Annotated in this window: 222 protein-coding genes and 2 tRNA genes (1 of these 224 cut by a window edge); 65 read left to right on the top strand and 159 right to left on the bottom strand. The window is 30.4% G+C overall.

The window, feature by feature from the left end; genetic code table 11:
* Together ercA and K354_RS0102800 are read left to right on the top strand one after the other, a co-directional pair.
* On the top strand, positions 1–155 hold the 3' end of the coding sequence (gene ercA / locus K354_RS0102805) for an alcohol dehydrogenase-like regulatory protein ErcA (RefSeq protein WP_084607306.1). The gene continues 1,006 nt to the left of window position 1, outside the view; 155 of the gene's 1,161 nt are visible here — the last part of the coding sequence; its start codon lies beyond the left edge, outside the window; its stop codon occupies positions 153–155.
* Complete coding sequence (locus K354_RS0102800; RefSeq protein ID WP_024953991.1) at positions 139–1,119, top strand: sensor histidine kinase; 981 nt, start codon at positions 139–141, stop codon at positions 1,117–1,119. Before ercA ends, K354_RS0102800 begins: the two co-directional genes overlap by 17 nt.
* Here K354_RS0102800 and hutG read toward each other — a convergent pair.
* Together hutG and hutI are read right to left on the bottom strand one after the other, a co-directional pair.
* On the bottom strand, positions 1,079–2,032 hold the full coding sequence (hutG, locus tag K354_RS13830) for a formimidoylglutamase (protein WP_037940073.1): 954 nt from the start codon (positions 2,030–2,032) through the stop codon (positions 1,079–1,081). The two genes, K354_RS0102800 and hutG, sit on opposite strands and share 41 nt — an antisense overlap.
* Positions 2,025–3,227, bottom strand: coding sequence for an imidazolonepropionase (hutI, locus tag K354_RS0102790; RefSeq protein WP_051505380.1), 1,203 nt, complete (start codon positions 3,225–3,227; stop codon positions 2,025–2,027). The genes hutG and hutI overlap by 8 nt, the downstream gene beginning before the upstream one ends.
* Before the next feature lie 84 nt (positions 3,228–3,311).
* On the opposite strand from hutI, the gene hutU reads away from it, so the two are divergent.
* From hutU to K354_RS0102755, 6 genes are all read left to right on the top strand, one after another.
* Positions 3,312–4,961 (top strand): urocanate hydratase, encoded by a 1,650-nt coding sequence (gene hutU, locus K354_RS0102785; RefSeq protein ID WP_024953989.1) that lies wholly within the window; start codon positions 3,312–3,314, stop codon positions 4,959–4,961.
* 2 nt (positions 4,962–4,963) lie between these two features.
* Positions 4,964–6,496, top strand: a complete 1,533-nt coding sequence (hutH, locus tag K354_RS0102780) for a histidine ammonia-lyase (RefSeq protein ID WP_024953988.1) — start codon at positions 4,964–4,966, stop codon at positions 6,494–6,496.
* Positions 6,497–6,510: 14 nt separating this feature from the next.
* Complete coding sequence (locus K354_RS0102775) at positions 6,511–7,218, top strand: histidine utilization transcriptional repressor HutC (RefSeq protein ID WP_024953987.1); 708 nt, start codon at positions 6,511–6,513, stop codon at positions 7,216–7,218.
* Between the two features lie 106 nt (positions 7,219–7,324).
* On the top strand, positions 7,325–7,723 hold the full coding sequence (locus K354_RS13825) for a GNAT family N-acetyltransferase (RefSeq protein WP_037940071.1): 399 nt from the start codon (positions 7,325–7,327) through the stop codon (positions 7,721–7,723).
* Positions 7,724–7,944: 221 nt separating this feature from the next.
* Positions 7,945–8,703 carry a substrate-binding periplasmic protein gene (locus K354_RS13820; protein ID WP_024953986.1) on the top strand — a complete coding sequence of 253 codons (759 nt, stop codon included), beginning with the start codon at positions 7,945–7,947 and terminating at the stop codon, positions 8,701–8,703.
* A gap of 57 nt (positions 8,704–8,760) precedes the next feature.
* Positions 8,761–9,279 (top strand): cysteine hydrolase family protein, encoded by a 519-nt coding sequence (locus K354_RS0102755; protein WP_024953985.1) that lies wholly within the window; start codon positions 8,761–8,763, stop codon positions 9,277–9,279.
* Positions 9,280–9,346: 67 nt separating this feature from the next.
* Here the strand turns inward: K354_RS0102755 and K354_RS0102750 are convergent, their stop codons facing one another.
* Positions 9,347–10,903, bottom strand: coding sequence for a sensor domain-containing diguanylate cyclase (locus K354_RS0102750; protein WP_024953984.1), 1,557 nt, complete (start codon positions 10,901–10,903; stop codon positions 9,347–9,349).
* 181 nt (positions 10,904–11,084) lie between these two features.
* Between K354_RS0102750 and K354_RS0102745 the strand changes: the two genes are divergently transcribed.
* Positions 11,085–11,315 (top strand): hypothetical protein, encoded by a 231-nt coding sequence (locus K354_RS0102745; RefSeq protein WP_024953983.1) that lies wholly within the window; start codon positions 11,085–11,087, stop codon positions 11,313–11,315.
* An 81-nt stretch (positions 11,316–11,396) separates the two neighbouring features.
* On the opposite strand, the gene K354_RS14555 is transcribed toward K354_RS0102745, so the two are convergent.
* On the bottom strand, positions 11,397–14,210 hold the full coding sequence (locus tag K354_RS14555) for an EAL domain-containing protein (RefSeq protein ID WP_024953982.1): 2,814 nt from the start codon (positions 14,208–14,210) through the stop codon (positions 11,397–11,399).
* A gap of 230 nt (positions 14,211–14,440) precedes the next feature.
* Between K354_RS14555 and thiD the strand changes: the two genes are divergently transcribed.
* Complete coding sequence (gene thiD / locus K354_RS15085) at positions 14,441–15,823, top strand: bifunctional hydroxymethylpyrimidine kinase/phosphomethylpyrimidine kinase (protein WP_024953981.1); 1,383 nt, start codon at positions 14,441–14,443, stop codon at positions 15,821–15,823.
* Between the two features lie 76 nt (positions 15,824–15,899).
* Here the strand turns inward: thiD and K354_RS0102730 are convergent, their stop codons facing one another.
* From K354_RS0102730 to K354_RS0102700, 8 genes are all read right to left on the bottom strand, one after another.
* Complete coding sequence (locus tag K354_RS0102730) at positions 15,900–16,580, bottom strand: class I SAM-dependent methyltransferase (protein ID WP_024953980.1); 681 nt, start codon at positions 16,578–16,580, stop codon at positions 15,900–15,902.
* Positions 16,581–16,639: 59 nt separating this feature from the next.
* Positions 16,640–18,616, bottom strand: coding sequence for an N-6 DNA methylase (locus K354_RS0102725; protein ID WP_024953979.1), 1,977 nt, complete (start codon positions 18,614–18,616; stop codon positions 16,640–16,642).
* A 58-nt stretch (positions 18,617–18,674) separates the two neighbouring features.
* Complete coding sequence (locus tag K354_RS0102720; RefSeq protein ID WP_024953978.1) at positions 18,675–19,352, bottom strand: MamI family restriction endonuclease; 678 nt, start codon at positions 19,350–19,352, stop codon at positions 18,675–18,677.
* A gap of 213 nt (positions 19,353–19,565) precedes the next feature.
* Complete coding sequence (locus K354_RS0102715) at positions 19,566–20,300, bottom strand: LptM family lipoprotein (RefSeq protein ID WP_024953977.1); 735 nt, start codon at positions 20,298–20,300, stop codon at positions 19,566–19,568.
* A 139-nt stretch (positions 20,301–20,439) separates the two neighbouring features.
* Entirely contained in the window at positions 20,440–20,574 is a 135-nt protein-coding gene (locus K354_RS15395) for a hypothetical protein (RefSeq protein WP_425426664.1), read from the bottom strand.
* On the bottom strand, positions 20,575–21,174 hold the full coding sequence (locus tag K354_RS0102710; RefSeq protein ID WP_024953976.1) for a LysE family translocator: 600 nt from the start codon (positions 21,172–21,174) through the stop codon (positions 20,575–20,577).
* Between the two features lie 43 nt (positions 21,175–21,217).
* Complete coding sequence (locus K354_RS0102705) at positions 21,218–22,027, bottom strand: AraC family transcriptional regulator (protein WP_024953975.1); 810 nt, start codon at positions 22,025–22,027, stop codon at positions 21,218–21,220.
* Between the two features lie 66 nt (positions 22,028–22,093).
* Positions 22,094–22,519: a desulfoferrodoxin family protein gene (locus K354_RS0102700; RefSeq protein WP_024953974.1), complete on the bottom strand. Its 426-nt coding sequence runs from the start codon at positions 22,517–22,519 to the stop codon at positions 22,094–22,096.
* A gap of 157 nt (positions 22,520–22,676) precedes the next feature.
* On the opposite strand from K354_RS0102700, the gene K354_RS0102695 reads away from it, so the two are divergent.
* Positions 22,677–25,613, top strand: a complete 2,937-nt coding sequence (locus tag K354_RS0102695; protein WP_024953973.1) for a MutS-related protein — start codon at positions 22,677–22,679, stop codon at positions 25,611–25,613.
* Here the strand turns inward: K354_RS0102695 and K354_RS0102690 are convergent.
* From K354_RS0102690 to efp, 4 genes are read right to left on the bottom strand one after another with little or no spacing between them, the layout of a single operon-like run.
* Positions 25,610–25,915, bottom strand: a complete 306-nt coding sequence (locus K354_RS0102690; RefSeq protein WP_024953972.1) for a c-type cytochrome — start codon at positions 25,913–25,915, stop codon at positions 25,610–25,612. The genes K354_RS0102695 and K354_RS0102690 overlap by 4 nt on opposite strands.
* Entirely contained in the window at positions 25,912–29,115 is a 3,204-nt protein-coding gene (locus K354_RS14875) for an EAL domain-containing protein (RefSeq protein ID WP_024953971.1), read from the bottom strand. Before K354_RS14875 ends, K354_RS0102690 begins: the two co-directional genes overlap by 4 nt.
* Positions 29,109–29,654: a DJ-1 family glyoxalase III gene (locus tag K354_RS0102680; protein WP_024953970.1), complete on the bottom strand. Its 546-nt coding sequence runs from the start codon at positions 29,652–29,654 to the stop codon at positions 29,109–29,111. The genes K354_RS14875 and K354_RS0102680 overlap by 7 nt, the downstream gene beginning before the upstream one ends.
* Before the next feature lie 13 nt (positions 29,655–29,667).
* Entirely contained in the window at positions 29,668–30,231 is a 564-nt protein-coding gene (efp, locus tag K354_RS0102675; RefSeq protein ID WP_024953969.1) for an elongation factor P, read from the bottom strand.
* 241 nt (positions 30,232–30,472) lie between these two features.
* Here efp and K354_RS14955 point away from each other — a divergent pair, with 241 nt between their 5' ends.
* A complete protein-coding gene (locus tag K354_RS14955) occupies positions 30,473–30,634 on the top strand; it encodes a hypothetical protein (RefSeq protein WP_156928203.1) in 162 nt (53 codons plus the stop codon).
* 98 nt (positions 30,635–30,732) lie between these two features.
* Here K354_RS14955 and K354_RS0102665 read toward each other — a convergent pair whose 3' ends face one another.
* The 8 genes from K354_RS0102665 to pheS form a co-directional block, all read right to left on the bottom strand.
* Positions 30,733–31,914, bottom strand: a complete 1,182-nt coding sequence (locus K354_RS0102665; protein ID WP_024953968.1) for a TsoY family (seleno)protein — start codon at positions 31,912–31,914, stop codon at positions 30,733–30,735.
* 58 nt (positions 31,915–31,972) lie between these two features.
* A complete protein-coding gene (serA, locus tag K354_RS0102660; RefSeq protein ID WP_024953967.1) occupies positions 31,973–33,559 on the bottom strand; it encodes a phosphoglycerate dehydrogenase in 1,587 nt (528 codons plus the stop codon).
* Positions 33,556–34,017, bottom strand: coding sequence for a hypothetical protein (locus K354_RS0102655; protein WP_245600563.1), 462 nt, complete (start codon positions 34,015–34,017; stop codon positions 33,556–33,558). Before K354_RS0102655 ends, serA begins: the two co-directional genes overlap by 4 nt.
* A gap of 21 nt (positions 34,018–34,038) precedes the next feature.
* Positions 34,039–35,718: a 30S ribosomal protein S1 gene (locus K354_RS0102650; protein ID WP_037940068.1), complete on the bottom strand. Its 1,680-nt coding sequence runs from the start codon at positions 35,716–35,718 to the stop codon at positions 34,039–34,041.
* Between the two features lie 77 nt (positions 35,719–35,795).
* A complete protein-coding gene (locus K354_RS0102645) occupies positions 35,796–36,626 on the bottom strand; it encodes a 4-hydroxy-3-methylbut-2-enyl diphosphate reductase (protein WP_024953964.1) in 831 nt (276 codons plus the stop codon).
* A 133-nt stretch (positions 36,627–36,759) separates the two neighbouring features.
* Positions 36,760–38,037, bottom strand: a complete 1,278-nt coding sequence (gene aroA / locus K354_RS0102640; protein WP_024953963.1) for a 3-phosphoshikimate 1-carboxyvinyltransferase — start codon at positions 38,035–38,037, stop codon at positions 36,760–36,762.
* The gene (pheT, locus tag K354_RS0102635; RefSeq protein WP_024953962.1) at positions 38,034–40,370 is read right to left on the bottom strand and encodes a phenylalanine--tRNA ligase subunit beta; all 2,337 of its coding nucleotides are present in this window, start codon (positions 40,368–40,370) and stop codon (positions 38,034–38,036) included. Before pheT ends, aroA begins: the two co-directional genes overlap by 4 nt.
* On the bottom strand, positions 40,367–41,359 hold the full coding sequence (gene pheS, locus K354_RS0102630) for a phenylalanine--tRNA ligase subunit alpha (RefSeq protein ID WP_024953961.1): 993 nt from the start codon (positions 41,357–41,359) through the stop codon (positions 40,367–40,369). The genes pheT and pheS overlap by 4 nt, the downstream gene beginning before the upstream one ends.
* 160 nt (positions 41,360–41,519) lie before the next feature.
* Here pheS and K354_RS0102625 point away from each other — a divergent pair, with 160 nt between their 5' ends.
* Positions 41,520–41,876 (top strand): histidine triad nucleotide-binding protein, encoded by a 357-nt coding sequence (locus K354_RS0102625; RefSeq protein ID WP_024953960.1) that lies wholly within the window; start codon positions 41,520–41,522, stop codon positions 41,874–41,876.
* A 66-nt stretch (positions 41,877–41,942) separates the two neighbouring features.
* Here K354_RS0102625 and argH read toward each other — a convergent pair whose 3' ends face one another.
* The 10 genes from argH to K354_RS0102575 all read right to left on the bottom strand — a co-directional run bounded on the left by argH (position 41,943) and on the right by K354_RS0102575 (position 56,404).
* Positions 41,943–43,328: an argininosuccinate lyase gene (argH, locus tag K354_RS0102620; protein WP_024953959.1), complete on the bottom strand. Its 1,386-nt coding sequence runs from the start codon at positions 43,326–43,328 to the stop codon at positions 41,943–41,945.
* 48 nt (positions 43,329–43,376) lie between these two features.
* Positions 43,377–44,954 carry a phosphoenolpyruvate carboxykinase (ATP) gene (gene pckA / locus K354_RS0102615; RefSeq protein ID WP_024953958.1) on the bottom strand — a complete coding sequence of 526 codons (1,578 nt, stop codon included), beginning with the start codon at positions 44,952–44,954 and terminating at the stop codon, positions 43,377–43,379.
* A gap of 17 nt (positions 44,955–44,971) precedes the next feature.
* Positions 44,972–46,306 (bottom strand): sodium ion-translocating decarboxylase subunit beta, encoded by a 1,335-nt coding sequence (locus K354_RS0102610; protein ID WP_024953957.1) that lies wholly within the window; start codon positions 46,304–46,306, stop codon positions 44,972–44,974.
* An 8-nt stretch (positions 46,307–46,314) separates the two neighbouring features.
* Complete coding sequence (locus K354_RS0102605) at positions 46,315–48,096, bottom strand: biotin/lipoyl-containing protein (RefSeq protein ID WP_024953956.1); 1,782 nt, start codon at positions 48,094–48,096, stop codon at positions 46,315–46,317.
* Between the two features lie 12 nt (positions 48,097–48,108).
* On the bottom strand, positions 48,109–48,363 hold the full coding sequence (locus K354_RS0102600) for an OadG family protein (RefSeq protein ID WP_024953955.1): 255 nt from the start codon (positions 48,361–48,363) through the stop codon (positions 48,109–48,111).
* Positions 48,364–48,554: 191 nt separating this feature from the next.
* Complete coding sequence (locus K354_RS0102595) at positions 48,555–51,383, bottom strand: FAD-binding and (Fe-S)-binding domain-containing protein (protein ID WP_024953954.1); 2,829 nt, start codon at positions 51,381–51,383, stop codon at positions 48,555–48,557.
* A 97-nt stretch (positions 51,384–51,480) separates the two neighbouring features.
* Positions 51,481–52,830, bottom strand: a complete 1,350-nt coding sequence (locus tag K354_RS0102590; RefSeq protein WP_024953953.1) for a TRAP transporter large permease — start codon at positions 52,828–52,830, stop codon at positions 51,481–51,483.
* Positions 52,827–53,363: a TRAP transporter small permease subunit gene (locus tag K354_RS0102585; protein ID WP_174377773.1), complete on the bottom strand. Its 537-nt coding sequence runs from the start codon at positions 53,361–53,363 to the stop codon at positions 52,827–52,829. The genes K354_RS0102590 and K354_RS0102585 overlap by 4 nt, the downstream gene beginning before the upstream one ends.
* A 199-nt stretch (positions 53,364–53,562) precedes the next feature.
* Complete coding sequence (locus tag K354_RS0102580) at positions 53,563–54,222, bottom strand: response regulator transcription factor (RefSeq protein WP_024953951.1); 660 nt, start codon at positions 54,220–54,222, stop codon at positions 53,563–53,565.
* Positions 54,197–56,404: a sensor histidine kinase gene (locus tag K354_RS0102575; RefSeq protein WP_024953950.1), complete on the bottom strand. Its 2,208-nt coding sequence runs from the start codon at positions 56,402–56,404 to the stop codon at positions 54,197–54,199. The genes K354_RS0102580 and K354_RS0102575 overlap by 26 nt, the downstream gene beginning before the upstream one ends.
* A 162-nt stretch (positions 56,405–56,566) precedes the next feature.
* On the opposite strand from K354_RS0102575, the gene K354_RS0102570 reads away from it, so the two are divergent.
* Positions 56,567–58,264 carry an L-lactate permease gene (locus K354_RS0102570; protein ID WP_024953949.1) on the top strand — a complete coding sequence of 566 codons (1,698 nt, stop codon included), beginning with the start codon at positions 56,567–56,569 and terminating at the stop codon, positions 58,262–58,264.
* A 66-nt stretch (positions 58,265–58,330) separates the two neighbouring features.
* Here the strand turns inward: K354_RS0102570 and K354_RS0102565 are convergent, their stop codons facing one another.
* The 15 genes from K354_RS0102565 to K354_RS15425 form a co-directional block, all read right to left on the bottom strand.
* A complete protein-coding gene (locus K354_RS0102565; RefSeq protein ID WP_024953948.1) occupies positions 58,331–58,591 on the bottom strand; it encodes a hypothetical protein in 261 nt (86 codons plus the stop codon).
* Between the two features lie 15 nt (positions 58,592–58,606).
* A complete protein-coding gene (locus K354_RS0102560; RefSeq protein ID WP_024953947.1) occupies positions 58,607–59,947 on the bottom strand; it encodes a sodium-dependent transporter in 1,341 nt (446 codons plus the stop codon).
* Between the two features lie 120 nt (positions 59,948–60,067).
* Positions 60,068–61,150: a TRAP transporter substrate-binding protein DctP gene (locus tag K354_RS0102555; protein ID WP_084607304.1), complete on the bottom strand. Its 1,083-nt coding sequence runs from the start codon at positions 61,148–61,150 to the stop codon at positions 60,068–60,070.
* Positions 61,151–61,263: 113 nt separating this feature from the next.
* Positions 61,264–61,349 (bottom strand) — tRNA-Leu (locus tag K354_RS0102550).
* Between the two features lie 57 nt (positions 61,350–61,406).
* Entirely contained in the window at positions 61,407–61,706 is a 300-nt protein-coding gene (locus K354_RS0102545) for a F0F1 ATP synthase subunit C (RefSeq protein WP_024953945.1), read from the bottom strand.
* Positions 61,707–61,823: 117 nt separating this feature from the next.
* A complete protein-coding gene (locus K354_RS0102540; protein WP_024953944.1) occupies positions 61,824–64,064 on the bottom strand; it encodes a polyribonucleotide nucleotidyltransferase in 2,241 nt (746 codons plus the stop codon).
* Positions 64,065–64,760 carry a phosphoribosyltransferase gene (locus K354_RS0102535; RefSeq protein WP_024953943.1) on the bottom strand — a complete coding sequence of 232 codons (696 nt, stop codon included), beginning with the start codon at positions 64,758–64,760 and terminating at the stop codon, positions 64,065–64,067. It lies immediately after the preceding gene.
* Positions 64,757–66,862: an LPS-assembly protein LptD gene (locus K354_RS0102530; RefSeq protein WP_024953942.1), complete on the bottom strand. Its 2,106-nt coding sequence runs from the start codon at positions 66,860–66,862 to the stop codon at positions 64,757–64,759. Before K354_RS0102530 ends, K354_RS0102535 begins: the two co-directional genes overlap by 4 nt.
* A complete protein-coding gene (locus K354_RS0102525; RefSeq protein WP_024953941.1) occupies positions 66,852–67,307 on the bottom strand; it encodes an RDD family protein in 456 nt (151 codons plus the stop codon). Before K354_RS0102525 ends, K354_RS0102530 begins: the two co-directional genes overlap by 11 nt.
* Positions 67,307–68,575, bottom strand: coding sequence for a phosphoribosylamine--glycine ligase (gene purD / locus K354_RS0102520; RefSeq protein WP_024953940.1), 1,269 nt, complete (start codon positions 68,573–68,575; stop codon positions 67,307–67,309). Before purD ends, K354_RS0102525 begins: the two co-directional genes overlap by 1 nt.
* A gap of 257 nt (positions 68,576–68,832) precedes the next feature.
* Positions 68,833–69,474, bottom strand: coding sequence for a uroporphyrinogen-III synthase (locus K354_RS0102515; protein ID WP_024953939.1), 642 nt, complete (start codon positions 69,472–69,474; stop codon positions 68,833–68,835).
* Positions 69,475–69,568: 94 nt separating this feature from the next.
* Complete coding sequence (gene guaA / locus K354_RS0102510) at positions 69,569–71,107, bottom strand: glutamine-hydrolyzing GMP synthase (RefSeq protein WP_024953938.1); 1,539 nt, start codon at positions 71,105–71,107, stop codon at positions 69,569–69,571.
* 50 nt (positions 71,108–71,157) lie between these two features.
* Positions 71,158–72,507, bottom strand: coding sequence for a sodium:proton antiporter NhaD (gene nhaD / locus K354_RS0102505; protein WP_024953937.1), 1,350 nt, complete (start codon positions 72,505–72,507; stop codon positions 71,158–71,160).
* 9 nt (positions 72,508–72,516) lie between these two features.
* Positions 72,517–73,965 carry an L-aspartate oxidase gene (nadB, locus tag K354_RS0102500; protein ID WP_024953936.1) on the bottom strand — a complete coding sequence of 483 codons (1,449 nt, stop codon included), beginning with the start codon at positions 73,963–73,965 and terminating at the stop codon, positions 72,517–72,519.
* The gene (locus K354_RS15425; protein ID WP_483855303.1) at positions 73,966–74,085 is read right to left on the bottom strand and encodes a lipoprotein; all 120 of its coding nucleotides are present in this window, start codon (positions 74,083–74,085) and stop codon (positions 73,966–73,968) included.
* Between the two features lie 51 nt (positions 74,086–74,136).
* Between K354_RS15425 and K354_RS0102490 the strand changes: the two genes are divergently transcribed.
* From K354_RS0102490 to K354_RS0102470, 5 genes are read left to right on the top strand one after another with little or no spacing between them, the layout of a single operon-like run.
* Positions 74,137–74,502: a hypothetical protein gene (locus K354_RS0102490; protein ID WP_245600562.1), complete on the top strand. Its 366-nt coding sequence runs from the start codon at positions 74,137–74,139 to the stop codon at positions 74,500–74,502.
* Positions 74,492–76,294, top strand: a complete 1,803-nt coding sequence (uvrC, locus tag K354_RS0102485) for an excinuclease ABC subunit UvrC (RefSeq protein ID WP_024953934.1) — start codon at positions 74,492–74,494, stop codon at positions 76,292–76,294. The genes K354_RS0102490 and uvrC overlap by 11 nt, the downstream gene beginning before the upstream one ends.
* 53 nt (positions 76,295–76,347) lie before the next feature.
* On the top strand, positions 76,348–77,487 hold the full coding sequence (locus K354_RS0102480) for a hypothetical protein (protein WP_024953933.1): 1,140 nt from the start codon (positions 76,348–76,350) through the stop codon (positions 77,485–77,487).
* Between the two features lie 34 nt (positions 77,488–77,521).
* Positions 77,522–80,818, top strand: coding sequence for a response regulator (locus tag K354_RS0102475; protein ID WP_024953932.1), 3,297 nt, complete (start codon positions 77,522–77,524; stop codon positions 80,816–80,818).
* Between the two features lie 12 nt (positions 80,819–80,830).
* Entirely contained in the window at positions 80,831–81,211 is a 381-nt protein-coding gene (locus tag K354_RS0102470; protein WP_024953931.1) for a response regulator, read from the top strand.
* A gap of 6 nt (positions 81,212–81,217) precedes the next feature.
* Here K354_RS0102470 and hisG read toward each other — a convergent pair whose 3' ends face one another.
* Genes hisG through K354_RS0102445 form a run of 5 tightly spaced genes read right to left on the bottom strand, consistent with a single transcriptional unit; the run spans position 81,218 to position 84,393 of the window.
* Positions 81,218–81,835, bottom strand: coding sequence for an ATP phosphoribosyltransferase (hisG, locus tag K354_RS0102465; protein ID WP_024953930.1), 618 nt, complete (start codon positions 81,833–81,835; stop codon positions 81,218–81,220).
* Positions 81,835–82,461, bottom strand: coding sequence for a type III pantothenate kinase (locus K354_RS0102460; RefSeq protein WP_024953929.1), 627 nt, complete (start codon positions 82,459–82,461; stop codon positions 81,835–81,837). Before K354_RS0102460 ends, hisG begins: the two co-directional genes overlap by 1 nt.
* On the bottom strand, positions 82,448–82,780 hold the full coding sequence (locus K354_RS0102455) for a hypothetical protein (protein WP_024953928.1): 333 nt from the start codon (positions 82,778–82,780) through the stop codon (positions 82,448–82,450). The genes K354_RS0102460 and K354_RS0102455 overlap by 14 nt, the downstream gene beginning before the upstream one ends.
* 3 nt (positions 82,781–82,783) lie before the next feature.
* The gene (locus K354_RS0102450) at positions 82,784–83,797 is read right to left on the bottom strand and encodes a hypothetical protein (protein ID WP_024953927.1); all 1,014 of its coding nucleotides are present in this window, start codon (positions 83,795–83,797) and stop codon (positions 82,784–82,786) included.
* Positions 83,797–84,393, bottom strand: a complete 597-nt coding sequence (locus tag K354_RS0102445; RefSeq protein ID WP_024953926.1) for a hypothetical protein — start codon at positions 84,391–84,393, stop codon at positions 83,797–83,799. Before K354_RS0102445 ends, K354_RS0102450 begins: the two co-directional genes overlap by 1 nt.
* Positions 84,394–84,503: 110 nt before the next feature.
* Here K354_RS0102445 and gatC point away from each other — a divergent pair, with 110 nt between their 5' ends.
* The 11 genes from gatC (at position 84,504) to K354_RS0102390 (ending at position 94,307) form a co-directional block, all read left to right on the top strand.
* On the top strand, positions 84,504–84,794 hold the full coding sequence (gene gatC, locus K354_RS0102440) for an Asp-tRNA(Asn)/Glu-tRNA(Gln) amidotransferase subunit GatC (protein WP_024953925.1): 291 nt from the start codon (positions 84,504–84,506) through the stop codon (positions 84,792–84,794).
* A 55-nt stretch (positions 84,795–84,849) separates the two neighbouring features.
* Complete coding sequence (locus tag K354_RS0102435; protein ID WP_024953924.1) at positions 84,850–85,917, top strand: type IV pilus twitching motility protein PilT; 1,068 nt, start codon at positions 84,850–84,852, stop codon at positions 85,915–85,917.
* 75 nt (positions 85,918–85,992) lie between these two features.
* Positions 85,993–86,940: a GGDEF domain-containing protein gene (locus K354_RS0102430; protein ID WP_024953923.1), complete on the top strand. Its 948-nt coding sequence runs from the start codon at positions 85,993–85,995 to the stop codon at positions 86,938–86,940.
* A 1-nt stretch (position 86,941) separates the two neighbouring features.
* Positions 86,942–87,508, top strand: a complete 567-nt coding sequence (locus K354_RS0102425) for a CvpA family protein (protein WP_024953922.1) — start codon at positions 86,942–86,944, stop codon at positions 87,506–87,508.
* A 9-nt stretch (positions 87,509–87,517) separates the two neighbouring features.
* Positions 87,518–87,985 carry a Fur family transcriptional regulator gene (locus K354_RS0102420; protein ID WP_024953921.1) on the top strand — a complete coding sequence of 156 codons (468 nt, stop codon included), beginning with the start codon at positions 87,518–87,520 and terminating at the stop codon, positions 87,983–87,985.
* Between the two features lie 13 nt (positions 87,986–87,998).
* The gene (gene lysS, locus K354_RS0102415; protein ID WP_024953920.1) at positions 87,999–89,513 is read left to right on the top strand and encodes a lysine--tRNA ligase; all 1,515 of its coding nucleotides are present in this window, start codon (positions 87,999–88,001) and stop codon (positions 89,511–89,513) included.
* Positions 89,513–90,760 (top strand): serine hydroxymethyltransferase, encoded by a 1,248-nt coding sequence (locus K354_RS0102410; protein WP_024953919.1) that lies wholly within the window; start codon positions 89,513–89,515, stop codon positions 90,758–90,760. Before lysS ends, K354_RS0102410 begins: the two co-directional genes overlap by 1 nt.
* Positions 90,761–90,769: 9 nt before the next feature.
* Positions 90,770–91,312, top strand: coding sequence for a DUF1882 domain-containing protein (locus K354_RS0102405; protein WP_024953918.1), 543 nt, complete (start codon positions 90,770–90,772; stop codon positions 91,310–91,312).
* A 63-nt stretch (positions 91,313–91,375) separates the two neighbouring features.
* Positions 91,376–92,095: an SPOR domain-containing protein gene (locus K354_RS0102400; RefSeq protein WP_024953917.1), complete on the top strand. Its 720-nt coding sequence runs from the start codon at positions 91,376–91,378 to the stop codon at positions 92,093–92,095.
* 3 nt (positions 92,096–92,098) lie between these two features.
* The gene (locus K354_RS0102395) at positions 92,099–93,511 is read left to right on the top strand and encodes an anthranilate synthase component I family protein (protein ID WP_024953916.1); all 1,413 of its coding nucleotides are present in this window, start codon (positions 92,099–92,101) and stop codon (positions 93,509–93,511) included.
* Position 93,512: 1 nt separating this feature from the next.
* Positions 93,513–94,307, top strand: coding sequence for a shikimate dehydrogenase (locus K354_RS0102390; RefSeq protein WP_024953915.1), 795 nt, complete (start codon positions 93,513–93,515; stop codon positions 94,305–94,307).
* A gap of 6 nt (positions 94,308–94,313) precedes the next feature.
* On the opposite strand, the gene recR is transcribed toward K354_RS0102390, so the two are convergent.
* The 9 genes from recR to K354_RS0102345 form a co-directional block, all read right to left on the bottom strand.
* Entirely contained in the window at positions 94,314–94,883 is a 570-nt protein-coding gene (gene recR, locus K354_RS0102385; protein ID WP_024953914.1) for a recombination mediator RecR, read from the bottom strand.
* A 4-nt stretch (positions 94,884–94,887) separates the two neighbouring features.
* On the bottom strand, positions 94,888–96,120 hold the full coding sequence (locus K354_RS13800) for an ArsS family sensor histidine kinase (RefSeq protein WP_084607303.1): 1,233 nt from the start codon (positions 96,118–96,120) through the stop codon (positions 94,888–94,890).
* On the bottom strand, positions 96,117–96,788 hold the full coding sequence (locus tag K354_RS0102375) for a response regulator transcription factor (protein WP_024953913.1): 672 nt from the start codon (positions 96,786–96,788) through the stop codon (positions 96,117–96,119). The genes K354_RS13800 and K354_RS0102375 overlap by 4 nt, the downstream gene beginning before the upstream one ends.
* 82 nt (positions 96,789–96,870) lie before the next feature.
* Positions 96,871–97,353, bottom strand: coding sequence for a Spy/CpxP family protein refolding chaperone (locus K354_RS0102370; RefSeq protein ID WP_024953912.1), 483 nt, complete (start codon positions 97,351–97,353; stop codon positions 96,871–96,873).
* 107 nt (positions 97,354–97,460) lie between these two features.
* Positions 97,461–98,189, bottom strand: coding sequence for an EAL domain-containing protein (locus K354_RS0102365; RefSeq protein WP_024953911.1), 729 nt, complete (start codon positions 98,187–98,189; stop codon positions 97,461–97,463).
* Positions 98,190–98,241: 52 nt separating this feature from the next.
* Positions 98,242–98,742, bottom strand: a complete 501-nt coding sequence (locus K354_RS0102360; RefSeq protein WP_024953910.1) for a flavodoxin — start codon at positions 98,740–98,742, stop codon at positions 98,242–98,244.
* On the bottom strand, positions 98,733–99,395 hold the full coding sequence (locus K354_RS0102355) for a hypothetical protein (RefSeq protein ID WP_024953909.1): 663 nt from the start codon (positions 99,393–99,395) through the stop codon (positions 98,733–98,735). The genes K354_RS0102360 and K354_RS0102355 overlap by 10 nt, the downstream gene beginning before the upstream one ends.
* A 16-nt stretch (positions 99,396–99,411) precedes the next feature.
* Positions 99,412–99,606 (bottom strand): hypothetical protein, encoded by a 195-nt coding sequence (locus K354_RS0102350; RefSeq protein WP_024953908.1) that lies wholly within the window; start codon positions 99,604–99,606, stop codon positions 99,412–99,414.
* A 67-nt stretch (positions 99,607–99,673) separates the two neighbouring features.
* Positions 99,674–99,973 (bottom strand): DUF2325 domain-containing protein, encoded by a 300-nt coding sequence (locus tag K354_RS0102345; RefSeq protein ID WP_024953907.1) that lies wholly within the window; start codon positions 99,971–99,973, stop codon positions 99,674–99,676.
* Between the two features lie 155 nt (positions 99,974–100,128).
* Here K354_RS0102345 and dnaJ point away from each other — a divergent pair, with 155 nt between their 5' ends.
* Entirely contained in the window at positions 100,129–101,256 is a 1,128-nt protein-coding gene (gene dnaJ / locus K354_RS0102340; RefSeq protein WP_024953906.1) for a molecular chaperone DnaJ, read from the top strand.
* Between the two features lie 6 nt (positions 101,257–101,262).
* Positions 101,263–101,874 (top strand): M48 family metallopeptidase, encoded by a 612-nt coding sequence (locus K354_RS0102335; RefSeq protein ID WP_024953905.1) that lies wholly within the window; start codon positions 101,263–101,265, stop codon positions 101,872–101,874.
* 118 nt (positions 101,875–101,992) lie between these two features.
* On the opposite strand, the gene K354_RS0102325 is transcribed toward K354_RS0102335, so the two are convergent.
* From K354_RS0102325 to K354_RS0102275, 11 genes are all read right to left on the bottom strand, one after another.
* Positions 101,993–103,066, bottom strand: coding sequence for an OmpA family protein (locus K354_RS0102325; RefSeq protein ID WP_245600561.1), 1,074 nt, complete (start codon positions 103,064–103,066; stop codon positions 101,993–101,995).
* Between the two features lie 62 nt (positions 103,067–103,128).
* A complete protein-coding gene (locus K354_RS0102320) occupies positions 103,129–104,385 on the bottom strand; it encodes a MotA/TolQ/ExbB proton channel family protein (RefSeq protein WP_245600559.1) in 1,257 nt (418 codons plus the stop codon).
* Positions 104,386–104,441: 56 nt separating this feature from the next.
* On the bottom strand, positions 104,442–105,908 hold the full coding sequence (locus K354_RS0102315; protein WP_024953902.1) for an aminotransferase class I/II-fold pyridoxal phosphate-dependent enzyme: 1,467 nt from the start codon (positions 105,906–105,908) through the stop codon (positions 104,442–104,444).
* Entirely contained in the window at positions 105,909–107,060 is a 1,152-nt protein-coding gene (locus K354_RS0102310; RefSeq protein WP_024953901.1) for a trans-sulfuration enzyme family protein, read from the bottom strand.
* A gap of 154 nt (positions 107,061–107,214) precedes the next feature.
* Positions 107,215–109,446: a transglutaminase domain-containing protein gene (locus K354_RS0102305; RefSeq protein WP_024953900.1), complete on the bottom strand. Its 2,232-nt coding sequence runs from the start codon at positions 109,444–109,446 to the stop codon at positions 107,215–107,217.
* Positions 109,443–110,642, bottom strand: a complete 1,200-nt coding sequence (locus tag K354_RS0102300; RefSeq protein WP_024953899.1) for a DUF58 domain-containing protein — start codon at positions 110,640–110,642, stop codon at positions 109,443–109,445. The genes K354_RS0102305 and K354_RS0102300 overlap by 4 nt, the downstream gene beginning before the upstream one ends.
* Positions 110,642–111,565 (bottom strand): AAA family ATPase, encoded by a 924-nt coding sequence (locus tag K354_RS0102295; protein ID WP_037940060.1) that lies wholly within the window; start codon positions 111,563–111,565, stop codon positions 110,642–110,644. The genes K354_RS0102300 and K354_RS0102295 overlap by 1 nt, the downstream gene beginning before the upstream one ends.
* 22 nt (positions 111,566–111,587) lie before the next feature.
* Positions 111,588–113,873: an NHL repeat-containing protein gene (locus tag K354_RS0102290; RefSeq protein WP_024953897.1), complete on the bottom strand. Its 2,286-nt coding sequence runs from the start codon at positions 113,871–113,873 to the stop codon at positions 111,588–111,590.
* Positions 113,874–113,894: 21 nt separating this feature from the next.
* A complete protein-coding gene (locus K354_RS0102285; protein WP_024953896.1) occupies positions 113,895–115,544 on the bottom strand; it encodes a hypothetical protein in 1,650 nt (549 codons plus the stop codon).
* A 32-nt stretch (positions 115,545–115,576) separates the two neighbouring features.
* The gene (locus K354_RS0102280; protein ID WP_024953895.1) at positions 115,577–116,728 is read right to left on the bottom strand and encodes a toxic anion resistance protein; all 1,152 of its coding nucleotides are present in this window, start codon (positions 116,726–116,728) and stop codon (positions 115,577–115,579) included.
* Positions 116,729–116,737: 9 nt separating this feature from the next.
* Positions 116,738–117,424: a hypothetical protein gene (locus tag K354_RS0102275; RefSeq protein WP_169733410.1), complete on the bottom strand. Its 687-nt coding sequence runs from the start codon at positions 117,422–117,424 to the stop codon at positions 116,738–116,740.
* Positions 117,425–117,491: 67 nt separating this feature from the next.
* On the opposite strand from K354_RS0102275, the gene K354_RS0102270 reads away from it, so the two are divergent.
* The 4 genes from K354_RS0102270 (at position 117,492) to K354_RS0102255 (ending at position 122,324) form a co-directional block, all read left to right on the top strand.
* A complete protein-coding gene (locus tag K354_RS0102270) occupies positions 117,492–118,556 on the top strand; it encodes an LVIVD repeat-containing protein (protein WP_024953893.1) in 1,065 nt (354 codons plus the stop codon).
* Positions 118,557–118,651: 95 nt separating this feature from the next.
* Positions 118,652–119,434 (top strand): Ig-like domain-containing protein, encoded by a 783-nt coding sequence (locus K354_RS0102265; protein ID WP_024953892.1) that lies wholly within the window; start codon positions 118,652–118,654, stop codon positions 119,432–119,434.
* A gap of 131 nt (positions 119,435–119,565) precedes the next feature.
* Entirely contained in the window at positions 119,566–120,519 is a 954-nt protein-coding gene (locus tag K354_RS0102260) for a TAXI family TRAP transporter solute-binding subunit (protein ID WP_024953891.1), read from the top strand.
* Positions 120,520–120,527: 8 nt separating this feature from the next.
* The gene (locus K354_RS0102255) at positions 120,528–122,324 is read left to right on the top strand and encodes a TRAP transporter permease (protein WP_024953890.1); all 1,797 of its coding nucleotides are present in this window, start codon (positions 120,528–120,530) and stop codon (positions 122,322–122,324) included.
* A gap of 33 nt (positions 122,325–122,357) precedes the next feature.
* Here K354_RS0102255 and K354_RS0102250 read toward each other — a convergent pair whose 3' ends face one another.
* On the bottom strand, positions 122,358–123,683 hold the full coding sequence (locus tag K354_RS0102250; RefSeq protein ID WP_024953889.1) for a Na+/H+ antiporter family protein: 1,326 nt from the start codon (positions 123,681–123,683) through the stop codon (positions 122,358–122,360).
* Between the two features lie 212 nt (positions 123,684–123,895).
* Between K354_RS0102250 and K354_RS0102245 the strand changes: the two genes are divergently transcribed.
* Entirely contained in the window at positions 123,896–124,396 is a 501-nt protein-coding gene (locus tag K354_RS0102245; protein WP_051505379.1) for a hypothetical protein, read from the top strand.
* Between the two features lie 3 nt (positions 124,397–124,399).
* On the opposite strand, the gene polA is transcribed toward K354_RS0102245, so the two are convergent.
* From polA to K354_RS13795, 5 genes are read right to left on the bottom strand one after another with little or no spacing between them, the layout of a single operon-like run.
* Entirely contained in the window at positions 124,400–127,051 is a 2,652-nt protein-coding gene (polA, locus tag K354_RS0102240; RefSeq protein ID WP_024953887.1) for a DNA polymerase I, read from the bottom strand.
* Positions 127,051–127,860, bottom strand: a complete 810-nt coding sequence (locus K354_RS0102235; protein ID WP_024953886.1) for an HDOD domain-containing protein — start codon at positions 127,858–127,860, stop codon at positions 127,051–127,053. The genes polA and K354_RS0102235 overlap by 1 nt, the downstream gene beginning before the upstream one ends.
* Positions 127,861–127,883: 23 nt before the next feature.
* Positions 127,884–130,709 carry an excinuclease ABC subunit UvrA gene (gene uvrA, locus K354_RS0102230; protein WP_024953885.1) on the bottom strand — a complete coding sequence of 942 codons (2,826 nt, stop codon included), beginning with the start codon at positions 130,707–130,709 and terminating at the stop codon, positions 127,884–127,886.
* 9 nt (positions 130,710–130,718) lie between these two features.
* Positions 130,719–131,468: a sulfite exporter TauE/SafE family protein gene (locus K354_RS0102225; protein ID WP_245600557.1), complete on the bottom strand. Its 750-nt coding sequence runs from the start codon at positions 131,466–131,468 to the stop codon at positions 130,719–130,721.
* A complete protein-coding gene (locus tag K354_RS13795; protein WP_024953883.1) occupies positions 131,465–132,574 on the bottom strand; it encodes a DUF3369 domain-containing protein in 1,110 nt (369 codons plus the stop codon). Before K354_RS13795 ends, K354_RS0102225 begins: the two co-directional genes overlap by 4 nt.
* Positions 132,575–132,678: 104 nt before the next feature.
* On the opposite strand from K354_RS13795, the gene K354_RS0102215 reads away from it, so the two are divergent.
* From K354_RS0102215 to K354_RS15205, 5 genes are all read left to right on the top strand, one after another.
* Entirely contained in the window at positions 132,679–133,110 is a 432-nt protein-coding gene (locus K354_RS0102215) for a chemotaxis protein CheX (RefSeq protein ID WP_024953882.1), read from the top strand.
* Complete coding sequence (gene fliN, locus K354_RS0102210; protein WP_024953881.1) at positions 133,103–133,414, top strand: flagellar motor switch protein FliN; 312 nt, start codon at positions 133,103–133,105, stop codon at positions 133,412–133,414. Before K354_RS0102215 ends, fliN begins: the two co-directional genes overlap by 8 nt.
* Positions 133,411–134,289, top strand: a complete 879-nt coding sequence (locus K354_RS0102205; RefSeq protein WP_024953880.1) for a hypothetical protein — start codon at positions 133,411–133,413, stop codon at positions 134,287–134,289. Before fliN ends, K354_RS0102205 begins: the two co-directional genes overlap by 4 nt.
* Positions 134,290–135,195, top strand: a complete 906-nt coding sequence (locus K354_RS0102200) for an AEC family transporter (protein WP_024953879.1) — start codon at positions 134,290–134,292, stop codon at positions 135,193–135,195.
* Between the two features lie 270 nt (positions 135,196–135,465).
* On the top strand, positions 135,466–135,630 hold the full coding sequence (locus K354_RS15205; protein WP_245600555.1) for a hypothetical protein: 165 nt from the start codon (positions 135,466–135,468) through the stop codon (positions 135,628–135,630).
* Here the strand turns inward: K354_RS15205 and K354_RS0102190 are convergent.
* The 9 genes from K354_RS0102190 to gltB are packed head-to-tail and all read right to left on the bottom strand — an operon-like array spanning position 135,614 to position 146,411.
* A complete protein-coding gene (locus tag K354_RS0102190) occupies positions 135,614–136,555 on the bottom strand; it encodes a tRNA dihydrouridine synthase (RefSeq protein ID WP_024953878.1) in 942 nt (313 codons plus the stop codon). The genes K354_RS15205 and K354_RS0102190 overlap by 17 nt on opposite strands.
* Before the next feature lie 3 nt (positions 136,556–136,558).
* Positions 136,559–137,575: a fatty-acid--CoA ligase gene (locus tag K354_RS0102185; protein WP_024953877.1), complete on the bottom strand. Its 1,017-nt coding sequence runs from the start codon at positions 137,573–137,575 to the stop codon at positions 136,559–136,561.
* A 13-nt stretch (positions 137,576–137,588) separates the two neighbouring features.
* Complete coding sequence (gene dksA, locus K354_RS0102180; RefSeq protein WP_024953876.1) at positions 137,589–137,942, bottom strand: RNA polymerase-binding protein DksA; 354 nt, start codon at positions 137,940–137,942, stop codon at positions 137,589–137,591.
* A gap of 27 nt (positions 137,943–137,969) precedes the next feature.
* A complete protein-coding gene (locus K354_RS0102175; RefSeq protein WP_024953875.1) occupies positions 137,970–138,425 on the bottom strand; it encodes a 23S rRNA (pseudouridine(1915)-N(3))-methyltransferase RlmH in 456 nt (151 codons plus the stop codon).
* Entirely contained in the window at positions 138,415–138,975 is a 561-nt protein-coding gene (locus K354_RS0102170) for a thiamine phosphate synthase (RefSeq protein ID WP_024953874.1), read from the bottom strand. Before K354_RS0102170 ends, K354_RS0102175 begins: the two co-directional genes overlap by 11 nt.
* Before the next feature lie 3 nt (positions 138,976–138,978).
* Positions 138,979–139,857: an acetyl-CoA carboxylase, carboxyltransferase subunit beta gene (accD, locus tag K354_RS0102165; RefSeq protein WP_024953873.1), complete on the bottom strand. Its 879-nt coding sequence runs from the start codon at positions 139,855–139,857 to the stop codon at positions 138,979–138,981.
* 18 nt (positions 139,858–139,875) lie between these two features.
* On the bottom strand, positions 139,876–140,589 hold the full coding sequence (locus K354_RS0102160; RefSeq protein WP_024953872.1) for an inositol monophosphatase family protein: 714 nt from the start codon (positions 140,587–140,589) through the stop codon (positions 139,876–139,878).
* 1 nt (position 140,590) lies between these two features.
* Entirely contained in the window at positions 140,591–141,973 is a 1,383-nt protein-coding gene (locus K354_RS0102155; protein ID WP_024953871.1) for a glutamate synthase subunit beta, read from the bottom strand.
* Positions 141,974–141,983: 10 nt separating this feature from the next.
* The gene (gene gltB / locus K354_RS0102150) at positions 141,984–146,411 is read right to left on the bottom strand and encodes a glutamate synthase large subunit (RefSeq protein ID WP_024953870.1); all 4,428 of its coding nucleotides are present in this window, start codon (positions 146,409–146,411) and stop codon (positions 141,984–141,986) included.
* Between the two features lie 219 nt (positions 146,412–146,630).
* Here gltB and recO point away from each other — a divergent pair, with 219 nt between their 5' ends.
* Positions 146,631–147,248, top strand: coding sequence for a recombination protein RecO (gene recO / locus K354_RS0102145; protein ID WP_024953869.1), 618 nt, complete (start codon positions 146,631–146,633; stop codon positions 147,246–147,248).
* Here the strand turns inward: recO and K354_RS0102140 are convergent, their stop codons facing one another.
* The 27 genes from K354_RS0102140 to rplU all read right to left on the bottom strand — a co-directional run bounded on the left by K354_RS0102140 (position 147,249) and on the right by rplU (position 168,364).
* Positions 147,249–148,004 (bottom strand): tRNA 2-thiocytidine biosynthesis TtcA family protein, encoded by a 756-nt coding sequence (locus K354_RS0102140; RefSeq protein ID WP_024953868.1) that lies wholly within the window; start codon positions 148,002–148,004, stop codon positions 147,249–147,251.
* Positions 147,997–148,692 carry a 5'-methylthioadenosine/adenosylhomocysteine nucleosidase gene (locus tag K354_RS0102135; protein ID WP_024953867.1) on the bottom strand — a complete coding sequence of 232 codons (696 nt, stop codon included), beginning with the start codon at positions 148,690–148,692 and terminating at the stop codon, positions 147,997–147,999. The genes K354_RS0102140 and K354_RS0102135 overlap by 8 nt, the downstream gene beginning before the upstream one ends.
* Complete coding sequence (locus tag K354_RS0102130) at positions 148,692–149,447, bottom strand: nitrilase-related carbon-nitrogen hydrolase (protein WP_024953866.1); 756 nt, start codon at positions 149,445–149,447, stop codon at positions 148,692–148,694. The genes K354_RS0102135 and K354_RS0102130 overlap by 1 nt, the downstream gene beginning before the upstream one ends.
* Positions 149,444–150,370, bottom strand: coding sequence for an ACP S-malonyltransferase (gene fabD / locus K354_RS0102125; protein ID WP_024953865.1), 927 nt, complete (start codon positions 150,368–150,370; stop codon positions 149,444–149,446). The genes K354_RS0102130 and fabD overlap by 4 nt, the downstream gene beginning before the upstream one ends.
* Positions 150,371–150,380: 10 nt before the next feature.
* Positions 150,381–151,199, bottom strand: coding sequence for a sigma 54-interacting transcriptional regulator (locus K354_RS0102120; RefSeq protein WP_245600553.1), 819 nt, complete (start codon positions 151,197–151,199; stop codon positions 150,381–150,383).
* Positions 151,138–151,737: an FKBP-type peptidyl-prolyl cis-trans isomerase gene (locus K354_RS0102115; RefSeq protein WP_024953863.1), complete on the bottom strand. Its 600-nt coding sequence runs from the start codon at positions 151,735–151,737 to the stop codon at positions 151,138–151,140. The genes K354_RS0102120 and K354_RS0102115 overlap by 62 nt, the downstream gene beginning before the upstream one ends.
* A gap of 60 nt (positions 151,738–151,797) precedes the next feature.
* Positions 151,798–152,700: a tetratricopeptide repeat protein gene (locus K354_RS0102110; RefSeq protein ID WP_024953862.1), complete on the bottom strand. Its 903-nt coding sequence runs from the start codon at positions 152,698–152,700 to the stop codon at positions 151,798–151,800.
* 12 nt (positions 152,701–152,712) lie between these two features.
* Positions 152,713–153,270, bottom strand: a complete 558-nt coding sequence (locus K354_RS0102105; protein ID WP_024953861.1) for an OmpA family protein — start codon at positions 153,268–153,270, stop codon at positions 152,713–152,715.
* 54 nt (positions 153,271–153,324) lie between these two features.
* Complete coding sequence (gene tolB, locus K354_RS0102100; RefSeq protein ID WP_024953860.1) at positions 153,325–154,593, bottom strand: Tol-Pal system protein TolB; 1,269 nt, start codon at positions 154,591–154,593, stop codon at positions 153,325–153,327.
* A gap of 9 nt (positions 154,594–154,602) precedes the next feature.
* Complete coding sequence (locus tag K354_RS14550; RefSeq protein ID WP_024953859.1) at positions 154,603–155,364, bottom strand: TonB C-terminal domain-containing protein; 762 nt, start codon at positions 155,362–155,364, stop codon at positions 154,603–154,605.
* Between the two features lie 3 nt (positions 155,365–155,367).
* A complete protein-coding gene (locus K354_RS0102090) occupies positions 155,368–155,760 on the bottom strand; it encodes a biopolymer transporter ExbD (RefSeq protein ID WP_024953858.1) in 393 nt (130 codons plus the stop codon).
* Positions 155,753–156,355, bottom strand: coding sequence for a MotA/TolQ/ExbB proton channel family protein (locus tag K354_RS0102085; RefSeq protein ID WP_024953857.1), 603 nt, complete (start codon positions 156,353–156,355; stop codon positions 155,753–155,755). Before K354_RS0102085 ends, K354_RS0102090 begins: the two co-directional genes overlap by 8 nt.
* 9 nt (positions 156,356–156,364) lie before the next feature.
* Positions 156,365–156,757 carry an ATP synthase F1 subunit epsilon gene (gene atpC, locus K354_RS0102080; RefSeq protein ID WP_024953856.1) on the bottom strand — a complete coding sequence of 131 codons (393 nt, stop codon included), beginning with the start codon at positions 156,755–156,757 and terminating at the stop codon, positions 156,365–156,367.
* A 32-nt stretch (positions 156,758–156,789) separates the two neighbouring features.
* Positions 156,790–158,187: a F0F1 ATP synthase subunit beta gene (gene atpD / locus K354_RS0102075; RefSeq protein ID WP_024953855.1), complete on the bottom strand. Its 1,398-nt coding sequence runs from the start codon at positions 158,185–158,187 to the stop codon at positions 156,790–156,792.
* A 33-nt stretch (positions 158,188–158,220) separates the two neighbouring features.
* Entirely contained in the window at positions 158,221–159,105 is an 885-nt protein-coding gene (atpG, locus tag K354_RS0102070; protein WP_024953854.1) for an ATP synthase F1 subunit gamma, read from the bottom strand.
* A 10-nt stretch (positions 159,106–159,115) separates the two neighbouring features.
* Positions 159,116–160,633 carry a F0F1 ATP synthase subunit alpha gene (gene atpA, locus K354_RS0102065; protein WP_024953853.1) on the bottom strand — a complete coding sequence of 506 codons (1,518 nt, stop codon included), beginning with the start codon at positions 160,631–160,633 and terminating at the stop codon, positions 159,116–159,118.
* Positions 160,634–160,739: 106 nt separating this feature from the next.
* On the bottom strand, positions 160,740–161,270 hold the full coding sequence (locus tag K354_RS0102060) for a F0F1 ATP synthase subunit delta (protein WP_024953852.1): 531 nt from the start codon (positions 161,268–161,270) through the stop codon (positions 160,740–160,742).
* Positions 161,270–161,785 carry a F0F1 ATP synthase subunit B gene (locus tag K354_RS0102055; protein WP_024953851.1) on the bottom strand — a complete coding sequence of 172 codons (516 nt, stop codon included), beginning with the start codon at positions 161,783–161,785 and terminating at the stop codon, positions 161,270–161,272. The genes K354_RS0102060 and K354_RS0102055 overlap by 1 nt, the downstream gene beginning before the upstream one ends.
* Before the next feature lie 8 nt (positions 161,786–161,793).
* The gene (locus tag K354_RS0102050; protein ID WP_024953850.1) at positions 161,794–162,216 is read right to left on the bottom strand and encodes a FoF1 ATP synthase subunit B'; all 423 of its coding nucleotides are present in this window, start codon (positions 162,214–162,216) and stop codon (positions 161,794–161,796) included.
* Positions 162,217–162,347: 131 nt separating this feature from the next.
* The gene (locus K354_RS0102045; protein WP_024953849.1) at positions 162,348–163,202 is read right to left on the bottom strand and encodes a ParB/RepB/Spo0J family partition protein; all 855 of its coding nucleotides are present in this window, start codon (positions 163,200–163,202) and stop codon (positions 162,348–162,350) included.
* Positions 163,203–163,285: 83 nt separating this feature from the next.
* Complete coding sequence (locus K354_RS0102040; RefSeq protein ID WP_024953848.1) at positions 163,286–164,071, bottom strand: ParA family protein; 786 nt, start codon at positions 164,069–164,071, stop codon at positions 163,286–163,288.
* Positions 164,068–164,703, bottom strand: a complete 636-nt coding sequence (locus K354_RS0102035; protein ID WP_024953847.1) for a biotin--[acetyl-CoA-carboxylase] ligase — start codon at positions 164,701–164,703, stop codon at positions 164,068–164,070. Before K354_RS0102035 ends, K354_RS0102040 begins: the two co-directional genes overlap by 4 nt.
* Positions 164,684–165,601 (bottom strand): methionyl-tRNA formyltransferase, encoded by a 918-nt coding sequence (gene fmt, locus K354_RS0102030; RefSeq protein WP_024953846.1) that lies wholly within the window; start codon positions 165,599–165,601, stop codon positions 164,684–164,686. Before fmt ends, K354_RS0102035 begins: the two co-directional genes overlap by 20 nt.
* The gene (gene proB / locus K354_RS0102025) at positions 165,601–166,365 is read right to left on the bottom strand and encodes a glutamate 5-kinase (protein WP_024953845.1); all 765 of its coding nucleotides are present in this window, start codon (positions 166,363–166,365) and stop codon (positions 165,601–165,603) included. Before proB ends, fmt begins: the two co-directional genes overlap by 1 nt.
* A 45-nt stretch (positions 166,366–166,410) precedes the next feature.
* Complete coding sequence (gene obgE, locus K354_RS0102020; RefSeq protein ID WP_024953844.1) at positions 166,411–167,532, bottom strand: GTPase ObgE; 1,122 nt, start codon at positions 167,530–167,532, stop codon at positions 166,411–166,413.
* A 233-nt stretch (positions 167,533–167,765) separates the two neighbouring features.
* Positions 167,766–168,023: a 50S ribosomal protein L27 gene (gene rpmA / locus K354_RS0102015; protein ID WP_024953843.1), complete on the bottom strand. Its 258-nt coding sequence runs from the start codon at positions 168,021–168,023 to the stop codon at positions 167,766–167,768.
* Between the two features lie 32 nt (positions 168,024–168,055).
* Positions 168,056–168,364, bottom strand: coding sequence for a 50S ribosomal protein L21 (gene rplU / locus K354_RS0102010; protein ID WP_024953842.1), 309 nt, complete (start codon positions 168,362–168,364; stop codon positions 168,056–168,058).
* A 166-nt stretch (positions 168,365–168,530) separates the two neighbouring features.
* Here rplU and K354_RS0102005 point away from each other — a divergent pair, with 166 nt between their 5' ends.
* Positions 168,531–169,436 (top strand): hypothetical protein, encoded by a 906-nt coding sequence (locus tag K354_RS0102005; protein ID WP_024953841.1) that lies wholly within the window; start codon positions 168,531–168,533, stop codon positions 169,434–169,436.
* Positions 169,433–169,963: a phosphorylase family protein gene (locus K354_RS0102000; protein WP_024953840.1), complete on the top strand. Its 531-nt coding sequence runs from the start codon at positions 169,433–169,435 to the stop codon at positions 169,961–169,963. The genes K354_RS0102005 and K354_RS0102000 overlap by 4 nt, the downstream gene beginning before the upstream one ends.
* Before the next feature lie 108 nt (positions 169,964–170,071).
* Here K354_RS0102000 and K354_RS0101995 read toward each other — a convergent pair whose 3' ends face one another.
* Positions 170,072–171,226, bottom strand: coding sequence for a hypothetical protein (locus K354_RS0101995; RefSeq protein ID WP_024953839.1), 1,155 nt, complete (start codon positions 171,224–171,226; stop codon positions 170,072–170,074).
* A 162-nt stretch (positions 171,227–171,388) separates the two neighbouring features.
* Here K354_RS0101995 and K354_RS13780 point away from each other — a divergent pair, with 162 nt between their 5' ends.
* Both K354_RS13780 and K354_RS0101985 read left to right on the top strand, forming a co-directional pair.
* On the top strand, positions 171,389–172,684 hold the full coding sequence (locus K354_RS13780) for an SPL family radical SAM protein (RefSeq protein ID WP_245600552.1): 1,296 nt from the start codon (positions 171,389–171,391) through the stop codon (positions 172,682–172,684).
* A 350-nt stretch (positions 172,685–173,034) separates the two neighbouring features.
* Positions 173,035–173,457 carry an Hsp20/alpha crystallin family protein gene (locus K354_RS0101985; RefSeq protein ID WP_024953838.1) on the top strand — a complete coding sequence of 141 codons (423 nt, stop codon included), beginning with the start codon at positions 173,035–173,037 and terminating at the stop codon, positions 173,455–173,457.
* Positions 173,458–173,541: 84 nt separating this feature from the next.
* Here K354_RS0101985 and K354_RS0101980 read toward each other — a convergent pair whose 3' ends face one another.
* From K354_RS0101980 to K354_RS0101960, 5 genes are read right to left on the bottom strand one after another with little or no spacing between them, the layout of a single operon-like run.
* Positions 173,542–174,318, bottom strand: a complete 777-nt coding sequence (locus K354_RS0101980) for a CorA family divalent cation transporter (RefSeq protein WP_024953837.1) — start codon at positions 174,316–174,318, stop codon at positions 173,542–173,544.
* Positions 174,311–174,829, bottom strand: a complete 519-nt coding sequence (locus K354_RS0101975) for a mechanosensitive ion channel domain-containing protein (protein ID WP_024953836.1) — start codon at positions 174,827–174,829, stop codon at positions 174,311–174,313. The genes K354_RS0101980 and K354_RS0101975 overlap by 8 nt, the downstream gene beginning before the upstream one ends.
* A gap of 12 nt (positions 174,830–174,841) precedes the next feature.
* Positions 174,842–175,888 carry a succinylglutamate desuccinylase/aspartoacylase family protein gene (locus K354_RS0101970; protein WP_024953835.1) on the bottom strand — a complete coding sequence of 349 codons (1,047 nt, stop codon included), beginning with the start codon at positions 175,886–175,888 and terminating at the stop codon, positions 174,842–174,844.
* A gap of 2 nt (positions 175,889–175,890) precedes the next feature.
* Complete coding sequence (gene rimK, locus K354_RS0101965; RefSeq protein ID WP_024953834.1) at positions 175,891–176,823, bottom strand: 30S ribosomal protein S6--L-glutamate ligase; 933 nt, start codon at positions 176,821–176,823, stop codon at positions 175,891–175,893.
* A 1-nt stretch (position 176,824) separates the two neighbouring features.
* Positions 176,825–177,253, bottom strand: coding sequence for an ATP-dependent zinc protease family protein (locus K354_RS0101960; protein WP_024953833.1), 429 nt, complete (start codon positions 177,251–177,253; stop codon positions 176,825–176,827).
* Positions 177,254–177,333: 80 nt separating this feature from the next.
* Here K354_RS0101960 and K354_RS0101955 point away from each other — a divergent pair, with 80 nt between their 5' ends.
* On the top strand, positions 177,334–178,860 hold the full coding sequence (locus K354_RS0101955; protein WP_024953832.1) for a sensor domain-containing diguanylate cyclase: 1,527 nt from the start codon (positions 177,334–177,336) through the stop codon (positions 178,858–178,860).
* Positions 178,861–178,869: 9 nt separating this feature from the next.
* Positions 178,870–179,526, top strand: a complete 657-nt coding sequence (locus K354_RS0101950; protein ID WP_024953831.1) for an SDR family oxidoreductase — start codon at positions 178,870–178,872, stop codon at positions 179,524–179,526.
* Here K354_RS0101950 and K354_RS0101945 read toward each other — a convergent pair whose 3' ends face one another.
* Positions 179,527–180,207, bottom strand: coding sequence for an ABC transporter permease (locus K354_RS0101945; protein WP_024953830.1), 681 nt, complete (start codon positions 180,205–180,207; stop codon positions 179,527–179,529).
* Between the two features lie 136 nt (positions 180,208–180,343).
* On the opposite strand from K354_RS0101945, the gene K354_RS0101940 reads away from it, so the two are divergent.
* The 4 genes from K354_RS0101940 to K354_RS0101920 all read left to right on the top strand — a co-directional run bounded on the left by K354_RS0101940 (position 180,344) and on the right by K354_RS0101920 (position 183,458).
* On the top strand, positions 180,344–180,577 hold the full coding sequence (locus K354_RS0101940; RefSeq protein WP_051505378.1) for a hypothetical protein: 234 nt from the start codon (positions 180,344–180,346) through the stop codon (positions 180,575–180,577).
* Between the two features lie 73 nt (positions 180,578–180,650).
* On the top strand, positions 180,651–181,832 hold the full coding sequence (locus tag K354_RS0101930; protein ID WP_024953828.1) for an ABC transporter permease: 1,182 nt from the start codon (positions 180,651–180,653) through the stop codon (positions 181,830–181,832).
* Positions 181,829–182,512: an ABC transporter ATP-binding protein gene (locus tag K354_RS0101925; protein ID WP_024953827.1), complete on the top strand. Its 684-nt coding sequence runs from the start codon at positions 181,829–181,831 to the stop codon at positions 182,510–182,512. Before K354_RS0101930 ends, K354_RS0101925 begins: the two co-directional genes overlap by 4 nt.
* Positions 182,481–183,458: a hypothetical protein gene (locus tag K354_RS0101920; RefSeq protein ID WP_245600551.1), complete on the top strand. Its 978-nt coding sequence runs from the start codon at positions 182,481–182,483 to the stop codon at positions 183,456–183,458. Before K354_RS0101925 ends, K354_RS0101920 begins: the two co-directional genes overlap by 32 nt.
* Here the strand turns inward: K354_RS0101920 and K354_RS0101915 are convergent.
* Positions 183,455–184,339 (bottom strand): nitrous oxide reductase accessory protein NosL, encoded by an 885-nt coding sequence (locus tag K354_RS0101915; protein WP_024953825.1) that lies wholly within the window; start codon positions 184,337–184,339, stop codon positions 183,455–183,457. The two genes, K354_RS0101920 and K354_RS0101915, sit on opposite strands and share 4 nt — an antisense overlap.
* Positions 184,340–184,416: 77 nt before the next feature.
* Here K354_RS0101915 and K354_RS0101910 point away from each other — a divergent pair, with 77 nt between their 5' ends.
* Positions 184,417–185,118 carry a nitrous oxide reductase accessory protein NosL gene (locus tag K354_RS0101910; RefSeq protein ID WP_024953824.1) on the top strand — a complete coding sequence of 234 codons (702 nt, stop codon included), beginning with the start codon at positions 184,417–184,419 and terminating at the stop codon, positions 185,116–185,118.
* Positions 185,119–185,148: 30 nt separating this feature from the next.
* On the opposite strand, the gene K354_RS0101905 is transcribed toward K354_RS0101910, so the two are convergent.
* From K354_RS0101905 to ybaK, 4 genes are read right to left on the bottom strand one after another with little or no spacing between them, the layout of a single operon-like run.
* Positions 185,149–185,643, bottom strand: coding sequence for a hypothetical protein (locus tag K354_RS0101905; RefSeq protein WP_024953823.1), 495 nt, complete (start codon positions 185,641–185,643; stop codon positions 185,149–185,151).
* Between the two features lie 60 nt (positions 185,644–185,703).
* Positions 185,704–186,303, bottom strand: coding sequence for a LysE family translocator (locus K354_RS0101900; protein WP_024953822.1), 600 nt, complete (start codon positions 186,301–186,303; stop codon positions 185,704–185,706).
* Positions 186,304–186,347: 44 nt separating this feature from the next.
* Positions 186,348–187,148 carry an AraC family transcriptional regulator gene (locus tag K354_RS0101895; RefSeq protein WP_024953821.1) on the bottom strand — a complete coding sequence of 267 codons (801 nt, stop codon included), beginning with the start codon at positions 187,146–187,148 and terminating at the stop codon, positions 186,348–186,350.
* On the bottom strand, positions 187,145–187,618 hold the full coding sequence (ybaK, locus tag K354_RS0101890; protein ID WP_024953820.1) for a Cys-tRNA(Pro) deacylase: 474 nt from the start codon (positions 187,616–187,618) through the stop codon (positions 187,145–187,147). The genes K354_RS0101895 and ybaK overlap by 4 nt, the downstream gene beginning before the upstream one ends.
* Positions 187,619–187,733: 115 nt before the next feature.
* Between ybaK and K354_RS0101885 the strand changes: the two genes are divergently transcribed.
* On the top strand, positions 187,734–188,774 hold the full coding sequence (locus K354_RS0101885) for a nucleoid-associated protein (RefSeq protein WP_024953819.1): 1,041 nt from the start codon (positions 187,734–187,736) through the stop codon (positions 188,772–188,774).
* A 46-nt stretch (positions 188,775–188,820) separates the two neighbouring features.
* Here the strand turns inward: K354_RS0101885 and K354_RS14545 are convergent, their stop codons facing one another.
* Positions 188,821–190,911, bottom strand: coding sequence for a cache domain-containing protein (locus tag K354_RS14545; RefSeq protein WP_024953818.1), 2,091 nt, complete (start codon positions 190,909–190,911; stop codon positions 188,821–188,823).
* A gap of 334 nt (positions 190,912–191,245) precedes the next feature.
* Between K354_RS14545 and K354_RS0101875 the strand changes: the two genes are divergently transcribed.
* From K354_RS0101875 to K354_RS0101860, 4 genes are all read left to right on the top strand, one after another.
* Positions 191,246–191,587 carry a hypothetical protein gene (locus K354_RS0101875; RefSeq protein WP_024953817.1) on the top strand — a complete coding sequence of 114 codons (342 nt, stop codon included), beginning with the start codon at positions 191,246–191,248 and terminating at the stop codon, positions 191,585–191,587.
* Positions 191,588–191,765: 178 nt separating this feature from the next.
* Positions 191,766–192,821: an ACR3 family arsenite efflux transporter gene (gene arsB, locus K354_RS0101870; RefSeq protein ID WP_156928202.1), complete on the top strand. Its 1,056-nt coding sequence runs from the start codon at positions 191,766–191,768 to the stop codon at positions 192,819–192,821.
* 167 nt (positions 192,822–192,988) lie between these two features.
* Positions 192,989–193,438 (top strand): helix-turn-helix domain-containing protein, encoded by a 450-nt coding sequence (locus K354_RS0101865; RefSeq protein WP_084607300.1) that lies wholly within the window; start codon positions 192,989–192,991, stop codon positions 193,436–193,438.
* Positions 193,439–194,293, top strand: coding sequence for an alpha/beta fold hydrolase (locus K354_RS0101860; RefSeq protein ID WP_024953814.1), 855 nt, complete (start codon positions 193,439–193,441; stop codon positions 194,291–194,293).
* Positions 194,294–194,381: 88 nt separating this feature from the next.
* On the opposite strand, the gene K354_RS14540 is transcribed toward K354_RS0101860, so the two are convergent.
* The 8 genes from K354_RS14540 to nikA all read right to left on the bottom strand — a co-directional run bounded on the left by K354_RS14540 (position 194,382) and on the right by nikA (position 201,880).
* Positions 194,382–194,987, bottom strand: coding sequence for a dimethylsulfonioproprionate lyase family protein (locus K354_RS14540; RefSeq protein ID WP_024953813.1), 606 nt, complete (start codon positions 194,985–194,987; stop codon positions 194,382–194,384).
* Between the two features lie 27 nt (positions 194,988–195,014).
* The gene (locus K354_RS0101850) at positions 195,015–196,277 is read right to left on the bottom strand and encodes a hypothetical protein (protein WP_024953812.1); all 1,263 of its coding nucleotides are present in this window, start codon (positions 196,275–196,277) and stop codon (positions 195,015–195,017) included.
* 179 nt (positions 196,278–196,456) lie between these two features.
* A complete protein-coding gene (locus K354_RS0101845; RefSeq protein ID WP_024953811.1) occupies positions 196,457–196,993 on the bottom strand; it encodes a GNAT family N-acetyltransferase in 537 nt (178 codons plus the stop codon).
* Between the two features lie 13 nt (positions 196,994–197,006).
* Entirely contained in the window at positions 197,007–197,729 is a 723-nt protein-coding gene (locus tag K354_RS13765) for an ABC transporter ATP-binding protein (protein ID WP_037940049.1), read from the bottom strand.
* The gene (locus K354_RS0101835; protein ID WP_024953810.1) at positions 197,717–198,508 is read right to left on the bottom strand and encodes an ABC transporter ATP-binding protein; all 792 of its coding nucleotides are present in this window, start codon (positions 198,506–198,508) and stop codon (positions 197,717–197,719) included. The genes K354_RS13765 and K354_RS0101835 overlap by 13 nt, the downstream gene beginning before the upstream one ends.
* A complete protein-coding gene (gene opp1C, locus K354_RS0101830) occupies positions 198,505–199,350 on the bottom strand; it encodes a nickel/cobalt ABC transporter permease (RefSeq protein WP_024953809.1) in 846 nt (281 codons plus the stop codon). Before opp1C ends, K354_RS0101835 begins: the two co-directional genes overlap by 4 nt.
* Positions 199,347–200,276 carry a nickel/cobalt ABC transporter permease gene (gene opp1B, locus K354_RS0101825; protein WP_024953808.1) on the bottom strand — a complete coding sequence of 310 codons (930 nt, stop codon included), beginning with the start codon at positions 200,274–200,276 and terminating at the stop codon, positions 199,347–199,349. Before opp1B ends, opp1C begins: the two co-directional genes overlap by 4 nt.
* An 11-nt stretch (positions 200,277–200,287) precedes the next feature.
* Positions 200,288–201,880 carry a nickel ABC transporter substrate-binding protein gene (nikA, locus tag K354_RS0101820; RefSeq protein ID WP_024953807.1) on the bottom strand — a complete coding sequence of 531 codons (1,593 nt, stop codon included), beginning with the start codon at positions 201,878–201,880 and terminating at the stop codon, positions 200,288–200,290.
* Positions 201,881–202,060: 180 nt separating this feature from the next.
* Between nikA and K354_RS0101815 the strand changes: the two genes are divergently transcribed.
* Positions 202,061–203,248, top strand: a complete 1,188-nt coding sequence (locus K354_RS0101815; protein ID WP_024953806.1) for an EAL domain-containing protein — start codon at positions 202,061–202,063, stop codon at positions 203,246–203,248.
* A 26-nt stretch (positions 203,249–203,274) separates the two neighbouring features.
* Here K354_RS0101815 and K354_RS0101810 read toward each other — a convergent pair whose 3' ends face one another.
* From K354_RS0101810 to pyk, 4 genes are all read right to left on the bottom strand, one after another.
* Positions 203,275–203,742: a lysozyme inhibitor LprI family protein gene (locus K354_RS0101810; RefSeq protein WP_024953805.1), complete on the bottom strand. Its 468-nt coding sequence runs from the start codon at positions 203,740–203,742 to the stop codon at positions 203,275–203,277.
* A 4-nt stretch (positions 203,743–203,746) separates the two neighbouring features.
* On the bottom strand, positions 203,747–204,298 hold the full coding sequence (locus tag K354_RS0101805) for a ferric reductase-like transmembrane domain-containing protein (RefSeq protein WP_024953804.1): 552 nt from the start codon (positions 204,296–204,298) through the stop codon (positions 203,747–203,749).
* Entirely contained in the window at positions 204,298–205,263 is a 966-nt protein-coding gene (gene msrP, locus K354_RS0101800; protein WP_024953803.1) for a protein-methionine-sulfoxide reductase catalytic subunit MsrP, read from the bottom strand. Before msrP ends, K354_RS0101805 begins: the two co-directional genes overlap by 1 nt.
* Positions 205,264–205,377: 114 nt before the next feature.
* On the bottom strand, positions 205,378–206,826 hold the full coding sequence (gene pyk, locus K354_RS0101795; RefSeq protein ID WP_024953802.1) for a pyruvate kinase: 1,449 nt from the start codon (positions 206,824–206,826) through the stop codon (positions 205,378–205,380).
* A 134-nt stretch (positions 206,827–206,960) separates the two neighbouring features.
* On the opposite strand from pyk, the gene K354_RS0101790 reads away from it, so the two are divergent.
* Together K354_RS0101790 and K354_RS0101785 are read left to right on the top strand one after the other, a co-directional pair.
* The gene (locus K354_RS0101790) at positions 206,961–208,004 is read left to right on the top strand and encodes a chemotaxis protein CheX (RefSeq protein ID WP_024953801.1); all 1,044 of its coding nucleotides are present in this window, start codon (positions 206,961–206,963) and stop codon (positions 208,002–208,004) included.
* 9 nt (positions 208,005–208,013) lie between these two features.
* Positions 208,014–208,556, top strand: coding sequence for a hydrolase (locus tag K354_RS0101785; protein WP_024953800.1), 543 nt, complete (start codon positions 208,014–208,016; stop codon positions 208,554–208,556).
* Between the two features lies 1 nt (position 208,557).
* On the opposite strand, the gene K354_RS0101780 is transcribed toward K354_RS0101785, so the two are convergent.
* The 4 genes from K354_RS0101780 to K354_RS0101765 are packed head-to-tail and all read right to left on the bottom strand — an operon-like array spanning position 208,558 to position 212,000.
* Positions 208,558–209,034, bottom strand: coding sequence for a glutathione peroxidase (locus K354_RS0101780; RefSeq protein WP_024953799.1), 477 nt, complete (start codon positions 209,032–209,034; stop codon positions 208,558–208,560).
* A 53-nt stretch (positions 209,035–209,087) separates the two neighbouring features.
* Positions 209,088–209,936, bottom strand: a complete 849-nt coding sequence (locus K354_RS0101775) for a TIGR01777 family oxidoreductase (RefSeq protein ID WP_024953798.1) — start codon at positions 209,934–209,936, stop codon at positions 209,088–209,090.
* Positions 209,937–209,971: 35 nt separating this feature from the next.
* On the bottom strand, positions 209,972–210,655 hold the full coding sequence (locus K354_RS0101770; RefSeq protein ID WP_024953797.1) for a class I SAM-dependent DNA methyltransferase: 684 nt from the start codon (positions 210,653–210,655) through the stop codon (positions 209,972–209,974).
* A 1-nt stretch (position 210,656) separates the two neighbouring features.
* Positions 210,657–212,000: an FAD-dependent oxidoreductase gene (locus K354_RS0101765; RefSeq protein WP_024953796.1), complete on the bottom strand. Its 1,344-nt coding sequence runs from the start codon at positions 211,998–212,000 to the stop codon at positions 210,657–210,659.
* A 157-nt stretch (positions 212,001–212,157) separates the two neighbouring features.
* On the opposite strand from K354_RS0101765, the gene K354_RS13760 reads away from it, so the two are divergent.
* Complete coding sequence (locus K354_RS13760) at positions 212,158–212,457, top strand: hypothetical protein (protein WP_024953795.1); 300 nt, start codon at positions 212,158–212,160, stop codon at positions 212,455–212,457.
* 6 nt (positions 212,458–212,463) lie between these two features.
* Here the strand turns inward: K354_RS13760 and K354_RS0101755 are convergent, their stop codons facing one another.
* From K354_RS0101755 to ileS, 14 genes are all read right to left on the bottom strand, one after another.
* Entirely contained in the window at positions 212,464–212,838 is a 375-nt protein-coding gene (locus tag K354_RS0101755; protein ID WP_024953794.1) for a RidA family protein, read from the bottom strand.
* A 19-nt stretch (positions 212,839–212,857) separates the two neighbouring features.
* Positions 212,858–213,952 carry a succinyl-diaminopimelate desuccinylase gene (gene dapE, locus K354_RS0101750; RefSeq protein WP_024953793.1) on the bottom strand — a complete coding sequence of 365 codons (1,095 nt, stop codon included), beginning with the start codon at positions 213,950–213,952 and terminating at the stop codon, positions 212,858–212,860.
* A gap of 75 nt (positions 213,953–214,027) precedes the next feature.
* The gene (locus tag K354_RS0101745; protein WP_024953792.1) at positions 214,028–215,638 is read right to left on the bottom strand and encodes a GGDEF domain-containing phosphodiesterase; all 1,611 of its coding nucleotides are present in this window, start codon (positions 215,636–215,638) and stop codon (positions 214,028–214,030) included.
* 52 nt (positions 215,639–215,690) lie between these two features.
* Complete coding sequence (locus K354_RS0101740; protein ID WP_024953791.1) at positions 215,691–217,898, bottom strand: endonuclease MutS2; 2,208 nt, start codon at positions 217,896–217,898, stop codon at positions 215,691–215,693.
* Entirely contained in the window at positions 217,898–218,239 is a 342-nt protein-coding gene (locus K354_RS0101735) for a hypothetical protein (protein ID WP_024953790.1), read from the bottom strand. Before K354_RS0101735 ends, K354_RS0101740 begins: the two co-directional genes overlap by 1 nt.
* Entirely contained in the window at positions 218,239–219,534 is a 1,296-nt protein-coding gene (gene murC, locus K354_RS0101730; protein WP_024953789.1) for a UDP-N-acetylmuramate--L-alanine ligase, read from the bottom strand. The genes K354_RS0101735 and murC overlap by 1 nt, the downstream gene beginning before the upstream one ends.
* A complete protein-coding gene (locus K354_RS0101725) occupies positions 219,531–220,667 on the bottom strand; it encodes a succinyldiaminopimelate transaminase (RefSeq protein ID WP_024953788.1) in 1,137 nt (378 codons plus the stop codon). The genes murC and K354_RS0101725 overlap by 4 nt, the downstream gene beginning before the upstream one ends.
* 3 nt (positions 220,668–220,670) lie before the next feature.
* The gene (locus tag K354_RS0101720) at positions 220,671–221,339 is read right to left on the bottom strand and encodes a HesA/MoeB/ThiF family protein (RefSeq protein WP_024953787.1); all 669 of its coding nucleotides are present in this window, start codon (positions 221,337–221,339) and stop codon (positions 220,671–220,673) included.
* Entirely contained in the window at positions 221,336–222,133 is a 798-nt protein-coding gene (locus K354_RS0101715; protein WP_342665252.1) for a carbon-nitrogen hydrolase family protein, read from the bottom strand. The genes K354_RS0101720 and K354_RS0101715 overlap by 4 nt, the downstream gene beginning before the upstream one ends.
* Complete coding sequence (xseB, locus tag K354_RS0101710; RefSeq protein ID WP_024953785.1) at positions 222,130–222,327, bottom strand: exodeoxyribonuclease VII small subunit; 198 nt, start codon at positions 222,325–222,327, stop codon at positions 222,130–222,132. Before xseB ends, K354_RS0101715 begins: the two co-directional genes overlap by 4 nt.
* Before the next feature lie 45 nt (positions 222,328–222,372).
* On the bottom strand, positions 222,373–223,467 hold the full coding sequence (metX, locus tag K354_RS0101705; protein ID WP_024953784.1) for a homoserine O-acetyltransferase MetX: 1,095 nt from the start codon (positions 223,465–223,467) through the stop codon (positions 222,373–222,375).
* A 79-nt stretch (positions 223,468–223,546) separates the two neighbouring features.
* Positions 223,547–224,995 (bottom strand): IMP dehydrogenase, encoded by a 1,449-nt coding sequence (gene guaB / locus K354_RS0101700; protein ID WP_024953783.1) that lies wholly within the window; start codon positions 224,993–224,995, stop codon positions 223,547–223,549.
* A gap of 78 nt (positions 224,996–225,073) precedes the next feature.
* Positions 225,074–226,432, bottom strand: coding sequence for an Asp-tRNA(Asn)/Glu-tRNA(Gln) amidotransferase subunit GatA (gatA, locus tag K354_RS0101695; protein WP_024953782.1), 1,359 nt, complete (start codon positions 226,430–226,432; stop codon positions 225,074–225,076).
* Between the two features lie 112 nt (positions 226,433–226,544).
* A complete protein-coding gene (ileS, locus tag K354_RS0101685; protein ID WP_024953781.1) occupies positions 226,545–229,304 on the bottom strand; it encodes an isoleucine--tRNA ligase in 2,760 nt (919 codons plus the stop codon).
* Positions 229,305–229,403: 99 nt separating this feature from the next.
* Here ileS and K354_RS0101680 point away from each other — a divergent pair, with 99 nt between their 5' ends.
* The gene (locus K354_RS0101680; protein WP_024953780.1) at positions 229,404–230,501 is read left to right on the top strand and encodes a CinA family protein; all 1,098 of its coding nucleotides are present in this window, start codon (positions 229,404–229,406) and stop codon (positions 230,499–230,501) included.
* 91 nt (positions 230,502–230,592) lie between these two features.
* Positions 230,593–230,668: transfer RNA gene (locus K354_RS0101675), tRNA-Lys, on the top strand.
* Positions 230,669–230,686 lie beyond the last annotated feature (18 nt).

Below are 230,686 nucleotides of genomic sequence, written 5' to 3'. Positions count from 1 at the left end.
CACTCAATATAGATAAAGGTTTTGGTGAATTTGGGTTAGTAGAAAAAGAGATCTCCCAACTAGCACACAATGCGATTAATGACCCCTGTATAGTGACAAATCCAAGAAAGCTTTCCATTAATGATTTAAAGGCTTTATATGAGCAATCAATCTAACGACAACATTAGAGACAAAATCATTGGACTTGGCGAATCTTCAATGAAGAAAAGCTATTACCCACAATTAAAAAAAAGAATTGCCCAAATTGAAGAGCTGAATACTACACTAGAAGACAAAGTCAATGAAAGAACACAAGAATTATACGAAAAAAACACTACTTTAAAAAATACGCTAGAAGAACTTCACAAAACGCAAAAAAGCCTTGTTGAGTCCGAAAAAATGGCCGCACTAGGAACATTGGTAAGTGGCATTGCTCACGAAATAAATACACCTATTGGTTCAAGTTTAACAGCTATAACACATTTTTTAGATAGTGTAAATAAAATAAATGAGTTATACAAAACAGATGATCTTAGTCAAAATGAATTTGAAAACTTCTTACTCTCAAGTAAAGTTTTGGCAGACTCTATTTATCAAAATATAAAAAAATCTGCTAATTTAGTAGAAAGTTTTAAACGAATATCTGTTGAACACTCTTCATCAGATTATAAAAATTTTAACTTATACACTTATATCAACGACATTGTAAATACATTAAAAGGTAAAATGAAATATCACCAAATCATACATGTAGGCATTTCAAAGCTTATTACCCTCTATGGTACACCTGGTGCTTACTATCAAATAATCATTAATCTTTTAATGAATTCTCTTACTCATGGTTTTGATGAAACAAAAAGTGGTAAAATACGCATAAAAGCATATCTAAAAGAGAAAAATTTAATCTTAATTTTTAAAGACAATGGAAAAGGTATAAGCCAAGAAGATTTACCAAAAATATTTGAGCCCTTTTTCACTACAAATAGAAGCTATGGAGGAACAGGACTTGGACTCAACCTCATATACAATATAGTTACAACTCAACTAGGTGGAACTATTACATGTAAAAGTGAATTAAATCATGGAACAGAATTTAAAATTATTGTTCCACTAGTTCAACAAGATCAAACACAAGTCTAGAAACTGCTTTTTTCCCTATATCATTTATGTCATACTTTGGACTAAATTCAGCAATATCTACTAACCTTACTCTGTTTTTATAACTAACAAATATATATTCTAAAAGCTCGTATGTCAGGTTTATATCAATTCCTCGTGCAGAAACTGCACTAACTGCTGGCACTTGTGATGCATAAAAAACATCTGTATCAATTGTTATATAAATATGTTCTTTTTGAGACAAAAAAGCATCTATTTTTTCTTTAATCATTTCTATGTTTTGAAAGGTCATTTTTGTATCTAAAATATACTCTACATGTAAGGCTTCTGCTTTTGCAAATAAAGCCTTGGTATTAGAGGCTTTTGAGACACCTAAACAGAGATAATTAAACTCTTGATTATCTTCTTTACATGTAAAGGCCATTTGAGCAAAGGGAGTGCCTGAAGTCGCACTCTCATTTTGTCGTAAATCAAAATGCGCATCAAAGTTGATAACAGCTATATTTTTATCTTCTCCTAAAGAGTTATATAAGCCCATAAAACTCCCATACGCTACTTCATGACCACCACCTAGTACGATAGGAAAGTGATTTTGCTTTAAAAGTTTGTTTACATGTAAGGATAATTCTTTTTGAGATTGTTCTAAATCAGTACTTGCAACTACTTTGCCAGCATCATATAGGGGCGTTTTATTTAAATGATATGCAAAATTTCCCATTGCTTGTTTTAGAGTATCTGCACCCTCGGCTGCTCCAACTCTGCCTTTATTTCTTTTTACACCTTCATCACACTCAAAGCCCAAAAAAGCAACTCCTTGCTTTGCTTCATAAGGCTCACTCAAAAACTCTATCTTTTCATGCCATCTTTTACCAAGTTCTGCATCTTCTATATCAACTCTTCCTGTCCATAAATCTCTATTTGCTTCTTTATACATCTACCACTTCTCCATTTTGTACGCTAAAACGCATAGAATTAGGCATAAAAGCACAAACGAGGTCTCTTGGGTGTTCTATGTCCCAAACACAAAAATCTGCGTCATAGCCCTCTTCTAAGCTTCCTTTTGATTTTTCTAAACCTAAAGCCTTAGCCGCATTTTTTGTAACTGCTGCAAAAACTTCATCTACCCTCAACCCAAACTGCACGCTACTCATGTTCATCATAAGTTGTAAAGAGCATAGTGCAGAGGTACCAGGATTCAAATCAGTAGCTATTGCCATAGGTACTTTATGTTTTCTAAAAAACTCAATCGGAGGCATCTTAGTCTCTCTTAAAAAATAGTATGCTCCAGGGAGTATAACAGCAACTGTGCCACTTTTTGCCATCTCTTTTACTGAATCTTCATCTGTATGTTCTAAATGATCTGTGGAGAGAGCATTAAACTCACAAGCAAGTTTTGTCGCTCCCATTAGTGAAAATTGTTCTGCATGTAATTTTACTTTCAAACCAAGTTTGTTAGCTTTTTCAAATACTCTTTTTGTTTGTTCTATACTAAAGGCCAAATGCTCACAATAGGCATCTACACTCGTTACATACTCACTAACTCTATCAAGCATATGCTCACAAACATACTCTATATAATCATCTGCTTTGTCTTTATATTCTGGTGGAACTGCGTGAGCTCCTAAAAAAGTTTTTTCTACATGTATAGGGTAGTTCTCTTCTAGTTTTTGCATTACTTTGAGCATCTTGATTTCACTTTCAAGATTTAAACCATATCCTGTTTTTATCTCAATCGTAGTTACACCCTCTTTTATCAAAGATTTTAAACGTTTTTCAGAGTTTTTATACAACTTTTCAAAACTCTCTTCTCTCGTACTTTTAATAGAAGCATTGATACCACCGCCTTGTGCAGCGATCTGGGCATATGTTACACCATTGAGACGTTGTTCAAACTCATTTGCTCTATTGCCCCCATAAACTAAATGTGTATGACAATCAATAAATGAAGCGGTAATAAGACTATTTTTAACATCAATTTGTTTACATGTAAAAGATTTATCCAAGTTTTTCATTGAATCAATTTTAGAAATTTTTCCATTTTTTACTTCTACAAAACTCTCTTTATTTACTACTATATGGTCTTTTTCATCAAACTGTGCAACTCTTGCATTTATAAAAACTTTATCCATCATTGCTCTTTTATTTTTAATTGTATTGACAATTAAATCAATTGTCTATATAATTGTACCATAAAAAAATAAAAAGGTATTAAGATGAGTGAAAAAAGAGTTATAAAAGCAGATACAGGAATACAACTAAGTGCTAAGTCATGGCTAACTGAAGCACCTCTTAGAATGCTCATGAACAACTTAGATCCTGATGTTGCGGAGCGTCCAGAAGACTTGGTTGTTTATGGAGGGATTGGAAAAGCTGCAAGAAATTGGGAGTGTTTTGACAAAATAGTTGAGACATTAAAAAGACTAGAATCAGATGAAACCCTCCTCGTTCAGTCTGGAAAACCTGTTGGAGTTTTTAAAACTCATGAAAATGCCCCTCGTGTACTTATAGCAAACTCAAATATAGTACCACACTATGCAAACTGGGAAACATTTAATGAACTAGATAAAAAAGGTCTTATGATGTACGGTCAGATGACTGCTGGGTCATGGATATACATTGGAAGCCAAGGTATAGTTCAAGGTACTTACGAGACTTTTGTATCTATGGCAAAAAAACACTTTGGTGGAAATTTAAGTAGTAAATGGATACTTACTGGTGGACTTGGTGGCATGGGTGGAGCTCAAACACTAGCTGCTACTATGGCAGGTGCGAGTATGATAGCTGTTGAGTGTGATGAAACTAGGATAGATAAAAGACTAGAAACTGGGTACTGTGATTATAAAGCGTATACACTTGATGAGGCAATAGAACTTATAAAAAACAGTAACAAAGCAATCTCTGTTGGACTTTTAGGCAATGCAGCTGAGATTTTTCCTGAAATCTTAAAGGGTGATTTTTTACCTGATGCGGTGACTGATCAAACAAGTGCACATGACCCACTAAATGGCTACTTACCTGTTGGTTGGAGTATGGATAAAGTAAGAGAGTTAAGAGTAAGTAATCCAGACCTTGTAGTAAAAGAAGCGAAAAAGTCTATGGCTTTACATGTAAAGGCAATGCTTGGTTTTCATGAAAAAGGAATCCCTACTTTTGATTATGGTAACAACATAAGACAAATGGCTCTTGAAGAAGGAGTTACAAATGCTTTTGATTTTAAGGGATTTGTTCCATTGTACATAAGAGACCTATTTTGTGAGGGAACTGGACCTTTTAGATGGGCGGCCCTTAGTGGTGATCCTGAAGACATCTATAAAACAGATGCAAAAATGAAAGAGCTTTTTCCTGAAAACAAAGCTTTACATAACTGGTTAGACCAAGCAAAAGAAAAAATTCACTTTCAAGGACTTCCTGCTAGAATATGCTGGATAGGTTCAGGAGAACGTGATAAAGCTGGACGTGCATTTAATGAAATGGTAAAAAATGGTGAGTTAAAAGCTCCTATAGTTATAGGTCGTGACCATCTTGATAGTGGCTCCGTTGCATCTCCAAATAGAGAGACTGAAGGTATGAAAGATGGTAGTGATGTAGTATCTGACTGGCCTTTACTAAATGCACTTTTAAACACAGCTAGTGGTGCTACATGGGTAAGTTTACATCATGGTGGTGGTGTTGGTATGGGATTTTCTCAGCACTCAGGTGTTGTTATCGTAGCTGACGGAACAGATGAGGCAGATGCAAGACTCAAAAGAGTTCTTACAAATGACCCTGCAACAGGTGTTATGAGACACGCTGACTCTGGTTATGATATAGCTAAGAAAAAAGCTAAAGAGCAAAACCTAGACTTACCAATGATAAAAGGATAAGAATGTTTAATTTACACATAGTACCAGGAAAACTCACTCTTCAAGACTTACGAAGAGTAAGAAACGAGCAAACTTTTGTTACTTTAGATGAGAGTGCCGTAGAAAAGATAGATAAGGCACAAAAAACTATCCTAAAAATAGTAGATGAAGATAAAACAGTTTATGGTGTAAACACAGGTTTTGGGCTTTTAGCAAATACGAAAATCAAAAAAGAAGATTTAGAAGATTTACAAAGAAGAATCGTACTGTCTCACTCTGCTGGAATGAGTGATTATATAAGTGATGCAACTGTAAGACTTATGATGATACTAAAAGTAAACTCACTAAGCCTTGGGTATTCTGGTATTAGACTAAAAGTGATTGAGACTTTGATGGAGCTTGTAAACAAAGAAGTTTACCCTTGTGTTCCTAAAAAAGGCTCAGTGGGAGCAAGTGGAGACTTAGCACCTTTAGCACATATGAGTGCTATACTTCTTGGATATGGTTATGTCAGATATAAAGGTGAGATACTAAAAGCTAAAGAGGGTTTGAAGATAGCTGGACTTGAGCCTATACACTTAGGTGCTAAAGAGGGTTTGGCTCTGCTCAATGGCACACAACTCTCTACGACATTTGGTCTTGAAGGTCTTTTTTATGCAGAAGATCTTTTTGCAAGTGCTATAGTTACTGGCTCAATGTGTACAGAAGCAGTTTTAGGAAGTCGTGCACCATTTGATGAGAGAGTGCATACTATACGTGGTCACCAAACACAAATAGACACAGCAAAAATGTATAGAGATATGCTAGATGATCAAAGTGACATCTCTTTATCTCATGTAAACTGTGATAGAGTTCAAGACCCCTACTCTATAAGATGTCAACCACAAGTCATGGGAGCTTGTCTCTCTCAGATAAGAAACTCAGCTGATACACTTCTCACAGAAGCAAACGGCGTAACAGACAACCCTCTAATTTTTGTAGATGAACAAGATGTTATTAGTGGAGGAAACTTCCATGCTGAGCCAATAGCATTTGCAAGTGATAACTTAGCCCTTGCTATAAGTGAGATAGGAGCATTGAGTGAGAGAAGAATGGCTCTTTTAGTAGATAAACACTTAAGCCAACTTCCTCCATTTTTGGTAAACAACGGTGGGATAAACTCAGGCTTTATGATAGCTCAAGTAACAAGTGCGGCACTTGCAAGTGAAAACAAAGCTCTTGCACATCCTAGTAGTGTTGACTCTTTGCCAACTTCTGCAAACCAAGAAGACCACGTATCTATGGCAGCATATGCAGGTCGTAGGCTCAAAGATATGGCTGAAAATACAGCAGGTATCTTAGGTATCGAGCTACTTGCAGCTGCACAAGGCATGGACTTTAGAGCACCAAATAAGTCTACATGTAACATTGAAAATGCAAAACAGTTACTTCGTGATGAGGTTAGCTTTTATGAAGAAGATAGATACTTTACTGATGACATAGAAAAAGCTATCTCTATCGTCTCATCAGGTGTTTATAATAAGTTTTTAGATAAAAATCTAATTCCAAGTTTTTAAAAGGAAAAACCGACATGGCTCTAAGACCACTTTTTGAAGAGATAAAAGATTTTATTAAAAAACAAATTGAAGATGGTGTTTACAAAGAGGGAGATAAAATCCCTACTGAGATGGAACTAGCTAAAACATTTCAAACAAGTAGACAAACCGTAAACAAGGCTCTTCGTGATTTGGTTTTAGATGATATCATCGAGAGATTTCCAAGAAGTGGCTCTTTTGTAAAAACAACTATTGCCCAAACTTCTATCTTAGACTTAAAAGATATCGCTACTGAGATAGTTGAGCGAGGCAATAGCTATACTAACAAACTCGTAAGCCTCACAGAAATCAGAGCCAATGAAAAAATATCTAAAATACTCAATGTAGTAAAAGACCAAAAAATCTATATATCGCAAATGATTCACTATGAAAACGGTGTTCCTGTAAGGTTTGATACAAGATATATCAAACCCTCTTCTTGTAAAGAGTATATCAAACAAACATTTACACAAATAACACCTAGCCAATACTTACAAAAAAACTGCCCAGTAGAAAAAGTGGACAACACTATAGAAGCGATTTTGGTAGAAGAAGATATACAAGAGTATCTTGATATATCAAGAAATGAGCCATGCCTAAGAATCTCAAGACTAGTCACTTCAAAAGGCGAAATAGCAAGCTACTCTAAGCTTTACTACCCTAGCAGTAGATATAAACTCAACTCTACTTTTGTGGGTGCGTAGGGTTTACATGTAAAGTACTATAACGACATATTTTATCTCCTCATAATGTTACTATCAGGTTCATAGATATACAATATACGTTGAATAAATAGTTAGGTTACAAATAATGGATATAAACTACGAAGAATATCTCATAACTGACGATAAGTCTTTAATTTCACCAAAAGCAGTTAAAGCGTTACTAGATAAATCCTATTGGGCTTCTGATAGAAACATAGATACAATTACAAAAACTATAGAACATTCAATCTGCATAGGTGTTTTTGCAGAAAATAAGTTAGTAGGGTTTGGAAGAGCTGTTACTGACAAGGCCGTATTTGCTTGGATTGCTGATATTATTATCCATGAAGAGCATCGTACAAAGGGTCTTGGAAAACAGATTATGCTTTTTATTCAAAAGCACCCTGAGATTCCCAAAAGTCTTCAGATATTACGGACAAAAGACGCACATAAATTATATGAAAAATATGGTTTCTCAATAAACAGTGAGTTCATGTCAAAATAAAAAATATAAAGAAAAGGTTTGCTATATGTCTCCTTTTATATTCAAAATCATTGGAATTATAATCATAATCATGGGTGTTTGGGGTATCATTTCAGGTCGAGTTATAGCTGGTTCAAGAGGTCTGTAACCAAACTATTATGATAGAAAAAAGAACCCTTGTTTTGTGTTATAATTAATATACTTAAGCCATAAAAATATGTTTTTAAAGGAGTATTGAGATTTTGAAATATATAGTTACTCTTTGTTTTTCTATATTTATCTTAGTTATTAGTTCTTATGCAGATGAAAATGTAAAAAATAAAACTAAGATTACATATGGTTATCCAGACCAATCTATATTTATAGCCACTATAAATGGTAAAGAACAACCAATAACTCCTATGTTAAATGTTGTAAAAGAGTTATTTGGGCAAACAAACCTCTCATGGGATAGTGAAGCATATCCAGCTAAACGCTTAATTCGTAATTTAAAAAGTGGCAAAACTGATTTTTCAATACTGGTTAAGGCATCATCTTTACTGAATAATTGTATATTTAGCAAAAAGCCTATTTATAGTACAAATCTCAATGTTTACTACATTGGTGATAAGCCACCTATTACTACTAAAGAGGATTTCATCGGAAAACGTGTTGTGATGATAAGGGGTTATAGCTATGGAAGTTTAAGAAAGTTCCTTAATAATCCAAAAAATAACATTACTATAGAATCCACAAGTACACACAGTAGTGCCTTTAGTATGTTGAAATATGGCAGGGCTGATTATCTCTTAGACTATGCATCTGCGGCAAAAGATATAATATCACAAGACCCTATTGCTGATTTAAAATCATATACACTAGATAAAGTTAACATTTTTCTTGTTCTTTCTAAATCTTATCCAAATGCAGATAAGCTAATGAACAAGCTTGAAACAATTATGGAGTCTATAGATATAAATAAAATCATGGATCATAAATCTGAGAATACAATAACTCATTAATATATTTATCCAAATTTTATAATCCTCACATGTAAAGAACCATTTAAAAGGGAAAAAATGAACACTGCATTACTTATCATCGATGTACAACAAAGCCTTGTTGATGAAGGAATTTGGCAAGCAAATAAAGTTATAAACCAACTAAACAAACTTAGTACGCTAGCAAGAGAACAAAGTATCCCTGTTATACTTATCAGAGATACTAGAGTTTTACCTGATGGAACTTTTCATAATTTACTTAAACAAGAAAATCATGATATAGAGATAATAAAAAGCTTTTGTGACTCGTTTATGCAAACTAACTTAGAAGAGATATTGAAAAATAATAATATAACTAGATTGATAATAGGTGGTTTGCAATCAGACTTTTGTATTGACACTACATGTAGAGAAGCAGCAAAGATGGGTTATGATGTAGTTTTAGTCAGTGATGCACATAGCACCTTAAACCATGAACACCTAAATGCAGAACAAATAGTAGCTCATCACAACAGAATCCTGCGCAACTTTGATTCAGCCAATGGCAAAGTCCGTGTACTAAAAAGTAGCAATATAGCATTTTCTCCTAATTATTAAAAAAGCTACTCTCTATTTTTATCTCTTAGAGAATTCCGGGACAGTTGCCACCTTACAAAACTTAAAGTTAGTCACTTGACACAGATTTTTGAGTACTCTCTTTAAAAACTGTTACTTTATTTCTTCCCTTTTCTTTAGATTCATATAAAGCTTTATCAGCACTGTTATATAAGTCATCTATTTTAATATCATGAGAAATATGTTTTGTTACTAATCCTATAGAGACTGTAATTACATCAAAATTTTCATTAAATTTATGCTCTATGTTTTTATTTTGTATTCTTTTACACAAATCATTTGCCATCTTGTTACCATTTTCTGCATCTTCACTTGCACTGACAATTAAAAACTCTTCCCCACCAACTCTAAAACAATATTCTGTATCCCTTTTAAAATTATCTTTTATAATTTTAGAAACCTGAATAAGGACATCATCCCCTTTTAAATGTCCATAATTGTCATTATACTTCTTAAAATTATCAACATCTATTAAAATAAAGCTCACATATGAATTAAATCTTGAAAAATTTTGAATCAATTTTAATACATTATCTAAATAGTATTGCTTATTATAAAGCTTTGTAAGACCATCTTTTGCAGATAATTGTTGAACATATTTATAGGCATAATTTAACTCACTCTCTGTCTTTCTTATATGTTTAAAATAATACCAAATAGTTATAAGTAATATAATAAAAGTTATAATTGTTGTTTTTAAAATTGAGCTGTATAAATATTTATATTGATTGGTAATATCTTTTAAAATAAAAAGCTTTCCTAGTTCTTTGTTACTAGTATCAAAATAACTTTGACTATAAATTATATATTTTTTACCCTCATTTTCTACAAACTGACTTTTTAGGTTTAAATGTTTATTTAAATCCTTTTCTAATGCTTTATCAATTTTTGGAATACTTGAATCCAATATATAATAGTTTGATAAAGAGTCAAAAGATCTTTCTTTATCATTTTTATCTAACCATTTAATAAAATCTTTTTGTGTTATATGTTTTTTATTTATTGTAAAAATAATGTCTGCTTTAGAATTTTCAGTATATTCTTTTATTATTTTTTCTATATTTTTACCTAATTCAATAAAAAATAGAACTTTTCCATTTTTTATAACAGGAGAAACAACTCTAAGAGTCAAATGATGTTTTATATCAAACTCAATACCACTAATTGTTTTTGATGAGTTTATTGATTCATTTAAAGTAACTTTTGTAGTTAAATGTTTATATTTATTTGTATTATGTATTGCTAAATATTTATGTTGACTTTTTTTATGTAAATAAAAATGAGTTATATTATGATTTATATGATAGTGCTCAAATAATACGGATAAAGATTTAAAGAGTGCTTCTTTGTTATTATCTTCAAATTCTTTTATTATTTTCTCATTTTTTGTTATTTGAAAAGTAAGAGTCTTCATTAGATCAATATTTTTTTCTAATATATAATCAATTGTAATTGAAGTATTTTTAAAATAGCTTTTTGCTTCAGATTTTATATTTTTTTCAAGATTGAGAAAGTCTGCGCCAATAGAAATAATAGATATAAGAAATAAACTTATAATCATAGGAAACAGTAGTTTTATTAAGATATTAAACTGTTTTAACTGCAAGATTTATATCCTTTATATATAATCTACCATTTTACCATAATACTATTTAATCCATCAGAAGCAGACCCATTTTGAAAAAAAGCTTTACATGTAAAGATACAAATGGTTAAATAAACAATCCATACAAAGTCAAAAGAATGAAATATGCATATAAATAAATATACTATAAACAAGGATATTTATGAGTAAAAAAAATAAGGTTCCATTTGACCCAAATGCTTTTGATTCTATTACAACTATTGGCAATATAGTTGATGATTTTCCACAACTCCAAACAATGGATTTTTCAAAGTTTAGCCTCAATGATGAGCTTACAAGACTCAACTATGAGATTGTAACACCCGAATATAAAGATTTTGAATATAGCGATATAAAAGACTATTATGCATACGAAGTAGATAAAATAGTTTAATAACACACAAATTAAACCATTTTGAAAAAGCTATAAAAATTAAAAAATTAGTATCCTCTTCTCAAATTTAGAGATAATACTTTATCTAAATCTACTTTGATATTTTTCAAAAGCAACAGCTTCCATAGGTTTAGCAAAATAAAAACCTTGAACTTCATCACAGCCTAAAGAGTTTATAACCTGCAGAACATCCTCATCTTCAACACCTTCTGCAATAGTTTTAAGATTAAGATTCTTTGCCATCTGAATGATTGTTTTAACAATAGCTTCATCATCCTTATCTTTTAAAATATCACGAACAAAAGATTGGTCAATTTTGAGTTTATCGACTGCAAATCGTTTTAGGTATGATAAAGAGGAGTAACCTGTTCCAAAGTCATCTATTGAGAGTTTAATGCCTAAAGCTTTTAATGTCTGTGCCATTTTAAGAGTCGCTTCTACATTATGTGCCATAACAGATTCTGTAAGCTCAAGTTCTAATAATTTAGGATTAAGTTTGGAAGATAAAAGCGCTTTTTTTATGATTGCTGCTAAATCTCCTCTTTTAAACTGTACGGCAGATATATTAACAGCAACAGTAATTTCCATTCCCTCTTTAGCCCAAAGAGCCGCCTGCCTACACGCTTCCATAATAACCCATTCACCTATTTGTACAATAAGTCCAGTAGATTCTGCAATAGGAATAAAATCTAAAGGTAGTATCATCCCAAGTAATGGGTGTTTCCACCGTATAAGTGCTTCTGCTCCAGTGATACGATTGAGTTTTAAATCTATTTGTGGTTGATAATATAATACAAATTCATTATTCTTTATAGCCTTTTTTAAATTATTTTGGATTTTCAACTCTTTTATAAGATGCTCAGACATCTTTATATCATAAACACAATAAGTATTTTTACCATTTTCTTTTGCTTTATACATAGCAAGATCCGCATTTTTGAGAAGCGCTTCAAATGTATTGCCATTATCAGGGTAGAGAGATACTCCGATTGATGCAGATATTGAAAGGATATGATTTTCCACATCAAACGATTTTTCAAATCCAGATAAAAGTTTTTCTACTGTCACAATCACATCTTTTATTTCATTGATTTCAGGTAAAATAATCAAAAATTCATCACCGCCATGCCTACAAATAGTTAAATCTTCTCTTTCACACTCTTTAATACGCGTTGCTACTTTTTTTAGCATCTCATCTCCGATAGAGTGTCCTAAAGAATCATTAATCGTTTTAAATCCATCTAGGTCAAAAAAGAGAAGAGCCACTTTAGAATGGTTCTGTTTTGCAATCAATATTGCTTCTTCAGTTTTCTTTTGGGCAATAATACGATTTGGTAAATCCGTGAGTATATCGTGATGTGCCATATACTCCATTTTTTTCTCTATCATCTTTCGCGATGTGATATCGTGACCAATAGCTAGTACACTGCAAATCTCACCTTTATTATTTCGCTCAGGCACGAAACGGATATGGTGGTATTGTTTATCTCCTGATGGAGGGAAGGCTTCAATGTCAAGCTCAGCTTTTTCTCCTGAAGCTAAAACCTTTTCTATAGCTTGCTGATACTGCTCTGGTATATGACCATTAAATGCTCTTTCCTGAGGTGTTTTACCTATAATCATAGCTACTGCTTCATCCCCATAAACCCGCTTCATTGTTGGGCTTACAAAAATAGCCTGACATGCAGTGTTATAGCGGATAATATTATCTGGCAGATTTTCAACAAGTGTGCGAAACTCTTTTTCTCTTGCAGAAATTGCATCTTGTAGATCATAAATATCGGTCATATCTCTACCAACGCCTAGCACACTTATAACTTTTCCATCTGTATCAAATTCTGGTACTAAAGAGATATCATGAATCTCTATTTTTCCATTCTCTTTTAAAATTTCTTGTTGTACGATGATTTTTTCTTTGCTTGCAACTACCTGTGTAATAGCCTCTTTTACAGATAAAAATTTATTTGAGATAGGTTTACCAATTATTTCAGAAGATGAGACTCCTACTGTATCTTCATGAATAGGATTGAGATAAAGATAATGACCTTTTTTGTCCCATCTAGCAATATTGTCAGGTATATTTTCAGCTAAAGAGTGAAATTCTCTTTCTTTTTTACGTAATTCTTCCTCTTGGGCTTTTCTCTTAGTAATATCATGTACAAAAGCGATATAAAGAGATTTCTCATCAAAAATGATTTTGTAGGTGTGGACCTCTACATCTATTACACTGCCGTCCTTGAGATGATGCTTTGTTTCAAAATAAAAACTTTTATTTTGCATAAAAGAATTCCCAATCTCATCTAATTTTTCCTGTTTTATATTCAGACCAAGATCAAAAGATTTCATTTTAAGCAGTTCTTCTTTAGTATAACCAGTCATATTACACGCAGCACTATTTACAAATATAAATTGAAAATCTTTAGAAGGATCAATAATATAAAATGCCTCACCACTATGGTACACCGTAGATGCCAAGAGACTCATCTGATACTCTAAAGCTTTTTTTTGGGTAAAATCAAACATGGTTCCATGCCAAAGGATAGTACCATCTTCTAATTTCTCTGGTATAGAGCGTGTTTCAATCCACTTTTCTTCACCTTTAACATTAATACGATATGTTAAGTAAAAAGGTTCAAGATTTTTTGCAGATTTAGCAATTACTTCTTCAATTTTTGCGCGGTCACTAGGATGAGCTAAATCGTGAATCGATGCAAAATCTTCTGTACTATTTTCAAGTTGCAAACCATAAAGCTTACGAATACCTGAACTTATATACGGAAAACTCATCTGTCCATCAGGTGAGAGCTTAAAAGTAAAAATCAATCTATGGAGATTATTGGTCAAAGAAAGAAGTATATCGTCATGTCTTTTATCTACTTCCGTATTGAATATCAAAACATACTCCTCATACTCAACTCACAACTTTTATAGAAACAAAATATTATTATAAATATCATTCAACAAAATTATAGGTAAATACCCATATAGTTGTCAACATAATGAGTTTTACTATTAAATTTTTGAAATATAACTAGACAGATAGTATCTTAAGTCATTTTAATTCTGCACATGGAAAAGTTAGCAAAATTTGTTACAATACAAATAAAAATAGTTAGGAAAAAATAATGTTATTTGAAAAGTTAAAAAACAACAATATTGAACGTTGGAATGCTTACATAAATCATATCTTTGCAAACAAGTTAGTAAACCAAACACTAAAGCAAGAAAACTTTGACTTTTATATCGCTCAGGATTATTACTATCTATTGACTTATTTTGAAGCGATTTCAAAACTATCAGTTTTTTCAAAAACAAATAACTGTTTTGATGAAATGGTATCTTCTACTAAGGGTGAGCTAAACCATCATGAACAATCTCTTAAACTAACAGTAAAACAAAACATAGCAACGACAAATTACACTGAGTATATCAATGCTATCTTAGAGAGTAAAAACTATGAGGATTTACTCATCTGTGTTACTCCTTGTTTGGTTGGTTATTATGAGCTTGGACAATATATAAGTTCTTTGGACGTGTGTGCAAACAACCGTTATGCACCGTGGATTGAACTTTATCAAACTAGTGACTACAAAGAATCAACAGATAAGTGTATAGCCCTTGTAAATGAACTTGTTGATTATGATTTTGAGAGATTGAACAAGATATTTTTAGATACTATTGAACTCGAAATTGCATTTTTTGACCAAGTGATTGAGTATAATCCACTTCCTACTGTTCTGACAATTGCAGGAAGTGATAGTGGTGGTGGAGCTGGAATCCAAGCAGACTTAAAAACTATCAGCGCAAACAAGTGCTTTGGGGCAAGTGTTATAACAACTATCACAGCGCAAAACACTATAGGTGTTACTGATGTATTTGACCTGCCTACAAGTGTAATCCAAAACCAATTCAATACCGTTGCCGATGATTTGGATATAAACTACATCAAAATAGGCATGTTAAACTCCATAGATATTATAAATACCGTAGACACTCTAACATCAAGTAGAAAAATCCCTTATGTCTTAGACCCCGTCATGTACTCTAAGGGTGGCTTTAAACTGATGAACGATGATGCAATTATATTACTTAGAGAAACACTCATGAAAAAAGCGTTTGTAATAACTCCAAATATACTAGAAGCACAAATCTTATCTGGTTTACATGTAGAAGATATAGAGTCGATGAAAGCGTGTTGTATAAAGCTTTATGAGTTAGGAGCAAAAAACATCCTACTTAAAGGCGGTCACTTAAATACTGCCAAGATGATTGATGTTTTATACTATAACAAAGAGTTTTATTACTTTGAAACAACTAAACTCACGACACAACATACACATGGAACAGGATGTACACTTTCAAGTGCCCTAGCCTCTTTTCTCGCACTTGGATTGAGTTTAGATAAAGCAAGTGAGCAAGCTATAAACTATGTACAAAACGGCATACTAAACAACTTTAAAGTAGGAAAAGGACGAGGACCTGTAAATCACTTTTATATGTTAACGTAGCAAAACAAATTAGGTAGCTTTTTTGCTTTAGATTTTAAGTGATATCTTTATAGATTAAACTAAAGTTAGAGGTTCTTTAAACTTTAATTGTGCTTGTTATTGCAAAATTATACATTCTCCAATAACAAGCACTTTGTTGAAATCCAACTTCTTTTAACCAATCAAAATGATTTGATAAAACAATTGGAAAATCTTTTTCAATATGTTTTTCATACCAAAACTCTGGGTCTTCACCTTGCTCTTTCATAAACTGTTTCCAAAGTAAATATTGATGTTCTTTTACATGAGTATCTTCATCTATGATAATATCATTTGAGATATAAACTGCATTTTGATTTGCACTATTAAAAAGTTTTTGATAAAAAACTTTTCTTTCTTCCCAATTTAGATGATGTAGTGTCATACCTGTTAAGATAATATCGTATGACTCTCCAATTGAATCTATTTTATAATCCCCTTGGATCAATTTATAGTTTTTTGTATATTTTGATATTTTTTGCTCATAAGCATCTAGCATTTCAGTAGTAATATCAAATCCAGTGATATGTGAATTTGGAAGTTTTTTTAAAACAATCTCAGACAATATACCATTACCACAACCTAAATCCAATACTCTATAGTTTTTACTTTTATCGCTTGGTAATAAATCAGATATGATTTTATGTTGTTCTAAATATTGTGGAACCAATCTAGTCATCAATGCTTCATAATCAGAAGCCTGTTTTGCGAAATGTTCTTGTATATTTATATCTTTCATTTTATCCTCGATATAACGTTCGACTCAACCGACAGCTTGCTGTTCGGTTCGAGGTTTTGTTATACAGTTTTTTTACGCAAGCCATCTATAGTGAGAGATGAAGAAACAATATTTTCAATTGAATCTTTGTAAATATTGATTATTTTATTAGTATTTAAAATTTCTTTTTCAGAATTTGGAACTGGTAATTTTACTATTTCTAATTCATTTGTTTTGATTCGATTATGAGATGATGATGTACCGGATGTCAAGCTTTGAATTTGATCTTGAATCAGTGGTTCAAGTAACATATAACATACCCAATAAGGATCTATACCTTCTTTAGCTCTGACAATCTCGAATTCACTTGAACAAGTTGTAGGAAAGTCAAGTTGCGGAACAACAATAATTCTTGGGATTCTAGGGTTTATTTTTGATATTAATATATCCATAGGATAACAAACATTCCCTTTAGTTTTAGGTTCATATTTTTGTAGTTCTTCAAAATCAATTATGCCATCACCAATTATATGTAAAACACTTATACATTTGCTGTTATCTTCTTCTTTTAATCTGCGTCTATTCTTTGTTTCAAAAGTAACAATATCTTTCAGATCTTTAATAATATAGTTTTTAAAAGATTCTATTGTTTTAAGTGCTTTTATTCTACGTGAACTATAATGGCTTGCCGTCCAAGATCCACTTTCGACAATGGAAGATAATTCTAGAGTACATGAAGGTGTTTCAGAAATAATTCCTATGTTTTTTTCAGATTCAAAAAGTTTTTTTCCTAAAATATCAAGCTGGTTTATCCCTTCATATTTTTTTATTGACACCCCTTTTCTTAGTGCAACTTGAAAACCAAGATCATTAATTGTACCCATCACAATATTATGTTCTTTTGTATTCTCTCTTCCTTTTTCTAAATAAACAATTGATGTTTTAGTTCTTGTTCCAGCTTGTGCAAATGTCACAGCTGGCAATTCAATAATGCCTTTTAATTTAGCTTTACCAATCAATCGTGCACGGAGTGTTTCAGCTAGTCCTCTTGATGAAACTGTTGAGTCTGGAACAACTACAAACAGTTTTCCACCATTTTTTAGTAATGATAATTCTCTATCAATAAAAGCAAGTTCAGAATCAATAGATTTAGTAGATGTTTCTAATCCATAGAATAGTGGGTAATTTTCTTTTAATTGAGAATTAATATTTTCAGTTGAGATATTTGCACCAAAAGGAGGATTAGTTATAATTAAATCTACTTTACCATTATACGCTTCTAATCTACTACAGTTTATAAGTGAATTACCTTGATCAATATCATATATTTCATTACCAAATAGCATCATGTTTATTTTCGATAGTCGAACCATTCGATCGACTTTATCTTGACCAATTAATTTTATTTTATTGCTTGGTGCAAGAAGAGTTGCTTTACGATAAAAAGATGCTAAAAAGCTGCCAACCCCACAAGAAGGATCCATTACTAAAAATTCATTAGTTTGATAAAAACTTTTTGGTATTTCGGAAAGAGCCCAATCACAAATAAAGTCAACCACCTCTGGAGGAGTCATATATTGTGCATCTTCTATATTACCTCTAAAATTATCTCTAATAAAATGTCCAAAAGCTTCATTCACTAAGTCAAATGAATTGTTTGACTTTGCATGATTTAAAGCATTTATAAATGTAGTATAGATTGTTCGTGCAAGAATTAATGCAAACTCATTCTCGCCTTTTTGTATATTTAATTTAGGAGAAGCACCAAAAATAGAAGTTTTATCTGAATTTAAAAAGTGCTCATCTTTAGTACATTCTTCAAAGGTTAGGTGTAATATGTCAATAGCATTAATGTTTGAACCCGTAGATTTCACTAATTGTTCAAAATCTTTTGATTTAATCCAATTATTATTAGTTGCAATACAAATTGCAAGAATCTTGGAAACTTCATCTAATTTAGCATTAGAGTCATCTATTCTACCCGATAAATGTAAATGTTCTCGCAATTCTGAAAAAGCTGTATATAACGTCTCATATGTATTTTTAATTTCACTCATCTTATTCCTTCGTTCTATTTTTAGATTATAATCTAAAAATAGAACGAAGTCAATAAAGTTATTTTATAAGAATAACATCATTATTAATTACTTCAGCATGAAATATTTTATTTGATCCCTGTATATCATCTAATTCTATTTGTATCTTGGTAAAGCCATTTGATCGGCCATTCCCATGCCTAGCATATGTGTCATTTGATTTGTTTCTAGGAGGAAAAAGCTGAAAGTTAACTCCCGGTCTATCAGGACTTTGAAGCTTTGGACGACCCAAAACATCCATCCATTCATGATATCTTTCATTTAGGTTTTGGTGTTCTCTCGGATTAACTTTCCAAATACGAAACCTTTGATTGTTTTCAGGAGAAAGATCAACAGAAACAAGAAAAATAGATGGGTATGATAAAAAGCTTTCCATCCCCTCTTCATCATTACATTGAAAATTCCATCTAGGAGCAACAGCTCCCTTTGCATCTTCAGAATCTAAAAAATTTGCACTTTTCACTTCTGACCCATCTTCTAAGTCATCACCTTTACCTCGGAATCCTCCACCCACTATTCCACTAATAAGGGAAACAAGATGTTGACCAATGTACCCTGTGTCAATTTGAGCTGGTTGAAAAGTTAATTCTCGCCATCTATGTAATTGAACTCTCTGATCAACTATTTGTTCCTGAATTAATTCACATGCCAGTGCTGTTCTTTCGTTTAAATTATAATCTGTTAATTTTTTCTTCAAATAATTCCTTTATTATCTTGGTGTGTGTTCTTGCCATTTGTTGTGCGTAGCGAAGCGGAGCACAACAGATGGCAGAGATGGGCACGTTCAGTGCTCAGCCGCGCCGTTGTACGTTTCCGCAAAGCGGGAACGTACAACGCCCTTGTTCAGAGGCCCCAAACGTAGCGAGGCGTTCGCGCAAACATGCCCCGCGGAATTTGGGGTCCGCTGGAACTAATTGTTAGCGTTATTTATTTTTTCAGGATCGTGCGTCATGCCGTCAAGGCATGAAACATCCGGCCCAAGCCTATCTACGATAAGGAGTTCAGCCTTTCCGCTATTAATACCCCAGCATACCCTTGAATACTGATACCCAACTATTGTGCCATCTGAGATTTTTAGCTCCAAGGTGCTTCCGGATGATCCTTCTGCTTTGATATTTATACCGCTACCCCCTGTTCCATCCATTGTCCATTTCGCAGAGGCATTAGCTGCAATCCTCTTAGACAACCTATGTGAGTATATGCTTACGGAGCTAGTGACAATCCTCCAGTTTTTGTCACTTTTCAATTTCATTGCGAGATCTTCATTGTTATTAATCTGATTAAGAAGTCCATCCTTATCTTTCAACTCAAATATATATCTAACGCCGCTTTCTGTTTTGGATCCTGATACTCCGGCGCTTGTATTGTTAGAATCGCTGATCTCGGCCTCACCAACTATTTTGAATTCACTGAATTTTGTTTCCGTGTATTCCGCCACCTTCCCTATTTCAATTGACCTCCACTTCGGGGTGAATTGTGGCTCATATACATTATTCAACTCTGTTCTAACTAGGCCGACCGATCCGATGCTAGATGAATGAGCGCCTCCTGTTCGATACTTTATCCCTTGAAACGTAAAATGCCCGCATCCTGCCAATGCTGTAGAAATACCAATAGCTACAGCAGTTCTTATTAAGTTTTTCATACGATCTCCTTTTCCATTATTCTAACTTCGATAGTGCACTCAGAGCTGAACGCCGTTGTACGTTGCCGCAAAGCGGGAACGTACAACTATTTATTCAATGCATATTATAACACAAATAGCTCTAAATTTAACAATTAACTCACATAAAAAGTGATTTTTTAATCAAAAAATAGCAAATAATAGAACACTTTGTACCATGATTTGTCAAGTATTTATTTTTAACCCAAAATACCTTTACATGTAAAACCAATCTTCCTACAAGTAAGTCTAACACTTACATCATCTTCATGACAATCAACAAACCAGCGGAGATGATGAGTATCGCTCCCATAGTTATATTGAAAAATTTCAATCTAATAGGTGTATTGAAAAACATTGTTGCTTTTTGTCCTAGTACTCCCCAAAAAGATAGTGAAGCATAACATACGCTAAAGTAGATAAGTACAAATGATAGAAAAGCAGTATCACTACTTACAAACATGGATACCCCAGATACACAGGCTATCCATGCTTTTGGGTTTAGCCATTGGAGTAAAAAACCTTCGTAAAATTTTGGTACTTTTTTCTCTTGATTTTTTACGGTTATATCTGCTCTTGAAGTAGCTATTTTGTATCCCATATATATGATAAATAAAGCACCTAAGATTTCCATAGTCGAAAGTAAAGATGGATAGTGATTGACAATATTCATCAAACCAAATCCTATAAGTATCAAAAGCAGTGTAAATCCTATTGTCGCTCCAGATATAAAAGGCACTGTTGTTTTAAATCCGTGATTGACTCCTGATGAGATTATCATCATGTTTACTGGTCCAGGTGTTATTGACATAGCGAGGGAAAATGAAAACATCGCTAAAAGTGTAGTTAAGTCCATATATACTCCGTTTTTTGAAAGTATATTGTTTTTTTAAAAAAACTTATTGTAAGAAATTGAGTCTATATTCGTTTGGTGTAGTAGCAACTATCTTTAAAAAGTTTTTATGAAAATGGCTCTGGTCAAAAAATCCACACTCTAAAGCTGTATCTACGATACTATATCCTTTTTTCAAAAACTCTTTTGCTCTGTTTATTTTTACATTGAGTAAGTATGAGCGAGGGGTCAAATTCATCTGTGATTTAAATAGTCTTATGATATAAAAAGAGTTCAAATCAAACATTTCTGAAAGCTCTGAGAGCGAGATATTGTCTTGGTAATTTTCATCAAGATAAGCAACTATCTTTTCAAACTTGACATCAACAACTTCATCTGTATCTTGTTCTATATACAATGAAAAAAACTTTATCAAAAACTTTATCACTTCATCTTCTTTATCAAGATAAGAGTTTTGTGAATAAAGATACTCACACAAGTTTAAAAACTCTTTATAAACATTTTTATCTTCTAAAATATGCTCCTTTACATGTACAAACTCTTCAACTTCATCATTTATAGATTTTTGTATATCTCTACACCAATCTTTATCAAGATACATCATGTAATACTCATTGAGAACTTCGCTACATGAGTTACAAGAATGTACTACGTTTGGATTCATTATACTTATCATATTTTTATCTAAAGTATATACTTTATCACTATTTGTGTAGGTACTTACACCCTCTTTATTAACCCCAATAGAAAAAGTACTATGAAAGTGTTTTTTATAATGAGCATTAGAGTTAGAGTATCGTAGCTCAATAAACGGTAGTTTTGTATCAGTAAATACTTTGGTAAATATCTTTTTCATATAGCATTATATAATTTAAAACCTTTACATGTAAAGAAAGAGAACCCTAAAAGAGGGTTCATTGTTTTATACATTTACTGAAGAAGTATAGTTTCCATGTAAATTACATTTTGATGTTGCTGAGATCATTTTGACTTTTTCCAGATTAACTCTTGATGCTAAATATCCTCTTGAAGTCATAGGTTCAAGTGCAACATTTGCTACTTTTACACCATCTGCAAACAAGTCGACTTCATATATCCAATGATTTTTTACACTTGGATGAATAATACCTTGTTGACCAATATTGACTTCAACCAAAGCAAAACCTTTTGCATCTTTTTCACCTATTTTAATTTCAGGAGAGTGTTTTAATTCTGCTTTTGTTGGGTTTGCTGGATCTTTTATTTTCATATCTTTTGTATTAACTACTAACTTTTTATCATAAGCATTCGCAACAGTAGCTGACATTGCTGCTAAAGCAGCAATTTTTAGCGCATTTCTTCTATCCATAATTCATTCCTTTTATTTAATATCCTTAATTATATATTAAATTGTTTAACTTTTGTTTAGCAAATAAACTTAATTAGTTTTATACTCTTAAAACCAAAATTTATACTATCTTTAGTATAATAAATCCTTACATGTAAAGAGGATAATAAAAAAACATATGAATGAAGAAGTAGCACAGATACTAAACTCTAAAAATAAATTATTGACAGAAATTTATTTTGACTTACAACTTCTTTTTGAAGCAAAGTATGGCTCAAATACTATAGTTCTTATGGAAATAGGAAGTTTTTTTGAAACATATGAAGTCAACAACGAAACACATCAAATAGGAAAAGCTAAAGAAGTAAGTGAGCTTTTAAATATCCAACTTACTCGTAAAAATAAAAACATTATTGAAAATTCTTTACAAAACCCTTTACTTGCAGGTGTTCCTGCAGTTTCACTGGAGAGATATCTTAATAGACTCATTCAAACTAAAAAATATACTATTGTTATAGTGAGACAAAAAGGTTTACCTCCACATGTAAAAAGATATATTGCCAATATCATAAGCCCTGGTACAAACTTTGATTATCTGATAGAATCAGGAGAAAACTATCTTGTTTCACTGCTTATTGATTGCAATCACCAGATATACTCTATTGGCTACTCTGCTATTGATGTAAGTACTGGTAAAACTATGATTAATGAAATCCATGGAACAAGAGAAGATAAAACATATGCACTTGATGAAGTTTTCAACCTTTTACAAACCTATAAAACAAGTGAAGTAGTTCTCACTTTTAACTCTGAAAGTATTGACAAAGAGTGGGTAAAAAACTACCTTGAAATAAACTCTTCACTCCATAACAGTATCAACAAAAAAAGAGCAAAGATAGCCTATCAAAACACTCTTTTTGAAAAAATTTATTCTATTCGTTCACTTCTTACTCCTATTGAGTACTTAGATATTGAGCGTCATCCATATGCTAGTGAATCTTTAGCAATCCTTTGTGATTTTATAATCGAGCACGATGAAAATATCATTGAAAAAATGAGCCGTCCTATTTTACTAGGAAGCAATCGTTACATGTACATAGGAAACAATGCTCTTGAACAACTTGGAATCATCTCTAAAAACCCAAGTGAAATGACTCTTTTATCTCTTATAGACCATACTTCAACAGCCATAGGAAAACGTCTTTTAAAAGAGCGACTTTTAAATCCCATATGTGATATTAAAACGTTAAATGAGAGATTTGATTTGAGTGAACAACTTTTACATGATTATAAAAAATTTGAGGTTGCGCTCAAACAAGTCTATGATTTGGAAAGAATTTTAAGACGTATTCAGCTTAAAAAACTCCATCCTTTAGAGCTTGATTATCTCAATACTTCCCTTGAATCAATACTCAATATATTTAAAGAAGCACAGTTTAAAAAGATAAATACACCAAAAAATCTTTATGATGAGTGTGAAGAGTTACTCAAGATTCTTAACTCTACGTTTTTACTTGATTCGTGTGCAAAATTTAGAAAAGAGCAAATTGATGAAAATCTCTTCTTAGAAGGTATCCATCCTCAAATAGATAAAATTATAAATAATAAAAGAGAATCTTTTCAAAGCATAGAAAAAATAGCCTTACATGTAAGCTCTCTTTTTGAAGATAACTCAAAAAATGCAGTCAGTATAGGCTGGCTTGATAGCGAAGGTTATTATATAACATTAACCAAAAACAGATACTCTATGATTAAAGAAAAGCTCCATGAATCTTTTATCACAATAGATGGCGAACACCACTTTTTTAAAGATTTTAGTTTTAAGTTGTTAAAAAACTCTGTTAAAATCACGTCCCAACTAACTGAAGAGATTTCAAAAGAAGTGACAACAGCCAATGTCAAAATGATTGCTTTAGTGAAAAAACGATTTGATGAGAGTTTAGAAAAAATAGAAACTATGTTTTCTCATACGCTTGAGCATCTTATCAGTTTTATTGGAACTTTAGACGTTGCTCTATCAAATGCAAAATGTGCCAATCTCTATAACTACTCTCGCCCGACAGTTTTAGAAGTGGATAAAAACAAAAGATTTATTGAAGCTATTGGTCTAAGACATCCGCTTATAGAATCTCGTGAAGAAAATGGTATCTATGTGCCAAACGATGTTTTACTTGGACATATCAATAAAGATACTGAACATGATCACATCATACTTGAATCTGGTGTAGAGGATGAGATAAGAGGAATGCTTCTTTATGGAATTAACTCTAGTGGTAAATCTTCCTTAATGAAAAGTTTAGGTATCTCTGTCATTATGGCACAATCTGGATTTTTTGTACCAAGTGCGAGTATGAAGTTTGTTGCTTTTGATAAAATATTTACAAGAATTGTAAGTCATGATAATCTTTATAAAGGCTTATCAACTTTTACTGTTGAGATGTTGGAACTTAAAAATATATTTAACCGAGCAACTGAGAACTCTTTAGTACTTGGAGATGAGATAAGTCATGGGACTGAAACCGAATCAGCCTTAGCAATAGTTGCAAGTGCTATGGAAAAACTCTACTCTATGAAATCTTTATTTGTTTTTGCAACGCATTTACATCAACTAGGACAAATAAAGCGTATCAAAAAACTAGATAAACTTGTCTATCTGCATCTTGGAGTTACTTATGATGAAAAAGAAGATAAACTTCTTTATAATAGAAAATTAGAACTTGGAAGTGGAAGTTCACTTTATGGTCTAGAGTTTGCAAAGTCTCTCCATATGGATAAAGAGTTTATAGAGAATGCTTACTCTATTAGAAAAGAGATTGCTGGTGATTTTAGTGAACTTGAACTTTTAAAAAAGAAAAAAAGAAGTAAATACAATAAAGAAATCTACCTCAGCAAATGTGCTTTATGTGATGAAGATGTTGATGATGTGCACCATATATCAGAACAAAGTAGTTCAGATGAGCATGGTAACATAGGTCATTTTCATAAAAACCACAAATATAACCTCATTCCACTGTGTAAAAAGCATCATAATTTAGTACATGAAGGAAAAATAATTATACAAGGTTTTGTCATGGGTGAGGATGGACTAAAACTTCATTATCAAGAAAACTGTTAATAAATTTTTGAAATATACTCCGCTACGGCATCAATTTCTTCATCAGTCATTGATTTTACTTGTTTGGACATAAGTCTTTTCATGGACCTTCCATAAGTTCCTGATTGATACCCTTTCATAGCTTTAACAATATTTTCTTTACTCCAACTTACTATAATTTGGGATTTTCCAAAAGCAGATTTTTCAGCCATTTTCCCATGGCAAGAAGCACATTCTGAGTTAAATATAGAAGCCCCATCTGTCTTTTTTTCGGAACATCCTAAAAAGAGCAATACACTTATTATCAATAAAAAATATTTCATTTTTGTAAAAATTCTTTCAAAGATATTATATCAATTGGTCTACTATATAAGTACCCTTGCCCTTCATAACATCCTTCTTTTTTCAAAAATGCATGCTGTTCTTGTGTTTCGATTCCTTCAGCTATCACACTAAGTCCTAAACTTTTAGACATAGCAATAATAGTACTGGTTATTGCCATATCTTCTTTATCATTTGGAATATCCATAATAAAAGAACGATCAATTTTTAACTTATCAACTGGAAGTTTTTTCAGATAACTCAAAGACGAATACCCTGTACCAAAATCATCTATTGACAAAGTAATGCCATGATTTTTTAATTTTTTAAATAAATGTATCGCATCTTTTGGATTTTCCATTATATAACTTTCTGTTAATTCAAGTTCTAGATAGTTTCCACTTAATCCAGTCTTCTTTAAGATAGAAATTACAACATCGTAAAAATCATCTTGTTTAATTTGAACAGCCGAAACATTTACTGATATTCTACCTTCAAAAAGTTCTTGGTCTATCAAATCTTTGGCATCTTTACATGCCATTTCTAAAACTTTTTTACCTAATTCTATAATTTGCTTAGTATTTTCAGCAATTTTAATAAATCTATCAGGATACATTAATCCCATATTTGGATGATTCCATCTTACTAGTGCTTCTATTCCCAAAACTTGTAAAGTCTTAATAGAAACTTGAGGTTGATAATGCAGTATAAATTCATCCGTTTTTAATGATCTATCAATTTCATTTTTCATAAGCATATTTGCAAAAAGACTTTGGGTCATCTCTTCTGTATAAAATCTATAGGTATTTCTACCAGCATCTTTAGCTTGATACATAGCAGCATCTGCATTTTTAATCAAATCTTCTATTTGATTCCCATCGTCAGGGAAAATAGAGACACCAATACTAGCAGTCAATTTAAAACTAATATGCTCAACATTAATCTCTTCATTAAAAATATTCAAAACTTTACATAAGACAGGTTCGATATCACTTATATTTTCCAACTCTTCTATGAGCATAATAAACTCATCTCCACCAATTCTAGCTATAGTATCTTTTTCTCTCATAATTGTTTTAAATCTAGAAGTTACCGTAGTCAAAATTTCATCACCATAAGAGTGTCCATATGTATCATTTATCTCTTTAAATCTATCAAGGTCTAAAAATAAAACAGCAATCTTACTCTCTTCTCTCTTTGCTCTTTTTATAGCTTGCTCTAGTCTCGCTGAAAGTAATAATCTATTTGGAAGCTTTGTTAAAGGATCATGATGTGCTAAAAATTCTAGCTCTTTTTCAGACTGTTTCATCGTACTAATATCTGATATAACAGAAATATAATTTATGATATTTTCAAATTCATCTTTAATTGTACTAATATTGAGCCATTGTGGAAATCGTTCACCATTTTTTCGGGTACTCCACATTTCACCTTTCCAATATCCATATTTTTTAACTGAGGCCCACATCTTTTTATAAAAACTACTATCATGAAAACTAGATTGTAAAAAAACTGCATTTCGAGCAATTACATCTAAATTAGTATAGCCAGTTATTTCACAAAAGGCATTGTTCACAACTTGTATATTTAATCTATGATCAGTTATAACAATACCTTCATTAGTATTTTCAAATACCGCTGCAGCTAAATTTAATCTACTTTCACTCTCTTTTTTCCCACGGATATCTTTTACAAAACCTATTATATATTGAGGTATTCCATTTTTATCTTTTGAAACAGACATACTTGAATTAACCCAAATTGGAGTTCCATTTTTATGTTTATATCTTTTTGTATATTCTATCTCTGGCAATAAAGTATTTTCCAAAATCTCTCGCCTAGTATCCATTGATATTTCAATGTCATCTTCATATGTAATATCTCTTACATTTATACCACTTAACTCTCCCTCATCATATCCTAAAAGATTATCTATATATTTATTTGTAAAAAGTATTTCTCCATTTAAATCAATATATCCTATACCAATGGCACGTTGATTAAAAATTTCTCTTTGCATAGCTTCTTGCTCGTCAATAGAATCACTCATAATATCCACTTGATCAAGCAATTTTCTATTAGACAAATAAAGTTCTGTAAAATCACTTAATAAGATTTTGATAACACGTGAATTAAACATACCAGCACTACTTGCACTATACTTGTATAATCTCCCATTTATTTCTACTTTATCTTCATAATGACATTTATTTTGAGCAAAGCATTTAAAACTTTCATCTAAAATATTTTTAGGAATTATTTTTTGAAGAGTATCATCTAAGTGAATATTTAATCTTTCTTTTGCAATTTTATTTACCCAACTTACAACTTGAGAATTACCAAAATCATAAGCTTCTATTACTAAGCTATCCAACTTTTCTAATGTGTTTTTTTGAGAAAGAAGTTTTTCTTCCAAGAATTTTGAATAATTTCCTTGAAGGTTACTTAATATATCTTTAGATGTAACAACATAATCAGTTTTTGATCCATCTTCTAAGATTGATTCAACTACAATTCTTCGTATCTTTTTACTTTTCATAAGTTCTATACATTCATGTATAGAAGCTTTCATCGAAACTTTATAAATTGGTGAATGCATAAAACACTCAACACTTTTTTCTTTATCTATTTTATCTTTAGCCAATTGTGTTATATCAGTTTCAGTCAATATTCCAATAGAACCATGCTCATCTGTTACTAAGATTGAACCAAAATTTTTATCTTTCATGAGTTGAATAGTCTCTTTTAAAGATGTTTTTTTATCTACGCTTAATGCTTTTGATTCACTTAAAAAACCTTCAAATATTTTAAAATTACTTCTTATACTCTTTTTTTCAAACTCAAAAATTATTTCTTCTTGTTCAATAACTCCTACAAATTTATCATATTCATCAATGATAACTACTCTTCTAACATTATGATCAATCATAAAATTTAAAGCATAAGTTAATTCTCTATCAAAATGTGCTCTTATGAGCTCTTTAGAAGACATGTTATAAGCATTTGTTGTATTAAAATCTATATTGTCATTGTACAAATACAGAATATCTCTTTCTGTTAAAATACCTATAGGATAATCTTCAGTATCCACTACTACAACATATTTAAGAGATTGTTGGAACATTTTTTCAACAACTTCTTGAACAGTCGTATTTATAGATACTTTGTCATCTCTTCGTTGGACAAACTCTTTTATTAGCATAAAAGTAATTGCCTTTTTATCTCCAACATTTTTTCTTTTCCACAAAGTTTATCAACAATTTCTAACGAAAATTTCATGGCCGTACTAGGACCTTTTGCGGTAATAATATTTTGGTCACACACAACATCTTCACTAGAGGTATATGTACTTTGAGTTATTTTTTGCTCAAATGAAGGATAACAAGTATATGAACTTTTTAAAACTTCAGCTTGTGCTAAAGCGATAGGTGCAGCACATATTGCTCCTATATATTTACCATTTTGATCCATTTCACCAAGAAGTGCCTGCACCGTTTTACTATTTTTTAAATTTTCACTACCTGGCATTCCACCAGGTAATATGATCATATCAAAATCTCTAGAATTCACATCATCAATATGAACCCCTGTTTTTATTTCAATGCCATGAGCTCCTAAAACACATTTACGATTTAATCCAGCTGTTACTACTTCAATATCAGCTCTTCTTAAAATATCTATTATAGTAATTGCTTCTATTTCTTCAAATCCTGTGGCAATAGGAACTAAAACTTTTGACATAAAAAATCCTTTTTTACTTAACTTTTTCTAAATATTCAGCTTTAGCAGTATCTACTTTTATTACGCTACCTTCTAAAACATGAAAAGGAACTTGTACTACTGCCCCACTTTCAAGAGTCGCTGGTTTTTTACCACCTTGTGAATCACCTTTAAAGTTAGGAGGAGTTTCAACAATTTTTAGTTCTACTACTGCTGGTGCTTCAACACCTATTGGTGTTCCATTATGAAAAAGCATCTCTACATTCATGCCATCAATAATCCAATTAGCTACATCACCAACTTGATCATGAGTTAAACCAATTTGATCATAAGTTACTGTATCCATGAACTGCATAAGCTCCCCATCATCATATAAATATTGCATTGTTTTATCTTCAAGATCTGGTTTTTCACATTTATCCCCTGCATGAAAAGTTTTTTCAATTACTTTTCCATTTGCATAAGATTTTATTTTACATCTTACAAATGCTGCACCCTTACCTGGTTTAACATGTTGATATTCTACTATTTTGTAAGGTACTCCATTAAGTTCTATTTTTAGTCCTTTTTTTAAGTCGCCCATTCCAACTGTTGCCATAAATTCTCCTAAATTTTTTATTGATTATACCCAAAATTAAATTACATGATTATTTAAAGCATTTTATATACGATAAACCGTATATACTAACCGATAAAAAACTTTTAATATAATTTAATATAGTCTATATAAACTATATTATGTATTTTATACTCATTTATTTAATATTTATATTCTATTTAATGTATATTTAATTAGTATTTATGTATAATAATTTATCAAAAAAATATAAGGATTTTAGATGACAAACTTGAGTATTTCAGAAAAAAAAGCATTAGAAGAAGTCTTTATTATTTTAGATGAAAGAAAGAGTAAAAAAATAGAATCCCTTAAAAAATATATGATGTTTTATAGATATTTAAAAATATTTTCTAGACAGAAGTTTTTAATGATAAGAAGGTAGATGGTAAAAAATGTTTCATGAGTAAAAACATCTATGTCACTAATTTACTATTATTAGTTTTTCCTAAATAGTAGTTAAAAAGCTCAATAAAGAGCTTTTTAACTTTTTGAAATAAGAAGTTTTTTTGAAAGATTAAAGAAAACTTGAATTGTTTTAAGTTGAATTAATACTAAAGGAGCCAGAACTATAAAATATCCTAATGAAAATATTTCTACAACATTATTTTTTAGTAAACCAAAAAATATAAAAAACATTCCAAATACAAAAAATGCAACACCAGGGCAGATTAAACCCAATGCTCCTACACTTTTTACATTTGACTTCACAAATTTACTAAAATAACCTATTTTTTTCATTATCATATACCCAAAAAAACCAACTATTATTTGTGCAGATAAAATTGCTGAAGTAAGCATAAAAAGATAAGAAGGAGAAGCTTCTTGTTGAAAATTATGAATAAGACCAAAACTAATTCTCACTAAAGCAATACCTAAAAGAGTCAATATTGGTATCAACATCCATAAAGTTCCAGCAGATTCTCCACTCACTCCATAACGAAGCATTGATTTAAATCCTATAACTAAAGTAATCACTAATAGTATAATTGAAATCATCATAAAAAGAATAGAAAAAAACAATGCAAAAGCAGAAACTCCCACATAATGACTCATAGCCCCAGGAGCAGCTAACCCAACAGAAATCATAGAGAAAGCAAATACTGCTAACATTTGAGAAAAATTTGAATTCTTCTCAAAATCAAAAGTTCCTCCTATTAAAACTCTTGATACATAACTCCCATAAAGTTTTAAAGCATATAATCCAACTAATAAAAAAGCTATGGTTGCAAAAGGGAAAAGGTATTCAACAATGCTCCAAAGACCTGGAACGAATACAGCTCCTAAAATAAAACATACATTAATACTCATTGCCATAGTTAATGGCATTGCCATCAATTGTACTTCATTATTGCTATTCTTTAAATCAGTATAACTACTAGTATTTTTAAATAAAGAATATTCTTTAATATTCCAAATAAGTAGTTTAAAATGAACAAATGCAAAAAATAGAATACCCAATAAGGCAACTAAAACTAAAAATGAGACAACTGTAACTTCTGATAATATCGGAAATATATCACTATAAGTACTCATAGGTGTTTTTGGATGTTTTATCATAAACATCAAATACATAAAAAATGAAACGCTAAGCCCACCAGCTCCTAAAGAAGCTAAAAAATAAAGAGGGGAGTACCCCTCTTTTAAATTATGTTTTAAGTTCACACACTCTCCTACATAAATTGATTTTAATAAAATTTCGACCCAAGGGTCAAAGGTTTATTTATATAACTGCATATTCTGCCCAAATACAAGTATCAAGTTCATTAAGTTTTGCTACTAATTTTTTATCTATGTTTTCATCAACTAAAATAACAGCCATAGCTAAACCATGCTCATCACGACCAAGTCTAAAGTCTGCAATATTTACGCCAACACTTGAAAGCATTGAAGATATATCAGCGATAACACCAGGAACATCAGAGTTTTTAACAACTATCATTTTTCCTTTAGGTTTAAAATCAAATTTAAACCCATTAATTCCAACAATTCTTTGCTCATCTTCACCAAAAACTGTACCATTTACTGTAGTAACACCTTTTTCTGTTGTGAGTCTAATTGTTATTTTATTTTTATAACCACTAGAATTATTAATAGCCTCAAACTTAGTATCTATTGCTTTTTCATTCGCTACAAATTCAGCATTTACATAATTAATTTTATCGCCAATTGACTCTTTTAAAGATCCAACTAATGCAAAAGTTAATAATGATTTTACATATTCACCGACTTCTCCTTCGGCTTCAATTTTTACTGATTTTATAGATGCCTTGTTAATTTGTGCACATAAAAATCCCATTTTTTGAACTAACTCTAAATATGGCTCTACAAATGGTGGTAAATCTTCCGCCTTAATAGGAAGATTTAAAGCATTAGGATAACTAACCCCTCTAGCTGCACTAATTGCATTTTCTGCTGCTTGTATTGCTATTTTTTCTTGAGATTCTATTGTGTTAGCACCAAGGTGAGGTGTTACACAAATATTTTCTAAATCTAATAAAAAATGATCAGTTGCAGGTTCATAAGAAAAAACATCAATTCCTGCAAATGCTATCTTACCACTTTTAATGCCCTCATATAGTGCTTCTTCATTATATAAACCACCACGAGCACAGTTTACTAATCTTACTCCATCTTTCATTTTTTTAATCTCATCAAAAGAAATAATATCAATTGTCTCTTTATTTTTTGGAGTATGAATAGTTATAAAATCACAAGCTAAAATATCATCAAAGTTAGTAGTATAAGTCATATCTAAATCTGTTACTTTAGATGATGTAATATAAGGATCATATGCAACAATATCCATATCAAAACTTTTTGCACGAATAGCTACTCTACTTCCTATATTACCAAAGCCTATAACACCTAGTTTTTTACCACTAAGCTCTGTGCCATACCATTTTTCTCTTTTCCAAACTCTATCATTTTTTAAATGATTGTTTGCATTTGTAAAACTTCTAGCAGTTCCTAAAAGATGAGCCATTGTAAGTTCAACTGCAGCGATAGTATTAGCTGTAGGAACATTCATAGCAATAATACCACGTCTACTACAACCATCCTGATCTACATTATCAACACCTACACCTGCTCTTACTATTGCTTTCATATTTTTAGCACTATTTAAAAACTTTTCATTAATATCTGTTGAGCTTCTTGTTATTGCAACATCCGCCTCACCTATAATATTTAATAATTCTTCTTTATCAACACCTACTGCATCAATAACCTCGATATCATTTTCACTTTTTAAAAGTTCAAATCCTTTTTGATGTATTGCATCACAAACTATAATTTTCTTTTGTTTCATAACCAAACCTCAATTATTTTTGATTTTATATCATAATCTTCTAATCTTTTAACTACTTTTTTTAATGAATTTTCTGTTTTACTACTTACATATATTTCAGGAGTTTTATTCTTTTTATCGACTACGTAAGGTAAATTCATTGATGATAGTGTTTGTACTATACAAAAAAGAGAGTAACGATCAGCTCTATTTACAACTAATCTAAAAGATTTTACTTTAGGGGGAACATAACTCTTTAAATCAATTTGCATAAAAAGTTCATTTACAGGAAATGTAAATTTTGTTTCTTTAGACTTTGCAAGCTCTTGTGTCCAAGTTTTATTTTTTGGTAGTTCTCGATTTTTCTTTAGTGAAGGAGAAAGGTACTCGGCACTTATTTGTACACTATTATTATCTTCGCTAAGTAGATTTATTAAAACCATACCTAATGTAATAATCAATAATACAAATAATGCCAAAGTTACCTTTTTTTGCATATATTATTTCAATTGATCTTTAATGATGTCTCCAAGAGTCATCTTTTCTTCTTTATTGATCTCTTTAAGTGCTTCTCTTTCTTTAAGTTTAGAAAGTCTTCTTACTGATAATCTAATACGATTCTTTTTATCATCAATAAAAGTAATTGCAGCTTCAATATCATCTCCAACTTTCAACTCATCTTCAGAACCTTGTGGTAAATCTTCTGTACGAATTAAAGCATCAACATTGTTTTCTAATTCTACAAATACTCCAAAATCTTTAATATCTCTAATTTTACCAATTACTATATCACCGTTTGAATGATTTTTAGCATATTGTTGGATTGGGCTATCTTCTAACTCTTTTTTACTTAAAGATACTTTTTCGTTAATATCATCAATCTTAATAATTTTAACTTCAATTTCATCGCCAACTGTTAAAAGTTCTTTACATTTATCATTTCTATTCCATGAAGTATCTTCATTATGTAAAAGTCCCTCAATACCACCAATTTTGATAAATGCTCCAAAGTTTGTAATTGTAGTAACAACACCTTTAACAACTTCACCTGTTTTGTAAGTTTTTAAGAAATCTTCAAATGGTTTTGGAAGTACATTTTTTAGAGATACTCTAAGTCTTCTCTCATCTGCATTAATTTCAATTACTTCTACATCAATTTCTTGATTTTCTGAGATATAATCTTTTGGATGTTTAATGTTTTTGTCCCAAGAAATTTCTGAAATATGTAAGAAACCTTCTATGTCATTACCAAGATCAACAAATGCACCATATGGTTCAATGTTACTAACTTCAACTTGAATTGAATCACCAACTTCTAATTGATCTCTGATTTCTTCCCAAGGATCTGGCATAGCTGCTTTAATTGAAAGTGAAAGATGACGTTTTTCTTTATCATATTTAATAGCTTTAACAGGAACAACTTCACCTTCAGAGTAAATTGTACTTGGATTTACTGGCCCTTTATAACTAATTTCACTATAGTGAACTAGCCCATCAATACCACCAACATCTACAAACATACCATACGTAGTAATTTTTTTAATTGTACCTTCAACAACTTCATCAGCATCAATTAATTCTTGAACAATTTCTTTACGTTTTTTTCTTTCATCATCAAGAAACTTTTTACGTGATACTACAATTGATTCATTTTCAGTATCTACTTTAATGATTTTAACTTTTACATTTTTACCCATTAAAGCATTCATATCTCTTACAGCTGCTTGTGAACGAGGTAAGAAAAATTCTATACCTGATTCATCTTCAACTATAAAACCACCTTTGTTTTTGCCAACAACTTTAAGGTCAAAAACTTTCTCTTCATCTTCTTTATAATCAGCAATAAATGATTTTACACGCTCTTTACGAATCGCTTTTTTATGAGAAACATTTGGACGTTCGTTTCTGAAACCAGAAATTACAACTTTGATAGTATCGCCTACTTTATATGCCATATTGCCTTCGCTATCTAATAACTCTGAAGTGTATAAACGTCCTTCTGACTTTTTACCCACATCAACTAGTGCAACATCATCTTTTATTTCAACAATAACACCATCAATCAGTGCATCTCTACCAGAATCTTTTTTGAAAGACTCTTCTAACATCGCTGCAAAATCCATCTCCTCTAGCTCGTCTGCAGTTTCAGATTGAACAATCCCGTTCGCCTCATTTACCATTATATTCCCTTTTATTAATTTGATTTTTACACGTTTAGCATTAAGCTGGTATACTCAATTTGTATAAAATTTCACTATTATACTTTAATTTTACTTATTTTTCCAATAATTTTTTCAATTATCCAATCAGGAGTCGATGCACCAGCAGTTATACCACATAACTTTTTATTTTTAAACCACATATTTTGTAACTCATTTTCATTTTCAATCAAAAAACTATCAAAACAATTATCTTTTGCAATGTTAAAAAGCTGTTTTGTATTTGATGAATTTTTACCGCCAATGACTATCATAATATCTGCTTCTTTTGCTAACTCTTTAGCAGCATCTTGATTTTCAAAAGTTGCATTACATATAGTATTAAAAACTCTTACTTCTTTGTAATTAATAGTAAGATAATTGACTATTTTTAAAAATTCATCTACTTTTCTTGTAGTTTGAGACACTATGGCAATTTTATTACTTAAGTGTAAACTTTTGATATCTTCAACACTTAAAACAACTTTTGCTCCATTTTTAGCGTAACTTTGAACACCTCTTACTTCAGGATGATTTTTATCCCCAAAAATTACAACATCATATCCAGCTTCACTCATCTCTTCACATATTTGCTGTGGTTTTGTTACAAACGGGCATGTAGCATCAATAATATCAGTGCCACTTTGTTGAAGCATTTCTAAATCATCTTTTGTTATACCATGAGTTCTAATAATAGCTTTTTTAACACCATTTACTTCACTTACATCATTAAGAGTATCTACATTAAAATTTATTTTTAATCTTTTAATTTCTTCATTATTATGTATTAAAGGCCCTATAGTAGAAGCATTTTTAGAGTTTTCTGCTATTTTTATAGCTCTTTTAACTCCAAAGCAAAATCCATAATTTTTAGCTAATTTAATTTGCATTTTATTGTCTCCTTTTTACGAGGCAAAGTCACGTAAAAATTCCTCTCACTCTTGTGAAGCGAAGCGGTTTGCTTTAGCAAATCACTCTCTTTGAGAAAGCTTTCACTTTGTGAAGAGTAGTTAAAATTTATTTTTATTTTACATTTCCTATTTGAGATAACAATTCTATAAAATTTGGAAATGAAGTTTGAATACACTCAGTATCAGTTATATTCATGGGTACTTTTAATCCAGCTATCGCAAAACTCATAGCAACTCTATGGTCACCATAACTATCGACTGTAGCACTTTGTAATTCTCCACCAGTTACTTCATAACCATCTTCAAACTCTTCTACATGTAAACCACATTTTTTTAAATTCTCTACTACAGAAGATATTCTATCACTCTCTTTAACTCTTAACTCTTTTGCATTTTTTACTACACTTTTACCAGTTGCAGTTGCAAAAGCAATTGAAAGGGCTGGAAGTTCATCAATAAGCCAAGCAATATTATCTTTAACAGTAACGCCAGTTAAAGGAGCATATTCTACCACGATATCTCCTACACTATCATAAGTTGATTCTTTTTCTATGAACTCAACTTTTGCACCCATACGTTTTAATACTTCATAGGCTTCAATTCTGGTAGGATTTAATAACATATTTTTCAAAATGACTTTTGAATTTGGGGTAATTGCAGCAGCTACTGCAAAAAAGAATCCACTTGAAGGATCATTTGGCACTGTTATATCCAAAGGTTTTAAAGGTTTATTTATAGAATTTAAAGTTACTTTACATCCATCTGATTTTATATCAACACCCATACCACGTAACATTTTTTCAGTATGATCACGGCTTAAAGTAGGCTCACTTAAAGTTGATGTTCCTTTTGCTCTGAGTCCTGCTAATATCAAAGCACTTTTAACTTGTGCAGATGCAATAGGACTATCATAATGAAATGGTTTTAAATGAGCACCTCTTATACTAATGGGAGCTAACTCCCCATCAGACCTACCATCTATTATAGCGCCAATTTTTCTTAAAGGGTTTGCTACACGCTTCATAGGACGACTTACTAAATATTTATCTCCATGAAGTACATAAAAACCATCAAGTGAAGATAAAAAGCCCATTAATAATCTTATAGCTGTTCCTGAATTTCCACAATCTAAAATAGATGCTGGTTCTTTTAACTCAAGAGGAGGAGTTATAATGAGAGTATCACCTTTTTTTTCTACTTTTGCACCAAGACTTTGAGCAATACTAAGCGTGCATAAAGTATCTTCAGCATTCAAAAAATTTCTAACATGTGAAGGCTTATCACTCAAAAGTGAAAAAATTGCACATCTATGAGATATTGATTTATCACTAGCTATTTCATCTGTTTGAAAAACAAACTCTTTTTTTGGTGATACTTTAATTTGGCTCATCTAACTGTTATCCCATACTTTTCTTTTAAAGAATTTAACATAGAATCTACCATTTTTGAAACATCTTCATCTTCAAAAGTTTTTTCTTCTGATTGAAAATGAAATTTTATTGTTAAACTAATTTTATCTTCAAAAGATTCATCTTCATATATATCTATTGGATATAGTTTTGTTAATTCAACGGGAGCAATAGAATTTAAAAAGTTTTTTATTTGTGAAAATTGCATCTCTTTAGGAACCATAAGACTTAAATCTCTTACACTTTCTGGGAAACTTGAATATTTTTTAGCTTCTTTTCTTTCATATGACAAAGCATTCATATCAAGTTCACAAATATATGTACGTGCTATATCTAGTTCTCTCTCAACATTTAAATGCACCCTTGAAATATATCCTATATCATTGCCTTTTTGAATCACTCTTGCATACTCATAAGGGCTACTCAAACTATCTCTACATGTAGATGATTCTAATTCAAAACTTCCTATAATATTACTTATTTTTTCTGCAAATTTGAAAAAGTCTATAATTGCTGGTTTCCCATGATTTGAAACTTTCTGAGCTTCTGTTTCACCACTAAAAATAAAAGCAATATTTGTATTTTCATTTCTACTTTTATCAAAAACAGTTCCTACTTCAAATAGTTTTATACTTTTTCTACCAAATTTTACATTTCTATTAACCGATTCTAAAAGATTTGGAATTAAAGATGATCTTAGAGTATTTAACTCATTTGTTATTGGATTTGTAATTTCTCTTTTTTTATAAATTGTTTTAAGTCCATAATTTTCCATTCTTTCTCTACTATCAAAAACAAAATGTAACGTTTCAAAAAAACCTATACTAACAGCTCTATGTCTATACATTTTTCGTTTTTGGAAAGATTGATAAGAATCATTCATCTTCTCTTTTTCAGCAAAGACTAAAGGTTTTGAAGTGATATTGTCAATTCCTACAATTCTTACTATTTCCTCACAAACATCTTGAATATTTAAAATATCATGACGATGTTGTGGAACTTTTACGTTCATAACACTTTGTTCACTTTTAAAAACAACTTCAAAACCAAGTCTTTTAAGAATCTGTATAATTTTATTTTTAGGAATTTCTTCCCCTATAATATCTCTTAATTGCTCTAAATCAATAGGAATTCTTACATCATCAACATCTTGAATCACTTGTTGACTTCCAGCATAAAGCATTATTTTAGAGTATTTTTTCAAAAGTTCTATTAAATAATCCATACCAAAATCCAAATCAGGTTCGCTTCCTCTACTAGAACGGTATAAATGGCGATCTGATTCTAATTTTTTATTTGCACTACTTACAGATATAATTTCTGGATGCGTATAATTTGCTTCTAATATAACTTTTTGATCTATATTACTAGCTTTAGCCTCTTCATTTTGAGATATCCCAACATATGAAGTTATTTGATTATTTTTGTTATATACTGCATCTAAGCCATTGGTATGTTTTTTAATTTTTACTGTTGCTTTATCATTTTGATTTGTAAAACAAGCATGATTATAGGTTCTTAAAAGTACTCCTGTTGTATAAGTTGCATACTCTACAACTCTTTCTAATTGAGTTGGTTTATAATTATCGGCAATAGCTAAACGTAAATCAATTAAAAATGAACTCTTTATCTCTTCTTTTTCATAAACTCTATAAAGTAAAGATGCATTTACTTTTTCATTAGCACTTACATTTAATACTCTACCAATACCTAATTGATTATCATCATCTTCTGAACTAAAATGTTTTATATCTAAATCATAAGGAACACTCAAATCTCTTGCAACCCCATGAACACTTAAACAGTCACCTCTATTAGCTGTTAATTCAATTTCTATAACATCATCATTTACTAATTCATATTCGCTAAACTCTTTTCCTAAAATAAGCTCACCAATGCTATCATCTAATTCCATGATACCATCACCCATTTTAGGAAGCCCAAGTTCTTCAGATGAACAAATCATACCAGAAGACTCTTCTCCTCTAAGTTTTGCCTCTTTTATTTCCATACCATTTGGTAGGATTGCTCCTACTTTAGATACTACTACATGTAAACCTTCTCTTACATTTTTTGCGCCACAAACTATCTGTTTTGTCTCACTTCCTAAATCTACTTGGCAAATATTAAGCTTATCAGCATCAGGATGTTTTTTACAAGTAAGTACACGAGCTACTACTATATTTTTTGGAACTCTAATTCTATTTATACTATCAACTTCAAGACCAATAGCATTTAGAGTACTACAAATATCTTCTGATGATATTTTTTTTATATCTATCCATTCATTTAACCATGCTCTTGTAATAATCATCTAAATTGCTCCAATAATCTTAAATCACCTTCAAACAATGAACGTAAATCTGGTATTTTATGTAAAAGCATCGCAAATCGCTCAACCCCTAATCCAAAGGCATATCCACTAACATCTTCATAACCAACAGCTTTAAAAACATTTTCATCAACATATCCACTACCTAAAACTTCCAGCCATCCAGTATGAGAACATACACGACAACCATCACCTTTACAAAAAATACAACTAATATCTACTTCTGTACTTGGCTCAGTAAAAGGGAAAAAACTTGGACGAAAACGTACTTCTACATCTCCAAACATATACTTCAAAAAATCTTCTAAAATGTATTTTAGATTTGCAAATGAAACTTCACCACTTTTTCCAACAACAAGACCTTCAACTTGATGAAACATAGGAGTATGTGTCAAGTCATAATCTCTTCTAAATACTGCACCTGGACAAATCATACGAATAGGTGGTTTTTCTTTTAACATTGTTCTTATTTGAACTGGACTCGTATGCGTACGTAAGAGCATACTGTCTTCAAAATAAAATGTATCTTGCATATCTCGTGCAGGATGGTATTTAGGAAGGTTTAATGCTTCAAAGTTATGAAAATCATCTTCTACTAAAGGTCCTTCTTCTATTGAAAAGTTCATACTTACAAAATATTCTATAATCTTATCCATAGTATCCATAACAGGATGAAGAGCTCCCTCTTCACTTACCGAGTTAAATAGTGTTACATCTACACCATCTTTTTTCATCTCATAAGCAATAGCCTCAGCTTCTAAGTGCAATTTTTTTTCACTAAGAAGAGCTAAAAAATGCTCTTTGTTTGTATTTAAATTTTGTGCAAAATCTTTTTTTTCTTCGTTGGATACAGTTTTCATCTTTGCAAATTGCCCTGCAAAATAACCTTTCTTACCAAAGAGAGACACTCTTAATTTTTCAAGTTCTTTTAAATCATCACAAGAACTTATTGACGCTTCAATCTCTTTCATTTCACCTTTTCCTTTTTACTGAAACATGTCCAGTAAACATTCCTTATATTGAAATTAATACCTCATTGGAAATTTTAATTTACTAAATTTTAACTATTTTATTAAAAAGTTGATTATAAAACGGTTAATTGCTACAATATACAAAAAATAGGAGATATAAATGACAATTTTTACAAAAATAATTAATGGCGAAATTCCATGTAATAAAGTATTAGAAAATGACGATTTTCTAGCATTTCATGATATCAATCCAAAAGCACCTATTCATATACTTATCATCCCAAAAGTAGAAGTTGAAAATTTTCAACAAGTTACCCCTGAAATTATGTCAGGTATGACAACTTTTATTCAAGAAGTGGCAAAACTTTTAGGCTTAGATAAAAATGGTTATAGATTAATTACAAATAATGGAAGTGATGGTGGACAAGAGGTTATGCATCTTCATTTTCACCTTTTAGGTGGTGCAAAACTTAATTGGAATCACCTAAGCGATAGTGACTCAAAAAACTATATTTAGGTAAGTTGAGAGTCAAAGCTAATACTTTAAACTTCTAAGTTCACAAGTTTAGCTTTGAGCTCTACTTTATCTTATCTTCATCCAACTTTCAAAATACTCTAATTGTTTCAAAGTTGAACATGTAGCTGTTCCACCTTGTGACTTTCTTGCATTCATAGAAGTTTCAAGCTCTAAAGTGTTTATAATATCTTCTTGTATTTTTAATTCAAACTTTTTAAGCTCATCTAAATTTAATTCACTAATATCTTTTTTATTCTCTTCTGCATATGCCACCACTTCACCTGTTAATTTATATGCATCTCGAAAAGTATACTCACAATTTGCGGTTAAATAATCAGCTAAATCAGTAGCACTTAAATGCCCTTTTTTAGTTGCTTTGAGCATTTCTTCTTTATTGATTCTCATACTTTTTAAAGCTTCACTTAATATTTTAACCGAAATTTTTGCTGTTTTAACACTATCAAAAACACCCTCTTTATCCTCTTGCATATCTTTGTTGTAAGCTAGTGGTAAGCCCTTTAAAACTGTTAATAAAGAGATAAGATTTCCGTTTACTCGTCCTGTCTTACCACGTAAAAGTTCTGGAACATCGGGATTTTTCTTTTGTGGCATAATTGAACTACTTGTACTATACTCATCACTTAATTCTACAAATCCAAACTCACTACTACTCCACAGAATTATTTCTTCAGAAAGACGTGAAATGTGCATCATTAAAGTCGATATGTTAAAAAGTATTTCTAAAGCAAAATCTCTATCACTAACAGTATCTAAACAATTAATACTAACACTATCAAAACCCAAAAGTTTTGCTTCATATTCTCTGTCAGTTTGATATGGACTTCCTGCAAGTGCTGCACAACCTATTGGAGAAATATTGTTTCTTTTATATGAATCTTCAAATCTCTCAATATCTCTTTTAAACATAGAAACATAAGCTAGCATATGGTAAGCAAAGTTTATTGGCTGAGCATGTTGTAAATGTGTCATACCAGGTAAAAGTGTTTTTGTATGTTTTGCTGATATATCAAGTAAAACTCTCTGTAAATCAAATAAAAGTTCTACTAACTCTTTATTACTTTTTAAAACATACATTCTAAAGTCTAATGCTACTTGGTCATTTCTACTTCTTGCTGTATGCATTCTTTTTGCATCATCACCAATAAGAGTACTTAGACGACTCTCAATAGACATATGAATATCTTCATCAGAAATATCGAAATTGTATTGACCCTCTTCTATTTCTTGTTGTACTACATGTAAACCATCTATAATTTTTTCTTTTGCTTCATTTGAAATAATTTCTTGTTTTGATAACATTTTAACATGAGCAATTGAGCCTTCAATGTCTTGAAGATAAAGCTCTTTATCAAACATAATAGAAGCATTAAACTCATCTAATAATTTTGCCTTTGGCGCAGTTGTTTTTCCCGAAGCAACTTTTGTTGACAATATAAATCCTTTTTTTGAAAATGGGGAGTCTAAAACTCCCCGTGAAAGTTATAGTTTTGGTCCAGCACTTGAAAAGTCTGAATCATCAGTTATATATTTTTTAAAGTTTTGAATAAACATCTCTGCTAATTCTTTTTGAGAAGCATCAAATAAACTCTTATTTTTCCAAGTATTTTTAGGGTTTAAAAGGAGTGTATCTACTCCTTGTAACTGTTTAGGAATACTTAAACCAAAAACAGGAGTTTGTTCAAATTCTGATTTTTCAATACTTCCATCAAGTATAGAATTAATACAAGAACGTGTTGCTTTTATACTCATTCTTGTTCCAACCCCATAAGTTCCACCAGTCCAACCAGTGTTAACAAGATACACATCTACTCCATGTTTATCTATTTTTTCACCAAGAAGTTTTGCATAAACTGTCGGATGAAGTGGTAAAAAAGCCTCTCCAAAACAAGAACTAAACGTTGCAACTGGTTCAGTAACACCTCTCTCAGTTCCAGCAACCTTTGCAGTATATCCACTCATAAAATAATACATTGCTTGTTCTTTAGTCAGACGAGAAACTGGAGGAAGTACACCAAAGGCATCAGCGGTTAAAAATATTATTTTTTTAGGGTGTGGTGCTTTTAATGATCTTTTATGGTTTTTTATATGATCAATAGGATAAGAGACTCTTGTATTTTCAGTTTTGCTTCCATCTTTATAATCTACTTTACCATCTTTATCTATCACTACATTTTCTAAAAGTGCATTACGCTTAATAGCTCCATATATTTCAGGTTCGCTTTGAGGATCAAGACCTATACATTTTGCATAACATCCACCTTCAAAATTAAAAACCCCTTTATCATCCCAACCATGTTCATCATCACCTATTAGTCTTCTTCTAGGATCTGTTGAAAGTGTTGTTTTTCCAGTTCCACTAAGTCCAAAAAACAGTGCAGTATCTCCATCTGCTCCAACATTAGCAGAACAGTGCATTGAAAGTTTCCCTTCAAGTGGCAACCAATAGTTCATCATTGAAAAAACACCTTTTTTCATTTCACCACCGTACCAAGTACCACCAATAATTGCTATATTTTCTTCAACATTAAAAACAACAAATACATCTGAATGTAATCCATGTTTTTCATAATCTTTATTATTAAGTTTTCCAGCATTATACAAAGTAAAATCTGGAGTAAAATTTGCTAAGTCTTCTTCAGGAGGACGAATAAACATATTTTTAACAAAATGTGCTTGCCAAGCTATTTCAGTAACAACACGAATACTTTTTCTACTCTCAGGAGCGCCTCCACAATAAGCATCTTGAACATAAACATTTTTATCAGAGAGTTGTTTTTTTACTTTTGAGAAAAGTTCATCAAAAATTTCTTTTGATACTGGTTTATTGACTTCACCCCAAGAGATGTATTTATTAGATGGGTCTTGATTCACAAAATACTTATCTTTAGGGCTACGTCCTGTAAATATGCCTGTATCTACAGCAAATGTACCACCCTTAGTAACCTGACCATATGGATCTCTTTGTTCATGTTCAAAAAGTTCATCGTAACTAAGATTATGATAAACCTCTTTAATTCCGGTTAAACCAAGATTTTCTAATCCATTTACCTTAGACATCATTTTACTCTCTTTCTTTATTTAAATATTGATAATAATACGCCAGCAGCAACGGCAGAACCAATTACTCCAGCAACGTTTGGACCCATAGCATGCATAAGAAGCATATTTGTTGGGTCAGCTTTCATCCCTTCTTTATTAGAAACTCTCGCAGCCATTGGCACAGCACTCACTCCAGCTGAACCTATAAGAGGATTAATAGGTGTTTTTGAAAATTTATTCATAATCTTTGCCATAATAACACCTGCTGCAGTACCTACGGCAAATGCAACCAATCCTATAGCCAAAATTCCTAAAGTTTCTACCACTAAAAATTTCTCTGCGGCTAATTTAGAACCGACAGCTAATCCTAAAAATATTGTTACAATATTAATTAAAGAATTTTGCATTGTATCAGATAATCTATCAACAACACCAGATACTCTAGCAAAATTACCAAATGTAAATGCACCTATCAATGGTGTTGATTCTGGTAAAATAAGAATTGAAAGCATTACTACAGTTAAAGGAAAAAGAAGTTTTTCCATCTTACCAACTTCTCTTAACTGTTCCATTTTTATTTTTCTTTCTTCCACTGTTGTAAAAAATCTCATAATTGGTGGTTGAATAATTGGCACAAGTGCCATATAAGAATATGCTGCAACAGCAATTGCTCCCATTAAATCTGGAGCAAGTTTTGAAGCAACAAAGATAGAAGTTGGTCCATCAGCTCCACCTATAATAGATATAGCAGATGCATCTTGTAATGAAAAATCAAACCAAGAAGTATACTGAGACAAAGTAACAGCCCCAACGAGTGAAGCAAATATTCCAAATTGTGCGGCAGCTCCTAAAAGAGCTGTCTTAGGATGTGCCAGAAGTGGTCCAAAATCTGTCATGGCCCCAACTCCCATAAATATAATGAGAGGGAATAACTCATTTTTAATACCAGATTCAAATAAGACACCTAAAAAACCCTCATGTCCAATTATATTGGCTAATGGGATATTGGCTAATAACCCACCAAAAGCTATAGGCAGTAAAAGTAAAGGCTCAAAACCTTTTGCAATTGCAAGATAAAAAAGTAAAAAAGTTATTGAAATCATAATAACTCTTCCCCATCCTTGTGCAAATTTACTTAAAGGTTCCCCCAATGCATTTGTCACATTGTCTTTTGGATTTAAAAAAGCATAAATACCTGTTGTTCGGTAAAAGTTACTGAACATTTCAGAAATACTTTTTGCCTGATGATGAGAAACTTTTTTACTAGTAATCTCTACATGTTTATTCTGTGTATTTTCACCAGCAGATAGTGGTTGTACTGTAAAACTAATAGCATAAACTGCTAATAGTAAAAATAGAAGTTTTTTCATCTTGAACCTTAAATTACAGCTAGTGTTTGACCGTTTTCTACACTTTGCCCTTCTGCTACATTAATAGCACTTACAACACCATCTTTAGGAGCAACTATTTCTATTTCCATTTTCATGGCTTCTAGGATGATAAGTACGTCGCCTTCCTTAACAGTATCACCAACCTTTGCAACAACTTTAAAAACTGATCCAGGTAAACTGGCTTTTATCTCTTCTCCTGTTGATGCTACAGGAGCTGATGGTTTAGCTGAAGTTACTGATTTTACTTCAATAGAAGCATCAAGACCTTCACTCACTTGTACATTAAATTTTTCACCATTAACAACTACTGTGTATTCTCCATTCGAATTTGCCACGCTTACTTTCTCCTGTTTTACATTTTTATCTATTTTTCTTACATTAACTTTTGCTTCACCTTTTAGAAAAGCAATACCTTTTTCTTTACAACTTGCTGCAATGAAAATATTTTCTTCATTTACTTCAATACCCTCTTTTTCTAATATGTTTTGAGTATATTGAAGTGATTTTGTTTCATCTGCATCTGCAATATCTAGTGCATTTTGAGTTGTTGGTTCCATTTTTAATTGTTCACTTGCTAAACTCACAACATCACTATCTGGAGCAACTGGAGTATGACCAAAATAACCAAGAACCATTTTTCCATAACCATCTGCTATTTTATTCCATTTTCCAAACATCACGTTATTAAATGCTTGTTGGAAATAAAATTGAGAAACAGGAGTTACACTGGTTCCATAACCACCTTTTTCAACAACTTCTCTCATAGCCTTTATAACTTCTGGAAATTTTTCTAATATATTATTATCTCTCATCATTTGGGTATTTGCAGTTAATGCACCACCAGGCATTGGTGAAAATGGAATAAGAGGTGAAACTTGTGTAGCTTCAGGAGGTAAAAAGTAATCTTTTAGACTATCTTGTAAAACTTCTTGATACGTTAAAACTTTTTCTAATTCTAATCCACCAAGATCATATTCTTTACCTTTAACAGCATGTAACATTGTTAAGATATCGGGTTGACTTGTACCACCACTTACAGGTGATGCTGCTAAATCAATACCATCAGCTCCAGCTTCAAGAGCAGCTAAATAACATGCTACACTAACACCAGCAGTTTCATGAGTATGAAGTCTTACATGTGTATTTTCAGGCAATAATTTTTTTGCCATTTTTATAGTTTCATATACTTTTTGAGGACTAGATGTTCCACTTGCATCTTTAAAACAGATACTATCATAAATAATTCCAGCGTCTAATATATCTCTTAATGTTTTTTCATAAAAAGCAACATCATGAGCACCTTCACATCCTGGAGGTAAATCCATCATCGTTACAACTGCTTCATGATTCAATCCATGATGACTTATACGCTCACCACTATATTTTAGATTTTCTACGTCATTGAGTGCATCAAAGTTTCTAATAGTTGTAGTCCCATGTTTTTTGAACATTTTTGCATGTAAATCTATAAGTTCACGGCTACCAGTATCTAGCATAACAGTGTTTACACCACGTGCTAATGTTTGTAAGTTTGCGTCAGGACCTGCTACTTCTCTAAACTTATCCATCATATCAAATGCATTTTCATTGAGATAAAAGAATAGACTTTGAAATCTTGCCCCTCCACCAAATTCAAAATGTTTGATTCCTGCTTCTCTAGCAGCTGCAACTGCTGGCATAAAGTCACCCATAAGAACACGACCACCAAAAACTGACTGAAAACCGTCTCTAAAGGTAGTATCCATTACATCAATATATTTTTTCTTCATTTTGCCCTCATATTAGCTTTTTGAATTTTTAAAAGTTGTGATTGCTGCAGTAATTGCTGCTACTAGTGCCTTATCATCTTTTTGTGTAGATGATTTTTGTGTTGAAGATGCTCTACTAGGTGTAGATACAACTTTTTGAGGAAAAAACTTGTTTATTATCTTTGCTTGGAAATGTAAAATAATTACCATCAATATCAAAAATGAAAAGACAGTAGCCATACCCAAAACCATAAACTTCAAGCCCTCTGTAACCAAATTGAGTTCCATTAAAATAGCCCTTTTTATACAGATAAATTTTATCTATCCCGTAGACAAATTCATTTATTTTATCATACAGTTTATTAAATAAACATATAAAAAAATCATATAAAAACATTATTATTTACTCTATGAATTTTTAATAAATTTTTATTATTTTTCTTACATGTAAAGAGAAAAAATCTCTTTACATGTAGAGCTTATTTAGTACAACGTTCTACTAGATAAAATATAGACCTATAATCAATTCCACTATGCTCACTTAGACCAATTTCACACGTTTTACTTGTTGAAAATGCATATTTAACATCAGAAGGAATTGAGCTTTTTAAATCTTTTAGTGCTGATTTATTGAGTTCAGGAAATGTAAAACCTCTATCCCCAGCAAAACCACAGCAACCTATATCTGTTGGAACTGTAACGTTTGAGCTACACATTTTTGCAATACTTTCAAACTTATCAGCTAAACCAGTTTTTCTTGTACTACAGGTTGTATGAATTACTATTGGTTCTGCTGTTTGTTGAAATTCTAACTTATCAGTTAAAAATTCTAAAATAAATTCGACTGTATCATGAACTTTTAAATCTGCTGGAAAATTTGCTGCTATAGTTTTGCTACAAGGACTCATATCACAAAGGATTGGATATTTTCCATTTTTACTTGCAATTCTTAATTGCTCTTCTAGTTCGTCTGATTTCTTTTTACCTTCTGGTTTATAACCTTTTGAACTAAAAGGCATTCCACAACAAAGATTCTCAATGTCATTAGGAATAATTACTTCATAACCTGCACGCTCTAATAAACCAATTATCACTACATCTAAAGGTTTTTCATCTTCTCTTTGACTAGGATTTGCCATTGTTCTATTGATACATGAAGAAAAATAGACAATTTTATCATCACTTTTAAGTGTAGTTTTACCCTCAAATTTATATCCACTAGGTAAACTCTTTGTCCATAAAGGTAATCTATCTCCACTCAAGGTTCTTAAAGAAGTACTCATTTTTGTCATTATACTGTTTGGTATAAGTGTATTATTGACCCATTTAACGGCACTCATAGCTACTCTTCCTGCACTTAGTACACCAGAATAATTATTTGCTATCATACCAGCTACACTATGCCCTAATGAGCCTATTTGCTCACTTCTTATCTGTTTTGTTAAATTACCTGTATCAATGCCCACTGGACAAGATAAAGAACATAACGAACAAGTAGCACAAGTTTCAACACCGTCATACTGATAAAGTTTTTTAAACTCTTTTAATTGATTTTCTTTCCCTTCATCTTTTAAAGTTGTCATATAACGATTAGATGCTATTCTTTGTCTTGGAGTTAGTGTTATATGCTGAGAAGGACAGGTTGGTTCACAAAAACCACACTCTATACATTTATCTATATATTCATTTGTTGCTGGCATGGCTTTAAAGTTTTTAAGATGAATTTTCTTATCATCATTTAAAATAACTCCTGGATTTATCAAACCTTTTGGATCAAATATTTGCTTAATCTCTTTCATAAGAGTATAGGCATCTTCACCCCATTCAAGTTCAACAAAAGGAGCCATATTTCTTCCTGTACCATGCTCTGCTTTTAAACTTCCTTGATATTTCACAGCAACTTGATTTGCCACTTCTTCCATAAACATTTCATAACGTTTTATTTCAGATTCTTCTTCAAATGCTTGAGTAAATACAAAATGTAAATTACCCTCTAGTGCATGTCCAAAGATAATCGCTTCATTGTAATTGTATTTTTTAAATAACTCTTGTAACTCTAATGTAGCTTCTGCTAAGTTCTCAATAGGATATGCCACGTCTTCTATAATTACAGTCGTGCCACTTTTTCTTACAGCACCTACCGCAGGGAAAAGACCTTTTCTAATTTTCCAAAAAAGTGTATATTCTGCTACTTTATCTGTAAATTGCAATGGCAATTCTGGTTCTATATGTTTTAACTTATCTAATATAGTTTCAATATTTGTATTGAGTATCTCTTTATTCTCAGCTCTTGTTTCAACAAGTACTGCAGTAGCTTCTACTCCTAAAGTTTTCAAAAATGATGGCATTCCTGCTTCATTTTCAACACTTCTTAAACCAGCTCTATCCATGATTTCAGCAGCACTTACATTCTCTTTACATTGTGTTTTAAGAACCATAACAGCATCACAAGCATCTTTCATATTTTTAAATATCATCAAAGCACTTGCTTTATCTTTGTGTTCAGCTACTGTTTTAAAAGTTATATCTTTAATAAAACCTAAAGTTCCTTCACTTCCTATCATAAGATGAGAAATGATATCGATTGGATCTTCAAAATCAACTAAAGCATTAAGAGCATACCCACAAGTATTTTTAATTTTAAATTTTCTAACAATTTTGTCATGTAACTCTTTGTTATCATTTACTTTTTGAGCTAACTTACTAATTTCTTCTACTATATGAGGATGAGACCTAGCAAATGCATCACGACTCTCTTTAGAAGCAGTATCGAGTTCTCTTCCATCATGAAAAATAATTTTCATACTTTCTAATGTTTTATAGGAATTATCACTTATCCCACAACACATACCACTGGCATTATTTGCAGCAATTCCACCAATCATAGCAGAATTTATACTTGCAGGATCTGGACCAATTTTTTTCCCATATGGTAATAATTCTAAATTAGCACTACTTCCTATAACTGAAGGTTCTAGTGTAACTAAACTAGCATCTTCATTGATTTCAACTTTATTCCAATCTCTTGATGTTACTATTAAAATAGAATCTGTAATCGCTTGTCCTGATAAACTGGTTCCAGCTGCACGAAATACAACAGGTAAAGACATTGAACTTGAAAGCTTTAATATCTCACTCACTTCTGAAGCAGTTTTTGCCCAAACCACAATTTTAGGAATCAACCTATAAAAAGAGGCATCAGTGCCATAAGCTAAAGTATGTAAAGGATCAGTAAAAACTCTCTCTTTAGGTAATATATTGCTTACCTTTTTATAAAAATCAAGATAAGATTCATCTAGTAAACACATAAAAATGTCCTTTAAGTTAAGTAGGTTATTTTAGCAAAAGATACTAAACTTTATATATAATATTTTAAGACGAGAAGAAAATCTTCTCGTCTTAAAATTATAATAATCTGTTAATACCAAATAATTCTGGATATACAGTCAGTAAAAGTAACACTATAATTTGTATAATAATAAAAGGTATAACACCTTTATAAATATGCATAGTTTTTACACTAGGTGGAGCAACACCTTTTAAATAAAATAGACTAAATCCAAAAGGAGGAGTTAAAAATGATGTCTGTAAATTCATTGCAATTAAAATTGCATACCATACAGGATTAAGTCCAAGTTGTTCAGCAATAGGAACCAAAATAGGTACAATAATATATGAAATTTCAATAAAATCAATAAAAAAGCCTAAAACCATAATTGCTAACATTGAAAGAATTAAAAAACCCCATTTTTCGCCAGGAAGTTGCAACATAAACTCTTCAACAATAGTATCACCACCAGTATAAGTAAATACCATAGAAAATGCCGTAGCTCCAATTAAAATACCAAATACCATTGCCGTAATATTGACTGTTTCTAATGAACTAGAATGAATCATTTTAAATGAAAACTCTTTATATACTATCGCCAAAAATAGAGCTCCTACTCCACCAACTGCTGCTGATTCTGTAGGGGTTGCAACACCCATAAAAATAGATCCTAAAACAAGTACAATAAGTACTAACGGAGGGAGAATTGCCTTTAGAGCATTAAGAACTTGTTGTGTTTTTGACCCAATAGCCCCTTCAATAACGATAGGGGGAGCAGCATCTTTTTTTATATAAGAATAAAGTAAAATATATAAAATATAAGCTCCAACTAAAAATAGCCCTGGCCAGATAGCAGCTTGAAAAAGATCACCAACTGGAACTTGAAAAACATCTCCTAATATAATAAGGACAATTGAAGGAGGTATAATCTGTCCTAGTGTTCCTGATGCACAAATTGTACCAGTTGCTAACTCTTTATCATAATTATATTTCATCATTACTGGAAGTGATATAACCCCCATAGCAACAACACTGGCACCAACAACACCTGTTGAAGCAGCAAGAAGTGAGCCTACAAGAACTGTACTAATAGCAACACCACCACGAAGTTCACCAAAAAGGTATCCCATAGATTCTAAAAGGCGCTCTGCTAATTTACTTTTTTGTAAAATAATTCCCATAAATATAAAAAGAGGAACTGCCATTAAAATTGTATTATTCATAATGGCCCAAATTCTATGAGGCATGAAAGCAAACATATCTATACCGTATTGTAGACCTTCAAAAAATGTTTCATCAGAACTAAATGCTTCTAAAATTCCCGCTAAAAATCCAAAAATTATAGATACTGCACCAAAGGTAAAAGCAACAGGAAAACCAAAAAGCAGCATAGCAAGTGCTGCAAAAAACATTACTATTCCTATCATTGCGAATCCTCTTTAAAGTCATGAGGATGTCCGTGTAATCCTAAATACATATTAATATTTTTTATAATAAAACCAACAGCAACAATACAAAGAAGTACCATTGAAGCAGGTACAAATGATTTTATAATCCATCTGTGAGTAAGCCCGCCTGGGTCTCCACTAATTTCAGCTGTTTGAAATGATTCTTGCACAAACTCTAATGAACCAAATCCAATCAATAGTGCAAATGGAATTAAAAATATAAAAGTTCCGACTATATTTATAATGGCTTTCTTTTTATAATTTAAATTGTCATATATAACATCAACCCTCACATGTCCATCTTCTTTTAATGAATACGAAACTCCCAATAAAAAAACTATAGAAAACAGATGCCACTCCATCTCTTGCATTCCAATTGAACCTGTATTAAAAAAATACCTCATGATTACATCAAAAAATACATTTATCATCATTAGCACCATTAAGATACCTGTTATATTTCCTATAAAATCAGCAAACTTATCAAAAGCTCTTTCTAATTTTAACAACATTATTATCCTTAGTCTATTCAGTCATTTTTATAAACAAAATAAAAAATTGGCTCTTTATTCAATTTTTTATATTAATGCTAAAACATCAAGTTATAAAATAATTGAATGAGTATACAATAAATTATCTTCTCATAAAAATAGTCCGATATTTTACCATAATATAATGTGTGACCAAAAAATAAAATATTTATACTTAATTTTATGCTTGACAATATTCTTCTTTTTTTAAAAAATATCCAACATCTACAGCTGTTTCTATACAATCTATCGGAATTTTTTTTCTCACTCTTCTAACAAGTGAGCGAATTGAGTCTATACTAGCGTAATTACCTTCCCAAACAATAGCTTGTATGGTATCAAATGAGACAACTTTTCCTCGTTGTGCTAATAAAAGATTAAGAAGTAATCTCTCTTTTCGTGAAAGGTGCTCTGATTTACCATCTATTTCTAAAAGACTATCTTTAAAGTTAAATTTATAGTTCTTTGTTATCTCAATAATATCTTTGTCAAAATGGCATAACTTTTCTATTTTAATTTCTAACTCATCTATAAAAAAAGGCTTTTTAAGATAATCATTACAGCCATAACTATAAGAATTTTTAATAACATCTAACTCTACGGTTGAACTTATAATAATAACTGGCGTATCCATATTGTACTCTCTAATTCTTTTTAAAAGTTCTGTACCATCAAGTGAAGGAACATTTATATCTAGTATAAAACAGATATAGCCATTATCTATTGCATTATAAGCTTCTTCACCATCAACAAAACTATGAACTTCGAAACCTTTTATTTCTAATCTTTTAACTATGGTTTCATTCAACCTTTTATTATCTTCTAATAGTAATATTTTCACTATAGTCTCCATTATTAGTACTTGGGACAACTATTTCAAATGTTGCTTTATCAAAATAGTTATAAACATCTATTTTACCATTCATTTTATCTTCTACTATTACTTTTGCCATATAAAGTCCCAATCCTGTACCATCTTTATTTGTAGTAAAATAAGGATCGAATAAAAAATTGATTATTTTTTTTGAAATTGCTCTTCCATCATCACTTATTTTTATATGTGTGTTCTTTTCTTTTGATTCAATAGTAATATTAATATTTTTTCCATATCCTTTAGAAACAATTTTATTTTTTGCATTATTAATTATATTTAAAAGTACTTGTTTAAATTCATTTTCATATCCATAAACTTGAACATAGTCATCTTTACATGTAATATTCAGATTTATATGAGCATAAAATACTTGTCTTCCAATTATCTCTTGTACATCATCTAATGCTTTTTTTGCACAAAAGAAAACTTTTTTAGTTGACGGTTTTAAAAAATTCCTAAAATCTTTCAGTGTTTGTGACATATATTGTATCTGAACCATAGACTCATTTACAAACTCTTTCATCTTTACTTCACTCATCTCATTTTGTGCATAACTAAATTCCATATCTTGAAGTATTGCTGAGAGTTCAACTAATGGTTCGTTCCATTGATGTGCAATAGCTCCTACCATTTCACCCATTTCAGCTAATTTACTTTGTTGGATCATAAATTGTTTTTGCTGAATTCTCTCAGTAACATCATCCATAACACTCACTATTCCACCAATATTTCCATCTATATTTGAATATACTGTTTTGTTAAAAGTAACTACTCTTGATGTACCATCAGCAAGATGAAGTGTTTTTTCAAATTGATTTGTACCTTCATTTTTCAATAACTCTTTATCTTTATCTCTTTGTTCAACTGCCCATTCTCTTGAAAAAAAATCAAAAACACTTCTTCCAAAAATCTCTTCTTTTTTCTTTCCAAGAAGTTCTGCAAAAGCTTTATTACAGCCAAGATATTGTCCATTTAAATTTTTATAATTTATAGGGTTTGGAATAGTATCCATTAAAACACCTATAAACTTCAATTGATTTGTAAGTGCTAATTCACTCTTTTTTCTTCTTGCTACATTTGTAGCTAATAAAATTAGTATGGCTGTAATTACAGCTATTATAGAAAATATTAACCAAACTAAATGTTTATACTCTTCATAAAAAGAAAAAGGTTTATTTATTACCTCATATATTTGCATATTTTTAGGTATATGTATATTATATGCTTGCAACTCATTATAATCAAACATATATTTATTAGGACTTTTTTTTAAAATTGGAATTTTTTCTGGATTTGCACCTTTGAGTATTTTACTGACCATTTTAGAAGCAAAATATGCTTGTGCTGTTGCACTTGTAAGTACTCCTCCAACAATTCCTTCTCCTAAATAAAAATCCCAAAGTCCATATAGAGGAACGCGAGCTACTTTTCTTACAACTTTTAAACTTTCTATATGCGTAAAATTTTGTCCTGTTTTATCTTTAAAAAGAAGAACCCATAAAATTGCTGTATGATTAGATAAATTTTTTACTTTTCTTTTTAAATTAGAAATTTCTATGTCATCTATATATTCAAACTCTAATTTATCTTTATATTTTGGTAAAACTCTATATATATCTTTTTTGATTGCATAACCTGTACGAGAATGATCATTAATAATCACTAGTTTTTTTAAAGTAGGATGTATTTTTAAAATCAAATCTATATTTTTTTCAATATCAACTTCTTCTACAACACCTGTTATATACGAACGTTTATTATTTTCTTTTATCTTAAATCCATCAAGATTATTAATACCTAAAAAAACTATTGGTACATTTTTAAAAAGTTGTTCATGATATTTCATGACAAACGCTAACGCATTATTATCCACAGTAACTATTAAATCAAAATTTCTTTGTTTGAATTGTTCTTTATAAAGTTTAAAAAGTCTATCTATATATGTAGGTGTATTAACCCGCTTTGTATCCATATATATGGTCGTAATATGAGCATCCCCTCTGAGCTCAAATCTATTCTCAAATACTTTTGAAATATCATCACTCCATTTATACCCTTTATGATATGAGTGAACTAAAAGTATATTTTTAGGAGTTGTAGTAGCAAACAACTCAAAAGTAACAATTATAAATAATAATACAAACCTCATCTAATATTTGCCTCACATAAATAATTAGAGAAAGTATAGCACATTCCAAAAAGAAACACATGATAAAAAAATAGTGTCGATTTAGTAACAATTTTTATAAAATCATATGAATGTCATTTCGTTAAATTATCATGGGGGAAACAAACTTCAAAAGGATTAAATATGAGTTTAGGATTACTTGCATTTTTTGCAGCACTCCCTCTAATAAGTGCGGGTTTATTGCTTGTTGGATTTAGAATGCCTGCAAAAAAAGCTATGCCAATTGTGTATGTTATAACATCACTTGTAGCAATTTTTGTTTGGGATGTTTCTTTTAATAGAGTCTTAGCATCATCGATTCAAGGGCTTCTCATTACAATTGCTGTTCTATGGATTATTTTTGGTGCAATTTTACTTTTAAATACACTAAAACACTCTGGAGCAATTGCGGTTATTCGAAAAGGGTTTAACAATGTAAGTCCAGATAGAAGAATTCAAGTTATTATTATTGCTTGGTTATTTGGTTCATTCATAGAAGGAGCTTCAGGTTTTGGAACACCTGCTGCAATTGCAGCCCCACTTATGGTTGCTATTGGTTTTCCAGCTATGGCTGCTGTTATGATTGGTATGATGATTCAAAGTACTCCAGTATCTTTTGGAGCTGTCGGTACTCCAATTTTAATTGGTGTAAATAAAGGATTAGACAGTGAAGGTATAGGAAAAACTTTATTAGATATGGGTTCTAATTGGGATACATATCTTCAAGCAATTACAAGTGAAGTTGCTATTGTTCATGCTACAGTAGGAACATTAATTCCTCTATTTATGATTGTTATGATGACTCGATTTTTTGGTAAAAATAGATCTTGGACAGAAGGATTATCTATCTTACCATTTGCTATATTTGGTGGTATATCTTTTACAATACCTTACGCTCTAACAGGTGTTTTTTTAGGAGCAGAATTTCCTTCAATTATAGGTGCCCTTGTTGGTATGCCAATCGTAGTATTAGCTGCAAAAAGTGGCTTTTTAATTCCTAAAAATACTTGGGATTTTGCCCCTCGTGAAGAGTGGCCAGTTCACTGGGTAAGCCAATTTGAAATCAAAATGGACGCTATGAATGAAAAAATAGATATGTCTTTAACAAAGGCTTGGATTCCTTATGTTTTGGTTGCTGCTATTTTAGTTCTTACAAGAGTGAGCGATACTGCAAAAGCATTTACAAAATCAATAGTTATTCCATTTAAAGATATTCTAGGAGAAGGTCTTGGATACTCTATAGTTCCTCTTTATCTTCCTGGTGGAATTTTGGCATTCGTAGTTTTAATTACTTTCTTTTTACATAAAATGACAATGAAAGAAATGAGTGCTTCTATTGGAGAAAGTTCTAAAGTAATGCTTGGAGCAGGATTTGTCCTTGTATTTACAATTCCTTTAGTAAGAATATTAATTAATTCTGGTGTAAATGGTGCTGATTTAGCATCTATGCCAGTAGTTATGGCTGATTGGGTTGCTGCAACTGTTGGCGACATTTATCCTTTATTTGCTCCGATGGTTGGTGCACTTGGTGCATTTATTGCAGGTAGTAACACTGTATCAAATATGATGTTGTCTCAATTCCAATTTGGTGTTGCAGGTGCACTTGGTCTATCTACAGCATTTATGGTAGCTCTTCAGGCGGTTGGAGCAGCAGCTGGTAATATGATAGCTATTCACAATGTTGTTGCAGCATCAGCAACAGTAGGCCTTCTTGGTCAAGAAGGTGAAACTTTAAGAAGAACTATTATTCCTACAATCTATTATTGTTTATTAGCTGGTATCATAGGTCTTATTGGTATGTATACTTTAGGTCTTACAGATCCACTTATGAAAACAATGTAAAAAAAGGATTACATGTAAAGGGTAGCCTTTACATGTAATCTTCTTAAATACTTCGACGATAGATATTTAGATAATAAAAAAGTTTTTAGGGTTTTTAATAATAGCGCTATGTTCTGCTATAGCTTCATCAGGCATATTATAACGTTCATTAAAAATTGTTTGATGATACTGCACTTCATCGTCAATAACTTCAAAGACCATAGTTTCATAAACAACTTTTTTTACATCATCTTCAAACCAAGAGTGACGAACATGCATACTAATGGTAGAAATCAAAAACTCTCTTCCATCAACCTTCATTACATTTTTTAACTCTAAATCTCTCATAGATTTTACCTCTTTTTATTTAAAGAATAATTCATTTATCATTATTGCTAATACGCCAATTGGTGTTATATATTTTATCGAAAAATACCATAAATTAAATATACTATCATTTGTATGGTCTTTTAATAAAGAATAAACTCTCTCTTTTTGCATTACATAACCAACAAAAATAGCAATGATAATTCCACCTAATGGCATTAAGATAGAAGAACTTGCAAAGTCTAAAATATCAAAGAAACCTTTACCACCAAAAGTTACGTAAGAAGCATACTCTTTAACATTAGATAACAGTGCCATTGTACCCATACCATAAGTAATAAAACCTAAAATAACAAGTGATTTGATTCTGCTTATTTTAAATCTAGTATTCATATACAATACACCCGGTTCAATAATAGAAACTGCTGAAGTAATTCCTGCAAAAGCCAGTGCTACAAAGAAAGATACACTAAAAATATTTCCTAAAATTCCAAAACTTGAAAAAATAGTAGGAAGTGAGATGAAAACTAAACCTGGACCAGCTGATGGTTCTGCACCTGCATTAAAGACAAATGAAAATATTACAATACCTGCTACTAGCGCTATGACTGTATCAAGTATAGCTACACTTGCAGAAGCTCTTACTATATTTGCATCTTTATTTAGAGAAGCAGCATAAGTCATAATTGTACCCATACCAACGGATAGAGTAAAAAATGCATGCCCTACAGCTTTAATTATTGTTGTACTTGTAACTTTTGACCAATCAGGAACAAACAAAAAGTCTAGTGCTTGAGAAAAACCATTTAATGTTGTTGCATAAAGTAATAATGCTAATAAAATACCAATTAAAAGTGGCATTAAAATTAAATTTATTTTTTCTATACCTTGTTTAATACCCTTTGATAAAATAAACATAATTATGAAAAAAGCTAAGTTAAAAAATGCAAATTGTGTAAAAGTTTCTGTTGTTACCATTCCCCCAAAAGCAGCCCCTGCTTCTTTTGCATTTAAAGGCAATGATGTCGCAGAAACATAAATATATTTCAATATCCAGCCAATAACTATTGTATAAAATGAAAAAATCAATAAGCCTGTAAAAATCATAAAACCAGCATATTTCCAAATGTGCCCATTTTTTGGAGCTAATTCTTCAAAAGTACTTACTGCATCATTACGTGAAGCTTTACCTAATAAAACTTCAGCAATAAAAAGTGATAAACCAATAAATGTAATCGTAAATAAATAAATCAGTACAAAAGCACCACCACCATTTTCTCCTGTCATATATGGAAATTTCCATATATTACCAAGTCCTACCGCACTCCCTGCAGCAGCTAAAATAAAACCTAAACGGCTAAATCTAGCTTTATTCATATAAAGTCCTTACACTTCTAGATTATAAAATCTATTTAATTAAAAGTGCTCATTCTAGCATAATTTGTATGATTTTTAGATATTTTGAAGAAAAAGGTAGCCTTTGGCTACCTTTAATAGTTATTTTTCTAAAGCAGTCATATTTTTTAAATATGAATATTCCGATATCTTTGTCCATTCACGAGATTTTTTAAGAAAATTTCTTTGTGATTCTATAATTCTTTTTGTTAAAGGTCCTTTTTTTTCTAACTTTAGAATCAGTTTATCATTAGCTGCTTTCATAGCTCTAAGAACTGGCATAGGAAATTCTTTTACTTTTATATTAGGAAACTCTTTTTTCATTTGTTCCCAAGCATTTGCGCTTGCATCATAATTTTCAGCATACATATCAAATGCTGTTGATTTCATAGCAACTGTTACTATAGTTTGTAAATCTTTTGGTAATTTATCAAATGCTTTTTTATTTACTAGATATTGCATTTCACTTGCAGGTTCATGCCATCCCGTATAATAATAGGGTGCCACTTTATAAAAACCCATTTTGATATCCATTCCTGGCCCTACCCATTCAAGAGCATCAATAGTACCACGTTCTAAGGATGTATATAATTCTCCAGCAGGGATATTTATAGATTTTACACCAAGTTTTGCCATGATTTCTCCTGCAAAACCAGGAATCCTCATCTTAAGGCCTTTTAAATCATCTACAGTTTTTATCTCTTTTCTAAACCAGCCACCCATTTGTACACCAGTATTTCCTCCAGGGAATGAATACATTTTATGCTTTGCATATACTTCTTGCATAAGTTCTAATCCACCACCATAATAAAACCATGCAGTTTGTTCGTCCATAGTCATACCGAAAGGCATTGATGTAAAGAAAAGTGTATTTATATCTTTGCCCTTCCAATAATACGAACCAGAATGTGCCATTTGATATTGACCTAATTTCACCATATCAAAAACACCAAGTGCTGCTTTATGTTTATTTTTACCATGTACGTCAATAATTAAACGACCATTTGACATCTCTTTAACTAATTTTGCAAATCTTTGAGGAGGAGAAGCAAGTGGAGTAAGATTTTTTGGCCATGACATTGCTAATTTCCATTTATATACCTTTTCTTTAGCACTTGCATTCATTGCAAACGCTAAAATAATCAATAATGACAATATTGATTTAGCAAGATATTTAATAATCATAAGTATTCCTTTAAATAATAATATATATTGATACTACTAGATGTCAAATTAAAGTTTACTGTTTATGTTTGTGTTTGTTTGATTTTTTTTTTAAATGAGTAATTTTGAAAACATGGTGCGACGAAGGAGATTTGAACTCCTACACCCGTAAGGCACTACCCCCTCAAGGTAGCGTGTCTACCAATTCCACCACCGTCGCATAAGTATAAAATTTTATAGAGGGAAAAAAGAGGCTATCTTAGATAGCCTCAAATTATTACATAAATGGATTTGCGTAAAGTGCGATTAAAGAAACAACAAGTGCATAAATAACTTGTGCTTCGATCATTGCAAGAGCAATAAACATTGTAGTCATTAGCTTTCCACCAAGACCTGGGTTTCTAGCAGTACCAGCAATAGTTGCAGCAGCAGTATTACCCATACCAACAGCTCCACCAAGTGCAGCTAAACCAAGACCAACAGATGCAGCCAATACTGAATATGACTTAAGCATTTCACCTTCACCAGCAAATGCTACTGATGCAAGTGCTACCATAAGAAAAAGAATCTTTTTCATTAAAATCTCCTAAAAAAATTTATTTTACAAAGTCCGTTCGGCTTGCGTATCCCTACTTAACACTTTGTTTCGTTGGGATTTTACCCAATTTATGGTTAAAAAATGATTAAGCTTATTTTATTTTTCCAAGCCTAATTCTATTTTTCTACCATTTTGTTTTAATATTTTTACTTTTACAGCTTGATCAATTTCTAAGTAATCACTTACTTTATCTACTCTATGATCAGCAATTTTACTTACATGCAGAAGTCCATCTATGTCACCAGGAAGTTGTACAAATGCACCAAAATCAACAATTCTTACAACTTTACCATCTACAACTTCTCCTTCAGCAAATGTTGGAACTGGTTTTTCTTCACGACGTGGACGTCCTCCACCTCTATTATCTCTTCCGCCACCACGGCCACCAAATGATGGTTTATTAACAATTTCCATAATTTCTGTTTTAGCAGCTTCTACTTTTGTTTTACTGCCACCTGCAATTTTTACTTCACCTTTTTCACGTTCAAGGTCAATTGATACTTCAAATTTTTCAATTAATTCTCTAATAACCTTGCCGCCTTGTCCAATAATATCAACAATTTTTGAAGGATCAATACTAAAAAGCTCTAACTTAGGCAAAATATCATTATTGATAACTATTTCCTCATCTGCTTTTTCCATAATTTCTAAAATATGATCACGACCTTCTTTTGCTTGGTACAGTGCTTCTTTTAAAACATCACGAGAAACACCACCGAGTTTTATATCCATTTGAAGTGCTGTAACACCATCTCTTGTTCCAGCTACTTTAAAATCCATATCTCCATCATGATCTTCTAGCCCCATAATATCAGTTAAAACAGCATGTTTATCACCTTCAAAAACAAGACCCATAGCAATACCTGCTACTAATTTTTCTGTTTTTAATCCCGCAGCACGAAGAGCAAGTGAACCACCACATATAGTTGCTTGAGATGAAGAACCATTTGATTCTAATATTTCTGAAACTAATCTAATAGTTTGTAATCTATTTACATCTAAAAGAGGCTCTAACGCACGACGAGCTAAATTACCATGTCCTAATTCTCTACGTCCTGGAGGTCTAAGAGGTCCTGCTTCCCCCACTGAAAATCCTGGAAAATTATAATTGACCATGAAATCATCAGTCTCTACATTTTTTTCTGTAAGCTTATCATACATTTGTCCATCTTTATCTCCACCTAGGGTCACAATTGCTAATGCTTGTGTTTGACCCCTAGTAAATAAGCATGAACCATGTGCATTTGGAAGTAAATTTGTTTCTATGCTAATTGGTCTTACTTCTGTAAGATCTCTTCCATCTGCCCTTACTCTTTCAAATACAATCATTTCACGAACTATTTTTTTCTTATACTCATTTACAACTGCACTTACTAATTCTTTTTCCCAAGTTTCAGTTACAGCAATATCATCAGCCATAATAGTTTTTATAATTTCATCTAAATCTCTTGCTCTCTCGCTTTTTGCCATTTTCTCAATTGCACGCTTCACATCATTTTTATAAAATTCATCAACATATGCATAAATAGAGTCATTTTTTAAATCAGCTTTATATTCAAGTATTGCATCTTCTTTTTTAAGAGGAGTAAAAATAGTCTCATATGCACTTGTTGCAGCAGTAATTGCAGCTTGAGCTTCATCAATTGCTTTTAAAATAGCATCTTCATCAAATTCGTTTGCACTTTGTGTTGCAACTAAATTCTCACTTAATGCAGGATCAAGCATAGGATCAATTGCTGCAATTGGCATTGGAATACTTTCATTAGTTGCGATTGAGCGCATCTCTATCATAAGAAGTTCTTCTTTTGTACCAGCCACATACAAGTCTAAAGAACTATTTTTTAATTCTGTATTGCTCGGATTTACAACGTATTGTCCATCAATACAACCTATTCTTACACCAGCTACATTTTTATTGATTGGTATATCAGAAAGATATACTGCAGCACTTGCAGCATTTAAAGCAGCTACTTGTAAATCAACTTCTGGATCACAACTAAGTACAAAAAGTGTAAGTTGTGTAGGATATGCATACCCATCAGGAAAAAGTGGACGTAAACTTCTATCAATAATTCTTGAAGTCAATGTTTCAAAATCACCTGGTTTTGTTTCTCTCTTAATATATCCACCAGGTATTCTACCCGCAGCATATGTTTTTTCTATGTATTGAACAGTTAATGGAACAAAGTTACCATCTACTGGGGTATCATCTCTTGATACTGCAGCTAAAATAACTGTATTTTTAATTTTTAACATAACAGAACCAGCAGCTTGTCTTGCTACTTTTCCTATGTCATAAATCTCTTCTTGATTATTCACTTCTATTTTATATTCCATTTATTTTTCTCCTCTTTTTTGAAACGGCAAATAATTTTTGCTATTACTAATTATTTCTAACACATCCTCTGTGTCTAACTCTTTTAACATTTGATAATAAAAATCTACATCAACAAAATTTATAACTTTGTGTACAGAAAATATTTCATCAGTCACTGGTTCTAGAGATATAGCTACGTCATTTGAAAGTATTGGTGTAGCATAAGCTACTGATTTAGCCCCACCATTTATAACTGTTTTAACTGCTGTCATTATAGTCATACCTGTTTCGCAACCCTCATCTACTAATAAAACATTTTTCCCCTCTAGTGAACCAATTAAATCTCCTTTTCTGTATTTATATACTTTTGGTAATATTTTTTCTTCATACCTTCTATGAGCTTCCCCATAGATAAAATCAAGATTGATTCCAAAAGAATCAACAAGCTCATTATGTAAAACTATTTCTTCCGTTTCACTTACCATACCAATAGTACATTTACTATTATTTGGGGCACATATATGCTCAAAAAAAAGCAAATCATAATATAAATTTAATTTTTTAGCAACTTCATTTGCTATTGGTACCGCTTGAGTAGAAACTGCAACTATTAACCAATCATCATTTTGCATCTGATCTTTTGGCAAAACATCAACTAATTTAGTTGCCGCATCCTCCCTGTTTTTAAAACTAATCTCACTTAAAGCTTGTATCATTCAGTGGTATCCGTTTTAGTTTCTTTAGTAAATCCATATTGAACTCCACCAATAGGATATAAATTAAACATCAAATATACACCTTTCTTATTCGTTGAATCACTACCAGCACTCGTTAACTTAGGTGTTCTCTCTTCTCTATAAGTAAGCCTATAATCCCAACATTTCTTTTTCATAATCAAGCCAACTTGCCAAGATTTAAAATAGTCTTCTTCTATATCATAATTTGTACTGGCAAATAAATTATAATTTTTTACAAAATCTGTATTGACTGAAAAAGTAAGATAATTATCTATTTCATTTTGTTCATCTTTTTGATAAGTATGAATAAAACTCAATGAATACTCTTCTAATGTCCAATTAAGTGATGTTTGTAATTTTGAAAACCTTGCATTTTTATGTGAATAATTCAAAAGATTTTTTAAGGTTAAATCCTTTGAAAAATAAAATTGCACATCATTACTTAAATCTTGATATCTATACTCATCTGCTGCTAAATCATCTAGTATAATTGATTGTTTTAATGAGTGACTTACTATTTTTCTTCCATTTGAATTATAAAAATATTCTACTAAGTTTATTGATAAATTTTCTCGCCTATTGAGAAAAAAAGAGTCAAATTCATCTAAACTAGTATCATTTTCTATTCGTATAAAACCATCACTTTTTTTGTTGTTTCCTGGTATTGTATAATCAACTCCAAAATAAATAGTATGAAAAAAATTATCATATGCTTTTGCTAATTCTGTATACAAAGATAACGTATGAAAATTTTCTACGACACTACCATCATCTTCTTTTAACCCTCTTTCATAATTTATTTTTGCGATATGAACATTCTCACTTGCTTTAAAATGTAAAAAATCATTTAAAAGAGGAAAATATATTGTGATTGGGGCATCTACTTGATGAGTAATTGCATCTAAATCCGTTTTACTAGTCAAGTTTGTTGTTTTATAGTCAACTGAATAAAAAACATTATCGGCTAAAATACTGTTAGTAAACCGATGGTAGTGAAAAGTTGGTATTTCTTGAATGGTATCATCATTAGAAACTTTAGATGTATCAATATAATATTTTGCATATAAACCAAAATAATCTAGATCGCGTTTTATATAATAATTCATAGTTGATTGAATTAACTGATCTTCATCTTCATCTTCTTTATTCATAGTATTTAAATAATCTATATCATTAAGATAATTAAAATCCAACCATAAACCATCTTCAGCTTCATCATCTATATATCCACTAAACAATTTACTTCTATCATATTCAATAGCATAACCATAATGATTTACATTTTTTAAATCATTTTCTTCCGCATATTTTGATTTTTCTTTAAATTTACCTAAAGTTATTTGACCTGCAGAGTAAGCAGAATCAACGAATCTAAGTTTACCATGTAGCCCTACACCTCTATTTGTTCTAATTTGTGGATTTAACTGAAAATCCCAATTTACTTGTGGTGCAAAATAAATTGGTTGCAGATAATACAAGCCTTCGCTACTACCAAATCCAATATCTGGTCTTAGCAAACCACTTCTTCTTTCTTTATCAGTTGGAAATGCAAAATATGGAAGATAAAAAATAGGCACATCTTTTGCATAAAAAAGAGTATTATACATATGCAAAAACTTACTTTCTCTATTGTATTCAGCTGATGTAAAACCAATTTTCCAATCTGGATTTTTAACATCACAACTTGATGTTATTGACTTATTAAATAAATAATACTTTTCATCAAAAGTACTCGTATCACATTTAACCCATAATCTAGATTCTCCACTATAACCAAACATTGGAGTTAGTTTACCACTATCATTTTTTAAATTTAACTTGGCATATCCACTTCTTGAAGAGAAATCTATCCCTTCCATAATAGTAATATTTCCAATAAGTTCTAAATCACTACTATTGTGGTCGTAATAAGCTTCATCTGCTGTTATAATATACTTCTCACTGTAAAGTACAACATCATCTTTAGCATGTATCATTGTACCTATTTTGTCTAAAGTATTTGCAAGAATTTCTACTTTTTGATCACTAGCTTGTAAAGCAATTATTGCTATTAATAAATAGCCTATTATTTTAAAAAACATTTACAACCAATGTTTGAGCAGTTCTATCATGCCATGTCTCTCTTTTCGGATTTGTTAAAGCCCAGAAAAATCCTAAAAATAGAACAATCTCACTTACATTTCTCATAATAGCTCTAATTAAAGCATTTGTTAGAGATGGAGTTTCTAAATCATACGTCGCTACAATTTTAATTTTCATAAATATCTTACCCAAAGTAGCTCCATACATATAAACAAAAAAAGTTTGATATGCTACATGTAATGTAATGATTATAAATAGTAATTTCATTAAAGCATCAATTTGCTCTTCATTTCCAGTAAAGTTTTCTAATGAGCCTGAATACAATATATTAATCAATATATTAATTAAAAACATATCAATAACATGAGCAAAAAAACGTTTAGAAATAGGAGCTAGAGTTATATTTTCTCTTTCAAATTTTTCTATTATCTCTTCTTCTGTCATTATTTAAGTGCCTGATATGCAATATCACTTCTAAATTTTTTACCAACAAAATGAATATCTCCACATCTTGAATATGCTCTATCTCTTGCTTCTTTTATACTATCACCAAGACCAACACAAAGAAGAACTCTTCCGCCTGTTGCAAACAATTTTCCATCTTCTAAACTCACACCTGCATATGAAATATGTGTATTTTTTTTTATCTCTTTATTTATTGATTCATTTACAATAATCTCAGCAGGAACTGAGCTTTTATATGGATAATTTTCACTTGCCATTACAACACATACGGCATATTTATCACTTAATTCTATATTTAAATTTTCCAAATCCTTAGTGGCTGCCTTATAAAAAAGATCACTCACTGGAGATTTTATAAGAGGCATAAGTATTTCACATTCAGGATCCCCAAAACGTACATTATATTCAAGTACAATGGGTTCACCATTTATTATCATAAGCCCAATAAAAAGAACACCTTCAAAAGGATACCCTTCAGCCTTCATACCAGCAAGAGTTGGGTCTACTACTCTTTCATTTATTTTTTTGTATAATTCATCGTTTATTAAAGGAGTTGGAGCATAAGCACCCATTCCACCTGTATTTGGTCCCTCATCATTATCTAACAATCTTTTATGATCTTGTGCTGCAGGAAGTATTTTATAGTTTTCCCCATCACAAATAGCAAATACCGAAAGCTCATACCCATCTAAAAATTCTTCTACTACAATAGAAGTTCCAGCATCTCCAAAACTCTCACCACTAAGCATATCGGCTGCTTCTGCTTTTGCCTCATCATGACTTTGTGCAATAATAACACCTTTACCAGCACATAAGCCATCTGCTTTAACAACTATAGGAGTATCAAGGGTATCTATAAAATCATTTGCTTTTTGAACATCTTGAGTTTCAATATATGCAGCAGTTGGAATTTGATTTCTCGCTAAAAAGTTTTTCATGAAAATTTTAGAACCTTCAAGTTGTGCAGCTGCTTTTGAAGTACCAAAGACTGTTAGGTTATGTGATTTAAAAACATCTACAAGTCCATCAACCAAAGGAGCTTCTGGACCAACTATCGTTAAATCCACATTATTATTTTTAGCAAAGTTTGCTAATTCTTCCTTATCTTCAATTGATATATTTTCACCAAGTCTACATGTAGCACCATTACCTGGGGCAAAATAGAGTTTACCAACATTTTCATCTTTACTCAATGCAAGACCTATAGAGTATTCACGTCCACCACTACCAATAACCAAAATATCCATTAAAACTCCAAAATATAATACTAATTAAAATTTAAAACCCGAGTGGGCGCCCCGTTTACGCTGCGGCCCATATAAAGCCAACGACGTAGAACTAACCTTTTTTTTAGGCTACAACTTCTCACTGTTTTTCAAAAGTTCAAACAAAATCACAGACACACCAAAAAGATACACGTTCCACAAATACAATCTGTTGGACCCTCATTAATACGGTTATCGCTTCACCCAGGAGTGATTAATAATCTTATATCAATTATATGTTAACTTTGCTTAATTAATGTTTTAGAAAGTGTAATACACGACTGAATTGTCTGAGTTTCACTTATATAAGGAGTTATTGTTAAAGGAAGTGCTTTTGCTGTTACTTTGCCTATACAAACTGCTTTATAACTTTTATCCCATTTATAATGTTTAAAAAAACACTCTACCGTCGAAGGCGACGTAAAAATAAAAATAGATTTTTTTTCCAATGTTAAGAATTTGTTCTCATCATTACATGTAGTTTCATAGACTATTTGTGAAGCTATATCTATTTGTGCCTTTTTTAATATATTTTCTAAATCTGAAAGAACTTTTTTAGCTCTTAAAAAAAGAACTTTTTTACCTTTTAAGTTTTTTATTATCTCTTTGGCAAAATCATTTCCATAAGCACTTTTAGATATATACTCTACAAACCCACCATTTTCTTTTATGTAATTTGCTGTTGGATTACCTATTGCATAAGAGGGTATTTTTTTCCAATCACTATTTGTTTCACAAAGTGCCTTAACTGCATTTTTAGAACTAAAAATAAGTGCATCATAAGAGGTCAAATCAAGATTTATAGCTTTACATGTAATCTTGATTTGAGGTAAATTGATTACCCCCTCATGATAAGTATCACTAAGGAGGTATATATTCAAACTATTATTCCCATTCAATAGTTGCTGGTGGTTTTCACAGAAACCTTAATACAACTATTAATGAAAAAAATTAAATTATTGAACATTTTATATTCTATTCCCACTCAATAGTTGCTGGCGGTTTTGAACTGATGTCATAAACTACTCTATTTATTCCATCAACTTCATTGATAATTCTTCTACTAATATTTTCAAGTATTTCATGAGGAATATGAGCAAAAGTTGCTGTCATACCATCTGTCGCTTCTACAATTCTTACACAAGCAGTATTATCATAAGTCCTATTATCACCCATAACACCAACACTTTTAACATTTAAAAGTACAGTAAATGCTTGCCATGTTTTTTCATAATATCCAGTTGAGTGAAGTTCTTCAAGCATAATCACATCTGCTTTTCTCAAAACCTTCAAATCTTCTTTATTCACTTCACCCATTATTCTAATACCAAGTCCAGGTCCAGGAAAAGGATGACGACTTATCATATCTTTTGGAAGTCCTAATTCAAGTCCTAACTTTCTTACTTCGTCTTTAAAAATTTCATTTAAAGGTTCAACTAGTTCAAATGTCATCCAATCAGGAAGACCACCAACATTATGATGAGATTTAATAGTTTTTGAAGGACCTTTTACTGATACAGATTCAATTACATCAGTATAAAGTGTACCTTGTGCTAAAAACTCAATACCATCATGTTTTTTAGCCTCTTTATCAAATACTTCAATAAAAGTTTCACCTATAATTTTTCTTTTCTTTTCAGGGTCAGTAACACCCTTTAGCTTAGATAAAAATTGCTCACTTGCATCAACCGTAATAAGGTCAACACCTAATTTTGATTTAAACATGGCTTCAACTTGTTCACGTTCTTTATAACGCAAAAGTCCATTATCAACAAAAACAGGAACTAATTTATCGCCTATTGCTTCATTTAATAAAGCTGCAACAACAGAGCTATCAACACCTCCACTTACAGCACATAAAACTTTTTTATCGCCAACTTGCTTTTTAATGATTTCAATTTTTTCTTTTGCAAATGAGCCCATGTTCCATGTGCTTTCGCATTTACAAATATATTTAGCAAAGTTTTTAAGAAGTTTTGTTCCTTCTACACTATGATATACTTCTGGATGAAATTGGAATGCGTAAATTTTTCTATCTTCATCAGCAATCGCAGCATAAGGTGAATTTTCACTAAATCCAATTTTACAAAATCCTTCGGCAAGTTTATCAACTTTGTCACCGTGACTCATCCAAACTATTTGGCCACATGTTGTATCTTTAAAGATACCATGGTCACTTTGAAAGCTTAACTTTGCTTTTCCATATTCTTGATGATCTGCAGGAATTACACTACCACCAAAATATTGGTTAATCAATTGCATTCCATAACAAATACCTAAAATTGGTAAGCCTAAATTATATATTTCACTATCAGGATGATAAGAACCCTCAGCGTAAACAGATGCTGGTCCTCCTCCTAGAATAATCCCTTTTGGATTTCTTTTTTTAATATCTTCTATTTTTTCACTATAAGGTACTATTTCACAATAAACACCCTCTTCTCTTAATTTTCTTGCTATTAGCTGCGTATATTGTGAGCCAAAATCCAAAACTACTATTGGAACTTCTTTCATTTAATTCTTATCCTTATAATTTATCATCTAATTTTTTTATAAAAACACTGTTACATAAGTCCAAATATCTCAAATTGAACATACCAAATGATTACTGAAATCACATATCCTACAAGTACCGTCCAAGAATATTTCATATGAGCTGAAAATGTATAAATCCCTCTAAGTTTTCCCATAACACCAACACCAGCAGCAGATCCAAAACTAATTAAACTACCACCTACACCGGCTGTTAAAGTTACTAACATCCATTGGTCAATACCCATCTCTGGGTTAGATTTCAAAACAGCACTCATAACAGGTACATTATCCACGATAGCGGAAAGAAAACCTACACCAATATTTACTGTAGTTGCTCCTGCTGTATCATATAATTTAACTGCTAAATCTAGGAAACCTAAAAAGTGTAAACCACCAACTGCTGCTAAAATACCAAAGAAAAATAGTAATGTATCGTTTTCTATTTTACTTACTGATTTAAATATTTCTATATGTTCATCATGCTTTCTTTTTAATCTGTAAGAATAAAGTTTAAGTAAAGAAAGACCAAACATCATTCCCCACATAGCTGGAAGATGAAATAACTGATGTGCCATTACTGCAGAAAAAATTGTAAATATTCCCAATCCAATGATAATTTTACCACCTTTTAAAATTGATACTTTAGGTTCATTATCTGCATCAAAATTTGGTTTATCTTTTGGAACATAAAGAGATAAAAGATATGCTGTTATTAACCAACCAACTACAGCTGCAGGAAATAAGAATATAAAATCTACGAATTCTCCCTTTTTTGCAGTCCAGGCCATAAGAGTTGTTATATCTCCAAAAGGACTCCAAGCACCACCAGCATTTGCTGCAACTACTATATTAATAGCACCCGGTACTAAAAATAATTTATTTTTTTGCTCAATTGTAATTAACACTGTAGAAAGAATAAGTGCTGTTGTTAAGTTGTCCGCAATCGGACTTAAAAAGAATGCAATAACACCTGTTAACCAAAAAAGTTTTTTATAAGAATAGCCTTTTGATACTAGGTTATATTTTAAAGTATTAAAGACATTTCTTTCTATTAATGCTTCTATGTAAGTCATTGCAACAAATAAAAAAAAGAATATTTCTGCAATTTCTAAGATAAGAAGTTTCACTTCATGATGGAGAGCTTCTCTATCTAAACCATTCATAAAAAAGTAAACACCAATTAGCATAAAAATAAATGTACCAATAAAAAGTGCTGGCTTAGCTTTATTTATATGGTATGTCTCTTCTGCTGCAATTATATAATAACCCATTATAAAAATCACTAAACAAGAAATACCAACCCATGTTCCTGTCAATGCCTCTCCCCCTGATGCCCAAGCACCACTTGCTAACATTAATAATGTTAAGATTCTCTTCATACGTTTCCCTTACCCTTTAATATAATGTGCACCTAAAGACTTTTTACGCCTTAATGCACTCTTTATTATAACCCTTGAAGTCAAAAGGCGAAGCCTTATTAACTTTCCAGTCTGCAATTTTAACATTTCTTCTACTCTATTCAAAGCTTTTTGTAAATTATTTTGAGTTCTCACTATTCCTGCATTTTGCCACATAAGATTTCTTAATTCATTTTTCAAATCTTTATCTCCATCATTTATAAGAGATACAGCAGTATTTGGAAAATCAATATTTTTTTCTTTACATGTAAATGTTTTACAAATGTCACTTACAACTCTTCTTGAAAAGACCAACCCTTCGAGTAAAGAATTACTTGCTAATCTATTTGCCCCATGTACCCCAACAGAGGCTATTTCTCCTACGGCATATACATCTTGTAAATTATTTATTTTTCCATCAAAATCAGTTTTTATTCCTCCCATAGCATAATGAAATGCTGGGGATATTGGTATTTTTTCATCAGGTATATTGAAACCTAGATTTTTCATATTGAAATATATACTTGGGAACCTTTTTTTAAAATGTTTTTTTTCAAAGCTACTTAAATCTAAATATATTTTTTTATTTGTTTTTTGATGATGATCAAAAAGTGCTTCAGATACAATATTTCTTGGACTCAATTCACCTCTTTTATCATATGAAAAAAGAAACCTATTGCCATCTTCATCAACTATTTTTGCACCTTCACCTCGTAAAGCTTCACTTAAGAGCTGTTTTCTAACAGCATTTCCTTCTACAAAAACTGTTGGATGAAATTGCATCATTTCCATATCTTGTAATTCTATACCATGTTCACAACAAATTCCATGCATATCAGCACTTATTGTTCTTGAATTGGTGTGATATTCATAAAGTGAACCAACACCACCACTTGCAATAACAATTTTTTTGGCATATAAGTTAAATATTTTATTTGCATGAAATACTTGCACTCCATAACAAATTTTATCTTTTATAAGAAGGTCTATTACCTGAGTATTGTATAAAATAGGAAATTTTAGAGATTGCATTAAAAAAAGATGTAACTCTCTTCCTGTAGAATCTCCTCCTGCATGTAAAATTCTATCTGTACTATGTGCAGCTTCTTTGGTATAAAGTAAATTACCATTTTCATCTGAATCAAATTGAAAGCCAGATTTACATAAAGACTCTATTGCCTTAGGTCCTTCACTACATAAAAGCTCAACCGCTTTCATATCACAATGTCCTGCCCCTGCATCAAGAGTGTCCTTTACATGTAAAGGAATATCCTCTTCATTTGGAGCTACTGCTATCCCACCTTGTGCATAAAAAGTGTTACACTCCCAAGCATAATCTTTGCTTAGTACCAAAACCTCCATATCATCTGGCAAACATAAAGCTGTATTTAATCCGGCTACTCCTGAACCAATAATAAGTACATCATAAGTAGTTTTCACCTATTTGCTCATTGTAGTTTCTTCATATTTAGGAGGTCCTTTGTAACCACAACCAAGAATACCAAAGCCAATAAATGTTATAATCAAAATATGAAAGATTCTAAAACTATAATTTCTCATCTTAAAAAACATCCTTCTTTAAAAACTTTAGAGCAAGAGGAGTGCTATGATATGTTAATCAAGCTTCTTCCTAGTTCTCTATCAAATTTTATTAAATTTATCTATACTAAAAATAACACACTTTTTTTTGTATTAAAACATCCAAGTGCAAAAATGGAGTTTAATTATAAACGTAATTTAATAAAGGGACTATTAAATAAGATAGAAAATTTTCACCCAAAGTGTAAATGTATTAATTTTAAAGAGATCAAAGCTTTTATTTCTAATAAAATAGATAAAAAAAAAATGGACTCACAAGAATCAAGGATTTATTACGTTGAGCGTTCCCATGGCGAGTTCTCAAACGACACAGAAAATAAAGAATTACATGACATCTTTGAACAAATTAGAAAAGAGATACTAAAAAATAATGCTTGAAAGAGAATTAAAAAATTTGCCTCAATGTGCAGGTATTTATAAATTTTATGATAAAAATAACAACTTACTTTATATAGGAAAAGCAAAAATACTTAAAAATAGAGTAAAAAGTTACTTTAAGTTTACGCCTAAACTTCTTCCTGCTAATAAATTGAGTCCTAGAATATTTAAGATGATTAGTGAAGCTTCAAGATTAGAATTCATAATTTCCCCTAGTGAATACGATGCACTTATCCTTGAAAATTCTCTTATAAAAGAGCTAAAACCGAAATACAACATACTTTTACGTGATGATAAAACATATCCCTATATTGCTATTGATTTTGATGAAGAATTTCCACGATTTGAAATAACAAGAAAAGTTGAAAAAAAAGGAAATATAAAATATTATGGCCCTTTTTCTAATTCAGCCAATGACATTTTAAAAGCTTTATACCTTACATGTAAACTTGTACAAAAAAGAGGTTGTCTTAAAGAAAAAAAAGCTTGTCTTTTTCATCAAATAGAAAAATGTCATGCCCCTTGTGTTGGAAAAATTTCAAAAATGGATTATATGAAAATAATAGAGGAAGCAACAGAACTTCTTATAGATAGAAAAAAACTCTTAACAAAGCTTGAAGAAAAAATGATAGAAGCATCTGAAAATTTAAATTTTGAAGAAGCAGCAACACTTAGAGACATGCAAAAATCTATAAAAAACTCTTTACATGTAATTCACTTAGACTTAGCAAAAATAGAAAACTTTGATCTTTTTGCCATAGTAATAGTAGGAAATATTGCTTCAATTATGCGTCTATTTATAAGAGAAGGAAAAGTAGTTTCTAGCATACATAATATTGTCAAAAATTCAAATGGTTATGAGTTAGGAGAATTATATAAAAGAGCTTTAATTCAATTTTATAATGAAAAAACAAAACTTATAAATTCACAAATAATTACAGCAGATGCATTTGAAGAAAAAAATGATATTGAACAGTTTTTAGAACAAAAATATAATAAAAAAGTATCTATTAAAACTCCAAAAATTGGTGATAAACTCAAACTAGCAAATATTGCAAAAGATAATGCAAAAGAAGCACTCAGTCAGTATTTAAATAAAAACAATGACAATATACTTGAAGAGATAAAAGAACTCTTTGATATGAAAAAAACTCCAATAAGAATAGAAGTCTTTGACAATTCACACATAAGTGGAGATTCTCCTGTTGGATGTATGGTAACTTACGAAGAGAAATTTATAAAATCAAATTATAGAATTTTTAATCTACAAAACCGTGATGAATACGGACAAATGAGAGAACTTTTAACAAGAAGAATTGAAAATTTTAAAAAAGATTCTCCTCCTGACTTATGGGTACTTGATGGAGGAAATACTCTTTTAAAATTAGCAGATACTCTTTTAAAAGAGCACGAACAGCAGATTGATCTTTTAGCAATAGCCAAAGAAAAAAAAGATGCAAAAGCTATGAGAGCTAAATCAAAAGCAAACGATACAATTTATACACTAAAGTATGATTTTAAATTACCTCCATCAGACAAAAGACTCCAATTTATACAAAAACTTAGAGATGAAGCACATCGATTTGCAATAAGTTCGCATAGAAAGAAAAAACTCTCTTCAGATATGAAAGTTGACCTCTTGAATGTAAAAGGCATTGGAGAAGCTACTATAAAAAAATTGCTTGCATATTTTGGCACATTTGAAAATATACATAAAGCAAATCAATTAGAGTTACAAAACATTATTGGTGAAACAAATAGTAAAAATCTTTATAAATTTTTACAATCATAGGTAAATATTAAGCAAGTCTTAGTTAAAATTTACCTTTTAAGGGGAATCTACAAATGATACTTTATAGTAAAAATGGTGATTTTATTGGTATTGGTAAAGATGAGTTGTCTTTTTTAGGATACGAAGATTTAGATGAATTTAGTAGCATACACAACGATGTGGCAGATCTTTTTATAAATAAACCTGGATATATTTTTAAATTTAAAAATTTTTCATGGATAGATTATGCTTTGCATAGTGGAGCACCTAGAAAAAGTGTTTTAGTAAAATTAAAAACTGGAAATGAAGTAGAAACAGCGATAAAAATTAAAGAGTTGTTTTTATATAACAAAACAGATGGTGAAGATCTTTATTATTGTATTGAATTTGACAATGGTACAAACCAAATGGCTTCTTCCTTTGTTCAATCAACTCCTATTCTTGATACGAACACTGAACAAGATACAACTAATGAAATAGAAACAAAAGAAATACCAATAAATGAAGATTTCGAGGAAGACTTAAAAGAACCTTCGACAGAGTTTAATGCAACCAATGAACCTACTCCAAAATTAAAAATAGATAATAATTTGGTTGAGCAAGAAGATTATTCGAGTGAAAATAAACTTCCAATTGAAGAAGATTACCTTTCTCAAACTGAAGATATTCAAACTAAAATAAAAATTGATGGCGATTTTAGCGAAGATTATTCGAATGAAAATAAACTTCCAATTGAAGAAGATTACCTTTCTCAAACTGAAGATATTCAAACTAAAATAAAAATTGATGGCGATTTTAGCGAAGATGTTTCTAACTTAACAATTGAACCAGATATAGATGAATCCAATGATATAAATATTGCAATTAAATCAGACTTTGAAAAAAAAGAATTAGAAGAAGATTTAGAATTTGATTTAGCAACCTGCGTAGAAACATTAGGCTTAGATATAGGTCTTGTAGGAGAACTTTTAACTGACTATATGGATCAAATAGAAAAAACCATACCAGAGATTAATCTAAATATAGAACAAGATAACATGGCATCTTTACATGATAATATTTACTCATTAAAAGGTGTATCAGACAACTTACATATGAAGCAAATATCAAGTAAGTTAGTAAATATTTTAAAAGCTACTGATAAAAAAACACAAATAGAAGAATTAAATAACTTTGAAAAAGTTGTTGCTCAATTAAAGGGAGAATTTCTATGAAAATAAAATGCAATAATCTTAACGGAGACCTAAAATGAAATTTAAAACGCAAGATACACTTAGGCTAATTAGTCAATACCCTCTTATTATCCTTTTCATATTTTCATCATATTTTCTATACTTGTCATATGAACAATACAATAAATCTATTGTTTTTGAACAAAGGCTAAGTGCAACACAAGTATTAAACGACCTCTCTATTAATTTAGCAAAAGAGAGAGGATTAAGTTCTACTTTTATTTCAAGTGATGGAGCCATGGAAGAAAAACGTCTTCATAAGCAACGTCTTGAAGTAAATAAAAGTATGAAAAAGTTTCATGCTTTTTATCAAACCCATGAAATCACTAATAGAATTAATTTAATAATCACCCTTTTAAACCAAATAGGAGATGTTAGAACCAAAATTGATTCTTTAAATGAAGTAAATTTTAATAAAATTTTCTTCTCTTATTATTCTAAAATAAATGCTAATATCCTAGAAGAACTCCAAACAATAGGAGAAATAGCTACAAATACACAAATTGTTAACTTAAGCTCCTCTCTCGTAACAGCATACAAAGATATAGAATACACTGGACAAGAACGGGGATTTGTTGCTAAAGTACTTAGTCAATATGTACCTTTTTCTGATGAAGATTTAGGTATATGGATTGGACTATTTAGTAAATCAAATACATTTGATTATACTGTATTGTATGAAGGTACAGCAAAATCAAAAATTAGTAGCATATACAATAAACAAGAAAATAAAAAATTAATTACAGATATTAAACAAGCAAAAGCAGAATTAATTTTAGCTGCTCAAAATGGTGAATATTTAATTGACCCTATTTTATGGTTTAACTTAATGACAAAAAAGATTTCATTACTTAATGATTCAGCAAATGCAATTAAAGGTAATCTTCATGCAGAAGTTAAAGTGTACTATGATAAAACATTAACTCAACTAGCTATTGCCGGTGCAATTTGGATTGTATCTTTTCTTTTAATGTTTCTTGGACGTTTTTTATCTAATCAGTTTAAAAAGAATGTCAAGGGACTTGAAAGTATTTTTGAAAAAGTTGGAGAATTAGCAGAAACAAAAGAAATTGTAGATTTTAACACTGCTCAAGGAATGAACTCAGCTTATACCATTATTGATCAAGCAATTGAAAATATTGCAAAAGAAAAAACAAATGCAGAAGAAGCAAGTGCAGCAAAAAGTATATTTCTAGCAAATATGTCACATGAAATTAGAACTCCTCTAAATGGTATTATTGGTTTTACTGAACTTCTTAAAAATACTGATTTAGATGATGAAAAACGTGAGTTTGTAGACGTGATTGAAAAAAGTTCAGAAAATCTTCTTGACATTATCAATAATATTCTTGATTTATCAAAAGTTGAAAGTAACAAAATAGAAATTGATGAAATCATGTTTTCTCCACTTGATGAATTTGAAAATGCCGTTGAAGTTTATGGACCAAAAGCAGCAGAAAAAAACATTCACCTGTCTTTCTTTATTGATCCTAGTTTAAATAACTATTTAAAAGGTGATGCAACAAAAGTAAAAGAAGTTATGATTAATCTTATGAGTAATGCTGTTAAATTCACACCAATAAATGGTCATATTACAGCAGAAATAAGAAAAATAGAAAATGCCCCTGTAGGAAAAGCTAAAGTTCTCTTTAGTGTACAAGATTCTGGTATAGGTATTAGTGAAGATAAAAGAAAAGATATATTTGACGCCTTTAATCAAGCAGACTCTACGATAACAAGAAAATATGGTGGTACTGGACTTGGGCTAACAATTTCATCTAAATATATCGGATTAATGGGTGGCGAACTTAAAGTTGATAGTGTAGAAGGTGGTGGAAGTAAATTTTACTTTATGCTAGAATTTGATGAATCTCCATCAGGTGATGTAGAATACAAAAATAAATTTAAAGATTTTAGTTGTGCTCTTTTAACATCAGAAAATAATCCTAAAGCCCATTCTCAATTCATGTATGATTATTGTACATATTTTGGATCTAACGTCAAATATTATGATGAATTTTCAGGACTTAAGAACCTTATATATAAATCTGGAGTAAATATTATTGTTGCAGATTATGACCTTCTTAATAACGAAGAACTTGATGAGTATAAAAAAATTAGGCTTCCTATAATTCTTATTATGAAAGCATCAAATCAAAGTAGATTTGATGAATTTAATACAAAATATATTACCCCAATTTATGAACCTGTTAATGTTTCTAAATTGACAAAAGCACTAGAGCAAAATAGAGCACTTTTACCAAAAATAGAAGATAAACAAAAAGAAACTCCTAAAAAAGAAGAAATAAAAATAAGGAAAAAACCCTCTTTTGGTAGAAAGTTTCACGCAAATGTACTTGTAGCAGAAGATAATGAGATAAATCAAAAACTTATAAGAAGAACGTTTGAAGATCTTGGTTTAACAATAACAATAGCCCATAATGGAAAAATTGCATTAGAAGAAAGAATGAAAAATGATTATGATGTAGTATTTATGGATATTGCTATGCCTGTTATGGATGGTGTAGAATCAACGCATAAAATGCTAGAATATGAGCAAGAAAACAATCTTCCTCATATACCAATTATTGCAGTTACTGCAAATGCGTTAAAAGGTGATAGAGAACGATTCATGAAAGAAGGACTCGATGAATATGTAACTAAACCTATTAAAAAAGATAGTATTTTGAGTGTTCTTAATATGTTTTTACAAGATAAAATTGTAGAAGAAGATGAAGAAACAAAAGAACAGGTAATTACACCTTCTGTCGAACAAACTACTGATAAAAAAGAAGAAGTTTCTAAGGAGAAAATTCAAGAAGTAGAAAAAGAAGGCGTAGAAGATGAAGCTCCTATTCTTCAAGACTTATCTAGTAATGAAGATGAAAAAAACAGCATAGCTGAAATTAAAGATGATGTAGAAGAAGCTCCTCAAGCAATGCCTATTCTAAAGCAAGATATACTTATTTTCAAAAAAAGTCCGATAGAAACTAAAATCTTCTCTAGTGTGTTATCTAAACTTACTAATACTATTGATACAGTAAATTCTATTGATGATTTAAATAATAAATTAAAAGATAATTACTATAAAATAGTTATATTTGATAAAGAGTTACCAGGGCTTTCAACTGAAGAAGTGTATAATGAAATAGATAAGAACAATAAAGTTTATGATCTTCCACATACTTCAACAATAATGTTCGTTGATCCAATCGCTGAGATAAATGAAAATGATAAAGCATTATTTGACAATGTTTTACCAAATCAAATCAGTAAACAACAGCTTGAAGAGCTGGTACAAAAATTTATCTAAAGGATAAAATGAATGAATGATCAAATAAAAATTCTAGCTGTTGATGATGATTTTATAAACTTAAAATTAATTCACTCTATGTTAAAAAAGAATAAAAATATAAGGGATGTTGTAGAGGCTGCAAATGGATTAGAAGCATTAAACATACTTAAAGAGCACTCTGACATTAACTTAATTTTATTAGACATTAAAATGCCAATTATGGATGGTATAGAATTTTTAAATAATTTAGCCTCTATGGCTAATTCTAACAAGATACCTGTTATTGTGTTGACAACAGATGAGACAAGAAAACATGAAGCATTTGATAATGGAGCATTTGACTTTTTAGTTAAACCCATAAGAGAAGCTGAGCTCACTAAAAAGATAGATAAAGTTGTAGAACTGATTTAATCAGTTCTATTTCTTTTTTATTTCTTCTGATATTTTTCTATATAAAGAAATTATTTCCTCTTTTTTCTCAATAAAACTATTTTTATTTGCTATTAAATGGGCTGAAGACTCCATAATAGTTTCAACAACTTTTAATCCATTTTGTTTCATTGTTGTTCCTGTTTCAACTATATCTACAATAGCATCAGCAAGACCGACTAATGGTGCTAATTCAATAGAACCATAAAGTTTTATAACATCAACTGCCATAGCTTTTTTTGAAAAATAATTTTGTGTAATATTTACCATTTTTGTTGCTATTTTTATATCTGGAGAATTATAGTTTAATTCTTCATCATCTCTCATTCCAACGCAAACTTTACATTTTCCTATGCCTAAATCCAAAAGCCTTACTAAATCTTCATCTTTTTCTTCAAGAACATCCAATCCTACAACACCAATATCTGCAGATTGATGGAGTACATAAGCAGGAACATCTTGATTTCTTACTAATAAAAAACGAAATTCTCCAACTTCTAAAATTAACTTTCTATCATCAAATAGAAATGATTTTCCAAAAATTTTTTCAAATATTGCTAAAGTCTCCTCAGCAATCCTACCTTTAGGTAGCGCAACAGTTAACATTATAACCCTTTTTCTTTATTTTGTATTGCTTTTAACATACCTCTAAATATCAAAGATCTATCATATATAGATTTATTAAAAAATTTAGAGAAAAATTTACCATCTCCACCTGTGAAAAAAATTGTTTTATCTCTGCAGGTCTCTTCTAAGAGCATAAAAATAGACTTTATCACAGCATATGAAACTGCATCTCCTGTTTTTTGAGGAAGAGCATCTAATATGACATTGGGATTTATTCTTGTATTTAATCTATCTGATATACTTGAATAACAACCTTCATAAGCATTAATGCCTGGCAATATATATCCACCAAGGTGAAGCCCACCAGACATTACATCTACAGTAATTGCACTTCCTGCATCAACAACAATCCCATCACTAACAGTATAACAAGCAGCTACTCTATCTACTCCCATTCCTTGATAAATAGTGTCAAATTGAAAGTAGTCTTGAATATTAATAAAATATTTAATATTTTTCAATCTTAAATTTATCTCTTCATTAACACTTATATAATAAATATTCTCTTTGGGAATATACTCTTCAAACTCTTTTAAACTTTGTGACCATATCTTACCATCATGGTAAAAATCAACGTTTGAATTTCCTATATCACATAAAATCATGATGCAGTTGCCATCCTCTATCTTTCAAGTAATTTTGTGCTTTTGAACACATATCTCCACTGATTACTAAATGTTTATATCTAAAATTATGATTTTCTAATTGTTGTAAGTTTTCTACTAATAATCCTAAATCTTCCGCATTTTTTAATAAAAACCTACTTTTTTGATTGACAATAAAAATAACGTGATAATTTTTTTTTATATCTGTTGCACAGAATATCTTTATTTTTTTTCTAGTTTTTAAAAGAGCTTTATCTATGATATTTAAATCTTTAAATAAAACTCCTTTTTTAGAAAAATAATTTACTACGTCTTTCAAAGATTACTTTTTCCTTGGTGCGCTCAATTTAAAATAACTATTTTTATAATAAAACTTATCATTTGTAGTATAAACATATGATTCTATTTCATCTGGCAATTCATATATATTTGATGAGATAAGATTTAAATCTGTTGCAATTAAAAAACCACCTCTTTCAACAATATAAATAAACTCTCCATGTATAGTTCCAACAAAAGATGCAAACTTAAACTTCTTCGTTTTTAAAACTTTTAAATCTGCATCAGTTAAAATAATTCTACCATCTTTGGTAAATACTAATACTCTATTTTTTAAAATAATGACATCTTTAACCTCTTCATCTAAAAATGCCATTGATTTTGGATTAATTGATACAACACGCTGTTTTGTAGCAGCTACTAATCTATCACCTAAAACATCTAAGTAAATTATATTTGAGAAAAACTTTTCACTTTTAACTACAACATCTCTTAAAAGTTTATTTGTTTTTAAATCAATTATCAGAAGTTTACCATCAAGAGTAGGAAAAATTATGAGAGATGTTAAAAAATATGGAGCAGCAATTTTTGAATCATGTGCATATACTTTGTCTCCATTATTTTTATATAATTCTTTCTTACTTGTAATGTCTATTAATAATTGAGTATTATTACCTAATATCACTGCTAATAAATCTTCTTTTATAGTTGCTGTCGCTACTACTGAATCAAATTTTTTCTCATATATAACATGACTATTTTTATCAAGAACAACTAAATTTCCACATTTTGAAGTTGCTAAATATCTTCCTTTGGAATCACCTATAAATGTATAATTTTCAGGTATTTTGATATCGAGAAGACCATCTTTTGTAATAATCTGTCCATTTTCTAAAGTAGCCCCACTTCTTACAACATCTACTATTTTTGCAGGTAATGCACCATCATAATCAATTTCACCAGAAATAGACTTTGGCTCAAAATTTTGTCTCTTTGTTCCACATCCACTTAACAAAAGTAATATTATAAGAGGAATTAAATACTTTATATATTTCATTAGTTTATACCTTTACTTTTTTTACCTTGATAATGTTCTAAATTATTGGCGATATTTTTTAACGGAGAATTTAAATCAATTTGCGCAAATTTCAACTTTGCTTCTTTTATTTTATCACTCTGTAGAAGTTTATATCCTTCTTCTAAAAAAATAAAACCCTGAAGAAGTTCACTCTTTGCTGCTACTTTATTTTCTTCACTAGCTAACTGATATGATGCTAAATCTGAAATAAGTGGATCTGTTTTGTACGCTGCTAATTCTTTTAGAACTGCTGCATTATTTTGGCTTAATGCCTTTTGAAATCTATAAAAATTATACAATCTTTCATTTTTTTCTTTTAAAGTTTTCTCAGCATTAGTATCTTTTGGATTTAATAAAAGTTTACTATAGGCTTCATTTGAAGATTGTAATCTATTTTCATTAATAACATTCAAAACTGCATAAGCACTGCCTGAAACTACTAAAACTATTACGGCAGATATAATATATTTTTTATACCGCTTAAAAAAGCGTTCACTCTTTATAATACCTTCTAAAAACTGTTCTTCTGTTCCAATCTCTTTTTTGACTGCATCTAAGTTATCTTTTAGTGCCAATATCAATCCTTTTACATCATATAATAAAGCAGGTAGTTTAGCACAATAAAGATAAAAACAGACTTTTTTTGGTATAATCTTCCCATAATTATATATAGGATTTATAAAAAATGAAAATTGATAATGATTTATTAAAAAAATTAGAAACCCTCTCTTCTTTAAAGATAGATGAGAATAAAAGAGAAGGTACTATTGCACAATTAAGTGAAATAGTTGAATTTGTTGAAAATTTAAATGAATTAGATTTAGATAACGAAGAAGCAACCTTTACTACTGTTGCCGGAGGAACTCCTATGCGAGAAGATATTCCTAACGTAAACCCGGATGTAGTAAAAACAATCCTAAGCAATGCACCCCAAAGTGAGAATGGTTTTTTTGTAGTCCCTAAAATTATAGAATAAACTATTTAGCTCTAGCTGAAAAAATTTATTAAACATAAACTTAAAAGGTATAAATATGGCATCTTTAAATATAAAAGCTTTACTTAAAAATATTGTCGCTTATAAAGCTTCTGATTTACACTTAGTAAGTAGAAGTGAGCCACAAATAAGAATAGATGGAAAATTAGTTGCACTTGACATGCAAGTTCTTGATGGTAAAGAAATTGAAGAGATGTGTTATACCCTTTTATCAGATAGGCAAAAAAAAGAATTAGAAGAAAATAAAGAACTAGATTTTGCCATTATGTTCCCTGATATTGGACGTTTTCGTGCAAATTACTACTATACAATGGATAATGAAGTTGCTGCAGCTTTTAGAATTATTCCAATTACTATCCCTTCATTAGAAGATTTAAATGCTCCAAATATTTTTAAAGATATTACAAAAAGAGAAAAAGGTCTCGTTTTAGTAACAGGACCTACAGGAAGTGGTAAATCAACAACATTAGCAGCAATGCTTAATGAAATCAATAAAACTGAACATAGACATATTATTACTATTGAAGATCCTGTAGAGTTTGTACATGAGAATAAACGTTCTTTGTTCTCTCATAGAAATGTTGGAGAAGACACTAAAAGTTTTGCAAATGCATTAAAATTTTCACTTCGTGAAGATCCAGATGTTATACTAGTTGGTGAAATGAGGGATAGAGAAACAATAAGCACAGCTATAACTGCAGCAGAAACAGGTCACTTAGTTTTTGGAACACTTCATACAAATTCAGCGGTTCAAACTGTTAATAGAATTGTTGATAGTTTTGAAGGCCCAGAACAAGTTCAAATACGAAATATGCTAGCAACATCTCTACACTCAATCATTTCACAAAGTTTATTACCTAAAAATGGTGGTGGACGTGTAGCTATTCATGAAATTCTTATCACTAATTCTGCAATTTCAAATCTAATAAGAGAGAATAAATTACACCAAATTTATTCTCAAATGCAACTTAATCAATCAAAAAGTGGAATGACAACCCAAACCCAATCAATGGTAAAATTTCTTAAAGCAAATAGTATATCCAAAGAAGACGCTATAAGATTTTCAACCCAAGCACAAGAATTAATAAATAATATAGGTATTTAAATTTACCATAATTACAGCTAAAATTAGATATCATGTGCGCGTGTATATATATCTAATTTTAAGGCGTACCTAAACATGACAAAAGATAATAATATTGTAAAGAAGATAATAGATATAGGTGAAAACTCTTTTTCAAAATTAAAAAAGTTGAGTATTCCGCCGTATCCAAAATACTACTATGATACTTTCATGGATGAATTATCCCATACAAGTGATGCATCATTGATAGATTTATCAAAAAAATATTCCTATCTTTTTTCAATGAATGAAACTGAATATTCTATCAATGAAGTTTCATTTGAACTTGCAAAATCGAGTATAAAAGAATTTGAAAAATCAAATACTAATTTAAAAAAAATATCTGATAAAAATTTTGTTGATATAAGCGCCATTAAAAATAATTATGAAAGAGTATACACACAAGATATAATTGACACATTTAATCTATTTCAAGAACAAGTTTTAACTGAACTACAAGATGCTGATGAAACTATTACAAAATTAAAATTAGAGATAGAAAGACTTGAACGCGAATCTCATATTGATCCACTTACAAAAGCATACAATAGAAGAGTATTTACGAAAGATATTGGCGAAATTTTAGGTGCAGTTAAAGATAAAGACGCTGACATGTTTTTGATTATGATAGATGCTGATGATTTTAAAAACATCAATAATTCTTATGGCCATATTGCTGGAGATAAAACTCTTATTTTTTTAACAAAACTGATTCAAAGTTCACTTCGAAAAGGTGTAAAGATATACAGATATGGTGGAGAAGAGTTTATTATAATTTTAAACCGTACAACTCTTGAAGAAGCACAAAAAAGTATTGATAGAATCATCAATGAAGCTAGTGAAAGTAAGCTTTTATATAAAGGACATAACATTCATTTAACTATCAGTGCTGGACTTACATGCTATAAAAAAGGGGATACCCCGGATAAAATTATAGAAAGAGCTGATGAAGCTTTATATGAAGCAAAAAGAGCCGGTAAAAACTGTTTTAGAGTGAGCTGCTAATATGGAAAATATATCTATTTTTGACATTATTTCTCTATCATTAATTTTTATACTAGGGATAAAAGGTGTTATCAACGGTTTTATAAAAGAAGTTTTTGGTCTCGTTGGTATAGTCGGTGGGATTTTTATTGCTTCGAGATTTGCAAAAGAAATGGGACTTTTAGTTAATAAATATTTATACCAATTAGATAATGATGCTTCTTTATTCATAATAGGATTTATCTGCGTTTTACTTGGCTTTTGGATATTAAGTATATTTGCAGGATATTTACTAGAAAAACTTATAAAAATGAGTGGTTTTGGTGGTATGGATAAACTTGCTGGTTTTATAGTAGGAAGTGCAAAAATCTTTTTAGTATTTTCAATTTTAGCCGTAACTCTATCAAATATAGAATTTATAAAAACACAAGCAGATAACTATATGCAAAAAAGTTTTATGTACCCTATTTTTGTACAAACTGGTAGATATATAGTTAAAATTGATAGTGATAAATTAATCCAAAAGATTGATAGTAATAAATCAGTTCCCAAAATTGAGATTACAAGTAAACCGCTTAATTCAAAGTAAAGGAATAGTATGGCTGACATAGAAAATATGGAATATGACTCTTTATTAGTTAGATTTAAAGATATTTTAAAACATAATAATCTCAAGTTTACAAAACAAAGAGAAGTAGTTTTAAAAACCATGTATAACAATGATGAACACTTTTCTCCTGAAAGTCTTTATATGTTAGTAAAACAAAATTATCCTGAGCTAAATGTAGGGATTGCCACAGTTTATAGAACACTTAATCTTCTTGAAGATTCTGACATGGTTACTTCTTTATCTTTTGGCTCATCAGGTAAAAAATTTGAACTTGGAAATAAACCACATCATGATCATATGATTTGTAAAATGTGCGATAAAATAATTGAATTTGAAGATAATGGAATAGAAGAAAAACAAGAAGAAATAGCGACTAAATATGGATTTAAATTAACAGGACACTTAATGCAACTTTATGGTATTTGTAAAGTATGCCAAAACAAGAAATTAAAATAAAGAGGAAAATTTGATATTTGACCAATATGAACAACAAAGAATAGAAAAGGCAAATGCCTTAAAAGAATTGGGTAAAAACCCTTATAGACATAATGTTAAAAAAGATACAAACACAGCAGAATTCAAACGTTGTTATGAGTATGTCAGTAACACTGAAGAAAAACGTGATGAAAATAAAGAAAATACAGTAGTAGGAAGAATAAAATTTTTACGTCATATGGGAAAAGCTGCTTTTGCTAAAATTGAAGATGAAAATGGCACTCTTCAAATTTATTTTAGTAGAGATGGACTTGGTGTTGAATGGTTTAAAGAAGTAAAAAAACTTGTTGAAGTTGGTGATATCATTAGTGTAACAGGATACCCATTTGTTACAAAAACAGGTGAATTATCTTTACATGTAAAAGTATTAGAAGTAGCAACAAAATCTATTACGCCTCTTCCTGAAAAATTTCATGGCCTAACTGATAAAGAGCTACGTTATAGAAAACGTTACTTAGATATGATTATGAATCCTAATGTAAAAGAAACTTTTAAAATAAGAAGTCAAATTGTAAGTACAATCAGACACTTTTTTGAAGAGAGAAGTTTTTTAGAAGTCGAAACACCTATGATGCATCCAATTGCAGGAGGAGCAAATGCAAAACCATTTGTTACTCATCATAATGCATTGGGAATTGATAGATACCTAAGAATTGCACCTGAATTATATCTTAAAAGACTAGTTGTTGGTGGATTTGAAGCTGTATTTGAAATTAATAGAAACTTTAGAAATGAAGGTATGGATTTAACTCATAATCCAGAATTTACAATGATTGAATTTTACTGGGCATATCATACTTACCATGATTTAATGGAACTTACAGAAGATATGTTCACTGTACTTCTAAAAAAATTAAATCTTCCTTCTAAAATCCCTTATGGTGATATTGAAATAGACTTTTCAGAAAAATTTAGAAAAATTTCTTATAAAGATTCTCTTATAGAAATTGGTAATGTCCCTGCTGAAGTTTTAGAAAATAAAGAAAACATTTTAGCTTATCTAAAAGAAAAAGGCGAAGAAGCAAATGAAGCTTTAAGTCTAGGAAAACTTTATGAGGAATTATTTGATTTATATGTGGAAGAAAAACTAATTAATCCTACATTTATCATAGACTATCCAATTGATATTAGTCCACTTGCAAGAAGAAAAGATGATAACCCAGAAATTGCAGAAAGATTTGAACTGTTTATGGCTGGACGTGAAATTGCAAATGGTTTTAATGAATTAAATGATCCAATAGACCAATATAATAGATTTGCAAATCAATTAGCAGCAAAAGATGCCGGTGATGATGAAGCTCATGAGATGGATGAAGACTATGTAAGAGCTTTAGGCTATGGATTACCACCAACAGCAGGACAAGGCTTAGGAATTGATAGATTAACAATGCTTTTAACAAATGAACAATCAATCAGAGATGTAATTTTATTTCCATCTATGAAACCGCTCAGAGAAGAAATTGAAAATAATGATAAGGAAGAAAAATAATGAGTATATTAAAAAACATTGATCCAGAAGTTTACGGAATAATTGAAAATGAATTAGAGAGACAAACTAATCATTTAGAAATGATCGCTAGTGAAAACTTTACATACCCAGCTGTAATGGAAGCTATGGGAAGTGTTTTTACAAACAAATATGCAGAAGGTTACCCAAATAAAAGATACTATGGTGGTTGTGAATTCGCGGATCGTGTAGAACAACTTGCAATTGATAGAGCTTGTGAGTTATTTGGATGTAAATTTGCAAACGTGCAACCAAACTCAGGAAGTCAAGCAAACCAAGGTGTATACCAAGCACTGCTAAAACCATTTGATAAGATTTTAGGTATGGACTTAAGCCATGGTGGACACTTAACTCATGGTTCAAAAGTTAGTAGTTCTGGTAAAACTTATGAGAGTTTCTTTTATGGAGTTGAACTAGATGGTAAAATCAATTATGATAAAGTCAAAGAAATAGCTCATATAGTAAAACCAAAACTTATCATTTGTGGGGCAAGTGCATATCCTAGAGAAATTGATTTTGCTAAATTTAGAGAAATTGCTGATGAAGTTGGTGCGCTACTTTTTGCTGATATTGCACATATTGCTGGTTTAGTAGCTGCTGGTGAACACCCTAGCCCATTCCCTCATTGTGATGTAGTATCAACTACTACTCATAAAACTTTACGTGGACCTCGTGGTGGACTTATTATGACAAATAATGAAGATATCGCTAAAAAAGTGAATAGTGCAATTTTCCCAGGTATCCAAGGTGGTCCTCTAGTTCATGTAATAGCTGCTAAAGCTGTTGGTTTTGCAGAAAATCTTAAACCTGAATGGAAAGAGTATGCAAAAAATGTAAAAGCCAATACAAAAGTTTTATCCGATATATTAATTAAAAGAGGTTATAATATAGTAAGTGGTGGTACAGATAACCATCTAATATTAGTTTCATTTTTAGATAAAGAATTTAGTGGTAAAGACGCTGATATTGCTCTTGGACGTGCAGGAATCACAGTAAATAAGAATACTGTTCCAGGAGAAACAAGAAGCCCATTTGTAACAAGTGGTGTTCGTATTGGAGCTGCAGCTTTAACAGCACGTGGAATGAAAACAAAAGAGTTTGAAATCATTGCTCAAAAAATAGCTGACGTTCTTGATAATATCAATGATGAAGCTTTACATGTAAAAATAAAAGAAGAGATGAAACAATTAGCAAGTAACTTTGTAATTTACGATAGAGCAACATACTAAGGAGTTTTCATGTACAATATTGATACATCACTAATTAAAATGTTAACTGATCATTATTGGATAAAAAGAGATAAAATTGTCGAGAAAAGAACACATAATGGCCGTCTATTTTTCGATAAATATGAAAAAATTAATGAGAAATTAACAAATCAAATAATTACCCAACATTTAAAAGGTGAGATTACAGTAGCTCACTCTTTAATCAATAGTCGAAATAAAGTAGAAAATATTGTTATTGATTATAATGGAAGAAATACTGAGCGTTTTTGGCATAGAGCACAACTTCTTTTAAGAGAAGAAGGATTTATAAACTTTACAGCATATGAGAGTAAAACACCTGGTCATTTGCATGTTTATATTCATAAGGGGCATACAACTATTCAAGAAGCTTATCAAATTGGGAAAATGATATCTGCAAAACTTGCACAAAGATTGCCAAGAGAATGGAAAATTTTCCCAGACCCAGATATCCCACAAGAGTTTAATATACTAGCTCTTCCGTATAAATTATATAACAAAGAAAGAGGGGCATCTTGGTCAAAGCATATGTAACTTTTGAGCCAGCATATGGTATGAATAATGCTTAATAAAATTAAATAGTCAAAGGAGATTAGGATGGAAGATAGAAATGAACTTAGTGATATCGTTTTAGAAAAAGAGGACAATGGTGCTTTAAAAATAAAACGTGTATTAATTATTGCTGCACTACTGATACTAATATTTTTAGTAGTTATAGTTATTATGAAAGTAGTCAATAAACCTGAAGCAAAAAACAATACTTCTAAGCTTATTTTACCACCAGAACCTATAAGTAAGCAAGTTAGTCCTAAAAAAGAAGATGATCTATTTAAACAAGTACCAATTGTTGAAGAAGAAGATAAAAAAGAGAGCTTTGAAGAAATGGTTAAAAGCTTAAAAGAAAAAGAGATAAAAAAACAAGAAGATACTACACCTAAAATAGAAGAAGTTAGTAAAAAAGTTCAAACTCCTGTTATTAAAAAAGAACCTACTCCTAAAGTTGCAAAAAAAGTAAGTGACCCTGTAAAAGTAAAAAAAGAAGTTAAAAAGGTAGTTAAAAAGTCAACAGACTTAACAGCAACTCCTGGTGCGTATGTCCAAGTTGGAGCAACATCAAGACTAACTCCTGATAAAAAGTTTTTAGCAAAACTTGCTACAAAAAATTATCAATACAGACTATTACAAATAGAAGTCAATGGAAAAAAAGTTAATAAAATTTTAATTGGGCCTTATGGTAATACCACAGAAGCTAAACAAGCTTTAAGTGATATTAAATCAAGTATCAATAAAGATGCTTTTATATATAGAGTAAAGTAATATATGCTTTACTCTAAAAAACTTCTTTTTGATCAATTAACTCCTATTACTATTTTTGCAAAACTCAAAGAACACTTTAACAACGAATTAAACTTTCTTTTTGAAAGTGCGATAAATACAGAAGAAGGAAATTTTAGTTTTTTATTTATTGGGGCTAGAGAGAGAGTTATACTTAAAGATAATATAGCCTTACATATAGATGAAGAAGGTAATGAAAATAATCTTGGGAGTAACCCTTTTGATTATTTAAAAAAACGGTATAAAGAAATAGATACTGATAAATATAAAGAGTATAGCAAACAACACAACCTAGGATTTGTAGACGGTTTTATTGGCTATATTGGATATGATGCGGTGAAAACTTTTGAGCCTAAACTAAAATCTCATATGAATAATTTAAAAAGTGAAATTGATATTCCTGATATTAACTTAATGAGACCAAAATTAATTTGTACATTTTCACACAAGTCAAACACCTTAACTCTCCATACATTTATAGAAGAAATTGCACTCAAATTAGATAAAATTGAAAAACTTCTAAAAGTTCCCCATACTTATATAGAAATACAAAAAACAGCGTTAGATGAAGAAAAAGGTACTTTTGCTTTTTCTAAAGAAAAATTTTTTACAATGGTTAAAGAATCCAAAGAGATGATTAGAAGTGGTGATGTTTTCCAGCTTCTTATATCAAATAGATTTACTCAATATGCAAATATTGATAGATTAAGTTTTTACAGAATTCTTAGAAATAAAAACCCATCTCCATACATGTTCTTACTTGATCTTGATAATTTTTCTATCGTAGGAAGTTCTCCTGAAGTTATGGTTGGGCTAAAAGACAACTATATCACACTAAGGCCAATTGCAGGAACAAGAAAAAGAGGCTCTACTTATGAAAAAGACAAAGCTTATGAAGAAGAACTTTTAAATGATGAAAAAGAGAGAGCTGAGCATCTTATGCTTATTGATTTAGGACGTAATGATGTGGGTAGAGTTGCCCAAGTGGGTACTGTGAAGGTAAGTGATATGATGAGAGTTGAAAAGTATTCTCATGTTATGCATATGGTGAGTGATGTTGGAGCAAAATTAGATGAAAAAAAAGATATGTTCGATCTATTTGCTGCAACTTTTACAGCTGGAACCATGACAGGAACTCCTAAAATTAGAGCTATGGAATTGATTAGTGATTTTGAAGGAATAAAAAGAAGTTTTTATAGTGGTGCTGTTGGTTATTTTGGATTTGATGGTAACATGGACAGTGCAATTATGATTAGAACTGCTTACTTAGATAGTGAAAAAATTGTATTTCAAGCAGGTGCTGGAGTTGTAGCTGATAGCAAACCAGAATTAGAATACCTTGAAGTTACCAATAAACTTGGAGCTATGACTAGTTCACTCAATGATTTAAAAAAATAGTATGAAATTATTTAGTATCTTGGGAAACCCAGTTTCCCACTCAATATCCCCTAAAATGCATAATACTGCCCTTAATGGTCTTCATATAAATGGCTGCTATATAAGAACTTGTATTGAAGATGGTTCAACTCTTTTAAATAAATTTCACTCTTTAAAACTTGATGGTGCAAATGTCACTGTACCTCATAAAGAATTTGCTTATGAATTATGTGATGAATTAGATAGTTTTGCAAAACAGATTGGTGCAGTAAATACTCTCGTTAAAAAAAATAACAAAGTTTATGGATACAACACTGATGCTCCTGGATTTTATAAAGCAATAGAGTCTTTTGGTTCAATAAAAACTGCTCTTATCCTTGGCGCTGGTGGTACAGCAAAGGCTATAGCTACAATTTTAAAAGAAAAAAATATAAACGTAACGGTACTCAATCGTTCACAAAATAGACTACATTACTTTTATGAAAATGGATTTAATGCGTACTCTTGGGATAATTTTAAACCAAGTTCATACGAACTTATCATAAATACAACTTCTGCTGGACTCAGTGATGAATCACTGCCTCTTGATCAAGATTTACTCAATACACTTATGCAAAAATCACAATTTGCATTTGATGTTATTTACAATAAAAAAACTCCCTTTTTACAAAAAGCAGCTTCAAATAATCTTCAATATAAAGATGGAGCAGATATGCTACTTTATCAAGGAGTATTAGCTTTTAATCTATTTTTTGATAACAAATTGGATAATGATAAAATAACTAAATATATGAAAAAAACTTTTAAAACAAAGTAAAATACTCTAAGCTTTAGTTCTTAGATTTATTGCTTTAGAAAGTGATAACATATCAACATTTTCAAGATGAACTCCTGTTGGAACTCCTTGAGCTATCTTCGTAAAATCTACATTTAAATCTTTTAATTTATCTTCAATAAAAAGTATAACTGCATCGTTTGAAAGTGAAGGAGTTAGTGCAAATATAACTTCATTAATACCTTTAGAAACAATTTCTTTTAATTTCACAACGGTATTTTCTTCTAAATCATTCAAAACAAAATAAAAACCATCATATAAGTTATTTTCTTCTAGGACTAAAATATCTTTTGCACTTTCTGTTATACACAATTTACTATTGTCTCTGCGATCATCTAAACAGATATCACACACTTCATGTTCACTTAATCCTCCACATCTCTCACAGCTTCTTATGGAGCGTACAGCACTTTCAATTGCATTTGAAATTTTCATAGCATTAAAATTATCATTAAGAATAAGATGATAAGCAAAACGAAGAGCAGATTTTTTCCCAACACTTGGTAGTGAACTTAAAGCTTCAACCAAGTTATCAAACTTTTCCAATCCTTTTTTCATTGCACTACCCTAAATCGATTGAAAATTTATGAGTATTATTTATGTACTCATAATTTAAGTCAAAATCATTTAATTTTAAAATATTTTTTACAATATAAAGTCCCAATCCTAAACCATGCTTCACTTCACTTGAACCTGATACAAAAGGTTTATAATACTCCTCTATATCCACTTTAAACTCTTTTCCAGTATTTTCTATAATAAGTTTATTATTATCTATTTTGACATAAACTTCTTGATTATCAGAATATTTTATTGCATTATCTAAAAGATTTTTAATAGCAAGAGAGAATGATTCAAAATCAACTTTTACACTCAATAAAGCAGAGACATCAACCTTTACATGTAAATCTTTTTTATCATCTTCAAGCATTAACATATCAATAGCACTATCTATAACTTCAACTAAACGATACTCTTTTACTTGAAGTGAATAATTTTTTGAAACAATTTGTTCTATCTTAGAAAATTCTCTTATTAATAAATCTAGTCTTTCAAAAATACCAATAAGTCTTTTTTTAGCTTTTTCATCAGTAAGCATTTCTGAAACTATCCTACCTTTACCAATAGGAGTTTTTAACTCATGCATTATAGTTCTTAAAAAAAGTTGTCTTGATTGTATCAAATGTCTCAGTTTATCAGCAGCTCTATCAAACTCATTAGCTACTTCAGCAATTTCATCTTCTTTATCACTTTTACAATCAATCTTTAACTCTCCAGAAGCAAATTTTCGTATTTGACTACGTAGCTCTTTTAGAGGTGAAATACTATTTAAAATTGATATATATATAGAAATTAATATAATAAGGGCAAAACCAAAAACTATCCAAAGACTATTGGTTGAACGTTTTTGATAATTACTTTCTAAAAGTATATTGGTTATCATATTGTCTATATAGAGATAATATCTTTCATTATATTTAATAGATGAAAAATCTCCTAAATCTGATTTTTTTTGAAAGATTACAACACCCTTTTTAAGAACAGATCTTTTTAAATTTTGATTTTTTACAATACTAAGACCAAAATTGCTAAAATATTCATTCACACCATGCGGTGAAAGATTATTTCTATATATAATAAATATATAATTAATTGATTGAAGCTGCCTCTCTTTCATAATCTCTAAATCTTTTTCATTCTGATATTTATCTAAAAGAAAAAAAAGCATACATAAAAGAAGCATTGAAAAAATAAAAACAGCGGTTATTTTACTGCTAAGTGAGTTTTTTATCATCCTATTAGTTTATATCCTATTCCTCTTACAGATTGGATATATTTAGGTTCTTTTGAACTATCACCAATTTTTGTTCTTAATCTACCAATAATCACATCTAAACTTTTTGAACCTTTGTCCTTTAAAGATTTACAGTTATATACAAGCTGCTCACGAGATATAGAAAAACCATGTTGTTTTAACATGTACTCTAAAATTTCATATTCTGCAGGAGTTAAATTAATAGGGTCATCTTTTAAAAATATCTGATGTCTTTTCTCATCTATTCTAAAATCACTATCACTTCTTTCATCTTCACTAGTATTTACTTTTTTATATCTTCTAATAAGGCTTTGTATCCTAGCATACATCTCTTTTGGATCATATGGTTTTGGAAGATAATCATCAGCCCCAATTTGTAAGCCTATAACTTTATCACTTACATCACTTCTTGCAGAACTTATGATAATAGGAATATCATATTTATCGACTACTTCTTTACAAACTTCTAAACCATCCATCCCAGGAAGTGTTAAATCCAAAATTAAAATATCATAATTTTTTATGCCAGCACTAAGCCCAAGATAAGGGTCTTCATAATTGGTTATTTTTATATTGTATTGTGCTAAATATTCACTTAAAATTTCTGCAAATTCCGTATCATCTTCTATCATTAATACATTTATCATATAACTACCTTGTCTCTCATAATTAGACATTATTATACCATAATTGCAAGATAGGAGGCTTGCAGTAACCTCCTTTTTTATGTTATTTGTTTATATTGTTTTTTAGCTGAGCCACTTGCTCTTTTGTTAAGATTTTAAAAACTTTTTCCATATGATTGATCCTAATATTCATCATTTTTTGATGCTTATCATTTGAGTATTTTGTAAATGCAGCTTTATCAAAGCCAGCATCTCCAATAAAATTCATCATCTTACCTTGTCCTCTTACACCCCTTAATTTTTTCATCTCTAATTTCATCTCATCACGTAAAATAGACATTTTGAACTTTTGATCATTAGTAAGATTCAAGTTAGAAAACATTTGCATCCCACCAAATCTATGCATACCTCTTTGCATCATTCCTTTTTGACGCATTCCTTGACCTTGCATCATACCTTGTTGTGGCATTCCTTGTCTTTGCATCATTCCTCTTTGACCATAATTTGGACAATTTTGATTATATGCGAAAGACGCTGTTGCTAATGTACCTACTACTAGCACTGCTGCTAAAATTTTATTTTTCATCTTATATCCTTTTTTAAGAGTTAAACTCTTTTGATACTCAAAGTATAAAATTTTACTCTTAACCACTCTATAACAGTTTGTTAATGTATCTTAACAAGAATGTTCACTTAGTTCATTTTTTTTATAAATAATGGACGAAAAAGAAATCCTTGTACATAATCAATATTTAAACTTTTAGCCAATTCAAAATCTTCTCTTGCTTCAACACCCTCAAGAATAACTTTTTTATCAAGTTCATGTGCGTATTGCACTAAACCTTTTACTACATGTAAAAAGCTTTTTTCACTTTTCATCTCTTTTAAGATATCTTTATCAAACTTTAAGTAATTGCATTTTTTTAGCAAAAACAACGATAACATACTATTTTCTTTTAAAAAATCATCAACAGCAAAATTATAATTCAAATTATGAAATATTTCTAATAATTTAGGAGTATTCACAGCATCATGAGAATTTTCAACCAATTCAATTACAAAATTTTTTTGTTTTGAAAAAAAGTTAAATACCTCATTAACTCTATTTTTTACTAAAAGTATATGTGGATCAAAGTTAATAAAAAGTTTTTTATTTTTTGGGCGATTTAAAAATTGGTATTTTTTCAATACCTGTTCTGCTTCAAAAAACAGTTCAGGATAATCATGACATACTCCAAAAAAAACATCTGGAGTTACTGATTGATTTGCACAATTAAATCTTGAAAGTGCTTCATATGCAACAATTTTTTCATTTTTTGTTGATACAAAAGGTTGGTACTCTACTCCATAACTCCTCTCTTTTAATATTCTTTGAACCATTTCAAAAGAATATACAGTTTCAACAATCGTATTTCGACTCAATATTTACCCTTTAAGTGAGAAGAGAGTCTCCTCACTTTTATATCTATTATTTTTAAAAATTATGTTTTATAGTTTCTATCCATGTCTCAATTCTTTGCATAGTTTGATCACTTTGATTGTCTTCATCTATAACCAATCCAACAAAAGAGTCATCCACAATAGCCTTTGACTCATCAAACTCATACCCATCTTTTGACCAATTATCCCCAATTATAGTAGCTCCATTTTCTTTAGCTATTTCGTATAAAATACCCATGCCATCTACAAAACTATCATAATAATTTTCCTGATCACCAACTCCAAAAAATGCAACTGATTTTCCATTAAAATCTATTGATTTATATACTTCTAAATTATCATCCCAATCATCTTGTAAATCCCCTTCTCCCCAAGTAGAAGTACCAATAATGAATTTTTCATACGTATCAAACGTCTCTTTTGAACTATCAGCAATATCAATCAAATTAGCTTCTATACCTAATGTTTCTTTTATTTGTGTAGCTATATCTTGTGTTGTACCACCACTACTTCCATAGATTATCCCTATGCGCATTTTTTATCTCCTTGTAATTTTTTATTCGTGCAAAATGAAAATGAATATGGAACCAATTTAACTCTATATTCATCAAAATTAAATTTTACTTTTTCTAGCAAATTGAGTTTTATATGTTTTGTAAAATCACTCTGTTTTGGATAAACTAAATAGACTTGTTTTATATCTGTCTCATTTATTATCTTGGCTGAATCATCAACCTGTTTTTTGACAATCGAACTATTAAAAAAGTTTTTCTTATCTACTTTTAAATAAGAGACATATAACATTGTAGGTGTAGTCTCATTTTCATCATCTCGTATAACAATATTATCACCCATTAAACTTACTTTTGCATCAGGATTTGCTCTTTTACTTCTTTCATAAACAAGATGTAAAAACATATCATCAAGATTAAAAAGCATACTTTCTTGTGAATTTAAAATAAATTGTTTTAAACTTTCAGATATAGTATTGTCTTTTAGTTTATTTTGAAATACTTCGTAAATGTTTCTTCCATTTTTTATATCCTCTGCATTTAATCTCAATTTTTTATCTACATAGTATTTATAAAATTTGAAAAAAACCAATCTTCTTTCTTCTTTAGTGTACTGAGAGTTTGGAGGAAGATACTCAATGACTCTATTCCCCTCTTTTACATAACCTACTTGCATACTATTGCCTTTTTCATTATTTTATAATTTGTATTTCAAAATTTTTTTCAAAATAGTACCTTACTCTATTACAATCAAGTAGATATTGAATATCCAAAAATTCATCGATATTTGTTTCATCTGAATTTTTTAAATTGACTACCTTACTTCTTTGTTCATCAAACTTATAATTACTAAAATTATTTATTTTTTCTATTATATGCTTTGCCATTTTTACTCCTTTTTAACAAGTACAACCATCTTGTTGAATCAAATTATCTTTTTTATAAATTCTTAATTCATTTTTCATTATTGCTTCCAAACTTTTTATTAAATTCACTGCTAATTGAATTTTCATTACGTGTAGCACAGATAAAAGGAATGTTTCTTTTTTTTGCTTCTTTTTTAAATTTATACATGGTGTTGTGATTTAAAAAATTTGTAAGCATAACAAGACAATCAATGCCCGTTGGTAAAGACTTTTTATTAATACTATTTTTATTTCTAGCAGTCCAATGTTTTATATTATTAACACCTAAATCACCTAAAATTACTTTAATTGGGACAATGTTGTCACCGCCTAAGACTAATACAGACATTTTTTCTCCTTTTTATTGATAAAGAAATCATAATATAAAATATCTTAATTCTTTCTTATTTTGATAATCATTTTCATTATAATAACTAGATTGATAATTTTCTCTATTTTTGGTAGAATTACACTCTTAATAAAAACTACATAAAAGAGAAAAAATTGGACTTAGAATATTACGAAATACTAGAAATTAGCAGAGATGCAGATAGTGGTGCTATTAAAAAAGCATATAGAAAACAAGCGTTAAAATTTCATCCCGATAGAAATGAAGGAGATAAAGAAGCTGAAGAAAAATTCAAGCTTGTAAATGAAGCATACCAAGTATTAAGTGATCCTGAGAAAAAAGCAACTTATGATAGATATGGGAAAGCTGGTCTTGATTCACAAGGCTTTTCTCACTTCTCAGATATGAATTATGAAGATATTATGGGTGATCTTGGCTCTATCTTCGAATCAGTATTTGGTGGTGGCTTTGGTAGTGGTGGTAGCAGTAGACAAAGAAGACAAAGAAAATACCCTCTTGATACAGAAGTTGAAGTTGAATTAGCTTTCAATGAAGCAATTTTTGGCTGCTCAAAAGAAGTAAAATTTAGTTATAAAAAACCTTGTGATGACTGTAGTGGGACTGGAAGTAGCGATGGTAAAAAATCTACTTGTCATGAATGTAACGGCAAAGGCCAAGTTTTTTATAGACAAGGTTTTATGACTTACTCTCAAACTTGTCCTGCTTGTAATGGTAAAGGCTCTACTATAGAAAATCCTTGTGGCACTTGTAATGCTAAAGGTTATAGTGATGAGAGTGATACTGTAAAAATAGATATTCCTGAAGGAATTGATAACGGAAACAGAATTAGAGTCACTGGACGTGGAAATATTGATGAAAGTGGAGAAAAAGGTGACTTATATATCCAAACAAATGTTGGAGAAGATGATCACTTCGTAAGACACAATGATGATATATATATTGAAGTTCCACTTTTCTTTACGCAAGTTGCACTTGGTGATACGATTACTATTCCAACGCTTAGAGGTGAAACTGAACTTGAACTTCCTATGGGAGCAAAAGACAAGCAACAATTTGTATTTAAAAAAGAAGGTGTGAGAAATGTTCACACTGGAGAGCTAGGAAACATGATAGCTCAAATCATGATTAAGTATCCTAAAAAACTTACAAATGAACAAAGAGAAGCATTAATAAGCTTGCAAGAAGGCTTTGGTATCGAAAGCTCACCTCATGAGAGTAGTTTTGAAGGTGTAGTAGATAAAATCAAGGGCTGGTTTAAATAAATATTTATGGATAGTTTTGTTATTTACAACAATACAAAACTACCTTACTGCGTGATTACAAACAAAAGATTAAAAAACTTATATATTACAATTGACCCCTTCTTAGGGGTTGTTGTAAAAAATCCAAATTACTCTGCAAAAAAAGTTCATTCTATAGTAGAGCAAAAAGCTAAATGGATATATGAAAAATTACAATTTTTAAGTCAAAAAAATTCAATCCAAAAAATCTATGAAGAAGAAAACAAGGTATTATTATTTGGTGAAAAAAAAGCTTTACATGTAAAGGGTTCATTGGCCAATTTTTACAAAGAAAAAACAAAAGAGTTCATTCCTCCTTTAGTAGAAAAATACTCCCTTATTATGAATGTAGAACCAACAAATATAAAATTTAGAAAATCAAAAAGAAGATGGGGAAGTTGCAGTCACATAAATGAACTTAGTTTCAACACTTCTTTAGTACAACTCCCACCCCAATGCATTGAGTACATCATAGTTCATGAACTTTCACACATACAACACAAACATCATCAAAAAGATTTTTGGTTACATGTAAAAGAGTTTATGCCAAATTTTAAAGAGCATGAAAAAACATTAAAAAGGTATTCTCCCCAAATCTAATCAAAAGATTTTTTTGAAAAACTTCTTACATTTAGTAGAAAATTTACCATGTTCAATTTTCTTTTTTTCTACTAAATATTCTATTAATTCTCGTTCCTTTTGAGTTTTTAGAACAATATCATTTTGCCAAGAATTTTTCGAGTTCACTAATGGCTTTTTCATTTTTTATCCTAAATTTTATCTCTATTCTTCTTGATGCATCTTTATCTTCATTTCCATTACTATCTATAATAGTATTTGCGTTAGATCTTCCTGTTGCACTGACGTATTTTCTAAAAAGTGCTTCGTCTTGAGGGTATTTCTCATATAAAAATTTCATCACTTCCAAAGCTCTTTGTTGAGAAAGTTTTAAGTTATAAAGGTACGTTCCATCCGAGTTTGTAAAACCTTCTATATTGATTTGATCTATATATTGTTTTATATCAGGATCTAATAAAAGGGTGTTGATATATTCTTTTAACACATTGCTTAACTCTTGTTTTGCACCCTCTTTGAGTCTGAAACTATCTTGTTCAAAAAGTATGTTTGAACTAAATCTTATAGCCCCACTATCTTTGTCTATATCTATATTTTTTCCCAACTTATCTTTCAATTTTGAAACTACTTTTATACGAAGCCCTGTCAAACTTTTGATTTTTACTTTTGTTATATCTAACTCTTCAATCAAAGCTTGATGTTCTTTACTTTGAATTAAAAGAGTATTTTCAAGCTGTGCTAATTCTTCATCTTTAAGCGTAATTGCATGTATGTTTTTTTCTATCTCTTTTGCAAAATTCTCATTTTTTTCTTTTAAATCTTTTTCTTTTAATTCATAATCAAAAAGTAAATCTTTGAGTTTTTGGATCTCGTTTTTCTTTAAAGCAATCTCTTCAATTTTTGTAGCGATATACTCATCTTGTTCTTTTTGTCTGTTTTGTGCATTGCTAATCTCTTTATCTTTTGCAAGAAGTTGTTGTTTTGCTTTAGTCAACTCAAAAGAGAGATGAAAGTTTTCTTGTTGCGTATTTTTTAACTGTGATCTTATTTTTTCTAATCTCTTTTTTTTATCACTCAAGGCATCTTCACTTAAACCTAAAGCATCTTTTTCTTTTTGTAAATCAGTTCGTATTGCTTGTAAATCTGTTTGAATAAATACATACTTCACCACAATAGCCCCAAGTAAAAGAATAAAAACAAATAATAAACCAGCCATCAAATCGGCATAAGAGATCCAAAAATTTCCGGATTCTTCCTTGTTTTTATTGTTTTTATACATTATGAATTCTCTAGATTTTTTACTTGTTCAAGTGCATTGACTATCTTTACAACTTCACTATCTATAGTTAAAAGTGTCTCTTTGAGTTTATTTCCAAACTTATCATCAAATTCATTTAGATACGTATTAAAAGCCCAACCAATTTGGTCTGTATCTTTTTTCATAGTATCAAAGTTTTTTATTATTGATTGGTGAATGAGTTCTAAATTTTCCGGACTTATATTTTTTAAAGACTCTGTGATTTTTACTAAATGCTCATCTTTTTGTTTTAATGAATTTGATATATCTCCAAGAGAAGATGCACTTTGTTCAAATTTAGAAGATGCCTCTTTAAACTGTAATAACATCTGCTTAAAATCCAAAGATATATGCTCATTTGCATTTTGTGCAAGTTCCATTACCTTTACACTCTCATTCATTTGAGAAGTTGCTTTTTTCACTGCTTCTTGTTCAAGTGATATGATATCTCCAAACATCTCAACTCTTTGAGCCATAGTTTTATTCATATTTTCTATCAACTCATCTTGTGCAAAGTTATTAAATACTTGGTTTAATTTCTCAAAATTTTCCATACTCTTTTGAAAATATGTCTGTTCTATCTCTTCTTTATTCCAAAAAAGTGATTTTGTATCTAGTTTAATAGCATTGAGTTTTTTCTCAAATTTACTCAGTCCCGTTTTATCAAATAAAATCCACCAAATAGATAAAAATATACCATATATAGAGACATAAAATGCTGTTCCTACTCCACCTAAAAGAAGTGAGATTTCTTTTTCTAAAACAGCAGAAGTTTGTGAAGAAAAATCAGGCATTGATAGTGCAATAGATATAAATGTACCCAAAATACCCAAAGTCGGGAAAATACCAGCAGCAACAGATGCAAAGTTTTCATCTCTTAAGTCAGCCGTATAATTTTTTGCAAAATCATCATAAGAAGCATTTGCTTTTTTTGTTTGTCCTATAATTAAAATATTTTTTTGAATATACTCTTTTAATTCTTCTTTAAATATTGGTACGTCTTGAATAAATTTACAAGAAGCATAAAATGCATTGTGTTTGAGGAAAAATAGATAAATTATAAAAATAATTCCTATCATAACCACACTATGAATCTCAACCCTAAAAGGTATCCATGTCATAAATCCAGCTAAGACTGTAAGAAAGATTATAAAAGGAAAAAGAAGTAACGATAAAACCTTTCCAAAACAACTTGGCTGTCTCTTCTCTTCTAGTCCTGAAAGATTCACTTCACTCATAAATATCCTTTAAATGCAAAATTTATCCCCAAGTATAACAAAAAAAAGTAACTATATTATATACAATGCAACTTATCAAATTCTTCTTTTATTTCTTCTATATTCTCAATTCCAACAGAAACCCTGAGTAAATCTATAGGTATACCATTCTCATGTAAAACATTTATACCCTTTTTACATGTAATCAAATCATAATGAGCCAAATAAACATAAGGCATTAAAAGAGTAAACTCTGTGCCTAAACTAGGTCCTTTTGCAAAATTAAGGGTGTCGTATACTTTTGCAAACTCTTTTGTAAAAACAAGTGAAATTACTCCACCTACTGCATTTTCATGCCTCATTAATTTTTTATAGTTTTGTGAAGATGAGGCGTAATAAATAGTTTTAATATACTCTTTTGTTTTTAAGTACTCTACAAGCTCTTGAGTATTTTTATTTATCTTCTCTACCCTTTTTTCATATCCTTGTATCTCGTATGCTAAACGTTGTATATCTTGTATATAAGGCTCATCTGCTTGAGAGAAAAAGAGTTTTTTATGTTGGCTCAAATAGGAGTTCTCGTTGATAATAAAACTTCCCATAAGAACATCTGCATTGCCACAAGCAAACTTTGTTAAACTCTCAACTAAAACATCTGCATAGGGTTTCAAATCTAGATTATAAGGCACAGCAAATGTTGCATCTATAATCAAAACTATCTCATACTTGTTGCAAAGTTTTTTAAGTTCATCTAAATCAACACAATGCAAAAGTGGATTGGTTGGAACTTCAGTGATGATAGCACTTACTCTCTTTGCTTCACTTTTTAAATACTCTTCAAGCAAATCGAGTCTATTTACATCATAAAATACTTTTGAATTTAAAAAGTGATTTTCTACTATATTCATCGTATCAAGATAAAGCCATCCAAGCTGAATGATAGTATCTTTGTTTACATGTAAGGCTTGAATTCCTTTAACAACAGAGTAGATTGCATTCATGCCTGAAGTAGTTAAACAGATGTTTTCTTTTGGCTGATTGTAGGCATCTCCTAGAGTTGAGAGAACTTTCTCTTTTGCACTTTTTTCATCTTCTAACTCTTCTACATGTAAACTTGAAATAAGTTCATTTTCAAAGAGATACTTTTCAGCCAACCTCGAAGAGAGATTGCATCCTACGTGTTGGATAAAACTGAGTACATTTTGTAAACCATTTGATTTTTTTTCTACTAAAATTACACCAAAATCTTCATCACAATCGAGTAATTTTAAACCATATCTCTCACATATAAGTTTAGCAAATCTTTTTGAACTCACCAAAACTATCTCTTGAGCCTCTTCTATACTATATTTTTGTTGTAAAAAGAGTGCAAGTTTTTTTAAATAAGGATGCAAGACAAACCGAGGATAACCTGTTTTTATGCAACTATTTGTCCCCTCTTCATAGTCCAACACATCTTTCATAGTAGGAATAGAAACAGAGACTGCATGAACGTTGTTTGGTGGAAGTGTCTCACCACAAGAGATAGGAAAAAACTTTTGCATTTATAACACAGCCTGTTTTATATCTTCTATCAAATCTTCAACATTTTCCAAACCAATTGAAAATCTCACCGAACTATCTTTAATACCAATAGCTTCAAGTTCTTCTTTTGAAAAAGTTGCATGTGAGATTTTCGCAGGTATCTCTACACGAGAGTCAGGACTTCCAAATGAACATTTTTCTCCAAATATCTTTGTATTTTCTATAAACTGTTCCGCCAACTCTACACTCGTAAAATCCGCGGTAAAAAGACCTGGTATAAAATCCATCTGTTTTTTTGCTAACTCATATTGGGCATGAGATTTTAAAGCAGGAAAAGTAACTTTACTTATGTACTCTTGATTTTCCAAAAACTCTGCAATTTTAAGAGCATTTTTTTCATGTTCTTTCATTCTAATTTTTAAAGTAGGGATTCCTAGACTTATCAAAAACACATCCATAGGATTTTGGCTTCGTCCATGAGCATTTGCATAAAAATGAACCTCTTTTGCAAGCTCTTTACTCTTAGCTACAATAGCTCCAGCAACCACACTTCCATGACCAGAGATATACTTTGTCGTTGAAAACAAAGAAAAATCAGCACCCAAATCAAGTGGACGTTGGCTTATAAATGTTGCAAGTGAATTATCTACTGCAAAAAGTGCCTTATGTTTTTTACAAACCCTTGCAACTTCTTGTAAATCTATGATTTTTAAACCAGGATTTGTTGGAGATTCACAAAGAACCAAATCAATAGGATTGTTCTTCAAAATCTCTTCTAATTCCTTTACATGTAAGAAGTTTGCAAAGTGAACTGTGACGTTGTACTTGTCTTTAAAAATCTTCAAAAGTCTAAAAGTACCCCCATAACAATCAGCCTCAACAAGTACATGTGAGTTCGCTTTTAAAACAGTTTCAAACAAAAGAGCAACTGCTGCGATACCCGTATGCGTACAAACACACCCTGCTCCGTTTTCTACTTTAGTAAAAAGGTTTTCTAAAACTTCACGAGTTGGATTGTCACTTCTTGTATAATCATATACTCTATCGCCATCTTGTTTTTTTAAATCAAAAGTTCCTGTGTTATAGATAGGAAAGTGTGAAGCTCCATACTTATCTGCTTCGCTTGCAAAATCTTGTATATGCGCTAAATTTGTTTCTACATGTAAAGGCATAGTTATCCTAGTTTTTTAGAAATTATATCCTATATACATTTTAAAAAACTGATAATTTTCAAGTAGATTAAAAATAGGCTATTTACAGATTAACTTTTATATGTAAAGACATTACATAATTTCTAATATAAAATATTCTAAAATCATAGTAATATTAACTCCAAATTCTTAAGAGTTTTCTAACTACATAACTATCAACAATTTTTATTTCAAAAGAGTTATCTATTAAATATAAAGCAACTTCAAAATATCTGTCTTTATCAAATCCTAAGTCTAACTCTCCTCTATATATAGCTTGATTTGAGTAAAAGATTAAGTACTCTATTATAGGACTATTTTGTGGTTTTAATTCTTTTATATAGCTTTCATACTCTTGAAGAGTATAACTTGGTTTTTGTCCTTTTTGAAAGTGTCTATAGTATTTTTCTACCTCTTTATATGTATCAATCACAAAATGTATATCACTTTTTTGCATATATTTTTTCATGCGAAATTTTGATAAATATGACCATGCATACTTTCTTGAATAATACAAAATCGTAAGAATTAAGCATATTGAAAATACACTTAAATATATTAATTGAGCATTGGTTAATAAAGTTTCATTTAGTCCGTTTATTGCTTCACCCTCAAACGGTATGTCATCAGCGGCATGAATGGCTACCCAACCTCTATCTTTAACAAAGATCTCAGTCCATACAGCTTTATTTTTTCTTTCAATTATATATGAACTTGTGGATAAATTATACTCATTTGGAGCATATCCAGTAGCTAGTCTTGCATATTCTCCTGTTGAACGAAGCATCATAATTAGTGCGGTATTAAACTGCAATGCATTACCAATTTTTGTTTCAAAAAGCATTTTGGAAAGTGTTTGATTATGTATTGTGCTCTTTATAGATGAATGCTTATATTTGTAGTTAATTTTAAAGTATTTAACTATTACTTGTGCTTTTTCAAAAGAGTTATTCCAGCCATTAGTAAGTTTTTTTGCAAGTTTATTTACTTTAGGATCAAGTTTATATCCAGCTCTTGAGTATACTTTTTTATACCAAACATCTGCATAGCTCATAGCATCATAACCATAATATCCTTCACTCTCAACACTTGCAGTATAGTATGTGCCAATCTCTAGCTGTGATGGTGCATAGATAGTTCTTGCTGCATCTTCATAAAATGTATCTGTAGGAAACTGTAATCTTAATAACCCTACTGGTATGTATATAATTGGTTTCCCTACTAATTTACCCTTAACTGTTATAGTATAGTTATCTGTCTTTTGTGTAAAGTATTCATTATAGTATAAATCGTTAGGCATAATCGAATTAGTTCTTCTTGTCCACTCTTTGCCATTCCAGTAGCGATAATAACCTTTGTTTCCATTTTTAATAGTATACATCTTCGTTAAAATTTTTTTCCAGCTTTTTCCATTAAATGCTGCGTAAGTATTTCCTCTTAAAAATCGTGCTTCTTTACCTTTTACTTCAAATAATATTTTGCTTAGATCGTTATTTTCATCTGTATAAATATTAGAGTAATAAGCCTTCTTATTTTTAGATTTTAACTTTTTTTCTTTTAAAAAATTTTTTTCTTTACCACTATATATTTTTTTTTCTTGATTTACTTTTTTAATTGGTTTGTTAAATACCAAATGATTTGTGGCACTTTTTGTTTCTTTACCATCTATAGTATACTTAGGTAGTTCTGTTGTATGCTCTTTATAATATTTACTTTTTTCATTATCTTCACCTATTACACCTTTGTATTGTTTTGTACCACCAAAAGGAAGCACACCGTAGTGTATAGATTGTGGTTGTGGCAAAAAGTAATATAAAACAACAGTAAAAATTGAAACAACAACTACAAGTATAAGTATGGTTCCAAAAAAACTATGTCTCTTTTTATAGTTGTAATGGCTTTGAAGATATATCCTTGAATTATAATAATCAGCTACAACTACAGTAAAAAATGAGAATGTAAAAAGTATAATACTTAATATTGAGTACTGATTAAAGACTATAGAACTAGCAAATAGAAATAGCATAAATGAAAATATAAGAAGATATGCCAACATCCTTCTCTCATTTAGAAAAATATTTAGCCCTATTATCATAGAAAGAGCTACTATGAGTATTCCGGTAGATGAAGCATAATTAGTAAAGTATGTTATAGATGATGCTATCCCTATAAACATACCTATATAGCCTATGTACTTGAGAAGTTTATTGTTGTAATCAGCAAAAAACCAAGAAAATATAAGAGATATAGCTAGTAATGAAATAACTAAAGAACTAATAATATAATCTGGATAAATATACTGTGTTACTATGAAAGTAGGTATAGCTTCACAAAAGAAAAGGGCTATAAAAAGTGTTAAATTTTTCAACTTAGCATCCTTTTCAAATCACAACCCTTTTTTAATATATATTTGTTATATTTTGTATAATTATGAATCTCAAATTCTTCATTAAAAACATCATTTTTAAAACTCTGTGCATCTATATCAAATAAAACAAGATTAGAAACACTTGAGATATAAGAGTTCATATTTCTCTCTACTTCACCACTCCCATTATCAAAAAGAATAAGTGTACCACCTCTTTTGTCTAAACAAAGAAAATGCTTTATTGAGTCAACATAATTTTTATCCCCATCACTCTCAACATAAGCCAAATTTTTAAGTATCTCTGTATTATTGTAGGAACCTTTTATATCTATGAGTTTTATCTCATCTTTACTACGGCCATATATACTTACACTGTATCCCTTATCAAGTCCGTAAATAGCTAAAGATGATGCTATAGTTATAGCGTATTCAAGTGTACTTTCTTTAGATAAGCCTACATTAAAATCTCTATTTAAATCCAATATTATAATTAAACTTGACGCTAATATATCTTGATACTCTCGTACTATAAGTTTACCTTTTTTTGCACTGCTAGGCCAATGAATATATCGAGGGGAATCACCTCGTTTGTATTCTCTTACAGATACAAACTCATCATGTCCCCCCTTTTTTTTACTTTTATTATCTCCATAAAGAGCAAAGGACTCATCTTGACTTAAAGGAAATTTTTCTACTTGAAGAGGATTTGGTAAAACTACAATTTCACTCTTTGTATTTTCTAATATTTTGTTAAAAACTTTAAGACCTAATGGGAAACCTGTCTGTATATGAAGTGGACCTATCTGATGTACACCCCTAATATCAGATGATACTTCACTCTCTATTGTGAGTTTTTTATAGAGGCTTTTGATAAAAAACATATGATTCATATTTGTAGAAAATGGAGTTTTTAACCATACCTCTAAAAAATATTTACCAAAAAAATTAGATGCAGATATCTCTATGAGTATAGGTATATTTTGAGTTTGCTTAGAATATTTTGGGTGTTTTACAGATGCCCTTATACCAAGTATATTAAAATATGGAGCAATTAAAGAGAGTACAAGGGTGGCTAAAGAAAGTTCTGCTATCACATAAAGAAGCTCAAGTCCTCTATTAATTGCAATGATGTAAATAACTATGGCAATTATGAACAGTAGTATGATTATTTTGTTTTCTATAAAAAACTTTAACACTACTTTGGTACTTTTGTTTTTGCTAATACATCAGCAATAATATCTTCATTTGTTAAACTTGAAATATACTGAGGTTTTATAACAATACGATGAGATAATACAGATATAGCAATTTTTTTAATAATATCTGGATCTACAAAATCTTTTTTTTCAATCATAGCAAAAGCTTTAGATGCATGCATAAGTGCAAGTGATCCCCTTGGACTTGCTCCATAAGCTAAAGAGTTGTGTTTTCTAAGAGCATGCATAATAGAAGCAATATACTCTAATACAAGTTTATCTATTTTTATATCAGTTACTTGTTTTTGAAGATCAATGAGTTTATCTATAGATATAACAGGTTTTAAATTTTTTATAGGATGTACTTTTTCTTGCATCTGCATTATTTCTATCTCAGCTTCTATCGTTGGGTAACCCATACTTATTTTCATAAAAAAACGATCAAGTTGAGCTTCTGGAAGTGGATATGTTCCATGAAACTCTATTGGGTTTTGTGTAGCAATAACCATAAAAGGTGATGGAAGTCTATAAGTTTTTCCATCTGCTGTTACCTGATGCTCTTCCATAGCTTCTAACATACTCGATTGTGTACGAGGAGTAGTTCTATTGATTTCATCAACTAAAAGTATATTTGCAAAAATAGGTCCAGGTTTAAATTCAAAAATTCTCTCTTGTTCATTATAAATTGAGACACCTGTAACATCAGAAGGTAAAAGATCAGGTGTACATTGTATACGACGCAATCTACCATTTACTGATTTAGATAAAGCTCGAGCTAAAATAGTTTTTCCTAAGCCAGGAGTATCTTCTATAAGAAGATGACCTTTTGCTAACAAAGAAACCACAAGAAGTTTTATAGATTCATCTTTCCCTATGATAACACTTTGTATATTTTTAATTAATTTATCAATATCATTTGACATTATTTTCCTTCAATTTTTAAATTTAATTTGAACCATGATTAGCAAAAAATAGTGATTTGATAAATTTAAAATGAGTAAATCCCTCTTCTCGTCTATTAGTCCCATCTAGGTTTGATGTTTCAATAATATCATCATAATCATATACCAAACGATCATTAATTGTATCTATTGTTAACGAATCAGGATTTGAAAATCTACTTTCAAACTGAATTAAAGTTCTTTTATTTGAACCATTAAAATCAATACTAGATATATTATCACTAGCTGCATCACTCCAAATTACTTTTCTATTTTTATAATCAACTACAATCTTGGCTGGCTGAGCAGCATATGACAATCTCGTTGCATTTTTAGTTTTTATATCAATCATAACAATTTTATGACCTGAAGAATCACTAACATAAAGTTTATTATAAAGATAATCATAAAACATCCCTCCTCCAGACTTCATAATGTTCTTATCTGATACAAGTATTCTTTTATTATTTCCAGACAAATCTGCATAACCTATTTCACCATATTTTTTCTTCGGTATCCACTGTGACCAAAATATTCTTTCACCCTCATTATCAATTGCTAAACCACTAGGTCCACTTGGAACTGTAATGATTTTTCTTATATTTGTTCCATTTGCATTAGCTTTATATATAGCCTTATTGGTCCTATCTCCCCAATAAATATTTCCATTTTTATCTACTTTACAAGTACTTAAATTAGCACTAAAACTTAAAATCTCAGTTCGCGTATTTAAGTCTTCTATATTAATACCAAATATTCCATTTTTATCATTAGATGTTTGCACAACAGAATAAATATCATACTTATGCTTTACTGTTTGATTAATTTTTTTCTCTTTAGATACTTTTTTTAAATCTTTATAATTATCAATTTTAGTAGTAAAGAATAGTGATTTTATCTCATTGTCATGAGTTAAACTCTCAATTTTTCTATTTGTTCCATCAAGATTTGAACTTTCAAGTTTTGTTGTTAAATTTCCTATAACATCGTTTAATGCACCCCTATATGAATATATCAATCGCTCATTTACTGAATCTATTGTTAATGCTCTTAGATCTGTGGATTTATGTTTAAATTGGATTAAAACTTTTTTATTTGAACCATCAAAAGCAATACTAGATATATTATAATTGGCTGAATCACTCCAAAGTATTTTTTTATTTTTATAATCTACTACAAGATCTTCTGGCTGAGAAGAATTTGTCAATTTTTCACTATCTTTCGTTTTAAAATCATAAACTATAATTTTTTTACCTAGATAATCACTTATATAGAGTTTATCGTATATATAATCATAAAAAATTTTTCCACCTGATTCCATTATACTTTTATCAGATAATATTATCTTCTTATTATTTCCCAATAGATCTGAAGACCATAATTCACCGTATTTTTTATCATATAACCAATGTGTCCAAAATATTATTCCTCTTTTATTATCAATTGCTATGCCATCATGTCTACTATTTTTTGGTAAAGTAATAATTTTTCTTATATTTGTACCGTCAGGATTAGATTTATATATACCATTTTTAGTTCTATTTCCCCAGTAAATATTTCCATATTTATCTACTGTAGAACTACTTAAATTATTAGCATTTTTTATAATTCTAGTTCTACTGCTTAATTTACTATTATTAAGTCCATATATTGCACTATCATTCTTAGATGTTAATACAACAGCATATATATCATATTTAGATTTTGTTATTTGAGCTTTTGTAGAATCTGTACTAACATTGTTCTCCATTGTTTGATTATTTTCTGTTTTTACATTTGTAGTAATTACATCACTATCATATGCAATAAAAGAAAGGATGACTAATACAATAATAAATACTAAAATATCTAAATAATTAATCTTTCTTTTTGATTTTTTCTTGACATCTATTTGAATCTCTTTTTTATTTTCCTTAGAATTTAGCTCTTTTACTTTTGAATATATTACATCATCAATACCTAAGACTTCTAAAGCTTTTCCTAAAGAGTGAATTATCTCTTGATTATTAAGTGAGTTTGGGGCGATAGATATTAAATCCCATCCATCTTCAGTCTTATAGAGTTTTATCTCTATATTTGTTTCTTTATAATGAAATATCAATAAGGATTCTAAATTATTAAGCCTTTTGATAGGTAATAGCCAACTGTTTGTATCTCTATCTACAATCCAATGATGCTTATATAAAGCGACTTTATTTAAGTACTTATTTAACAATTTATCTAATTTAAATCTATTTATATCATCTTGGGATACATATTCATTAATAAATGCCATTATTTTATCTGCCATAGTTTTAATAAACTTAATATTTTATTTTGTAAATATGTCACTAATTAATCCTCTAATTTCATTATCATTAATTTTAGAGATTATTTTGTTTCTATCAAAATCTAAAAAAGTGCCTTTTAATACTTTCATTTGTTGAGCTAAATATAGCTTATTAAAAATCGTATTTTTTTCATCATTCAGATATTTGGCTACTTTTTTGTAAAATAAACTTTTATTTTTGATAACATATCTATCTATACCTCTTTTATGTTCAACGTTACCTTTCAATAAATCTGAATAAAAAGCATCTAGAGAAAAAAATGCTTTACATCGATTTGTATATTTATTATACATGGTATTTACATACTTATAATTATATTTTTTAGGCAATGCTATATCGCTACCACCATGTTGCATACCCTTAGCAATTGTTTCTAATTTAGCCTCGATTTTATCACTATTTACTTTCCATGTAAAACGTTCCATTGTCCATATTTTTCTTTCTACATCTGATAGTTTTGGTACTTTTTCTAAATTATATTTTTTTTGTAAATCTTTTTGCATTTTATTGTAGCCTGACCAAACATCCATAAAAATTTCAAATTCATTTGCAGTTTTTTGTATATCTGATGCATATTCAATAGCTAATTTTTGCAAATTGTTATCTAAATTATAAGCTATATTACTATCAATAACTACTCCATATCCTCTAAGAAATGGTAGAGTTTTAGATATTGGATTTTCTTTATAATCTTTGATAGTTGATACATCTTTATATGAAATACGAGGATCATATTTTAATTTTATAACCTTTAAATAAGAAAGGTATTTCATATCAAATTTTACTAATTCATCAGCTTGTGATATAGCATCTTCATTTTTATCTTGCCAAATTTTTAATTTTAAATATAAATTATCATCAATTATATTTTTATTTCTGATGAGTTCATTTATATTATCAATCTTGCCATTATTATTTTTATCATATACTAAAATAGCATCACTATGTTTTAACCATCCGACTTTCGTCTTTATGCCATCACCTGTTAAATCAAAATATATTGAGGATTTTTTCAACATAGTAGTTAAAATAGATCCATCTTTATTTTTATCTATAACAATAATGTTATTTATTTCCTGCTCATATCCTTTCTTTTTGACTCTATTAGTATTTTTATTTATTTTCTTTACTTCTATAGATTTTCTATCATTTGTGCTTTTTTGTAGTATAAAAAATACAATAGAAGCAATTATAGATACTAATAAAAAACTAATATATATATCTTTATTGTGAATAATTCTTTTAGGTCGTTTGGGTTGAATTGTTTCTATTTTTTCTATTTTTTTGGGTATCGCCCAGATTATTTTCTTACCATTAAAACCCATTAAAGCTTTTTGTAAGATTTCTATTATTTCTACATTATTGAATGAATTTGAAGCAATGGATATTAAATCCCATCTATTTTCCACCATCCATAGTTTAATCTCTATATTTGTATTTTTATAATGAACTATCCAGATAGTCTCAGAACTATTTAACTGTTTTAAGGGCATAAGCCAACTGTTTGTATCTTTATCTATAGTCCAATGATATTTATATGAAGCAGCAGCATTTAAATACTTATTTAATAGTTCATCCAATTTAAATTTATTTATATCTTCTTGTGATGCATATTCATTTATAAATGCCATATATGATCTACTAATTACCCATTATTGTATTTTTAGATTGTTATATTAGGTGTTTTTATAGCTGTGATTTTTTCTATAACTTGTACTTCATTAATTTTAGCTTCTAGCTTATGGCTTATCTCTTTCATTGTAGATACTTCCTCTTTTGCTTGTTTAAGAGCTTCTGTTTTTAAAGTACTTATTTTAGTCATGGCCTCATCTATATTTGCAAATGCTTCTTTTAATGATTCTATACTTAATGTTGCTTTTCCTGCTTTTTCATAAATTTTTGTACCTTGTTCATTCATACGTTTTGCATTACCTACTATAAGTTCATTAGTAGCTTCTTTAGTTTTTTCAACCGCTTCAATAACATTTTTTTGATTTTCAAGTGCTACTAGCATACTTACACCAACTTCTAATGCTCTTTTTGTTACCACTTTTACATTAGAGATATTATCTATTAATTCCCAGTTAGTGTTTATAATAAAGTCATTTGATAAAAAGCCCTCTTGAGTAACTATGAGTATTTCATAAATACTTCTAATCTTTTTCTGAAGATTTAGCATTAGATTATTTACATAAAACTCTTTTTCTTTATCATTCAGATTTTCTATGTTGTTTTCAATTGCATTTATAACTTGTTGCATAACAAGTGCTTTTCTTTGCAAATCAATAGCTGCTTTTTTATATCTATCTTTATCATGTTGTAGTACTATATTATCATCACGAAGCAGCTTCTCTCCATCATTAAGTGAATTTAGTATTTCATCAATAAGCTCTGATGCTGATTTGAATTTTGTGAGATATTTATTAATAGGCTTACCTACAAAAGGTAGCATAGATAAAAAACTTTTTGCAGATAAATTATGTTTATTCGGATTTATTTTAGATACTTCATTACTAAGACTTACAAGCGTTTTAGCTATATCATTGGATTTAGTGTCATCTATAGATTCTATATTAGATATTTTACTTCCTAAAAGTGCTGATGAGTTTTCAAGTGCTTCTATATCATCAAGTGTTATACTCTCTAATATACCTCTAATCTCACTTTTATCTTTACCAACAAAAAATTCTAAAAACTCTTTAGCTTTCACCTTGATATTGTCAGTGTTATTTTCTGTCAAATTGTCTTCAAAAACACTAGTCTCTTGGGTAATTAACATCTCTTGTTTATCTATAGACTTTTTTATTTCTTGCATCATTTTCCTCTATCGTTGTTTTATCTTTGTCAATATCTGTGTTGAATGCTCAAACTCATTTAGTATATTTTCTATTTTATGGTCATTGTTGTTCTTACCCATAAGCTCTTTTATAAAGTCATCTAAGTTTTTTTCTATACTAAAGTTTTGCGCAGTATTTTTTTTTATTTCATTTTGATAAAATATCTCTTTATTTGAATCTGAACTGATTGATAGCGCTTTGTTTAGTTCATATTTTATTTTTAGATTTTCTATATATAAATTTAGTGAAGAGTTTGCCACTTTTAACACTCTGATACTTAAAAGTCCTTTACTCGAAAACTTGTCTTTCATAAATGATGTAATCAAATCAACTTTTGAAAATATATTGTCTTTAATGTCTAATTTATATTTTAATGTTATCTTGTATCTTAACAAATTGTATTTTTCTTTCTCTCTATTATATGTATAATTTTCTTTGTTCTTAGAAAAGCTTATACAAGTTAGGATGAACCATAAAAAACTAAAAGCTGTCAACAAATTAAATACATTGATTGCAAATGATGATAAATCTAAAAAATATAAGGCTAACATGTAGCTATATAATGTAGTTATAGATAATAAACCAAAATAAAAAAATATCTTTTGTTGTCTAAAAAAGTAAAAAACCATATCAATCATTGAATATCCAAAATTAAAATTAGCTGATTTTATCATAAGTAGTTTTAAGTTAATATTATATATTTTTAGATACTATCCTATATAAATATTTTAAGAGGTAAATGTGATAGATCATCAGTTGAAATTTAAACAAAAACTTATTTTTTTACTTTTAATTATACTTATATTACCATTAATTATTATTTTTTATTTCGCACAAAAGTCTGATATAGATGTTCAACAAATCCCGATAATATCTATCGAAAATAGTAAAACTCTTAATCTAAGAGGAACTATAAGAGATATAAAACTATCAAAAGATACAAAAACAGCTTATGTTGTAGCTGATAGTAGGGGCATATATATAATAGATATTCAAAACCCTTTAGATCCAAAACTAATCTCACAATTCAAATACTTTAAAAACTCTTATGATAAATCTAGAAGCCTGGAGTTAGTAGAGGATAAAAATATATTATTTGTAAGAGACACACTAGCGGGAATATATAGTATCAATATTGAAAACCTTTCTGAACCAAAATTACTAACTACATATAACCATCAAGAGCAAATATATAAATTTTGTATATCAAAAAATGGAAACTACTTATATCTTACTGATAAAAGTGGTATCAAAGTGTTAGATATTAAAAATCCTGATGAGATAAAAATAATTACTAAATATAATACCAAGAAAAAATATTTTGATATAATTGAAGTAAAAGAAAATATAATATATCTCCTTTCATCTTTTGATATAGATATACTGGATATTAATTTTGATCAGGAACCTAAACTAATAGGAAATTATATAACATTGGGTGATGCAGAAAAAATCACACTTTCCTTTAACAAAACACGTGCTTTTTTATCTAGTGGCTACAATGGTGTAGAAATATTAGATATAGCCAATAAACTAAATCCAAAACCTTTAGGCATATATAAATCATCTAAAATAACAAAAAGTGCTATAGTTTCAAAAGGTGGGAAAACTCTATATATATCTAATCTCAATGATACTGTTGAAATGGTAGATATCCAAAATCCAGATAATGCAAAATCACTTCAAACAATAAATATCAATTTTACAAAAAAACATAAAGCATTGAATCTTGGTTTGTCTATAAATGAAAATATACTTTTTGTAGCAAATGGTATAGGTGGTATGAAAGTTATTAAATTAAGATAGCTAATTAAATGTTATTGTTGGTAGATATACACTTACTTATATTGAATTACAATAACATACTTAAATCTAAAATAAGTAAAATTAAAGGTTATAAAATGTCTAATTTAGTAATAAAATTTATACTACTGTGTATTCTTTCATTAAGTACCTATGCAAATGTACCTATAAAAAACCTAGTACTAAAAACAACAAAAACAGAACTAAAAGAAAATACACAAACAACTCTAAATTTAAAAGCAATTTACTCAAATAATACTACAAAAGATATAACAGACAATATAAACTGGACTATACAAGATAACTCAATAGTAAGTATAGAGAACAATACACTAAAAGCTTTAAAAAAAGGAACTACAACTTTACAAGTAAAAGTAAACAATATAACATCAAATACCATAACTATAACAGTGTATAAAAAGATAAATGGATACAGACTTCCACCTGAGCCAGACCCAACTATAAACAACTCTACACTTCTTGGGATAGATAGCAACAACAATAGGGTTAGGGATGATGTGGAGAGATGGATATATAAAACTTATGATAATCCTATTGAGATTGGCTTATTTATGCAAAATGCCAGGGCATATCAATTAGTGATTGAATACCCTAGTAAAGCTCATGAGACTACTAAATATATAGATAATTCCTATAGTTGTGAAAGATATATATTCTCTATAAATTCAAAATTAGAGAAAAAATATGAATATATCGATACAGATAAAGAATTAAAAAAAATTCAATTTAATACAATACAAAGACACATTGCATATCAAAAGTATAACGCAGAGTTTAGCGGTGAAGTCTTTAGTGCACCAAAACCATCAAAAGAAAAATGTGAATTTGATGAAAATGGAATTCTTGGAGAACTTAAGTAAAATTTATCTCAATCAATAATAATTATCTATCAAAATTAATAACTCCATATTCATTTAAAAACTCTATTTTTATATTGAAAGTGAGTTTTTTTACTGCTATAATCTTAAAACTTAAAATTAGGAGATGGATTATGAGATTATCAAAATGTTTAACAGTGGTGGCACTTTGTTCACTTGGACTTTCATTACACGCGAGTGATGAAGCGAGGATTACTTACAAGTCAGCAAAATCTTCTTCATCATACTACCAAATGGCAGTACAAATTGGTGAGAATATTGGAAGGAAAAGCGATAAAAAGTTGCATATAACTATTGAAGAGAGTCAAGGTTCTGTTCAAAATGTAAAAGAAGTGAAAAAAAGAAAAGGTAACTACATTTTTACAACTCCTCCTGTTTTAGTAAAACTTGCTCAAAATAAAAAAGCGATGTTTAAAAAAGACAATCCAGAAAGTTATGCAAAAATCAGATCACTTTTTCCAATCCCATTTCTAACAATGCATATTGTTGTAAGTGAAAAATCTGGAGTAAAAACTTTTGAAGATTTACACGGGAAATCACTCCTGATAGGTAAAGGAAGTTTTGGTTCAAAAGAGGCTAAAAAGTATATGAAACTATTTGGTTTAGATGATGTAAAACTTATAGGTGCAGAACTCTCAGGTGCTGTAGCTGCTCTTAAAAATGGTCAAATAGATGGTTTTGCAACCTCAGGTTCATATCCTGCACCAAACGTAATAGAAGCCGTAGCAAGTACTAAAATCAATATTTTAAGTATGAGTGATGAGCAAATTAAATTAACAAAAAGAGATAAGCTTATCATTCCTGCTGGAACATATTCTGGCATAGATAAAGATATAGCAACGACAACTTTACCTGTTGGAGTTTATACAACAACAGATATGGATGAAGAGACAGCTTACAAATTTACAAAAGCATTTTGGGAATCTAAAACAAACTTAGAGAAACAAAATATTTGGTGGAAAGCAATAACTCCTTCAAATTTAGCAATGTTCAATACAAAACTTCATAAAGGCGCATTAAAGTACTATACTGAAATAAATGCCAATGTTCCTGCTAAATTAAAATAACCGTAAATATGGACAATATAAAAAATGAGCTACTAACAACAAAATATTTGTTAGTAGCTGCTCTTGCGATTATTACTATTGGTTTTCATGTGTATTTAATTTTTACAGGTCTTATGCCAAACTTAGTAAGTAGACCTGTGCATTTAGGTTTGGTTCTACCTTGGGTGTTTTTACTTACTGATAATAACAAAGTATCAAAATTTACAAAATATTTTGGTTATGTATTGCTTGTTTTAGCTCTTTTTTCTGTCTATTTTATCATTTCAAATCATGTTGATTTAGAAGACCAGTACGGCTCACTTGAAGGAAATTTACAATATTTTGTAGCTATATCTCTTCTTGTAGCTGTACTTGAAATGGCAAGACGTGCTATAAAACTAGCTCTTCCATTAACTGCTGTCATTGCTTTAGCATATGGTTTATGGGGGCATTATATCCCTGGAAATTTTGGACATCAAGAAATTCCAATGGATAGTTTTTTAGGAACTCTTGTTATTGCAGAAGGTGGTGTTTTTGGCTCATTAACAGGAATTTCAGTTAATGTCGTAGCAGTATTTGTCATATTAGGAGCATTTGTTGGTGTTGGAGAAGGTGGTAATGCCTTTATGTCAATGTCAACAAAACTTGCAGGAAGACTTAGAGGTGGAGCAGCAAAAGTTTCTGTTTTAGCATCTGCATTTTTTGGCTCAATCTCAGGTTCAGCTTCTGCTAATGTAGCTTCAACGGGAGCTTTTACAATTCCTACTATGAAAAGATTGCATTATCCTTCTAGTCTTGCGGCTGCTGTTGAAGCTGTTGCTTCTACTGGTGGTCAGATTATGCCTCCACTTATGGGTGCTGGTGCTTTTATTATGGCTGAACTTTTAGGGGTAAATTATACGATTATTATGAGTGCAGCGATATTCCCTGCTATACTCTTTTTCTTTACCGTGTGGATTGGTATTGATGTGTTTGCAAAAAAATATAATTTAGTGCCAATGGACAAAAGTCTTATTCCTAGTCTAAACTATGTAGTTAAACTCAGTCCATTTTTTCTTATCCCTTTTGGATTTTTGTTATCTGCACTCTTAATTTATGGGAAGACTCCCCAATTCTCAGCAGCGCTTGCTATATTTGCTAGTATTTCTTTACTTATCATTGATAAAAATTGGAAAATATCTTTAAAAGAGTTTGTTATAAAGTTTTTAGAGGGTAGTATCACAGCCTCTAAGCAAATTTCTACTATTGCTTCGGTTATTATCTGTGCTGGTATTATTATCGGTGTTTTAAACATAACTGGAGTTGGAGTGAAGATTACTTCGGCAATTCTTTTTTTATCAGGAGGCGAGCTTTGGATTGCTCTTATCTTGACAGCTCTTGCGTGTTTGATTTTAGGAATGGAAGTTCCTACGACTGCTGCGTATATTATCTGTGTTTCAGTTGCAGGTCCAATCCTTCAAGAGTATGGTCTCTCAGCACTCCAATCTCATCTATTTATCTTTTGGTTTGCACTACTCTCAACTATAACACCTCCAGTTTGCGGAACCGTTTTTATAGCTTCCGGTATGGCAGATACTAACTGGCTACCTGTTGTTTCAAAAGCTATGAAATTAGGTATTGGTCTTTATATAGTACCTCTGTCTTTTATAGTCAATCCAAACCTAATTCACCCAGATACTCACCTATTTTTAGCTTTAGTATCTTTTGTAAAAATCGCCTTAGGTTTAGCTATATTATCAAATGCTTTAGTGAACGATAGATTATCAAAGATATTAAGAGCAGGGATGATTATAGTTTCGATTGCAGTTATAATGTTCCCTTTTTAAAAAACTTATAAGAGGGAAAATCCCTCTTATAAATTAGAGTACCATTGCAGCAATCCAGCCAAATATAATAAGTGGAATATTAAAATGTATAAAAGTTGGAACTACAGTATCCCAGATATGGTCATGTTGTCCATCTGCATTTAGACCTGAAGTCGGTCCAAGTGTTGAATCAGATGCAGGAGAACCAGCATCTCCTAAAGCTCCAGCTGTTCCTATTAACGCAATAATTGCTAAAGGAGAAAAACCAAACTGAAGAGCTAAAGGAACATAGATAGTTGCTATAATTGGTATAGTTGAAAAAGATGAACCTATACCCATAGTCACTAAAAGCCCCACTACAAGCATCAACAATGCAGCAAGTGCTTTGCTATCTCCAATAAGTCCTACTACAGAATTTACCAAAGCATCAATACCATTTGTTGCTTTTAAAACTTCAGCAAAACCTGAAGCGGCTATCATGATGAAACCTATCATAGCCATCATATGAACACCTTTTGTAAATACATCTTGAGTCTCACCAAACTTAATCACTCCACCAAGAGTGAAGATAATAAATCCAGCAAGTGAGCCTAAGATAATAGAATCTGCATAAAGTTGTAAACCCAAAGCAACCATAATACCTACAACAGCAACATAAACATGGTTCATATTAATTGTTTTAGATTCTGGCTCTATCTCTAAAATCATCGATTCTTTATACTCTCTTGGTTTTCTATACGTAAAAAATATTGCCGTAAAAAGTCCTAGAACCATACCAAAAACCGGTATTGCCATTCCTAAAGGAAGTTGATTTGCAGTTGCAGCAACACCGTTATCCACTAAATATTTCAATAAAATATTTTGTAAAAAGATACCACCAAAACCGATTGGTAAAAGCATATATGTTGCAGTCAAACCAAAAGTAATAACACAAGCGATTAATCTTCTATCTAGTTTTAAAGTTGCCATTACATGTAACAAAGGTGGAATTAAAATCGGAATAAAAGCGATATGAATTGGAACTATATTTTGAGATGAAATAGCCGCTAATAAAATTATTGAGATTAAAGAAACTTTCACCCATAATTTTTCACTTACTGTTGCTTCTTTACCTTTTACTTTTTTAATAACTCTATTTGCTAACAAATCAGTAATTCCCGATTTAGAAATTGCCACTGCAAATGCCCCAAGCATTGCATAACTAAGAGCAATTGATGCTCCGCCACCAAGACCATTATTAAATGTATTAATAGTCTCTATTAAAGACATTCCCCCTATTAGGCCTCCTATAATAGCACTTATTGTAAGAGCTATTACAACATTTATTCTCATAAGGCTCAATGCCAACATGATTATAACTGCCACAGCAATTGGATTCATTTATATCCTTTTTCAAATTTCAAAAAGGAAAGTTATATCATAAATATTATAAAAGACATATGAGAAGAAAATAACCAGTAAAAATAAATATCCTGGATTATTATTAAAAATATTTGACTCTTTGCTCTTCTTAAGCTATTTTTTGTTTTCACTCTTATATGCTTTAATATTTTTTATGATAAAATAAGTGCATTAAAGATGGAAGGTTACGCGTGAGAAAGAAATTGTCAATCAAAGAAAAAATTATAGATTATGTATATATATTATCAAACCAACCTGTTATATTTAAAGACTTATTATCTGCAAACAGCCACTACAATGAAAAAATGTATGTAGACCCAGGAAAACTTGGATTTCGTATGAATATTATAAAAGCATATATATCTTATTTTATTCTTTGTGCTATAGTCATTATGCCTCTTATTGGTATAACTCATTATTTTCTTAAACATATGGACTTTCATATCTCTATTGTAGGTTCAGTGTTAGTAACAGCTGTAGTATTTATAGGGTTTGATTTTTTTAGAGCATGGATACGAGATGCAATCACTCTCAAACTTATCAAAAAAGCTTGGTTAGTTCATTTCCCATATTTTGCTTATGAAAAATATAGTAGCAAAGTTGAAAAGATTTATAATGAATCTCTCAAAGAAGAAGTAGCTAAAAGAGATTTACAACAATACGTAATGGATAAGTTAGTTGAAGAGAGTTAAACTCTACTTCAACTCTCCCCAATTTTTACCAATACAAACACTTACATCTAATTTAACTTTTAAATCATAAATATCTTTCATTATCTTTTTTGCTTTTTGGGCAAAATATTCAACTAATTCATCTTTTACTTCAAAGATAAGTTCATCATGAATTTGAAGTAACATTTTAGAATTTTCATCACATAATTCATTTTGAATTTTATTCATAGAAAGTTTTATCAAGTCCGCTGCACTTCCTTGAAAACGAGTATTTACAGCTTCTCTTTCATACATAGGAACTTGCATACCATTTGCATTTTCAAAATCAAAATAACGCTTTCTTCCTAAGAGAGTCTCTACATAACCATCTTCTTTAGCTTTATCACTAATACTCTCTAAGTAACTCTTCACTGTTGCAAAAGATTTAAAATAGTTTTCTATATATCCTTTTGCTTCTGCTTGGCTTATCCCTAAAGTTTGAGCAAGTTTTCTAGCACCCATACCATATAATAATCCAAAGTTTATGCTCTTAGCAACGCCACGTTTTTTATCGGCTTCTTCCTCTCCAAAGAGTTTTAATGCTGTTTGTCTATGGATATCTAAGTCATTATTAAAAGCATTTAATAAATCTGCATCTTCACTATAATGTGCTAGGAGTCTCAACTCTATTTGAGAGTAATCAATACCCACAAAACTATACCCTTCATCAGCAATAAAACCATTTCGAACTTCACGTCCAAGCTTTGTTCTTGTTGGAATATTTTGAAGATTAGGGTCTTTTGAACTAAGTCGCCCTGTTGCTGTTCCTGTTTGTAGAAAAGAGGTATGAATACGATTATTTACAGAATCCTCTCCAAGTTTTAAAAGAGGTTTTATATATGTTGATTGGAGTTTATGAAGCTCTCTATATTCTAAAATCTTAGAAATGACTTCGTGTTCATCTAAGAGTTTAGTTAAAACACTTTCATCTGTGCTATATCCCGTTTTTGTCTTTTTTACCACAGGTAATTGCATATGCTCAAACAACACTGCACCTAACTGTTTTGGAGAATTTAAGTTAAACTCCATTTCACACATTTTAAAAATATCAATTTTTAACTCTTCAATTGCACTATTTGTTTTTAACTCCAAATGACAAAAATACTCTATGTCTACTTTTATACCCTCTTCTTCCATATCTAAAAGAGTCATTATAAAAGGAAATTCAATATTTTTTGCAAGTGTTAAAAGATTTGGGTCTAATTTTTCAATCAATTTTTCATACAATTTCAATGTCATCCAAGCATCTTCACTTGCATACTTACAAGCATCTTCTAAGTCCACTACTGAGAAATTTTGTCCTTTAGGAACTACGTCTTTAAACTTTACCATTTCATAAGAAAAGAAACGTTTAGCAAGTGAATCTAACCCTGCACTAAGCTCAGGATTTAAAAGCCACGCTAAAACCATAGTATCAACAAAATATTCTACATGTAAAGATTGAAAGTTCTGTTTTACTATGGCAAAATCATATTTCAAATTTTGTCCAACAACTTTACATGTAAAGATTTTCTCAATAGCTTTTTTTGCATCTTCAAAACTTACTTGATCCCCAACTCCCAAATAATTATGTGCAATTGGAACATAATACGCTTTTGAAGTATCTGTTGCAAATGAAAACCCTACTATACTTGCACTTCTTACATCAAGTCCCGTTGTTTCAGTATCAAAAGCAACTATATCTTCTTTTGAAAGTCTCTCTACCACAGAAAAAAGTTTTTCATTGTTATCCAATAAAATTGGCTCAAAAGTATGAGTTTCTTTTTTTTCTTCTACTTTTGGTGCATATTTTAACCTAGATAAAATTCCCTTTAAATCATATTTTTCTAGCTCATCAACTATATTTTCAAGTGGTTGATTTAAAGGAAAATGAAAACTTTCAAACTTATCAGAAATATCTAAACTATCATCAAGTTTTACAAGTTCTTTACTTAAAAATGCATTATCATGACTCTCTTCAAGTAACTTTTTTGTCCTAGGATTTAAAACATTATCCAAATTTTTATAAATATTTGCAACATCTCCAAAATCATCTATAAGTTTTTTAGCTCCCTTAGCACCAATACCTTTAACACCAGGAACATTATCTGCACTATCTCCTACAATAGAGAGGTAATCTCCTACATGCTCAGGATACACTCCAAATTTTTCAAAACATTTTTCTCTATCAATCTCTTGCTTTTTCATAGGATCATAAATAACAACACTACCATCCTCTATAAGTTGGTATAAATCTTTATCATGACTTACTATTCTTACTTTTATATCATGTTTTTTTGCAAATCTTACTGCAGCTGCAATTACATCGTCAGCCTCATACCCTTCTTGAGAAAATGCTTTAAAACCCATTTTATCAATCCAACTAATTGCTACTGGAAGTTGTGTTTTTAAATCCTCAGGGGCAGGTGAACGATTTGCTTTATAATTTGGGTCAATTTCATGTCTAAAATTTTTTCCCTTAGCATCAAGTGCAAAAAGTATATAGTCGGTTTCGTGCTCTTCTCTTAAAGTATAAATAAAATTAGCAAAACCTGTTATTAGTCCTGTTGGGAAACCATCTTTGTTTCTAAGGTTTGGTAGTGCATAAAAATTGCGAAAGAAAAACCCAAAGGTATCAATAATAGTAAGAGTCTTCATTAAGCATTTTCTATAATTTTTTCTACGGCATTCGCAAAGACAGCTGAATCATATCCCTCTTTTTCAATTAAGTTTATCGCTATTGTTACACTTCTATCACTCAAAGGTGAATTCATTGGTGCTGCTGTTTTTACGATTTTTAATGCAAAAGAATAATCTTTTATCTCATCTGGTGCGTCTTCATAATTGTCTGCATAATGTATTGCCTCAACCATAGTTTCATCAAATCCCCAATGCTCAAATATTTTTGAAGTTACTGCGGCCGTTGTTGTACCTACGTACATTTGCTCTACTTGTGCTATATTAACCGTACTTTCAATTTCAGATTTAAATTGCATGACCTCATCGTTTTTTACGATTTCATCAGCAATTAAAATTTTTCCTGTTTCTTGAAGAAGTGCAGAAAGAAATAAAGTTCCAAGTTTTTCTCTATCGACTTTACCATACCATTCTCTCATTAAACTACTTTGTACAGCAGATATATGCACAAAATCCTCAGGAACAAGTCCATAAGGTTCAATATCGACATTCAGTAATTTTTTAACTGTTATATCTGTCGTTAATGCTCTTGTAGTTGACATTCCAAAAAGAGATACTGCTTGAAGCACACTTTTAATCTCACGTCTAAAACTGTATAAAGGAGAATTTGCAACTTTTAAAAGATTTGCAACTAACATAGGGTCAGTTTCTATAACCTTCGCTAACTGCTCTATAGTACCATTCTCATTTGAACAAATAGAAGTTATCTCATGAAAACTTTTTGGTAATGGGGGTAAAGTCCTTATACGGTCTGTCATATCTTCTAACATATCAACCTCAAATATTTTTTTATCTATTTTATCAAATTATTATTTAAACTAAGTTCTTTTGCTAAAAACTCACCTGTATAACTTCCACTTTTCTTATAATTTAGAGCAACACTTAGAGGTGTTCCTACATCAACTATTTGCCCACCATAGCTTCCTCCATCTGGTCCCATATCAATAAGATAATCACAGTTTTTAATAATGTCCATATTATGTTCAATCACTAAAACAGAATTTCCTAAATCTGTAAGATGATGTAATACTTTTGTAAGCCTATCTACATCTGCAAAATGAAGTCCTGTTGTAGGCTCATCTAAAATATATAGAGTGTTTCCAGTGTCACGTTTACTGAGTTCTTTCCCTAATTTTATTCTTTGTGCCTCACCACCACTTAAAGTTACAGCATTTTGACCAAGAGTAATATACCCTAGCCCAACATCACTCAAAGTTTGCAGTTTTTGATTTATCTTAGGAATGGCTTTAAAAAATTCTAAGGCTTCGTCTACACTCATATTAAGCACATCAGATATAGACTTACTCTTATATTTTATTTCTAAAGTTTGCGCATTATATCTATGCCCTTTACAGATATCACACTTAACCATAATATCTGGAAGAAAATGCATTTCTATTTTTATTTCACCCTCACCTTGACATTTCTCACAACGTCCACCTTTAACATTAAAAGAGAAACGTCCTATTTTATAACCACGAAGTTGTGCCTCTTTTGTTTTTGAAAAAAGTGTTCTTATTTCATCCATAACACCAGTATATGTTGCAGGATTACTTCTAGGAGTTCTTCCTATTGGACTTTGATCAAGATATATTACTTTATCAAGATGTTCAAGCCCATGACACTCTACTCCTGCTACTTTTTTTACTTTTCTAGCACGATTGAGTAACTCTTTAGCTACTGGTAAAAGTGTTTGAAGGATGAGTGAGCTTTTACCACTCCCACTAACTCCAGTGATACCAACTAAATTTCGAAGAGGAATTTTAACTTTTATATTTTCTATATTGTTTACATGTACATTTTTTAGTTCTATCCAATCTTTTTGTTCTCTATCTTCTTTATATTCTATTTTTTTTACACCATTGAGATAATCAGCTGTCAAAGTTTCACTCTTTTTTAGCTCTTCAAGAGTTCCTGCAAAAACAATCTCACCACCAAATTTACCTGCATTTGGTCCAATATCAACTATAAAATCACTCGCTTCAATAGTCTCTTTGTCATGCTCAACTACAATAACACTATTACCTTTTTTCTGCAAATTTCTAAGCGTTCTTATGAGTCTTAAAGTATCTCTTTCATGTAAACCAATACTAGGCTCATCAAGAACATACATAACACCAGTAAGTCCACTTCCTATTTGTGATGCTATTCTAATTCTTTGTGCTTCCCCACCACTTATAGTCCTAGCATCACGTCCAAGCGTAATATAACCAAGTCCAACATCAAATAAGAAAAAGAGTCTCTCTCGTATCTCTTTTAGGACTGAAGCAGCTATAAGATGTTGTTGTTCACTCATATATTCAAAATTTTGTTCATCTTTAAAAAAGTCTAAAGTTTTATCTATTGGCATATCTAAGATATCACCTATATTTCTTGATGCAACGTGTACAGCTAAACTCTCTTGTTTTAATCTATGTCCTGTACATCTATCACAAGACTTTTCACTCATATAATCACCAAGCTCTTTTTCATCTTTGAGCATATCATAAGCTATTTTTACAACACCTTCCCATTTCCTAGTTAAAGAGTGTCTTTTCCATGTAAACTTTGCTTCTTCTACGCCACCATGAAGTATTGCTTTTTTTTCATGCTCTTTTAAATCTTCAAAATTTGTATTAACATCAATACCTGCTGCTTTACAATATCCATTTAAAAACTTTGCATAATAGCCTTTATTAAAACCATAAAAAAGTTTTATCGCACCATCGGCTACAGTTTTATGTTCATCTATAATTTTTGAAAGGTCAAGTGTATATCTTATACCTAATCCATCACAAACAGGACAAGCACCTTTAGGTGAATTAAAAGAAAAAGAGAGAGGTTCAAGTGGTTCAAAACTTATCTTACAATCAAAACAAGCTAAATGCTCACTATAATGAATATGAGGTGTTTCTAAGCCTACCTCTTCATGATTGAGTATATCAAGTTCAACTTCACCATAACTTTCTAATAATGATTTTTCAATGTCACTTGCTATTCTTTCTGTATTATCTTCTTTAATAACAACTCTATCTATCACAACTTTTATAGTATGTTTTTTTGTTTTACTCAGTTCTACCTCTTCATCAAGTCTCACCATAACACCATCAATCATGGCTCTTACATAACCTTTATGACGAAGAGACTCTATCATATCAGCAAAACTACCTTTTTTCTCACGTACTAATGGAGCTAAAATAACTAATTTTGTCCCAATAGGAAGTTTTAAAACTTCCCCTATAATATCTGCTCCACTCATCTGAGAAATTGGCTCACCACACTTATGACAATGCTGCTTCCCAACTCTTGCAAACAAAAGTCTCATGTAATCATATATCTCTGTAATTGTTCCTACAGTTGAGCGTGGATTTTTACTTGTTGTTTTTTGATCAATTGCAATAGCAGGAGTCAATCCCTCTATTCTCTCCACATCTGGTTTTCCAACTCTATCTAAAAATTGTCTTGCATAAGAAGAGAGTGATTCAATGTATCTTCTTTGTCCTTCAGCATAGAGTGTATCAAATGCCAATGTTGATTTACCACTTCCACTAAGACCTGTAAATACAACTAATTTATTTTTTGGTATTTCTAAATTTATATTTTTTAAGTTATTTTCGTTTGCACCAAAAATCTTTATCATCTGTTACCTTTAAAAGAATAGTTTGTTAAATGTCATACAAAATATAATAATGTATAACGTTAAAATTAATTTTTTATGTAATTTTTTATTAGTTTTATGAGACATTTTTATACCAAAATATACTCCTATCAGAGAAGTAATTCCTACTATAAGTCCCTTATCATAATGAATGTATCCAAATCTAGCTAAACTAATAAATCCTGAAGTTGAAGAAAATATAATGTAAAACAGAGACATAGAAACTGCTTTTTTAACATCATAATGTAAAAATCCAACTAATATGGGAGTTAAAAAAAGTCCCCCTCCAACACCAATACTTATGGCGATCAAACCTACAAACATTCCTACTAAAAAAAGAACTATTTTAGAATTTATCTCTTCTTTATCACTTATTTCAGGGGATTTAAAAAATTTCATAATCGCTAAAGAAACTGAAAAAAGAAAAATTAGATTTAATACCATTGAAGGAAAAAAATGAACTACAAAACCACTACCTTGAGCACCAATAAAACCACCAAGACCTAAGATAAGTCCTTCTTTTGCAATTGACATACCTTTTTTTACATTAAGATAGGAGGCAAAAGTTGAGCTAAATACCATCTGTACTACAGAAATCCCAATTGCATATTTAATTTCAAAACCTAAATACATCAATGAAGGTACGAGAAGTGTTCCTCCTCCTATTCCAAAAAAAGCAGATACAAAACCTATAATTAATCCAAATATGGACAATTCAAATAACAAATTTAATTCTATCAATCTTCTAAATCTCTATTAATAATATCAAAATACTCTAAAAACAGTTCTGTTAGTTTAGAATTAACTTTTTTTTCTTCACATAGTTTTACTATTTCACTTTTAGCTGTTGATTCTACAAATACTTTTTTACCAATCAAAACTTCTCCTAACTCTTCAACAAAATCTTGTCTCTGTTTTTTTACACCATTATTTATACATATATTATTAAAAGCTATCTCAAGGTTACTTGCAAAAACTTGTAAATATCTTTTATCTACTTCTTCAAGACGCGAACAGCCTTCTACATATAAAAAGAGTATTTTTCCACTACTTGCTTCAAAATAAGTAACATAAAAATCTTTTTCAAAAAAACTCTTTTTTTCAGTATATGCACGATTTAGATTACTTAATATCTCTTTTGTAAGTATTTTTGTCTCATTTTGTCCTTTAAAAGAACCAATACTTGCTATAAGTTTAAACTCTTCACCATGGAGTGTGGCAAAAAAACCATTATCTGCCTCTGTTTCAAATATGTGTCCATCAATATTTAATATAGCTGTAACTTGAGACAATGCAGCTTCAACAAACATGTAAAATGAACTTAATTTAAAAATTGTTTTAGACGCTTCTATAATTTTTTCTAAAGCTCTTCTATTGTGATCTATAATATCCATATCTCTATAAGCTCTTAATGAAGCAATTACTGTAGTATATAATTTTTTTGAGGTTAATTCTGTTTTTTCTTTATAATCATTAATATCATAATTATCTATTACTTCTTTTTCTGGAGCACTTCCTGGTTGTCCAGTTCTCAGTACTATTCTTATTTTTTTTAAACCTAACTCTTCACGTATTTTTTTAGCTACTATAAGTCCTGCATCATCACTTTCCATAACAACATCTAAAAGAATAAGTTGAATATCTTGCTGTTTTGATAAAAGTTCTAGTGCTTCTTCACCACTATAAGCACTCAGAATTTCAAGTTTTTTGCCTTCAAAAGTAAATTCTCCTAGTACCGTTCTTGTAACTAAATGTACTTCTTCTTCATCGTCAACTATTAATACTTTACATGTAGCTTTAGATAAATTCTCTTCTTTTTTCTTTTGAACAAACTTCATCATAGCCATAATAACGTTCCTTTTAAAAAAATAATAGAATATATTTTACATTAATTAGTTATTTAAACAACTTAAACTATAATTACTCATATTTTATTTTTATTAGGATAACTATGATAGATGCTATAGACAAAGCTACAACCAAATTCTGTTCTGAGATAATAGGTTTAAAAATCGATCCTGCAAAAACTGTTGGGAAAAATTTTTATGGTGCCGCTATTGCTATGTATGAAAACAATACTGAATATCAATGGTATCTGCTTTTTAAAAAATCTACTTTAAATGAGTTTGCAAAAGTTCTTTTATTTGAAGATAACTTAAATGAAGATGATTTAGATGACTTAGTTAAAGAAGTTGCTAATATGATAATAGGAAGTGCTAAAGTTATTTTAGAAGAAAAAAATATCAATAACACATATAAAATTTCCACCCCTGATTTTTTAGGTCATATAGAAAACTCTAAAATTTTAGAGTTGGAAGAGTTTTTGCTTTATAAAATAAAAAATCGTACCTTTATAATTGGGAAAAGAGTAGAACTTGGATAAAAAAGACAAAGAATATATAAAAGAAACATTACTTGCAGGATATGAAAGTCTTGTAGATATTAATGTAGATTTTATTGCTGAACTTGGGACCACTTCCTTAAGTATAAGAGATTTACTCAAACTAGATAAAGGCTCTGTGATAGATTTAGAAAAACCTGCAGGTGAAAGTGTTGAGTTATTTGTAAACAACAAAATCTTTGGTAAAGGCGAAGTAATGGTTTATGAAAAAAACTTAGCAATTCGTATAAATGAAATCTTAGATTCAAAAACTGTTATCCAATATTTTAAGAAAGAGGTTGGATGAGAACTATACTTATATTTTTACTTACAATATCCTTTGTAAATGCGTCAAATCTTTTAACACATAATATTTATGAAAGAAGTGATAGGGTAGATGTAATGCTCTCTTTTGATTCACCATATGAAGGGAAAATCACTCAAAAAAGAGGTGAAAATATCACTACTTTAACATTAAGTGACTTGACATATGACAAACTCATAGAAAAAAATATCAACTCTCCTATACTCCAAGCATTTACGATAGAACCAGATAAAGATAATATAAAGGTTATTTTAAAAAGTGAAAAAAACATAGCAGTAATTGCTTCAAAAACTGTTGATGGTTTTGGATTAAGAATCCGTACGAAACCAATATTTATTAACAAAATTCAATCAACAAAAGTCTCTTCTGTAACTACAAATACTAAAACTCCTATAACCACAAAACTTAGTGAAGATTTAATAGACAGTAGATATTTAAGTGTTATTTTACTTTTATCAATTATGATACTCTTTATGTTTTGGGTTAAAAAAAGAGTTGCAAACAAACAAACACAAGTCAAAGCTAAAAATAAAAACTCATGGTTATTTAAACAAGATACGCAGAATAATTCCAATGGTGAAATAAATGTTCTACATAAAAAACAAATTGACAATTCAAATAGCGTAGTCTTATTAGAATTTGATGATAAAAAATACCTTGTAATGACAGGTAATTCTAATGTTTTATTAGAAAAGTTTTCTAAATCAGATATAAAAAATGATTCAGATTTTGAAAAAGCATTTGAAGATAACAGAAAAAAACTAGATGAATATCTAAAAATTCAAAAAGATGACTCTTTTGATAATTATAAATCAAAAGCAGCAGGAGAATATATCTCAAAATTAGAGCATAGCTAATTGGATATAGTTTTATCTGTTATTTGTGTATATATCTTTATACTCTTAGGATATATTGCTAAATTAAAATTAAAAGATGAATTACAAGAAAAATCTCTTGTAATTTTATCTATCTACTTTTTGCAACCTATGCTTGCACTTTGGGGACTTAGTACCAAACCTATTAACATTACTCTTATGCAAGCTCCTTTGATATATGCCGCTATTAGCCTTTTGGGTATTATTGTGAGTTTTAGCCTAGCAAAAATATTTTTTACTGATGCAAAAGAACGCTCTATTGCAACAATTTCAAGCGTTATAGGAAACACAGGCAATATTGGAATTCCTTTAGGTATTGCTCTATTTGGTGAAGATTCAATAATTTATACCTCACTTATAAATGTAGCCAATGTTTTTATAGTATATACTATAGGTGTATATTTTTACTCACGTGGGACTTTTAGTATTAAAGATTCTTTATTGAACATTTTACGATTGCCCCTTATATGGTTTGCTATTCTTGCACTTTTATTAAACTTTTTTCAAGTAGAGATTCATCCAACGTTATTTCATTCATTAAAAATGGGTGCATATGCTGCTATGGTTATCCAACTCATGATATTTGGAATGTATCTTTATAGCATAAAACTTAAAACTATCAACATAAAACTTCTTTTACATGTAAGTACTGTAAAGTTTATTCTCATTCCTATTATAGCTCTAATAGTTTTAACAAATTTAGGTTTGGACAAATATATTATTGGTATTGTTCTACTAGAACTTTTAGTTCCTCTAGCAGTCAATAATGTAAACTTATCATCAATATATAACTGTAAACCAGTAGATGTTACTGCTTTAGTATTTTTTACTTCATTACTATTTATTCCTTATATTATGTTCGTTATGAAATTATTTGATAAACTCTAAAATATGCTATAATCTACTCTTAAAGGATAGAAAATTAAAGAAATAAATGAACATATAGAAGTTAAAACTGTTAACGAAAAAACTATAAGATTAAAATATGTAAGAGCTCTTGAAAAATTTGTTAGAAGCAATATCTCTTATTTAAAAGACAAAGAATTTGAATTTGAAATATTTCAAAAAAGAGTAAAAAAAACTTTTGAAATTTTAAAAAAAGTAGAAGCAATTAGACTCAATGCAACCTATCCAATAGCATTAGAAAACTATGTAAACATGATTTTAGGTGTTTTACATGTAGATGATGAATTAGGGGATGAAGAAAAGTTTGAAATCCAAGAGACTTTACTTAAAGAAGCAAATCTTCTTCATAAAGAAAAAAATAGCACTCGATACAAAAAAGATAAACATAAATCAAAAAGTTTTAATGACGGATATTAAAAAAATTCTCTATTTCATCTCTCATTTGATTACTATCTACTATAGTATTGATTTTATTTCTAAAAGAAGAAGCTTCAGCAACACCCTTTGAATAAACATGAAGGTGTTTTCTAAACATACTTACTCCTTGAGAGCCATAAAACTCTACCATACTATCATAATGTTCTAATATAATTGTAGCTTTAATTTCACTATCTACAGACTCTTTAGCATGCTTTAATTGATAAAATATCCAAGGGTTTCCAATAGCCCCTCTCCCTATCATTAAAGAGTTACATCCTGTTATCTCTTTTACTTCCATAGCCTTTTCAAAGCTTGTTATATCTCCATTGGCAAGTACAGGTATTTTTACGCTTTGTTTTACTCTAGCAATCGCATCATAATCAACAGGAGCTTTATAAGCACCAGCTCGTGTTCGTCCATGTACACTCATAAAATCAACCCCAGAAGACTCTACTGCTTTTCCTATTTGTTCTGGAATTTTTTCCACAAAACCTAATCGCACTTTTGCACTAGTATATTGTTTATTAGAATATTTTTTAATGGTTTCCAAGATATTTACTAAATGAGGTAAGTCTAAAAGTAAAGATGAACCAGAGCTTTGGGATACCACTTTAGGAACAGGGCAACCACAATTCAAATCAATTCCATCAATACCTTCGATATCGTTGAGCATTTCTACAGCTTCACGAATAACACTTAAATCACTTCCCGCAAGTTGTACTATATAAGGAGTTTCTAGTGGAGATTTTTCTAACATTTTAAATGTTTTTTTTGAGTTATGTTGTAATGCATTTGCACTTATCATTTCTGAAAATGTTAAGTCTGCTCCAAATTTTTTAACAACATTACGAAAAGGGAGGTCTGTATATCCAGCAAGTGGGGCCAAGGCAACAATGCCTTGGTCAAAATCAATCAACTTCATTTACTATGAAAATCTTAAAAAGATTCCACTATCTACATTTTTACCATGGTCTCTTAAAAACAGAAGAGTTTTAAACTTTTTAAACTCATCTTCATCAGAATTATCCAAAATATCTCTTATTTTGTCTATCATTTGTAATTCATAAAGAACATAAAGATAAGCATCAGCTGCTGCTACATGATCAGGTGAATTATAAAGTTTTTCAAAAAGTGCTATTAGTGAATCAGGAGCAAGCTTTATCTTAATTTCATAAGCTAATTCTAGGTAATCTTCACGACTTGCTTTAAAATTCATTAGAAGCTCTTCTATTGATGCTAAATCCATCTCAAACTTATCTTCTTCATCAAGATATCTTTCCATTAGAACTCTAAACATCTCTTTTGATGGAGAAAAGCCTACTTTTTTAATTTCATCAAAACTTGCATATTTTAAAAATTCAAAATATGCTTTTTGACATAATTCACTCTTTTCATCTTTACACTCTTTTAAAATTGTTGTAGCGTATTTAGGGTCATCTGCAAGTTTGTTAAACTTGTTTTTCTCAATAAGTTTATTATCAGCTGAAAGTTTATATTTTTTTAGCTCAACAACTTTACCCTCATTAATATCTTTTACAACTTGACGTAAGGTTTCTATTTTTTCATCTTCTATATTAATATTATCAACTTCTTTATAATCGACCATTTTAATACTATTGCTTATAAACTTAAAATAATCCGTTTTAAACTTGAATGAACTATCTTCACCTAAAACTTTTTCACCAAAAGCTACTTTAAAATTTTCAAAATCTCTTACAAGAGATCTATTTCTCCAAAATTCTTTCATACTATAATACATCATGTGAAAAATAGAAGCTACAAAAAGTAATACTGCAGGGAGAATTATCCATATCGCAATTGGAAGGTTTAATGAAAACTTATATACTTCTAGTGTGTATGTATCGCCACTAAAACTATATACATATAAACCAATAGCCAATAGATATACTAGTGTTAACACTATATAACGTTTAATCCCCATATCAAATCTCCAATTATTTATTTTGCTTTTCTATTATCTCTCTACAAACTATACAATATTTTGCATAAGGCTTTACTTTTAGTCTTTGAAAACTAATATCTTCCTCACACATTTCACATATTCCGTATCCACCACTCTTAATTTTACTCAATGAAAAATCAATTTCTCCGAGTTCTCTTCTTTGTTGAGCACTTATAGCTTGTTCAATCATGCGGTCTGTACTTATTGAAGCGTGATCTGCTTCATCACCAACATCATCATCTTTTAAAGATTCTATCTCTTTTGCTGCATCATCAATATTTTTCTTGATTTGTGTTTTTCTTTCTACAAGTAGATCTTCAAAATATTTTAAATCACTATCTCTCATTGCTCATTTCCTTGGTTTAATCTTTCCTTACTTATGGTAAGGATGGTTATTCTTAATACAAAGCCCCCTGTAAATTTGTTCATAAAGAACAACTTTCGCTATTTTATGGGCATATGTTAGTTTACTTAAACTTATAACTTTTTGAGTTTTGGAAAGAAACTCTTTATCAAAGCCATAAGCACCGCCAATAAAAAAATTGATATTCATTGCATTATCAAAAATTTCACTAAACTCAAAACTATCACATTGCTTTCCCTCTACATCTAAAGCGATATTATATCCCTTCAAATGAGTTTCGTATGCTTTGGTATATGAATCTCTAGCCTCTTTTTCACCTTTAGTTTGCGCTAAGGCAATTTGTTTGTTAAAAACAACAATATCTTCAATAGATGCATTTTTAGAGATCATTTTAATGTACTCTTTATTTAAAACATCTATAGTTTTATTACTACTTTTTTCAATACTAAAGACTTTAATATTCATATACATCACTTCCTACAACAGCATATGTAACACCAACAATCTCATCATCCACTTTAACTCCACCGATTGCACCAACCGGTTTAAAAGAAAGTCTTGCCAAATCACTGAGGCTCTCTTTTAAAACGTTTGCATCACTTTTTGTACTTGTAGTTCTATAAGCTCCCAATCCTATATAATCAATATCAAGTTCATTTGCTTCTAAAATTTCTTCCTTATTATGAGTTGAAATTCCTAAAACTTTTTTTCCTATTTTCTGCCTTATCACTTTAATAGCTTCTTTTACATCTGAGTCTATTTTTCTCAAATCACTCTGTCCAACATGTAATCCATCACAAAAATTCACTAAATCAATTTCATCGTTTATTATCACTTTCATATCACAAAGAAATTTTAATTTTATGAGGTTATCTATTTTTCTTTGTATATTTCCTTTTTTATCACGATATTGAATCATTTCTACATGTAATGTGTTACATGTAGAAACAAATTTTTCTATTGTCCACTTTTTTTTGACTAAACTCTCATAATCTAAAAGCGCATACAATTTCATAGGTTATGCTTTAATCTTTAATTCATAACCATCTTTTTTATAATTTTTACCAAAAAATTTCAACATATCGGAAATAGTTTTTTTCATATTTGATCTTTGAACAATCATGTCAATAAGTCCGTGTTCAAGTAAAAATTCTGCTCTTTGAAAACCTTCGGGTAAATCTGCACCAATTGTCTGCTTTATAACTCTTTGTCCAGCAAACCCTATAAGAGAACCTGGTTCAGTTATAATAACATCTCCAAGCCAAGCAAATGAAGCACTTACTCCTCCCATAGTAGGATCTGTTAAAACAGAAATAAATGGAAGTCCTGCATCACTAAGTTTAGTAAGAGCTGCTGAAGTTTTAGACATTTGAAGTAAGGAGAATGTACTCTCTTGCATTCTTGCCCCACCACTCGCACTCACTATGATTAAACCTTCTTTATTTTCTATTGCACGGTTAATCGCTCTAACTATTTTTTCACCTTCAACTGAACCCAAACTTCCACCCATAAAACCAAAATCAAATACAACGATTTGGGCACTTACACCGTTTATTGCACATGCCCCACTTATAACAGATGAAGTACGTCCTGTTTTAGCAGTCGCTTCTGTAATACGCTTTTTATATGATTTTTTATCTACAAATTTCAATGGATCTACAGGGGCTAAAGATGAATCAAATTCAGTAAAGCTTCCTTCATCACAAATAAGATCTATTCTTTGTTGTGCTGTAATTCTCATGTGAAATCCACATTTAGGGCATACATTAAATAAGTGTTCAATCTCTTTAAAATACATTAGTGATTGACATTTTGAACACTTTACCCAGTGGCTTGGAGCTTCTTTGGGGGAGGACTGTTTTTTGCGAAAGTTACCGAAAATCTCACCGAATTTCATAATATTTTCTCCCTGTTTTTAAATAAATTGGGATATTTTACCAAAAATTTCCTTATCTTTGCTTACAAGAAGTAAATCCTCTCTTTTTTCAACATATAAATCTTCACACATAAATAATCCTGCTTCTATATCATAAGCTCTCATTTTTCCTTCATAAAGTACAAAATCTACTTCATGAGCATACGCTAAAGAAAGTGCAAAAGCACCTGGACTACGATATTTTATGTGATGTTTTCTCATCAACTCTGGAGTACTTTTTGAACAATACGTTCTCTCAAAAAGTCCTAACTTCGAATATTGATTTTTCACTACTTTTTTAAATTGTAAATTTTTTAAATTTGCTTTTTCAAAACGACAATTATCTTTAATAAAAATTTCACCATTTGCTAAATTTACAATAATACCTGCTATACATTTATTATCTCTTTTTAAAGCAACTGATGTACCGTAGTAAGGTAAATTTGAAGCAAAATTATCACTTCCATCAATAGGGTCAATGATTATTTCATCTTCTTTTGAATTATCAACAAATCCACACTCTTCAGAATAAATATTTCCAAATTTACTCAAATATTTTATAAAAATTTCTTCCGCTAATAAATCTATTTTACTACTTATATCTCCACCAGCTCCAAGAGAGCAACTCTGATAAAAATTTTCATCAGAGTCACTATTTAAAAGTTCTAAAATATCTTTATTTGCAAGGATTACAGCATCAAAGAAATCTTGCATTTTAACTCAATAAGCTTTTAATGATTTTACCAGCTGCCAATTTTCCTTCATTTGCAGCAGTAACAACAAGATCACTTCCTCTTTTACAATCACCTCCAGCATATACCCCTGATTTAGTTGTTTCAAAATCAGTATTGACTTCTATACCACCCCATTTATTGACTTCGATACCATTTTCAGCTAAAAAAGTTGGGCTAGATGGAGAAAAACCTAATGCAAAAATAATAATATCTGCTTCAACTCTAAACTCACTACCCTTTACAATTTCAACACCAGCTCTTCCACTAGCATCTTTATTACTTAACATCGTTTTTTGCATCTCTATTGCTATCACTTCATTTTTACTATTAACAACAATTTCTTTAGGACTAGCATTATAGACAAACATAGCCCCCTCTTCTCTAGCATTTTTAAACTCTTTTTTACTTCCTGGCATATTATATTTATCACGTCTATAAAGACATTTTACACTTTTTGCCTCTTCTCTAATAGATGTTCTTAAACAATCCATAGCTGTATCACCACCGCCAATAACGACAACATTTTTCCCTTTTACATCATATTGATGATCATAATTTTCACTAAAAAGTTTTTTCTGAATGTTTCTTAAAAAATCCATTGCCATAAAAACATTTTGTGCATTTTCATTAACAAGTTTTGCTTTTCTTGAACTCTCAGCTCCAATACTAATAAAAATAGCGTCATGATCACTAGCAATATCATCAAAAGTTATATCTTTTCCTATTTCACAGTTTACATGTAAACTCATGCCAGCATCTTCTAGCCATCTAACTCGGCGTGCTACTACTTCTTTATCTAATTTAAATCCAGGAATTCCATAAGTCATAAGTCCACCAGCTTTATTTTGGCGGTCATACATATCTACTTTAATCCCTGCTCGTAAAAGATACGTAGCACAAGCAAGCCCAGCAGGACCAGCTCCAACAATAGCAACTTTTTTATTTGTAGTGATTCCTGGAAACTCTGGTTTAAGTCCTTTTTTAAATCCATGTTCAGATATAAAAGTCTCAATAGAACCAATAGTAATAGCACCATGTCCATCATTTAAAGTACAATCTCCCTCACATAATCTATCTTGAGGACATATTCTTCCTGTAATTTCAGGAAAAGGATTACTTTCGTTTGATAATTTAAAAGCTAACTCATTTTTCATACCACTTATTGATTTTAACCAATATGGAATATAATTATGTAAAGGACACTTACTATGGCAAAAAGGATCTCCACACTGAACACAACGACTAGCTTGATTTGAAGCTTCTTCTACACTAAAAACTTCATAAATTTCTTTAAAATCTTCTACTCTTTCACTACTTTCTCTTTTTTGTGGTTCAATTCTCTCTAAATTAATAAAATTTTGCATTTCCATAATCTTAATCTCCCTCATCTGGATTCAACGGTGTTTTAGTCATATCTTTTGGACGAACAATCCAAAAATTTCTTACGGCATGACGAAAGTTTTCTAGTATGTAAATAGCTTTTTTACTTTCAGTTTCATTCACATGTGCTCTTAATAATCTTTTTAAGAAGTGTCTTGCTTCATCCATATCATCAGTATCAATTCTTTCAGCAACAACTAACTCTTGATTAAGTTTATCAATAAAATCATGACTCATATCATATACAAAAGCAATACCACCTGTCATACCAGCACCAAAATTTACACCAGTATTTCCTAAAATAGTAACAACACCACCTGTCATGTATTCACAAGCATGATCACCTGTTCCTTCTACCACTGTAGTCGCTCCTGAATTTCTTACACAAAACCTTTCACCTACTTCACCAGCTATAAAAAGTTTTCCTCCAGTTGCCCCATATAAACATGTGTTACCACCACTTGTATAACCATTTTTTTGATATTTTGGAATAATAACTATCTTTCCGCCATTCATTCCTTTACCTATATAATCATTCGCAGTTCCGTATAATCTTATTTTAATACCATTCGCTAAAAATGCTCCAAATGATTGTCCAGCAACCCCGCTAAGTTCAAATTTAATACTATCCTCTGCTAAACCTTTGTTCCCATAATATTTTGCAATTTCACCACTTACAAGTGCTCCAAAACTTCTATTTGTGTTTTGAATTTTTTTGCGTATTACTATTTTTTCCTCTGGATTTTCAATGACTTTATAAATCTCTTTCAAAATTCCATGTTCATAATCATTTGGATCAAATGGGTCATTTGAGCTTTTTCTACAAGTGTTAATACCATCAATATTCATTAAAACAGAAGAAAAGTCAAACTTCTTTGCAAACTCATCATCTTTTACATTTAAAAAGTCACTTCTACCAATAATTTCTTCTAAACTTTCATATCCAAGTTCAGCTAAGATTTCGCGAACATCTTCCGCTACCAATGTAAAAAAATTAACGATTTTATCAACAGTACCAACAAAATGTTCTCTTAATTTTTTATCTTGAGTTGCCACCCCAACACTACATCTGTTTTGATGACAAATTCTTAGTATCTTACAGCCAATGACCGTAAGAGCTACCGTACCAAAAGCATAACTCTCAGCACCAAGAAGTGCTGCTTTTACAACATCTAGTCCTGTTTTTAAACCACCATCAGTTTGCACATGAACAGAATCTCTTAAATGATTTGCTTTTAAAGCATTATGCGCTTCACTTAAACCTAACTCCCATGGATTTCCTGCAAACTTAATAGAAGTAAGTGGAGCAGCTCCCGTTCCACCATCACCACCTGAGATAATAATCTTATCTGCATACGCTTTAGCAACACCCGCTGCGATTGTTCCAACACCAGCAGTTGAAACTAATTTAACTGTTATAATAGCTTCAGGATTTACTTGTTTTAAATCATAAATTAATTGTGCTAAATCCTCAATTGAATATATATCATGATGAGGAGGAGGAGAAATAAGTGTAACTCCTGGTATAGTATAACGAAGACTTGCAATAAGTGGAGTAACTTTGTATCCTGGAAGCTGTCCACCTTCACCAGGTTTTGCCCCTTGCGCTACTTTTATTTGAATTTCTGTAGCACTTCTTAAATACTCTGGAGTAACACCAAAACGTCCTGATGCTACTTGCTTAATTTTAGAAATTTTATTTGTTTTTAATCGCTCAGGAGACTCTCCTCCTTCCCCAGAGTTACTCATACCGCCTATTTTATTCATTGCTTCTGCTAATGCTTCATGTGCTTCAGGAGAAATAGAACCTAAACTCATAGCTGCACTTGCAAATCTTTTAAAAATTTCTTCTTTAGATTCTACTAAAGAAATATCTATTGGTTTTCTATCACTCTTAAGATCAAAAAAGTCACGGATAAACTTTAATCCTCTACCATTAACTAAATTTTTATAACAATCATAGTCCTCTTTTTCACCGGTCGAAGAAAGTTTATGTATAGCATGAACAACTGCTGGTTCAAAATCATGAAATTCACTTCCATCTATATGTTTATAAAAACCACCTATTTCTAGAGGAAACAGTTTTTTTGTTAAATCTAGTTCATAAGCTTTTTGATGATTTATTTTTAATCTCTCTTCAATATCATCATATCCAAGACCAGGAATCATTCCATACGAATCGCAAAAACAATCTTCTATTATTTCATTTGAAAGACCAAGACAATCAAATAAAGATGAGCTTCTATAAGATGCTAGCGTAGCAATACCCATTTTTGACATAATCTTCAATAAACCTTGATTGAGTGCAGAATTTACATTTTTAAGAGCCGTTTTTGTCTCATATGATGTCATCTCCATATTTTTACACTCTTCTAAAGCACTAGCATAAAGGATATAAGGATAAACAGCACTTGCACCAAATCCAATAAGAGTTGCACAAGAGTGAGAATCAAAAATCTCACCACTAATTGCAATAATTGATGCTTTGTGCCTTATACCCTCTTGTAATAGGGCCTGATTTAGTCTTCCCATAACCATTAACATTGGTATTGGTTTTAATCGATTATTCATACCTCTATCATCTAAAAATATATTTTTAATCTTTTGATTTTTAACTGAGTCAATTACATCATAAACTAAATCTTCAAGTGAACCTTTTAAATTATCTTCAAAAAGAGTTGAAAAAACTTTTTGTTTATAATCATCACTGTATCTTGGTTTACTAGGGTCTCCAAACGACATAAGAACTTCTAATTTTTCTTGCATTAAAATTGGTGATATTGATTTTATTCGTTTTGCATGTTCACTGGATTCATCAAGAATATTTCGCATTTCTCCAAAACCTGCAGTTAAACTCATGACAACTTTTTCACGAATTGGATCAATTGGAGGATTGGTTACTTGTGCAAATTTTTGTTTAAAATAATCACTAAAATTTCTCTGCTTACTACTAAATGCTGCCATAGGTGTATCATCGCCCATAGAACCAACACCCTCTTTCCCATCTTTTAACATTGGAGTAAGAACCATATCTTTAACTTCTTGAGTTACGTTAAAAAATCTCTGCTCATACACTAATTTATCTCTTTTATAGTCACTTGTTTCTGAAAAAGGAATTTCAACAAACTCTTGAAGATAAACTAAGTTATTATTTAACCAATCAGCATATCTATTTGAGCTTTTTAAATAATCATCAATCTCATTACTTTTCATAACCTTACCAAACTTAAGATCTATCCCTATCATCTGTCCACTTTGTAATCTGCCACGCTCTAGTATATTTTCTTCTTCAATATCTATAACCCCATATTCACTAGAAATAATAATACGTTCATCCTTAGTGATAACATACTTTGCTGGACGCAAACCATTTCTATCTAATATACAGCCTATGTATCTTCCATCTGTCATTGAAACTGCAGCTGGTCCATCCCATGGCTCAAAACTGATACTTGCATACTCATAAAATGCTCTTAAATCAGAATCCATATGAGGAGAGTTCTGCCAAGGAGCTTGAATCAATGTACGTGCTGCTTTAAAAAAGTCATATCCATTAGTAATCATAAATTCAAATACATTATCCAAACTAGCACTATCACTTCTATCATTATCTGTTATAGGAAGAAGTTTTGCTAACTCTTTATCAGAATAAACACCACTTTTTAAGCATTCACTTTTCATCTTTGTATGGAATCTATTTGATTCTATAGAGTTTATCTCACCATTATGAGCAATTGAGCGAAATGGTTGTGCTAGTTTCCATTGAGGTAAAGTATTTGTTGAAAATCTTTGATGAAAAAGAGCAAATGTTGTTTTAAAATCTTTATCACTAAGATCTAAATAAAAAGTCTTAATATGTGTTGGCATTATTAAGCCTTTATATGAAACAACCTTATTTGAAAAAGATGAAATATAAAAATCTTTATCTTCTTTAAGAGCAGCATCAATCTCCCTTCGTGTCAAATATAAAAGTGCTTCAAATCTTTTTGTTGCAATTAATGATGAAGGCGTTACAAAAATCTGAACAATTTCAGGGAGAGAATCCAACGCTTGTTTTCCAAGGGCTTTTATATTGATAGGAACATCTCTATAAAGAACCACTTTTAAATCATTTTTCTCACAAATCTCTTCAAAAACTCTTTTTTGTTTATCATTTTGTAAAAAAACCATAGAAACAGCAAACTGTTTAGGTAAATCTACTCCTAATACTTTTGCTTCTTTTTTCATAAATTCCGTAGGAAGAGAAAATAACAGTCCACTACCATCACCCGTTTTCCCATCTGCTGCAACTGCCCCTCTATGCATCATTCTTTCTAATGCTTGTATTGCATCCTCTACATTATCATGAGTTGGTATATTATTTATATTTGCTAATAATCCAAAACCGCAATTATCTTTATAATTAGTTATAAGATCTCTCATGCAACTCTCCCCTTTGTATCTATAATTTTCATTTTTGTCAGTTAAAAGTTCACTAGCATACTAAAAATTTTCTTTTATTTTGATTAAAGGCTGAATAATAGGGTTTAAATGATTCCATATATCATAAATAATGTTAAAAACAAATTAATTATAAATCTTTTTTATTTAACTACTATTTATAATTAATATTATTTTTATATTTACCCGATAAAATACCTTATGCAAGGATATATTATTAACTTTAACAGAGCAAAAGATGAAGATCTTATTGTTACTGTTTTAACAAAAAACAATATTTTGACACTATATAGATTTTATGGAGCAAGACACTCCCATATCAATCTTGGGTATAAAATTGACTTTGAATCAAAGTCTTCTATAAAATCTAATATCCCCCAATTAAGAGATGTTCTACACTTAGCCAATAAATGGAATACTGAACATGATCGTATGTTTATTTGGCAAGCTTTTATAAAATTGATATTTTTGCATCTCAAAGATGTAGATGATATTCATGATTTTTATTTTAATCTTTTAGATAATTGTAGTGAAAAATGGCACACCCAAAATCCTAAAAGAGTAGCTATAGAAGCATATATAAAGCTTCTAGAGTACGAAGGAAGGTTACATGATGAATTTATATGCTTTAACTGTGAAATGTCTATAGAAGAGAATCCAGCACTTATAAGAGGTTTTCTACCTGCTCATGAAAAATGTGTATGGTCAGAAACATTTGAACGTTTACAAATTGAAGAACTGTTTCAAACAAAAAATAGTTTATTTATAAATGATAAAGATATAGCTAGATTGTGGAAAATAATGATGGAGGGGTTATAATTACCTCTCCAAATACTCTTCTTGGGAAAAACTTGACACATTGATATTTTCAAATGCAGTTTTAAGAGATACAAAAAGTTCATTATTTTCTTCTTCCATTTTTGCTAACATCTCTTTTGTTTTAGCACGGGCTACAGGCATTTTTATATCAAACCTCATAGCAGGACAAGCTTCATCACCAATAATAGGCATATCATGCTCAGTCGCTTGATCACGAAGTTGTCTTTCTCTTACATGTATAAAAGGTCTAATAACTTCTAACCCATTTTCTGCTTTATAAACAGGTGGCATTGAGCGAAGTGCTCCGTTATAACTAAAGTTCATAAAAAAACTCTCTACGGCATCATCTAAATGATGAGCTAAGGCCAGCTTTTCATATCCATTATCTTTTGCATATGTATATAATGCGCCTCTTCTCATACGAGAAAAGAAACTACAAAATGAAGAATTTTTTCTTATTTTTTCTTTTGAAAGTTCAAAAATTTTAGTATCATGAACCGCATGGTCAATCTCATACTTTTTACAATGTTCTTTTAATGCTTCTAAATCTTCACCCATACCATACGCAATAGTAACTGCTTTAAATTCAAATTTTATTGGAGAAACACGTTGTAAATGTTTAAGTGTATGGGCAAGTGTTAAAGAGTCTTTTCCTCCACTAAGCCCAAGAAGTATTTTATCACCTTCTTTTATGAGGTCATATTTCATGACTGTACGACCTGTTGTTCTTAAAAGTTTTTTACTAATATCAAGCATCAATTATCTTATCTATCATCGTTATAACAAAATCCGCACTTATTTTAGCAGAACTAATCATAAACTCATCAAAACTAAAACTAGCATCCATATCAGCTGCATCACTAATAGCACGAAGAATAAAAACGGGAACATTTAAAGCGTTACATGTAAGGGCAACTGAAGCTCCTTCCATTTCTAATGCATCAGCTTGAAAAGTTTTAGCTATCCACTCTTTTCTCTCGTTATCACATACAAATTGATCTCCTGTTACGATAATGCCTTCTTTTAAATCTAAACTTTTTTCTTTTGCAACACTTTTAGCAATTTGTATTAAATCTTTATCAGTTTCTTCATATACTGCTCCTTCAGGAACAAATCCATAAGGATGCCCAAAAGCACTAATATCTAAATCATGCTGTCCTAATTTCGTAGCAACTACTAAATCACCAACTTTCAAATCAGGACTTACTGCACCGGCAACTCCACTAAAAAGTAATTTTTCACAGCCAAATTTTTGTATCATAGTTGATGCTGTTATAGTTGAATTTACCTTACCAATTTTACTATAAGCAATAACAATTTCGCTGTTTTTATAATTTACTTTATAGTAGTTATTATTTGCATATTTTATAGTTTCATACTCACCAAAAAATTTTAAAAGTGGTTCAACTTCTTCAGGCATTGCACCCATTATAGCTATTTTCATTATTTTATCCTCAATAAATATTTTTGTGTTTTAGAGATATGTTTATCTATCTCTACATGTAAAAGTTCATTTTCAAAAAGTTTTGCTTTTTTTATAATTTCGCCTTTTGGATTTATATGACGACTGCCACCCCAAAAACCAAGTCCATCTTCAAATCCTACTCGATTAACAAATACTACATTTGCTCCTGAGAGAATTGCACTTGTACTTAAAAGAGAATTCCATTGATGCTCAATTAAAAGTTTATCATCTTCAAAACCACGAGCAGGTGAATTAGAAAGAACAATAACAAGCTGTGGTTTTGTTGCAGCAATTTGTTCTATTACTTTTGCTGAAAACATCTCTTCACAAATTACAACCATCACTTCACCATAATTTGTTTCAAAACTTTTTAACTCTTCTCCTTCAAAAAAGAAACGAGCTTCTTGAAAAAGTCCATAATTTGGCAAAATATTTTTGTGATGTACATGTAATACTTTTCCACCACTACAATATACTGCACTATTATATATTTTATGATCACACTTTAAAACACAACCAAAAACAATGTCTTGTTTTGTACTCAATGTTGCAAATTTTTCGATTTCTTCTAAACTATAAGCATCTTCAAAAACAGCATCTTTTAACAAATATCCATTTAAAGCTAATTCAGGAAAAACAATTAAATCACCATCAATTTTTTGAAGTTCTTCTTGAAACTTATCAAAGCTCATTTTTTTTAGTTTTGGAGTATTTTGAACAAGTGTTATATTCATGATAATTCGCTTAATACCTTTTCTAAACTTTCCATATCAGTTATACATAGTGTTGGTTTTTTTGTTGAACGTCTATTTAAACCTTTTAAAACTGTTGCACCAAATTCAATAAATCTATCAGCATTAGCTTCTACGTTTTCTATTGATTGTTTATATTTCACCGGTTTTATTAGCTGGTTAGATAAAAGCTCTAATGCTTCTTTTTTAGAACTATATAAATTAGCTGTTACATTGGATACTACTGGAGCTAAAAAATCATCTTTTATAAAGTTATTAAGATACTCTCCTAAAGGAGCAATAGCACTTTGTAAAAGAGGGCAATGACTTGCAACAGACATATTTAAAAGTAATGCTCTTTTTGCACCCTCTTCTTTAAAAGTATTTTCTAAAGAAGCTAAATCATCTTTATCACCAGCAACTACGATTTGTCCATCACAGTTATAATTTGCAGCCCATACTTTTTTACCTAATTCTCTTTGTGCAGTTGTAATATCTTCTACTTTATCATCACTTAACCCAATAAGTGCCATCATACCAGCATTGATATTTTCACAAGCTTCTTTCATAAAAAGTCCACGTTTATGAACTAACTCTACGGCATCTAAATAATCAATTGCACCAACAGCACTAAGTGCAGAAAACTCTCCAAGAGAATGTCCCAATGCCATTAATGGTGCTTCTTTATAACTTTTTATAAAAAGTGCGTGAGCAACTGTACTTACTAGCAAAATTGCAGGTTGAGTAAACTCGGTAAGTTCAAGCCTATCATTTTCTTCAAATAAAAGTTTAGTAAAATCTAAATCTAATCTTTGGCTTGCTTTATCTATCATTTCACGTGCAAGTGCATCGTTATCATAAAAATCTTTTCCCATACCAAAGTTTTGACTTCCTTGTCCTGGAAAAATAAAAATATTTTTTTTCATATATATGGTCCTAATTTAATTTATATTTATCTTTGTAGTCATTGATTTTTTTTCTAAGAGTATTTCTATTGAGGCCAAATTTTTCACTCATATTAAGTTGTGAATGAAACTTTTTAAAACCACTTCTTAACATAGGAACATCAAAAAGATAAAGCTGTTCTCTATAATCATTTCTTCCACCAAGTTTTTTTAATAAAAACTCTTCCATAACATCCATCACACCTTCTTCACTTAGTGAATTCACAAGATATTTAAGATAAACAGATTTTCTCAGTGAGTAACAATTATTTGATAAATCAAAATTTAAATCTTTTAAAGATATATCATTACTATTCTCATTTCCAAAAAATCCCGATACTTCTTCAAAAAACTTTTGTGCAAGTGGTAAAATATCTTCTTCTCTTTGAGACAATGGAGAAAGAGTTATTTTAAGACTAAAAAAATCATCAGAAACTTTTTCTGATAATTCAACTTTTGAAGTTGCAATAACTCTTGTATTATTTAATTCTATTGCTGATTTTACTTTTGGATAATTATTTATTTTATCAAAATTTTTTATAATAAGCGTATCAGAAATATCTATAAATGCAAGTAATTCTTGAATATCACCATCAGCATCAACTATATTGGCCTCAGGAAGTATAAACTTTGCTAGAGTCTGTTTTCCAGTTCCACTCTCACCTAAAATAAGAGCACTAAGATTAAGACTTTTTAAAAGATTAGCCGATTTAAGAGCCTCTAATGAGGCTCTTGATTTGGCTATATAACTAGTGTGATCCACAACATCCACTACCATCTTTTTCGTGATGTTCACCACCACAACACTCATGATCATCTGCTTTGTCAGTAGAACAACAACTATCACCAGCGCTAGAACCACATCCACATCCTCCACCTGCAGGAGCACCAACAAATCCGTTAGCTAACTCTTCTTCAGTAGCTTCACGTACTTCTGTAATACTAATTGAAAAAAGTAAATCTTTTCCTGCTAATGGGTGATTAAAATCTACATGAACTTGTTCTTCATCAAAGCTTTTAACTACTACTTGAACCGTACCACCATCTTCACCTTGTCCGTAAAGAGTCATACCTTCAGTTAATTCTAATCCTGCAAATTGTTCTTTAGGAAGAGATTGTATTGCTGAATCATCATATTCACCATATCCATCTTTTGCAGATACATTAATGTCAGCAGTATCACCTTGCGATAAATTTTTTATCTCGTTTTCTAGACCAGGTATTATTTGGCCTTTACCTACGATAAATGATAATGGAGCAGCCTCTAGATTACTATCTATAACTTCTCCACTAGCAACATCTTTCAATTCATAATTAATTGAAACGACTTGATTGTCAATTATTGCCATAAAGTTTCTCCTTGTTTATTTAAAACGAAGGATTATACCATAATGAGTATTTATGAACTCTTAGTTCAAAGATTTAGCTTCTTTCGAATTTGGATAACCTTGTTTTAAGGCATCAAAAAATTGTTTTGCTTGATTATTTTCTTTTAACTTACTAAAAGATATCCCCGTATGATATAGAAGCGTAGGAATATAATCAGCCTTATCGTATAAAGATATACTTTTTTTGTAATGTTTAATAGCAGTTTTATACGAATTTTGAAAATATGCAATTTCACCTAAAAAATAGTTACTTCTTGCTGGTTTATATCCTTTTTCAAGAAGTTTAGTAAATCTTATTTTTGACTCATTATAAGATTTTTTCTTAAAAAAACTCATTCCTTCTTTAAGAAGCTCTGCACCACTTTTTTTAGAAACTGCAGCAACTTTTTTTATACTTGCTTTTTGTTCCATTTTAGATTCTATGTTCTTTACTCTATTTTCAAGTGCTAAAAAAGATTCTTTTGAAACATAATTATTATTTATTGAGTCTATGAGGGAACTTAATTCTCCAAGTACTAACTTGATTTTTTCTTGATTAGTATCTTGAAGTTGTCTACTTTCGTTTACATATTCTTTCAAATCAGTAACTTCTTGTTGTAAAGTTGCAAATGAATCACCCATTGATTTATCATTTTCATCAAGATTTCTCAATCTTTGATCAATTTTAGATATTTTAGAACCAAATGATTCGATGACTGAGCGTAGTCCTTCATAATTTTCATTTATCTGAGATAATTGAATTTTTACACTACCAACACCTTGTGCTAAATTTTTTACTTTTTCTTTGTTTTTAAGAATATACTTCTCACTTGAAGTCAAGCCATAAGGATTAGCACTATCTAAATTACCAGCACCATATGCAGAAGGTTCAGAAGCTAATAGCGAATTAATCGCTATTAGCCATATTATACTAATTTTTTTCATTGAAAGGTTTTATTATGGTAAAAGCTTAAATTCTGCTCTTCTATTTTGATTCCAACAAGCTTTATTACTCTCTTTACATGTTGGGTTACTCTCACCAAAACTAACTACCATTATACGCTCTTTATCAACACCATAAGCTGCTAAAGATTCTTTTACGCTTTTAGCTCTTTTTAATCCTAATGCATAGTTATACTCATCAGTACCCCATTCATCACAATTTCCTTCTACTTTGATTGAAAAGTTTTTAGCATCCATTGTAGTTAAAAGAACAGCGTTTGCTTCTATTTTACTTTTCATATCAGGACGAATGTCATATTTATCAAAATCAAAATAAATCTTATTTACATTTGACTCAAGTTTTGCTATTGCTTTTTCTACTGCAGTTGCATTTTTTGACATACCATTAGAAGCCATTTTATCAGTATCCATACCTGAAATATCATCAGCTTTTTTATCAGCAGTACTTACTCCTGAAGAATTACTCGTTGCATCAACCTCTGGATTTTTTTGACTACATCCACTAAAAATAAACATAGCAATCGTTAAGCTAATAAGCAATATTTTTTTCATCTCTACCCCTTTATTTGTATTAATTTGTCGTTAGTTTATCATCTTTTTCTTAAATTACCAATCAATAGACTGTATTTTTCCCACTTTTAAAGGAAAATGATAACTTTTATTTGCATTTAACCTTATTAAACCTAAAGCACTTTGATTATTATAATATTTAATAAACATAATTGTTTCTGAATCATCTGCAAACCTTGGATAAAGATTTTTACCTGTTGCAGTAAGTTGACGAATATAATCCGTCTTTGTTGAAATAAGATAAAGATTAAAAGTTTTTGGACCAAATTCACTAGATTTTTCTCTACTAGAATAAACTATATAATTATCAATTGCAGAAACTGAATTATTATTTTTTCCATGATAAACCATTTGTTCAACACTTCTACTTCCTATTTGTTGTGCAAATATATTAGGATAACCTAGCCTATCTGAAACAAACACTACCCTTTTATCATTATCAATAAAATTACCATTTACATCTATACCACTATATGATGTTATTTTTTCTAAATTTTTTCTATTTATATCATATACATAAATATCTGCTTGATCATTTGGTGCCATTGTTAATAAAAGTTTGTCTCCATCAGCTGATACATCTGAACAAACTAACATACCTGGACTTGAAAGTATTCTTTTTCGTTTTCCGCTTCTTACATCTACTTTATATAATGTTGGTTTGTTTCCATTATATGATGTATAGTAAAATGCATTTTGTGCTTTATTTGCCCACTTAGGAAAAATATTAAGCCCACCCTTTACAACTGTTTGTTGAAAACTTAATGTATAGTCAGATATGATAATTTCACTTTTTTTACTGCCTATATATTTTGCAAAGATCACATACTGATCCATCCATTTTATACTAGGAGCTCCTATTTTTGCATTTAATTCTACTGCTATATTATGAGCTAAAAGTGGATATCTATTATGCTTTGATATTTTGTATGTTCTTTCACTATCAACTTGACCTGTTTTTGCATTAATTACTTTAACTTCAGCAATTACAATACCATCATATTCAAATAAAATCCTGTATCTCAATATCAAATCTAAATTTAATTCATTTAAAAAATTCTCTTCAAGATTTCCTTTATAAGAGCTTTGTAAATATTCATCTACTACATTAAAATGACTACTTACTCTTAAATCACCTACCAATATTTTAAAAAACTTTTTTCTAAAAGAAAGATCTACACTAGATTCGCTAGCATCTTGTAATGCTATTTTTGGCAATTTATCCATTTTCTTTACTATCTCAACAGTTGCATCATATGCAAAAAGAGAACAGCTAACTAGAACTATCATTAATATTTTTTTAATCATTTTTACTTACTCCAATATGTCTTTGAAAACTACTTTCATATTAAATATTTCACCTTTTGTAAAAGGTGGAAATCTAACATCACGCATCTCTTCGAGAAAATTTCGAAGTTTTGCATTAAAAGCATCATTATATGACAAAGTTTCTATTTTATAACTAAAATTTCCTAATTTATCTATACTTATAATAACATCTGCTTTATTACCTGAAACTGTATTGATTGTTTGTTGCCAATTACTATCTAATATGTCAGATATTTTACCTCTAAATTCATCATATATACCATCTTTTTGAGTTATCACTAAGTTTTCTTGCTGATCAAATTCTAAATGTTTTGTAATGTTTTTTGCTTTATCTACTTTTTCTACTTCTTCTATTTCTTTTTTTACAATCTTTTTTCTTATCTCTTTTTTTCTTTTTTGAGTCTCTTCAGGAATTTTATCTACATCAATTTTTCCAAAAAGTTTGCTCAAATCTGTTTTTGGTATTGACGCTTTCTTTGTAGATCTAATAGTTTTTTTCTTTTCAACTGGTTTTGGTTTATCAACTGTATTTTTTTTCTTTACAACTTTTTGTTTTTTCTTTTTAATAGTTTTTTTGTTTTTTCTATCTACCAACGTTACATTTAAAAGATTTTTTTTGCTTGCTGTATATTTTTGATTTTTTATATTATGGCTTTGAAGTACATATATACCTATTGATAAAAAAATAAAATAGAGAATAAAAGATAGTGTCCATCCCACTATACTGGAGTTTGAAGTACTAGGCATTAATTACCCGTTGGTTTCTAATGAAACTTTTGTGAAACCTACTTCTTTTACACTTTTTAATACAAACATAACATCCTTATACTGTAGTGATTCATCTGCTTTAATGTATACTATAGTTGTATCTAATGGGTGTTTTTGACTTATCAAAACAAAATTATCAGGAAATTCACTCATAGTAAAACTACTATTTTTATAATAAACTTTTCTGTTTTTAGTAATACGTAATTCAATTTCTGGGATTTTTTGTACTACGTGTGATTTTGTTCCATCTGGAAGATTAATTTTCTCTTCATAAACCAATGCTGGTGTAGTTACCATTAGTATTGCTAACAAAACTAGCATAATATCTACTAATGGTGTTATATTTAAATCAGGAGTTTCTTCCCAATCATACATCTTGAGTTTCTTTTTCTTTATTATCACTTATAGAGAGTAACAATTCTGCTTCTCTATGAATATAAGTAACAACTTCATAAGCTTTTCTTTTAATAAAAAGATTTGCACTATAAGCGGGAATTGCTACAAATATTCCAGCTGCAGTTGCTATTAAAGCTTCACTAATTGCAGGAGCTATTATACTAAGAGATGCTCCACCTTCACCTTGCCCTAATCCACTAAATGTTTCAAGAATTGATACAACAGTTCCAAAAAGTCCAATAAAAGGAGATGTAGATGCTATCATAGATAACATCCACAAATTTTGTGTTGCATTTTTTTCAGCTACACTTTTACAAACATTTAAAAGTTTTTCATTTGTGCCAAATTTGCTAGAACATTTTTTCAATATTGAATCATTTCTAACATTTTTAGCACCCATAAGCATAGCTTCTAATGATTGTTTTTCACGAGAAAGCCAATTTGAAAGGTACATATATCTACTAAATAGGACTCCAAAAGTAACAATAATATATATCGATAACCATCCTAATACAAAAAAAGTAACAAAACTACTTCTACTGAGGTAGTTTAAAAGTATATCTATGCCTTCCATCTATTACACTTATCTCCCTGATTTTGCGATAGATTCAATCTTCGCAGTTGCAGTTGCAATAGCAACATCTGAATCACTCATACTCTCGATTAGCTTTTGAGCATTTTCAAGAGATCGAGCAATTTCACCTTCACTATTACCACCTACTGAAACAGCTCCATCTGCTAGAACTGTAACAGAGTTTTCATCAACTTTTGCATGACCCCAATTAATCGCAACAATTTCGTGTTTTCCATCGCCTAATTCGATATCAATTACACCAGCTTGTAACAAAGAAACCAGTGAAGCGTGGCCTGGATAAACTCCAAACTCACCTTCACTACCTGGAAGAGTTACATCTTTTACATCATTTGAAAAGATTTGGCCCTCTGGAGTTACAATTTCTAATTTTAATGTATCCATTTTATTCCCTTAAAGCTTATTTACTTTTAAGCCTAGCTTTTAAGTTTTTCTGCTTTTTCAAGAACCTCTTCGATTCCACCAGACATATAAAATGCTGCTTCTGGAAGATCGTCATACTTACCATCTAATATACCCTTAAAGCCAGCAATTGACTCTTCAAGACTTACATATTTACCAGGGCTTCCTGTAAATACTTCTGCAACGAAGAATGGTTGAGAAAGGAATCTTTCAATTTTTCTTGCACGATCAACTACAACTTTATCTTCTTCACTAAGCTCATCCATACCAAGAATTGCAATAATATCTTGTAAGTCTTTATACTTTTGAAGAACAGATTGTACACCACGAGCCACTTCATAATGATCTTGACCAATAATTTGTGGATCAAGCATACGTGAAGACGAATCAAGTGGATCAACCGCAGGATAAATACCTTTTTCAGCAATAGCACGGTTAAGTACTGTTGTTGCATCAAGATGAGCAAAAACTGCTGCAGGAGCAGGATCTGTCAAGTCATCCGCAGGTACATATACCGCTTGAACAGAAGTAATTGAACCTTTTTTAGTTGATGTAATTCTCTCTTGGAATTTACCCATTTCACCAGCAAGTGTTGGTTGATAACCAACCGCTGAAGGAATACGTCCAAGAAGTGCTGACATTTCTGCACCACTTTGAGAGAAACGGAAAATATTATCAATAAACATAAGAACGTCAAGTCCCATTTCATCACGGAAATATTCTGCCATTGTAAGACCTGTAAGAGCAATACGGTTACGTGCTCCTGGAGGCTCACTCATTTGTCCATAACAAAGTGCAACTTTGTCCAGTACATTTGAATCTTTCATTTCGTGATATAGATCATTACCCTCACGAGTTCTTTCACCAACACCAGCAAATACAGAATAACCACTATGTTTAAATGCAACATTGTGAATCAATTCCATAATAATAACTGTTTTACCAACACCAGCACCACCAAATAGTCCTACTTTACCACCTTTAGCATAAGGAGCAAGTAAATCAACTACTTTAATACCTGTTTCAAAAATTTCACTTTTTGTACTTTGATCTTCAAATGATGGAGGATCTCTGTGAATTGACCAAGTATCAGTTGGCGTTACCGCTTCACCTTCATCAATTACATCACCAATAACATTAAAAATTCTACCTAAAACTTCTTTACCTACTGGAACTTTAATTGGTCCACCAAGTGCTTTTGCTGTAATACCACGAGTTAGACCTTCACTCATATCCATTGCAATTGTTCTTACACGATTATCACCAAGGTGTGCTGCTACTTCTAAAACTAGCTTTTGTGCTTTACCTTCAACCTCATAATTAACTTCAATAGCTTCGTTGATCAGTGGAAGGTAGCCGTCAAAATCGACGTCAACAACCGGACCCATAATCTGGCTGATTATTCCATTCATAGAACGTTCTCCTTTATTATTTCGCTTTTCATTTTATTTCATTGATTCCACACCACTGATAATCTCAATTAACTCAGTAGTGATACTCTCTTGTCTAGCTTTATTATATGCTAGTGTTAACAAATTAACTCTATCAGTTGCATTGTTAGTTGCGTTTTCCATAGCTTGCATTCTTGCACTGTGCTCAGCTGCTAATGAATCAATAAGTGAATAATACATATTGTATTCAAAATATTTTTTCATTAAAGACTCTAAGATAGTTTCATCTTCTTCAGGCTCTAGTTCCATTAATGATTCTGAATTTGATTCAAAATCAACTGGAGGACTTACCGGAACAATACTATTTATCTTTAACTCTTGTGCGATCATATTCTTATAACCATTGTGAACTAAAATAACTTTATCAGTTACTCCAGCTGTAAAATCATCAATAGCTTCAGATATAATTTCTTGAGCTTTTTCATATGTTGGTGCTGAACTTACACCTGCATATTCAGAATGAAGTTCAATGTCTTGAAATTTAAAAAAGGCCATACCTTTTTTTCCAACACCTCTCAAACGCACTTTAACTTTCTTGTCTTTATACTCTTCCATAAGTTTACTAACAGCTTTAATAGTTTGAATATTAAAACCACCACATAAACCTTTATCTGCAGTAACAAAAACAATATCTACTTTTTCAGGAGCACTAATCTCATCAAAAAAACGACTCTCAATTCCACCAATTTTATATTGGTTAATTTTATAAGCAATTTCAGACAAAACTTCATTAATTTTATCTGCGTACACTCTTGACTGTTGTGCAGCCAATTTTGCACGATTTAGTTTCGCAGTTGAAACCAATTTCATTGCTCTTGTTGTTTTCTTAGTGTTCTCAACACTCTTGATTTTTCTTTTTATCTCTTTAAGATTTGACATTGTCTAATCCTTACTTTACTGCAAACGTTGCTTTAAACTCATTCAATGCTTTAGCTAATAGATCTTCAACTTCTTTATCTAATTTTTGTTTGCTTCTAATTTGTTCAAGAATTTCAGGGTACTTAGCTTCTATAAATGGATATAACTCAGCTTCAAAACGTGTTACTTCATTTGCTTCAATATCATCAAGAAAACCTCTTGCACCAGCATAAATAATAGTAACTTGTTTTTCAACAGGAAGCGGAGAGTACTGAGCTTGTTTAAGTATTTCTACCATTCTCTCACCACGCTCAAGTTGTTTTCTACTTGATTCATCAAGATCACTTGCAAATTGTGCAAACGCTTGAAGCTCACGATATTGAGCAAGATCAAGTCTAAGTGTACCAGCAACTTGTTTTGTAGCTTTAATTTGAGCAGAACCACCAACACGAGATACTGAAAGACCAACGTTAATTGCCGGGCGAATACCTGAGTTAAATAAATCTGATTCTAAGAAAATCTGACCATCTGTAATTGAAATAACATTTGTTGGAATATACGCAGAAACGTCACCAGCTTGTGTTTCAATAATAGGAAGAGCTGTAAGTGAACCTCCACCTAACTCATCATTTACTTTTGCAGCTCTCTCAAGAAGTCTTGAGTGAAGATAGAAAACATCACCAGGATATGCTTCACGACCTGGAGGACGTCTAAGAATAAGTGACATTTCACGATATGCAACAGCATGTTTAGATAAATCATCATATACAATAAGTCCATGACGTGAATTATCTCTAAAATATTCACCCATAGCAACACCAGCATATGGTGCTAAGTATTGTAATGCAGCTGAATCAGAAGCACCAGCATTTACAATGATAGTATAATCCATTGCTCCATGCTCTTCAAGTTTTTTAACAACTTGTGCTACTGTTGATTGTTTTTGACCAATCGCAACATAAATACATACAACATCTTGACCTTTTTGGTTAATAATTGTATCGATTGCAACTGTAGTTTTACCTGTTTGTCTATCACCAATAATAAGCTCTCTTTGACCTCTACCAATTGGTACAAGTGCATCAATCGCTTTAAGACCTGTTTGAAGTGGCTCATGAACTGACTTTCTTGCCATAATTCCATGTGCTTTTTCTTCAACAAATCTACTCTCAGTTGCTTCAATTGGACCTTTTGAGTCAATTGGATCACCAAGAGAATTTACAACACGTCCTATTAGTGCATCACCAACAGGAACACGAAGTAGTCTTCCTAATCTTTTAACTGATGTTCCTTCTTTGATATCATTACTACTACCAAGTACAACAACACCAACACTTGACTCTTCTAAGTTAAGTGCCATACCTCTTTCACCATTTTCAAACTCAACCATTTCACCAGCCATTACGTTGTTTAAACCATAAACATTTGCAATACCATCTGCAGCTGAAATAACTTTACCCGTCTCTTCGACATCAACGTTGAGTTCGAAGTTATCAATGCGTTCTTTAATGATTGAACTGATCTCGTCAGCTTTCATTTTTGCTCCCACAAATTGCTCCTTACCATACTTTTTTATTAAATTTCTTATTTAACTCAGAATTTCTTCCAAGTTAATTTCATCTCATCGAAGCTAATGCTTCACAGAGAAAATCTTTCTAGATTGCTTTTAAAATGTGCTCTACCATTTGAGTTTTTAGTCTGTCTAATGAAAAACTAACTTCAACACCCAAATCGTCTAGCTGGATTTTTACCCCAGGATAATCACTTACCACATTATTTAACTTGATATTTGCACTGAATTTTTTACTAAAATTCTCTTCTAATTTAGTAATTTGCTCTTTGCCAATTTCAAAGTTACTGACTACTTCACCTTCAAAAGAATTACTTTTTAGTGAAGTTTGATATTTTAACTCTTTTGCAATTACAGGTATAAGAGCTAAACGATCATTTAGCGCTAGTAACTTTACAAGATTTAAAATTTTTCCTTCGCTTTTTTCTAACAAAGATAAAACAAATTCCTCTTTTTTCTCACTACTAAAGTCAGGAGAGAGTATTATATTGTTAAATTTTGTAGAACTAAATGCTGTCGCTAATTCGTTAATAGCATTTTCAACTGAAATGATTTCAGCATCACTACAACTTTTAATTAAAGCATTTACATATTTTTTTGCGATAATCCCTTTCATTATGCAACCTTCTTCATTACAATCTTCACAAGCTCTTCTTTATCTAAAGAAACTGAATCTTCATCAAACATCTCATCTAAAACACTAGTAACAACAGCACGAGCCATCTTACGTCTTTCAATTTCGATTTTTTCTTGAAAACCTTTTTCTAGACTTAAAAGTTCACTATTTACATCACTTGCTACTTTTTCTGAAAGAAGTTGTGCTTCTCTCTTAGAAGTTTCAATTAATGATTTAGCATTTGCTTTTGCCTCTTCGACTTTTGCTTGCGCTGCTTCTTTTGCATTCAATGATTCTTTTACTTTGACCTGTATTGAATCTAATCTATCTGCAATGCCTGCTATTCTACCTTTATATGCTATTTTAACATGATCTGCTAAAAGATAATAAAGGATAGAAGCGAATATAACAAAGTTAACAGCTCTAGGAAGAATATCAGTTCCTTCACCTTCACCGCCACCATTTGCCAACAATAGTGCTGGTGCTAATAAGAGTAATATATATCTAATTTTCATCCAAGCTCCTATATATTGCCAAGTTTTTGCTTGATGCTATCTCTAAAAAGAGGTATCTTAGCACTCAAGTTTTCTTGAAATTCTGTTTTTTCCGCATCTAAGTCTTTTAAAAACGCTGTGTACTCTTCTTCAAGTTCACTATGCTTTTGTTCAACTTTTTTTGCGGCAATCTCTCTTGCTTCACTTAAAGCTGCTTCTCTAATTTTTCCCGCTTCTGCTTTCGCGTCATGGATAATTTGATCCGCCTCTTTGTAGTAAGCCTCAACATCACTGGTATTTTTACCTGCATTTTCTAAATCGCGTTTGATAGATTCATTTCTATTGTCAATGAATTGCAAAAGCGGTTTATAAAGTATCTTATTAAGTACAATTAATAAGAAGAAAAACACAAATCCCGTTACCAGCAAAAGTATTGGGCTAATGTCCAACATGTTTTTGCTCCTTTAACTAGGTATGACTCATTAATAACCACCAATTTAGTTATATCTTATTAAGCAGACATAACTAAAATTGTGCGGATTTTAACATAATTAAGTAAAAATCTTTATTAAACTAAGAAGAATTATTTAATTTTTTCTAAAAATTGATCAATTGATTCGCTATTTTCAAATTCGATTGTGATTGAGTGCGCTTTTGTTTTAGTTTTTAATCCAAAACTATTTAAGCGTTTTTCTAAAGATGTGAACTCTAAAGTTTCTTTTATCTGTTTATTTTTTGAAATATCACTTTTTTGTTCTGTATTTTTTATTTTTTTTACAAGTTGTTCTGTTTCTCTAACACTTAGTTTTTGTCCTAAGATAGTATTTACAACAGTTTGCTCATCATTTGAATCCAATCCTACAACAACTTTAGCATGTCCTTGAGATAATTTACCTTCTACCACTAACTTTTGTGTTTTTTCAGTTAAACTCAGAAGTCTTAAAGTATTTGTTATTTGTGTACGACTTTTTTTAACAACTTCTGAAAGTCCTTCTTGAGTAATATTATACTCTTCGATTAACTCTTTATAAGCAATTGCTAATTCTATTGGATTTAAATCTTCTCTTTGAATATTTTCTATAAGAGCTAATTCTCTTAAATTTTCAGATTCGATATCTGCGACAATGGCTCTTATCGTTTCTAATCCAGCTTTTTTAGTAGCACGAAATCTTCTCTCACCAGCAAGCAACATATAATCATTGTCTTTTTCGACAACAATAATAGGTTGTAATAATCCATGTTTTTTAATAGATTCGCTAAGCTCTTTAATGGCACTTTCATTAAAATATTTTCTTGGTTGGTATGGATTTGGAGAAATTCTATTTACATCTATATCTCTTACTAAATCTTGAGCGTTATTTAAATCTTGATTATAAGCATCTTCAACATCTTCAAAAATTGCACCTAACCCTCTTCCTAAAGCTTTTTTTGCACTCACTTAATTATCTCCTTTTTATTGAACGAAGTCCAATAAAAATTCCTTTCACTAAAGCTAATGCTCTGCATAGAATTTATCATGGATTAGCTCACTAATATTGAATTTGCTAAATTTTGATATGCTTTTGAACCAGGTGATTGTACATCATATAGTATAATTGGTTTTCCAAAACTTGGAGATTCTGCAAGTTTTATATTTCTTGGAATCACTACATAATTTGATGTTTCTTCATCTACAAATAGTTTATTTTTAAAATGTTGTTTTAAATCTGCAAAAACCTGTTTTGAAAGATTGTTCTGCGTACTATACATCGTTGGTAAGAAACCTCGAATATCTAATTTTGGATTAATTGTTTTTTTAATAAGTTTTACAGTATTTAAAAGTTGTGCTAATCCCTCTAATGCAAAAAACTCACACTGAATAGGTATAATTACAGAGTTTGCAGCACTAAGCGCATTGATAGTAATGCTTCCTAATGCAGGAGGTGAATCAATGATAATATAATCATACTGATCTTTTATCTCTTCAATTTTATTTTTTAAGATAAGTTCTCTTCCTTTAGTTTTAGCATCATAAAACTCTTTTTCTACACCAACTAAACCAATATTTGATGGTGCTATATGTAAAGTAGGTAAAGATGTTTCTAAAATGACTTGTGAAAGTTTTTTTCTTCCTATTAGTACATGATAGATATTATACTCATAATCATTTCTATGAATACCTAAACCTGTAGTTGCATTTGATTGAGGATCGATATCTATCAGCAAAACTCTTTTTTCTGCCACAGCAAGTGATGCAGCAAGATTCACAGCAGTCGTTGTTTTACCAACACCACCTTTTTGATTAGCTATAGCAATAATTTCACTCATCTTAAACTGTACACCCTTTTGTTTTCTATTTCAATTGAACCATCATCTAACAACTTTGCATCAGATAATGATAATTTTTTACCTTCTAAGTGGAAGGTAAAGCCAAGACTATTTTGAAATTCTATCTTATATTTACTAAAAACATTCTTCCATGAAATTTTTTCTTTCAATTTTTTTATAAAAAGTTCTACTAATTTTTTAGGTACAATTTGTACATCTAAAGTAGCAAATTGCGCTGGTGCATGGAGGATATTGATACCAATTGAACCAATAATAGTGTCTTTTACTTTCGTAGTAATTACTCCACCTGCTTTTGTATTTTTTATATAAAAATCATTTGGCCATTTTATCCATATATCCGAGTCTAACTCGGCTAAAACCTCTTTCATGAGAAACGAAAAATAGATAGAAATTGACTCTAATTTTAAATCTTTTGGTAAATGTTCCTCTTTTACACAAAAAGAAAAATAGAGATTTCCTTCTTCCCCTTGCCAAGAATTTCCTCTACTTCCTACGCCATCACTTTGAAAGTCTACTCCAACAGCTAAAGGAGCCACTATAGATTGGTTTTTTATACTTTCTATAAGATATTTATGTGTTGAAGGTAAATGCTTAAACCACTTGATTTCCAACGTCTAACCTTTTCCCTCTTATATATTCCACTGCACTCATAGGTTTCTTAGAAGGTGCTTGAACCATCTTTAATGCCAAACTACCCTCTTTACATGTAACGGTAACATTTTCATCTATGCTTATTATCTCACCTGCATTTTTACCATTTTTTATATCAACTACTTTTATATCTTTTAATTTTAATCCCGAATCTAAAAATAGTCCTGGCCATGGATCATATGCTCTAAACTTTGTATAAATCTCACTTGCACTATTTCTTTCAAAAGATACTAAACCATCAGATTTTTTAATTTTAGCAGCGTATGAAGTATCTGCATTTTTTTGTTTGATTGGCTCAATCATTGAAAAGTTTTTTAATGTTTTTATTGTTAATTTTGCTGCCATATCTGAAAGAGTTTCAAAAAGTTTATCTACTTTCATATGCTCATCTAATTCAAGATAAGTAAATCCTAATATATCTCCAGTATCAAGCCCTTCTTCCATAAGCATAGAAGTAACCCCTGCAAATTTATCTTCATTTAACAGTGAAGATTGAATAGGACTAGCCCCACGATAAGAAGGAAGCAATGAAGCATGTAGATTGATACAAGGAGCGATGTCTAGTATACTCTTAGGTAGTATTTGACCATATGCAGCTACTACAATAAAATCTGGTTTAAAAGAGTTTATATACTCATATGCTTCTTCACTTTTTAAAGTTTTTGGTTGGTAAATTTCTATATCAACTGAATTAGTTAATGCATAATTTTTTGTATGAGGTGGCGTTAAAACTTGTTTTCTTCCTACTGGTTTGTCTGGCTGAGTAACAAGTAAAGGAACTTTTATATCTTTACATGTAAGAAGTTCTTTTAAAATCTTTGTTGCATAATCAGGTGTTCCCATAAAAACAATATTCATTAAACATCCTTACATGTAAAAAGAGTTCCACCTTTGTGAACACCCTCAAGCATATAACTTTTTATATCACTCAAATCAAATCCGCTCGACATAAACATAGCTTTTTTTCTCTTTAAAAGAAAATCTGCAGCTTTTAGTTTAGTAACTATTCCACCTGTCGCAAACTCTGTATTTGGATTACAAGGCATAGTCAATTCTGCTTCATCAATACTATTTACGATTTTATTCATAATGGCATCTTCATATTTGTTTGGATCTTTGTCATAGTAACCATCAATATCTGAAAGGATAATCAATAAATCTGCATCGAAATAATAGGCAACATGAGCAGAAAGCTGGTCATTATCACCAAATACTATCTCTTCTGTTGCTGTTGCGTCATTTTCATTGACAATAGGTAAAACATCATGTTTAATCAAAGTATCAATAGCACATTTTGCATGAGCTGTTCTTTTACGTGAATCAAAATCATCAGCTGTTAAAAGTATCTGTGCGCCCATTTTATCAAATTTAGCTAATTTTCTATTATATATTTCTATGAGATGAGGCTGTCCAACGGCAGCTATTGCTTGTCTATTGGGAAGTGATTTCTTATCTAGTTTTAGTTTAGAATATCCAGCTGCAATCGCAGCAGATGATACCAATATAACTTCATGTTTTTCCATAAGTTCAACTAAAAATTCTACAAGGTTTAACATTCTCGTTTTTTCTAAACGATTTTGCTCACTTAAAACGTGTGTCCCAACTTTAACAACTACGCGCATTTCATTCTCCTTTTTTAAGAACTAAATTCCTAAAAATTTCCTTTATTAATCTATTATTTCTTCTTTTACTTTTCTTGTTTCATTTACAGCACCTAAAAGTGCATATTTTATAGCTTCTAAATTTTTTCTTGATATTGATGAAATTGGCATTACAAAATATGGTTTTGAACTATCATAACCTTCAAATCCATTCACATCTTGACAAAATGCTGGGATACTCTCTTCAAAACCAAAATGCTTTCCATTTTTGTTTGGTTCTAAACCTAACATTTCAATAAAACCTTTGCTCTTCTCTACTACTTCTTCATCACTTATCGCATCACTTCTTGTTAAAGCGATTGCATAATGTCTATCAGCTAAATTTTGAGAAAAGTTTTTTAACTCTTCTGCTAATGTTTTAAACTGATCTTCAAGTTCTCTATAGTTTGCAATATCAACCATAAATAATAAAAATTTTGTTCTTTCGATATGTTTTAAGAAGTCTAATCCAAGACCTCTTCCATCACTAGCACCTTCAATAATCCCAGGGATATCAGCCATAACATATGATTGATAATTATCAGTTTCAACAACACCAAGTTTAGGAGTCAATGTTGTAAATTCATAGTTTGCAATTTCAGGTTCCGCATTGGATAAAACAGAAATAAGCGTTGATTTACCAACATTTGGAAAACCTACTAGTCCAACATCTGCTATAAGTTTTAATTCTAACCTTACAGATTTAGTTTCACCATTGATACCTGGTTGTGCGTAACTTGGTCTTTGATTTGTTGGCCCTTTAAAATGGACATTTCCTAGTCCACCTTTTCCACCTTCAATAAACATTGTTTTTTGACCGTCAGTAATCAAATCAAGTAAAATATCCCCTGTTTGGGTATCAACTACTTGAGTTCCTGGAGGAACTATAACTTCTAGTGATTCACCATACTTACCATAACATTTACGTGCCATTCCTGGTTGTCCATTTTTAGCTTTTAAATGCTGTGATCCGCGAAAATGAGAAAGAGTATGAGTGTTTTTGTCTACTTTAAAAAAAACATTTCCACCTTTTCCGCCATCACCACCATCTGGTCCACCTTTAATAACATGTTTTTCACGTCTAAAAGATACACAACCTGCACCACCATTTCCAGAACTAAGTGTTAATTGTACATTATCTACGAACATTTGATTTCTCCTTTTAGAGCTTTTTACTCTAAAAATCCCTATTATTTTATCTCTCTTTAAAGAAATAAATTCCTTTAAAATTTACATTACCAAAACGCATAGTTTGACAAAAAACTTTTTTATTTTATTAATAGGAAAATTATTTTTATTTTTAAATCTATCTATAATCTTTACATGTAAGGATTGTAGATAGATTTGAGGGGGAAAGACGAGTCTAAAACTCGTCTTTTAAATTATGATGCGGGGATTACAGAAACTTTGTTTCTATGTTTGTCTTTACGTCCAAACTGAACATATCCATCAACAAGAGCAAAAATTGTATGGTCTGTTCCCATACCAACATTATCACCAGGGTGAGTTTTTGTTCCACGTTGACGAATTATAATATTACCAGCAACTACAAATTCACCACCATATTTTTTAACACCTAGTCTACGACCAGCTGAATCTCTATTATTCTGGGTACTACCTTGACCTTTCTTATGTGCCATTAGTTTTTCCTTTTCTTAGTGTCTTAATGGGATTAAGCAGTTATGCTTAAAACTTTAACTTTTGTGAACTGTCTTCTGAAACCACGTTTAAGTTTTGAATCTTTTCTTCTACGCTTTTTAAAGATAATTACTTTCGCATCTTTACCTTCAGTGATAACTTCTAATTCCACTTTTGCACCATCCACGAATGGAGCTCCCACTTTAAGTTCGCCGTTATTTACAGCTAAAACTTCAGTCACCTCGATTTTCTCTTTTGGCTGAGCGTCAAGACGATCAAGATTTATAAAATCTCCCTCTTGAACTTTATACTGCTTCCCGCCATTTTTAATGATTGCATACATTAGTATGTCCTTTTGAAGAGTTTTTTAATTAAGATGAGGATTTTACCAAAAGTTTCATTAAGGTAAGATTAAAGTTTTATATGAAATACTCTTGTCTTTTAAAAAATAATTTACATAATTATGATTTTTTAGTACAATACACAATCAATAAAATTAAGGTTTCTCATTGAAAATTATACATATATTTCTCATAATTCTAGTTGGAATTATCTTTAGTGCATGTTCTGAAAAACAGAGTATTATAGCAAAAAAAACACTTAAACCAGCAATAGTAGAAAAAAAAGTTGACAACTATAAAAAAGCTTTAAGTTATGAAAATAAAGATGGTTCCATAAAAAGTGAAAACTACAAAAAATATTTAGACAAAGCAATCAAAGAAAAAAATCCAAAAGCATATGTAAAAGCTTTTGAAAACTATAAAAATCCTATAGGTAAAAAAACAATTACTCATGGAAAACCTCAAATACTAATCAAACCAAATATTCAAAAAGCTACACATTTTGCACTTTTGGCTATTGAGAATAAAAAGAGTAAAGAGATTGCATGTGAAACTATCAAAAAAGCTGGTAATCAAAATATGTTTGATGCTAACCAATCATACGAAATTTATTTGGCCAATAAAGCTCAAGGTTGTACCAATATAAACGATAAAGATTTTGATTTTAAATTTACTCCAGCCGCTATTTTTATAAATAAAACCAAAAATAACTCTCTTTATAAAGAACAAAGAACAAAAATATTAAATGAACTAATCAACGAGTATTCAAAACAAGCAATCAATGGAACGCTAGATACAAAATATACAAAATATGATGATAGATGGGTTCTACTTTCCACTATGGCAACAAACTTAGCAATGATAAAATATGAAAATGGAGACAAAGAATCAGCTGGTTCGTATTTGGGTATTGCCAAAAAAATTATAGAAGCAACTCCTTTAAATAAAAATAGATATTATAAGTTTGATACAAAAACTAAAAGTCACAAAAAATTCTATCATGCACAACAAAGGGATAAAATCATAAAAGCAGGTTCAGACCAAATTTTGAAAACCCTTTTAAAGATCATATGAGAAACTACACTCTTATCCACACAGCACTCTTTGCAGAAGCAAAGCCCATCATAGAGTGCTTTAAACTCCAATGCTTACAAACTAAACCTTACCGTATATATTTAAAAAATGATATAGTTTTAGTTGTATCAGGTATGGGAAAAGAAAAAACTTCCTTACATGTAAAAGATATTTTTGAAAAGTATACTATAAAAAAAGCTATCAACATAGGCATTGCAGGATGTAAAGATGAGTCAATAGATATAGGCTCTCTTGTCTGCACAACTCACAAGTTTGAAAATATACTCTTTGAGAGTTTAAGCTGTGTTGATACACCTTGTGAAGACAGGGAAAAACTTTTCACAACTTTAGTAGATATGGAGTCTGAGCCTTTCTTACATGTAAGCAAAAAGTTCTTACATGTAAAGGATATATACATCTTCAAAATAGTCTCCGACCACTTAAGTGCTACTATCCCAAAAAAACAGTTTGTTTGGGAAATCATGGAAAAAAATTTAGAAAGTATCAAAACAACGATTAAGTTCTAAAAATATCTATGCTACTTCCTTTAAATTTATGTATAACGTTTGTCGTTAGCAATAACTTTTCCGTAGGGTAAATTATCGCGTCTCCTCGTATTTGTTATACATTTACCATTATCCAACTTTGAAATCTACTGAGTTGTTATTAAATAGTATTCCAAAACGTTTTGTAGATTTATTCCAGCCTAAGGTATAAGACTCTAACATTCTTTTTAATTCTTTTCTAGTTGAAGTATCTAAACTTATTAAAACGTACATCATAAATAATTGAGCATCTTCTATTTCTTTTATTGCAATATTTGAGTTTTCAGTTGCTAGAGAAAGATTCAATATATCTTCTTGAAAACTAGAGAACTTTTTAAATAATGGCATATTTTTAATAAAACCTATTTCTCCATATTTTAAACTTTTAATATTAAAATTACCATGCAGTAAATCATTTCTTTTATTAAATATTGTATGGATAGATTTACATATCTCATCTTCCCAATCAATAGAATAAATAAATCCAATACATTTTTCGTGAAGTTTTTGTATTTTAATATGAATTTGTTCTCTTGTATATTCCTCAAATTTCTCTCTATCATCTTTTATCTCTTGTTTTGCAAGAAATTGAATTGTAAAATTTAAAAAAGTCTCAATATAAACAGGAACTAAGCATTTAAGAGCATAACTTTTTGCAGATAATTCTTCTGTTAATTGAGCCCATTTTGAAAATTCTTCCAAAGACAATTCTATACCATCAACATGAGAATGTTTAAAATCCGGTATTTTATTTACTAAATTTTCAATTTCATCTATAAAAATATTGATTTGTTTTTGTATTTTTGCAAAAGGATTGACTATCATTTCCCAATTTTCAATTATTCTACGCGCTTCCATAACTTCAACTTTATAATTTTGAATATCTTTTATTAATTGTCTTAGAAATGATATACATTCTTCTTTAGATGTCATTAAGTTAGTAGGCATAAAAACTTCTATCCTATATGTCGTACACATTATTTGAATAATACTATCGTTATATTCAAAAGTATAATGCCAGTGAAACATTTGGTCGCTATCTTCTTCTCTAAATAGAGATAACAATCCATTGGGTTTTCCAAAACGAGCAAAGAGATATAAATACAAATTGTAAGCATTTATTTCTTTACTTATTTTATAATTTTCAAAATTATCTTTTTTTGCTTTTGAAGATTTGATTAACTCAATATTATCTTCAATGCTTGGTGCTTTTATTTTTTTAATAATTTCTGTAAAGTTTTTCAAATTTTTTCTTTGTATGTAACTATTCATTAACCAAATATTATAACACAAATAAATCTTTTTTTAACAATTAACTCATATAAAAAGCATTATTTTTATTTAGCTTTATATAGATTTTTTAAAACTGATTTTAAAACATAAAAAAGTTAAAGAAGCATTAATACAATGTTCAATAAAATACAAAACTATCTACATGTAACAAAAGAGGATAACAAAGTTTGTATGGAAAATTATAAAGAAAAATTTGAACAGCATAAAAAAAATTGTAACTTTGAAAATTTAGATGAAAAAAACCAAAAGTTTTTAGAAGAAAAAGCGTATCAGTATAGACTCTCTTTTCAAGATTTAAAACAGTTTGTTGATATAGCGATTGATTTAAGTATGTGGGAAGAAGCACCTTTACATGTAAGCTGGGAAGATTTTGAAAACAAGAAAAAAACTCTTTTACATGTAAAAAATTTATACAAACAAATACAAGAGAAACCAAAGTCATATAAGAACTTCAATGTGGATTCCAATAAAAGGGATAAATTTAGTTTTTTTGAGTACCAAAAAGAGGAACTCTCACTTGGGTCTTGTCCTGTTGCAAGTCCGAAAACTCGATGTTGTAATCTTATGACGCTTGATGCGGTTGAGAGTTGTGGGTTTGACTGCTCTTACTGTTCTATCCAATCTTTTTATAATGAAAACAAAATAGGTTTTGATAAAAACTTTGCTGAGAAACTCAAAAACTTAAAACTTGACCCAAATAAAACCTTCCATATAGGAACAGGACAGAGTTCAGACTCTCTTATGTGGGGAAATAAACACGGAATTTTAGAAGCTCTTTTTGAGTTTGCAAAAGCCAATCCAAATGTCATCTTAGAGTTAAAAACCAAATCAGACAACATATCATATCTTATTGAAAATGAAGTTCCAAAAAATATACTTTGTACTTGGAGTATCAATACTCCAACTATTATAAAAAATGAAGAACATTTAAGCGCAACGCTAGAACAAAGGATAGGATGTGCAAGAACTTTAGCAGACAAAGGTGTACTAGTAGGTTTTCACTTTCATCCAATCGTAGTGTATGAGAACTACCTCAATGAATATGCAGAAGTTATAAATACACTTACAAAAACATTTACTCCAAGTGAAGTTGTTTTAGTATCTTTAGGGACTTTGACATTCATAAAACCTGTTATTAAAAAACTAAGAAGCCGTGACTTTAAAAGTAAGATTTTACAAATGCCTTTAGTAGATGCCAGTGGAAAACAGTCTTATCCTTTACATGTAAAGGAAGAGATGTTTAAAGGTGTTTATAAAGCATTTGCTCCTTGGCACGATAAAGTTTACTTTTACATGTGTATGGAAGATGAGAGTTTATGGAAAAAAGTTTTTGGCTACGAATATGCTCATAATGATGAAATGGAACGAAGTATGATAAGTTCTTATATGAAAAAAATCCAAACAAATTAAATAGAACAAAATCAATAAGATAGTTAAAAAGAAGACAGCATTTGACTGTCTCCTCATTTTTATATAGACAAAAAACGAACTCAAAGAGTGCTATTAAATAAGTGTATTTTTCATCTATTCACATAATATGTTTTCCAGAATCCACCTCCTTATCATAAAATAAAAAAGCAAATACTTTAGTCATATAGACTAAAGATAAATGAATTATAAGCGTTTTTTTCTTAGAAATCAATAAATAATTCTAATTTATTAGCAGTATATATTGACAAGTGCTAAAAAATTTGTTAAAATTTTAGAAAAGTTGATAGTTATAGAGTCAACTTTAAAACTTATTAAATAAAGGAGATAAAATGTTATTAACTAAATTTGATCCATTTAAAGAGTTTGCAAATATGCAAAGAAGTTTTTTAGATACAAGAAGGGATGATAATGAAATGTCTATAAATGCATTTGTTCCTAAAGTTAATACAAGAGAACTAGATGATGCTTATTATATAGATGTTGATTTACCTGGTATTAAAAAGGAGGATATAGATATTGACATTCATGATGGTATGCTTACTATTAAGGGTGAGAGAAACTTTAAGGACGAAATTAAAGAAGAAGACTACTACAAAGTAGAAACATCTTTCGGAAAATTTCAAAGAGCATTTTCAGTTCCTGATAATATAGATACTGAAAATATCTCTGCGAGTTATGAAAATGGTGTCTTAGAAGTAACAGTCCCTAAACTAGCTAAAGATATTAATAGAAAAAAAATATCTATCAAATAATAGCTCCAAGCCTTTATTGGCTTGGCTATGTATATTGATTGTCAAATATATAAGCTCACTACAATATATTTAGCCTAATACTATTTACCTAATATTCTTTTTTAAAGTTTTATACAAAACATATGACAACATACTTGTAAATATCAAGATAAATATAACAGCATATGTCCCACCTTCAGCTTTTGTAAACGGTAAAGATGTAGTATTCATCCCAAAAAATCCTACGAGTAAATTTAATGGTAAAAAAATTCCAGATAGTACGGTGAGGATAAAAACTGTTTTATTCATTTTTTCATTATTTGTACTTACATAAAAATTATATAAAGCATCCAATTTTTCTAAAGCATGGATAGTCGTTCTATTGGTTCTTTCAAGATGTTCAAACAAATCTTCAAAGTGTATTTCTAATTCACTTTGCTCTTTTTTATAATTTAAAATAAATTTTTTATATTCTAAAATAACTTTATTTAGCAGTCTATTGATTCTTAATAAATCATTTTTTTTAGAAAACCATTGTTGGTTAAAATCTTTAATATCTTTGCTATCATAAAAATCATCTTCCATATTTTCTATTGCTTGATAGATATTAGAAGTAATCTCCATTGTAATATTTATCTTGTCATTTAAATCTTCATACAGACCTTGCATATTTGACAAATCTATAAATTTCTTTGTTTTTTTATCATAAAAATAGCAAATATCCTCTTTAAAAACATAAGAGTAACTTTGGGATATTAAATTTGTATTTTCTAAAGAAGGTAATCTTACGATAAAAAGATCATAATTTTCATTGCTTTTAAACATTGAAGGATGTAAACTATTTTCAATATCTACAACATGAAAATCATTTATATCAAACATCTAAATCCTTTTTTGTTTCTATTTTTTTATGTAACTTAATAACAGGTTTTTGCATAAAAAGATTATTAGGATATATAACTATGTTGTTATCTTTATCTATGATTCTTATGTGGAACAATTCTATTTCTACAATTTTACCTTCTATAGAATTATCTCCATCAACAATTCTTATATAATCACCTACACGTGAAGGAAAAGAAAAAAAGATAATAATACTTGATGTTAAATTACTCAAAATTGACCATTGAGCAAAAAGAGCAACACCAATAACAGCAAAAATAGACGAAGCAAAAACCATCACCCCATCGAAACTTACACTCCAAATAAGAGCAAGAACAAACACTGAAATCATAACTATAAAAATACTTATGCTTTTAGATACGTAGTAAATTCTTTTTTGGGATACTCTTTTTGAATTTCCTATTTTCTTTAAAAAATATTTTGAACCATTTAAGCTTATAAAAGTACTTATTATCAAGACTAACGTTAAAATTATATTTTGATCTAGCAATATTTTTCCTTCTTATTCTATTGTTTTTTCATCTTGAAGTTCATCAAACTCACTTTGTTCAATTACATCTTCATGAAAATATCCAATTTTTCCTTCAGCATTTTCCAAATCATTAAATTTTGCAATATGAAAAATAGCATCTCCCTCTTGTGCCAGAGGAATTTCTGATTTTCCAATGATAACACCATCAAAAGGAGACTTTAACTCAAAAGTAGTATCACTATGTGCTTCATCTATATAAGCTATAACCTCATCTTCTTGCACAGTATCACCAAGAGCTTTGATAGTTCTTATAACACCACTTTCTACAGCCCGTATCCATTGACTATTGCTTGTTATAAGAGGGATTCTTTTACTTTTTTTAAAAACCTTTGGAAGCATGTTATATTCTCTAAGAACATTCACTATCCCATTAACCCCTATTCTAATACTTTTTTCATCAAATCTTAAAGCTTCTCCTGCTTCATATAAGATTATGGGTATCCCTTTTTCATCACAAAGTGCACGCAATGAACCTTGTAAAAGTTCTGAGTGCAAAATAATAGGAGCTTCAAAAACCTTTGCCATTTTTAAAGTAACTTTATTATTTAAATTTGTTCTAATTTGAGGAAAATTTGACCTGTGAATAGCAGCAGTATGTAAATCTATACCAAAGTCACATTTACTCACAATCTCATCAAAAAATATTTTGGCTACCCTACTTGCAAGTGAACCTCGTGTGCTTCCAGGAAAACATCTATTTAAATCTCTTCTATCAGGGAAGTATCTTGATAAAGTAAGTATGCCATAAACATTGATAACGGGAACCAAGATAATAGTTCCCTTTAGACGCTTAAGAATACTTAGCTTTTTAAATCTTCTGATAATCTCAATCCCATTTAATTCATCACCATGGATAGTAGCACTTACAAAAACTGTTGGACCATCTTTTTTTCCTCTTAAAACTTTTATTGGTAGTTTTGTAGGGGTGTTATAAAGATTTGGTAAATCTAGTTCTATAGTATTACTTGTCCCTCTTTTAATTTCATATTTTCCTATAGTTAATATGTCATTGCTCAAAACTATGCTCCAATATTATCTCTTTTTCTTCGAATTTTTTTAGAAACTGTATCACTCATAGGAATTACATTTTTTTCTATATAATTCATGATTTCTCCAGCAATATCAATTCCAGTAGATTTTTCTATACCTTCTAATCCAGGGGATGAATTTACTTCCATAACAAGTGGTCCACGAGCAGAAGGGATCATATCAACACCACACACTCCTAAGCCCATAGCTTTTGCTGCTCCAAGTGCCGTAGATTTCTCTTTTCTTGTAAGTTTGTGTGCTTTTGCACTTCCGCCTTGGTGTAAATTAGACCTAAAATCGCCCTCAGCACCTTGTCTTCTCATAGCTCCTACTACTTTCCCACCTACTACAAAAGCTCTTATATCTGCTCCACCTGCTTCTTCAATAAACTCTTGAACAAGTAAACTTACATCCATGCCATAAAAAGCACCAAGAACTGATTTTGCAGCTTTTTCACTATCTACCAAAACAACACCAACACCTTGTGTTCCTTCTAAAATTTTCAGAACAAGTGGCGCACCACCACTTAAAGCAATAACGTCTTTTGCATTTGATTTATTTGAAGCAAAAACCGTTTTTGGCATATCAACATCATTTTTAGAAAGGATTTGTAAACTTCTTAGTTTATCTCTACTTCTTGCAATTGCTAAATTTCCAGATGTACTAAATACATCCATCATTTCAAAATGTCTTACCATAGCAGTCCCATAAAATGTTCTACTTGCTCCTATTCTTGGGATAATTGCATCAGGTACAGGTAAAACTTTTCCAAGATAATTAATGACTAATTCACCCTTCATAATCTCAATAGTACATTTCAAATAATCAATAACTTCTACTTCCCAGTTTCTTTCTTGTGCAGCTTCAACCAATCTTTTAGTTGAATACAATGTCTCATTTCTTGATAATATATATACTCTCATATTAATTCCTTGTTTGTTTTGACAAATATTTTTTTGAAACATCCACTAAAAAATTATTTTGTAAAAATTTTCTTCCTATTAGCATAGGATATTTCATATTTGTTCTATCTGTAAGTGAAACGACAGCTTCATACTCTTTTCCAAAAAAAGAGACTTTTACTTTTACTGAGGGCCTATGTTCTACTTCACCGTTTGAACTTTTTACCTTTTTTATCTTATATATTGGTAACTTCATTTTTTTATCATAATATGAAGGATGAACATCATCTAAAAGTTGAAAATGCACATAATTTTCATCATCTACAAATATATTATCACAATGAAGAGCATTTGAATCTGCTCCTGTGTCAATTTTTGCATCAAGATCATATAGTTCTAAATCCAAGATTGAAATACACTCTATATTTCCAACCAAAATTTTATTTTTCATCATTACTCCTACTTATATGACATATATTATACACCAATAAACACAATTATATAGTATAATAGAAGCCATTAAGGACTGTAATGAGTAAAATAAAAAGAAATACATTAGTGAACAAATTGATTCCTCCACTATTCTTGTATTTAATACTACTCGCTGTTATTTCTATTGGTTCTCTTTATTACATTCAAAAAAAACATGCATTTAATATAGCTGAGAATACTTTTTTAAAAACAACAAAACTCTTAGATAAAAAATTTAAAAGTGATATAAAAACTTATAAGACTTTTATAAAACTTATAAGTAAAGACAAACAAGCAATAGAACTATTTCAATCAAATAACAGAGAAGGTCTTTATAACTATTATAAAAAAACATTTGAAGAATTTAACAAACAATATAAAATTAGTCATTTTTATTTTCATAAAACATCAAAAATCAACTTCTTGAGGATGCATTATCCTCAAAAACATTCTGATCTTATTGAACGTTTTACACTGAATGCATCGATTAAAAATAGAGGTCTTGGAAAAGGTATAGAGTTTGGTATATTTCATAATTTAACTCTTAGAGTTGTTTACCCTTGGTTTGTAAACAATAAAATAATTGGATATATAGAACTAGGAAAAGAGATTGACTACTTAACCCCTGAACTTGCAAAACTAACACATAGTGAAATAGTTTTTACAATAAACAAAAAAAATATTTCAAAAGAAAATTACCAAAAATGGTTGGACAACTCCAAAAAGAATGTCAAATTCAAAGAGCTTAAGAACTACTATATCATTGATTCTTCTATACATAACTATAGTAAAAAGTTAAAAGTACTTCTTAATAATCAAGAAAATATACATCATGCCAGCTTAGATAATTTTTCGGCACATTACCATATAAATAGTAAACCTTTTTTAGATGCTCATGGAAAAGAGATAGGTAAAATCTATATTTTGTGTGATATGTCAGATGAATTTAAATTTTTATTGCAGCTTATTTTTAAAATAACCTTTATAATAATTCTATTATTTGCTTTTCTAGCAATTTACTATTTGAAAATTGTTCGAAAAGAAGCAACTATCATAGAAAAAACACAAACCAATATGTTCTCTTTGGCTATGACTGATTCTTTGACTTCTTTATACAATAAAAGGCACTTTGACAGTAGCCTTCCACTAAAAATTCAAAAAGCCCAAAGTAATGACAACTATATTTCATTTATCATTGCTGATATTGACAATTTTAAAAAGTACAATGATAACTATGGGCATAAAAAAGGTGATGATGTTTTAAAAAGAGTTGCTCATCAAATCAAATATTCTTTTAAACGCTCAAATGATTTATGCCATAGAATAGGTGGGGAAGAATTTGCTATTATTGTAGAATCTGATAATAAAAACTTTGGATACAAAATGGCTGAAAAAATGAGAAAAAATGTAGAGAAATTAAAGATTGAACACCTCTACAATGAGCAGTATAATAAAGTCACGATTTCTATTGGTATTTTCACAATCAATTCTAAAGATATTGTTGATTATGACAACCTTTTTATTAATGCGGATAAAGCACTTTATCAAGCAAAAAAAAGTGGAAGAAACTGTACAATAAGTGCTTAAAGGAAAGAGATGAAAACAGCATTACTAACAGGTTCAAGTAGTGGTATTGGAAAAGCTATTTGTACTGAGCTCAAAGAAAATGGCTATAAAATTTTTACTATAAATAGAAATGATGGAGATATAATCTGTGATTTGCAAGATACAAAAGCTTTACATGTAAAGCTCAAAGAGTTTTTAAAAACTACTGACATAGACTTACTTGTAAACTGCGCTGGACTTGGTGTGTTTGAGCCTCATGAAGAGATAAGTTTTCAAAAAATAAACGAAATCATAGATGTAAACCTAAAAGCCCCTATCCTCTTAACAAACCTTTGTCTAAGAAGTCTCAAAAAAACAAAAGGTCATATTATCAATATAAGCTCCATCGAAGCCACTCGCCACTCAAAGTTTTCTGCACTTTATACTGCCACTAAAAGTGGACTAAGAGACTTTTCACTTGCTTTGTTTGAAGAGTTACGTAAAAGTGGTGTAAGAGTCACCAACATAAATCCAGATATGACAAAAACTGCTTTTTTTGATGAACTCAACTTTGAACCATCAGATAAAGAAGATACTCATCTATTGCCCCAAGAGATTGCTAAAACTCTTTTACATGTAATAACTTCACCAATGGTTGTTACAGATATAACTGTTCGTGCTCAAAAGTTTGAAATTAAAAGAAAATAATTATCTTTTTTGTAAAAGATATGTCACTGTAGCAATACCTGAGCTTCCAAGAATCATGAGCATTACCATGATTTGATAGCGTACTGCTATGATTGGGTCTACACCTGAGAGTATCTGCCCTGTCATCATCCCAGGAAGTGAGACTAAACCTACTGCTAAAAAAGAGTTTATTTGAGGTATGAGTCCAGCTTTAAAAGCAATAGCACGTGATTTTTTATAAGTCTGCGTTTCTAGCTCTTTTTCAAATCTTTCAGCTACTAAAGAGACTGCATTCATACAGTTTGCATAAAGCATCCCAGCAAGAGGAATAACATAACGAGGTGAGTTAAAAGAGTCTAAATCAAGCACAAAAAATACTACAAAAAAAAGATTTATTGTTCCTCCTAAAAAAATAGATAAAAATATATGTTTATAGACTTTTTTATTTTTACAAGTGACGTTTCTTAGGGTTATAAAACTCGCAGCACTTATCATCACAATAACAATAAACAGAGTAAAAAATGAATTGTTTGAGTTAAAAATATATGTTAATACATATCCTATGAGTAGAAGTTGAGATAGCATACGAAAAGTTGCATAAGCAATCTCCTTTTTATCTTCGACCCATTTATAGTAAAAAAATGATACAAAAAGCAAAGGTACTAACATGTAGGAAAGATTTGTTATGGAAATAATTTGCATTGTTTTCCTTTTTTTAGTTCCAATTATACACTTATTTAACAATTAATAAGTATAATAAAACATGAACAGATTTAGCCATTATGTGTTATCCCTTATATTTTTACTGTCCTGTATTTTAAGCATGGAAATCCTTTACATGTATAGTAGTTCAAATCTTCATGAACAAACAAAAAATGACTTTGTAAAAACTGTAGGCCTTCCTGATTTAGCTATATCCAATGGAGCAAATTTTATAAGGCACAGAAGTCTAAGCGACACTTTTTCACTTTTTAGCAATGGCCCTGAACTTTTAGAGTATTTTCCTTCAACATTTACGTACAATTACTCACAAAACTATAAAAATATTCCTTCAAGGATAGAACTTGAATAAAACAGAAATTTCATTTCATGCTTTAGTGATAGGAATTTTCAAGGGGCTTTGCTCTTTGAAAAGGAGATATTAGATGAAGATAAATCACTATTTAATAGGTTTTGCTGTAAGCTCACTTTTTAGACGAGGAACAAAAAGTCTATTTGTATTATTTATATTTACAGCCCTTATCTTTTTACTCTCAAGTATACTTTTTATCTCAAATTCAATCAAAGAAGAGTTAAACCTGACACTTGATTCACTTCCTCAAATTATAGTGCAAAAACTCCAAGCAGGACGTCAAACAAATATAGAATTAAAAAGAGTAAACAAACTCTTAGAATTTCAAGGAGTACAAAGTGCTGTACCGAGGATTTGGGGTTACTACTACTTTGAAAAAGCTGGAGTGAACTTTTCACTTGTTGGCATTGACGCATATGATAAACAATATAAAAATAGTTTTGCCAATATAGTTAAAAATGTAAATTTTGATGCACTAGAAAAAACCTCTTCTATGGTTGTTGGACAAGGTGTGAAAAAGGCTTTGAGTGAAAACTACTATAAAAACTACTTCAATTTTATAAAACCAGATGGTGATTTTATAAAAGTTCCTATAGCTTCTACATTTTCAAGTAAAACTTCACTTGAATCAAATGACATCATACTCATGCCTCGCTCTCTTGTATTGGAGATTTTTGGTATGGATAAAACTAAGGCTACTGATATAGTACTCAGTGTTGCTAATCCTGAAGAGATTCCAACAATCGCAAAAAAAATAAAAAACTTATACCCTGATACAAGAGTTATAACTAAGAGTGATTTAAAGGTGAGTTATCAAAATATATTTGATTATAAAAGCGGTATGTTTTTAGCTCTTTTTGTTATCTCTGCTTTTACATTTTTTATGATAATTTACGATAAAGCAAGTGGACTTAGTAGTGAAGAGAAAAAAGAGATAGGCATACTAAAAGCACTCGGTTGGAAGATAGATGACATACTTCAAGAGAAGTTTTATGAAGCATTTATCATCTCTTTTGTTGCTTTTATAAGTGCGATTATACTCTCTTTGTTTTTTGTATATACTTTAGAAGCTCCTATCTTAAAAGAGATATTTATAGGCTATTCGAGACTCAAACCTAGTTTTGATTTACCTTTTATACTCGATGTTCAAACTATATTTTTACTCTTTTTTCTAACTATTCCTCTGTATTTAGCTGCTATTATTATTCCTTCTTGGAGAGTTGCAAGTATGGATGCTGATGAGGTAATGAGATGATACGATGTAAAAATATAAGCAAGATTTTTAATGTAAACAAACCAAATGAATTAACTGCACTCAAAGAGATAGATTTGAAGTTTAAAGAAGGTGAGCTTGTTATACTCAAAGGGGCTAGTGGAAGTGGAAAAAGTACCCTTCTTTCACTCATAGCAGCTCTTAGTAAACCTAATGTTGGTGAAGTCATAATAGATGAAAAAAGAATCTCGAAAATGCCAGACAACTTTACTTCACTTTTTAGAAGAGAAAATGTTGGTTTTATCTTTCAAAAGTACAACCTCATCCCAACTCTGAGCGCATATGATAATATCATCTTACCTTTGATCCCTACAAATCCAAATGAAAAGCAACTTCATAAAAGGATAGATGAGCTTTTAAAAACATTTTGTATAGAAGACAAAAAAGATGTACTCGTTAAAAACCTCTCAGGAGGAGAACAACAAAGAGTAGCTATAAGTAGAGCTCTAATAAACAATCCTAAAATAATCATAGCAGATGAGCCAACAGCAAATCTAGATGCAAAACTTTCACTTGACTTTATAGAGATTATCAAGTCACTTAAAAATGATGCAACTACCATACTCATAGCAACCCATGATCCACTCTTTTTTGATTTGGATTTTGTAGATAAGATAGTAGAGCTTAAAAATGGAGAAGTCATCGATGTTTCTCACTCCTGAAACCATAGCTATACTTATACTTGATTGTATATTTATAGTTTTTGCTTTTTTTGCATTTGTAATTAGTATAAATATTGTCAAAAAGTGGGATTTAAATAGTACAAGTTCTCTTCAATACTCACTTGAAAAAAAAGCTATCTTAGCAGCTACAATTATAAAATATATATTTGTTTTAAAACTTCCTCTTTTTATGTTTTTTGTATTTACTGCTGATAAAATTTCAGGTGTAATTACAGGGGCAATGTGTGCAGCTGGAGTAGTAAACTCAGTAGAGTTTGGACTATGGCTTTTTGTTTTTAAGATTATAAATCTTTTTGTTTTTGGCTTTTGGATAGCTTTACATGTAAAGGATATGCAAGATGAAAAACTTTCACTTACAAAACTAAAATTTTCTATCTTTTTAGTGGCTTTTTTACTTTTAATCATCGAGATAGCTTACGAAATATCTTTTTTTGCTTCTTTGGATGTAGATAAAATAGTGAGTTGTTGTGGAACTCTTTTTTCTGTAGCTTCAGCTTCATCTTTTTCAGTTATTTTTATGATACCAAATAACATCATTATTACTATTTTTTACGCAACTTTTTTTCTCTATCTAGTCTCATTTTTTCTTAAGTCTGAACTGTTCTTTTTCTTTAGTAATTTAGTCTTTTTTATAGTTTCTATTATCTCTTTAATACTGTTTTTTTGTACTTATATATATGAGTTACCAACACATCACTGTCCATTTTGTTTCTTACAAAAAGAGTATCATTATGTAGGTTATCTTTTGTATGTGACTCTTTTTATTGGCACCTTTAGCGGTATAAGTGGCTCGATACTCTCTCTTTTGAAACCTCATCATTCTAAAAGTTATTATAAAGTATCTTTATTCTTTAACACTTTATACACAGCTATTATAACAGCGTATCCTGTAGTCTTTTATATCAAAAATGGGGTCTGGCTCTAATCTAGTTTAGTAACATCTTCTTGTGTGACTTTATCAAACTTGAGTAGCTTTTTACCCTTATGATCACGCATAAAGTTTTTTGCATCTTCTAAGTTGATAAAAGGAATCAGTTCATGTCCCATAGGTCCATACTTATCGCTTCCAATCACATAATATGCTTTATACCCATCTATAGCATGTTGTGAGTAGTAGTCACTCACAAGGATTTTTGTAATACCTTTTTGATGTTCAAAATAGTACTTCATCAAGTCTTTTACTCCATCAAATGAGTAGTGTTTATCTACATAATAAATCTGCGCTGCCCATCTTGGGTACTTATACACATACATACCACATATAGGACATTTTTCATCTTCATGCACATGGATTTTGCTCTCTTGGGCTACCACGCCACCTTCTCTTTTGACATCCCACAGATAAACAGCAGTCGCATGCAGATAGGTTTCATCTTTTAAATCACATCTTTGTTGTAGTACTTCTTTTAAGTCACTTATTTCTAAAAACTCTTCTATATCTATATCTTTTGGGCATCTCTTTTCATAAAGCTTTTTTCCCATAGGATAGGCTCTTTTTTTATAAACCTCACGCATCTGTTTTTGCTTTACATGTAAAGACTTTTTTGCCTCTTCTAAATCTTCTTCTTTTACATGTATATATGTTTTTGATTTTACATCATACGCTTTTATATCATATACCCCGTAATTTTCCATATCTTCTAAAAGTGCGTACACTGAGCTATAAACTCTTAGCACATCATTGGCTTCTAGTTTTGCTTGGTAGGAAGTCTCTAAATGCTCCGATATTTTAAGCCCTGTTATAGGACACCAAGGATTTGCAAAAAGCGAGCTGATTAAAAACAAGATAATAATTAAATTTTTCATAGATAAAGTGTATCTCAATATTGTTAATTTTACGTTAATTTAACACTTCTTTAATAAAATACTCCAAAGGAGATTTTATGAAAAAAATAATTTTGAGTTTATTTGTGGTGATAGGTCTTAGCGTAAGTGGCTTTAGTGCTGATATGGCTAAAAAACCTATGAAGAATTTTAGAGCCGTGCCTATGGAGCAAGTACAGATTTTACAAAAAGGTAAAGCAAAGAAGTTTTGTCCAGTTTGCGGTATGACATTGCCTATGTTTTACAAAACAAATCACGCGGCAGATGTAGATGGTGAAACTCACCAATACTGCTCAATTCATTGTATGCTTGAAGAAGCAATGACAAAAGGAATCAAAGTAGTAAACCCTAGAGTTATTGATAATGACACTTTAAAATTTATTCCTGCTAAAGATGCTTTTTATGTAGTAGGTTCTAGTAAACCAGCTACTATGTCAATGGTAAGTAAATACGCTTTTGGCTCACAAAAAACTGCAACGGATTTTGCTAAAAAGTTTGGTGGTAAAATCATGAAATATGATGCAGTAGTAAAACAAGTTAGTTTGAGCTTGAAAAAAGAAATCGCGATGATTAAAAAAAGACAAGCAAAAGCTGCAAAAATGGGTAAAAAAGTTTACGAAAAGATGTGCAAAGCAACAGATCAAAGATTTACAAATCCAGCTCTTGCAAAAGCTTATCTAAAAGAGCATAAACTTTGTGGTAAATTAAAAGGAAAACCTTTCCAACAAGTAGGACTCTATCTTGCTGGAAGAGCTAAATAAAACTACATAAAGCACTCTTCATTGAGTGCTTTACCCCAATATCTTCTTTCTTATTTTAGGATTCAGTAGATTTTCACCTCTTAGCATACGCAATTTCATTTGCTCATAGGGAATATACTCTTTTTTAGAATTTTCATATGCGCCAAAACCGTAGTGCATAGGGCTATTTTTATCATTTATAGAGTAAAAAGCATCAACTGCGTTTACCCACTTTTTTGTATCTAGTGAGTAGACCCACTCTACTACTTCTTTATCATCTTTTGCATTTTCTTCTAGCCACAAAATCATACAACCAACATCATCAAAAAAGTGAGTTTTACGGTCACTCGTTATAGCTTGTGCTGTGTACTTTTTGCCTACTAAAAACATGTTGCACTGCGGACATACTATTTTATTGTCTTTAAAGCTAAGCGGTTCTTTTTTAGTATTGACTACCTCTGTAGGGTTTTGATTGAGGGATGTATATACTCCAAATAAAACAAAAATCGCTACTAATGGAAATATATATAAAATTATTTTTTTCACTCTTTTATCTGCCTTTTTTATTTTGCTAGACGAGATAATAGCATGATTATAGTAAAAAATTTATAACACTAAAACAATGCCAAAAGTTGTAAGCACTACTCCTGAAACTTTTTCAATTCCATATATCCAATGTGAGAGTTTTTGTTTTACTTTTTGATTTCCAATAAGAAGTGCGACTCCTATATCCCAGAACAAAACTAAAGAACTCATCCACAAAGCATACAAACTTTTTGTAAACAAAGATGTCTGAGGCGAAACCATAACAGTAAACAATGAAAAATAAAAGATTATATTTTTGGGGTTTAAAAATCCAGATAAAAAACCTATGACAAATTCTGCTTTTAAACTCTTTACATGTAAGGATTTTTCTTCTACATGTAAGTCTGTTTTTTTAGCTTTTAAAAGCATAATTCCTATGTAGACTAAGTATGCTCCACCAAGGTATTTTAAAACAATCATCAAGCCTTGCATCTCTTTTATCACTTCCAAACCTAAAACGGCAATCACCAAATACAAAGCATTGGCACTTGCGATACCTGCACATACGCTAAAAGCGTAACGAAGTGGTTTTTTGAGTGCTGTTTGGATGATGATAAAAAAATCAGGTCCGGGACTAAGAAGTGCTAAAAAGTGAGCTGAGGCTAAAAGTATAAATTCCATTGATTTCTCCTAAAAAGAGAATTGTAGAATTTTAAAAGTTTTTTTTATTGTATAAAATTGAGTTGGTACTCTTTGGGTGTAACTGTAGTTATAGCTTTAAAGTGTCTATGCATATGGCTTTGGTCAAAAAAACCACACTCAAGTGCCACTTCACTTATATCTACTTTTTTTTGTAAAAGTTTTTTTGCTAACTCTATACGGCAATTCATTCTATAAGCATGAGGCGTTATGCCAAGTTCTTGTTTAAAACTTCGAAGAAGTGTATAGGAGTTTAACTCCAAATCATCTGCTATTTTATTGAGCGTTATATCTTCATCTAAATTCTTACTGAGTTGCTCTTTAAGAGTCTTTACATGTAAAGAAAAATCCTTACATGTAAAGGTTTTTATATCTGTTGTTTTTGTAAATATTTTTTCTAAAAAACTCACCATCATTTGCTCTTTTTCAAGCAAAAAGCCCTCTTTCATAAAAAAATCCATAGTTTGTATATACGCATCATACATCTCTTTGTCTTCTAAAAGTATTTTATTTGAGTTTATAAAAACATCTGAATTTTGTATTTTTTTACACCAAGAAGTATCAAGATAAAGCATATAGTAACTTCGTGAAAGCTCTTCTAAAGGATTACAATGGTGCAAACTATCTGGATTTATCAAAGCAAGTGAATTTGGCTTCAAGTATGCCTCTTCATCTTTGACCCTGTATAAAACCTCACCATTATCGATAGCACCTATACTAAAAGCGCTATGAATATGGGGTTTATAATGCTTCCCACTATTCTTACTATATCTACACTCTATAAAAGGAAGAGCTTTGTCTTTGAAAAAAGTTTCTTGGTGTATCACATAACCAACTTTGTACTTTTTGCATTGAGGATATCCAGTATGTTTTGAGGTTTGATTTTGAGTTGTAATCCTCTTTGACCTGCACTTACTAAGATATCTGACTGACTCAAAGCACTCTCATCCAAAAAAGTAGGATAGAGTTTTTTCATACCAAAAGGAGAACACCCTCCTCTGATGTAACCTGTTGTTTTTAAAACATCTTTGAGTGGGAGCATGGTGCATTTTTTGCAACCTGCTGCTTTTGCTAAGGCTTTGAGGTCAAGTTCATCATCTCCAGCGATACAAGCAACTAGAGGCTGGTTTTTTTCATCTAAACATACAAGCGTTTTAAATACTGTTTTTATATCTACTCCTGTAAGTTCAGCTACATGTATAGCACTCAAATCATCTTCATCTACTTTATACTCAAGGAGTTCATAACTCACTTTGTGTCTGTCTAGTAGTCTTGCGGCATTTGTTTTTTTGATGATATACTCCTTTACTTTTCTAAACAAATTTTACCATAGCTTTTTTATATTTACATGTATAACTTTTACGTCACTCTTAGGACTGAAATGATAAAGTTTCATTTTAATAGGAGCACCAATGGATTTTTCAAACGCAAGCATAGACAAACTAATAGTACACCAAGTAGGAAACAAACAAAAAGATGAAGGAGTTTACCTCTCTCATGATCCTCAAAGCGTGGAGTCTGAGCTAGAGAAAAAACTCCTACACTACTTTTTAAAACCTTTCCAGTATGAGACTGACTTACACCGCTTCTCACATAGCTCAAGTTTGGCTTTCAATGAAGTTTACGCGTATACAAAAAGTATCTTTGAACATGGAGATTTTGCAGAATCAGCACAGCGTATAGCAAACCACCTCTACGATGCTTCAACGCATCCAAAAATCATGATGGGCGAACTTCTTATCGTGCATTTTAAAGATATAAAGTTTGATGAAGAGTTTCGTGATGCCATAGGTATCTATAAGGTAGAGAAAAAAGATATGTTTTTTAAAGTCCTCAAAAGCCACGACTCTTTGACACTTGGGACAGATGAAGGCATCAATGCGAGTAAGATAGAAAAAGGCTGCTTTATCATCAATGATGATATAGAGCTAGGATACAACATCTACAACATCGATATCCACCAAAAAGTAACAGACTACTGGATAAACAAGTTTCTTAGCATCGCTCCGGTTAAAAATGATAGCTATAAAACAAAACAGTTTATGAACATGTGTAAAGGTTTTGTAGATGAAGTAGTGACTCCAAACTATGAAAAAAGCGACCAAGTGGATTTTGGGAACTCTTGTATAGACTTCTTTGAAAAGCGCGATAACTTTAGTGAAGAAGACTTTTTCGAAGAAATCCTACACAACGACAAAATGCAAAGTGACTTTGTAAACTACCGCGACAAATACGCAGATGAAAGTGCAATCAGCTTTGATGATAGCTTTGGCATCAGCAGAGACGACGTAAAAAAATACAAAAACAGCTTTCGAGCTTCCATAACACTAGATGACAACATACAGATAAAGTTCCTCAACAACGCAGTCCAAGAAGAGTTAAACTACGAAAAAGGCTACGACGAAGAGACAGGTCAATCTTATTATAAGTTTTATTTTGAGGATGAGTATTAGGGGTTACATGTAATGTTGATTTTAATTAGTTATCATAGAAATAAAATCAAGAATCAACATACTTTTTTCTAATTTCATCAAATTTTTCAAAATTATCAAAAAACAATTCTATAAGTTTTGGATCAAAGTGTTTTCCACTTTGTTCTTTAAGCAGTATAAATATTCTTTCATCTTCCCATGCTTCTTTGTAGCACCTTACACTACCTAGGGCATCAAACACATCTGCAAGTGCCGTAATCCTTCCAAAGATATGGATAGACTCACCTTTGAGTGCTCTAGGATAACCTGAACCATCCCATTTTTCATGATGTTCATATGCAACTATAGACGCTGCTTTAAGTACTTCTCTTTGTGAATTTTTCAAAATATTATAACCAATTTTTGAGTGAGTTTTCATGATTTTAAACTCTTCTACAGTAAGTTTTCCTGGCTTTTTCAAAATTTTATCTGGAATACCTACTTTACCTATGTCATGCATAGGACTTGCTGTGAAAAGTACTTTAGCTTGGTGCTCATCTAATCCATAAAGATGTGCCAAAAGTTTTGAGTATTCTGCAACTCTTTTTACATGATTACCAGTTTCTTTACTTCTTGTTTCCCCTATTTCACCCATCTTATAGATTACTTCTTTTTGAGTCTCTTCTATCTCTTTATGAAGCTCAAATAGTTCTGTTACATCACTACCCGAAGATATATACTCTAAAATCATACCTTGTGAATCTTTAATTGGTACAATTGTAGTATTATTAAAGTAGGTATTACCATTTTTTGTTTTATTTTTAAGAATACCCATCCAAATATCACCTTGTTTAACAGTATGCCAAAGGTCTTTGAACTGCTCTTTTTTACTATCTGGATGTCTTACTATATTGTGATTTTTTCCTATTACCTCACTAGTGCTATATCCACTAATCTTTTCAAATTTATTATTAACATAGATAATGATACCTTTTTGATCTACTTTTGAAACAACTGAACTTTTATCAAGAATTAACCTATATTGTTCTAGCATATTTAACTGCTCTATTCGTTCATCTTCAATTTTTTTTATTTTATTTGATAATATTTTTGTAAGTAAAATAACTGCTATTATCATAAAAATTAATACTGACAAAACATTAAGAATATATTGATTTGTTAATTTTCTCAAATCATCTTTTTCATTTTTTAAAATATCACTCAATTCGCTCAAATAAAATCCACTTCCTAAAACAAGTGGCCAGCCATCTATCAACTTTACATATGCTATTTTTGCTTCTTTGTACTTTTGTTTTGGTCTATACCACTCATACTCTATAAATCCTCCACCTTCTAATGCTTTTTTATTTATAGCAGTAAAAAGAAAATCAATAGGTGGTATAATTTTTTCTTCTATCTCAGGGTTAAAAGGGTGTATTTTCATTTTTTTATTTAAACCTGTTACCCAAAAATAACCATAATCATTTTCTCCAAATCTATCCACATATATCTCTTTACGAATTATATTTAAGATTTTTTTATCTAACTCATCTTTATAAATACCTGCAGCTATATACATATTGTACTTTATATCTTTTCGTATATAAGCAAATTTTTCAAATAATATCTCTTTATTTGAATTTGGTTTTTCCCATTTGTATGATCCAAAATTTTGTTCTTTTCCCATTGAATCTTTTAAAAATTGTGATAAGCTTGGATTGTTTTCTGATAATTCAAAAATATTTTTATTAATTATTTTTTTGTTTGTACCATGATATATTAAACTACCCTCTTCATTAAAAATATAAATGTATCCTGTATCATTATCCCATTTTATGTTATCTAGTACCTCACTATATTTTTCTATCAAAGTAGAAAGCTGTTCATCACTTTTAAGATTGTCAAACAAATTGCGTACAATTCCCACTTTTTGGGCTAACATTTCTTCTGTATTTTTATATATCTCTTTTTTAAGGGCGACTATATTTTTAATTTCCCGTTCAACCTCTTTTTTTACCAAGTTTTTATTTTTTTGATAAAAATTTTTTTCTAATTTTTCTAATTTTTGTTTATAAAGATTATCAGTAAATATATAAATAGATGAAGCTAACACAATTGAGAATATGAGGATTGAAGCTATAGTATTTAAAAAACTTAATTTTGATAAACTTGTATTCACCATTTATCCTTCTATAATATATTGTATTATAACAAGCATAAAATAATATTATTATAAAATATTTTTACTTTATTAAAAAGTTTAATTAATTGTATTAACAACACTATTTTAAACTAAAGAGGACGAGTAGGTCTAAATTCTAATAAAAAGGGGACAGTTTAGCAATTAATTTTCAATATTTTTTATAAGTTCAATAATTCAAAAGACATATTTTACGTCTTTATAATGTTACTATCAGGCTAATATATGTACAATGTACGTCGAATAAATAGTTATATTTATTATTTAAAGAAGAAACCGTTTTAAAAAAGTTAATCAAATTTTTTGGAAAAAAATGAGTAAAAAACCAACTTCACTTGCATTAAGCATTATTATTCTGCAGTCTATTACTTGGATAAACATTGCTATATTTATCTTGTACTTTGTATCTTATATTTATGCCCTTGAACTTGGGTTCATGCATATGATGGTCGGAGAAAAGCTTATTAAAGCTTTTCTAGCATTGATTTTTGCAATATTATTATACTTTACTACAAAAGGCTTATTAAACCAAAAAAAATGGGCAAGAATCATAACTATAATTTTAGGAGTTTTAATACTCTTTGGATATACAATTGAAACAACAATTGGGTTATTATTAATCTATGGAACAACAAAAGGCTGGCCTGAAAAATAGCCAAAGTCAACTGATAAGAACGAAAAAATAAAGTGTAAAAGGGGTCGGGTCTAAACTCTAAACTTATTTTACATACCTTTTTGTAATATATTTTTGTTAAAATGTTTCAGATAAAAAAAGATATTGATTGTTTTAACCACGAGCAATTTCAAACAGCATACATGTAAAGGATATTATGATGGAAAATCAATCTACAGAATCCGTTGATAGTATGGGCTTTTTTGCACGTTATCTTAGTGTTTGGGTGATATTGTGTATAGTCGCTGGTGTGGCTATCGGTCAGTTTATTCCCTCAGTTCCTCAGACTTTGAGTAAGTTTGAATATGCCAATATCTCCATTCCTATTGCCATTCTTATTTGGCTCATGATATATCCTATGATGCTCAAAATTGACTTTGCTAGTATCTTAGATGCTGGGAAAAAACCTAAAGGCTTGTGTGTTACATGTACAGTCAATTGGCTTATTAAACCATTTACTATGTATCTTATTTCTGCTTTGTTTTTTAAAGTGGTCTTTGCTGGTTTTTTCACAGAAAATCTAGCCAACGAATACTTAGCAGGTGCTATTTTACTAGGTGCTGCACCTTGTACAGCTATGGTTTTTGTCTGGAGCCATCTAACTAAAGGAGATCCTGCTTATACCGTCGTGCAAGTCGCAGTCAATGACCTTATCTTACTTGTTGCATTTACACCTATTGTTGCTTTTTTATTGGGCATGAGTAATGTATTTGTGCCTTATGATACTCTGTTTTTATCTGTTGTTTTGTTTGTAGTGATACCGTTATTTAGTGGGTATATCTCAAGACGATATGTTATCAAACGAAAAGGTCTTAGGTATTTTGAAGATGTGTTTATCAAAAAGTTTGATAACACTACGATTATAGGGCTTTTACTTACTCTCATTATTATATTTACATTTCAAGGTGATGTTATTTTGAACAATCCTTTACATGTATTGTTAATTGCTATTCCTTTGAGTATCCAAACATTTTTTATTTTTTACATAACGTATGGCTGGGCAAAAGCATGGAAACTTCCTCACGCTATCGCCTCACCTGCAGGGATGATTGGTGCGAGTAACTTTTTTGAACTAGCTGTTGCAGTAGCTATCAGCCTCTTTGGTTTGCAATCAGGTGCAACACTCGTGACTGTGGTAGGTGTACTTGTAGAAGTACCTATCATGCTTACTCTTGTATACATTGCTAACAACACTAGGCACTGGTTTAAAAATTAGAAAAAATTATTAAACTTTAGATTATATGTAAAAGATAAAGATATTTTGCTTTGTATTATTTTATAAATAATTATTGCATATTCTAAAATACTCTTTAATATTCCTTAATAATACTTTTAGCTACATAAATACTTGACAAGTTCCTTAAAATACTTTATAATTACTTTATGAAAGAAAAATTATATACAGTATTGGAACTTAAAGGCATTTTAAATCTTCATGAAAAAACTATCATTAGATTTATTCATGAAGATAAAATTAAAGGTAAAAAGATTGGACGATCTTGGATGGTTTCTGAATCTGACTTGAGAACTTATGTACACGGAGAACTCTCTAATAATAAAGTTGAACAAACAAATTATGAAACACTTAATCAAAGGATTTCTGTATCTACAGTTATAGAAATAAAAGAACAAAATTCAGAAGAAGCAACAAGAATATCAAATTCATTAATGGCTATGCTAAATAGTGAAAGTGAAGAAACTCGTAATACAAGGTTTGATTTCTTCTATTATCCAGAAGTACAAACAGCTAAATATATAGTATATGGAACACCAAAAGCTATTTCACAAATCATAGATGTATTTGATGTTTTAAGTAGCCAAAAGAAAACTTAAATGGCAAAAGAAGTTTATAAATCTATTCATGGTGAAAAGATAATTAAGGAGTTAGTTATAGATATATATGACTCTTTTACAGAATATAAGCTCCACAAGATTGACATAAATACAACAGCAGGCAAAACTACAATTTTAAAAACTGGTCAACCTGATAAACCAGTACTACTAATGTTACATGGAACAATGAGTAATAGTGCAACATGGTTTGGTTCTCTTAAATATTTTATAAATGACTTTTGCATATATCTCATTGATATTCCAGGTGAACCAGGATTGAGTGAACCAAGAAGAATACCTCTTAACTCTGAAATTCCACAAAATTGGTTATTAGAAATATTTGATAATCTAGAAATTAAAAATGCATCCATTGTTTCTATGAGTTTGGGAAGCTGGTATTCACTCAATTTTGCAACATTGCACCCTCATAGAGTTTCAACTCTAGCAATAATATCAACTAGTGGAATCGTTCCTCCTAAAGTTAGTTTTATCTTTAAAGCCTTATTTTTTATGATGCTTGGTTCAAAGGGGCTAAAACTAATAAACAATGCAATTTATTATAAAACACCACAAATTAAAGATGATAAATTCATAAAATATCAACAAAACCTAAATAAGTATTTTAATCCCGTTGTTGAACCGATACCAATTTTATCTAATAAAAGATTAAAAACTATTAGCTTTCCTATACAATACTTTGGTGGTGATCATGATGTTCTTTTAAATACTTTTAAAACAGCCAAACGAATGAAAAAATTAATACCAAATATAGAGATACATATATTGAAAGAAACTGGACATGTAATTATTGATCAGTTTGAAAAAATCTCCTGTTTTATAAAGACCCATGTATGAAAAAGGGTTAAATCTAAATTCTAAACTTTTTTACTATTAATTTCAATAAAATCCTCTTTACATGTAAAGGTTTTTACAAGGTGATTTTCTAAGTAATACTTGGCATTTCAAAAGCACCGCCACGCCAAAAATTTAAAATCAATACTGCTTCTTCTCCAGCAGTGATAGCATGAACTTGATTTGGTGAGTGGTGTATAACATCTCCTGCTTTTTTCCAACATGGACTATTTGCTCCACCCTCTGCTTCCCACCAAACTTGACCAGCTAATACTATATATAACTCTTCAGGACTATGACTATGTTTTGGATATGTAATCCCTTTATTTAGTAGCATAATTTCTACTAAACCTTTATTATATACGATAGGTCCATTCACATCAGCAATAGGAAACCAAGCTGATCCATTTGTAAATGTACTCCCGATATCTTTTTCGAGATAGGGTTGTCTCCATGCTTGAAGTTTGTAAGCATTTTTTATAGCTGTTACGAGTTCTACTGTACTCTTAGCTGTACTACCTATTGACTTCATAGCATTTGTTATTGGTAATAAAGAAGGTGTTAGTTTGTGCACAGAAAGTTTATCTATATGAGGTAAGTCTGCAGCAAATGAGTTTGCATTTTCATCTTTTAGATTTGATGCCATTTTGTATGCCAATTTAAAAAGCTCTTTAGGTGAATTTATACATTTAGTCATTCGTATTCCTTTTACATAGTGATTTATCTAGTTTATTTTTTCACTACAATTAAAACAATAATCTAAATCTTTAATAGTCTCTTTACCACATGATTGACAAGCTATTTTGAGTGTATTGCTACAGTTTGGACAATAGTTCATTTGTATATAATCAACTTTGATTCCACATTTATCACACTTACTAAATCTATAGCTTTCTATAAATGTAATTATTGTTTTTTTCTTGTTCTTCTTATGATTTTGTAATTTCAAAATTATAAAACTAAAAGCCACGATTCCTAACGCTAACAAAATATAATAAGCGATAAAAGGAATCTGAATATTGTAAAAAAACATCAATACTTTTTCAATAAAAGTATGTGGTATAAAACTGTAAACAATACTAATAGTATTGATAAATAAAAATATCATTGTTATAGTAAAAATATTTTTAAATATTATATATTTTGTGTAATTTTTCTTTATATTTTGAACATTCATTTGCCAATAAAATAGTAAAGCCAACGGTAATAGAAACAAGACTATAATTCCAGCTTTTTTCAAAAAATATTTAGTATTTTCTTTTTTATAATCACTGAGAATTTTTTCTTTATTTGTTGTTATATACTTATAGAGATTAACTACTAATTTATTGGTTCTAAACTGCTTTTTCAAATTTTCTATACTTTGATTTGTAGAAGCTATTTGTTTTTGTAAATCATCATACTTTATTTTTACATTTTTACTTTTTAAGTCCATTTTTAAGATAGATTTCGACTCTTTTTGATTTACCATTTTTTCAAATAAAACTGTATTATAATTGTTTTGTATATATTGTAAAGCTTTGTTATATTTTGTGCTTTGTTTTTTTAAACTTTTTATGCTCTTTTTTATATTTTTCAACTTCTTATTATTGGCTATTCTATTACTTTGTTCTTGTATATGAGCACATCTTCCATCTAACTCTTTTAACCGTATATCCCTAATTACATTTTTACTTGCGAGAGTACTTCCAATGGGATTATAATATTGATTCATACGAATTACACGATATCCATGCCAATTGTAATTTTTAACCCCTGAACTGTCTTTTACTATGTTCAAGCATTGATAGGTAAATTTTGTATTTGGATTATTTATAGTTGAAGTTTGAAAATGTATACCCATCTGAATACTACTATAAACAAAAATATCCAAAATAACAATCAACAATATAGACCATCTTGTTAATTTTTCTATATTTTTACTATCTTGTTGATAACTCAATTTTAATTTATAAAAGCTTCTTATCTTGTCAAATATTTTCAACATAATTATCCTTTTATCTTTTGCAAAAATCTATTATAGCAAATATAGTAAGTTGCGATGGTAAGATACCTAATGACTATCAAATTAATGCTATTTAACAAAATATTCTTTACATATAAAAAATCTACTCATAACTTAGAAAATACTATCTAAATCGCAATTGATTCATTTGATCTAGCTTTTTATGCATAACAAACCGCTTCTTCTTCAACATAACGTTCCATATGAACAGTTTGCCAACTACCGCCCTCTTCAAGTGTTATTGTAAATCCAACTGCATTCCAAAAGTTAAAACCACCTGGTAAAAAATAGTGTGTATGCAAGTAAAGCATCTCATAATCCAACTCTTTAGCAAAAGCACAAACTTTATCAAATAACAAAGAGCCTATGCCTCTTCTTCGATAATTATTATCTACATAACAACGGCTTACTTCTAAGGCACTCCCTTTTGCATATCTTCCTTTTATAGCATCAATACGGTCATCATAACAAGAGAGTGTTATACACCCTACGACTTTTTCATCCCTAGTTTGGGCAATAAACATAGCATGGTCATCTCTTTGCATCTCTTTTTGCAAACGAAGACGTAACTCTTCATAACGTAAAGGTGTGATTTTATTTCCATAGTGTAGCTTACACTGTTCAAACAAAAACTTCTCTGCTTTTAAAAGATTTTTAAAACTCACTTTTTCAATGCTTATCGTATCTAAATGTAACATATAATTTTTCCTTTTAAAACGGTATAACCGCATCTAATAACTTTTGTGTATAAGGGTGTTGTGCATATTTTAAAGACTCTGTACGAACAGATTCAACAATCTTTCCTTGATGCAAAACCATCAAAGTATCACACAAAGCACTCACACTCTCTAAATCATGAGCAATAAAAAAATAACTCATTTGCTTTTCATTTTGAATATGTTTCAAGAGCTTTACAATCTCTGCTTGGACTGAAACATCTAAGGCACTCAAAGACTCATCTAAAAGTAAAAAACGAGGATTACTTACTAAAGCACGAGCTATGCAAACTCTTTGAAGTTGTCCCCCACTAAGCTCATGTGCATATCTATTTAAAAAACTTACTGGTAACTCTACGCTTTGTAATAACTTTTTCAACTCTGTATTTGACATTTTTTTTGAACTCATCCATAAAGACTCTTGCAAAATCTGCTCAACACAAAAACGTGGATTTACAGAAGTATTGTAGTCTTGAAACACTACGCTCATCTCTCCACGGTTATGCTTGTGCCACAGATGGATTGGTTCACTATCCATTGTAATTGCGCCTAAAGTTGCTTTTTCTAAGCCAAGGATGAGTCGACCTAAGGTACTTTTTCCACTCCCGCTCTCTCCAATCAAACCAACACAAGAGTTTGAAGCAATCTCAAATGATATATCATCTAAAACACGTACTCCTTTTTTGTACTCTTTGCACACATTTTTTACGCTAAGCATTGGCTAAACCTTTGAGATATAGTGCGGCGTGTCTGGATAAGATAGTTTGTATACTCATGCTCTGGATTTGAAAAAAGATTTTGAGATGGTTTATACTCGATCCCTTTTCCCTCTTTCATAACCAACACATCATCAGCAAGATAAGAGACAATACCAAGATCATGGGAAACAAAGATAAGCGAATGCTTTTCATCTCTAATCGAAGCAAAGAGATTTATAATCTCATGTTGATGAATCACATCTAAAGCAGAAGTTGGCTCATCAGCTATGATGATTTGTGTCTCTTGTGCTAAGGCTAAAGCAATCATCACACGCTGAAGCATCCCACCTGAAAGCTCATGTGCATAGCTTTTAAAAACCACTTCAGGTTTTTCAAATCCCATCTTTACTAGCCACTGCAAACTTAGTTTTTTTGCTTGTGCTGTACTCATAAACTCACACAAACTCTCTACCATCTGGTGACCAACACGGTAGAGTGGATTAAATGCATTCATAGCATCTTGAAGTACCATTGCTATTTTTTTGCCTCTTATTTTTCTCAAATCTTTATGAGATTTTCCTAGTAACTCCTCTGTTTCAAAAAGCACACTTCCACTTGCTTCTAACCAATCTGGATTGAGTCCTAAAATAGCTTTACATGTAAGAGATTTCCCACTCCCACTCTCACCAATTATCCCAAGTACTTTTCCTAATGAAAGCTCAAAAGATAAGTCTTGAACAAGTATATTATTTGTTCGTTTATCTCTAATCGTAAGATTTTTTACACTCAGTAAACTCATACAACACTCTTTGGTATAAGACAATGTTTAGGATCAAGTGCATCTCTGATACTATCACCTAAAAAGTTAAATGCTGCTACGACAATCAATATAGCAAAACCTGAAGGTATCATCTGCATAGGATAAATACTCAATACATTTTTAGCCTCACTCAGCATCATACCCCACTCAGGTGTTGGTGCTTGTACGCCTAGTCCTAAAAAAGAAAGTGCCGAGATACTCAGTATCACCCAACCCGTATCTAGGGTAGCTAACATTGCTATGTCGTCTAAGATAAAAGGAAAAAGATGCTTACGCAAGATAGTCCACGAAGAGACTCCTGCTACTTGCGAAAATAGAAGATAATTTTTTTGACGATGCACAAGAACAAAAGAGTAAACCATACGTGTATACCAAGCAACTTTTGCAATAACACTCGCAATAATCACATGTTTTATTCCCGCTCCCAACATTCCTACTACTGCTAAAATCATCAGTTCACTAGGAAAAGAGAGCATCACATCACAAATACGCATCATACTCTCTTCAACTTTACGAAAATAACCTGCAATCAAACCCAAAATTGTTCCCAATGTAACAGTAATTGCCATAGTCATAAGTGCTAAAAAAAGAGTTGTACGTATGCCATAAAGAAGCCTCGATAAAAGGCATCTTCCTAAATGGTCACTCCCTAAAGGAAAATCACTCCCCCAAGAGGCAAACTTTTCACTCAAGTGAGGTTGTAAAGGATCATTTGGAGATATCCAAGGAGCAAAAATACCCAAAAGTATCACACCAACTATTATGCTAAGCGATAGCATTGCTAAAGAGTCATGTCTGAGTTTATGCCAAAAATTATTCATATTTGTCTTCTTAAGCGTGGATCAGATACTCTGGTTATAACATCTACCATCAAATTAAAAATCATAAACATAAGTGCCATAAAAAGAATATATGTTTGAATCATAGGAAAATCTCGACTAAAGATGGCATTCACACAAATCCTTCCAACACCAGGTAAAGCAAATATGTTTTCTACGATAACTGTACCTGCTAAAAGTTTCGGGATAGACATACCAAGTGCTACTATAAAAGGATGCAGTGCATTTTTCACGATGTGTTTTGTAATGACTCTCTCTTTGAGTCCTCTCGCTCTTGCATACAAGACATAAAGCTCTTGTTTACTCTCAATCATAGTATTTCGCATAAGTCTTATATAAGTAGATACATAACTTAAAGCAAGTGTAATAGCAGGTAAGATAATACCACTTGGATTCTCTAAGCCACTTGTAGGAAACAAGCCTAGATGAAAAGCAAAAAACCAAATCAACAACAACCCCATCCAAAAATTAGGCATAGCTGTAAAGAAAAAGACAAAACCGCGGATGGCTTTATCTATAAATGTGTTTTCATAAATTGCACACACAATACCAAGACTTAGACCAAATACAACAATAAGCACTAAAGATAAACTAGCAAGTGCCAAAGTAGTAGGTAAGGCATATAGAATCTCTTGTGCAACAGGTTCTTTTGTAACATAACTCGTGCCAAAATCACCATGAATTAAATTACTAAGCCAGAAAGTATACCTCTGTACTAAAGGTTTATCCAAACCAAGTTCTTCTCTCATTTGGGCTATTGCTTCTGGCGTTGGGGTAATTTCATTGATCCGTAAAGAGACTTCTGCTGGATCACTTGGACTAAGATTTATAAGTGTAAAAGTAACTAAAGATATGCCCCATAAAAGGGGCACTATCAAAGCTAAACGTTTGAGCGTATATAAAAGCATTCTACTCCACTTTATTCAAAATACATTTTTTCAAATGCAATCTCATACTGCGAAGGATTAAAACTCACTCCTTTAAGTTGTGGTGTAAAAACTGCTTTTGTACGTGAATAACTCAAAGGAACATATACATTTTGATCATGAACATATGTCAACATTTCATCATACAATTTTTGACGTTTGATTTCATCTGGTTCAATTAAAATTGTTTGGATAGTTTTATCTAACCACGCTTTTTTCTCTAATCCTAATTGTGCTTGATAATCACCATGTGCAGCCATTCTCCAAGATGAGATATAAGACTGTGGATCATATGGGATTCCCCATGAAAGAGAATATTGTAAATCAAAATCACCACTTTTTTGTCTATCTAAAAATGCCTGCTTTTCTTCTCCTATAATTTTAAGTTCAACCCCTATATCTTTAAGATTACTTTGCATATACTCACTGATTGTTTTTTCTTGAGCATTATTTGCATTGAAGTAAAGACGTAAACTAAGTACTTGACCATCTTTTGAACGGTATTGAGTTTTTTCATCTAACTTCCAACCTGCTTTATCTAAAATAGAACCTGCTTTTTTTAAATCATATGCATACTCTTTTAATTTAACATTGCAATATGGAGTAGTAGGTGAAAAAAGTGTTTTTGCTATGGTTTCTGAGTTATTTAAAATACCTTCAACTATAGCTTGTTTATTGACTGCATGTTGCAGTGCTTCACGCACTTTTATATCATGAGTTATTGGCTGTTTTGTATTAATTAGAATTGCTCTTGAAGCCGTAGGTCTACTTAAAAGTGTAGTGTATTTACCCTCTTTTTGAAGAACCTTAAAAGCATCAATATCAATCATATCGCCATCTGCACCAAAGATAAGGTCAACCTCACCTTTTTGAAGAGCAAGAAGAATCGTTTGATGGTCTGGCATAACACGCCATTTAATACTTTCTAATTTTGGCTTTTCACCCCAGTAACTTGGATTTGCTTTAAACAAAGCTGTTGCATTTTTTATGTGTTCACTTAGTATCCATGGTCCAGTACCTATGTAACTATTTACTCCATTTTTAGTGGCACCATCTTTAAAACTATTAAGAGCAATAAAACGAAATGGTCTTGTCATAGCTAACTCTGTTAGAGTTGGATAGTAAGAGTTTTTAAGCGTCAACTTATAAGTATATTCATCTACTACTTCACTACCAATTATCTCATTGACTAACTCTAACCATGCATGACGAGAGCGATTTGCTAAAACTGCATCAATATTTTTTTTGACAACCTCAGCATTAAAGTCTGAACCATCACTAAACTTTACATCTTTTCGCAAATGAAAAATATATGTTTTGCCTTCATTTTGAATTTCCCAACTTTGAGCTAACCAAGGTTTAATTCCCTCAGGTGTATTAATCACTAATGATTCAAAAACCATATTTTGAGCCGCCATCTCTCCACCATATAAATGTGGATTGATATTGCGAATATCTTTAGTACTAGCATAAACTAGCTCTTTTTTATTCTCTTTTTGACTCACAGGTTTACTTTCACAGCCCATAAATACCAATGTAAACACCATTAAACCCGTGACTAAAAGGTTTTGTAACCCTCTTCTCATGCATATCTCCTTTTGTAATAAAAATATATATTATATTTAATACTAATATTTATTTCGTATTATTATAGCATACTAATATTAAAAAAATGTTCTATTCAAAATTATTTGCCTCTTTATTAAGCACAAAAATCAGCTACTAATAATGTATAATTGTGTTTGTTTATATTTGAAGGAACACTTGTGATTAAAAAACTTATTGAAGACGATAGTATTCATATCTATTTTCAGCCTATTATTTCTATCCGTAATGCTAGAGTTATTGGATTTGAAGCTTTAATGCGAGCATATGATGAACATGAAGAACTACTCTCACCTATATTTGTTTTTGATCAAGCAAAAAAAGAAAATCTATCTTTTGTACTTGATAAATTTGTACGAAATAAAGCTTTACAAAGTTTTAAACCTTTATGGCAAGAAAATAAAGAGCTATTATTGTTTCTAAACTTTGAATCACATTTACTCGATACTACTATCTCGATTGAAGATTTTGTATTTTCCTCAGTTGCACAAGAGTTAGGTATCCCACCTTCACGTATTGTTATTGAAATCAAAGAGTATCAAATAAAAAACACCCAAAGACTCAAAGAATTTTGTAATTTTTATAAAGAACGAGGTTTTATAATAGCCCTTGATGATTTTGGAGCAGGTAATGCTAATTTTGATCGTATTTCAACTGTACGTCCACATATTGTAAAAGTTGATCGCTCTATTATTTTTAACGTACATAAAAATTTTATTAATAAAGAGATTTTAAAATCTGTTGCAAATATGTGTTTCAATATAGGTGCCCTTGTTCTTTCCGAAGGCGTGGAAGATGAAGAAGAAATATTGCGTTCTTTAAAACTTGATATTGACTTTTTTCAAGGATTTTGGTTTGCAAGACCAAGCAACTTACCATATAATAAAACGCTTTTAGATGAAAAAATTGCTTATATTGGAGCTAAACATACACAAAACGTTAAAGATTCAATGAAAAATAAAAAACTTATCATCAAAAGTGCTAAAGATTATACCCTTAAAATTATCAAGTCAATAAAGAAAACACAAACTGTTAATTTTTCCAATTTTTTACAAAAACATGACAATATAGAAGCTATCTATTTTATTGATGCTATTACTGGGATTCAAGAAGGGGATACTTTTATTAGTGCTGATACAAATGATTTTTTTCAGCCTGCTAAAGAAGGTGATAATCATGAACTTAAAGAGTACTTTTACATAACAAAAGAATCAAAACGAGGAAATTATCTGAGTCAAAAATATATTTCTAGAGCATCAGGTCGTATGTGTAGAACTTTTGCACAAAAATTTATACTTGACGATAAAGAAAAAATTTTATGCTTAGATTTAAAAGTACAAACTATTTAATTTTTTATAAATTTTCTTTATATGCTTTAGTATGTAATGCTAAAGCTTTGATATAAACAATTTGCAACATCAAACTCTTCTTTATTCTTTACATGTCTTTTTATACATTGAAAAGTATTTGTTAAAGTAAACAATCTTTGATCGAGCATATTATTTTCACACTTTAATGCATAATAACTTGGCCATGAACCTCCAGAACCAGTCATCACTCCACTCATCATACAAGTTTTATCTACGTAATCTAGCCAAGCTTTATGCTGCTTTTCTAAAGAACCATTCCAATAAGTAACGGTAGCATACTGTATAGTTTGCAACTTTGCATCAATCTTGTTCACTAACTTATTAACTCTCTTAATTTTAATATCCCGTTTTTTAGCTTCAAGATTACCAGCATGCATTGCACTACCTTCTGGCCAATCGTCTGCCGATAATGTATATAAAGGAAATACAATTAATCCTAAAGCTATTATTTTTTTCATTGTTAATATGTTCATAAAATCACTTTTTCTTTTTTAACCACTTCACTCTGAATAGAAAAGCTCTATATCCCAACAAAACAATAGTCATAAAAATAAACATAAACTCTAAGTTTCCTAAAACTTTTTGAGCCATTGCTTCATGAATTACAACTAAAATGAGAACTATATAGACTAATTTATGCCATTTATTAAATTTAGCAAATAATTTTCTTGTAGATGTAATCGCCATAAATAAAAGAATACTAAAAGCAATCATTCCAAGATAAATAAAAGGCTTATCAAGTGTCTCTTTTAATACAAAAGTAACATCAAACTGAGCATCTAAAATATAAAAATTTAAAAAATGCAATAAAGCATAAAAAAAGGAAAAAAGTCCCATCATCCTTCTATACTTTATAAGATTAATAATCTTTTTTAAAGGAGTTAAACTAAGAGACAGTATAAGGATTATTAAAGAGCTAATCCCTGTACATGTAAAGATATATTTAATAGGATCATTGGCACTTTGTACACTAATTAAAAGATACAAAAGTGGCAATAACAAAACAAAAAACAATAAGCTTCTTTTCATTAAATATACCTTCTTAAATCCATATCTTTATACATATGTCCTACTTCTTTTTCATAGCCATTAAACATAAGAGTTTCAGTTTTAAAAAAACTTCCTAGTTTTCTCTCTTTTGCTTGGGACCATCTTGGGTGATCTACATTTGGATTTACATTTGCATAAAAACCATACTCTAAATCATTTATCATTTTCCAAGTATTGAGTGGTTCTTCTTCTACTAACTCTATACTTACTATAGATTTAATACTCTTAAAGCCATATTTCCAAGGAACCACCAAACGAATAGGTGCGCCATTTTGATTTGGTAACATTTTACCGTACATTCCTACACTCATAAAAGTAAGCTCATTCATAGCTTCATCCATTCTAAGACCTTCTACATAGGGATAGGGAATATTTGGAAAAAGTTTTCCTGCTTTTTGATCTGGAAACTGTTTGGGGTCAACTAAAGTAGTAAATTTTACATACTTTGCTTTTGAAGTTGGTTTTGCTTTTTGAAGAATATGCGATAAAGTAACTCCAATCCAAGGGACAACCATAGACCAACCTTCTACACAACGAAAACGATATATTCTTTCTTCTAAAGGATATGAATTATAAATATCTTCAAGACTAATCACCATAGGATTTTCCACTTCACCAAGGATTTCTACATCCCAAGGGTTTGGTTTTAAAGTGTGAGCCATCTTTGCTGGATCACTTTTAGAAGTTGAAAATTCATAAAAATTATTATAAGTACTGGCTTGGTCATATGAGTTTAATTCTAACCCTTTACCAAAAGTAGTTTTTTGAAACTTTAACGATTCTCTTTTAACATTCTCAACAGCAGCTAATTTTTCAGCTATAACAGAAGAAGAAACCAAAGCAGCTGCACCTAGTTTTAAAAAGTTACGACGTTTGTTAAACAGTGCCTCATCTGTAACTTCATTTTCACTTATATACCAATCTGGTTTTTTTATAATTGTCATGATTTATTCCTTTATTTTAAGAATATTACTCAAATTGCGTGTAGTTATTGTTAAAAGGAAAAATTATTGTAAGAGGAAGCTTTCACGACTACCTCCTCTTGAAGAGAAAAATCTTTATATTACTAAATCAATATAATGTTCTATCTGTTCTCTTTTCATGATACGAATAAAGTTCGTGTTACCAGGAATACCTGTTGGGTAACCAGCTGTCACTATGTATGTTTTATCTTTATCAATAAAATCTTTTTGCAATCCATTTTGAATTGTTTGCGCTAAAATTATATTGATATTACTTCCTTTTTCTATTGTCATAATCGGAGTAACACCCCATGCAATAGTAAGTGATCGTGCAACTCTTTCATCGTGTGTTACCGCATATATGTGACTTTTAATTCTATAACGAGCAAGCTTTTTTGCACTCATACCAGAACTTGTTAAACTAATAACAGCTTCCACATTGAGATTTGTAGATAATTTAGCAATTGACTCCGAGATAATATCTGTATCATCTAAAAATTCATATCTGTTAAATTTATTATATGGGTATACTGATTCAGTCTCTTTAATAGTGTTTGACATAACTTCAACAACATTTATTGGATTATTACCTACGGCACTCTCTTCTGAAAGCATCACAGCATCTGTTCCATCTAATACTGCATTTGCGACGTCACTAATTTCAGCTCTAGTTGCTACTTCGTTGAAAGCCATAGATAAAAGCATTTGAGTTGCAGTAATAACCGGTTTAGACGCTGCATTTGCTTTACGTATAATTCTTTTTTGAATACTTGGAACTTTATAGTAAGGTACTTCTATACCAAGATCTCCACGAGCAACCATAATACCATCACTCACTTCTAAAATCTCATCTATATTTTCAACTGCATCAAATTTTTCTATTTTTGCAAATATTTGACTTCTTGATTTGTGTCCTTCTAAAATGCCTCTTACTTTTATAATATCTTGTGCATTTTGTACAAATGAAACTGCAACAAAATCAACACCATTTTTTGCACCCCATAGTAAATCATGTTCATCTTTTTCAGTAATAACTTCAATATTTATAACAGTACTTGGAAAATTCACACCTTTATTAGAAGATAATTTTCCGTCATTTTCAATTATAGTGATTATTTCGTCTTCTATTTCTGTTACTTTTGCTTTTATAGTTCCATCATAAAGATAAATATACTCATCTACTTTTAGCATATCTAAAATTTCAGGTTGATTAATACAAAGTTTATAAGAGTTGTCTCCTGTTTTTTCACCCTCTATAATTTCTTTTACAAAAGTAACTTTATCACCTTGTTTTAATAAAAAATCTTCTTTTAATTTACCAACCCTTACTTTAGGTCCACAAATATCTTGAAGAACCCCTACTTTAATTTTTACATTTTCTGAAGCTTGTCTTATTTTTTTTAAAGTTTCTGAGTGATATTCGTGAGTTCCATGACTAAAGTTTAGACGAAAAACATTAACTCCTGCTTTAATTAGCCCTTCTAAAACCTCTATACTATCACTTGCTGGACCAACTGTTGCCAAAATCTTTGTTTTTTTACTCATTTTTATCATCCTTCTTTTATTTTTAGTTTACTATTAAATTATTACAAAATTATATCAAATCTAATGTTATAATCTCCTATTATATATAATGTATTTTTTATATTAAAATTAACAATTTTTTGATAAAATGTCACATGAAAACTGTAAAAAATAAAATCCTCTATTTTACTTATGAAGGTAAAATGATAGAGAGAAACAGCAAGTTATTACTTCAAGAAATCTATGCAATGCAAATAAATATAGAAGAGAGAAAATTGCGTGGAATTTTTATATCTTTACAAAATGTCCCATATGATTTAAATAATTTAAAAAATTTTTTATTACTACTACAAAAAGTAACTACTGCACTAGAAGTTCCTGTATGTTTAGGCGAATATGATAGTGCTTTATATCAAATTCTCAAAAAAGAAACAAAATCTACTTATATCAAACTATTTAAAACTTTCGATTTAGCCATACTCTTTTTAAATACACAAGATTTTAAAAAAAAGCTAAAGATTCTTATGTATGATGATCCAAAAGATGAGGAAGAACTAGATAAACAAGCTGCTTTACTTACAAGATTTGAACACAATATAGTATACACAAAAGATAAAGAAGAATTCCAAAAGAAAATCAATGATAAAAATATCGATTTTGCCATTTCCCAAACTAAAATAAATTTAGATAAAGAAAAAAAAGAAAAATCAAAAGCCGCTTTTTCTTTATCCAAAGCACTCGTAAGTAACTTACCAATTTTTATAGATACAGCAGTAGAAAATTTAGAAATGCTTACAGGCTTAACAGCAAAAAAAACTTCTCACTTAATAAGTCCTTTTAATAAAGACATACCGAACAATAGTATATGTGCAATCATGCAATTTAAAGGTGCTATAATAGGAAAATTTGTTCTTATTTTTCCAAAAGAAGTGGCCTTACTTTCTATTGAAGCGATGCTTGGTGAAAAGTTAAATCCTAATGATTTAGAAGGCATTAGTGATGGTATAGGTGAATTTTGTAATATTATAACTGGTGGTGCAAAAACTAAACTTTCTCAAAAAGATATAAAAGTTCTTTTTGAACTTCCTAGAACCTATACAACAATTACTTCTACAATAAATTCCCTCTCTGATAATAGTGGTATTTGGATAAATATGGACCTTGAGGGCAAACCTTTTTACATGTATATTACAACATAAGGATATGTTATGAGAATTGATTTACAGCAAACTCAAGCTTTAGTAGTTGACATACAAGAAAAAATTTTCCCACACATAAGCAATAATGAATTGCTTTTAAAAAATACCCTCAAACTTATCAAAGGGCTTAAAATTTTGCAAGTGCCTTTTATTCTCAATGAACAATACCCACAAGGTATAGGATATACAATTGAACCCATAAAAGAGCTTTTGAAAAATGAAATAGCTTATGAAAAATTTACTTTTAGTTGCTGTAAAACAGATACAACCATGAATGTTATAAAACAAAATAAAAAAAAGTTTGTTATTGTTTTTGGTATTGAAGCCCACGTTTGTGTACTTCAAAGTGTTTTAGATTTACTAGAACATGGATTTATTCCTGTTTTAGTCACAGATTGTATTAACTCAAGAAATAGTAATGATAAAACCGTAGCAATACAAAGAATGATACAAGCAGGAGCAATTCCTACAACATATGAATCAATCCTATTTGAGTTATGCCTAAGTTCTAAAAATGAAATATTTAAAGAATTGAGTGCTGTAGTCAAATAACTTATAACAGCTTTTGTATATCTTTTTCAATCTCTCTTGGTTTTGTAGAAGGAGCATAGCGTTTCACAACATTACCTTGTCTGTCCACTAAAAACTTTGTGAAGTTCCATTTAATAGTACCAAGACCTAAAAAACCACTTTTTTGTTTTTTTAAATATTTATAGAGTGGAATCTCATCATCACCATTTACATCAACTTTACTAAACATATCAAACTCAACACCATATGTTAATGTACAAAAAGATTTAATCTCTTTTTCAGTACCTGGTTCTTGTTCTAAAAACTGATTAGAAGGAAAACCTAATACACTAAGACCTTTTTGATTGTACTTTGCATGTAAATGCTGTAATCCTTCATACTGACTTGTAAAACCACATTTACTAGCAACATTAACTATAAGCATTACACGGTTTTTATACTTACTTAAACTGACACTTTCACCATCAATTGTTTTTACACTCATATCATAAATACTCATTGTCTCTCCTGCAAAACTTAAACTAAAAAACAGGAATAATGTCAATAATATTTTCATACTAAATCCTGTATAGTCTGATCTATATTTTCATACTTAAACTCAAATCCATTTTCAATTAATCTTTTAGGAATAACTCTTTGACCATCACACAAAACTTTTGATCCTTCACCAAACAATAATTTTAATACAAACTCAGGAATTGGAAAAAATGTAGGCCTATGTAACTTTTTACCAAGTGTTCTTGTTAAGCCCTCATTGGTTGTAGAAGTTGGTGCACACAGATTAAAAACACCTTCTAACTCTTGTTCTATCACAAACTTATATGCTCTCATCAAATCTTCAATATGAATAAAAGAAAAAGCTTGTTTTCCACTTGCTATAGTTCCTCCAATTCCTAATTTAAAAGGTAGTAACATTTTTGCCAATGCTCCTCCCTTTCCCATTACAATACCAAATCTAAATATAGAAGTTTTTACCCCATACATTTTTGCTTCTAAAGCAATTTCTTCCCATTCTTTACAAAGATTGGCTAAAAAATCATTCTCAAGGTCTAAACTATCTTCATCATACGTATCATTATTTTTATAAATGCCAATAGCAGAAGTAGATATGAAATATTTTGGTCTGTTTTGAGATTGAGTGATTGCATCAAGAAGATATTTTGTAGTTTCTATTCGACTGGAATAAAGAATCTTTTTATACTCTTCACTCCAACGATTTATAATACTTGCACCTGCTAAGTTTATGAGTATATCACTTTCATTTATAATAGTAGTAAGTTTTTCTAAATTTTGTAATTCATCTCTTTTAATGGAAAGAACTTTAAAATTTTGTTTTTCAAACATTTGTTTTAAAGAACTACCCACAAAGCCACTTGCACCTGTTATTGCTACTGTTTGCATAAAAAGCCTTTATAAAAAAATTACTTTTTATTATTTTACCTCTTTTGTAGTAATATTAGCAACTTTTCTTCTTCATCACTAAACATACTAATAGGAGAATCAGCTACATATCTAAACTCTTTTAAATTCTGAAACACTTCTTTAGTATGATAATACTGCTTTACTTCACCACTTATTTTATTGAAAGTTTTACCCTCTTTTTCGAACAAAGTTATATTTGTCGTAAGTATGTTTTCTTCAAAATTTGCTTCAATAGATAAAAACTTATCTTCTTCATCTTTAACAACTGCTCCATCAGCTACTTCAAAACCAGCTAAAGTATTCACATCAAACAAAAAATAACCCTCATCTGAGAGAGTATTTGAAACATCAGAAAAAAAACTATTAAGCTCATCTTCTTTCATATAGTTTAAAACATCACCCACTGCTAACGCACACTCAAATGAACCTTTTTTAAATTCTTTTAACTCTTTTGTATCTGCATTGACTCCAAGACTTTGTGCTCTTGTTATCATCTCTTTACTTCTGTCAATCCCAAAAGCTTTAAAATCATTATCCTGTAAAAGTTTTAGAAGTCTTCCATTACCACAACCAATATCTAAAATAGTATTTACATGTAAAGGGTAAAGAAGTTGCAGATATGATGAGTATAAAGCATCATACTCATCATAAAAACCTATTAAAGGTTCAATTTTGGCATATAAATCTAATGAATGCAAATTATTCTACCAAATCCTTATCAAACTCTTTTTGATTGAAAGTTTTTCCAAGATATTCACAAACAGATTTTACATCTCTTTCTGCATTTCCTAGACAACTAGTAGCTCCAGGACTTGGTGTCATATTAAATATAATTCCTGTTCCTGGATTAACACTTGCTTCTCCAAGCATAAGTTTTTTGTTTTTCTTGTCAAGTACTTGTGGACGAACGCCACCAAATCCATCTGCATACTCTATATCATCAAGCCCCAAAGATGGAACTATTTTTCTAGCATCTTGTACAAATAATCTTTTATTGATAAATGGTACTTCAAACATAAAGTTTTTAAATATATAGTTTCTTATATCTGAATCCGAAAGTAAATCTCCAAATATTTTTGCAACAGAAGTATCAAATCTTAAAGTTCTTATAAAATCTATAACTGTAGAATTACCATGGTATCTTTCTAATTTAGGTAAAGCTAAAGCAGTAGGACCAAACCTTGTAAAACCATTTGCTAAGATATCAGGATCTCCATGAAGTGCAGCAAAAGGAAGTTTTGGATGTTGCACCATATAGACTTTACCATTAAGAATTTTTTTAGTTGTCATATAAAAACTTCCTGCCATTGGTAAACAGCCATAATCCGTACCATGTCCCATTCTATGTGCTAAATATAATGAATGTGCTCCAGCATTAACCACAACAAAATCAGCTGTAAAAGTTTCATTAGCAGTCTCAACAACATGAGTTTTACCAAATTTTTTGATATTCGTAACTTGTGAGCTTAAAAATACATCTGTTTGTTTATCTTCTATCTTGGTTGCATTTTCAACCAATGATTCTGTCATCTGTCCAAAATCAACTGTGCTATATTCTCCACTCTCAACACCAACACCAACAATACTTTCAGGCCGTTCATTTCCTTGTTCATCATAAATAAGTTTTGGCTCAATTTGGGCAAGTTTATCTTTTTCAAAAACTTCTAAATAAGGGAATAACTCCTTAAAATCTTCATATCTTTTTCTCATATAAGCAACTTCTTCATCACCTACACCAATAGCCATCTTTTGATGAGCAAACATGAATTTATCTTGATATCCATATTGCAAACAATACTTTTCAATCATCTTTGCAGTTCTTTTTACACTCTTTGCTTTATCAACAGTATAATTCGTTTCAATATCTCCACAATGTATAGTTTGAGAATTACTTGTACCACTAGAGTTTAATTTTGCTAAACCGTCATATTTTTCAACTAAAGCTATACTTTTAACATCTGTATATTTCGCCAATTCATAAAAAAGTGCTGCGCCTGAAATTCCGCCACCAATCACCAAAACTTCATAATGATTTTTTGCCATGCAATATATCCTCAAACTAAAATTTTTTATTATATTGACATAATAATACAAAAACTTTTATAAATTAAAAAATTACTAATATTCATAAATTAAAATTTATGAATATTATATGAACTTATTGTATAATTTAACTATAATCACCTGCAAAGGAGTGAAAATGGACCACTTATTAGATAAAGATCTTGAATTAAAGGATATCAAAGAAGTAAATGGTAAAAAGTTTTTTATTTCTACTATCAAGATGGAAATACGCCACTCTTGGATAAACCAGCATAAAAATGTTTATGTTTATGAAACTATGGTTTTTGATGAAAAAGATGATAAAGTCCAATACGAAAGCTCAGTGTATGATAAAAGATATACAACCTATGATAAAGCTGTCAAAGGACATCAATACGCTATTAATAATATTGAGGATATCGTAAAAATGTCAAAAAGATATAAGACAGAGGATTAACCTCCTCTATCTTTTTAAAGCTATCGCTTCAATTTCTACATTAGCATTTAAAGGTAATGTTTTAACAGCAACTGTACTACGAGCTGGTTTATGCTCACCAAAAAACTCAGCATATACTTTATTAACTTGAGCAAAGTCTTCCATATTTGCTAAAAAAATCGTTGTTTTTACAACATTTTCTAAACTACTTCCACCCTCTTTTAAAACTTCACTCAAATTTGTTAAAACTTGTGTTGTTTGTGCACTTATATCACCTTCTACTAAAACACCATTAGCATTTAATGGAATTTGTCCTGATGTAAATATAAAATCGCCAATATTTACGGCTTGTGAATAAGGTCCTATTGCTGCTGGTGCTTTTTGTGTACTTACGTAATTCATTGTATTTTCCTTTAGTATTTTAAAATTTTTTTATTACATGTAAAAAAACTTTTTCTAGTTTTTCTACCTCATCCATACCGCATCTCTCATTTGGAGCATGAATTGTATCATTGATAACACCAAACTCAACTGTTTTTATACCAAACTCTGCTAAAAATCTAGCATCACTTGTTCCCCCTGCAGTAGAAAGTTTAGGTCTACATGTAGTTATTTCTTCAATAGCATTTTGAAGTAGTTTTACTATGAGAGTTTCACTTGATGTAACAAATGGAAATGAGCTTTGAGAAAGTGTTAAGGAAAAATTTAACCCTTCGCACATATTCTCAATATACTTTTGTATATCTTCTTTTTTTGTATTAGTAGAATTTCTTACATTGAACATCATTTTAAGATTACCAGGTGTTACGTTTGTAACTTCCATACCTGCTCTTATATCAGTAACAACTAACTCACTTGGAGCAAAATTCTCATCACCTTCATCAAAATTATGTGCAGCTATTTTATCTAAAATGGGAGCTATGAGGTTAACTGGATTTATACCTTTTTCTGGATAAGCAGCATGACCTTGAAGTCCTTCTATATTTAAAACTCCATTTATAGATCCACGTCTTCCAATCTTAATAGCATCACCGAAAACTTTTTCACAAGTAGGCTCTGCTACTATGGCATAATCAGGAAGAAAATCTATCTTCTTTAAATGACGAAGAACTTCAATGGTACCATGTTCGGCATCACCCTCTTCATCACTTGTTAGTATAATAGATAAAGTACCATTAAACTCTTTTATTTGTTTAAATACTTGAAGAAAAGCGCAAACTCCACTTTTCATATCTTGTGTACCTCTAGCATATACTTTACCATCTCTAATTGTTGGCTCAAAAGGATCACTACTCCATCCATCACCAGGAGGTACAACATCAATATGCCCAGCAAAACATAAATGAGGTCCTTCTCCAAATTTTTTATATAAAAAAAGATTTTTAGTATCTTCTATATCTATAATAGTGTGTTTATATTGAGATAAATAATCTGCTATAAAAAAAAATGCTCCATCATCATTGGGAGTAATTGATTTATATTTTAGTAGCTTAAAAAAAAGTTCTTGAGTTGTCATAAAATTCCTTAAAAATGAAAAATTATTATATCAATTTTCTTATAAATTGTCGAAGTTTTGATTTACAAATAAATTTTATACAAAATGAGGATTTGGTTTGCCTAAATAAAAACCTTGAAATTCATCAATTCCAAGTTCGTAACATTTATCATAGACCTCTTTAGAATGAACAAATTCTGCTATTGTTAAAATTTCTAAGGCTTTTGCAAAAGATATAATTGCTTTGACAATTGCTTCTGAATTTGGGTCTTTATCTATATTTTTTATAATAGAACCATCAATTTTAAGATAATCTGGTCGCAGTTTTAAAAGATAAGAAAAATTACTATAGCCTGTTCCAAAATCATCAATAGCTATTCTAACACCTAAACGTTTTGCCTTAATAATAAAATTTTCTACTCTTTCTAAATTTTCTATATTTTCATCTTCTAATATCTCAAATATAACTTGCTTTGCTATTTTATACTCTTTTATTTTATCTATAATATAATTACTTATATCACTATCCATCATATCACGGGCTAAAAGATTTACTGAAATAGATAAAGATGTTTTTGAAATTTCACTAAAACTTTGATTAATGATTTTTTTTGTCATTAAAGAATAAAGTCTCACTTTTTTAGATGTTCCCATAAAAAATCCTGGACTTATTATATTTCCATCACTATCTTCTACACGTGAAAGTGCTTCATACTTAATTATTGTTTCTTCTCTATTTAAAATCGGCTGAAAATATGGCATAACTTTATTATTTTCGAGTGCGGCTTTTAATAACTTCGTGTATTTCAATTTATCGATATATTGACTTCGTGTATCCATACCATGAAGATAACAAGCAAAATCTTTTTGTAACTTTTTTGCATGGCCTAAGGCTATAAGTGCTTTAGCAAGAGTATCATCACTTTCTAAACAAAACCCGATAGTAGCATCTATTATCATAGCTTCATAATCATCAGGTAATTCAATCATTTTACTTTTTAATACTCTAACCATCTCTTCAGCAATACGCTCATACTTTTCTATATCTAATTTTATACTAACATCTAAAAGAGCAAAAACATCGGATTCTAATCTGTACGTGACCATATCTTCACTATCTGCAAAAGATTTAATTCTGTTTGCTATAATTTTTAAAACAAAATCTCCTGTAGTACGTCCATAATATTCATTAATTGCACCAAAAGCATCTATATCTACTAAAATAACTTTTGGATGAATAGCATTTTTTATATCTTTTTCAAAAGAGGTCCTATTAGGTAAGCCTGTTAAAATATCTGTATATAAGAGCCTTTCTAGTTCTTTATTTTTATCAATTAAATTTTTTCTACGTTGGGCTATCTCTTTTTTATATTTTCTTATTGCAAAACTATATTTTTGTGAAGCTAACAATAATAAAACAAACATTATCACACCAATAACACTACTAATAATTCCTATACTCAACAGTCTAGTAGTAGCCATATTTTTAAAAACTACACTTTTTTGAATCATTTCATTTTCTATAAACTTATCTATATTGGAAGTTTTTTGTGCATTTTTAAGTACCAGAGGTGCCCTTAGAAGCATTTTTTCTTCAAAACGCTCCCATTCATATTCTATAAAAACAGTAGCAGATATCATTGTTATTAAAATAATAACAAATATCGGAAGGTATATACTTTTAGAAATACTTTTATTTTCTTCCATTACTACCTCCATTTACAATCATAATACTTATTATACTCCAAAATAATAAGTATTACAATTTTACAATAGTAGCTCCAAAGCCTCCTTGATTAGGAGGGGCATCACAAAATGATTCTACACTAGGATGTATTTTTAAAAATTCTCTTACAGCGTACGCTAATTTTCCTGTACCAATGCCATGATATACTCTTAACTCTTCATACCCTTGTATTAATGCATCAGATATAAATTTATCAAGATTTTCAACAGCTTCTTCACCTCTTTGTCCATGTAAATCTAATACAACTGTTGAGTTTGCATTTTGCTTTGAAACTGTCACTCTTGATATTGTACTTTTTTTAGGAACATTACCACTTCTTTTTAAAGTATTCAATGGTACTCTTAATTGCATTCCATCACACTCTATTAAAGCAATATCTTTCTTGATACTTTTTAGCAAACCTCGTGAACTTCCATATTTAACTCTATCCCCCACTTTTAAAGGAATTGGTTCTTGTTTAATTGTCTCTTTTTTATGGGTTGCCTTTTTATACTCATGTGCTTTATTTAGATGACGATGAGCCTCTTTTGAGTCTTTCGTTTTTATAGCCTCTTTTGCCTCTTTTATAGCTTTTGTATAATCCAAATTCATTTTTGATTTTAAAGTGTCAAACTCTGCTTTATAACTCTCTTTTTCATCTTTAAGATTTACTTTTAATCTTTGTATCTCTTCGAGTTCACTGTTTAACTTGATAGATTGTTCTCTCATCTTCAATTCTAAATCAATATTTTTTTGAATTAAATCATTGAGTTTCTCTTTATCATCACCATAAACTTCTCTAGCTTCACTTACTAAAGTTGCTGGTACTCCATATCTTAAAGCTGTCTCAAAAGCATAACTTTTACCAATAGTTCCTTGTAAAAATCCATATGTTGGTCTTTGATTTTTTTCATCATAAATAGCTGCTAAAAGTTCTACTTGTTCATGAGTAGCAAGAAGCGAAGCCAATCTTTTGTGGTGAGTAGTAATAACTATTTTCATATTTCTATCAATAAGTTTTTCTATAATAACTTTAAATAGACTCGCTGCTTCATCTGCATCCGTTCCTAATTCAATCTCATCAACACCTACTAAAGTGGATTTTTTTCCAAAAAGTCCTGCAAACTGCGTCATACGACCAGCAAATGTAGAAATATCATTTTTTACATTTTGAGGGTCATCTAAAATTGCAAAAAGCTCTTTAAAAGAACCTATGACTGATTTATCGGGATTTATTTTCATCGGTAATAGATATTTTGCCATAAAAGCTGCGCTTAATATGGACTTTAAAAGCATCGTTTTACCACCAGCATTAACACCTGTTATCATCAAAACTTGTTTTGAAAAATCTAAATTAATTGGTTTTGGATCGTGCAGTGCAGGATGAGAAAATCTATCTAACTTTATTTGTGTACTTTTTTTTGGAAGAACAAATTCCATATCTTTATCTTTTGCAAAATTAACTCTTGCTTGATAAGCATCATATCTATCAAACTCTTTATTAATATATTTTAAAAAAAATAGTGATTTGCTAAAAGTCGATGAAATTGATTTACAATATTGGTAGGTAAGTTCCTCTTTTTTTGCAATTAAATCATTTTGTTTTGATTTGAGTTTAGTGATAGAGTCAGGTGTTACATAAAAAAAGCCACTACTACTACGACCTATTACGCTACCTTTAATAACATGATTAAATCCACCTCTTAAAAGAAGTGCTTCTTGGTCATTTATGTAGTGAACTTGCCTATCAACTAAATAAGTACTGAGTTTTTGTCCTGACATAGTTCTTCGTAAAGTAGAACTCATATCTTCTTTGATAAGGTGTAAACTTCTGTTAATAGATTCAAATGTTTCATCTACTGAATTCTTTAGTTCTCCCTTCTCATTAAAAAAATCACATATTTCAAAAAGATTCTCAGGAATGACTATTTTATCCATCCAAGATGCTAATAAATCCTTTACAAATATCTTTTTTAAATATGAAAAGTATTTTATAATCTTAACATAGGCATATATCTCTTCAAGTCTTAAAACACCACTTTTTTGTAAAACTGCGATTGAACGATCTAGATTTATCATAGAAGGAATTGGTTTTACACTTTGTTGGTTAACAAGCTCTTGAATAAGTTTAAAATGAAGATGAATATCTCCCTCTAAGAAAAGAGGTTTTTGCCTTGCTAAATACGCTTCATACGAAGATGTGTACTCTTGTAAATCAAGCTGGGAAAGAATTTTTTCCATTAATTATCTTTACATGTAGAGACTTTTACAATAACTCCTTCTAAAGAAGTTTCGCTCTTTTGTGGTACAAAAGTTTGAGTACCACTCACATATAAAAATCTATTTTTATCAACTTTATATTCACCGCAAGTTAAAATTTTTCCTTGTCTAAATGTATTGACAATTTCACGGTTTTTTTCTGCACTTTTACTTGTACTACTCTCATAAAAATATATTATTGTACAAAAAATTGCTATTGTTAGCATAATTGTTATTTTTGTATTTTTACTCAAAGAATCTTTTTTACTTACTACTATTAAAAGTACTAATAGAACTAAGACTAAAAAAAGAACTATTTGCATTAAGCACCTCTTAATTGATATGTTATGTCACCAGCTCCAAAACCAATAACAAGTCCTGAATCTAGTTTTGTAGCACTATCCAAATTTATAAAGTCCCCAACTCTTTTTAGAGAATTTATAAATTGTGGGCTATATTTTTGAAACTCTTTTTCAAAATCTATCTCTCTTTTAACTTCTCCAGCACTCCAAACAGGCATAATTACAAGTTTATCAATTCCCTTAAAACAATCCACAAACCCTTCTAAATTATCAACTGTTCTTGAATACTTATGTGGCTGCCAAATTGCTGTAATTTTATCAATATTTAACAAATCTGCATAAATTTTAGCAGAAGCTATTGTAGCTTTTATCTCTGTTGGATGATGTCCATAATCATCAATAAGAGCATATCCTTCTTTTGAAGAGAGAATATCAAATCTCTTTTTGATACCACGGTAATTTTTAATTTTTTCTCTTGTTGTTTCTAAATCTATTTCATTAATACTTGCTAAAATTGCTAAAGATGCATCTATTGCTATATGTGAACCAATACCCCATACTTCAAAACGTCCTAAATCTTTTAAAATAAAAGAGGTAAATGGTTCACCATTTTTAATAATAGTTTTTAATTCAGTTATGTCTCGACTCGGATAAAGACGAATTGCATCCATATCATCAAGAGTTGCTAAAAACTCATCTTCAGCATTAATCACTCTAATGGTTGCACTTTTTAAAAAAGTTTTATACGCATCATAAAATTTTTCATAATCATAATTATAATACTCCATATGCTCTGGTTCTGCATTTGTTACAATAGCAATATATGGATTTGAATTTAAAAAACTAGAATCACTCTCATCTGCTTCAAAAATTATATTATTGCTATTTCTATAATACATATTTGTATCAAACTGTTTACTTTCAGCCCCAATAATTACAGATCCATCAACCATACTAGCAAGCATTGCACTTGTGGTACTTTTTCCATGTGCTCCACACACTGAAAAAACTCTTTTTTCTTTTAATATAAGAGGTAAAGCATCTTTTCTAGAAAGAGTCATAATTCCTCTTTTTCTTGCTTCTATTAACTCTATATTATCATCTTTTACTGCTGCTGAATATATTATTAAATCTTGTTCTTTTATATTTTTTTCACTATGAGGTACACTTACATCAATACCTTCACTCACCAAACATTTTGTTATTTTAGTCTCTCTTATATCAGAGCCACTAACAATATAATTTTCTTTTTTTAAATAACGTGCAAGTGCTGAAAGCCCTATTCCACCAATTCCAACGAAATGGATAGATTTCATATAATTTCCTCTTCTTTTATAAAGTCTTTAATTCTATTTAACACTTTTTCTGTCTTTACACTATTTTCAACTAAAGCTATACGAACATAAGCACTTCCTATTCCCTCACGCCCTAAAAAGCTTCCAGGTAAAACTTTAACATTTTTCTTTTCATAAAGTTTTTTTGTAAACTCTAATTCATCTTTTACTTCAAGCCAAACATAAAAAGTAGCTTCACTTTTCTTTACATGTAAAATTTGACTTGCTAATTCTAAATTCTTTTTATAAACTTCTCTTGCTTTGCTTACATGTAACTCATCATTCCATGCTGCAGCTGCTGCACATTGTAAAGGAAGAGGACTAGCCGCTCCTATATATGTACGGTACTTCATATACTCTGTAAGTATACTCTCATCCCCAGCGATAAAACCTGAACGAAGACCAGGTGCACTGCTTCTTTTTGAAATAGAGTTTACTACTAATACATTTTTAAAATCATGATTCTTTACATGTAAACTCGCTTCTAATAAACATATCGGTTTTTCATCACAATAAATTTCACTATAACACTCATCATTCAATAAAACAAAGTCATATTTTAAAGCAAGTTTTACCCATCCACCAAGTTCTTCAAGACTTAATGTTGACGCTGTTGGATTATTGGGAAAATTTAAAATTACTAAGTTTGCCTCTTTTAATTGTTCATGATTAATATCTGGTTTAAATCCATTTTCTTTTATAAGATTAAGATGAACAACCTTAGCTTTACAAGCCGTTGCTGCACCTTCATAAATCTGATAAAAAGGATTTGGATAAGCCATTACTGGCTCTTTTATATCATGCAATAAAAACTGTGGAAAGTTAAATAAAACTTCACGAGTTCCAAACGTTGGAATAATTTGAGTATCATTAAGTGCAACTCCAAAGCGTTTTTTTACAAAACTCTTTTGCGCATCTTTCAAGTACTCTTCACCTACAGTTTTTGGATACTTGTTTAATAAACTTGCATTATCTTTTAAACTCTCTTGGATAAACAAAGGAGTCTCGAACTGAGGTTCTCCTATAGTTAAAACAGCTGGTTCATACTTCGTCGTTGGTTCTACATTTTTTAATAAATTTGTTAATTTTTCAAATGGGTATGGTTCAAAATTCAATCATTATTCCTTCGGCATTCCAAATTTTTGAGTTATTAACTCACCTTCATCATTGATATAAAGGTAGTATAAAAAGTCTTTTTTTACTGAGAATCCTGCAAGATATCTCAAAGCAAGATTTGCTTGAAGTGAAGCTATATGCATTACTATTGGTGCAGCTATTCCAGCAGGTTGTTTTTTCTTCACTTTAAATGCGCCAAAACCACTTTTTTCAAAAAAGCATACTTGTCCATTAAAAGCTTCCACTGAGCCATATAACCAAGGAGTATTCACTTTTTTTGCATACTTATCTATTTCGGCTCTCACAGGAAGATTATCAGTAGCATCTATAATCAAATCTACTTCAATATCTTTTTTTGCAAACTCTTCAAAACTGTTTACATGTACATAGGTTTTTACAAATGGACACCTTTGCTCTAAAAGTTCACCAACTATTTCAGATTTAAATTTTCCTTCATCACCTACTTTAAAAGCAATTTGACGGTGTATATTGTGTACACTCACTTCATCAAAATCTACTAAATGAATATGACCTATACCCGTTGCTCCAAGACCAATAGCGAGTGAGCTACCAAGTCCCCCACAACCAATAATAACAATTCTCTTATCTTGTAAACTTTTTTGAGTATCTTCACCCCAAAGTTGCACTTGTCTATGAAAATATTCCATCATAATATATCCCTTTTACTTAATGCTTTTTTCCAGCCCCAAGTCTTTCGTGCATTTACAAGCTCATCTTTTGAGATTTCTACTATTAGTACTTCTTCATGACTACCTAGTGTTAATTCTACTTCACCCCAAGGAGATACTAAATTACTATGTCCATAAAACTTCCACTCAAAAGTAGTATCTTTAAATGTTCCAACACGATTAGAACGTAAGATATAAACACTATTTGTAAAAGCCCTCATTTTTAAAATCTCAATCCAACGACTTGATGAATCAAAAGTTGACGCTGATGGACATAATATTACATCAATTCCTTTCTTCATTACTTGACTAAAAGCAATATCAAAATGTAATTCAAACCCATTGATAATTCCAAACTTCATACCATTCACTGAAAAAGAAGGAAGACTAAACTCTCCACACTCATTAGCAAAAAACTTCTCTTCATTCCAATGTTTATAATTTATCAAAAATTGTTGATCATAATAATGAACTGATTTAGCAGATAATCTCACAGTTGATTTATAAACTGCTTGACTCTTTACATGTACGATAGGAGCAACAACACTCATATCATACTTTACACATAACTCTTTTAAAACGTTAATCTTATGATTTGATTGCTCTTTAATCATAGAAAGTGGTGTAACTTCTAACTCTTTAAAAAAACTATTAAGTGCATATTCACTCAGTAAAAGCAACTCTACATCTTTATTTTTACATATTCTAAAATAGTAGTCCAGCTTAGCACTGCTCATAGGTAAAGTTGAAAGTTGTAAAGCAGCGATTTTCATCATTTCTCTTCACTTTGAAGTTGAATGTACTCTAGTTTTGCATCTTCAATCATTTTTGTTGCTTCTTTTAAAAGTTTTAATCCATCTTTATATTTTTTCATACCATCTGCTAAAGAAATTTCTGGATTGGCTAACTCTTCTAGAACTCGTTTTGCATCTTCTAACTTTTTTTCAAAACTTACTTTTTCTTCACTCATATCAATAATCCTTATTACTCAAAGTTAATACTTTGCATAGAATTTTCATTTTAAAGCCTTCTCTATATAAAAATCAAATTTATCATATTCAATCAAAAATGCATCATGTCCGTAATCACTATCTATACAAACATAGTCCACTTGTTCACCACGTCCAACATTTACTAAAGTATCTCTTATCTCTTCCATCTCTCGAGGACGAAACAGTTTATCTTCTTTAAAAGCTATAAGAGTCATCTTTGCTTTGATATGATGTAAAGAGTCTTCTAAAGAATCATAATTTCTAGTAGCATCAAAGATATTCATTGCTTTAATAATATACAAATAACTCAAAGGATCAAACCTTTTTGCAAAACTATGCCCGTTGTATTCCATATATCTCTCAACTTGAAATCTTCCAAAAAGCTCATATAAACCATCAGTTTCTACATAGTTTCTTCCAAATTTTTTATCCATTGAATGTGGGGAAAGAAAACTTATATGACCCGCCATTCTACCAACAGCAAAACCAAATAATCCTTCTTCTTTAAAATCATTTTCACCATAATGCCCATCTTTAAAACGAGGGTCATTCACGATACCTTCCATCGCCAAACGATTAAAAGCAATAGCCCAAGCTTGAGTAGCATATGTGGAAGCCAAACAAATAACACGATCTGTAAAAGCTGGATATTCAACGGCACAACAAAGAGCTTGCATACCTCCCATTGAACCACCTATGATAGCATGTGCTTTTTTTATACCCAAACGCTCAAACAGTTTCATTTGAGATTTAACCATATCACTAATCGTAATGACAGGAAATTTTAATCTCAAAGGATCCTTATCACCATTTGACATAGGGCCAGTTGAGCCAAAACAACTTCCTAAAACATTTACACAAATAACAAAATACTTTTTAGTATCTACTGTTTTTTCATCACCAATGAGAGGATTCCACCAACCAGCTTTTTTATCGCCTTCATAATTACCAGCAGCATGGTGGCTTCCTGTTAGAGCATGAAAAACTACAATAGCATTTGACTTATCTTTATTTAATTCACCATATGTTTCATAAGCGAGTTTAAACGATTCTAAGATACGGCCACTCTCTAAATAAAGTGGCTCATCAAAATTTTCTATTGTAGTGACAATTTTCATTTAACTTTCTCCTTTTTACTAAGCAAAACCCAGTAAAAATTCCTATCACTAAAGCTTACATTTAGTGTAGAATAGTTCATTAGTTTACTCTATAATTTGGTGCTTCATGAGTGATAATAACATCATGAACATGACTCTCTTTAAGTCCTGCTGATGTTATTTCTACAAATTCTGCTCTATCTTGATAATCAAGTATATCTTTAGCACCTACATAACCCATAGATGAGCGAAGCCCACCAAGAAGCTGATGTATAACATCTTTTACACCACCAACGTAAGGAACACGGCCTTCTATTCCTTCAGGTACTAATTTATCAGCTGCTGTTCCTTCTTGAAAATATCTATCTGTACTACCTTTAGTCATAGCACCTATACTTCCCATACCACGGTAAGTTTTAAATTGACGTCCTTGATAAGTAATAAGTTCTCCTGGACTCTCATGCGTTCCAGCCAGTAAGCTCCCTATCATAATACAACTTGCACCTACAGCAAGTGCTTTTGCAACATCACCAGAATACTTAATACCACCATCAGCAGTAACAGGAACCCCATGAATACGTCCAACTTCAGCACATTCTTCAATTGCACTTATTTGAGGAACACCTACACCTGCAACTATACGAGTTGTACAAATACTTCCTGGTCCAATTCCTACTTTAACTCCATCAGCGCCAGCTTCTATTAAAGCAAGTGCTGCTTCTTTTGTTGCAATATTTCCAGCAACTACATCCACATCTAAAGTCTCTTTAATTTTTTTAACAGTATCCATAATACCTTTTGAATGACCATGAGCTGAATCTAAAACAAGTACATCAACACCTGCTTTAACAAGTTCTTCAGCACGGTCAAGTTGCCCAACACCAATAGCAGCACCTACTCTTAGTCGTCCAAATTCATCTTTATTTGCATTAGGATACTCTACACGTTTTTTTAAATCTTTAATGGTAATCAACCCTTCAAGTTGATTATTATCTCCAACAACAGGAAGTTTTTCTACTTTATTAGATTTAAATATATCTTCTGCTTCATCTAAAGTTGTACCTTTTTTAACAGTTATTAAAGGCATTTCTGTCATAACTTGTGCTACTTTTTTCTCAAATTCTGTTTCAAAACGTAAATCTCTATTTGTTAAAATACCAATTAAAATATTCTTATCATCAACAACTGGCACACCAGAAATTCTATACTCTTTCATAAGATTAAGTGCCTCTTGTATAGTTGCATCCGCTTTTACAGAAATTGGATCAATAATAATTCCACTTTCACTTTTTTTAACTCTTTTAATCTCTCTTGCTTGTGATTCTATATCCATATTTTTATGAACTATTCCAATACCACCAAGTCTAGCCATCATAATAGCTGCACGATGTTCTGTTACTGTATCCATTGCTGCAGAGACTAAAGGAGCATTTAATGGTACATTTTTACTAAATTTACTTTTTATATCTACTTCTCTTGGCAAAATTTCAGAATACTTAGGTACCAATAATATATCTTCAAATGTTAATGCTTTTTTTCTAATTTTCATATTTAATTTCTCCTTTTAATCGAGCAAAGCCCGATGAAAATTCCTCTTACTAAAGCTACAATAGTAAGAGGCACTATCTTATTTTTTTAATATCTTTTCTAAACTTAATGCACCATCAAATAGTGCCTGTTCCCCATATGCATGCCCTATAAATTGAGCTCCAATTGGCATATTTTTACTATCAAATCCAATAGGTAAACTAATTGCTGGTAATCCAGCTAAGTTTACAGAAATAGTATAAATATCTTGAAGGTACATCTCTAGTGGATCACTTTTACTTCCAAATTCAAATGCTGTAGTTGGAGTTACCGGAGCAAAAATCAAATCTGCTTCATTTAAAATTTCTTCAAATTGTGATTTTATAAAATGTCTCGCTTTTTGTGCTTTAATATAATATGCATCATAATAACCACTACTAAGAACAAAAGTTCCTAAAAGAATTCTTCTTTTTACTTCTTCTCCAAAACCTTCACTTCTTGTTTTATTATACATCTCTTTTAGATTAGTAGACTCTGCACGATTTCCATATCTAACACCATCATATCTTGAAAAATTAGCACTCGCTTCAGCTGCAGCAATTACATAATATGTTGCAATATCATATTTTGAATTTGTAAGATTTTTATATACTATCTTGTGCCCAGCATCTTCTAGCGCTTTTATAGCTGCTTTTGTTGTATTTTTTATCTCTTCATCAGTCTCTTCTACATAATTTTCAATAACCGCTATAGTCAGTTTTCTCTGGCTATCTAACTTATCACTCACTTTTTCATGTGCTATATTTGCACTTGTAGAATCTTTCACTTCATGTCCAGCTATGATATCATAAAGTATTGCAGCATCCTCTACATTTTGCGTTATTGGTCCTATCTGATCAAGTGAACTTGAATAAGAAGCAAGCCCATAACGGCTTACTTTTCCATATGTTGGTTTCATCCCAACACAACCACAAAATGCAGCAGGCTGGCGAATACTACCACCAGTATCACTTCCTAAAGCAGCAACTGCAATACCAGCAGCAACAGCAGCAGCACTACCACCACTACTTCCACCAGGAACACAAGAAGTATTATGAGGATTTAATGTTTTGCCATAAAATGAACTTTCAGTCGAACTACCCATAGCAAATTCATCCATATTTGCTCTACCAAATGGAGCCAATCCATGTGAGAGCATATTATCAATTACAGTTGCGTTATATGGAGCAACATATCCTTGAAGAATATTTGAGCCGCTTGTGACATTCCAGCCATTTACTTGGATATTATCTTTAATAGCTATTGGTATTCCTTCACCAAATTCAGCAATAGGCTTGTTTTGTAATTGTTCTATATAAGCACCTATCTCTTTTTTTTCTTCTATTTTTGTTTTTAAGTCACTTCTTAATTTAACAATTTCTTCTTTGTTAAGTGCTAAGGCTTCTTTCAAAGTTATCAATATTGCTCCTTATACTTTTTTTAATTTTATCAAAACTATCCCTACTATAGTAATTACTGTAATTATCCCTATAGTAGCGAGTACAAAACTAAACTCAACAGGACTAGATAAATCAGGCATTTAAAACCTCATCACATCTTTTACATAAGCCCTCTTCTTCACTCGATTTAAATTTCCAACATCTTGGACATTTATTCTCTGTTGCTTTTACTATTTTAAACGTATCATCTCCAACTTTAAAACTACCCATATCTTCACCTGTTGATTCACTTACAATACCACTTGTCGTAAACCAATCTTCAGCATCAGTACTATTGATTTTTGCAACTTTTTCAGAAGTTGTCACTAAAACTAATTCTAATGTTGATTTGATAACTTTCTCTTTTTTCAAATTATCTATAATTTCAAAGAATTTTTCTCTTGCTTCCATCATATACTCTGCATCAAAATCTACTTCTATATTATCCATTTGAGTATAAAGCATGTCAAAAACATCATCCATATCTTCTTTGATAATTGCTGGAGCATGTTCTAATATTTCATCTACAGTGTATGTTAGTGTTGGTGCTATAAGAGCTAAAAGGCGTCTTGTTATAAGTGCTGTTGCACTTTGTGTAGACAATCTTATATTTTCTTTTTCACCATTACAATATAATCTATCTTTTGAGATATCAAGATAAATACCACTTAACTCAACTGCAATAAAATGGCTTAAAAGTGAAAATCCTTTTGAGAAATCATACTCTTTAAAACACGCTTCTACTTCATCAAATACTTTTTTAGCATGATTTAAAATCCATCTATCAAGAACTCCCATTTTTTCATATGGTAGTATCTCTTTAAGTCCTTCAGAGTTAGCTAAAAGAAATCTACATGTATTTCTTATTTTTCTATACTGTTCACTTACTTGTTTTAAAATTTCATTACTGATTTTTAAATCTGTTGTATATTCACTAAGACTTACCCATAAACGAAGTATCTCTACACCATACTGTTTTGCTATATCATTAGGGGCAACAACATTGCCTTTAGATTTACTCATCTTTTCACCCTTAGCATCAACGGTAAATCCATGAGTTAAAACTTTATCATACGGAGCAATTCCACGAGCTGCCGTTGAAACTAGAAGTGAGCTTTGGAACCAACCACGATGTTGATCGCTTCCTTCAAGATACATACTAGCTGGATATGCACCTGAATCATATACACGAGATTCAAGAACAGCTTTCCATGTGCTTCCACTATCAAACCAAACATCAAGAATATCCATAACTTTTTCAAGATTTTCAGGATTATATCCGCTTCCTGGATAGAGTAGTTCACTTATCTCCATATCCCACCAAGCATCTGCCCCGCGTTGTTCAAAAATCATAGCCGTATAGTTCATTACTTTTTCATCAAAGATAGGCTCACCCGTTGTTTTATCTCTAAAAAATGCGATAGGTACACCCCAATCACGTTGACGAGAAATACACCAATCAGGTCTATTTTCGATCATACTTCCTAGTCTATTAATACCACTCTCAGGATAAAATTTCACTTTTGAAATATTTTGGGTAGCCATTTGACGAAGAGTATCTCTTCCCTTTGTCTCTTCATCCATCGCTATAAACCACTGCTTTGTTGCTCTATAAATAACAGGTTTGTGAGTTCTCCAGCAAAATGGATACGAGTGAGTAAACTTAGAACACTTCAATAAAGAATCACCTAACAACTCTAAAATTCTCTCATTTGCTTTAAAAATATGAACGTTTACAAAACTCTCTGGATCTGGCAAAAGTCCTTCACGAACTACAGTTTCATCATAACACCCTCTTTCATCAACAGGCATCATAACTTCTATATTATATTTAAGTCCAACTCTATAATCTTCTTCACCATGGCCAGGAGCTGTATGAACACAACCACTACCACCATCCATAGTTACATGCTCACCTAAGATAAGTTTTGAGTCTTTACCATTTAATGGACTTTTTGCATAAAGATTTTCTAAAATATCAGCTTTAAATGTTTTTTTGATTTCACCTTTAAGTACTTCTTGCTCCAATAAACTCTCATGAAGTGCCTTAGCTACTATAAAACCATCTGTTGTCAAAACATAATCTTCTTCAGGATTAAAACTAATTGCCATGTTTGCAGGAAGTGTCCATGGAGTTGTTGTCCAGATAATCACATTTGCATCTTCTTCTATCTCTAATGCTTTTTTTGCTTCATCTTTTAAAGGGTATGCGACATAGATTGAGTAATCTTCTTTATCTTCATACTCAACTTCTGCTTCTGCTAGTGCAGTTCTTGCAGCCCATGACCAATATACAGGTTTACTTCTTTCTATTAGAAGACCTTTTGTTGCAACTTCACATAAAGCTCTATAAATATCTGCTTCAAATTCAAACTTCATAGTCATATAAGGATTCTTCCAATCACCTATAACACCAAGAGCTTTAAATTCATCTCTTTGAATATCTATAAATTTACGAGCATGTTCACGACAAAGTTCACGGATCTTACTTTTAGGAAGACTCTCTTTTTTCTCTTTACCAATTTTCTTTTCAACTTGCTGTTCAATTGGTAAACCATGACAATCCCAACCTGGAACATAGCGTACTTCTTCACCAAAGAAGTAGTGAGTTTTAACGATAATATCTTTTAAAATTTTATTTAATGCATGTCCTATATGAATATGCCCATTTGCATAAGGAGGTCCATCATGTAAGATAAACTTTTTTTCAGCATTTTTACGATTCGTTTTCATTTTTTCGTAGGCTTTATCTTCATTAAACCATTGAGTATAACGCTTTGGTTCATTTTGTGGCAAATTCCCTCTCATAGAGAAGCCAGTTTTAGGGAGGAGCAGAGTGTCCTTGTAGTCCATGTATTTTTCCTGTTGTATATAAAATTACGCAATTTTATCTAAAATCTATTTAAGAAGTACTTATCTTATATGCTATAATTACTAAAAAAAAGGTAAATAATGGCAACTACGCTCGTTATTGTAGGCAAATCACTAAAAATAAATAAACCATTTTTAGACTATATTGACTCCCAAGTTTATTTACATGTTAAGACTCCAAACATCAAAATATATTTGGATAAAAATGATAATAATTTATTTGAAAATTTAGAAAAAATTATTAGTGAATCAGAACAAACAATTCTTATGACTTCAAGTGAAAGTTTTAATCTTATTGGAAAAATAATTTCAACACTTAATGAAGATGTCCTAGAGTTAAAAGAAGGTATGTTAGTTCCTTCAAAAACCATAGAGCAAAAAAACAAATCCTATCTATTAATGTACAAAAATAAAAAAATAAATATTATAGAAGCAAAAGAAAACGAAAAACTGCCGCAAATTCTTCTTACGTCCCAAGAAGAATCAACTATGTTTTCGCTTATAGGTTTAGATGAAGATTCAACTAAAATTCTTTTAGAACCACTAGCAGATACCTACGAAATAAAATTAACTTCTACTTCTGTAATTGAAGGTTGGAGTTATATAGAAGCAACTACATATAAATATGGTAATTTAGAAAAATTTTTACTTTCAGTTAAATCATTATTCCCTGATAAATTTATACAAGATGGTAATATCCTAACCCATATTGTTGAATCATTAAAAGATTCTCACCAAACTCTTAGTGTTGCAGAGAGTTGCACAGGAGGCCAAATAGCTTCAATGATAACAGGGATAAGTGGTTCTTCAGAAGTTTTCAATGGAAGTATTGTAAGCTACTCTAATGATATTAAAAAAGCATGGCTTGGAGTCAGTGATGAGACCTTTAAAAATTATGGTGCAGTAAGTGAACTTTGTATAAGAGAAATGATGGAAGGAATCCTAAAAGCAAGTTCATCTGATTTTGCTCTAGCAACAAGTGGTATAGCAGGACCAAATGGTGGTACTTCATCTAAACCAGTTGGTACAGTTTTTGTAGGAGCACGTGCAAAAAATGGAGAAATACTCGTTGAAAGAGTATTAATAAAAGGTGATAGAAAGTATATACAAATACAAAGTTGTTATCATGCTCTTAGATTACTTTTACATGTGGGAAAAGACGTTTTTTTTAAAAAATAAAAGAATTTAAAAAAAAGTAGAAAAATCTCTTGACAAATAGTTCTTTTTTCTCTATAATTTCACCCTCATTACGAGTAGAACAACTTTTAATGTCTCGTTAGCTCAGTCGGTAGAGCATTTCCCTTTTAAGGAAGTGGCCGTTGGTTCGAATCCAACACGGGACACCATTTATTGTGCGACCCCTT

Source organism: Sulfurospirillum arcachonense DSM 9755, from assembly GCF_000597725.1.
Taxonomy (GTDB): Bacteria; Campylobacterota; Campylobacteria; order Campylobacterales; family Sulfurospirillaceae; genus Sulfurospirillum_A; species Sulfurospirillum_A arcachonense.
Note: the sequence above shows the minus strand (reverse complement) of the source record. Positions and strands in the feature narration are given on the sequence as shown.

Excerpts from the sequence above, each read along its gene's own strand:
- K354_RS0102800 (WP_024953991.1), top strand. The coding sequence starts at position 139 with ATGAGCAATCAATCTAACGACAACATTAGAGACAAAATCATTGGACTT.
- hutG (WP_037940073.1), bottom strand. The coding sequence starts at position 2,032 with ATGTATAAAGAAGCAAATAGAGATTTATGGACAGGAAGAGTTGATATA.
- hutI (WP_051505380.1), bottom strand. The coding sequence starts at position 3,227 with ATGGATAAAGTTTTTATAAATGCAAGAGTTGCACAGTTTGATGAAAAA.
- hutU (WP_024953989.1), top strand. The coding sequence starts at position 3,312 with ATGAGTGAAAAAAGAGTTATAAAAGCAGATACAGGAATACAACTAAGT.
- hutH (WP_024953988.1), top strand. The coding sequence starts at position 4,964 with ATGTTTAATTTACACATAGTACCAGGAAAACTCACTCTTCAAGACTTA.
- K354_RS0102775 (WP_024953987.1), top strand. The coding sequence starts at position 6,511 with ATGGCTCTAAGACCACTTTTTGAAGAGATAAAAGATTTTATTAAAAAA.
- K354_RS13825 (WP_037940071.1), top strand. The coding sequence starts at position 7,325 with ATGGATATAAACTACGAAGAATATCTCATAACTGACGATAAGTCTTTA.
- K354_RS0102755 (WP_024953985.1), top strand. The coding sequence starts at position 8,761 with ATGAACACTGCATTACTTATCATCGATGTACAACAAAGCCTTGTTGAT.
- K354_RS0102745 (WP_024953983.1), top strand. The coding sequence starts at position 11,085 with ATGAGTAAAAAAAATAAGGTTCCATTTGACCCAAATGCTTTTGATTCT.
- thiD (WP_024953981.1), top strand. The coding sequence starts at position 14,441 with ATGTTATTTGAAAAGTTAAAAAACAACAATATTGAACGTTGGAATGCT.
- K354_RS0102730 (WP_024953980.1), bottom strand. The coding sequence starts at position 16,580 with ATGAAAGATATAAATATACAAGAACATTTCGCAAAACAGGCTTCTGAT.
- K354_RS0102725 (WP_024953979.1), bottom strand. The coding sequence starts at position 18,616 with ATGAGTGAAATTAAAAATACATATGAGACGTTATATACAGCTTTTTCA.
- K354_RS0102715 (WP_024953977.1), bottom strand. The coding sequence starts at position 20,300 with ATGAAAAACTTAATAAGAACTGCTGTAGCTATTGGTATTTCTACAGCA.
- K354_RS0102710 (WP_024953976.1), bottom strand. The coding sequence starts at position 21,174 with ATGGACTTAACTACACTTTTAGCGATGTTTTCATTTTCCCTCGCTATG.
- K354_RS0102705 (WP_024953975.1), bottom strand. The coding sequence starts at position 22,027 with ATGAAAAAGATATTTACCAAAGTATTTACTGATACAAAACTACCGTTT.
- K354_RS0102700 (WP_024953974.1), bottom strand. The coding sequence starts at position 22,519 with ATGGATAGAAGAAATGCGCTAAAAATTGCTGCTTTAGCAGCAATGTCA.
- K354_RS0102695 (WP_024953973.1), top strand. The coding sequence starts at position 22,677 with ATGAATGAAGAAGTAGCACAGATACTAAACTCTAAAAATAAATTATTG.
- K354_RS0102690 (WP_024953972.1), bottom strand. The coding sequence starts at position 25,915 with ATGAAATATTTTTTATTGATAATAAGTGTATTGCTCTTTTTAGGATGT.
- K354_RS14875 (WP_024953971.1), bottom strand. The coding sequence starts at position 29,115 with ATGCTAATAAAAGAGTTTGTCCAACGAAGAGATGACAAAGTATCTATA.
- K354_RS0102680 (WP_024953970.1), bottom strand. The coding sequence starts at position 29,654 with ATGTCAAAAGTTTTAGTTCCTATTGCCACAGGATTTGAAGAAATAGAA.
- efp (WP_024953969.1), bottom strand. The coding sequence starts at position 30,231 with ATGGCAACAGTTGGAATGGGCGACTTAAAAAAAGGACTAAAAATAGAA.
- K354_RS14955 (WP_156928203.1), top strand. The coding sequence starts at position 30,473 with ATGACAAACTTGAGTATTTCAGAAAAAAAAGCATTAGAAGAAGTCTTT.
- serA (WP_024953967.1), bottom strand. The coding sequence starts at position 33,559 with ATGAAACAAAAGAAAATTATAGTTTGTGATGCAATACATCAAAAAGGA.
- K354_RS0102650 (WP_037940068.1), bottom strand. The coding sequence starts at position 35,718 with ATGGTAAATGAGGCGAACGGGATTGTTCAATCTGAAACTGCAGACGAG.
- K354_RS0102645 (WP_024953964.1), bottom strand. The coding sequence starts at position 36,626 with ATGCAAATTAAATTAGCTAAAAATTATGGATTTTGCTTTGGAGTTAAA.
- aroA (WP_024953963.1), bottom strand. The coding sequence starts at position 38,037 with ATGAGCCAAATTAAAGTATCACCAAAAAAAGAGTTTGTTTTTCAAACA.
- pheT (WP_024953962.1), bottom strand. The coding sequence starts at position 40,370 with ATGATTATTACAAGAGCATGGTTAAATGAATGGATAGATATAAAAAAA.
- pheS (WP_024953961.1), bottom strand. The coding sequence starts at position 41,359 with ATGAAAGAGATTGAAGCGTCAATAAGTTCTTGTGATGATTTAAAAGAA.
- K354_RS0102625 (WP_024953960.1), top strand. The coding sequence starts at position 41,520 with ATGACAATTTTTACAAAAATAATTAATGGCGAAATTCCATGTAATAAA.
- pckA (WP_024953958.1), bottom strand. The coding sequence starts at position 44,954 with ATGTCTAAGGTAAATGGATTAGAAAATCTTGGTTTAACCGGAATTAAA.
- K354_RS0102610 (WP_024953957.1), bottom strand. The coding sequence starts at position 46,306 with ATGAAAAAACTTCTATTTTTACTATTAGCAGTTTATGCTATTAGTTTT.
- K354_RS0102605 (WP_024953956.1), bottom strand. The coding sequence starts at position 48,096 with ATGAAGAAAAAATATATTGATGTAATGGATACTACCTTTAGAGACGGT.
- K354_RS0102600 (WP_024953955.1), bottom strand. The coding sequence starts at position 48,363 with ATGGAACTCAATTTGGTTACAGAGGGCTTGAAGTTTATGGTTTTGGGT.
- K354_RS0102595 (WP_024953954.1), bottom strand. The coding sequence starts at position 51,383 with ATGTGTTTACTAGATGAATCTTATCTTGATTTTTATAAAAAGGTAAGC.
- K354_RS0102590 (WP_024953953.1), bottom strand. The coding sequence starts at position 52,830 with ATGATAGGAATAGTAATGTTTTTTGCAGCACTTGCTATGCTGCTTTTT.
- K354_RS0102585 (WP_174377773.1), bottom strand. The coding sequence starts at position 53,363 with ATGTTGTTAAAATTAGAAAGAGCTTTTGATAAGTTTGCTGATTTTATA.
- K354_RS0102575 (WP_024953950.1), bottom strand. The coding sequence starts at position 56,404 with ATGAGGTTTGTATTATTATTTATAATTGTTACTTTTGAGTTGTTTGCT.
- K354_RS0102570 (WP_024953949.1), top strand. The coding sequence starts at position 56,567 with ATGAGTTTAGGATTACTTGCATTTTTTGCAGCACTCCCTCTAATAAGT.
- K354_RS0102565 (WP_024953948.1), bottom strand. The coding sequence starts at position 58,591 with ATGAGAGATTTAGAGTTAAAAAATGTAATGAAGGTTGATGGAAGAGAG.
- K354_RS0102560 (WP_024953947.1), bottom strand. The coding sequence starts at position 59,947 with ATGAATAAAGCTAGATTTAGCCGTTTAGGTTTTATTTTAGCTGCTGCA.
- K354_RS0102555 (WP_084607304.1), bottom strand. The coding sequence starts at position 61,150 with ATGATTATTAAATATCTTGCTAAATCAATATTGTCATTATTGATTATT.
- K354_RS0102545 (WP_024953945.1), bottom strand. The coding sequence starts at position 61,706 with ATGAAAAAGATTCTTTTTCTTATGGTAGCACTTGCATCAGTAGCATTT.
- K354_RS0102540 (WP_024953944.1), bottom strand. The coding sequence starts at position 64,064 with ATGGAATATAAAATAGAAGTGAATAATCAAGAAGAGATTTATGACATA.
- K354_RS0102535 (WP_024953943.1), bottom strand. The coding sequence starts at position 64,760 with ATGATACAAGCTTTAAGTGAGATTAGTTTTAAAAACAGGGAGGATGCG.
- K354_RS0102530 (WP_024953942.1), bottom strand. The coding sequence starts at position 66,862 with ATGTTTTTTAAAATAATAGGCTATTTATTAATAGCAATAATTGCTTTA.
- K354_RS0102525 (WP_024953941.1), bottom strand. The coding sequence starts at position 67,307 with ATGACAGAAGAAGAGATAATAGAAAAATTTGAAAGAGAAAATATAACT.
- purD (WP_024953940.1), bottom strand. The coding sequence starts at position 68,575 with ATGGATATTTTGGTTATTGGTAGTGGTGGACGTGAATACTCTATAGGT.
- guaA (WP_024953938.1), bottom strand. The coding sequence starts at position 71,107 with ATGAAAGAAGTTCCAATAGTAGTTTTGGATTTTGGCTCACAATATACG.
- nhaD (WP_024953937.1), bottom strand. The coding sequence starts at position 72,507 with ATGAAGAGAATCTTAACATTATTAATGTTAGCAAGTGGTGCTTGGGCA.
- K354_RS15425 (WP_483855303.1), bottom strand. The coding sequence starts at position 74,085 with ATGAGAAATTATAGTTTTAGAATCTTTCATATTTTGATTATAACATTT.
- K354_RS0102490 (WP_245600562.1), top strand. The coding sequence starts at position 74,137 with ATGTTAATCAAGCTTCTTCCTAGTTCTCTATCAAATTTTATTAAATTT.
- K354_RS0102480 (WP_024953933.1), top strand. The coding sequence starts at position 76,348 with ATGATACTTTATAGTAAAAATGGTGATTTTATTGGTATTGGTAAAGAT.
- K354_RS0102475 (WP_024953932.1), top strand. The coding sequence starts at position 77,522 with ATGAAATTTAAAACGCAAGATACACTTAGGCTAATTAGTCAATACCCT.
- K354_RS0102470 (WP_024953931.1), top strand. The coding sequence starts at position 80,831 with ATGAATGATCAAATAAAAATTCTAGCTGTTGATGATGATTTTATAAAC.
- hisG (WP_024953930.1), bottom strand. The coding sequence starts at position 81,835 with ATGTTAACTGTTGCGCTACCTAAAGGTAGGATTGCTGAGGAGACTTTA.
- K354_RS0102460 (WP_024953929.1), bottom strand. The coding sequence starts at position 82,461 with ATGATTTTATGTGATATAGGAAATTCAAACGTTGATTTTTACCATGAT.
- K354_RS0102450 (WP_024953927.1), bottom strand. The coding sequence starts at position 83,797 with ATGAAATATATAAAGTATTTAATTCCTCTTATAATATTACTTTTGTTA.
- gatC (WP_024953925.1), top strand. The coding sequence starts at position 84,504 with ATGAAAATTGATAATGATTTATTAAAAAAATTAGAAACCCTCTCTTCT.
- K354_RS0102435 (WP_024953924.1), top strand. The coding sequence starts at position 84,850 with ATGGCATCTTTAAATATAAAAGCTTTACTTAAAAATATTGTCGCTTAT.
- K354_RS0102430 (WP_024953923.1), top strand. The coding sequence starts at position 85,993 with ATGACAAAAGATAATAATATTGTAAAGAAGATAATAGATATAGGTGAA.
- K354_RS0102425 (WP_024953922.1), top strand. The coding sequence starts at position 86,942 with ATGGAAAATATATCTATTTTTGACATTATTTCTCTATCATTAATTTTT.
- K354_RS0102420 (WP_024953921.1), top strand. The coding sequence starts at position 87,518 with ATGGCTGACATAGAAAATATGGAATATGACTCTTTATTAGTTAGATTT.
- K354_RS0102410 (WP_024953919.1), top strand. The coding sequence starts at position 89,513 with ATGAGTATATTAAAAAACATTGATCCAGAAGTTTACGGAATAATTGAA.
- K354_RS0102405 (WP_024953918.1), top strand. The coding sequence starts at position 90,770 with ATGTACAATATTGATACATCACTAATTAAAATGTTAACTGATCATTAT.
- K354_RS0102400 (WP_024953917.1), top strand. The coding sequence starts at position 91,376 with ATGGAAGATAGAAATGAACTTAGTGATATCGTTTTAGAAAAAGAGGAC.
- K354_RS0102395 (WP_024953916.1), top strand. The coding sequence starts at position 92,099 with ATGCTTTACTCTAAAAAACTTCTTTTTGATCAATTAACTCCTATTACT.
- K354_RS0102390 (WP_024953915.1), top strand. The coding sequence starts at position 93,513 with ATGAAATTATTTAGTATCTTGGGAAACCCAGTTTCCCACTCAATATCC.
- recR (WP_024953914.1), bottom strand. The coding sequence starts at position 94,883 with ATGAAAAAAGGATTGGAAAAGTTTGATAACTTGGTTGAAGCTTTAAGT.
- K354_RS13800 (WP_084607303.1), bottom strand. The coding sequence starts at position 96,120 with ATGATAAAAAACTCACTTAGCAGTAAAATAACCGCTGTTTTTATTTTT.
- K354_RS0102375 (WP_024953913.1), bottom strand. The coding sequence starts at position 96,788 with ATGATAAATGTATTAATGATAGAAGATGATACGGAATTTGCAGAAATT.
- K354_RS0102370 (WP_024953912.1), bottom strand. The coding sequence starts at position 97,353 with ATGAAAAATAAAATTTTAGCAGCAGTGCTAGTAGTAGGTACATTAGCA.
- K354_RS0102360 (WP_024953910.1), bottom strand. The coding sequence starts at position 98,742 with ATGCGCATAGGGATAATCTATGGAAGTAGTGGTGGTACAACACAAGAT.
- K354_RS0102355 (WP_024953909.1), bottom strand. The coding sequence starts at position 99,395 with ATGCAAGTAGGTTATGTAAAAGAGGGGAATAGAGTCATTGAGTATCTT.
- K354_RS0102350 (WP_024953908.1), bottom strand. The coding sequence starts at position 99,606 with ATGGCAAAGCATATAATAGAAAAAATAAATAATTTTAGTAATTATAAG.
- K354_RS0102345 (WP_024953907.1), bottom strand. The coding sequence starts at position 99,973 with ATGTCTGTATTAGTCTTAGGCGGTGACAACATTGTCCCAATTAAAGTA.
- K354_RS0102335 (WP_024953905.1), top strand. The coding sequence starts at position 101,263 with ATGGATAGTTTTGTTATTTACAACAATACAAAACTACCTTACTGCGTG.
- K354_RS0102325 (WP_245600561.1), bottom strand. The coding sequence starts at position 103,066 with ATGGCTGGTTTATTATTTGTTTTTATTCTTTTACTTGGGGCTATTGTG.
- K354_RS0102320 (WP_245600559.1), bottom strand. The coding sequence starts at position 104,385 with ATGAGTGAAGTGAATCTTTCAGGACTAGAAGAGAAGAGACAGCCAAGT.
- K354_RS0102315 (WP_024953902.1), bottom strand. The coding sequence starts at position 105,908 with ATGCAAAAGTTTTTTCCTATCTCTTGTGGTGAGACACTTCCACCAAAC.
- K354_RS0102310 (WP_024953901.1), bottom strand. The coding sequence starts at position 107,060 with ATGCCTTTACATGTAGAAACAAATTTAGCGCATATACAAGATTTTGCA.
- K354_RS0102295 (WP_037940060.1), bottom strand. The coding sequence starts at position 111,565 with ATGTCAAATGATATTGATAAATTAATTAAAAATATACAAAGTGTTATC.
- K354_RS0102290 (WP_024953897.1), bottom strand. The coding sequence starts at position 113,873 with ATGGCAGATAAAATAATGGCATTTATTAATGAATATGTATCCCAAGAT.
- K354_RS0102285 (WP_024953896.1), bottom strand. The coding sequence starts at position 115,544 with ATGGCATTTATAAATGAATATGCATCACAAGAAGATATAAATAAATTT.
- K354_RS0102280 (WP_024953895.1), bottom strand. The coding sequence starts at position 116,728 with ATGCAAGAAATAAAAAAGTCTATAGATAAACAAGAGATGTTAATTACC.
- K354_RS0102275 (WP_169733410.1), bottom strand. The coding sequence starts at position 117,424 with ATGATAAAATCAGCTAATTTTAATTTTGGATATTCAATGATTGATATG.
- K354_RS0102265 (WP_024953892.1), top strand. The coding sequence starts at position 118,652 with ATGTCTAATTTAGTAATAAAATTTATACTACTGTGTATTCTTTCATTA.
- K354_RS0102260 (WP_024953891.1), top strand. The coding sequence starts at position 119,566 with ATGAGATTATCAAAATGTTTAACAGTGGTGGCACTTTGTTCACTTGGA.
- K354_RS0102255 (WP_024953890.1), top strand. The coding sequence starts at position 120,528 with ATGGACAATATAAAAAATGAGCTACTAACAACAAAATATTTGTTAGTA.
- K354_RS0102250 (WP_024953889.1), bottom strand. The coding sequence starts at position 123,683 with ATGAATCCAATTGCTGTGGCAGTTATAATCATGTTGGCATTGAGCCTT.
- polA (WP_024953887.1), bottom strand. The coding sequence starts at position 127,051 with ATGAAGACTCTTACTATTATTGATACCTTTGGGTTTTTCTTTCGCAAT.
- K354_RS0102235 (WP_024953886.1), bottom strand. The coding sequence starts at position 127,860 with ATGTTAGAAGATATGACAGACCGTATAAGGACTTTACCCCCATTACCA.
- uvrA (WP_024953885.1), bottom strand. The coding sequence starts at position 130,709 with ATGATAAAGATTTTTGGTGCAAACGAAAATAACTTAAAAAATATAAAT.
- K354_RS13795 (WP_024953883.1), bottom strand. The coding sequence starts at position 132,574 with ATGGCTATGATGAAGTTTGTTCAAAAGAAAAAAGAAGAGAATTTATCT.
- K354_RS0102215 (WP_024953882.1), top strand. The coding sequence starts at position 132,679 with ATGATAGATGCTATAGACAAAGCTACAACCAAATTCTGTTCTGAGATA.
- K354_RS0102205 (WP_024953880.1), top strand. The coding sequence starts at position 133,411 with ATGAGAACTATACTTATATTTTTACTTACAATATCCTTTGTAAATGCG.
- K354_RS15205 (WP_245600555.1), top strand. The coding sequence starts at position 135,466 with ATGATTTTAGGTGTTTTACATGTAGATGATGAATTAGGGGATGAAGAA.
- K354_RS0102190 (WP_024953878.1), bottom strand. The coding sequence starts at position 136,555 with ATGAAGTTGATTGATTTTGACCAAGGCATTGTTGCCTTGGCCCCACTT.
- K354_RS0102185 (WP_024953877.1), bottom strand. The coding sequence starts at position 137,575 with ATGGGGATTAAACGTTATATAGTGTTAACACTAGTATATCTATTGGCT.
- dksA (WP_024953876.1), bottom strand. The coding sequence starts at position 137,942 with ATGAGAGATAGTGATTTAAAATATTTTGAAGATCTACTTGTAGAAAGA.
- K354_RS0102175 (WP_024953875.1), bottom strand. The coding sequence starts at position 138,425 with ATGAATATTAAAGTCTTTAGTATTGAAAAAAGTAGTAATAAAACTATA.
- K354_RS0102170 (WP_024953874.1), bottom strand. The coding sequence starts at position 138,975 with ATGAAATTGTATGCGCTTTTAGATTATGAGAGTTTAGTCAAAAAAAAG.
- accD (WP_024953873.1), bottom strand. The coding sequence starts at position 139,857 with ATGAAATTCGGTGAGATTTTCGGTAACTTTCGCAAAAAACAGTCCTCC.
- K354_RS0102160 (WP_024953872.1), bottom strand. The coding sequence starts at position 140,589 with ATGCAAGATTTCTTTGATGCTGTAATCCTTGCAAATAAAGATATTTTA.
- K354_RS0102155 (WP_024953871.1), bottom strand. The coding sequence starts at position 141,973 with ATGCAAAATTTTATTAATTTAGAGAGAATTGAACCACAAAAAAGAGAA.
- gltB (WP_024953870.1), bottom strand. The coding sequence starts at position 146,411 with ATGAGAGATCTTATAACTAATTATAAAGATAATTGCGGTTTTGGATTA.
- recO (WP_024953869.1), top strand. The coding sequence starts at position 146,631 with ATGCAAGGATATATTATTAACTTTAACAGAGCAAAAGATGAAGATCTT.
- K354_RS0102140 (WP_024953868.1), bottom strand. The coding sequence starts at position 148,004 with ATGCTTGATATTAGTAAAAAACTTTTAAGAACAACAGGTCGTACAGTC.
- K354_RS0102135 (WP_024953867.1), bottom strand. The coding sequence starts at position 148,692 with ATGAAAATAGCTATAATGGGTGCAATGCCTGAAGAAGTTGAACCACTT.
- K354_RS0102130 (WP_024953866.1), bottom strand. The coding sequence starts at position 149,447 with ATGAATATAACACTTGTTCAAAATACTCCAAAACTAAAAAAAATGAGC.
- fabD (WP_024953865.1), bottom strand. The coding sequence starts at position 150,370 with ATGAAAAAAAATATTTTTATTTTTCCAGGACAAGGAAGTCAAAACTTT.
- K354_RS0102120 (WP_245600553.1), bottom strand. The coding sequence starts at position 151,199 with ATGAGTGTTGTGGTGGTGAACATCACGAAAAAGATGGTAGTGGATGTT.
- K354_RS0102115 (WP_024953863.1), bottom strand. The coding sequence starts at position 151,737 with ATGGCAATAATTGACAATCAAGTCGTTTCAATTAATTATGAATTGAAA.
- K354_RS0102110 (WP_024953862.1), bottom strand. The coding sequence starts at position 152,700 with ATGAAAAAAATTAGTATAATATGGCTAATAGCGATTAATTCGCTATTA.
- K354_RS0102105 (WP_024953861.1), bottom strand. The coding sequence starts at position 153,270 with ATGAAAAAAATATTGCTTATTAGCTTAACGATTGCTATGTTTATTTTT.
- K354_RS14550 (WP_024953859.1), bottom strand. The coding sequence starts at position 155,364 with ATGCCTAGTACTTCAAACTCCAGTATAGTGGGATGGACACTATCTTTT.
- K354_RS0102090 (WP_024953858.1), bottom strand. The coding sequence starts at position 155,760 with ATGTATGATTGGGAAGAAACTCCTGATTTAAATATAACACCATTAGTA.
- K354_RS0102085 (WP_024953857.1), bottom strand. The coding sequence starts at position 156,355 with ATGGAAGGCATAGATATACTTTTAAACTACCTCAGTAGAAGTAGTTTT.
- atpC (WP_024953856.1), bottom strand. The coding sequence starts at position 156,757 with ATGGATACATTAAAATTAGAAATTGTAACTCCAGAGGGCCAAATCTTT.
- atpD (WP_024953855.1), bottom strand. The coding sequence starts at position 158,187 with ATGAATGGAATAATCAGCCAGATTATGGGTCCGGTTGTTGACGTCGAT.
- atpG (WP_024953854.1), bottom strand. The coding sequence starts at position 159,105 with ATGTCAAATCTTAAAGAGATAAAAAGAAAAATCAAGAGTGTTGAGAAC.
- K354_RS0102060 (WP_024953852.1), bottom strand. The coding sequence starts at position 161,270 with ATGAAAGGGATTATCGCAAAAAAATATGTAAATGCTTTAATTAAAAGT.
- K354_RS0102055 (WP_024953851.1), bottom strand. The coding sequence starts at position 161,785 with ATGAAAATTAGATATATATTACTCTTATTAGCACCAGCACTATTGTTG.
- K354_RS0102050 (WP_024953850.1), bottom strand. The coding sequence starts at position 162,216 with ATGTTGGACATTAGCCCAATACTTTTGCTGGTAACGGGATTTGTGTTT.
- K354_RS0102040 (WP_024953848.1), bottom strand. The coding sequence starts at position 164,071 with ATGAGTGAAATTATTGCTATAGCTAATCAAAAAGGTGGTGTTGGTAAA.
- fmt (WP_024953846.1), bottom strand. The coding sequence starts at position 165,601 with ATGAATATTGTTTTTATGGGAACACCTGATTATGCAACAAAGATTTTA.
- proB (WP_024953845.1), bottom strand. The coding sequence starts at position 166,365 with ATGCGCGTAGTTGTTAAAGTTGGGACACACGTTTTAAGTGAGCAAAAT.
- obgE (WP_024953844.1), bottom strand. The coding sequence starts at position 167,532 with ATGTTCGTAGATAATGTACAATTAACACTTAGTTCTGGAAATGGTGGT.
- rpmA (WP_024953843.1), bottom strand. The coding sequence starts at position 168,023 with ATGGCACATAAGAAAGGTCAAGGTAGTACCCAGAATAATAGAGATTCA.
- rplU (WP_024953842.1), bottom strand. The coding sequence starts at position 168,364 with ATGTATGCAATCATTAAAAATGGCGGGAAGCAGTATAAAGTTCAAGAG.
- K354_RS0102000 (WP_024953840.1), top strand. The coding sequence starts at position 169,433 with ATGAGAAACTACACTCTTATCCACACAGCACTCTTTGCAGAAGCAAAG.
- K354_RS13780 (WP_245600552.1), top strand. The coding sequence starts at position 171,389 with ATGTTCAATAAAATACAAAACTATCTACATGTAACAAAAGAGGATAAC.
- K354_RS0101985 (WP_024953838.1), top strand. The coding sequence starts at position 173,035 with ATGTTATTAACTAAATTTGATCCATTTAAAGAGTTTGCAAATATGCAA.
- K354_RS0101980 (WP_024953837.1), bottom strand. The coding sequence starts at position 174,318 with ATGTTTGATATAAATGATTTTCATGTTGTAGATATTGAAAATAGTTTA.
- rimK (WP_024953834.1), bottom strand. The coding sequence starts at position 176,823 with ATGAGAGTATATATATTATCAAGAAATGAGACATTGTATTCAACTAAA.
- K354_RS0101960 (WP_024953833.1), bottom strand. The coding sequence starts at position 177,253 with ATGAAAAATAAAATTTTGGTTGGAAATATAGAGTGTATTTCAATCTTG.
- K354_RS0101955 (WP_024953832.1), top strand. The coding sequence starts at position 177,334 with ATGAGTAAAATAAAAAGAAATACATTAGTGAACAAATTGATTCCTCCA.
- K354_RS0101950 (WP_024953831.1), top strand. The coding sequence starts at position 178,870 with ATGAAAACAGCATTACTAACAGGTTCAAGTAGTGGTATTGGAAAAGCT.
- K354_RS0101945 (WP_024953830.1), bottom strand. The coding sequence starts at position 180,207 with ATGCAAATTATTTCCATAACAAATCTTTCCTACATGTTAGTACCTTTG.
- K354_RS0101940 (WP_051505378.1), top strand. The coding sequence starts at position 180,344 with ATGTATAGTAGTTCAAATCTTCATGAACAAACAAAAAATGACTTTGTA.
- K354_RS0101930 (WP_024953828.1), top strand. The coding sequence starts at position 180,651 with ATGAAGATAAATCACTATTTAATAGGTTTTGCTGTAAGCTCACTTTTT.
- K354_RS0101925 (WP_024953827.1), top strand. The coding sequence starts at position 181,829 with ATGATACGATGTAAAAATATAAGCAAGATTTTTAATGTAAACAAACCA.
- K354_RS0101920 (WP_245600551.1), top strand. The coding sequence starts at position 182,481 with ATGGAGAAGTCATCGATGTTTCTCACTCCTGAAACCATAGCTATACTT.
- K354_RS0101915 (WP_024953825.1), bottom strand. The coding sequence starts at position 184,339 with ATGAAAAATTTAATTATTATCTTGTTTTTAATCAGCTCGCTTTTTGCA.
- K354_RS0101910 (WP_024953824.1), top strand. The coding sequence starts at position 184,417 with ATGAAAAAAATAATTTTGAGTTTATTTGTGGTGATAGGTCTTAGCGTA.
- K354_RS0101900 (WP_024953822.1), bottom strand. The coding sequence starts at position 186,303 with ATGGAATTTATACTTTTAGCCTCAGCTCACTTTTTAGCACTTCTTAGT.
- K354_RS0101885 (WP_024953819.1), top strand. The coding sequence starts at position 187,734 with ATGGATTTTTCAAACGCAAGCATAGACAAACTAATAGTACACCAAGTA.
- K354_RS0101875 (WP_024953817.1), top strand. The coding sequence starts at position 191,246 with ATGAGTAAAAAACCAACTTCACTTGCATTAAGCATTATTATTCTGCAG.
- arsB (WP_156928202.1), top strand. The coding sequence starts at position 191,766 with ATGGAAAATCAATCTACAGAATCCGTTGATAGTATGGGCTTTTTTGCA.
- K354_RS0101865 (WP_084607300.1), top strand. The coding sequence starts at position 192,989 with ATGAAAGAAAAATTATATACAGTATTGGAACTTAAAGGCATTTTAAAT.
- K354_RS0101860 (WP_024953814.1), top strand. The coding sequence starts at position 193,439 with ATGGCAAAAGAAGTTTATAAATCTATTCATGGTGAAAAGATAATTAAG.
- K354_RS14540 (WP_024953813.1), bottom strand. The coding sequence starts at position 194,987 with ATGACTAAATGTATAAATTCACCTAAAGAGCTTTTTAAATTGGCATAC.
- K354_RS0101850 (WP_024953812.1), bottom strand. The coding sequence starts at position 196,277 with ATGTTGAAAATATTTGACAAGATAAGAAGCTTTTATAAATTAAAATTG.
- K354_RS0101845 (WP_024953811.1), bottom strand. The coding sequence starts at position 196,993 with ATGTTACATTTAGATACGATAAGCATTGAAAAAGTGAGTTTTAAAAAT.
- K354_RS13765 (WP_037940049.1), bottom strand. The coding sequence starts at position 197,729 with ATGCTTAGCGTAAAAAATGTGTGCAAAGAGTACAAAAAAGGAGTACGT.
- K354_RS0101835 (WP_024953810.1), bottom strand. The coding sequence starts at position 198,508 with ATGAGTTTACTGAGTGTAAAAAATCTTACGATTAGAGATAAACGAACA.
- opp1C (WP_024953809.1), bottom strand. The coding sequence starts at position 199,350 with ATGAATAATTTTTGGCATAAACTCAGACATGACTCTTTAGCAATGCTA.
- opp1B (WP_024953808.1), bottom strand. The coding sequence starts at position 200,276 with ATGCTTTTATATACGCTCAAACGTTTAGCTTTGATAGTGCCCCTTTTA.
- nikA (WP_024953807.1), bottom strand. The coding sequence starts at position 201,880 with ATGAGAAGAGGGTTACAAAACCTTTTAGTCACGGGTTTAATGGTGTTT.
- K354_RS0101810 (WP_024953805.1), bottom strand. The coding sequence starts at position 203,742 with ATGAACATATTAACAATGAAAAAAATAATAGCTTTAGGATTAATTGTA.
- K354_RS0101805 (WP_024953804.1), bottom strand. The coding sequence starts at position 204,298 with ATGAAAAGAAGCTTATTGTTTTTTGTTTTGTTATTGCCACTTTTGTAT.
- msrP (WP_024953803.1), bottom strand. The coding sequence starts at position 205,263 with ATGACAATTATAAAAAAACCAGATTGGTATATAAGTGAAAATGAAGTT.
- pyk (WP_024953802.1), bottom strand. The coding sequence starts at position 206,826 with ATGAGTAAAAAAACAAAGATTTTGGCAACAGTTGGTCCAGCAAGTGAT.
- K354_RS0101790 (WP_024953801.1), top strand. The coding sequence starts at position 206,961 with ATGAAAACTGTAAAAAATAAAATCCTCTATTTTACTTATGAAGGTAAA.
- K354_RS0101785 (WP_024953800.1), top strand. The coding sequence starts at position 208,014 with ATGAGAATTGATTTACAGCAAACTCAAGCTTTAGTAGTTGACATACAA.
- K354_RS0101780 (WP_024953799.1), bottom strand. The coding sequence starts at position 209,034 with ATGAGTATTTATGATATGAGTGTAAAAACAATTGATGGTGAAAGTGTC.
- K354_RS0101775 (WP_024953798.1), bottom strand. The coding sequence starts at position 209,936 with ATGCAAACAGTAGCAATAACAGGTGCAAGTGGCTTTGTGGGTAGTTCT.
- K354_RS0101765 (WP_024953796.1), bottom strand. The coding sequence starts at position 212,000 with ATGGCAAAAAATCATTATGAAGTTTTGGTGATTGGTGGCGGAATTTCA.
- K354_RS13760 (WP_024953795.1), top strand. The coding sequence starts at position 212,158 with ATGGACCACTTATTAGATAAAGATCTTGAATTAAAGGATATCAAAGAA.
- K354_RS0101755 (WP_024953794.1), bottom strand. The coding sequence starts at position 212,838 with ATGAATTACGTAAGTACACAAAAAGCACCAGCAGCAATAGGACCTTAT.
- dapE (WP_024953793.1), bottom strand. The coding sequence starts at position 213,952 with ATGACAACTCAAGAACTTTTTTTTAAGCTACTAAAATATAAATCAATT.
- K354_RS0101745 (WP_024953792.1), bottom strand. The coding sequence starts at position 215,638 with ATGGAAGAAAATAAAAGTATTTCTAAAAGTATATACCTTCCGATATTT.
- K354_RS0101740 (WP_024953791.1), bottom strand. The coding sequence starts at position 217,898 with ATGGAAAAAATTCTTTCCCAGCTTGATTTACAAGAGTACACATCTTCG.
- K354_RS0101735 (WP_024953790.1), bottom strand. The coding sequence starts at position 218,239 with ATGCAAATAGTTCTTTTTTTAGTCTTAGTTCTATTAGTACTTTTAATA.
- murC (WP_024953789.1), bottom strand. The coding sequence starts at position 219,534 with ATGAAATCTATCCATTTCGTTGGAATTGGTGGAATAGGGCTTTCAGCA.
- K354_RS0101720 (WP_024953787.1), bottom strand. The coding sequence starts at position 221,339 with ATGATGGAATATTTTCATAGACAAGTGCAACTTTGGGGTGAAGATACT.
- K354_RS0101715 (WP_342665252.1), bottom strand. The coding sequence starts at position 222,133 with ATGATGAAAATCGCTGCTTTACAACTTTCAACTTTACCTATGAGCAGT.
- xseB (WP_024953785.1), bottom strand. The coding sequence starts at position 222,327 with ATGAGTGAAGAAAAAGTAAGTTTTGAAAAAAAGTTAGAAGATGCAAAA.
- metX (WP_024953784.1), bottom strand. The coding sequence starts at position 223,467 with ATGAAAATTGTCACTACAATAGAAAATTTTGATGAGCCACTTTATTTA.
- guaB (WP_024953783.1), bottom strand. The coding sequence starts at position 224,995 with ATGAAAATTAGAAAAAAAGCATTAACATTTGAAGATATATTATTGGTA.
- ileS (WP_024953781.1), bottom strand. The coding sequence starts at position 229,304 with ATGGACTACAAGGACACTCTGCTCCTCCCTAAAACTGGCTTCTCTATG.
- K354_RS0101680 (WP_024953780.1), top strand. The coding sequence starts at position 229,404 with ATGGCAACTACGCTCGTTATTGTAGGCAAATCACTAAAAATAAATAAA.